The following is a 230,686-nucleotide window of genomic DNA, read 5'->3' as shown; positions in this document are numbered from 1 at the left end:
TGCAGCCACCGTTTCCTCCTGCGTCGGCATTCTGTCGTCGTCCCAGTGATGGCTACCTGGTATGACACGGGTCGCCCCGTTTTCTTCAGTAAAGTCCGAAATCGCAAGCATGATTTGCAGACGGGCCTCTCGACCATACTGCGGATGCCGCCAAAGGGAGGTAGCGTCATCGCGGTGCAAAGGCTGACGGCCTTGGCCCGGTCCAATCTGAATGGCCTGTGTAATGCTCAATTGAATATCGGGCTCAATCGCAACTCGATCGGTACCCACCCAAACATGGGTCGGCGTCTGCAGGATCTGTCTGGCCGACTCAATAAATAGTGGATTGAGTGCCACCTCAACCGCCGTGTCGCTGCGCGCGATGATTCTACCGACCCGGCGCGTCTGCGCTCCGGCGAAGTACGGGTCCGCTCCGCAAGGCGTCGCGTTCAGGTAGGGCTCCAGCTCTTCTGCCAGCGACTGCAGCGTCGGTGCGGACAGAAAGTCCGAAATGATTACTCCGCCGTCACGCCTGATGATCTCTACCACATGCTCAATCGATGCATCGCTGCTGACCGTCGAAAGTTTCCCGGTATCCATGTGCTTATACCTTGTCTGGTTTTGTCGTTGTTTTGATCCGGTTTGCCTGGGCGTCCGGCTCGGAGGTGCATACGCAGCGCCACCTACTTGCACCCCGCGAACCGTGGTCTCAGGCCAGAACTGCATCATCACCAAACCTGTTCAGCCGATTAAGTCATATGATCAACAAACTTGTCCACCTATCGGGGAGTTTGGGTGCATCGCTGTTCGACGATCTATCGCGCGCCTGGTCTGCCTTCTATGGCTAGTAGCCCTAGAGGACAGCCCAATTGAGCTAGTGGGTGCACCAAGGAGCCATCGACAAACACCCCAGTCGTTCACATGGTGCGCGAACGGCGGACCTGTTGTCGGATCAGCCTGCATAGCGAGCCCGTCGTTGGTGGAAACTCCGCCCCTCTTCTCGTAGATCGCTACAGCACAGGTGCAGATCGCCCCGAATCAACCGCCTAATGGTGCTTTTTGTACATTGCGCCACGACATTCGCAGCCCTAATCTGTTCAAACGATCAAGTCAACCGATCAGTCTCTATAACAAAACAATTTGGAGGCGACATGTCCGTTCACACTGCTTTGCCGGTTGAGCCGCTCGATGTACTGATCATCGGAGCTGGTGTGTCTGGCATCGGCGCGGCCGCCTATTTACGGCGCGAGCAATCAGACAAAGTTTTCGCAATCCTGGAGTCTCGCGAGCGGATGGGCGGTACATGGGACCTTTTCCGCTATCCCGGCATCCGTTCGGATTCAGACCTGTACACGTTCGGCTTCGACTTCAAGCCTTGGACGAAGGCTAAGTCATTGGCGGACGCGGCAGACATTCTCGAGTATCTAGGTGAAGCCATCGACGAGCATCAGCTGGAGCAGTTCATCCGCTACAAGCAAAAGGTCGTGTCGGCAAACTGGCAAACTGACAAGGGCTTGTGGGCAGTAGCTGTTGAGGATGGAAGCACGTCGCAGGTCCGAACGATCGAATGCCGCTGGCTATTTAGCGCTGGGGGCTACTACCGTTACGATCAAGGATTTACCCCTCGCTTCGAGGGTGCCGAGCACTTCCAGGGGCAGATCGTTCACCCCCAGCATTGGCCGGAGGATTTGGACTACACGGGCAAGCGCGTCGTGGTCATCGGCAGTGGCGCGACCGCAGTCACCCTGATTCCCGCCATGGCGGACAAGGTCGCCAGCATCACGATGCTGCAACGAACACCTTCGTACATCATCAACCAGCCCGCTAACGATGTAGTTGCCGCATTCCTACGCAAGATTCTGCCGGCGCAAACCGCTTACGCACTGACACGCTACAAGAACGCCAAGATTACCCTCTCCTTTTGGGGATTTTGCCAGCGCTTCCCCAAGCTCTCTCGCAAGCTGCTTCTATGGCTGACTCGTAGGGAGCTGCCTAAAGACTACCCGGTCGACGTCCATTTCAACCCGCCGTACAACCCTTGGGATCAGCGTTTGTGCTCGGTTCCCGAAGGCGACCTCTTCAAGGTTGTTAGCGCGGGTAAAGCGGAAATCGTTACGGACCACATCGAGCGCTTTACCGAGTCGGGTGTCTCGCTTAAATCCGGGAAGCACCTCAAGGCCGACATCATCATTACTGCCACTGGCCTAAACGTGCAGCTCTTCGGCGGCATTACGCTGCACAAAGATGGCAAACCGATAGTGCTCAGCGAGACACTGGCCTACAAAGGCATGATGCTCTCTGGCGTACCCAATTTTGCTTTCGCTGTGGGCTACACCAACTCATCCTGGACACTGAAAGTATGCCTGCTATGCGACCATTTCTGTCGCTTGCTCGGCTTCATGGACAGTCACGGCTACAACGTTTGCGAGCCCAAAGCGCCGGACGGAATGGAAACCCGACCGTTGCTGGATTTCGGTGCAGGCTACGTGCAACGCGCCTTGGACCGCATGCCGCGGCAGGGGACGTGCGAGCCTTGGGTGATGTCCATGGATTACTTCCGCGACGTCAAGCTGCTACGCCGCGGTACAGTCGCTGAGAAGTCCCTAGCGTTTTCAACGGTACCCAAGCGCTCTTATACGACAGCGTCATGCTGCAACAACAAGGCAGTCGCCAATGAGCACTGACCAGTTCAGCGAGCTGCCAGGGGGACGTGAGCTCTGCTATCGCAGCCATGGGAAGAACGAAGCTCCGGTTGTCGTGCTTATCGTGGGTCTTGGGTTGCAGCTGACGTACTGGCCGCAACCGATTATTCGTGGTCTCGTCGAGTCCGGCTTCCGGGTCATCACGCTCGACAACCGAGACGCTGGCAGATCGTTCTTCACCGATGTGGCCCCTCCCACCGCCCTGCAGCAGTTTCTTCGCAAGCGGACCGCAGGCTACGACCTAGGCGACATGGCCGCGGACGTAATCGGCCTCATGGACGAGCTAGGGCTCCAAACGGTCCACGTCGCGGGAATGTCGATGGGAGGCATGATCGCCCAGACGCTCGCCGCGCGTTACCCGGAACGCATCCAGACCCTCACTTCCATATTCTCGACTACCGGTTCGCTACGTGTAGGCCAGCCGGCGTTAAAGGCCATTCTGCAGCTCTTGCGCCCGCCTCCACGCAATCAGCAGGAAAGCGTACGTCACTACCTAGACATCATGGGTTTGATTGGCTCGACACTCGAATGGAACGAGCAAGCCCTGCGCGATTACGCAGTGCAGGCCTGGGAGCGAGGCGGCGGAGAGGCAAGCAACCTGGGGGCCGCCAGGCAGATTGGCGCGATCATCAATTCAGGCGATCGCACCGAGGAACTTCGGCGGATCCGTTGCAAGACGCTGGTTATCCACGGGGATAAGGATCGCATGGTCTCGACCAGCGGCGGGTTTGCCACCGCAGCCGCAATTCAACGATCAAGCCTCGTACTACTGCCCGGAATGGGACATGACCTTCCGTCTTGTCTTACAGGCACGCTGACGGCGCTTATGGCTGGGCACATGCGTAGCGCCAGCTAGCGCCGAGCGCGTGCGGCTTCGCCAAGCTTCATTTTTGCTACGAGGAGACTTGTCGCAACCCCAAAAGAACAAAAAAAAACATTTCGACTTGTGGGTACCCCTCAAGCCGTACATCACACGCCGACTATGACAGACCGCCGGCGCGGATGCTCCTCAACTGCCCTTTCAAAAACTACAAAATGAGCAAGAGGTATGTATGGATTTCAAGTTCTTACTCCCCACTAGAGTCGTGATGGAGCCAGGCCTGCGTGAGCGTACTGGCGAATATTTAAGCGAGCTCGGCCTCACGCGTATCCTGATTATCACGGATGCCGGAGTGAAGGCAGCCGGCTTGTTGAACAGCGTCTACGCCAGCCTGGAGGCGGCGGGCATTGCGTTCGAAGAAATAGCCGACGTCAAAGCCAACCCTCGCAGCGAAGATATCAACCACGCTGCACAAATGTACCGGGGTAAAGGGATCGAAGGTCTCCTCGCCGTTGGCGGCGGCAGCGCGATGGACGCAGCCAAGGCCATCAGCCTGCTGCTGACCCATGAGGGCCGGATCGAAGACTACGAGGGTTCATTCACGCTCAAGCACGCCATTCCGCCTATCGTCGCCATCCCGACCACCGCGGGCACGGGAAGCGAAGTGACCTGCTTCGCGGTGATCACCGACACCGTCCGCCATTTCAAGATGAGTGTCCAGGACTACCGGGTCGGGCCCGTTATGGCACTACTCGACTCCCATATTCTCGATACGCTGCCCGCTTCAATTGCCGCCGCAACGGGCATGGACGCGCTCACCCACGCCATCGAGGCCTACACCGGCCGCATGGCGAACCCAATCAGCGACGGCCTGGCGCTGCATGCCATCCGCCTGATCAGTCAATACCTTAAGCCCGCCGTACTTGACCCCGACAACCTGCATGCACGCGAGCAAATGCTAGTGGCCAGCCTGATCGCGGGCATGGCGTTCGGTAACGCAGACGTCGCAAGCGTGCATTGTATTTCTGAATCCATCGGCGGCATGTACGACACGCCACACGGCGTGGGTAATGCAATTTTTCTCCCCTTCGTGTTCGGCCACAACCGAGATGCCGATATCCCCCGCCATGCGCAGGTTGCCTATGCGCTGGGCATCGACCCCAACCTGTCGCCGGTCGAGGCTGCCGATGCTGCAGTCGGGTATCTGTTCAACATGAGTAGAGACCTGGGAATTCCCCGCTTCGCCGAGGTGAAAGGTGTGCGTGAAGAAGACTTCCAGACCATTGCGGAAAAGTCGAAGCAGAACTTCTCCGACGGCAGCAATGCCAAGCAAATGACCGTCGACACCTATCTGGAAATCATCACCACCGCTTACCACCACGTAGCGTGAGGGGGTCACTCATGATCGAATCAATCCCAAGCGCATCGTTGAAACGCTCACTTGGGCCGTTTTCACTGTTGCTGTTTGGCCTGGCGTTCCTGGCCCCGCTGATCGTCTTCGGCACCTATGGTGTGATCACGCAGGCAAGCGGCAACACTACGGCCATGGCCTACCTGATCGCAGCGACCGGTGTGGTGTTCACGGCGTTGAGCTACGGTCGTCTGGTTAAGGTGTTTCCGGTAGCCGGGTCGGCATACACCTATACCCGCCACATGCTCAGTGCGAATCTCGGGTTCATGGTGGGTTGGGCAGCCCTGCTTGACTACTTCTTTATACCAATGCTGATTTGGCTGCTCGGCGCCAGCTACCTCAACATGGCATTTCCAGACGTGCCGCAGTGGGTATGGATCGCCGGGTTCATCATCTCCACCTCGGTGCTGAATGTCCTGGGCATACAGGTCGCCAACCGCTTCAACCTACTGCTGATGGCCGCGCAACTGGCAATCATTGTCGTGTTCATCGGTCTGTGCGTGCACTACATCGTTGCGGCTCACGGCCCTGGCGGATTGCTGTCCGCCAGGCCCTTCTTCAACGACGATGTGCCATTCGCCACCAGCGTCGCCGGTGCCGCCATTGCTGCATATTCGTTCCTAGGCTTCGACGCGCTATCTACGCTCAGCGAGGAGACACGCGACCCCGCCCGGACACTCCCTCGCGCTATTCTGCTTGTCGCGCTGATTGGCGGTTCGGTCTACGTTGGCTCCTCGTACATCATGTACCTGGCCCATCCTGTTCCCATCTTTGAACATGTGGACGGGGCCGCCTTCGAGATTGCCCGCATGATCGGCGGCGACCTGTTCTTTGCCGTGGTCCTGGCAGGGATCATCATTGCCCACTTCGCGGCGGGGATGTCGTTTCAAGCTAGCGTGGGGCGACTGCTGTACGCGCTCGGTCGAGACAACCAACTTCCGCGTAAGGTGTTCGGTTCGCTGCATTCTCGGTACAAGACACCCGCTTTCAACATCATCCTCTGCGGTCTGTTCGGCACTGCGGGTTTTGGCCTGACGATCGCCACCGCGACATCTCTGGTCAATTTTGGCGCCTTCCTGGCCTTCACCGCGGTCAACCTTTGTGCACTGCGGCTGACCTTCAGTGAGCGCGTCGGAGATGGGGCAGGCCTGCTGCGCGGCGTTGTCTTCCCGCTCATAGGCCTGGCCACGGCTGGCTGGATGCTAGTCAGTCTTGATAACGACGCACTGATCATGGGGTCTAGCTGGCTCGTCCTGGGTGCGGTTTACCTCGCCTGCCGGACCAGCTTCTTCCGCACCCCTGTAACAGACGCTCTCGTTTAGCGGCCACCTTTCCAACCAAAAGTGCTGACGACACAAGGCAAGGCCCTGGTCTTGCCCTTCAATGGCGAGGATCGACATGCAAACAAAACTCTTGATCAATGGTGCCTTGGTGGCCGGCGAAGGCGGAAACCTGGCTGTGTACAATCCCTCCCTGGGCAGCGTCCTGGTACAGACTACAGAGGCGAGCCCTGTGCAGGTCCATGCCGCAGTGCTATCCGCCGATTCAGCGTTTGAAGCCTGGTCGCAAACGCCGCCCAAAGACCGCGCGTCGCTGCTGCTCAAGCTGGCCGATAGCATCGACGCCCAAGCGCCGGTGTTTGCCCGCCTGGAAGCGGACAACTGCGGCAAGCCTTACTCGGCCGTGCTGCATGACGAACTGCCCGCCGTATCGGACGTGTTTCGCTTCTTTGCCGGGGCTGTACGCTGCCTACAAGGCTCGGCGGCGGGAGAATACATCCCGGACCACACTTCGATGATACGCCGCGACCCGGTAGGCGTAGTCGCCTCCATCGCACCGTGGAACTACCCACTGCTGATGGCCGCTTGGAAACTCGGACCGGCATTGGCCGGCGGGAATACCGTCGTGCTGAAACCGTCGGAACACACCCCGATGAGCACGCTGAAGCTGGGCGAGTTGCTTGCCGACATTTTCCCGGCCGGTGTAGTCAACATCGTCCATGGCCTTGGTGCCTCGGTGGGTGAGCCGCTGACCAGTCACCCTCAGGTTCGCATGGTGTCCCTAACCGGTTCCGTGAGCACCGGCAGTCGAATAATCGAAGCCACTGCGAACAGCGTGAAACGCATGCACATGGAGCTCGGCGGCAAGGCCCCCGTTTTGATCTTCGATGATGCCGACATCGACGCCGCCGTTGAAGGCATCCGCAGCTTCGGTTTCTACAATGCCGGCCAGGACTGTACCGCTGCATGCCGCATCTATGTGCAGAAGGCGGCGTACCCGGAATTCGTGCGCAAGCTAGGGGAAGCTGTCGCCAGCATAAAGTGCGGACCTCAGGATGACCCGACAACCGAGATGGGCCCTCTGATTACACAGGAGCACTTGGAGCGCGTCGAAGGCTTCGTTAACCGAGCCAAGAAGCTGCCTCACATCGAGGTAGTCACCGGCGGCAACCGCGCTGAGGGTGACGGCTTCTTCTACGAGCCGACCGTCCTGGCTGGGGCAACGCAGGACGACGAGGTGGTGCGCCGCGAAATATTCGGTCCGGTGGTCACGGTCTCTCAATTCGAAGACGAAGCCCAGGTACTGGCATGGGCCAATGAATCGGACTACGGCCTGGCCTCGTCGGTATGGACCGCCGATGTAGGGCGTGCCCATCGCTTGGCCGCTCGTCTGCGCTACGGCTGCACCTGGGTCAACACCCACTTCATGCTGGTGAGCGAGATGCCTCATGGCGGCGTGAAGTTGTCGGGCTACGGCAAGGACCTGTCGATGTATGGGCTGGAAGACTACACCGTGGTGCGCCATGTGATGTTCAAGCATTAACCCCAACCCCATATTTCCGCGATCATCTCTAGAGGTAATGCATGAACAACATCGAGACATTCGAGAGGCTGGAGTCCAACGTACGGATGTATTGCCGTGACCTGCCGCTTGTGTTCGATACAGCCCAAGGCAGCAAAATCCGAGGCGAGGATGGCCGCGAGTACCTGGACTTCTTCGCTGGGGCTGGCGCTCTGAACTATGGCCACAATGAGCCACGCATGCGCGATGCCCTAATAGGATATCTGTCGAACAACGGCGTGACACATGCGCTCGATCTGCACACCAGTACCAAGCGCCTGTTTCTGGAGGCGATCAAGCGAGACCTATTCGAGCCGCGCGGCTGGGACTACAAGGTTCAGTTCACTGGCCCGACCGGTGCCGATGCAGTCGAGGCGGCCTTGAAGCTCGCACGAAAGGTTACCGGCCGCACCAAAATCGTTTCGTTCTACGGCGCTTACCACGGCATGACAGCCGGTGCGCTGTCCGTTACCGGCAACCGTACCCGCCGCGGCCCAGGACTGTCCTCCGACGTGGTGTTCGTCCCGTACGAGAACAGCCCCTACGGCGAGTTCGACAGCATTGGCTTCCTCGAGCGCCTGGCCAGTGACCAGGGCAGCGGCTCCGAACTCCCTGCCGCCGTGATCGTGGAGTCCGTGCAGATCCAAGCGGGCGTCTACCCGGCGTCCAACGGGTGGCTGCAGCGATTGCGCGACTGGGCCACGGCGCACGGGGTCCTGCTCATCTGCGATGAAATCCAAGCCGGCTGCGGCCGGACCGGCGACTTTTTCGGCTTCGAGCGCTCCGAGGTCGTGCCGGATCTGATCACTTGCGCCAAGTCGATCGGCGGTTTTGGCCTGCCGATGGCGATCGTTCTTATTCGTCCCGAGCTGGACGTGTGGCAACCCGGCGACCACATCGGCACATTCCGCGGCAACCAGCTGGCGTTCCTGGCGGCCCAGATCGCGCTCGGCTTTTGGCGCGATGAGAAGTTCTTGAAGGTGCTGGCCGACAACTGCGCAGTAATGGAGCGCGCGGTTGCTGGTTTGGCGGAAATCCCTGGCGTTGCGTCCGCACGTTGTCGCGGCATGATCGCAGGGATCGATTTCGGCCGCGGCAACGTTGAGTTCGCTAAGGATGCCCAGAAGCGCGTTCTGCAGGCGGGTGTCCTGACCGACCGTTGCGGGCCAAACGGGGAAATCATCAAGCTGATGCCACCGATCAATACTCCGACCGACCAGCTCGAAGAAGGCCTGGCAGCCTTCAGTGAGTCGGTCGCAGCAGCGCTGCACCAGTAACTGCAAAAGCCGTGCGGCCTGTACCAAACGACATGCCGCAGGCAGCTTGGCAGCCGCGCCGGGGGGCCCTTTCGTGCTTGCCGTTGCGGCTCCGCTCTGGTTATCGACGGACCAGGAAGCCTGATCTACCGAATCCATACGCCAGGCGATCGAAGGGCACCGGATCCGCCTGGTGCGTTGGGTAGCTACACGCTCAGAAAACAAGCTCATCCATGCCGTTTACGACGCGATCGCTCGTGTCCCGACCGGCTAACGAGCCCTGGCTGAGCGCGGCGGATCGGTCTGGACCGCAGCTTACTGCAAGCGATGGCTGAGCTGTCGGACATCATGTGAAATCGAGGGGACTTAACCATGCATGACAAGAAAGATGAGACCTTCCAGTTTGATGTGTCTGTCATCGGGCTCGGCGCGATGGGCGCGATCATGTCGCAAGCGCTTCTAGATCAAGGCAAACGCGTGGCGATCTGGAACAGGTCGCCCGAGAAGGGTGCGGCGCTCGTTGCCGCCGGCGCTCATCTCTGCGACAGCGCAGCAGGTGCACTGGCGGCAAGCCCGGCCACGATCTTCGTGCTGCTGGACAACCACGCGACACATGAAGTGCTCCGCTTGCCGGGTGTGAAGCACGCACTCGCCAATCGTACGATCATCGATTTCACCACTAACGCCCAAGACGAAGGTCTGGAGCTTCAAGCTCTCATCAACCGAGCAGGCGGCCGCTACGTGAAAAGCTTGATCGTGGCCTACCCCCGCAACGTCGGCCACCGTGAAAGCCACACCATTCATACCGGCGATCGTGATGCCTTCGAGCAGCATCGGGTCCTGCTTGAAGGGCTCGCCGGTCATACAGTGTTTCTTCCCTGGGACGAAGCATTGGCCTTTTCGACCGTCCTCCATGCACATGCATTTGCCGCAATGGTGACGTTCTTCGAAGCCGTGGGCGCGAGCGACCGGTTTGGCCTGCCCGCCTCCAAGACGGCCCGCCTTCTACTCGACTCTTCACGGTTCTTCCTGGCTGACGCGCTCGAGGAAGCGGTACGCCGGCTCGAAGCGCAGGACTTCGCGGGTGATCAGGCGAGGCTCGATGTGCACGCGGATGCATTCGCCCACATCGCTCGGTCCCTGCATGCACAGGGAGCCTGGACTCCGGTCTTCGACGCGGTGTGCAAAGTCGTTCAGCGAGCGTCCTCGATGGGCTATGGCGATCAGGACATCGCAGCCACCACGAAGTCATTCGCGCGCGAGGACGCGCTAGAGCACTAGGCACGGTGGGCCGTGCGTTTCCTTTCCAATGCGACGACAACAATTATTAGAGCCGCTGGAGGACGATATGCGCCTAGGTGGGGTTCTCATTGCCGTATTGACGATCGCGGTTGTCCTGATCGCCCTTCTGGGTCACCGGCCCACACCCGACAACCGGGGACCGTCGCACCACCTCGGGCATCCGGTGTCGGACATCGGTCAGATCTTCAGAGGTCACTAGCAAGGCTACGCGCGGTTGCAGACGCGCAACCGCGCGGCGGTGGTGAGTCAATGGCCGACTGCACCACTGGCGCCGAGGCCAGTCTGACCCCGTACGAACTGGTCGGCGAACGCCGCCCTTTCCGCCTCTGCTCGCGCTGTCCGGTCCAGGGAGGAAACCCCATACGCCACCAAGAACGCCAACGGCATGGAAAACAGCGCAGGCTGGGTGTAGGGGAACAACGGCTCAGCGAAATGCAACAGATCGACCCATACGAGCTTGGAAAAAATGACGAACCCCATTGCACTTGCCAACCCGACGTAGCCGCCGGCCAATGCCCCACGCGTGGTCAGCCCCGACCAGAACATGGACAGGAACAGCACCGGGAAGTTGGCGGAAGCCGCAATGCCAAAGGCCAACGCGACCATAAAGGCGACATTCATATTCTCGAATACGAGACCCAGTACTATCGCCACCAGCCCAAGGGCGAAGGTCGCCAGCTTGGTGACGCGCAGCTCCTGCGCCTCGCTGGCAGTGCCCTTCATGATCACCCGTGCATACAGGTCATGGGCGATGGCAGACGCCCCGGCCAGAGCCAGGCCGGAGACCACGGCCAAAATGGTGGCGAAGGTAACTGCCGACAGAAACCCCAGCAGCAAATTGCCGCCCACGGCTTGGGCCAGGTGCATAACGACCATATTTCCCCCACCCAGCAGCGTGCCACCCAGCTCACCGCCCTCGAAGAATTTCGGCTGCTGGCTGACGATTACGATCGATGCCAGCCCCAGCAGGAATATGACATTGAAGAAATAGCCGATGAATCCGCTCGCATAGAGCACCGATTTTCGTGCCTCTCGGGCATCGCTGACGGTAAAGAATCGCATCAGAATATGCGGTAGCCCAGCCGTACCGAAGACGAGCCCCAAGCTTAGCGAAAGGGCCGTCAACGGATCGGATAGCAGGCTTCCCGGCGCCAACAGGCGCTCGCCCAAGGCGTGCGTATCCATGGCTTGGGTAACCAGATTGTCATAGCTAAAGTCGAACTCGCGCATCGCCAGAAACAAGACCAGCGAGCCACCTACAAGCAGCAGCAACGCCTTGATGATCTGCACCCAAGTCGTCGCAACCATGCCGCCAAAGGTCACATACAGCATCATCAGCGCGCCCACAATGATGAGAGCGATGTGGTAGTCCAGGCCAAATAGCAACCTGATCAGCTGCCCAGCTCCGACCATTTGCGCCACCAGGTAGAAGCAAACCACCGTCAGCGAACCGATGGCGGCCATCGTGCGCACCTTGGCTTGGTCGAGGCGATACGAGGTGATATCGGCGAAGGTGAATCTGCCCAGGTTGCGCAGCCGCTCGGTCATCAACAGCAACAACACCGGCCAACCCGCGAAGAAGGCAATGAGGTAGATGTAGCCATCCATTCCCGATGTGTAGATGAGCGCGGTAATGCCTAGCAAAGTCGACGCGGACATGTAGTCGCCGGCCAGTGCCAGGCCGTTCTGCCAGCCAAGGATCCCGCCGCCAGCGCTATAGAAATCCGCGGTGGAGCGGGTCCGCCGCGCCGCCCACCAGGTGATGCACAAGGTTAGGAGCACAAACACCATGAACATGCCAATCGCGTGCAGATTTAGTGGCTGGCGCTGGCCGCCGTCTAATGCAGGCGACGCCAACAGCAGGCCAGAGGGAAGCATCAGTAGTAACGTTAGTAGTGCCTTCATGCGGTTTGCTCCCCATCCAGCCCCGCGATCAGCGTCTGGGTGAGGCGATCAAACTCCCCGTTGGCGCGATACACATAGAACCCCGACAGCCCACAATAAAATGCGAACAGGAAAGCGCCGCCAGCGACGCCGACGGTCAGGTTCGATCCCTCTGTCAGGCGCCTTGCAATCAGCTCAGGCCAAAACGATACCAACCCCATATAGCCATAGAAGGTGACCAGGATTATCAGGAACAGACTCAGCGTAAAACGGCTTCTGCGCGCCACTAGGTGCTGAAACCGGGTACTGGCGCGAACACGCGCGTATAACAGGCTGGACATGGGACACCTCGGTCTATTTATTTGTCGTTATGGCTGTACAGCTGACGCAACTCGGTCAGTGTTCGGGTTCTGCGTTGGCGGTTTGCGCCTCCTGTTGGCGGGCCCACTCGCGCAGGACGAACTTCTGGATCTTGCCGGTGGCGGTCTTGGGGAGCTCTGTCAGCGACACATGCCTTGGCGCCTTGAAATGCGCTAGTCGATCCCGGCACCACCGGATCAGGTCGCCTTCGGTGACCGTCGCGCAGGCATCGGCGCGAAGGGTAACGAACGCGTGGGGAGTCTCACCCCAGCGCGAATCCGGGCGCGCCACCACCGCTGCCTCGACTACCTCGGGGTGCTGGTAGAGCACTTCTTCGATTTCCAGTGAGCTGACGTTTTCGCCACCGGAAATGATGATGTCCTTGGCTCGATCCTTGATCTCCACGTAGCCATCCGGATGAAGCACGGCGAGGTCGCCCGTATGCAACCAGCCTCCGGCTAGCGCGGCACGGGTCGCGTCAGGGTTGTGCAAGTACCCTTTCATTACAGTGTTGCCACGGACCACCAACTCGCCAAGGGTAAGACCGTCGGCCGGCACCGGGTGGCCAGTGTCCGTATCGAGCACTGTTGCCTCTTCGAGCATCGGGTGAGCGACGCCCTGGCGGCTCATGAACTGCGCGCGAGCCTCCAGCGGCAATTCGTCGACACCCGGTTGCCACAGGCACAGCGTGCTGGGGCCGTAGCATTCCGTCATGCCGTAGGCGTGGGTGATACTAAAGCCGCGTGATTCCATTGCGGCGATGAGCGCGCTGGGCGGCGCAGCGCCGCCGGTGATCACCGATACCGGCACGGCCAAAATGCGGGCATGCGCGGCGTGAATGAGCATCGACATCACTACCGGGGCGGCGCTTAGGTGTGTCACCGCGTGCTCGGCAATGGCGGTGTGGATCGCTTCAGGCTGGACCTTGCGCAGGCACACGTGCGCCCCGCCGGATAGCGTGACCGCCCAGGTATGGCTCCAGCCGTTACAGTGGAACATCGGCAGCGTCCACAGGTAAACGCTGCGGGACCCAAATTGGAACATCAGCGCTCCGGCGCAAGCGTTCAGGTAGGCGCCACGGTGATGCAAAACTACGCCTTTGGGGTCGCCGGTCGTCCCGGAGGTATAGTTGATCGCGATAGTTTGCCACTCGTCGTGCGGCAAGCTCAGCGGGCGCCCGGCATCCCCCTGGGCGAGAAACGTTTCATAGCCCAGATCCTGATCCAGCTCGGCGCCCTCGGCCTGCCGATCATCGATCCCCACCAGCAGCGGTGGTTCGTCGAGCATGGCCAGCGCTTGATGAGCCAGGGAACCGTACTCACTGTCGCAGAACAACAGCCTGGCCCCGCAGTGACGCAAGATGAAGGCAATGGTGTGCGCCTCCAAGCGGATATTGATGCACACCAGCACCGCCCCGGCGCCCGGTACGCCATAGTGGGCTTCAAGCATTTCCGGAATGTTCGGCGCCAGTATCGCTATTCGTTCGCCCGGCTGGATGCCTATTCGCTCCAGTGCACTGGCCAGCGCGCAGCTGCGCTCGTGCAGTTGACGGTAGCTGTAGCGCCGCGAGCCATAGATGACCGCTTCGCGCTGAGGGTAGATATGCGCGGCACGCTTTAGAAACGACAGCGGCGACAGCGGTACATGGTTGGCGTCGTTGGGAGCAAGCTCCGGCTCAAGGGTCGGATTCATAATGGCAGGCACCCCATCGGCATAGTGCTCGGGTAATGGCACATACACTTCTCCTGTTTCTTGTTGTTGTTGCGTCAGGTCGCGTTACAGGCTGCTACACGAATGCCCGCCGTCGATGATGATTTCGGCGCCGTTCATTGCCCGTCCGGCATCGCTTGCGAGCAGCAGCAAGGCACCATCTAGGTCAGCCGGTACGCTGAAGCGTCGTCCGGGAATTCGCGAGCGCAACCTTTCCCCGGCCTCGCTGGCAAGGAAAGCCTCATTCAGGTCAGTCATCACGTAGCCTGGCGCCAGGGCATTCACGCGAATACCGTGGCGCGCCAATTCCAACGCCATGGATCGTGTCAAATGCGCCAGGCCAGCCTTGGCCGCCAGGTAGGGGCCGACCGCGCCGGCCACACGGCTGGCGAGAATTGAGGTGATATTGATTACGCTCCCTCTCTTCCCTGCGGCGACCATGCGTCGCGCGCCTTCCTGTGCTACGGCCCAGGCGCCCTTGAGATTGGTGTCGAGCACGCGATCCCAACTTTGATCGTCGCAGGTCAGAAAGGGCTGGCTGTCGCTCACTCCGGCATTGTTAACCAGCACATCTAGCGGGCCAGAGGCTTCGAGTACCCGACAGATATCCTCACGAGAGGTCACATCAAGGGCAAAGGCTTGCGCTCGCCCTCCTGCCACTTCGATAGCCTCGACCAGCGTCTGCAACGGCGCCTGCCGCCTGGCCGTCACCACCACCTCGGCACCTGCTGCGGCTAGCGTCAGGGCAAAATGGCGGCCCAGTCCGCTCGAGGCCCCGGTCACCAGTGCGCGACGCCCGTCGAGCGCAAACAATCGGGTCAGCTCCGGGCTCATCAGTGAGCCTCCAGGCGCTGGTCGAGTAGCTTCTTCGCCAGGCTCATGCGGTGCACTTCGCTCGGGCCGTCATAGATGCGGAACGGGCGAATGTCGCGAAAAATCCGCTCGACCACGGTATCTCCGGTCACCCCGCGACCACCCAGGACCTGAACGCAACGATCAACCACTCGCCACAACGCCTCGGCACTGATCACCTTGGCCATGCTCGAATCAACATTCGCGCGCAGCCCCTGGTCGAGCACCCATGCGCAGTGCCACACCGCCAGCCGCACTACGTGCAGATCCATCATGTTGTCCGCCAGCATGAAGCCTACGCCCTGGTGCGCGCCCAGAGGCTTCCCGAACGCGTCACGGGTGCGAGCGTAGTCGCACGCAACATCGTGCGCGCGCCGCGCGGCGCCGAGCCATCGCATGCAGTGCGTTAGGCGCGCTGGGGCCAGCCGAACCTGTGCATACCGGAAGCCTTTGCCGATTTCACCGAGCACATCGCTTGCCGGTACGCGCAGATTGTCGAAGCGCAACTGCCCGTGTCCACCGGTGAAACAACTGTCCAGCGAGTCCAACTGACGTTCGTAAATGATTCCGTCACGCTTCATATCGGTTAGGAACATGGTCGCCGTACCATCTTCCATCCGCGCCATGATGATGCCGAAATCGGCGCCTTCGGCGCCGGTAATCAGCCATTTACGGCCGCTGATCAAGTAGTCGTCGCCATCGCGGACGGCCGTGGTGCGCAGCATCGAGGGATCCGAACCGGAGCCTGGCGCAGGCTCCGTCATGGCGAAGCACGAGCGGGCATGACCTTGGACGAGCGGGCGCAACCAGCGGTCCTTCTGGGCCTCGGTGGCGACCACGTCCATCAGATGGATGTTGCCTTCGTCCGGTGCATGAATGTTCAACGCCACTGGGCCCAGCGGCGAGTAGCCGGCTTCTTCGAAGACGATCGCCTTGGCTGCATGGCTCAGGCCTAGGCCGCCCATTTCGCGGCTCGCATGGGGGGTCAGTAGGCCAACGTCGCGCGCACGAGATATCAGGTCTTGGCGCAGCGCGTCGCTGGGTCCGTGGCGGCCCTGGCGTGGGTCGTTCTCAAACGGGATGACCTGTTCGGCAATGAAGGCTCGTGTCTTGGCCTGTAAGGTAAGCAGTTCGTCCGGGAGGGTGAAATTCATGGCTGTCCTTCGTTGTTATTGTGAGTCGGAGGGATGGGAGTGGCCAACGCCGTACAGGGCAAAGCCTTGGGGTTACTGATCGCCAGTCGAGCGAGGGTGACCTGGCGTAGTGCCGCGATCAGGCTGCGGCAGCTTTGCCGGTTGTCATGGCGGCCTTGACGAATGTCGCGAACCAGCTGGCGGCGCATTTCGGGCAACGTGGCAGGTGCCTCGTCGACCAAATCGCCCAGGCACGCCCACTCCTGATACTCGGCCTGAGCAGCTAAGGTGCTCTCACGGACTGCGATAGCCATCGCATTGGCGATCATCAGCGCCGGGTAACGCAGCTCGCCGGGTAGCGCTGGCAACACCTGTTCCAGCAACGTCGTGCGGGAGATTTCTAGCAACGCTTGCGCATCGGGCTGGGTCATGGCGCTTCGGCTCCGGTCATCTTCAGAATGTCGAGTTCAAGTTCTGGCAACAGCCGTGCCGTCAGGGCTAGTTCGAGGGAAGGCTCTTCCCCGGATAGATGGCGCTGGCCTTGCTGAAGGGCAATCACCGCCCAGCGCAAGGTCGCCATGACCTGCCAGTAGTGAAGCTGGTCCGGGTCGACACACACCGATGACACGTCGTGATAGCCACCCAGGAAGTCCTCCAACTGCCCGACTCCGCCCGCTTCGAGGTCTGCTCGAGTGAAACGCCAACAGGGTGCGGTAAACCAGCCGAGATCCTCATAAGGATCGCCCCAACCGGTAAACTCCCAATCGAGTACGGCCTCGAGCCCCAGATCGCCGGCCAGGTAGTTGCCCGTACGGTAATCGCGGTGTAGAAGGCAGGCCGCGCGGTTCTGAGGGACGTGGAGCTCGCACCAGCGCAAGCCCCACTCCAGCACCGGGTAGGCATCAACGAGGGTGTCGAGGTAGCGGCGATAGCTGTTGATTGTTGCGAGCGCCGGTGTAGTGTCCGGCAACGGGAGAAAATCCAGTGTCGTGCACGGCGGCCGTATCTGATGCAAGCGCGCCAGATTGGCGCCCAGCTGCGCCGCCAGTTGCGCCCGGCCATGAACACCGGCGCCGGCGCTGAGTATGCGACCAGCACTGATTCCGGGCACATACTCCATGAGGAAGAAGACCCTCCCACGGACACCTAGGTCGCGGCACAGCAACAACGGGCGCGGCACCTTCACACCGGCTTGATGAACCACCTGGAGCACCGCGAACTCCTGCTCGCGGCCGAGGCTGGCCGGCAGTGCGGAGAGTGCATCGCTACGTAGAACCCAACGCCGGGCTCCAGCCCAGGGACCGCCCTCGATGAGCAGGTCCAACTGCCAGTTTTCCTGAATGGCACCGCCACTCAGGCGTTTTCGTGCCTGGAGGATTACCCGCTCTGCCGAAGCGTGCTCACGGATGAAATCCACCAGGCGCTGGTCGTCCGGATTGGCCGCGCATGTTTCGCTGGCCAGTGAAATGGTGGGGGAACTGCTCATGGAATCTCGGGCCCTGCCTTAGGTTCATGGTTGGCAGGAGAGACCCAGCAAGGCGCGGGCCAACCTATTGAATCCCGCTAGAACCCTCTTCAGCGCTGCTTTTCAGCGTCTTGCGCCTGGCTCGTCGACGCACATAATGTTTCACTCGTGAAATCATCTGATTCACAATTGCAATTTGCAGATATGAATAGGCCTAGCGATGCACTCGCCAACCTCTCAAGTCGTTGTATTGATCAGCCACCTACAGCGGCCCGAGCACCGCAGCCGCCTCGCTCATTTGGTGGCCGGGCTTTCGGCGAATTATCACGACACCCATATTCAAGTGCTCGACACGTCGGTATCCGAAGCGCTGCAACAAGCGCGCGAGATCGAGCAGCGGGGGGAAGCTGACGTATTCGTTTGTGCCGGTGCCACAGCTGCCTACCTGCGCAAGCACCTAGCGCGTCCAGTACTGTCGATGCGCGTTGGCGGCGACGATCTGTTGCGAGCGCTCAGTTACGCCCGCGAGCACTCCTCACACGTGGCCCTGCTCAGCTACAACCGAATTAACCACGATCTGCAAGCCATGCGGGCGCTGTTCACGCTTCAGGTTCACCAAGCTGTCTATACCTCGCTGGAAGAAGCTCGACAGGCCGTCGAAGAAGCCGCCTGTCTGGGCTGTCGCAGCATCATCGGCTCATCCACGGTTGTGGAGCTGGCGGAACAGGCAGGCCTGCACGGCGTGCTGTCGCTGAGCGAGGACACAGTGCGCAAGGCCCTTGAGGAGGCCATGGGGATCCTGGACAGCCAACGCATGGAGATCGCTAAACGTCGCCATCTCAATGCCGTACTGCAACACATCCCAAGCGGCGTGGCTGCGGTCGACAATCAGGGCGTAGTGCAATCGCTCAACCCTGCCCTTGCCCAATTGCTGGAGATGCCGCCCAGCGCTGCACTGGGCCGCCCGTTACAACAGCTGTGTCCTGAACTGGACCTGCAACAAGCTCTGCGGGACGGTACTGGCGAGGAGAACCGCGTGATACGCCTCGGCTCTCACGCCGTAGTTAGCAATCTACTGCCCATCTTGGAAAACGGCGAACGTACCGGTTTAGTCTTGACCTGCCAGGACATCGCTGCCGTCCAGCGCGCCGATCATCGTATTCGGTCCACGCGACGTCCGGGTGCCTTCACTGCCCGCTACCGTCTCGACCAGCTCGAGGGCAGAAGCAAGGCCAACCGCGAGATGCTGCAATTGGCCAAGCAATTTGCGAGTAGTCATTCGACCATCCTAATTACAGGTGAAAGCGGCACGGGGAAGGAGTTGCTGGCGCAGGGTATCCACAACGAAAGCTCGCGCCGGCACAATCCCTTCGTCGCCATCAATTGCGCTGCGTTTCCAGAGTCACTGCTGGAGAGTGAACTGTTCGGGTATGAAGAAGGTGCTTTTAGCGGTTCGCGCAAGGGCGGCAAGCATGGCCTGATCGAAGCCGCGCACCACGGCACGTTGTTTCTCGACGAGATTGGCGACATGCCCGTGTCGTTACAGACTCGACTGCTACGGGTGCTGCAGGAGCGTGAGGTCTTAAGGCTCGGTAGCACCGAACCGATCTCCATCGACGTGCGCATCATCGCCGCCACTCATCAAGACCTGAACACTGCAATTGAAGAAGGAGGGTTTCGTAGCGATCTGTATTACCGACTCAATATCTTGCGCCTACAGACCACTCCGCTGCGCGAGCGGCCCGAAGATATCGAACAGATTTGCGTGGGCATTAGCCAGCGCCTGCTCAGACAGGGCCAGCCGCCGGGTGCCGTAGACGTACCCACCGCATTGATGCCTTACCTGGTGCGCTATCGCTGGCCTGGCAATGTACGAGAGCTAGAAAACATTATCGAGCGTGCGATGTTATCGGCGACCGAACTCATTCGAGAGGACGGCTTGGACGAGCAATACCTAGCCCGCGTGTTACCGGAGTTGTGCAGTACCCTCTCGAGCTCAGCGCCACGGGAACAACCCTCACGGGAAACAGCATTGCAACAGGTTGGCAAGGCGGCACAGATTCGCCATGTAAAGGAAACGCTGGAAAGTTGCCACGGCAATCTCAACGAAGCAGCACGCCGGCTAGGCATTAGCCGGACGACATTGTGGCGACGGCTACGATCGACACACTGAAGATGTACAAAACGTCGACAGACACTGCATGGCTTAGCACACCTTGGCGACCACTGCGACAAGATTTCCAAGGCATCAAGGCTTCCGTACTGGTGGTGGCCAGTGCGCGACGTGCCCGTTCCTCCTGTAGCAAGGTCTCCCGCGCGGCCAGAGCATCGGCCACCTCGCGGAACGCGATCTGGATGGCGCCTTCGTACTTGGCGACCGCCGCGTCCCGGCGTCCTTCGGACAGGTCTAGGTTCGCGCTGTCGCCCGGGCGGCAATGGCAACTGTCATCGAACAGTTCTTTCTCAACGGCGCGGCCCATTGATGCGGCCCCAATAGGTTTAAGTAGCGACTTCGCGCAACCCCGGCACCAATATCCGATCCGCCGCATGGCAGCTGCGGGACGGTTAGCGGTCGGTTAGGCATGGCCCGTGGCAGTCGGGCGTCAACCTGATGTGCGTTCAGTCGGCAGACGGGAAGCTAGTACCGACCGTGCCTCGTTTTCAGTTCAGTACATCGATGGGTATTCCGCTCTCGCTCAAGCGGATGGCAACGCCACCCGGCCAGCGCCAACTCGGCATTGCACGACCGTAGGCATGCTACCGAACAGCGTATTTCCTATTGAATCGCCGGCGGTTAGCGCTGAACAACCGGCTACCGCGATCCGAACATAGTTCTCCATCAGGTCATGCTGCACCAGTCCGCTGCGGGATATGCCTCAACCAACGGAGAATTGTTGGCCGCGCGGACCTGGATTGGGATCCTGCCAGGCGCAGTAGTCCTGACAGTACCCTTCAGCGGTGTGTAGGTCGGGTCGGGTCTGCGGCGTCACATTGCTGCATAAAAATACCGCTGGCACGAGCCGCGCTCGTCGATGTGAGAGCGTCATTCCGGTCATCAGCGGGCGGGCAGCCCGGGCATTGTTCGACCCGTTGCGAGCCGAACACGCTGCCCTGTTCATCCGTTACCGGAAACGGCAGCTGGCATCAGATCCGGAACCCACCGACAAGGCGCTGCAGGCGCTCAGCTTCCTTCTCGAGCTCAGTACAGGCCTGCAACGTCGCCTGAAGGTTATCCACGCTGCGCTGATTGATCAGGTTGATCTCGCTGATGTCCATGTTGATCGTCTCGACTACGGCGGTCTGTTCTTCGGTTGCAGCGGCAACCGACTGGTTTTGCCCGTCGATGTCACCGATACGCGCCGTGATGCTGCCCAGCCGTTCATCCGCCTGTTCGGCAACCTGGACGCTATGGCTGCTCTGGCGCCGGCTTTCGCGCATGAGTTCAACCGCGTCACGCGAGCCAGTTTGCAGCTCTTCGATCATTTCCTGTATTTGCTGTGCCGATGCTTGCGTCCGGCTGGCCAGGGAACGCACCTCGTCGGCTACAACCGCAAAACCACGGCCGGCTTCGCCGGCGCGGGCCGCCTCGATAGCGGCGTTGAGCGCGAGCAAGTTGGTCTGGTCCGAAATGCCGCGAATCACGTCGAGGATCTGGCCGATGTTGGCTGCCTTGCCGTTCAAGGCTTCAATGTGCTCGCAGCTTGTGCCGATTTTGCGGCTCAGTGCTTGCATCGATGTCAACGCCTCGGCCAACACCTCACGCCCTTCTTCGCCTTGACTACGTGCCGTACCAGCTTCGCTCGAGGCATGGGCCGCATTGCTTGCAATTTCATGTGCGGCTGCGCCGAGTTCGTTGATCGCCGCAGCGACGCTATTGGTTCGCTGGCTCTGATCGTCGGATTGCCGCGCAAACGTTGGCCACCGACTGTTAGTGACAGGCTCACGCCACCGTGCCCCGTGCCCGCTCGATAAAACCGGCCATGTAGTCAACGGTCTCTTCGCCCCGGCGCAAACCCAGATGGATGCGCTTGTGCAGCCCGTCGCGGCCGAGGCGGATGCCGCGCAGTGGCAAGTCGGCGCCCTGCTCGCGTAGGAGCCAGTCCGGCAGGACGCTGACGCCACGCCTGGCAGCGCAGAGCTGCAGCATCAACTCGGTGCTCTCGGCTGTGGTCTGGCGGCGCGGCCGGCAGTGCGCCGGCACCAGGAAGCGCGTATAGACGTCCAGGCGCTCGAGCGTGACTGGCACGGTAATCAGCGTTTCGTCCAAGAGGTCTTCCGGCGCCAGCCAAGGCTTGCCGGCCAGCGGATGCGCTTCGTGCACGACCAGAACCAATTCGTAGTCGAACACCGGAACGAAGATCAACTCCGGACGCTTCAGCGGGTCGGGCGTGATCAGCAGGTCAATCTCGTAACCCACCAGTGCCGCCACGCCATCGAAGCTGAAGGCCGTACGGACTTCGAAGTCCACCTCCGGCCAATCGGCCAGATAGGGGCCTGTCATGCGCATCAGCCAGTGCTGGCACGGATGGCACTCCATGCCGACGCGCAACGCGCCGCGCCGGCCTTCGGCGAACTCGGCGAGCACCCGCTGCGCCTCTTCCATCGGCGGCAAAATCCGCTCGGCCAGCGCCAGCAGGTATTCGCCGGCCTGGGTAAACCGCAACGCGCGACCGTGCTTAACCCACACCTTGATGGCGTGGCGATCCTCGAACTTGCGAATGGTATGGGAAAGCGCCGACTGGCTGACGTTCAACCGCTCGGCTGCAGCCGTGACGCTGCCCAGGCGAGACACCTCGCGCAGAATCGTCAGGTGATAGCTATCAACCATCGATGAGCTCCTGTCATGAATCCATGAAGCATAACCATTTCTGCTCATGATGAGATGCTGTTACAACAGCGTAAAGGGCCAACGCACCGGTCCTCGACTTCGCAATACAAGGTAGACAAGAACGCTATGAACGAAGCCGTCGCCCCAAAGGCGCTTTCCAGTCTGACTCCGCAACGCTCGATGTTCGATGAGGTCATCGAGCGTCGGCACACCAATTCGATGAAGTGGGACTGCGCCCCGCTGTTCCTCGCGCCTGACGAGTACGCCGCTGACCCGCTTCCCATGTGGGTCGCGGATATGGACTTCCGCTCGCCACAGCCGGTGATCGACGCCCTTGCCGAGGCCGTGCAGTTCGGCGTGTTCGGCTACACGGCCGGCGGCTCGAAGAGCTATGTAGAGGCGGTCGTCGGCTGGCAGCAGCGCCGCTTCGGCTGGGATGTTGCCCCGGAATGGCTGCTGCAGACCTCCGGCATCATCACCACCATGAAAACAGCTATCCAGGCGTTCACCTCGCCGGGCGACTCGGTGCTCATTCAGCCACCGGTGTACGTGCATTTCCATGACGACTCAGTGATCAACGGCCGGCGTCTGGCCTACGCGCCGCTGGAATACACCGGCGAGGGCTACCGCTTCGACGCCGAAGCCTTCGAGCGCGCGATCCGTAAGGACACCAAGCTGTTCATCCTCAGCAACCCGCACAACCCTACTGGTAACGTCTGGTCGGAAGACGAGCTGCGCAGCATGGGCGAGATTTGCGCGCGTCACGGGGTAATCGTGCTGTCCGACGAGATCCACCAGGACTTCATCCTCAACCCCGCCAAACGGCATGTTCCCTTCGCCTCGCTGGGTGACGCCTTTGCCCAGAACAGCATCACCTGCACGGCGCCAAGCAAGACCTTCAACCTACCCGGCCTGCAGAACGCGAACGTCTTCGTGCCCAACCGGCGCCTGCGCGAGGAACTGACGCGGCAGTACGAGCGCAACGTCTATCGCTACGTCAACGCCATGGGCGTGGTCGCCTGCGAGGCGGCGTACCGCCACGGCGAGCCCTGGTTGGAAGAACTGCTCAATTACGTGCGCGACAACCAGGTGCATTTCCGCAATGCCATCCACTCCGCGACCTCGAAGATCAAGGTGCTCCCGACCGATTCGCTGTACCTGGCCTGGATGGACTGCAGTGGGCTCGGCATGACGCCCGCCGAATTGGACAAGTTCATGCTGACCCAGGCGCGCGTCTGGCTCGACAAGGGACCGAAGTTCGGCGTCGAGGGCAATGGCTTCATGCGTGCCAATCTGGGCTGCAGCCGCGTGACCGTGGACGACGCGATCGCGCGCATTACCAGCGCCGTCGCCCAACGTTGATTCCCCCCTACCACCGGGCCGCCCTTCGGGAGCGGCCCGGTGCTTGTGTGCAACCGTAAAAAGAGAACCACTATGACCCAGACCATCGAAGCCCGCCTGGCCGAACGTGACATTCTGCTGCCGACCCCCGCCAGGCCCGTTGCCAATTACGTCGGTTACGTGCGCACCGGCAACTTGCTAGTCACCTCCGGCCAACTGCCGTTGAAGGACGGCAAACTGGCTTACACCGGACTGCTTGGCCAGCAGCTCGACGTGCCGGCCGGGCAGGATGCCGCCAAGTGGTGCGCCGTCAACGTACTGGCTCAGGCCAAGGCCGCAGTCACCGACCTCGAACGCATCGTTCGCCTGGTGAAGATCACGGTTTTTGTCGCAGGTGGTGAGGGCTTCACCGAGCACCACTTGGTCGCCAACGGCGCCTCGGATTTCCTCGTCGAAATCCTCGGCGACCGCGCCCACCATGCCCGCTCAGCTGTCGGCGTCGCCGCGCTGCCGCTGAACGCGCCCGTGGAAGTCGAAGCGATGTTTGAAGTGAACTGAGCGCCGGGCGCTCAGTCCTGCCGTTCCGCCCGCCCATGCATGTAGGCATGCGGCGGGCACCCCATCTCCTGGCGAAACGTATAGATGAACGCCGACGTCGAGCTGTACCCCAGCTCCAGTGCGGCCTGCGTCACGCCCATGCCACCGCCCAGCAACTCGATTGCGCGGAACAGCCGCAACTGCCGGCGCCAGGAGCGCAGGCTGATGCCTGTCTCGGCAACGAAATGACGCGTCAGGGTCCGCTCTGACATACCCAATGCCCGCCCCCATTCACTGATCTCTCGAGGGTCCGCCGGGTTGGCGTAAAGCGCCTCACACAGGGTTGTGAGCGCGTTGCTGGTCGGCCAGGGCAATGCCGTCGAGATCGGGCGGGCTCGCCTGAGTTGATCGAGGATCAACTGCGTCACCCGACCGGCATAGCCGTCTTCATCAGGCGCGTCGGAGACGGCATCGGCCTCGATGATCAGCGCCTTGAGCAAGGGCGATACGGCAAACACGGTCGCCTCCGGTGGTGGCAGCGATGCACCGGGCTCGTTGGCGATCCACAGGCTGCGGAATTCCGCCCCCAGAAGCGAACCCACGCGATGCGACACGCCGGTGGGCAGCCATGCCGCCTGCTCAGGGGAAATCACGAATGAGCCACCGGCCGCATTCACCGTCAGCACGCCGGAGATGGCATAGACCAATTGGTTCCAATCGTGGCTGTGCTCGGCGAAGTATTGACGTGCAGCGAGCGACTCGGAGCGCACCGTCAGTGGCTGTGGTGGCTGCAGATCACGAGGTGATTCGAGGGGATGCCAGTTCAACGCTTATCTCCTAGGAGCACCAGTTGCCAAACGGGCCATGAGTTCGACTCATCGAGCCATCGGCTCCATTCATGGCTCAGCGCAAGCTGGCAGTTGCTCTACATCATGTGTCCGTTAGTCGAAAGAATGCCACAGCTCAAAGCGATTTAATGCAGTCATCGCTGAGGTCCGTCGCTGGGCCGGACGAAGAGCAAAGCAACCCGCCACCGAATCCAATACCGGGAGCCGAGAACAATGACCTGCCGTGACCGTTACGACTTGCCACTCTCCACCACTTCCGCGCTGGCAGCCGAACGCTACCAGACGGGCGTCGATCTGCTCTTGTCACTCTGGCCAGGCGCTGCCGAGGTGTTGGAAGACGCTATAGCCGTAGACCCGGATTTCGCTCTGGCCCATGCCGCACGAGCACGGCTGCACGCGATTCGTGCTGAGGTAACCGAAGCCCGCGCCAAAGTGGCGAAAGCGCTTGAGCTGGTCAGCACATTCGCCACCGAGCGTGAGCGAAGCCACGTCGCAACGCTTTACTTCGCACTCAATGGTCAGGCTCCGAAAGCGCTGGAGAGCGCTTTGGTGCATCTGGATCAGTGGCCGAACGACATTCTCATCATGTCGTTGCCGCTCGGAGCCTTTGGCCTGTTTGCCTTTTCCGGCATGGCCGACCACGACCAGGCCCGTGTCGATCTGGTTGAAAAGCATGCCCGTCATTTCGGTGACGACGATTGGTGGTTCCTCAACTATCGCGGCTGGTCACACGGCGAGAACGGCAACATCGAGCTGGGCCGTAAACTGACCCAGCGTTCGCTCGAGGTGCGCTGGAACAATGCCAACGCGGCGCACGCCAATGCTCACGTGCTGCACGAAGCCGGCGCCCATGACGAGGCCGGCGCCTTCCTGCAGGACTGGCTGCCGGGTTATGACCGCAACGGCATCCTGCATGGCCATGTGGCTTGGCACGGTGCTTTGGTCGCACTGGAAGCGGGCGACGCCGAGCGCGCTCTGGCGATCTACACCGATAATGTGGCGCCGCCTGTCACCACGGGCGTGCCGGTCAATGTAGTCAGTGACACGTCATCCTTCCTGTGGCGCCTGCAGGCCTACGGGCATCCCGTCCCGGCGGGCCTGTGGGAAGAAGCCGTGGCCTACTCGACGCCCTATTTCCGCCAGGCCGGCTTCGCCTTCGCCGACTTCCACATGGCGCTGCTTGCCGCCGCGACCGGCGACCAGCCAGCCCTTGAACAACGTGTTGCAGTGCTCGATGAGATGGTCCAGAGCAACGCACTTCCGGCAGGCAGCGTCGTCCCGACGCTCTGCCGCGCAGCGCATGCCTTCGCCAACGAAGATTACGCAGCTTGCGCGCGCCTGCTCGAACCGGTGGCGGCCGACGTGGCCCGTATCGGCGGCAGCGGCGCGCAGCGCGAGATCGTCGAGGACACCCTCGTCGTCGCATTGATGCGTGCTGGCGAAACTCAGAAAGCACATGCATTGATCGACAAGCGCCTTCATCGCCGCCCCTCGCGTCGTGACAGCCGCTGGCTGGCCAGCGTTGCCGGGGCGTGAACATGCAAGCCTCGCTTCCCCTTTCACGCGGCCTGCAGCGGCTGGGACCCGTCGCGGTGATCGCCATCGCCCAGCTGTTCGGCACTGCGCTCTGGTTCAGCGCCAACGGCACCGCCGCAGACCTGGAGCGGCTGTGGCAGGTCAGCGCTGCCGAAATCGGCTGGCTGACCAGTGCGGTCCAGCTGGGTTTCATCCTCGGCACGCTGTGTATCTCGCTCAGCGGCATGGCCGACCGCTTCCGCGCCAGCCGCATCTTTGTCGTCAGCGCGCTGCTCGGAGCATTGCTTAACCTTGGCTTCGCCTGGCTCGCCGAAGGGCTCGTCAGTGGGCTGGCCGTGCGTTTTTGCGTCGGCGTCTGCCTGGCGGGCATCTACCCCATGGGCATGAAACTGATCGTCGGCTGGGCGCCGGAACGCACGGGCTTGGCACTCTCGCAGCTCGTGGCGATGCTGACGCTGGGAACCGCGCTACCGCACGCGTTGCGCACCGTTGGTGCCGAGGTGCCATGGCAATGGGTAATCAGCGCGTCCTCGTTGCTGGCATTGCTCGGCGCAGGACTGATCGGTGCGCTGGGCGACGGTCCCCACAGCCGCATGCTCGCGTCGCCGTTGCCATCCGGGACGGCAGCGGCGCCCCATGCCAGCGCCATCTTCAGCGCCTTTCGCAGCCGTGATTTTCGCGCAGCGACCTTAGGCTACTTCGGCCACATGTGGGAGCTGTACACCTTCTGGACGATCGTGCCGCTGATCGCCGCGAATACCACACTGGCCGAGCGCTTCCCTGCCCTTGGCGTCTCGGGGGTGTCCTTCTGCGTGATAGGCATCGGCGCGCTGGGCTCACTGGTTGGAGGAATGTTGTCGCAACGTTTCGGCAGCGCGAAGGTGGCGCTTACCGCTCTGGCGATCTCTGGCATTTGCGCATTGATGTTCGCGTTGGGGTGGCAACAGCTTCCGACGTTGGCGTTGGTGATCCTGCTGGCTATCTGGGGGGCTGCGGTGGTCGCCGATTCACCGCACTTTTCTGCACTAGCGGCGCGCGCCTGCCGCCCGGAACTGGTCGGTGGCGCGCTGGCGATCCAGAACTGTATCGGCTTCGCCATCACGGTTGTCTCGATCGCCGCCGTTACGACGTTGTTCGAACACATCGGGCTCGACTCGACCTGGCTATTGGTGGCCGGCCCGATTTTCGGCCTGATTGCCTACGCCTGGAATGCGCCGTTTGCGGCGAATAGCCAGGCGGCTCAAGCCACCCGCTGATTGCCAGCACACACACTCGACCCAGAGAGGAACACCAGACTACCCAACGACATCCGCTCCACAAGGACAAACAACAACAAAATCCAAGAGGCGTTTGCGATGCAAGAATTCGGTGCTTGGGGCCTTCTGTCCCCCGCGATAGCAATATTCCTGGCGATCTCTACCCGGCAGGTAGTGCTCGCTCTGATCGCCGGCTCGGTAGCTGGTTTCCTGGTTCTTTCCAACTTCGATATCGGCATCGGGCTGGAAAGCACGGTCGACGGAGTGGTCGGCATCTTCCAGTCTGAAGGCGCGGTCAAGACGTTGCTGTTTACCGTCATGATCAGCGGCTTGATCCACCTCGCTCGCGTTACCGGGGGGATGCAGGGCCTGGTCGCGCTGTTCTCCGAGCGCCTGCAGGTAGTTAAGGGGCGGCGCAGCACCCAGCTGATGGCCGGGGTTACGTCTTCGATCATATTCATCGACAGTTACCTGGCGATGCTCACCTCCGGCGCAGCTACGTCCGCGTTGGCGCGCAAACACCGCGTCTCGCGCGAGCAGACAGCCTACGTGCTGAAGAACATGGGTATCGCGTCCTGGTCATCGGTAATGGCCAACGGCTGGGGCGCGGCGATGATGGGGGTGATCGCCGTGCAGATCGACCGTGGGGTTATTGGCGGCAACCCGTTCGGCATCCTGTCACACTCCATCCTGTTCAACTTCTTCGCCTGGGCGTCCATCGGCGTCGTATTGCTTTCGATCTTTACCCGCTTCTCCTTTCCACGGATGCGCCAGGCCAATCTGCGCGCCGCTCAGGGCATAGAGCTGCGTGACGGCGCGACGCCGCTTGCTGAGGAAAACAACGAGTGCGTGCCAGGCCAGAAACCTTGCGTCTCCAACCTGCTGGTGCCGTTGCTCGTTACCATCGTCTGTACACCGCTTTGGCTCTATATCACCGGTGACGGCAACATCCTCAACGGCTCGGGCTCGACTTCCGTGCTCTGGGCCGTGCTGGTCGGGCAGGCCGTCGGCTTTGTGCACTACGTATTCGTCAAGCGCACGCTGACCATCGAGGCCTATTTCGGCCATCTCATGGATGGCTACAAAGCAATGATGCCGATGGTCGTGGTGCTGACCCTTGCCTTCCTCATCGGAGACGTCGCCAGCCAACTGAAGATCGGCACCTTTCTCGCCGATGAGTTCAGCGCGCTGCTGCCGGCCGGCCTGATCGCGGCGTTCGTGTTTCTGGTATCGGCGATCATTTCGATCTCAACCGGCACCTCCTGGGGCACCTTCTCGATCATGATCCCGATCGGTATCCAACTGGCCGTCACCGCTGGAGCAGACCCGTATCTGGTCATCGGCGCCGCCATCTCCGGCTCGATATTCGGCGATACCATCTCGCCTATCAGCGACACCGGCATCGTCACTGCGACCGCCACCGGCAACGACCTGATGGAGCACATCAAGACCCAGCTGCCCTATTGCCTAACGGCCGCTGCGGTGGCCTTGACGGCTTTCGTGCTGATGGGACTGTCAACGTCGGCTTGATGCATCCCGCAAACGCGAAGAGCGGCGCATGGCGCCGCTCTTTTTTTTGCATGCCAGTTCGAGCGAGAGGCAGGCATCTATCACGATTAAGAGCGGCCAGCACCTGCGTTTGCTCACTTCCGGTCGGTTGGCCGTCTTGAATCGTGATCAAGCCAAGCCTTTCCTTGCAAACGGACATGGAACCGCGCCGCTCTGGGCTGTAACTGCACCTGCGGAAGGAAAACGCCGTTGGGTCGGGAAAGGGCAACCGCCCTCGCCTTCTTCCGCCGGCTCACTTAACCCTCAATTCACCTGATTGTCTTCAGTTTTGTGCAGAGCCAGCAGCTTGCCGCCCGCCGGCTCACAGGCCCGGAAAAGGTCCTGGTCTGGGTGATAGGCGCTGGTCTGCACATCCATCAAGCCGAGGACCGAGTGGAACAGATTGTCGTGCGACAAGGCGCGATCGCGTTGTTGTTGCATGCAGTCGGTATCGACGGCGGCGCTGCGCGCAAGGCTGTCCGACAGCCAGAGCAGCATGGGGATATGGGTCTGTTCGGTCGGGGCCATCGCATAAGGCAAGCCATGCAGGTAGAGGCCATTTTCACCGAGCGATTCGCCGTGGTCGGACATGTACAGCATCGCGCTATCGAAGCGCTGCGCGTTGTGTTCGAGCAGGTCGATGGTCTGTGCCAGCACATGGTCGGTGTACGCCAGGCTGTTGTCGTAGGCGTTGAGGATGCTCTGCCGCTCGCAGCGATCCAGTTGATTGCTGTCGCAGACCGGGCTGAAGCGCTCGAATGCTGGCGGATAGCGTTTGAAATAGGCCGGTCCATGGCTGCCCTTCATGTGCAGCACCACGACGGTGTCGTCCCGTTGCTGGTCCAGGTAAGCCTGCAGGCCGTGCAGCAGGATCCCGTCATAGCACTCGTCGCTGCGGCAGAGATCAGCCACGTGCAGATGGTCCACGTCCTCATGCGGGACCCTGTCGCACACGCCTTTGCAGCCCGAGTTGTTGTCGCGCCAGAGCACGGCGACGCCTGCTCGCTGGAGCACATCGAGCAGGCCCTCGCGACTCTTCACCAGGCCGTCCTTGTAGCCACGCTGACCGACATCGAGGAACATGCACGGCAGCGAAACCGCCGTCGCCGTGCCGCAGGAGCTGGCCTGGGTGAAACTCAGCACGCCACGTTTGGACAGCTCGGGGTTGGTGTCACGCGCATAACCGTTGAGCGAGAAGTTCGCCGCGCGTGCGGTTTCGCCAACGACCACGATGGTCAGCCTGGGCCGCCGCGTTGCGGACACCGGCACCTGGCGATGCGCATCGGTACCGACCAGGGCCAGCTGCGTTGGTGTCGCCAGCTGACGCTTGGCGTAGCTCTGCACTGCAGCCACCACATTGGAGGGCACCAGCATCAGGCGCAGTTCATGATGGTTGCGCAACAGCGATGCGTACGGTTGATACTGGCTGAACGCGATTGCGGCCAGGCAAACCGCGGCCACGCCCATGCCCAGCGCCTTCTTGCCGAGCTCGGACCGCCAGCTACCCAGTGCCGGGCGGACGCGGCTGATCAGCAGGACCGGCAGCACACCGAAGCCCAGCAGCCAGGCGGCCAGCTTCCAGCTGAGCAGCTCGGTGGCCTCGGCAGTGTCGGTCTGTACCAGATTGGTCAGCATGCTGTGGTCAATGACGATGCCATAGCTGTTCATGAAGTAGCTGGCGGCGGCAGAGATCAGCAGCGCCAGCGCCAGCACCGGCTTGGTCAGGCGGCCCCAGGCCAGCAGGCTGAGCAGCAGAAACAACCAGGCCAGGACGAACAGCGGCAGGGTCGCCAGGAACAAACCATTGCCCTCGCGCAGCCCGCCTACGCCTTGCCAGACGGCGTGCCAGAACGGCCAGTTGCTGGCGACGAGCAACCATAACGCGGTGGCGAGGATCAGGCGGTTACGGCTGGCAAGAAGTGCCCAGCCACGAGGTCTGTGAGTATCCGGTTGGTTGCGATCCACGGCGATCAGCCCTGCTGAATGAGATGGCCGCAGAGTAGAGAGCGAGACGTGAGCAAACCGTCAGCGATGTGTGAAGAATCCGTCAAACCGCTAGCAGGCGGGAGTGCCGGACTGGTCGCCGCGTGCGATAGCGCCCTGCCGAACCGGCGTGACACACGAGACTCCAACGGCGATCTTGATGGCTATAACGACGTGCAGGCGTTCAGGTGGTGAGGATGGACATGCTAAATGCGATGCAGACCTTTGTGCGGGTCGTCGATGCCGGCAGCTTTACCGCTGCCGCGCAGCAGGCCGACACCTCGACAGCGCAGGTATCGCGGCTGGTGTCGGAACTTGAAAATCATCTCCAGGCGCGCCTGCTGCACCGCACCACGCGGCGTCTGGCACTGACCGAAGCGGGCGAACGCTACCTCGAGCACTGTCGCGTGATTCTCGAGCAGGTCGAGCAGGCTCGCCTCGAGGCAGGCGGCGCCCACAAGGTGCCAAGGGGGCGTCTGCGGGTTCATTCCACCATCGGTTTGGGCATCCAGCTGCTGGCGACGCTCGCCGGCCGTTACAACGAGAGCAATCCGCAGGTGAATATCGACCTGATGCTTTCCCAGCGCAAACCGGACCTGCTGGAGGACAACCTCGACGTCGTCATCACCCTGTCGCGCGAGCTGCCGGACTCCGAACTGATCGCGCAGCCGCTGGGCACGGTGTTCCATGTGGTCTGCGCATCGCCGATCTACCTCAAGCAGCATGGCGCGCCCCGGGTGCCAGCCGACCTGGAGCAGCATCGCTGCCTGCGCCTGGCCGATCCGGTATTCGCCGACAGCTGGACCTTCCACGCCGACGGCGTCGAACAGACGGTCCTGCCGGGCGAAACGTTCAAGGTGAACGTCGCCGAAGCCATGAGCGCTGCGGCGGAAGCCGGAATGGGCATATGCCTGTTGCCCGACTACGTGGCGGTACCGGCCCTGCAACGGGGTTCGTTGGTGCGTCTGCTGCCGCAGTTCCGTCTGCAGGAAAAGACCATCTACGCCCTCTACCCGTCCCGGCGCTTCCTCGACGCCAAGGTCAGGACATGGGTCGAATTTCTCAAGCGTGAGCTGCCGCAGGCGTTTTTCGGTTACCACCAAGTTCTACAGAACCCCGAATACTGGGTCTGAGCATTGTTACCTTTTGGGTAAGACTGTCTCTCCTGAACAGCCATTTTTCGCAGCGTTGTTGCTTCTTATCCTTTGCGCAGTGACAGAGCGTCGGTCGACCAAGGTCGCTCGCCGCATCGATCGATGATTGCTCCTTTGGGTCGATGTCTGTCGCTTTCTGGCTGCCTCCCCTCGTTGGGCAGCCGTTTTAGTTCCGAGCCCGCGCCCCTGGCGAGGCTCTGCGCAAAGAGGTGGATATGAAACATCTTGTCTGGATTGCCGGCTTGTCGCTGTTCGCTCAGTTGGCCGCCGCCGCCCCGCAGCCGACACCCTATCGTTATGGCGATCACCTGGATGTCGCCAAGGTGATTTCGATGGAGGTGCCCAAGGGCGGCTGCTCTGTGGTCGAAGCCACGATGACCTATCTGGATTCGAAAGGCGAAACCCATACGGTGAGCTACCTGCGTCAGGGCGCCGACTGCATCGATCACTGATCGGCAGATCGCCGGTCACTTCATCCGCAGCCGCTCTCGCATGTCCGCAGTAATCCGTTGTTCGGTCGCATCGATGCCGGCCCAGGGGTCATCGCCGCCCTGCTCTTCCAGCCGCGGCATCAGGTTGCGGATGGTCCAGAGGTTGGCGCCCTTGAGTTCGGCCAGTTCATCGCGATGGATCGGCACCGACACCCCCAACCCCTCGCGTGCCCTCACCGAGTAGGCGGCAACGGTACTGGCGCCCTGGCTGTTGCGCAGGTAATCGATGAAGATCCGCCCCACCCTGTTCTTCGGCCCGCTGACCGCCGAGAAGTGCTGCGGCAGCAGCTTGGCCATGTATTGTGCGATGGCCTGGCTGAACGCCTTGACTTCGGTCCAGCTATGAACCGGGTCGAGCGGCACCAGAATGTGCAGGCCCTTGCCACCGCTGGTCTTGAGGAAGGATTGCAGGCCGATCTCATCGAGTAACGTCTGGGTCAGCTGGGTCGCTTCGATCATGCGCTTCCACGGCAAGGCCGGATCGGGGTCAAGATCCAGCACGAAGCGATCCGGATGATCGAGCACCGGCGCCACCGCATTCCAGGTGTGCAATTCGATGGTGCCCATCTGCGCGGCGCTGACCAACGCCTCGGGCGTATCGATGGTCATCAACGCGGCATGCTTGGGAAACAGCGCGGTATCCAGCTGGGTAATGTGCGGGATGCTCAGTTTTTCGGTGTGTTTCTGGAAGAACAATTCGCCGTCGATCCCTTCCGGTGCCCTTACCAGCGCCAGGGGACGATGGCGCAGATGCGGCAGTGCCCAAGGCGCCACCTCGGCATAGAAACGCGCCAACTCCATCTTGGTCGCACCGATGGTCTTGTCGATGATGCGCTCGGGGTTGGAGATCTTGATCGTGCCCGCGCTGGTCGCCGTGCTGGCGGCGGTCTTCCCCGAACGCGTCGTCGCCGCTTTCGCCGGACGCTCATGGGTGATCGCCTGGGCGGGCTTGTCCGAGCGCAGACCATGAAACACCGAGTGGCGAATCACCCCCTGACGCGTCATTTCGGCAAAGGCCACCTCGCACATGAGCTCCGGCTTGAGCCAGTGTGCACCCCGCACATCCGCGGCTGGCGGCGCCTTGGCCAAGGGGCTCTTGTCGACCTCCAGCGCCTGCAGCTTGGCATGCAGGTTGTTGAGCGTGACCTGGTTGAAACCGGTGCCCACCTTGCCGGCGTAACGCAACTTGCCCGCTTCGTCGTGCAACCCCAGCAACAGCGCACCGAAGCCGCTGCGCGCGCCCTTGGGGTCGGTATAGCCGACGATGATGAATTCCTGGCGGTTCTTGCACTTGATCTTCACCCAGCTGCTGCTGCGCTTGGACACGTAGGTACTGCCGGCGCGCTTGCCGATCAGCCCCTCGAGCTTCATCTGGCAGGCACTCTCCAACACGCTCTCAGGCTGTTCGGTGAAGTCGGCGGAAAAGCGCAGCAGGTCGTTGTCGTTATGCTCCAGTACCTGGCTCAGGGCGGCACGGCGCTCCTCCAGCGGCACTTCGCGCAGGTCCATGCCGTTCAGGTACGGCAGGTCGAACAGGTAATAAACGATGGTGCCGCTGCGGCCGACCTCGAAGGCATTCTGCAGTGCCTGGAAGTCGGGGGTTCCGTCTTCGTTGGGCACCACCACTTCGCCGTCGAGCCAGGCCGATTCGAGCCCCAGTGCGGCAAGCGCCTCGGCTTGTTGCGGCATCTTGGCAGTCCAGTCGTGGCCATTGCGGGTGAACAGCTGCACCTTGCCCGAGTCGATCCGCGCCATGATGCGATAGCCATCGAACTTGACCTCGTAGCGCCAATCGCCGTCCGGCACCGACTCCACGAGGGTCGCCAGCTGCGGCTTGATACTGTCCGGCAGTGCGAGCGCCTTGGCGCCGGAAAGCGTGACCTGGCCGGTCTTCTTTCGAGTGCGGCGCGCGGTCGGCGTCTTGACCGGCTTGGCATCGACCTCTCGCTTGGCCTTGCCGCGCTTGCGCGGGATCAGCGTCCGATCGCTGAGCACGCTGTCAGGCTGCTCGCGGACGATGTCGTATTCGCTCTCAGGTCTCGCGCTTTCGTCGTTCGACTTGATCAGAAACCATTGCTCCTTGCCGCCGTCCATGCGGGTGCGCACCAGGTTCCAGGTGCCGCTCAGCTTTTCCCCTTCCAGCGTGAACTTGAGTTTGCCCTTGCGATAGCCCTCCTCCGGGTCGCCCTGAGGCGTCCAGACACCCCGGTCCCAGACGATCACATCGCCGGCGCCGTAATGCCCTGCCGGGATGGTGCCTTCGAAGGTGGCGTAGTCCAGTGGATGGTCTTCGACATGCACGGCCAGTCGCCGCGACTTGGGGTCCAGCGATGGTCCTTTGGGCACGGCCCAGCTCTTCAGCGTACCGTCCAGCTCGAGGCGAAAATCGTAGTGCAGCCGCGTCGCATCGTGCTTCTGGATGCAATATTGCAACGCCTGTTGCCGGCCGCGCTTGCCGGTAGACTTGGTTTCCCCACCCGGCTCGGGCGTGGCAGCGAAATCGCGTTTGCGGTTGTACTCGTCGAGGGCCATGGTGGCAGGCTCCGTACCCGGACAAATTCCGTTGCAAATCCCTGTTCGACCTACTCCAGCTCGCCAGGGTCCGACGCCGAATCGGTTGGTCCGCCGTGGCTGGAGTGACGATCAGGTTGTACGGACGGGTCCGTCACGTCGGTATCCGGCGCGCCTTCGGTGCGTGGCGCAGGGCTAACCGGTTTGCCGTCCTCGATGACCGTGCGCCCCTGGCTGTCCTTATGCGTGTCGAGGGTTTGCTGCGGCGTGGGATTGCCCATTGGGCTGGGCCGCGCACCTTGTTCATCTTCAGCCGTACCCGCAGGCGATTGAGCGAACACGGATTGCGCTACCAGGCTCGCCAACAACACCGTCATGGTGGTGATCGATTTCATACAGTGCCTCTCGTTCATCGGCGCTCGCGCCGTGCGTAAAAGTGTCGCAGTCCCCGCTTGATACCGTTTTCATCCGCTAAACGGACATCCTCGGGTGTTTACAACCGGGCACGGCCTGCTAGCGTTGAGAAGTGCCCCCACCCTTGGGTGGCAACCGACTGCGAGCGAGTTCGCGGACCCTGGACAAACGATGGGAGGGAGGAGCATGGCTTCACGTCTACCTCTGTTGACGATCGAAAATATCCTTCGCAACTACCTTCATCCCTATCGCTGCGACTGCCACGCGCAGGAGGACAGTCGGGTTACCGTTCGCCTCTACGAGGAGCACCTCGGTGGCGAAGAACTCACGGTCCTGGGCATCACCGATGACCAATGCCGAGACGCGGCCAACCTGGTGCGGCTCGCCCAGGAACTGCGATTCGAGCTCTACGCGACCCGCGGCGGATTGATGACCGCCTCGCTGCCCGAGAAAGTCGCCGAACGGTAGGCCTCTTAGGCCGCCGTTCGACGTCTGCCCGCTCGCGATCAGCGCTTGGCCTCGGTATGGGGCGTTTGCGCCCGGGTCAGATAAGCCTGTGTGAGCTCTGCCAGGTGGCTGCGCATCCATTCGGCCATGGCGACTTCTTCGGCCAGGATGCGGGTACAGACATCCGCTGTTTCGGTATCGCCGATGGCCTTGGCTGCGGCGATGAGGATCTCGTAGGAGGCGATCTCAAGATTCTCGAAGACATAGCCCATCTGGGCGCCCTTGACGATCTCGTCGTTGACCATCATGCCGCCCATGGCCTGCCCCATCGCCATCATCTTGCCGCCCAGGTCCTTGAATCCCGAATAGGACTTGTCGTAGCGGTGCAGACAACCCTCGATGAGCTTGGCCTGATTCTGCGTCTCGGTAATGTGCTGCTCGATCCGGGCCTTCAGCTCCGGATAGTGCTGGATGCGACTGGCCTGTTTGTTGAGCATGCTTTCCGCTTGCGCCTCCATGGCATGCGCATCGCGAAGCCATTCGATCAAACGCTCGACGCGGACATCATTTCCGGTTTGTGCACTTTGCATGACGTGTCTCCCAGTGGTCGGATACCGATCGGGTGTTCCCGCTCTATGTAGGTGTGAAACGGACCGAACCAGGGAGTTCAACGTATCCGACTGGCTGCATGCGGGCCCTGAACTTACGCAGGTACCGCCAGTCATTTGATCCGAACATCCGAGCGGAGCTGGCTTATCGATATCCTCCAATTCCCCCTGCAGTGGGAGCGCTATATCACCGAACCCGCGCTGCGCACCCTGCTCGCTGCGGCCTTCGTCGTGGTGCTGTTGAGCGTGTTCAGCCGCGTAATGACGGCTGTCATGCTGCGTCTGGGGCGCGGCTTTCTGTTCACCAAGGCCGTTTCCGAGCAGCTGGAAAAACCCATTCGGGTCCTGCTTCCGCTGCTCGGCCTGCAAACGGTACTGGCCGCCGCCAGCGACGAGCTGCTGTTCATCGATGCGGCCCGGCGCACGACAACGCTGCTGATCATCGGCTGCATCACCTGGGTGGCACTGCGGCTGATGCGCGGCGTCGAGCACGCCGTGCGGTTGAAGAACCCGGTGGATGTCACCGACAACCTGCGCGCACGACAGATCCAGACGCAGTCGCGGGTATTGCTGCGGACGCTGAGCTTTTTCATCTTGCTCGTCGGCGCCGCCGGCATGCTGATGACCTTCCCCGCCGCTCGCCAGTTCGGCGCCAGCCTGCTGGCGTCCGCGGGGCTGGCGGGCTTGGCCGTCGGCTTCGCCGCGCGCCCGGTGCTGGCGAACCTGATCGCCGGCATACAGATCGCGGTCACCCAGCCGATTCGCCTGGACGATGTGGTGATCGTCGAAAACGAATGGGGCCGGATCGAAGAAATCACCGGCACCTATGTCGTCGTGCGGATCTGGGATGATCGCCGGCTGGTGGTGCCCCTGCAGTACTTCATCGAGAAGCCGTTCCAGAATTGGACGCGGCGCAACTCCAGCATCATCGGTTCGGTGTTCTTCTGGGTCGACTATTCCCTGCCGCTGGAACCACTGCGCGAAGAGCTGCGGCGGCTCTGCCAGGACTTGCCCGAGCTCTGGGATGGCCGGGTCATCGTGTTGCAGGTCACCGACGCCAGCGAAAAGTCCCTTCAACTTCGCGTGCTGGTCAGTTCGCAGGACTCCTCGCGCAACTGGGACCTGCGCTGCCACCTGCGTGAAAGCCTGATCGGCTTCATCCAGCGGCAGTACCCGCATTGTCTGCCGCAGTTGCGCGCCGACCTGAGCGTTGGGCGCAAGCCCACCGTCGACCAATCCGTACCGGACTATGTAGAGCCCGAACGCCAGCCGCCGGTTTGACGCGGCAGGCGGCCTCGGCGACGCCGCAATTCGGGGCATCGACGCGCGACCTGTCCCCTCTCGGTGCGTGGTGACACACCTGCTCGACTCAGCCGTGCTCGCGCAGCTTGCGTAGCAGCTGCTCGTATTTGCTCGGCAACTGCTCTAGCCCGTAGCGCGCAGCCTGCTTGCGGATCGCGACCCGGTCACCTTCGAACTGCACCGTCTCGCTGATGCTCACCTGGCGCTCACCTTGCATCAGCGCAAAGGCGTAGCACTGGGTTCCGCCGGCATCTTCCTCGCTGTCGTCGGCGACCCCGGTGTTGGCGATCGCGATATCGGCAACGCTGGCATTCAGTGCCCCGATGGCCATCTCGGTAGCGACCTCTTCACTGGTCAGGCCAAAACGCTCGATGGTCTCGAAACTGACGTGCAGCAGACGATTCTTCGCTTTCGGCGAGTAGACGACAAAGCCGCTGTCGAGCACTTGGCCGCAGCCGGGGATGTCGCCCATCAACGAGGCCATCAGGCCACAGGTACAGGACTCGGCAGTGGTCAATTTCATCTTTTTGTCGCTTAGAAACTGCACGATTTCAGCAAGGTCTCGCATGGTCATGGCTCCGGGGAATTGCGGGCAGAACGCCTGGTTCACGTCAATTTTCCGAACCGGCCGCCATCACCAAAGTTCCCGCCGATGGCGTTCGTCATAAATTGAGAACTAATTCACAGCGGTTCTGTCTTTTTCAGGGTAGGGCCAATCCGGCCTGAAGCCGCGGGATAAGCGGCTCCACCAAGAATAAAAACCACTTTGCCGTGCTCATGGTTAGCAGCTCTTCAACAGGGCTGTCTGGAACGAATGTGCTCGTGATGGCCGTTCTCGAACGCCAATCACTTGGAGGGATGTACTTATGAGTATTGCTGCGGTGAACGTCCGACCTGCCCCCGTTAACACAACTCAACCCATTCGCACGCCGAACGCGCCCTCGGAGCGGCCGGTACTCGAGCTTCGCAGCAGACAGGATGACAAGAAGAAGATTCTTTTCGTCACCTCGGAACTGACCGATCTGGTCAAGACCGGTGGGCTTGCCGATGTGTCCGCCGCGCTGCCCCGCGCCTTGGCCGGACGGCATGACGTGCGTGTCCTGATTCCGGGCTACAAGCAAGTCATGGAATGCGGCGAGCCGATCCGCATCGTCGGCAGCGTGATCTCGCACAGCGACCTGCCGACCTGCCAGATCGGCCGCCTGGACATGCCCGACGGGCTGATCATCTACGTGGTGATCTGCCCGGAGCTCTACGAGCGCGACGGCCTGCCCTATGGCGACGACCAGGGCCGCGACTGGCCCGATAACCCGGTGCGCTTCGCCCGTCTGTGCATGACTGCCGCGGACATCGCCGCCGGTACGGCATGCATCCGCTGGACCCCCGATCTGGTTCACGCCCATGACTGGCCCACCGGGCTGACGCCGGCCTACATGTATTGGCGTGGCTTGACCACGCCCAGCGTCTTCACGATTCACAACCTGGCTTACCAGGGCAACATCGACATGAACTTGCGCCGCTCGCTGGCCATACCGATGGAAGCCTGCGGTCCGGAGCGCATGGAGTTCTACGGGGCACTTTCGCTGCTCAAGGCCGGCATCGCCTATGCCAACCAGGTGACCACCGTCAGCGCCACCTATGCCGAGGAAATCACCACGCCCGAGTTCGGCTGCGGCATGGAGGGCTTCCTCAGCATGAAAGCCCGCCAGGGACTGCTCAGCGGACTGCTCAACGGCATCGACGAAAGCTGGGAGCCGCAAAGCTGCTCGCATCTGGTGAGCCCGTTCAGCCCCGAGGACTGGTCCGGGAAAACGGCCAACGCCGCCCACGTCCGCGAGCTGTTCGACCTGGATGACGGTGACGGCCCGTTGTTCTCGGTGGTGTCGCGCCTGGTCCACCAGAAAGGCATCGACCTGACCATCGCCGTGGCCGAGACCATCGTCGAGCGCGGTGGCCAGCTGGCCATCCTGGGCCGTGGCGAACCCCATATCGAAGATCAGGTACGGCGGCTGGTCGAGCGCTTCCCGGGTCGGGTCGGCGCACACATCGGCTTCAACGAAACCGATGCCCGGCGCCTGTTCGCCGGCAGCGATTTTCTGCTGATGCCCTCGCGCTACGAGCCGTGCGGCCTGAGCCAGATGTACGCACAACGCTTCGCCTCGCTGCCCATTGCCCACCGCACCGGCGGCTTGGCCGACAGCATCGATGACGGGGTCACGGGATTTCTCTTCGACGAGGCGTCGCTGTCCAGTTATCGCGCCGCGGTGGAGCGCGCGCTGCAGGTGCACGAGCGGCCGCAACTGCTCAACGCCATGCGCTGTCGAGCCATGAGCAACGGATTCTTCTGGCGCCACGCGATCGAGCCCTACGACCGGTTGTACCAGCGACTGCTGGGCGGGCGGCGCGAGGCACATGCCACTATCTAACGAGGTCGATCAATGCAAAGCAGGCCTGCCCGCAATGGGCGACACGGACCGGTATTACTCGATGATTCGCGCACTCGGTTCAGGCTATGGGCACCCGACGCACGCAGCGTCAGTCTGGTAATAGCGGGTGGCGATACGCTACCCATGCAACAAGACGTTGACGGCTGGTACAGCCTCGAGACCGAGGCACGTGCCGGCACGCACTACAGCTTTCTCATCGACGATGAACTGACGGTGCCGGACCCGGCGTCTCGCGCCCAGTCCGCCGACGTGCACGATGCCAGCATCCTGGTCGATCCTGACGGCTATCAGTGGCGCAACCGCGATTGGCGGGGCCGGCCGTGGCCCGAAACCGTGCTCTATGAGTTGCATGTCGGCGCCCTTGGCGGTTATGCCGAGGTCGAGAAACGCCTCCAGGCGTTGGCCGATCTGGGCATCACGGCCATTGAGCTGATGCCGCTCGCGGAGTTTCCAGGCACGCGCAATTGGGGGTACGACGGCGTCCTGCTGTACGCGCCCGAGGCGTCCTATGGCACGCCCGATCAGCTCAAGCACCTGATCGACACCGCCCATGGCCTGGGCCTGATGGTCTTCATCGACGTGGTCTACAACCACTTCGGCCCGGATGGCAATTACCTGCACCGCTATGCCAAGCATTTCTTCCGGCACGATCAGCAGACCCCCTGGGGCGATGCCATCGATTTCCGCCGCCGCGAGGTCCGGGATTTCTTCATCGATAACGCGCTGATGTGGCTGATGGACTACCGTTTCGACGGGCTGCGCATGGACGCCGTTCACGCCATTCCGGACCGCACCTTCCTGACGGAACTGGCCGAACGGGTACGTGCCGAAACCGAGCCCGGGCGCCATGTGCACCTGGTGCTGGAAAACGAGGACAACCGTGCGAGCCTGCTGTCGCAAGGGTTCACCGCACAGTGGAACGACGACGGCCACAACGTGCTGCATACCCTGCTGACCGACGAGCGACAGGGCTACTACGCTGACTATCACCAGGATTCGACCAGCAAGCTGGTGCGCTTCCTCGGTGAAGGCTTCGTCTACCAGGGCCACGAGAACCGCCGCGGCGAGTCACGTGGCGAGCCCAGCGGGCACCTCTCGCCGACCTCATTCGTGCTGTTCCTGCAAAACCATGACCAGACCGGCAATCGCGCCTTCGGCGATCGGCTGATCAACCTCACCGATGCCGACGCACTGAAAGCCGCCACCACGGTGCTCTTGCTGTCACCGATGATTCCGCTGCTGTTCATGGGCGAAGAATGGGGCGCGCGCGAGCCCTTCCTGTTTTTCACCAGTCACCACGGCGAGCTGGCTGATGCCGTGCGTGAAGGCCGCCGCGGCGAGTTCGCCGAGTTTTCCGAATTCGCCGACGAGCAGACCCGCGAGCGCATTCCTGACCCGAACGCGGTAGACACCTTCGAGGCGTCCAGACCGGACTTCGGCAAACGCGAGCATCCCGAGCACGCCGAGTGGCTCGGCCTGTATCAACGGCTGCTCGACATCCGCCACCGCGAGATCGTGCCTCGGCTCGAGGGGGCGCGCTTTCTGGGTGCGCAGGCATTGGCCGACGCGGCCGCGCTCGCGCGCTGGCAGCTGGGTGACGGCAGCGAGCTCCGTCTGGAGCTGAACCTCGGCGGCGTCGACCTCGAAGTCGCTCCGCCGCCAGGCACGCAAGCGCGCCTGCTGCATGTCAGCCGCGGCACCGAAGCCGAAACCGCCGTCGGCATCCTGCCGGCACGCACCGCAAAGATGTATCTGGAGGTTGCCAATGAGCGATGAACGACTGAACCGCCTGGCCAAGGCGGCGGGTCTGTCCATCGACTGGGTGGATGCGGACGGACGCGACCAACGCGTGAGCCCCGATGTGCTGCGTGCCGTGCTGGCCGGCCTCGGTTTGCCTGCGCAGAGCGATGCCGATATCGATGACAGCCTGGCCAAGCTGCAGGCCGTCGACGGCGATACCACCCCGCCGCCGTTGCTGACACTGGATCAGGGCGCCACCCTGGATCTCAGCCGCTACGCCGAACCCGGCACCGGCTACGCCCTGGTGATGGAAGACGGCAGCCGTCACGACGGACGCCTGGACGAGCAGGCACGCCTGCCCGCTGTCGCCACGCCGGGTTATCACCAGCTGGAGCTGGGCGGACGGCAGGTGACCCTGGCGGTGGCGCCGCACGCCTGCCCGCGTGTGGAAGACGTCGCGCCCAACGCCTGGGGATTGACGGTGCAACTGTACGGCCTGCGTCGTCCTGGCGACGGCGGATTGGGCGATACCCTGGCCCTCGAAGCGCTGGCGCGCAACGCTGCCGCCCATGGCGCCGATGCCCTCGGCATCAGCCCGATCCACGCGATGTTCACGGCCTACAGCGGTCATTACAGCCCCTACTCGCCCTCGAGCCGGCTGTTCTTCAACATCCTGCACAGCGCGCCGGAGGCGATACTCGGCGATACCCCGCTGCGCATCGCCATCGAGTCCTGTGGCCTGGCCGAAGAACTCAAGCGCCTGGAGCAGCTCGAGCTGATCGACTGGGAAGCGGTGTCCCGCACACGGCAATGCGTGCTACGTGCGCTGTACGACGACTTCAGCAAAGGCGGCAACGCGCAGCAGGCCGACTTCGACAGCTTTCGCCAGGCCGGCGGCGAAGCCCTGGAAAATCATTGCCGCTTCGAGGCGTTGCACGACGCGTTACTCAGCCCGGACGGTCAGCCGCAGCACTGGCGTGATTGGCCCGAGCAGTACCGCTCGCCAGACAATCCGGCGGTCGAGCAGTTTGCTCAGGCGCATGCCGATGAAGTGAGCTACCACGCGTTCTGCCAGTGGCTGATCGCGCGGGGGCTCGAGCGCGCGCAAACCGCGGCGCACAGCGCCGGGATGAAGATCGGCCTGATCAGCGACCTGGCGGTGGGCGCGGACGGTGGCGGCAGCCAGGCCTGGAGTCGTCAGGATGAAGTGCTGGCCGCACTGAGCGTTGGCGCCCCGCCGGACATCATCAATCGCCAGGGGCAAAGCTGGGGTATCTCGGCGTTTTCACCCTGGGGCCTGAGGGCCAACGGCTACCGCGCCTTCATCGAAATGGTGCGCGCCAACCTGGCCCACGCCGGCGGCATGCGCATCGATCACGTCATGGGACTGAAGCGCCTGTGGGTGATGCCGGCCGGTGCCGGCCCCATGGAAGGTGCCTACCTGAATTATCCCTTCGATGACTTGCTGCGGCTGTTGTCGCTCGAAGCCTGGCGCCGCAACGCGGTGATTCTCGGCGAAGACCTGGGTACCGTACCCGATGGCCTTCGCGAAAAACTGGCCGACCGCGGCCTGCTGGGCATGCGCGTGCTGTTCTTCGAGCGTGACCACCAGGGCAACTTCAAGACGCCCATGGAATGGCCGCGCAGCGCCCTGGCGACCACTACCACGCATGACCTGCCGACCATCAACGGCTGGTGGCAGGCGCATGACATCGATTGGCGCATCCGCGTCGGCCAGCATCAGGAACACGAGCGCCCTGCGCAGCTGGAGGAGCGTGAACGTGAGCGTGTCGGCCTGCTTCGCCTGCTGCGTGAGTACGCGTCGGAGGTAGACGGCGACCTGACCGATGCCGACACGCTGGCCGAAGCCTGTGGCGCATTCATCGGCCACACCCCTGCACCGCTCGCGCTGTATCCGGTCGAAGATGCGCTCTGTCTGCTCGAACAGCCGAACATGCCCGGCACCACCGATACCCACCCCAACTGGCGCCGTCGCTACCCGGGCGACAGCGCCACATTGCTCGACAACCCGGCCTGCACGCGTCGCCTTGAGACCCTTGCCCGAGCCCGTCGGCAGACCACTGGAAGCAATGCTCGATGAGAGACCTTAGCGCCACGCTGCGATTGCAGTTTCATCGCGACTTCACCCTCGACGACGCCACGGCGCTGGTCGATTACTTTGCCGAGCTGGGTATCAGCCACCTGTACGCGTCTCCCCTGCTCACCGCGCGCCCCGGCTCCATGCACGGCTACGATGTCATTGACCCGACGCGTATCAACCCCGAACTGGGTGGCGAAGCGGCGCTGCACCGCCTGGTCGAGGCGCTGCGGGCCAAGGGCATGGGGCTGATCCTGGATATCGTTTCCAACCACATGGCCGTCGGCGGCTCGGGCAACGCCTGGTGGCTCGACGTCCTGGAATGGGGCCGCCGCAGCCCGTACGCGCAGTTCTTCGATATCCAGTGGAATTCACCCGATCCGCTGCTCGAAGGTCAGCTCCTGGTGCCCTTCCTCGGCAGCGACTACGGTGAGGCGCTGCAGGAGGGCAAGATTCCGCTGCGGCTGGATATCGAGAACGGAGCCTTCTACGCCGAACACTACGAACACCGCTTCCCGATTTCGCCGCCCACCTACGGTGAAATCCTGCGGTTGACCGAGCTGCCTGAGTTACGCGCGCTGGCGCAGCATTTCGATGCACTGAAAACCGAGCCGGCGCCGTATCAGACCGCCCGCGAGCTGCGTGCCGAGCTGGCCCGGCTGCTGGAAGACAGCGGCACGCGGCAGGCGCTGGAAGACGCGCTCAAACACTACGACTCGACCACCAAGGAAGGCTTCAAGCGACTGCACAGCCTGCTCGAACGGCAGAGTTATCGCCTGGCCAGCTGGCGCACCGCTGGCGACGACATCAACTGGCGGCGCTTCTTCGACATCAATGAGCTGGGCGGCCTGCGCGTCGAGCGCCCGGTGGTCTTCGAAGAAACCCACGCGAAGATTTTCGAGCTGATCAGCGAAGGACTGGTCGACGGGCTGCGGATCGACCACGTTGACGGCCTGGCCAACCCGCGCGGCTACTGCAGGCAATTGCGGCGCCGGGTCGATCGGCTGAATGCCGCGCGGCCAGCCGAGGCGGCCCAGGATCACGTGCCCATCTACGTGGAGAAGATTCTCGCCGAGGGTGAACACCTGCATGACGACTGGGGCGTCGACGGCACCACCGGCTACGAGTTCATGAACCAGGTGTCATTGCTGTTGCACGATCCGGCCGGTAAGGCGGTGCTGTGTTCGCTCTGGAGCGAAACGGCCGAACGCCCGGCAGATTTCATGGAAGAAGTTCGCCAGGCCCGGCAGCTGGTACTGACCGGGCCCCTGGCGGGCGATTTCGAAACGGTTGCGCAAGCGCTGTTGCAGGTCGCCCGGTACGACGTCATGACCCGCGACATCACCCTTGGCGCCATTCGCCGTGCGTTGCTGGAGTTGATCGTGCACTTCCCCGTCTACCGCACCTACATCGGGCCGCGGGGACGCCGTGAGGCCGACGAGCCGTTCTTCCAGCAAGCGCTGGCCGGTGCGCGCACCACGCTCGGCGAGGCCGACTGGCCGCTGCTGGACTTGCTCGACCGCTGGCTCGGCGGCGAAAGCCTGCGCGAACTGCCACCAGGCGCGGCACGGCGCATGCGCCGCTATGCCTGCACGCGCTTTCAGCAGCTCACCTCCCCCGCTGCCGCCAAGGCCGTGGAGGACACCGCCTGCTACCGCTCCGGTGCCCTGCTGTCGCGTAACGATGTCGGATTCGACCCGCAGACCTTCAGCGCGCCGGTGGAGGCGTTCCACGCCGAATGCTCGCTGCGCGCCGAACACTTTCCGCGCAACCTACTGACCACCGCGACGCATGACCACAAGCGCGGCGAAGATACCCGTGCCCGCATGACGGCGATCAGCGAGCGCGCCGAGTGGTTCGCCGCCAAGGTGCGCCATTGGCGCCAGCTCGCCTATGGCCAACGCCAACAGCTGGCCGACGGGCCGGCGCCATCCGCCGGCGACGAGATGCTGCTGTATCAGATCCTGCTCGGCAGTTGGCCGCTGGACCTCGACCTGGATGACCGCGCCGCCTGCGAGGCGTACTGCGAGCGGATCATCAAGTGGCAGGAAAAGGCCGTGCGCGAAGCCAAGCTCCGCAGCACCTGGACCGATCCCAACAGCGAGTATGAAGGCGCCTGCCAGCACTACGTGCGGGCCCTGCTGCTCGGTGACGAGTGCCGCACGCTGCGCAGCGATATCGCCGAGGCCGCTGCCGAGCTGGCGCCGGCTGGCGCAGTCAACAGCCTGACCCAGACCTTGCTGCGCATGACCACGCCCGGCGTGCCGGATCTGTATCAGGGCGCCGATTACTGGGATTTCAGCCTGGTCGATCCGGACAATCGCCGGCCGGTGGACTTCGATCAACGCCGCGCCACCTTCGAGCCGCAGGCACAACCGGACGAGCTGTTGGCGAACTGGAAAGATGGTCGCATCAAACAATGGCTGATCGCACGGACCCTTCGCTTGCGCCGGGCACGTCCGCGGCTGTTCACCGAGGGGCGCTATCGGCCGTTGAAGGTCGAGGGGGAGCACGCCGAGCGGCTCGTCGCCTTCGCCCGCGAACTCGACGGCGACTGGCTGGTCATTGTGGCGGCGCGACTGGCCACCCCGTTGCTGGGCGATGGCCAGACCCCGCAGATTCCAGCGGCCAACTGGGGCGACACCCTTGTGCGCCTGCCCGAGGCGCTGAGCGGTCATGCAATGGAGCGACTTTTTGACGGAACGACAGTCACACCCAAACAAGCGGGTTTGCGTGTAGCCGAAGTATTACAACAACTGCCCGTGGCGGTTTTACAGGTATCGATCAGTTCAACAGGAGAATCAGAACGATGAAGAAAGACGAGCAGCGGATCCGTGAACTCGCGTATGACATCTGGGTGTCGGAAGGCCGCCCGCATGGCCAGGATGAACGTCACTGGGAAATGGCGCGCAAGCTTGCCGAAGCAGAAAGTGGCAAGCCGGCGGCCGAGAAGCCGGCCAGTCGCGCGCGCAAGACCGCCACCAAGCCGACCGACGCCACCCCTGCGGCAAAACCCGCCAAGGCGGCGGCCAAGCCGGCAAAAGAGACCAAGGCACGCTCGGGCACCAAGCCCGCCAAGCCAGCCGCCGCGGCCAAAACCTCGGCGCAGGCCAAGCCGAACGCGGACACCGAAGCGGCTGAAGGCACGCCAGCGGGCGTGAAGAAAACCCGCACGCCGCGTGCCAAGAAAGAAACCTGAACGACAGCGCCACCTCACCCGGCTCGCTTGGCGGGCCGGGTGGGTACGGCGTTCCCTAACCCTGCACAGCAACGATCACGCGCTGCCATCGGAGATTTCATGAGTAAACAAAAGCCTGCGGCGCCTCAGACAGTAACCCCGTCGCGTATCCGTGAAGGTCTCCCCTTCCCTCTTGGCGCGACCTGGGACGGGCTGGGCGTCAATTTCGCGATCTTCTCCGCGAATGCCACCAAGGTCGAGCTGTGCCTGTTCGACACCGATGGCGAGACCGAGCTGGAGCGGATCGAGCTACCCGAATACACCGACGAGATCTGGCACGGCTACCTGCCCGACGCTCACCCGGGGCAGATTTACGGTTATCGCGTGCACGGGCCCTACGAGCCCGAGGCCGGCCACCGTTTCAACCCCAACAAATTGCTGATCGATCCCTATGCCAAGCAACTGGTCGGCGAGCTGAAATGGTCCGAGGCCTTGTTTGGCTACACCATCGGCCATCCCGACGGCGATCTCAGCTTCGATGAGCGCGACAGCGCGCCCTTCGTACCCAAGTGCAAGATCATCGACCCGGCCTTTACCTGGGGCCATGACCGGCCCGTACAGGTGCCCTGGGATCGCACCATCATTTATGAGACCCATGTGCGTGGGTTCACCATGCGGCACCCGTCGGTGGCCGACGACATGCGCGGCACCTTTGGCGGATTCAAGACCCCCGAAGTGATCGATTACGTGCGCAAGCTGGGCGTTTCCTCGATCGAGTTTCTACCGATCCACGCCTTCGTGCAGGACCAGCACCTGCTCGAGAAAGGCATGACCAACTATTGGGGCTACAACAGCATCGCCTTCTTCGCGCCGCACCCCAAGTACCTGGCCAGCGGCAAGATCAGCGAGTTCAAGGAGATGGTCGCGCACCTGCACAACGCCGACCTCGAGGTCATCCTCGACGTGGTCTACAACCACACGGCCGAAGGCAACGAGCTGGGCCCGACGCTGTCCATGCGCGGTATCGACAACGCCTCCTACTACCGGCTGATGCCCGACGACAAGCGCTACTACATCAACGATTCCGGGACCGGCAACACGCTGGACATGAGCCATCCGTGTGTGGTGCAGATGGTGACCGACTCGCTGCGCTACTGGGCCGAGGAGATGCACGTCGACGGTTTTCGCTTCGACCTGGCCACCATTCTCGGCCGCGAGCACGACGGCTATGACGAGCGCCATGGATTCCTCGTGGCCTGTCGCCAGGACCCGGTCCTGGCCAAGACCAAGCTGATCGCCGAACCCTGGGACTGCGGCCCCGGCGGCTATCAGGTCGGTGGCTTCCCGCCCGGCTGGGCCGAATGGAACGACCAGTTCCGCGATACCGTGCGCGCCTTCTGGCGAGGCGATGAAGGTCAGTTGGCCGACTTCGCCAGCCGCCTGACCGGGTCCGGCGACCTGTTCAACCAGCGTGGCCGGCGCCCGTTCAGTTCGGTCAACTTCGTCACGGCGCACGACGGCTTCACGCTCAAGGACCTGGTGTCCTACAACGAGAAGCACAACGAGGACAACGACGAAGACAACCGCGACGGCAATGACAACAACATCTCCTGGAACCACGGCGTCGAAGGACCGACCGATGACCCGGAGATCACCGAGCTGCGCTTCCGGCAGATGCGCAATTTCTTCGCCACGCTGCTGTTCTCCCAGGGCACACCCATGATCGTTGCCGGCGACGAGTTCGCACGCACCCAGCATGGCAACAACAACGCCTACTGCCAGGACAGCGAAATCGGTTGGGTCAACTGGGATATCCCCGAAGACAGCCGGGCCTTGCAGGCCTTCGTACGCAAGCTGATCCGCTTGCGCCAGCGCTATCCGATGCTGCGTCGCGGACGCTTCCTGGTGGGCGCCTACAACGAGGAACTGGGCGTCAAGGACGTGACCTGGCTGGCCCCGCACGCGGAAGAGATGACCGTCGAGCATTGGCAGGACGGCAACAACCGGTGCATGGGCATGCTGCTCGATGGCCGTGCGCAGCCGACAGGGATCCGCCGTGCGGGCTCGGATGCCACGCTGCTGATCGTCGTCAACTCGCATCACGATGTGGTGAATTTCGCTCTTCCCGAAGTGCCGCAAGGCATCTACTGGAACCGGTTGATCGACACCAACAACCCCAACGCCCGGGCCGAGCGCTTCGACTTCAGCGACGAGTACGCGCTGACCGGACGTTCCCTGCTGCTGTTCGAGCTGATCAAGGAAGAGGAATAACCCAAGCAAGCCCATCGACGATGAGTCGCCAAGGCCCCGTTTTTCGGGGCCTTGGCGTTTCTGCGCGCTGCCGCTGCGTAGTGCAAAGGGCAGACTCAATCGTTTGCGCGATATCGACGTGCGGTAGTGAACCCCGCGCCCGCCGTTGAGTCCCACCCCCTGCGCGGCGTTCATGAAACCTACGGATTTGTTCCTGCGGCCGCTGGCAGGTTGTCCCATCCGTGACGGATCACACCCCTATGGCTTCGACTCGGCTAATCGTTACCCTGGCTCTGCTACTCGCCTGCTCCGGTGCTTCGCTGCCGCTGCTGGCCGGTGGCACTATTACCAACGCGACGCTCCCGTCCGGCAAGCCCGGCTCGGTCCGGCTGCTGGCCAACCGCGTCGGATCCGGCAAGGCGATGGTCGTGCACAACGATACGGACGTGCCGATCGAAGCGGTGCTGCGGCTGACGCGGATGGTCAACGTCACCGGCGTCGGCAAGGGCGTCATTCGCAAGACGATCCCTGCACGTAGTCGCCTGCGCATCGCCACGCTGCAAAAGCGCAAATCGGGTTATCCGCTGATGTATCAGCAGTCATTCAGCTATTCGCTGATCTATTCCCCAGAGCCGGGCCGCAAAGGCAGCGTTGGCGGTTACGCCTACGAACTGCCCTGGCAGGGAGGCCCGTTCCGGATCTCCCAGGGCGCCGGGGGCGATTTCAGCCACAACTCGCCCAAGGGACGTTACGCGGTGGACGTCGCGATGCCGGTGGGCACGCCCATTGTCGCCGCGCGGGCCGGCACGGTCGTCGAAGTGCACAACAGTCAGGGCGGTCGTTTCCCCAATCCTGCGGGCAACTACGTGAGGATTCGTCACGAGGACGGCACGCACAGCGCCTACCTGCATCTCAAGCGCGCCTCGGTGCGGGTCAAGCCGGGGCAGCAGATCAAGGTCGGCACGCTGCTTGGCCAATCCGGCAACACCGGTCGCAGTACCGGTCCGCATCTGCATTTCGTGGTGCAAAAGGAGTACGGCGACTCGATGGTGTCGATCCCCTTCCGCTTCTCCCGCCCGGTCAACGAGTTGCCCAACTTCGCCAGCAACGATTGACCGTCATCGAGGCAATCAGCGCTGCCAGACGAAGGTGAAGGACTCGTCCGTCGCCATCCGCTGCAGGTGGTCGGCCACTACGCCTTCCATCCTGTCCAGCTGAGCGGCGTCGGTCGTTTGCAGTTCAGCGTTCAGCGTCCCCTCGCCCGCCTTGAGCAGGCACGTGGTTTCGCCGAATGCGATACGGCCCTGCTGGTCATCGAAATCCACCTCGAACTTGTGACCCCAGTGTTTGCAGAGCCGACGAATCAGGCGGCTGGGGTTGGCGGTCTGGATCTGTGCGTTTGAACTGAACATGGGCATCTCCGTTTATGAACAAGGGTGGCTCAACCGAACCGATAAGCCGACAGCGTCGTCTGTATGATCCGGTCGGAAAATACGTTGCGTCCCGGGCTGTCCAGGGCCGCACCGGCAGCCACCATCAGCGGTAGCAGGTGCTCCTCGCCGCGTGGTGGATGGCACAGTCGTGCCGAGGGTGCCTCTTCCCAGTGCCGCAGGAGTTGTTCGCGCTGATCGGCCGGCGCGGCCACTGCGGCGTTGAGCCACTGGTCGAAGTCATCCGAGATCGGTGCGAAACGCGGGTCGCCGTAGCCTCGCATGTTGTGGAAGCTCATGCCGCTGCCAATGATCAACACGCCCTCGTCACGCAACGGCGCCAGCGCGCGACCGATCTGCAGATGGGCGGCGGCGTTCAGATCGCTGCGCAGCGACAGCTGTACAACCGGCACGTCAGCCTCGGGAAACACCAGCTTCAGCGGAATGAACGCACCGTGGTCAAGGCCGCGCTGGCGGTCCTCCTGAGCGGGAATTCCCGCCTCGCCGAGCAGGGCGACCAGACGCGCGGCCAAGGCCGGCTCGCCTGCAGCGGGATAGCGCAATTGATAGGTATGCGCAGGGAACCCGTGATAGTCGTAGATCAGCGCGGGATTGGCCGCAGCAGTGACCCGGACCTGCTGCTCCAGCCAATGGCCGGACACCAGCACGATCGCACGCGGGCGCTGCGGCAGCGTCGCGGCGACACCTTTGAGGAAGGCCGCAAGCCGGTCCCAGGCATCGGCCGGATTCCACTCCATGAAAAAGCACGGGCCGGCACCGTGCGGCAGAAACAGCGTCGGCTGCGGTTGGGAAGTCGGGGCATCGTCGGTGTGGCGGCGCATGGTCGTGTCCTCACAAGAGAGACGACAGTATGGATTACACTCGGTTTGGCTTTAACAGGCCAAAACACATCAACAGTTCCAACCCAGAGTAGGAGCCCAGATGCTCGATAAAATCACCGGCATGCGTGTCTTCACCCGCGCGGCCAGCGCCGGCAGCCTATCGGCCGCCGCGCGTCAGCTCGGTCTGTCGCCGGCGATGGCGACCAAGCACGTCGACGCCCTCGAGGCACGCCTCGGCGTCAAGCTGTTTCACCGCAGCACCCGTCGCCTGAGCCTGACCGCCGCCGGCAACAGCTATCTGGAAGCCTGCCTGCGTATCCTGCCGGAGATCGAGGAAGCCGAGGCCAGCGTTGCCTCGCAGCGGGTCGACGCAACCGGCCTGCTGCGCATGAACGTGCCGCTGTCGTTCGGTACGCGCTTCATCGCCCCCTTGATTCCCGAATTCAGCCGCCGCCATCCCGCCGTCAGGGTGGAACTGGGGTTGACCGACAGCCAGGTCGATCTGATCGAAGGAACCTGGGACATGGCGGTGCGCATAGGCCGCCTTACCGACAGCCCGCTGCAGGCCAGACGACTGGCCGATTGCCCGCTGCTGGTTTGCGCCTCACCCGGTTACCTGGCGCAACATGGCGTGCCAAAGCGGGTCAGCGATCTGGCGCGGCACAACTGCCTAGGCTACAGCCTGTCGACCCTGCTGGGTGGGCGCGAGTGGGCGTTCGGCCCGGCCGGCGAGTTCCGGGTGCCTATTCAAGGCAATCTGATCGCCAACAACGGTGCCGCACTGGTAGCGGCCGCCGTGGGCGACCAAGGGCTGATTTACCAGCCGCAATTCATCGTCGCGGCGGCCTTGCGCCGTGGCGAGCTGGTGACGGTCGAGCTGGACCAACCTCCGCTGGGGCTCGGCGGCATCCACGTGGTCTATCCGGCAGATCGCCGTCCGCCCGCCAAGGTACGCGCCATGATCGACTATCTGGTCGAGGCCTTTTCCGGCGAGTTGCCCTGGGCTACGCCACCGCGCTGATACCGGCGCCCTTCCGCAATCGCGCCGGGCAGCGGGCCTGGCTGACGGACCTGCGCAGCCTTCCAGAGCGCCACGGCAGCGCGCCTGCGCGGCGGTGGCCGCGAAAAAAGATGAACCGCGAAAGCCGCCATCAGTCCCAATGAAGGTGCACCTGTCGACGCAGCGTGCTGCTGGATGGCCCGCTGAAACGCAGGCCCCATCCCGAAGGAACGCCGACCGACTCTCATTGAGCCGGCCCATTCGCAGGATGTCAGCAACCATTCATACCACTCGAACTCACGGGTTGGGGTGGGCGTTACGGAGTAGCCATGAAAGCTGTTGTTTATCACGGTGTCGGCGATATCCGCCTTGAGGACGTTGCCGAGCCACGCATCGAAGCCCCTACCGATGCCATTGTCCGCATCACCGCCTCAGCCATCTGCGGAACCGACCTGCACTTCGTGCGCGGCACCGTCAGCGGCATGAAGCCTGGCACCATTCTCGGCCATGAAGCGGTTGGCATCGTCGAGGAGCTGGGCGACGACGTTCGCAACCTGCAGATCGGCGATCGCGTCGTGATTCCCTCGACCATCGCCTGCGGAAACTGCGCCTATTGCCGTTCCGGGTATTTCGCCCAATGCGACGTCGCCAATCCGAACGGCAAGGAAGCCGGCACGTCGTTCTACGGCGGACCGTCGCAAACCGGGCCCTTCCATGGCATGCAGGCCGAGAAGGCGCGCATCCCCTTCGCCAACATCGGCCTGGTCAAACTGCCGCCGGACGTCAGCGACGATCAGGCGATCCTGCTGTCGGACATCTTCCCCACCGGGTACTTCGGTGCGGAAATGGCCGAGATCCGCTCGGGTGATACGGTGGCGGTGTTCGGCTGCGGGCCTGTCGGTCAGTTCGCCATCGCCAGCGCCAAGTTGCTTGGCGCCGGGCGCGTGTTCGCCATCGACCAGTACGAAGACCGGCTGCGCATGGCGCAGCAGCAAGGTGCCGAGATCATCGATTTCAACCGGGAAGACCCCGTCGAAACGCTCAAGCGGCTGACGGCCGGTATCGGCGTCGACCGGGCCATCGACGCGGTCGGTATCGATGCCGAACACGGCTGCTGCGGCGGCAAGCCCGCCGATGGTGCGCAATCGGGCCAGGGCGCTCAATGGCAGCCCGGCGACGGACCGTCGCAGGCGCTGGAATGGGCGGTTCAGGGCCTGGCCAAGGCCGGCACGCTGTCCATCATCGGGGTCTACCCGCCAGAGGCCACGACGTTCCCCATCGGCATGGCGATGAACAAGAACATCACCATGAACATGGGCAACTGTCATCACCGCAAGTACATCCCCCGGCTGATCGAAATGATCCAGGCACGGCGAATCGATCCGGCGAAGATCCTCACCCAGGTGAAGCCGATGACCGACGCCATTGCCGCCTTCGAAGCCTTCGATCGGCGGGAACGCGGATGGATCAAGGTTGAATTGCAGCCGCAGCGGGGCAACTCGGGCGGTTCCGGCTCGGAAGAGAACCTGGTCGACAAGGCCGTTGCCGATACCTTCCCCGCCAGTGATCCGACCAGCATGCAGAGTCCTGGCAGATTCTAGGAGACGTCGATGGCGGCCATCCATATCGGCATTTCGGGCTGGCGCTACGCACCCTGGCGAGGCGACTTCTACCCCAAGGGGCTCACTCAGAAAAACGAGCTGAAGTTCGCCTCCCGCGCGGTCAGCAGTATCGAGATCAACGGCTCCTTCTACTCGCTGCAGCGGCCCGAGCTGTACGCCGGCTGGTACGACGAGACGCCCAAGGGCTTCGTCTTCAGCGTCAAGGCACCGCGCTATATCACGCACATCCTGCGTCTGCGCGATGTGGAAAAGCCTATCGCCAACTTTCTCGCCTCCGGTGTGCTGGCGCTCAAGGACAAACTCGGGCCGATGCTCTGGCAGTTTCCCCCCTCCTTCAAGTTCGACGCCGAGCTGTTCGAGACCTTTCTCCAGTTGCTGCCTCACGACACCGAAGCAGCGCTGGAAATGGCCAAGGGCTGCGAGGCGCGGATGGAGGGCCGTAGCTATTTGCAGATCGACCGTAAACGCCGGCTGCGACATGCCGTCGAGATCCGCAACGAGAGTTTTGTCGACCCGGCCTTCATCGCGTTGCTGCGCAAGTACGACGTTGCGCTGGTGGTGGCGGATACGGCCGGCAAGTGGCCGTATCGCGAGGACCTGACCAGCGATTTCGTCTACATCCGCCTGCATGGCGCCGAGGAGCTCTACACCAGCGGCTATACCGAGCAGGCCCTGGATAACTGGTGCCAGCGCATCCGGCGCTGGAGCGAAGGTGGCCAACCCGAGGACGCTCATCTGATCTCGGATGCCAAGCCCGCCGCGCGCAAATCACGCAACGTGTACTGCTATTTCGATAACGACGTGAAGGTCCGAGCCCCATACGACGCGCGGCAGCTGCTGCGCCGTCTCGGACTGGAGGAAAACCTGGAGACCACTCCGGGTCAACTGGAAGGAGCACTGGCTTGAATCTGGACAAGAATCATCCCCTGGACAGCCGGGACCTGGACGCACATATGTCCTCGGCGGTCGATTCGATCCGCCTGTTGACCGTTAATACGCACAAGGGCTTCACCGCCCTGAACCGCCGGTTCATCCTGCCGGAACTGCGTGAAGCTGTCAGGGCAGTGTCGGCCGATGTGGTGTTCTTGCAGGAGGTGCTGGGCACCCACGAAAAGCACGCCCTGCGTTTTCACGACTGGCCGAAGATGTCCCAGTACGAGTTTCTCGCCGACAGCATATGGACCGACTTCGCCTACGGTCGCAACGCCGTATACCCCGACGGCGATCACGGCAATGCGCTGCTGTCCAAGTTTCCCATCACGCGCTTCGAGAACCTCGACATCTCCATCGCCGGGCCGGAACGCCGCGGCCTGTTGCACAGTGTGCTTCAGGTCCCCGGCCACCCTGAGTTCCACGCGATCTGCGTGCATCTGGGCCTGCGCGAATCGCATCGGCAGCAGCAGCTCGGCCTGTTGTGCCAGTTGCTCGATTCGCTGCCCCAGGATGCACCGGTGGTGGTCGCCGGTGACTTCAACGACTGGCGCTTGAAAGGCGCGCAGGTCCTGGATCGCTGCGCCGGCATGCATGAGGTGTTCGCCGTGTCGCAGGGCAAGGTCGCCAAGACCTTCCCGGCCCGCTGGCCGATGCTGCGCCTGGACCGCATCTACGTGCGCAACGCGACGAGCCACAAGGCGCAGATCCTGGGTAACAAACCCTGGACGCACTTGTCCGATCATCTGCCCTTGGCGGTGGAGATACACCTATGAATTTTCACTGGAGAGACGGGAATCGTCTTCAGTTGCTGGAAAACGGCGAGGAATTCTTCCCAGCCGTGTTCGAGGCCATTGCGGCCGCTGAAAAGGAAGTCGTGCTGGAAACCTTCATTTTCTTCAAGGACAAGGTCGGCCAGGCGCTGCAACAGGTCCTGGTCGATGCCGCCCAGCGTGGCGTCAGCGTCGACGTAACCGTCGACGGCTACGGGTCTGCCGACCTGAACGGCGAGTTCGCGTCCACCATGGCGCGGGCCGGTGTGCGCATTCACGTGTTCGACCCCGGCAAGCGGCTGCTCGGCAAACGCGTCAACGTGTTTCGCCGCATGCACCGCAAGATCGTGGTGGTCGACGGACAAGTGGCTTTCATCGGCGGTATCAATTTTTCCGCCGACCATCTGGGTGATTTCGGCCCGGAGGCCAAGCAGGATTACGCGCTTAAGGTCGAGGGGCCGGTGGTGCATGACATCCACCGATTCGCCCTCAGCGTCATCGCATCCGGACGCGCACACCGACGCTGGTGGCACCGGCGCTCGCCGCACCAGAGCAATGGCTTTGTGGGCGTGAACCGCGGCGAGGCGCGTTCCCTGTTCGTGATCCGTGACAACAATGACCATCGCAACGACATCGAGCAGCATTACCTGCAAGCGATTCGAGATGCCCGCTCCAGGTTGTTGATTGCCAACGCCTATTTCTTTCCTGGCTACCGCGTGCTGCGCGAGATTCGCAATGCCGCTCGCCGCGGCGTACGGGTGCGACTGATCCTGCAAGGTCAGCCAGACATGCCGATCGCCAAGTTCGGTGCTCGGATGCTCTACAACTACCTGATGAGCGACGGCGTCGAGATTCACGAATACTGCCGCCGCCCGCTGCACGGCAAGGTGGCCCTGGCCGATTACGAATGGTCCACGGTGGGCTCGAGCAACCTCGATCCGCTCAGCCTCTCGCTGAACCTGGAGGCGAACCTGATCATCCGTGATCACACCTTCAACCGCCAACTGCATGAAAAGCTTGATCGTTTGTTGCAGGAGGACTGCCGCCGCATTCCGCTGGAGCGAATCGTGCGCGGCTACTGGTGGCGAGCACCGCTGGCCTTCGTCATCTTTCACTTCCTGCGGCATTTCCCGCAGCTGGTCGGCCTGTTTCCCGCGCACCGTCCGAAGTTGCAGCTGATCGATCCCGAGCCGCTCGAGCCCGAGGCCGCTCCCCTGCAACGAGAGCATCGATGAGCGAGACGCAGAATACCTCGCAGAGCGGTTGGCGCCGTCGTTGGCCGTTGATCAAACGGATTCTGACCTACGTGTTCTTCGTGCTGGTCGCCGGCCTGTTGGTAGGGCTGGCACGCAATGTCGACTGGAGCGAGGTCTACCGGACGTTAAGCAACTACGACCCCAAGCTGCTCTGGCTGGCCGGTAGCGCGACCATCGCCAGTTACGCCGTGTATTGCTGCTTCGATGTGCTCGGCAAGGGTTACGCGCGGCACGACCTGCCGGTTCGACAGATCATTCCGGTGACCTTTGTCTGCTACGCGTTCAACCTCAACCTGAGCGCCTGGGTGGGCGGGATCGCACTGCGCTATCGGCTGTATTCACGCCTTGGCCTGCGCGCCTCGCAGATCACCCGCGTGTTCACCCTGAGCGTGCTGACCAACTGGCTCGGGTATATCTGGCTGGCAGGCCTGATTTTCTCGCTGGGTGGAATCACCCCGCCCGAGGGCTGGGAAATCGGCGAGACGGCGTTGCGTGTGCTGGGCGTCGTGTTGCTGCTGGTCGCGGCCGTTTATCTATGGGCCTGCGGCTTTTCCAAACGTCGCCACTGGACCATCCGCAAACACGAGATTCACCTGCCCTCGTTACGCCTGGCAGCGCTGCAGATGGTGCTGGGGGCGAGCAACTGGGCGCTGATGGCGCTGGTGGTGTACTTCATGCTCATGCAGAAGGTGCCCTACCCGGCGGTGCTCGGAACGTTGATGATCAGCAGCATTGCCGGTGTGATCGCCCACATCCCGGCGGGCCTCGGCGTGATCGAGGCGGTGTTCGTCGCCATGCTTGCCGGCGAGCTGAGCCAGAGCGCCATCGTCGCCGGGCTGATTGGCTACCGGGTGGTCTACTTCCTCATCCCGCTGATCGTTGCGACCGTGCTGTACATCCTGCTCGAGGCGCGGGCGAAAAAGCTGCGTTCCAGCAATCAGGCCCGCCCCGGTGACGATCCGTCCGGGAAGCATCCGCCCACTGCGGCCTGACGCAGCGCTCGTCGTTCGCCCATGACTGTCTTTCCATGAAAAAGCCGGGAGATCCCGGCTTTTTCATGGCGGCTGCGCGCTCAGCCCATCACACCTGCGGACGCAGGATGATCACGCCCAGTGGAGGTAGCGTCAGCGACAGCGAAACGTCCTGACCATGCGCCGGCACCGCCTCGGCGAGGATCCCGCCACCGTTGCCCACGTTGGAACCCGCATAGCACTCGGCATCGCTGTTGAAGACTTCCAGCCAGCGGCTGTTGACCGGCACACCGATGCGATAACCCTCGCGGACCACGGGGGTGAAGTTACCCACCACCAGCAGCGGATGGCCGGTGGAACTACGGCGCAACCAGGCGAATACGCTGTTGGCTCGATCGTCGCCGATCAGCCACTGGAAGCCCTGCGGGTCGCTATCGAGCTCATGCAACGCCGGTTCCTGGCTGTAGAGCCTGTTCAGGTCACGGACCAGGTTCTGCACACCGCGGTGGTCAGCCTCGTCGAGCAAGTGCCAGTCCAGCTCACGGTCGTGGCTCCATTCGCGCCATTGGCCGAACTCGCTACCCATGAACAGCAGCTTCTTGCCAGGGTGCGTCCACATGAACGACAGGTACGCACGCAGGTTGGCGAACTTCTGCCAGCGGTCACCCGGCATCTTGTCGATCAGCGAGCCTTTGCCGTGCACCACCTCATCGTGGGAGATCGGCAAGACGAAATGCTCGGAATACGCGTAGACCATGCCGAAGGTGAACTTGTCATGGTGGTACTGGCGATTGATCGGGTCTTCCTGGATGTACTTGAGCGTGTCGTGCATCCAGCCCATGTTCCACTTGTACGCGAAGCCCAGGCCGCCGTCGGAGGTCGGCTTGCTGACGCCGGGGAACGCCGTAGACTCTTCCGCGATGACCAGCGCTCCGGGCGTTTCGGTCGCCACCACATCGTTCAGATGGCGCAGGAAGTCGATCGCTTCGAGATTCTCGCGGCCGCCGTGACGGTTCGGGATCCACTCGCCTTCCTTGCGCGAATAGTCGCGATAGAGCATCGAGGCGACTGCATCGACGCGCAACGCATCGACGTGGAATTCGCGCAGCCAGTGCAATGCCGAGGCGAGCATGAAGCCGTGCACCTCGGTGCGCCCGAGGTTGTAGATGTAGGTATCCCAATCCTGATGGAAGCCCTCGAAGGGGTGCGCATATTCGTATAGCGCCGTGCCGTCGAATTCACCCAGGCCATGGGCATCGGTCGGGAAATGCGCGGGCACCCAATCGAGGATCACGCCGATACCGGCGTTGTGGCAGGCATCGACGAACGCGGCGAAATCATGGGCGCTGCCGTAGCGGGCGCTGGGGGCGAACTGGGAAAGCAGCTGATAACCCCAGGAGCCGCCGAAGGGGTGTTCCATGATCGGCATGAGTTCGATGTGGGTGAAGCCAAGATCGACGACGTAAGGGATCAGCCGCTCGGCCAGTTCGTGCCAATCGTACAGGCGCCCGTGATCACCGCCGTCCCGTCGCCAGGAGCCGGCATGCAACTCGTAGATGGTCATCGGCGCCTGCAGCGATTGCCGCGCCACCCGCTGCTGCAGCCAGGCTTCATCCTTCCATTGGTACTCGAGCGGGTGCGAGATCACCGAGGCAGTGCCCGGCGGCAATTCGGTGGCCAGAGCCACGGGGTCGGCCTTGAGCGGCAGGATGCCGTGCGGGCCGAGGATCTCGAACTTGTAGCGGTCGCCCGGCTGTAACCGGGGGATGAATATCTCCCAGACGCCCGCCGGGAACCGCAGGCGCATCGGGTGCCGGCGTCCGTCCCAATCGTTGAAGCTGCCCACCACCGAGACGCGCCGTGCATTGGGCGCCCAGACGGCGAAGCGCACGCCCTGAACCCCGTCGACTTCCATCGGCTGTGCACCGAACACCCGACCGAGCTGCCGGTGGTTGCCCTCGGCGAACAGGTACAGGTCCATTTCGCCGAGCTGCGGTCCGAAGCTGAAAGGATCTTCAGTGACTTGTTCGCCACCCGCCCAACGAATCTTCAGCAGATAGGGCTGCGGATTGGTCAATCGCGTGAAGAAGAACCCGGGCACTTGCCCCTGCTCCATCGCGGCCAGCACACGACCGCCGGAGCGCTCCAGCACCTCGACGCCAAGCGCATTGGGCAGATAAGCGCGCACCACCAGCCCGTCTCCGTCCGGGTGCGGACCGAGAATCGAGAACGGATTGCCGTGCTCGGCACGTACCAGCGCGTCGACATCGGCATCACTGGGTAATAGGGTTTCTCCGGGCATGGTCACGACCGGTCGTTCATTCATTGGGAACCTCCATCGGAAATCTGTTGTGCCAGAGCCACCAGCCCCTGCAGGGGCACGGGCAGCCAGGCCGGGCGGTTCTCTGCTTCATAGGCCACTTCATACGCGGTCTTTTCCAGGCTGAACAGTGCCAGCGCGGCGTCCGCCCCGTTGGCGTCCTTCCAGGCATGTGGCATCTGCGCGGTCGCCTCACGATACGCTTCGAGGAAGACGCTACGCGCGCTCTGCTGGTAGGCATCGGAGATGGCCCGCCGCGCCAGATCGGCCGTTTCGGAGCTGTCGCTGATCTGGGCGTTACGCATGACCATCGCCGCGGCATACTCGAACGAGCGCAGCAGACCGGCCACATCCTTGAACGGACTGAGCTTGGCTCTGCGCTCCTCCAGCGAACGCGCCGGCTCGCCTTCGAAATCGATGAAATACGCATCGCCTTGCACCACCAGCACCTGCCCCAGGTGCAGGTCGCCATGCACGCGTGTGCGCACCCCGCCCACCGTTCGTTGGGCCAACCGTTTGACCTCCGCCATCAGCTGTTCGCGCTGTCCCAGCAGCTGATCGACCAGCGTCGCGGTCTTACGTTCCAGTTCACCACGACGGTTTTGCAGCAGGTCCAACGCCCGAGTGACCTGGCCACAGATCATCTGCTCCCATTCCCGGGTGTCGTCCGGCCCGGTCGGCTCGCTGGCGAAGGCGGAATTATCGGTCGAGGCCGCCAAGGTCATGTGCATTTCGCCCAGGCGTTGGCCGAGCAGGCGATTGAAGGCTTCCAGCTCCTCGAGCGCGCTGAACTGGTTTTCATGCAGGGACACGCCGCCGGCGATCTGGTCCCGCACCGCGCGATCGAGGGTATTGAGTGTCCATTCCCAGGCATCGCCCTGGTTGTCGAGGAAGCGCTGCACCACCATCAGGGCATGCTGTTCGCCCTGCTTGTTGACCCGCGTCACCTGCCCAAGCATGGCGGAAATGTGGTTGAAGCCCTGCTCGGTCAGGAAGCGGCCCATCTCCAGTTCCGGGTGCACGCCCGAGGAAATACGGCGCAGCACCTTGATCATCATGCTGCCGTCGATGATCGCCGAGCTGTTGGACTGTTCCGCCGTCAGGTAGCGCACATCGGCCTCTTCGGACAGCTCGATCTCGGCCAGTTGCGCCATGGGTTCGAAGCGAATCTCGCCTTCACCACAAGGCAGCACCTGTTCCTCACGCAGCCCCTGGATCACGCCCAGGATGAATTGCTTGAGCGCAAAGGCGTCGGTCAACAGCCCCACCTGCGGCCCGCGGCGCACCCGCGCCATGGCCAGCTGCTGCGGCAATGCGGTATCGAAGTCGCCCTCATCGAGGAAGCCCAACGGCAGCTGGTAGAGGTCGGTACGTCCGGCGGCCTGCACGGATATTTCGCTGAGCAAGACCGGCCGCTGCGGATCGCCGAACGGCACGCTGTAGCAGATCTTGATCGACTCGACCGCGGCGTCCTTGCTGGCGAACCATCTCCGTTTCGGCAAATAGGCCGGTAGCGATTCGGTTTCGAGGATTCGCTTGTTGGCAGCGGTCAGCGTATCCAAGCGTTTGAGGACCAGCGTTTGAAAATCGGGCATCGTTTCCACCGGTTCCTGGTGCCAGCTAGGCATCTGATGACTGGTTGCCAGTTGGAACCAGTAGAAGCCGTAAGGAGGCAGCGTCAGCAGATAGGGCAATTGCCCAATGGGCGGAAAGGCACTGCCGCCCACCATTTCCACCGGCACCATCCCGGCGTAGTGAGACAGCTCCAGTTCCGCGGCCTGGGCCGAGCGCGAAACGTTAGCGACGCAAAAGATCACTTCGGTCTCGCCGCTCGGCGTGGTGTATTCACGGAGGTAGGCCAGGATCCGGCGGTTGCTCGGCGCGAGCATTTTCAGGCTGCCCCGTCCGAACGCCTTGAACTGCTTGCGGATCGACAGCAATCGCCGCGTCCAGTTGAGCAGCGAATGCGGGTCGCGCTGCTGCGCCTCGACGTTGATGGCCTGATAGCCGTACAGCGGATCCATGATGGGCGGCAGCACGAGGCTCGGCGGGTCGGCGCGGGAGAAGCCGCCGTTGCGATCCAGCGACCACTGCATCGGGGTGCGCACCCCGTCCCGGTCGCCGAGGAAGATGTTGTCGCCCATGCCGATTTCGTCGCCGTAATAGATCACCGGCGTGCCCGGCATCGACAGCAACAGGCTGTTGAGCAGTTCGATGCGCCGCCGATCACGCTCGAGCAGCGGTGCCAGCCGTCGGCGAATACCCAGGTTGATTCGGGCACGCTTGTCGCTGGCGTAGTAATTCCAGAGGTAGTCGCGCTCCTTGTCGGTCACCATTTCAAGCGTCAGTTCGTCGTGGTTGCGCAGAAAGATCGCCCATTGGCAGTTCTCCGGAATATCCGGGGTCTGGCGCAGGATGTCGGTGATCGGGAAGCGGTCTTCCTGAGCCAGCGCCATGTACATGCGCGGCATCAGCGGGAAGTGGAACGCCATGTGGCATTCGTCCCCGGGTCCGCCGTCTTCCCCGCCGAAGTACAACTGGGTGTCTTCGGGCCACTGGTTGGCCTCGGCCAGCAGCATGCGGTCCGGATAGTTGGCGTCGATTTCCGCGCGGATCTGCTTCAACACCGCGTGGGTCTCGGGCAGGTTTTCGTTGTTGGTGCCGTCGCGCTCGACCAGGTACGGAATCGCGTCCAGGCGCAGGCCGTCGATGCCCAGATCCAGCCAGTAGCGCATCACGCTGAGCACGGCCTTCATCACCTGCGGGTTGTCGAAATTCAGGTCCGGCTGGTGCGAGTAGAAGCGGTGCCAGAAGTACTGCTTGGCCACCGGATCCCAGGTCCAGTTGGATTTCTCGGTGTCGAGAAAGATGATTCGCGTACCGGTGTACTTGTCGTCGGTGTCCGACCAGACGTAGAAGTTGCGCGCGGCCGAGCCCTTCTTCGCCTTGCGAGCGCGCTGGAACCAGGGGTGCTGGTCGGAGGTGTGATTGATGACCAGCTCGGTGATCACCCGCAGGCCGCGCTTGTGCGCCGCAGCGATGAAGCGCCTGGCGTCGGCCATGGTTCCGTAGTCGTCGTGCACACCCCGATACTCGGCGATGTCGTAGCCGTCGTCCCGCCGCGGCGACGGATAGAACGGCAACAGCCAGATGGTGTTCACGCCGAGATCGGCAATGTAATCGATCTTGTCGATCAGGCCCTGGAAGTCACCGACGCCGTCGTTGTTCGAGTCAAAGAACGATTTGAGGTGGACCTGATAGATCACCGCATCCTTGTACCAGAGCGGGTCTTTGATGAAGGCGGCTGGTTTGCGCGCTTTGGCCATGTTCTCGTTCCTTTCATGACCTCCAGGCCCCGCCCCTCAGGAGCGGGTGGAGACTGAAGTGAGCATCCAGTGGTTAGAGACCGGATTCAGTTAGCCGCGTAAGCCATTGATATGCTTCGCTATTAACTCTTTTTTCTAGAAATCACTTTAAGTCAGGATCTGGCGCGTCCGCCGTCAGGCGCCAGATCCCAAACGGCAGGTGCCAGGGTTCGATGCGCATCCATTGGGTCTTGCCATACCAGGTCCAGCGATGCCCGTTCATGAGGTCCTCGCCGCGGGTTTCGGCATGGTCCGGCAGCCCCAGCTCCCAGAGCGGCAGCTCGAAGTGCGCCTCCTGGGCGTTGTGCGGATCGAGGCTTATCGCGACGAGGATGAAGTTCTTGCGGTCCGGCGTGCGCTTGCCGAAATAGAAGATGTTGTCGTTGTAGGCGGTGTACGCCTGGAAGCCGAGATGGGTCTGCAACGCCGGGTTCTGCCGCCGGATGCGGTTGAGTTGCGCGATCTCGGCAACGATGTTTCCGGGCGCGTGGTAATCGCGTGGACGGATCTCGTACTTCTCGGAATCGAGGTACTCCTCCTTGCCAGGTATCGCCGCGGATTCGCACAGCTCGAAACCTGAATACATCCCCCACAGCCCCGACCCCATCGTCGCCAGCGCAGCACGGATCAGAAATCCGGGGCGCCCCGAGTCGTGCAGGAAGAACGGATTGATGTCAGGCGTGTTGACGAAGAAGTTCGGCCGATAGCAGTCACGCAGCGGTGGCTCGTTGAGCTCGGTAAAGTACTCGCTCAGCTCCGCCTTGTTGTTGCGCCAGGTGAAATAGGTGTAGCTCTGGTTGAAGCCGACCTTGCCCAGCCGCGCCATCATCGCCGGACGGGTAAAGGCCTCGGAGAGGAACATCACGTCCGGGTCGCGCTCGCGGATATCGGCGATCATCCACTCCCAGAACGGCAGCGGCTTGGTGTGCGGGTTGTCGACCCGGAAGATCTTCACGCCCTGCTCTACCCAGTGCCAGACCACGTCGCGCAGCGCGATCCACAGATCGGGCATGGCGTCTTGTGCGTAGAAGTCGACGTTGACGATGTCCTGGTATTTCTTCGGCGGGTTCTCGGCGTAGCGGATGGTCCCGTCGGGCCGCCAGGAGAACCAGCCCGGGTGCTCTTTCAGCCAGGGGTGGTCTTGAGAGCACTGGATGGCGAAGTCGAGGGCGATCTCCAGGCCATGCTCGCGCGCGGCGGCGACCAGCTCACGGAAGTCCTCCAGGGTGCCCAATTGGGGATGCACGGCATCATGGCCGCCGTCCTCGCTGCCGATGGCATACGGGCTACCCGGATCGTTGGGGCCGGCCTGCAGCGTGTTGTTGCGGCCTTTGCGGTGCTGCCGTCCGATCGGATGAATGGGCGTGAAGTAGAGGACATCGAAGCCCATGTCGCGAATCGACGGGAGGCGCTTGTGCACATCGCGGAAGGTGCCGTGACGGTTCGGATCGTCGGTCTCCGAGCGCGGGAACAGCTCGTACCAGCTGGCGAACTGGGCCAACGGCCGCTCCACTTCGAGCGGAAATACCGGGCTCTGACTGCAATGCTCGCGTGGATCGGCATCGGCCATCGCCGCGGCGGTTTCGTCGGCGAGCATCACGGAAACGCGCTCGTCATCGAGGTGCGCGGCACTGAGCCGGTGCAGTAGATCCTCGATGATCGCCTTGGTCTCACCCTGGGCCCGGCCGCTGGCGCGCTCGAGCAGCAAACGCCCCTCTTCCAGCTCCAACTGGACCGGCACGCCCGCGGCGTGCTTCTTCGACAGCTCGTAACGATAGGTTTCGTAAATGTCCCACCAGGCTTCGATCATGAACTCGTGGCTCGCCACCTGGGTGGGCGTGAATTGCCCTTCCCAACTGTCGTTGCCGAGTAGCTTGAGTCGCGCCCGACGCCAACCGCTTTCGTCCTTGGTACGCCAGCAGATCGCCGCGGCAAGCTGATCGTGACCGTCGGCGAAGATCTTGCTGGTGACGTTGACGGGGTGGCCGATGATCGCCTTGGCAGCGAACCGACCACCGTCTAGCACTGGCTCGGTCGACTCGATGGCAATGCGCGGCATCTTCAATGCCTGTTCCAGTCGGGGGTGGATCGCTGCGTGGGGTTGTGCATCGTTCATCGAGCGGGGCTCCTGGGGCCTGGGTCGTTGCAATCTGGCAACCCAACCGCGACCGAAGCGATTCCGTCCGGGTTGGGGTTGCGGTGTGAAAACGCTCATGCGGGCTTTCACGGGCTCTGTTCTTCCGAACCAAAGGAGGCCGTAAAAGTTCAGGAAAACAGACCGCCCGGCGCAGTCCGTTTGGTGCTGTTCTGATGGCTTACCGAGGTGGCGGGCGAAGCACCTGCGACGAGCGGGCTCGGACCCCGGCGCCGCGAGGGCGCGCATGCTACGAAAAGGGTCCTGGGCGTGTTGTCGACGGGCGATAGAAGAGCCGTCTTGGGGAAACGTGGGTCGTTCCAGGGCCCGTTATGGCTGATTCACAGCGGATGAGAGCGGTTCTGTGGGCGCGAGCGCCGGCCGCTTTGAGGCTCGTCTGGGACGAGGTGATGGCAGCTGGATGCTCGTCGTCGGGCGGCCGACCGCAGGCGGTTCGGTGCGCTTGCGCCCAGGCTGCGATGAGCTATTCCTGATGGTGGATGTTCACCCGATGGAGGCCGCCATGACACCGCATGCCCGCCCCGATGTGCCGCAACCAGACCCCGTCGTACATGACAAACCGGGCGATCTGCCGCAGGTGCCCTGCCCCGACGACCTCGACGACTACAAGCCCGGTACGCCGTTTGGCGGCCAGGCGGTCGCCGACGAGGCGCCAGAGCCTACCTAGTCGCCAGCGATCAGCAACGGGTTGTAGCCGCTGCGCGCGTACTGGTCCTGCTCGGCCAACAGCAGGTCCAACGCCAGGCTGGCGAGGTCGTCGGCCACAGGGTCGGCGCGGCCGTGTATTTCACGCTGCATGACCTTCAGGTAGCTGTTGCAACCGTCGCAGGTCTCGGCCTGTACCGGCAGGAAGGGCTTGCCCTTCTCGTCATCCAGCGCGAGGTAGGTCAGCTTGCCGCTGCTGTCGCATACGCTGCATTTCACGCGTTCCAAGTGCCATTCGGTCGCGCACAGCGAACAGTGCAGGTAGCGCACGCCGCTGCGGTGGCGTTCGTTATGGATGACGCTGGCAACCGGTGCCGAGCCGCACGTCGGGCACAGCGCGCGAGCCTCGCCAGTGGGCCGCTCGGGCGGGCGTGGCAGACTCATCGCCAAACGCGCCCAGCTCACCTGCATCGCCGCGGCCACCAGCGGCAGCAAGGGTCTGGTGGTCTCATCACCCGGGCTCGCCTCGAGGACTGCCTCGGCAAGCGTATCGAGGGCCGCACTATCCATGTTGCGCAGCGTGTCGATGAAAGGCCGCTGGCGGGCACCTACGTGCAGCTCCACCGCATCGAGCATGGCCTTGAGATCACCCTGCCAGCCGACATCACGCCGCAAGGCGGCGAAACCCAACGGCGGCATACCGTGTTCAAGCGCCCGGTCGAACGCATCCGCCTGCGGACGCCAGGCCGGCTCGTGCTCGGTCAGCACCTGGTGCTGGGCCTGGACGAGCCGCGCCATGAAGGCCAGAAACTCGTCCAGCGGCGGCACCTGCTCGACCAGCTCGCGCAGGCGCGTCGCCCGTTTGCTGAACAGCTTGGCATCCGGCAGCACCACATAAGGCGCCTCCATGATTCCGGAAGGCGCATTTCCATAGGTGTGGTTCACTACTGCTCCTCAGGTTCGTTTGGACGGTACGTCGCGGTTGGGCGAGAGACCGCCCGGATCGTCATAGCCTTCCTTGCGGCGAACTTCGTCGTACCACAAGCCATGATGATGACGCGCCCAGGCATGGCTGACGCGGCCCTGCGTCATGGCCCGCACCGAGCCTTTGACCCAGATGGCGGCGTAGATGTGGACGATCAGCGTGATGATCGCAATGAAAGCCGCGATGGCATGGATCATCACCGCCCACCGCAGCGCCCAGACGGGCATGTCACTGGCGATCCAGGGGCGCCAGAGCACGATGCCGGTAATCAGCAATACCGGCACCGTGGCCAGAAAGAGCCAATACACGAGCTTCTGCCCGGCGTTGTTCTTGCCGACCGGAGGCAGTCGTTCGTCCCGATTGCCGAGCACGTCCCGGATCTGCTTCATCCACTGCACGTCGTGTCGCCGGAACAGGTTGTCTCCGAAGAAACGCACCATCTGGATGACAAAGAACAGCGACATGAACACCCCGATGTAGGGATGCACGATACGAGTGGGCTCCGGCCCGCCAAATAGCGCGGTCAGGCCGAAGAACGCCGGGTAGAACAACGCAAGGCCACTCAGGGCGAGTAGCACGAAGCTGATCGCGATCAGCCAATGGTTGACGCGTGCCCACCAGCCGTACCGCAGGATGCCGTGCTTGACGTTGGAATGGCTCATAGCCGGTCCTCCCCGCGCCGGTCGAGGTCGCGATCGGCCGCCGCTAGTTCTGGGTCTGGATCGTCCTCCGGCTCCTCCTTCGGCCCCTTCATGACGTAATGGAAGAAGCCCGCCAGCACCGACATACCGAGCGCCACGGACATGATCGGCTTGGTCACGCCCTTCCACAGCTCAACCGTCGGGCTGATGTGCGGGTCCTTCGGCAGGCCGCTGTAGATTTCCGGCTTGTCGGCATGCTGCAGCACGTAGACCACATGGGTGCCGCCCACGCCCGGCGGGTCGTAGATGCCGGCGTTCTCATAGCCTCTGCCCTGCAGGTGGGCCACCCGATGGGCACCGTAGTCGAGCATGTCTTCCTTGGTGCCGAACATGATGGCCGAGGTCGGGCAGCTCTTCACGCAAGCCGGCTCCAGGCCGTGATAGACACGGTCAGAACACAGCGTGCACTTGTAGGCCTTGTTGTCCTTCTTCGAGATCCGCGGGATGTCGAAGGGGCAGCCGGCCACACAATAGCCGCAACCGATGCAGTGTTCTGAGTTGAAGTCGACGATGCCATTGGCGTACTGCACGATGGCGCCGGGAGACGGGCACGCCTTGAGGCAGCCCGGTTCGGCGCAATGCATGCAGTTGTCCTTGCGGATCAGCCATTCCAGGTTGCCCTGTTCGTCCTCGTACTCGCTGAAACGCATGACCTCGAAGGACTCCGGCGACAGGTCCTGAGGGTTGTTGTAGGTGCCATCGCATTCGCCGACGTCGTCACGCAGGTCGTTCCATTCCGAGCACGCCACCTGGCAGGCCTTACAGCCGATGCACACCGACACGTCGATCAGTTTAGTGACCTTTTCGACCCCGCCGTGCCGCACCTGGGGTGACGGCGTTGTAGTGGCCGACCGGGCGATGATGTTCTGCAGGTTGATCTGGTCGCCTCGCATCAGACGTCACCTCCGATTTTTTCCACGTTCACCAGAAACGACTTGAATTCCGGTGTCTGGGTATTTCCGTCCCCCACGAAGGGCGTCAGGGTGTTGGTCAGGTACGCCTTCTTCGCGACGCCCTTGAAGCCCCAGTGAATCGGGATTCCGACCTGATGCACAGTGCGACCATCGATCTGCAGTGGCACCAATCGCTTGGTGACTACCGCAACCGCGGTGATGAAGCCCCGCTTGGAGCGAACCCGTACCCGCTCCCCGGCCACGATACCCAACTCGCCCGCGAGCACTTCCCCGATCTCGACGAACTTCTCCGGCTGCGCAATCGCGTTGAGCCGTGCATGGGTCGTCCAGAAATGGAAATGTTCGGTGAGCCGGTACGTCGTCGCCGCGTACGGGAACTCCTTGTTCGTCCCGAACGTGTCCCGGTCCTGCTCGAACACCCGGGCGACCGGGTTGTGCATGGCCAAGGGGTTGTCCGGGTTCATCGGGTTACGGTCGATCGGGCTCTCCATCGGTTCGTAGTGCTCCGGGAAAGGCCCTTCGTTCAACCATTCGCTGGAGAAGAAATGGCCCGTACCCGTCTGCGTCACGATGAACGGCCGCACGCCGGCCGACGGTGGAGAGGTCAGTGGGAAGTCCGGCACGTCCGCGCCGGTCCAGCGTTCACCGTTCCACCAGACGAATGCCTTGTTCGGCGCCCACGGCGTGCCGTCCGGCCGTGCCGAGGCACGGTTGTAGAGCAGCCGACGGTTCATCGGCCAGGCCCAGGCCCACCCCAGCGTATTGCCGGTGTTGTAAGGGTCGGAGTTGTCCCGCCGGGCCATCATGTTGCCTTCTTCGGTCCAGGCGCCCGAGTAGATCCAACAGCCACAGGCCGTGCTGCCGTCGGCACGGAGCTCGCTGAAATCCTTCAACAGCTCGCCCTTGCGGCGGATGACCTTGCCGGTGTCGTCGGTAAGGTCGGCCAGTGCCCGGCCGTTGTACTCCTTGGCCAGCTCGGATGCGGCGGGGAACTTCGGATCCTTGTAGTTCCAGCTCATGGCGAGGATCGGATCGGGGAAGGCACCGCCCTCTGCCTGGTACATGGCCTTGAGCCGCAGCATCAGCTCACCGAGGATCTCGGTATCGGTCAGCGACTCGCCTGGCCCCGGTGCCGCCTTGTCGTGCCATTGCAGCCAGCGCGAACTGTTGGTGATCGAACCGGAGTCCTCGGCGAAGCAGGTGGTCGGCAGGCGGAACACCTCGGTGCCGATCTGCGACGGATCGACGTCGTGGTATTCGCCGAAGTTCTTCCAGAACTCGCCGGTTTCCACCTTCAACGGATCCATGATGACCAGGAACTTGAGCTTGGACAGCCCTTCGACCACCTTCGCCTTGTTGGGGAAGGACGCCAGGATGTTGAACCCCTGGCAGAAGGCCCCGGTCATCTTGCCCAGCGTCATGTCGTTGATCGCATACAGCACGTCGTAGATCGGCTCGGACAGCTTGGGCAACCAGTCGTAGCACCAGTTGTTTTCCTTGGTCGCCACGTCGCCGTACCAGTCCTTCATCAGGCTGACGAAGAACCGCTCGTAGAACTTCCAGTAGGACACCTCGCCTTCGAGCAGTGGTGGCTTGATGCGGGTCTTCATGTAGTCGTCATAGGACTGCAGGTTCACCGACGGCAGGTTCATGTAGCCCGGCAGCAGGTTCGACAGCAGACCGATGTCAGTCAGGCCCTGAATGTTGGAGTGCCCGCGCAACGCGTTGACGCCGCCGCCGGGCATGCCCATGTTGCCGAGCAACAGCTGCACCATGGCGCCGCAGCGGATGATCTGCGATCCGATGGTGTGCTGGGTCCAGCCCAGGGCGTAGAGGATCGTCATGGTCTTGTCGGGGGCCGACGTCTGCGCCATGAGGTCCCAGAGTTGCAGCACCGTCTCCTTCGGCATGCCGCAGATGGTCTCCACCTGGTCCACGGTGTAGCGGCTGTAGTGCTGGTGCAGCAGGCGGAACACGCAGCGCGGGTGCTCGAGGCTCGGGTCGCGACGGACGAAGCCGTCGTCGCCCATCTCGAAGTTCCAGCTCTGGCGGTCGTACCTGTGCTTGTCTTCGTCGTAGCCGGTGAACAGACCATCCTCGAAGCCGAAGCCCTCTTTTACGATCAGGCTGGCATCGGTGTATTCGCGCACGTACTCGTGGGCGTAGCGACCGGTTTCGATCAGGTAATTGATGAATCCACCGAGGAACGCGATATCCGTGCCGGTACGAATCCAGGCATGGTAATCGGCCACTGCCGTGGTGCGATTGAATCGCGGGTCGATCGAAATCAGGATCGCATTGCTGCGCTCCTTGGCTTTCATGACCCAGCGGAAACCAACCGGGTGTGCCTCAGCGGAATTGCCGCCCATGGACAGAATGACATTGGCATTGCCGATGTCCGTCCAGTGGTTCGTCATGGCACCGCGACCAAATGAAGGGGCAAGACCTGCCACCGTTGGTCCGTGTCAGACGCGCGCCTGGTTGTCCATCTTGAGGATGCCCAGAGCACGGGTGATCTTCTGCGTCAGATACGCCGTCTCGTTGGTGCAGGCCGAAGCGGCGACCATCGAGGTCGTCATCCAGCGATTGACCAGCCTGCCCTGCTCATCATGGGTTTCGAAGTTCCGATCGCGGTCGTCCTTCATGTGCCGCGCGATGCGCGTCAGGGCTTCATCCCAGCTGATCCGCTTCCACTCGTTGGTGAAGGGATCGCGCACTTCGGGGTATTTGACCCGGGACTCACTCTTGATGAAGTCCAGCACGCCCGCCCCACGAGGGCAGAGCGAGCCGCGGCTGACCGGATGATCCGGATCGCCTTCGACATGGTAGATATCATCGACCACGTTGGCGGCGCCATCGCCACGGGAATAAAGCAGCATGCCGCACCCTACCGAGCAGTAGGTGCAGATGTTGCGAGCGATTTTCGCGCCCGTCAGTTTGAAATGACGTACTGACGCTACGGCTTCATCAGGCGCAAACCCCATCATGGCCATGCTCGATGCGCCTACACCTGCCGCACCGAACTTCAGGAACTGTCGCCGGGATACTCGCACGGTCATCGGTATCTCCTGTCTGCTTTGTTATGTTCTGCTCATCGAATAAGTCGACTGCAACCGCTCTACGATGGTTCCTGCAGGCCGACGATGGGCTTGGCGCATGGTCGCTGCGCCAGTTCTAGACTAGCTGGCATCTGGCCAAGGGACAGGTCACCGGTCGACTCAGGAACCGACGTCGAGCATTTTGAGCAGGCGTGCCGAGAGGCTCTGACGCGCCGCCCCGTAGCTGGACCAGGGATCCTCCGTCAGCGTTTGCAGTCGCGCCTGCAGGTTGAGGATGTTCCATTGATCCGCCCCGGCGAGCTGCTCCAGCTCGTTGCGGGCGATGGGGACCGATACCGGTAGCCCAGGCCGTGCGCGCGCCGAGTAGGCCGCCACCGTGCTGGCCCCGCGTTGATTGCGCAGGTAATCGACGAAGATCTTGCCGACCCGATTCTTCGGTCCCATCTTCGCCACGATCTTGTCAGGCGCCTCGGTAGCCAGGCGTGTCGTCACGCCGCGTGCAAACTCGTTGGCGCATTCCCAGCCCTGACGGCGATCGATCGGCACCACCACGTGCATGCCGCGGCCCCCACTGGTCTTGAGAAACGCACGCAAACCCAGCGTCTCAAGCAGGTCGAGCGTCAAGCTGGTGGCTTCGACCATGCTCGACCACGGCAGCTCGGGATCCGGATCGAGGTCGAAGACCAGGCGGTCGGGACGGTCGATGCGATCGCTGCGGGCATTCCACGTATGGAACTCGATCGTGCCCATCTGCACCGCTTCCACCACGGCCGTGACGCTGTCGGCCTGGATCAGGCGCGCATGCTCAGGATCGAGCGCCTTGTCCAGGACCCGCATGTGCGGCATCTTCAGGCGCCCGCAATGGCGCTGAAAGAAGCGTTCACCCCCAACCCCTTCAGGCGCGCGTACGATCGACAGCGGCCGGTTGGCCAGCTGTGGAGTCAGCCAGTCACCCACTGCCAGGTAGTATTGCGCCAGCTGCAGCTTGGTCGCACCGCTCTGCGCATCGATGACCCGCTGAGGATTGCTGATACCGATACCGCCCACATCGGGACGGCCGCTCTTGCCGGTGTTTGCAGTCATGCGTAGCCCTCGCCGACTCAGCTGGCTTTCTTGCTACTGGACTTGCTCGCCGTGCTCTTGCCCGCCGCCGTCGTCTTGCTACCGGCCGCGGTTTTGCTCGTCGTCGACTTGGCCGGCGCCTTCTTGCTCGCCGCGCTCTTGCTGCTGGTGCGTTTGCGCGGTGCCGCCTCTTCTTCGCTGGCCTGCTCCGCGTCGTCATCCTCGTCGGCTGGCGCCGCCTTTTTCGCCGACTTGCCGGCCAGGCTGCGCTTGAGCAGCTCGGTCAGGTCGATGACATCGGCACTGCGGCGGTCGACGGCCTCTTCCGGCCCACCGACGGCCTCGATCTTGCCTTCGCGGGCTTTGGTCTCGACCAGATCCATGATCTTGTCCTGGAAGGTGTCCTTGTACTGCGCAGGATTCCATTCTTCGCTCATGTCCTCGACCAACCGTTTGGCCATGTCCAGCTCGCGAGGGTTCAGGTCGGCGCTGAGTGCTTCGTCCTTCATCTCCAGGTACTCGACCCCACGTACCTCATCGGCCCAGCGCAGTGTGTTCATCACCAGCGCCTTGCCCAGCGGCATCACCACGGCCAGGTGCTGCTTGTTACGCAACACCACGTTGGCGATGCCGACCTTGCCGGTCTCGATGAGTGTTTCGCGCAATAGCGCATAAACCTTTTCGCCGCGCCGGTCGGGCGTGAGGTAGTACGGCGTATCGATGTAGAGAAAGGAAATGTCCTTGGCATCGACGAAGGCGACGATGTCCACCGTCTGGGTGGCTTTCGGGTGCGCCGCCTTGATCTCGTCATCGCTGATCACGACGTAGTTGCCCTTCTCGTACTCCACGCCCTTGACGATGTTTTCGCTGTCGATGTCTTCGCCGGTGGTCTTGTTGATGCGTTTGTAACCGACCCGATCCATGCTGCGCTTGTCCAGCCAGTCGAAGTCGATGCCCTGCCGAGTCGTGGCAGGTACCAGCGCAACGGGGATGTGCACCAGCCCGAAGCTGACGGCACCTTTCCAGATCGTACGGGGCATAGCCTTCCCTCCTCTCGGCGCGGTGCGATCAGCCGTTGACCACGGTACCGCCATTCACATGAATCACCTGGCCGCTGACATAGGACGCGTCATGGCTGGCCAGGTAGACGTAGGCCGGTGCCACCTCGTCGGGTTGCCCGGGACGCTCCATCGGCACGTTGGCGCCGAATTTCTCTACCTTGTCCGCATCGAAGGTCGACGGGATCAGCGGCGTCCAGATCGGCCCGGGCGCTACTGCGTTGACCCGGATACCGCGTTCGGCAAGGTTCATCGACAACGACCGCGTGAATGCCGTGATGGCACCCTTGGTTGCCGAGTAGTCGAGCAGCTGCGGGCTGCCCTTGTAGGCGGTCACCGAGGTCGTGTTGATGATCGCCGCGCCTTTGTGCAGATGCGGCAGTGCAGCCTTGGTCATCTGGAACATGCCGAAGATGTTGGTGCGGAAGGTCTTCTCCCACTGCGCTTCGGAGATGTCCTCGAGCTTTTCCTGCGGATGCTGCTCGGCGGCGTTATTGACCAGGATATCGAGCCGGCCGAGCGTGCCCAGCGTCTCGTCGACCACCTTGCGGCACACCTCGCGATCGGCCACGTCGCCGGCAAAGGTCAGGCACTTGCGGCCGTGCTCTTCGACGACTTTCCGCGTCTGTTCGGCGTCCTGATGCTGGTCAAGGTAGAGAATCGCTACGTCGGCACCTTCGCGTGCGAACAACACGGCGACCGAACGGCCAATGCCACTGTCACCGCCGGTAATGATCGCGACCTTGCCTTGCAGTTTGCCGGCGGCCTTGTAGTCCTCGCCACGGAACTCAGGACGCGGATTCATCAAGCCCTCTTTGCCTGGCTCGGGTTGCTCCTGGGGTGGCAGGGTCTGGTTGTCGTCGGCCATGCAGAATCCTCCGTCAAGGTGAATAACCTGTCTTCGGAGGACTTGAGCCGCGTGGGAAAAGTTTCTGTGAAGCGATGATCGGGCCGGGGTGCGGCCCTGCTCAATCGACGCGAAGGACGACCCGTCCGCGCGGTATTCCGCTCTCGACGTAGCGATGCGCTTCGACCACCTGGTCGAAGCCAAACACCTTGTCCACCTGAGGGGTGATCAACCGGTCGACGGTGAGTTGATTGATGTGCAGCAAGGCGCGATCGACGGCCTCGCGATTCTGCTTGATGCCCAGCTCTGGCTGCCCGGTGAAATCGCACAGGCAGTGAATGAAGAACTTGAAGTTCTTCTTGAAGGCCGCACACGCCGGAAACGCCGTTTCATTGCCGCCGTTGAGCCCGTAGAGGATCAGCTTGCCGCGCGGCGCGATGACATCGCCCAGCAGCTTCATCTGCGAGCCGCCACAAGCGTCCAGCACTACTTCGACGCCCGCACCGCCGGTGATTTTCTGCAGCCGCCCGACCAGGTCCTCTTCTTCGGTCACGATCACCGTTTCGGCACCCAGCTCGCGCAGGAAGTCACGATCCTCGGCCGTTTCGCACGTGGCGATCACTCGCGCGCCCAGTGCCTTCGCTACCTGGACAGCGGTCGGCCCGGTGCAGTGGCGAGCCTGGGTCACCAGCACATATTGCCCAGGTTCGAACTGCGCCAGCTCGACCAGCGCGAAGTAGGCCACCAGCGCGGGAGTGTAGTGAATGGAGGCCTCGATCGGGCCGAGCATGTCGGGATAATGGACCAGCGAGGTATGCGGCAGCAGGGCATGCTCGCCATACGCGGGGTATTGGTTGAGGTCATGGCCCGGGAAACTCGCCACGTGGTCGCCCACGGCGAAGCCGTCCACATCGTCACCAACGGCCAGCACTTCGCCGGCGATCTCGCTGCCGAGCCCGGATGGAAGCTGCGCATGACGCGGTGCAAGATCCTGTCGCCAGAGCACGTCGTTCCAGCTCACGCCGATAGCGCGAACGCCGATCAGGACTTCGCCGGGGCCTGGCCGCGGCACGTCCTGCTGCTCATAGCACAGGACGTCGGCAGGGCCGAACTGATGGAAACGAATGATACGGGACATTGAACGACCCCTCGATTACTACTGTGTGAGTGACTCTATCTGCACCTTCGGTACAACTCCAGCCGAGATTCCCGCATTCCGCTCGATAGTCGCCATGCGCAGGAATGATGATGCTTTGTATGTAAAGCCGCATCACAACCTGCAGGTTTGTGTAATTGCAAAGCGGAAATGGACATGCCGATGTCGCTTCGATCTGTCTAGAATGCAGTCGCACCCTGAAGTCAGCCGCGCCCTTCGTCTGACCCTCGCTTGAAGTGAAAGGCATGAATCGCAACGACCTTCGCCGTGTGGACCTGAACCTGCTCATTGTCTTCGAAACGCTGATGCACGAGCGCAGCGTGACCCGGGCGGCTGAAAAGCTGTTTCTCGGCCAGCCGGCGATCAGCGCTGCGCTGGCACGCCTGCGCACCCTGTTCGACGATCCGCTGTTCGTGCGCACTGGCCGCAGCATGGAGCCAACCGCGCGCGCTCAGGAAATCGCCAGCCTGCTCTCCCCGGCACTGGATTCGATCTCGACCGCGGTCAGCCGTGCCTCGAGCTTCGATCCGGCCACCAGCGAGCTGGTGTTTCGCATCGGTCTGACCGACGAGGTCGAATTCGCCTTGCTGCCTCAGCTGCTCCGGCGCATCCGCGCCGAAGCGCCGGGCGTGGTGCTGGTGGTGCGGCGTGCCAACTACCTGCTGATGCCGGGCCTGCTGGCCTCCGGCGAGATCTCGGTCGGGGTCTGCTATACCCAGGAGCTGCCGGCCAACGCCAAGCGCAAGATATTGCGCCGGCCGAAACCGATGCTGCTGCGTGCCGACAGCATTCCCGGACGCATGACCATGGAAGACTACTGTTCACGTCCGCACGCCATGGTGTCCTTCGCCGGCGACCTGAACGGCTATATCGACGAGGAGCTGGCGCTACACGGCTGCAAGCGCAAGGTGGTGCTGGCGGTCCCGCAGTTCAACGGATTGGCCAGCCTGCTGGCTGGGACCGACCTGGTCGCCACCCTGCCTGACTACGCCGCATCTGCCCTGGCCGCCAATGGTGGCGTGCGCGCCGAACCGCTGCCGTTCGAGACCAGCCAGGACTTCGAACTGTCCATGGCCTGGCGCGGCGCGCAGGACAACGATCCCGCCGAGCGCTGGCTGCGCTCGCGTATTCAGATGTTCGTCGGCGATCCGGACAGTCTCTAAATAGTCGCTGCGCGTCACGCGCCATCAGCCGGGTTCTCTTCGCGGTCAAGACCGCTCCCACGGTTAGCCGCAGCCTGTGATCCCGCACGGCCAGCTTTTATTTGTGGGAGCGATCTTGATCGCTAATGCGTGCGGCGCGGTGCTTGCTGGTGGATCGCCGTGCGGGAAGTCGTTCGCGGTCGAGACCGCTCCCACAGTTAGCCGCGGCCTCTGATCCTGCACCGCCAGCTCGCACGAGTATGCGCCCCCATCACCGGCAATGATATTCACATTCGCCTCGTTCGATTTCTGCATCGCAGGACCAGCCGGCACACTCCCGCCATCGATAAAAACCCGAGTTGCGGAGTCAAGCATGGAACGTTCACTCAAAGCCTTGCGTTACCCATTGGTGGCGCTCGCCGCTGCCCTCGTGGGTGCCTGCGGACAAGCGCCAGAAGCCACCGAAGCGTCGGCGCCAGCGCCTGCCGTCAGCGTCGCCGAAGTCATCGAGCAGCAAGTCACCGAATGGGATGAGCTCACCGGAAGGCTGGAAGCACCGGAATCGGTGGAGGTACGCCCGCGGGTATCGGGCTACATCGACAAGGTCGCCTTCCATGAAGGTGCGCTGGTGAAGAAAGGTGATCTGTTGTTCCAGATCGATCCCCGTCCCTTCGAGGCGCAGGTCAAGCGCCTGCAGGCCGAACTGCAGCAAGCGCGCGCGACCGAGCGGCGCACGGCCCGCGAGGCCGAGCGTGGTGAGCGGCTGCGGGCCAAGAATGCCATTTCGGCCGAGCTCGCCGATGCCCGTATCAGTGCCGCCAGCGAAGCGAAATCCGCGGTTGCTGCGATCCAGGCGCAACTGGACGCCGCCAAGCTGGACTTGAGTTTTACCCGTGTGACCGCACCGATCGATGGCCGCGTCGGGCGCGCGCTGATCACCGCCGGCAACCTGGTCAACGCCGGCGAAGCGTTGCTCACCACGCTGGTATCCACCGATAAGGTCTACGCCTACTTCGAAGCCGACGAGCGCACCTACCTGAAATACCGGGAGCTGGCACGCGAAGGCGCGCGCGGCGAAGCGACACCCGTCTACCTTGGGCTGTCCAGCGAGGATGACTATCCACACCTGGGCCATATGGACTTCATCGACAACCAGGTCGATCCTCGCACCGGCACCATTCGCGGCCGCGCCGTGTTCGACAACCGTGACGGGCGCTTTACCCCCGGGCTGTACGCGCGGCTGAAGCTGGTCGGCAGTGCTACCTACGAGGCAGTGCTGATCAAGGACGTCGCAGTGGGCACCGACCTTGGCAAGAAGTTCGTGCTGGTGCTCGGTGACGACGGCAAGGTCAGCTATCGCTCCGTCGAGCTGGGTCCGAAGCTGGAAGGCCTGCGCATCGTTCGTAACGGCTTGAACGAAGGCGAAACCATCGTCGTCAACGGCCTGCAGCGTGTTCGCCCGGGCGCCACAGTGCAGCCGGAAAACGTGCCGATGGCAGACGCCGACACCCTCGCCGCACTGCGTGAGCAGAACCGCGCGATCACGGCCGCGTTCAAGACCGAAGTCGTCGAGCACAACGTGGCGCGCCGCCCGAGCAGCTAAGGCGTGCGCTGACCCGCGTCGACCGAGCGCTTCGGCGCTCCCATAAAAAATCCGATTCCGTCAGGGTGCGTGATGCGCACCCTCTCCCCCGGAGTGCGTCATGAATTTCTCGCAATTCTTCATTCAGCGGCCGATCTTCGCCGCGGTACTGTCGATGATCATCCTCATCGGCGGCGCCATCTCGCTGTTCCAGCTGCCCATCAGCGAATACCCCGAAGTGGTTCCGCCCACCGTCGTGGTGCGGGCCAACTTCCCCGGAGCCAACCCCAAGGTGATCGGTGAAACCGTCGCCTCGCCGCTCGAACAGGCCATCACCGGCGTCGAGGGCATGCTCTACATGTCGTCCCAGGCGACCGCTGACGGCAAACTGACCCTGACCATCACCTTCGCCCTGGGCACCGATCTGGACAACGCCCAGGTACAGGTGCAGAACCGCGTGACCCGCACCATGCCGACCCTGCCCACCGAGGTGCAGCGGCTCGGCGTGACGGTGGACAAGGCCTCGCCGGACCTCACCATGGTGGTGCACCTGACCTCACCGGATGAGCGTTACGACATGCTCTATCTGTCCAACTATGCCGCGCTCAACGTCAAGGACGAGCTGGCGCGCCTGGACGGCATCGGCGATGTGCAACTGTTCGGCATGGGCGACTACTCCCTGCGCGTCTGGCTGGATCCGAACAAGGTCGCTTCGCGCAACCTCACCGCAAGCGACGTGGTCAATGCGATTCGCGAACAGAACCGCCAGGTAGCGGCCGGCTCGCTGGGCGCGCCACCCGCACCGGGTGCGACCGACTTCCAGCTGTCGATCAATACCCAAGGCCGCCTCGTCAGCGAGGAGGAATTCGAAAACATCATCATCCGTGCCGGCGAAGACGGCTCGATCACCCGCCTGCGCGACATCGCCCGCGTCGAGCTGGGGTCCAGCCAGTACGCCCTACGTTCGCTGCTGAATAACCAGCCGGCCGTGGCCATCCCGGTGTTCCAGCGCCCCGGCTCCAATGCCATCGCGATCTCCGATGCGGTGCGTGCGCGCATGGCCGAACTGAAGAAGGATTTCCCCGAAGGCGTGGATTACGAGATCGTCTACGACCCGACCATCTTCGTACGCGGCTCCATCGAGGCAGTGGTACACACCTTGCTCGAAGCCCTGGTGCTGGTGGTGCTGGTGGTGATCCTGTTCCTGCAGACCTGGCGCGCCTCGATCATCCCGCTGGCGGCCGTGCCGGTGTCGCTGATCGGCACCTTCGCCGTGATGCACATGCTCGGTTTCTCGCTCAATGCGCTGTCGTTGTTCGGGCTGGTGCTGGCGATCGGTATCGTGGTGGACGACGCCATCGTCGTGGTGGAGAACGTCGAGCGCAACATCGGCCTCGGCAAGACACCGGTCGAAGCGACCAAACAGGCCATGAAGGAAGTCACCGGGCCGATCATCGCCACGGCGCTGGTGCTCTGTGCGGTGTTCGTCCCCACCGCGTTCATTTCCGGCCTGACCGGCCAGTTCTACCAACAGTTCGCCCTGACCATCGCCATTTCCACGGTGATCTCGGCGTTCAACTCGCTGACCCTGTCGCCAGCGCTGGCCGCAGTCCTGCTCAAGGCCCACGACGCGCCCAAGGACGGCTTTTCCCGCCTGCTCGACAAACTGTTCGGCGGCTGGCTGTTCGGTCCGTTCAACCGCGTGTTCGAGCGGGCCAGTCACGGCTACGTCGGGGCGGTCCGCCGCATCCTGCGGGGTAGCGGCATTGCGCTGGTGGTCTACGTCGGACTGGTCGCCCTCGGTTACATGGGCTTTGCCAACACGCCGACCGGCTTCGTGCCACCGCAGGACAAGCAGTACCTGGTTGCCTTTGCCCAGCTGCCCGACGCCGCCACCCTCGATCGTACCGAGGACGTGATCAAACAGATGTCGGAAATCGCCGGCAAGCACCCTGGCGTGGCGAATACCGTCGCCTTCCCGGGCTTGTCGATCAATGGCTTCACCAACAGCCCCAACAGCGGCATCGTCTTCGTTACGCTGAAGGACTTCGACGAGCGCCAAGACGCGAACATGTCGGCTGGGGCCATCGCCGGTGACCTGAACGGCCAGTTTGCGAGCATCCAGGAGGCTTACCTCGCGATCTTCCCACCGCCTCCCGTGCAGGGGCTTGGCACCATCGGCGGCTTCCGCGTGCAGGTGCAGGATCGCGGCAACCTCGGTTACGAGGAGCTCTACAAACAGGTGCAGAACGTGCTCGCCAAGAGCGCCGACTATCCCGAGCTGGCCGGCCTGTTCACCAGCTATCAGGTCAACGTGCCGCAGGTGGACGCCGACATCGACCGCGAGAAAGCCAAGACCCACGGCGTGGCGATCGACGAGATCTTCGACACCATGCAGGTCTACCTCGGCTCGCTGTACGCCAACGACTTCAACCGCTTCGGCCGTACCTATCAGGTCAACGTCCAGGCCGATCAGAAGTTCCGTCTGGCGCCGGAGCAGATCGGCCAGCTGAAAGTGCGCAACAACCGGGGCGAGATGGTGCCGCTGTCGACCTTCGTCAAAGTCACTGACAGCGCAGGCCCCGACCGAGTGATGCATTACAACGGCTTCCTCACCGCTGAAATCAACGGCGCGGCCGCCCCCGGCTACAGCTCCGGTCAGGCGGAAGCGGCGATGGAGCGCCTGTTGAAGGCCGAGCTGCCCAACGGCATGAGCTACGAATGGACCGAACTGACCTACCAGCAGATCCTGGCTGGTAACACGGCTGTGTTCGTCTTCCCGCTCTGCGTATTGCTGGCCTTCCTGGTGCTGGCTGCGCAGTACGAGAGCTGGAGCCTGCCGTTGGCGGTGATCCTGATCGTGCCCATGACGCTGCTCTCGGCGATCACCGGGGTGATCCTGTCCGGTGGCGACAACAACGTCTTTACCCAGATCGGCCTGATCGTGCTGGTCGGCCTGGCGTGCAAGAACGCGATTCTGATCGTCGAATTCGCCAAGGACAAACAGGAGGAAGGCATGACTCGCCTGGCCGCCGTGCTGGAGGCCTGCCGGTTGCGGCTGCGGCCGATCCTGATGACCAGCTTCGCCTTCATCATGGGCGTGGTGCCGCTGGTGCTGTCGTCCGGCGCAGGCGCCGAGATGCGCCATGCCATGGGCGTCGCGGTATTCAGCGGGATGCTCGGCGTGACCTTCTTCGGCCTGCTGCTGACCCCGGTGTTCTACCTGGTGATTCGCGCCTTCGTCGAACGGCGTACGGAGAAAAAAGCGGCACTCAAGGAGGCCCATGCATGAAGGCTGTCATTACTGCTCCGTTGCTGCTTGCCGCGGTCATCGCCTTGAGCGCCTGCGCCGTCGGCCCGGATTACCGGACGCCGGAAACGGCGCCGGCCAAGATCGAGCGTGCCCAGGCAGCAAGTTTCGACCGCTCGCGCTTCGAGTCCGCCTGGTGGCGTCAGTTCGACGACCCGACCCTGGACGCACTGGTTGGCGAGGCGCTGGCGGAGAACCGTGAATTGCGCATCGCCTTTGCCCGGTTACGCGCGGCGCGATCGATCCGTGACGACGCCGCCAATGATCGTTTCCCGACGGTAACCGCCGGGGCCTCTGCCGAGTACGGCAAGGCGCAGCAGCCAGGCACCAGCGAGGAGCGCAGCAACATCGAGCGTTATGACCTGGGCCTGGACATGGCCTGGGAGCTGGATCTGTTCGGTCGTATCCAGCGCCGCATCGAAGCCAGCGAGGCGCAAAGCGAGGCCGCTGAAGCCGAGCTCTATCAGCTGCAGGTCAGCCTGATCGCCGAGCTGGTCGATGCCTATGGCCAGCTGCGTGGCGCTCAGCTGCGCGAGCGTATCGCCCGGGAGAACCTCGACAACCAGCGCGAGTCGCATGAATTGACCGAGCAACTGCGCGACGCCGGCATGGGCAATGAGCTGGATGTACTGCGCGCCGATGCCCGGCTGGCCTCCACGGAAGCGAGCCTGCCGCAGCTGCAAGCGACCCAGACGCGTGCGCGCAATCGTATCGCCACCCTCCTCGGCCAACGTCCGGATCAACTCAGTGTCGATCTGTCGCCTCGTGAGCTGCCGGCGATTGCCAAGGCATTGCCGATCGGCGATCCCGGCGAACTGCTGCGCCGCCGGCCGGACATTCTCGCCGCCGAACGCCAGCTGGCGGCCGCTACCGCCAATGTCGGCGTGGTGACGGCTGATCTGTTCCCACGGGTGAGTCTGTCAGGCTTCCTCGGCTTCATCGCCGGCCGTGGCTCGCAGATTGGATCGAGCGCAGCGCAGGCCTGGGGCGTGGCACCGAGCATCAGCTGGGCGGCGTTCGACATGGGTAGCGTCAGAGCCCGACTGCGCGGTGCCGAAGCGGATGCCGAAGGCGCCTTGGCGAATTACGAGCAGCAGGTTCTGCTCGCGTTGGAGGAATCGGAAAACGCCTTCAGTGATTACGCCCGAGCCCAGGAGCGCCTGCTGTCACTGGTGCGTCAGTCCAATGCCAGTCGCGCCGCCGCGCAACAGGCGCAGATCCGCTATCGCGAAGGGACCGTCGACTTCCTGGTGCTGCTCGATGCCGAACGCGAGCGTCTCGCCGCCGAGGATGCCCAGGCCGTGGCCGAGGTCGATCTCTACCGTGGGATCGTCTCCGTGTACAAGGCGCTGGGCGGCGGTTGGCAACTGGCCAGCCGCTGAGCCTGGCGTACGGCGTTGCCGCACCGCGCGGCGACGCCCTCGGCGGGTAAAGTGTGATCCGTGCCCGTTCTTGTTCACCTGATCATGAATTTTGCGAGACAGCGCTTTAGGTGGTTCGGCTAATTTGGCATAACGTCCCGTTGCAGCTCTAATCCGGTCCGTAGCCGGGCCAAATGCCAACCAACCACAATAAAGAGCCTCTCAATGTTCAAGCCGATCATCACCCTTGTCGGTCTGCTGCTGGCACTGACGGCCACTGCCGTCGAGGCCGAGCCGATCGTCATCAAGTTCTCTCACGTCGTCGCCGAAGACACGCCCAAGGGCAAGGGTGCCCTGCTGTTCAAGCGCCTGGTGGAAGAGCGTCTACCCGGTCAGGTCACCGTTGAGGTTTATCCCAACTCGACCCTGTTCGGCGACAACAACGAACTTGACGCGCTGAGCAACAACGAAGTGCAACTGCTGGCACCTTCGCTGGCCAAGTTCGAGAAGTACACCAAGCAGGTGCAGGTCTTCGATCTGCCGTTCCTGTTCGACGACCTGGAAGCTGTCAATCGTTTTCAGAAGCGCGCCAAGGGCCGCCAACTGCTGCGTTCGATGGAGCAGGAAAACATCACCGGGCTGGCGTATTGGCACAACGGCATGAAGCAGCTGTCCGCCACCAAACCGCTACGCATGCCGAGCGATGCGGCTGGCCTGGCGTTCCGCATCCAGCCGTCCGGCGTGTTGGAGTCGCAATTCGCGCAGTTGGGCGCATCGACCAAGAAGATTCCTTTCGGCGAAGCCTTTGCGGCTCTGCAGAACGGCACGGTACAGGGTGCAGAAAACCCCTGGTCGAACATCTATAGCAAGAAGATGCACACCGTTCAGCCCTACATAACGGAAACCAATCACGGCGTACTCGACTACATGCTGGTCAGCAATACCCGCTTCTGGTTCGGTATTCCGCACCGCATTCGCACCGAGCTCGAGGGCATCATCGAGGAAGTCACCTACGAGGTGAACCGCGCCGCCGAGGAAGCCAACCAGGCCGACCGCGAGCGCATCCGCAAGGCGGGCACCTCGGAAATCATCGAACTCACCCCGGAACAGCGCGAAGCCTGGCGGGAAGCCATGCGACCGGTATGGAAAGAGTTCGAACCGGTAATTGGTGCCGATATCATCAAGGCGGCACAGACGGTGAATCGCAAGCAGCGTCACTGATCGAGCGCAGCAACAAAAAACCAGGCTCCGGCCTGGTTTTTTTGCTCGTGGTTATGGCGGGCCCGCGTCGGTTCCCAGCTGCTGGGCATCCCAACCGCCCCCCAAGGCCGCGATCAACTGCACGCTGGCCGTCAGCCGGTCGCCCAGTAGCGCCAGGTAGGTCCTCTCGTTGTTCAGTGCGGTGGTTTGCACCGTTGCCACGCTGAGGAAGTCGACCGTGCCGGCGCGATACTGGTTTTCGATCAGCCGCAGGGACTCTTGCGCCGCCTCCAGCGCTTCGCGCTGTACGACAGCCTCCTCGGCCAGTACCCGCAATTGCACCAGGTTGTCCTCGACCTCGCGGAAGCTGTCGAGCACCGTCTGCCGATAGCGGGCCACGGTCTGGTCATAGCTGGCCTCGGCCGCCTCCAGGTCGGCACGGCGCCCTCCGAAATCCAGCAGTGTCACGGCCAGTTGCGGGCCCAGCGACCAGAAGCGATTGGGCAGGCTGACCAGGTTGCCGAAACTGCTGTTGCGATAACCGCCGCTGGCGCTGAGGGTCAGGTCCGGGTACCAGGCCGCCTCGGCCACGCCGATCTGTGCGTTGGCCGCCATCACCTGGCGCTCGGCCGAGGCGATATCCGGACGGCGTTCCAGCAGCTGCGACGGCAACGCCACGGGCACCTCGGGCAGCCGGGGAATATCGCTACGCTCGGCGATGTTCAGTTGCGCAGGCGGCACGCCTATCAACACGGCAATGGCGTGCTCCATCTGCGCGCGCTGCCAGCGCAGGTCGATGGCCTGCGCCTGGGTGCTTTTCAGTTGCGCACGTGCCTGGCTGACATCCGATTTCGGCACGATGCCCGCCTGATACTGGTTATCCGTCAGGCGCAGCGAGCGCGCGTACGCCGCCACCGTCTGGTCGAGCAGCCGTTGTTGCTCATCCATCACACGCAGCTGCAGGTAGGTCTGCACCAGCTCGGACTGCAGGCTCAGGCGGACCGCTGCCAGGTCCGCTGCGCTGGCCTGCATGCTGGCGCGATTAGCTTCCAGGTTGCGCCGCAACCGGCCCCAGACATCGAGTTCCCAAGACGCATCGAGCCCCAGGCTATAACTCTCACTGATGCCACTGGCGCTGGTTCCGCCCTGCGCGGCCGAGCCGGTCGAACCGCCCTGCCCGGCACGGGTTGCCCCCGCGCTGGCCCCCACGGTGGGGAACAGCTGCGAGCGAGCCCCCCGAACCAGGGCGCGCGCCTGGCGATACTGAGCCTCGGCCGCTGCGAGGTTCTGGTTGGACAGGTTCAGCCGCCCGACCAGCGCATTCAGCTCGGCATCGCCATACAGCGTCCACCAGTCGCCGCGCTGCAACACATCGGCGGGTGCCGCCGTTTTCCAGCCTTCGGCCTGCTTGTATTCAACGGGAACGGCGAGGTCCGGGCGCCGATAATCGGGGCCGAGCGTACAGGCCCCCAGCGAAAACGCAGCGACAAGCAGGGCCAACGGGCGCAGTGGGTGTTTCAAGCACAACGAACTCATAGCGGATTTTCCAGTGCAGCGTCGGTACGCACACCACGCCAGCGGTTGAACCGATGGCGGGCACGGTCCAGGTACAGGTAGACCACAGGCGTGGTGTAAAGCGTCAGTATCTGGCTGAGCATCAAGCCGCCGATGATGGTCAGGCCCAGCGGCTGACGCATCTCGCTACCCTCGGCCCCACCTATCAATAGCGGCAGTGCACCGAGCATGGCGGCCATGGTGGTCATCAGGATGGGGCGAAAACGCAGCAGACAGGCCCGACGAATCGACTCGGCCGGGGATAGCCCATCGTTGCGTTCGAACTGCAGCGCAAGGTCGATCATCAGGATCGCGTTTTTCTTCACCACACCAATCAGCAGGAACAGCCCCAACAGGGAAATCAGGCTGAACTCCTCGCGCGTCAGGATAATGGCAAGCAGGGCGCCGACTCCGGCCGAGGGCAGCGTGGACAGGATCGTCAGCGGGTGGATGTAACTCTCGTAGAGCACACCGAGCACGATGTAGACCAACAGCAAAGCGCCCAGAATCATCAGGGGCTGGCTTTCCTGGGTGGACTTGAAGACATCGCCGGTGCCGCCCAAGCGCCCCTGGACCTCACTCGGCATGCCAATGGCGGCAACCGCCCGTTCGATCGCCCGCGTGGCCTGATCAAGGCTGACACCGGGCGCCAGATCGAAGTCGATGTTCTCGGCGGCGAACTGCCCGTCATGACTGACCCGGTCCTCTTCCAGGCTGCGTTCGTAGCGGGCGAAGGCGGACAGCGGTACGCGGCGACCGTCACTGGTGATCACCTGGATCTGCTCGAGCACCTCCGGATGCTGGGCGTAACGCGGGTCGATCTCCATCACCACCCGGTACTGGTTGAGCGACTCGTAGATGGTGGAGATCTGCCGCTGGCTGAAGGCATTGTTGAGCAGGGTGGTCACCGTGCTCATGTCGATACCCAGCCGTTTGGCCGCGTCGCGGTCGATCTTCAGGCTGATCTGTTGTGCGCCCTCGCCTTCATTGGCGTCGATGCTGGTGAGCTCCGGCAACGCCTGCAATGCTCGAGTAACTTGCGGCACCCAGGTGCGCAGGTCGTCCAGATCACTGGCCAGCAGGTTATAGGAGTACGCGGAACTGCTCTGGCGACCGCCGCCGAACTGCAGATCCTGATCGGCCATAAGGAACATCCGCCCGCCTGGCACCTTCGGCTGATTCTTGCGAATCCGCTCGATCACCTTCTGCGCGGAAATCTTGCGCTCAGCCAGCGGCTTGAGTCGCACAATCATGAAGGCGTTGTTGATCCCGCCCTGCCCGCCGACGAAGCCGGCCACGCTTTCAACACCCGGATCGGCCAGCAGCGCCTTGCGAAAAGCCTCCATCTTCGGCTGCATGACCTGAAACGAAAGGCCGTCGTCGCCGCGAATGAAACCGGTCAGCTGCCCGGTATCCTGCTGCGGAAGGAAGGTTTTGGGGACCTGGATATACAGAAAAACGTTGAGGCCCACGGTCGCTATCAACGTGAACAAGGTGATGCGGTGATGACGTAGCGCCCAGCCGAGGGACCGGTTGTAGTGCCGCAACAGCCACTGGTGAGCGTCGTGGCTCCAGCGATGGAGGCGACCGTCGTGCTCGGGCTGGTGCGGCTTGAGCCAGCGGGCGCAGAGCATCGGTGTCAGCGTCAGCGAGACCAGTAGCGAGACCAGGATGGCGGCAGCCAGCGTGATGGAAAACTCGCGGAACAGACGCTCGACGAGCCCGCCCATGAACAGGATCGAGACGAACACCACCACCAGCGAGAGGTTCATGGACAGCAAGGTAAAACCCACCTCGCGCGTCCCGACGTAGGCCGCCCGCATCGGCGGCATGCCGTCATCGATATGCCGGGCGATGTTTTCCAGCACCACGATGGCATCGTCCACCACCAGGCCGGCGGCCAGGATCAAGGCCATCAGCGACAGCACGTTGAGCGAAAAGCCGAACAGGTACATCACGGCGAAGGTGCCGACCAGCGAGACCGGCACCGCCAGGGCAGGAATCAGCGCGGTGCGGACTCGGCCGAGAAAGAGAAACACCAGGACGATGACCAGGCCCACCGCGATCAGCAAGGTCCGCTCGGCCTCGTGCAGCGTGGCGCGAATGACCGGCGAGCGGTCCATCGCCACCGCCATGTTGACGCTGCCGGGGACGATGGCCTGCAGGGCGGGCAGCTCGTTACGAATGCCCTCGATGGTTTCGATGATGTTGGCACCCGCCTGGCGGTTGATCACCAGCAACACGGCCCGATCGTTGTTGAAGAAGCCGTCGTTGTAGCGATCCTCGACCCCGTCGCGAACCTTCGCCACGTCGCCCAGACGCAATGCCGCACCGTCCTGATAACGGATGATCAGCGGCAGATAATCGGCTGCTTCGTGCAGCTGGTCGTTGGCCTGTACCTGCCAGTGGCGGTCCTCGTCTTCAACCATGCCTTTGGGACGGCGCACGTTGGCCGAGGCGATGGTCTGGCGGACTTCGTCGAGGGACACACCGTACTGCTCCAGCTGCTGCGGCTGCAGCTCTACACGCACTGCGGGCAGCGAACTGCCGCCGACCTGCACCTCGCCGACCCCCGGCACCTGGGAAAGCTTCTGCGCCAGAATGGTCGAGCCGATGTCGTAGAGCTGCCCCTTGTTCAACACCTCGGAGGTCAGCGACAGCACCATGATCGGCGCCTGGGCCGGATTGATCTTGCGATAGGTCGGCATGCTGCGCATACCGCTGGGCAGCAGGTTGCGCGAGGCATTGATCGCCGCTTGCACATCTCTGGCGGCGCCATTGATATCGCGCTCGAGATCGAACTGGATGATGATCCGCGTCGAGCCCTGACTGCTGCGGCTACTCATCTGGCTGACGCCGGCAATGCTGCCCAGCGAGCGCTCCAGGGGCGTCGCCACGCTGGAGGCCATGATCTCCGGGCTGGCTCCCGGCAAGCTGGCCTGTACGGTGATGACCGGAAAGTCCATGTTCGGCAGCGGCGATACCGGCAGCAATCCGAAGCTGACCCCACCCAGCAACAGGATCGCCAGGCTCAGCAGCATGGTCGCCACCGGACGGGCGATGAAGGGCGCGGAGAGGTTCATGGACGCGAACCGCAAGCGCGAAGCGGGAAGCCGGAAGCCAGACCGAAGCCCCGCTCTAGCCGATCACAGCCCGTAGGATGGGTGCAACCCATCACTCCGCGCTGATGGGTTGCACCCATCCTACGACTGGCCGCTGGCCGACGGTTGCCGGTCATACGCGCGCCTCCTGCCCGGCCGCATCCTTTCGGGCAAATCGATTGCCCAAGCGATCGAAGAACAGGTAGATCACCGGCGTGGTGAACAGCGTGAGCAGCTGGCTGAGCATCAGCCCACCGACCAGCACCAGTCCCAGCGGCTGACGCAGTTCGGCACCCGAGCCGGACGCCAGCATCAGCGGAACCGCACCGAACAGGGCCGCCAGTGTCGTCATCAAGATCGGACGGAAACGCAGCAAGGCCGCACGATAAATGGCGTCTCGTGGGCTCATGCCCTGTTGGCGCTCGGCCTCCAGCGCGAAGTCGATCATCATGATCGCGTTCTTCTTGACGATACCGATCAGCAGAATGATGCCGATGATGGCGATCAGGCCCAGGTCGTTACCGGTCAGCAGCAGCGCGAGCAAGGCGCCGACCGCGGCCGACGGCAGCGTCGACAGAATGGTGATCGGATGGATGTAGCTCTCGTAGAGCACGCCAAGCACGATGTACATGGTCACCACCGCCGCCAGGATCAGCAGCAAGGTGCTCGACAGCGATGCGCGGAATGCCTCGGCGGCGCCCTGGAAGCGGCTCTGGATGCCCGCCGGCAGGCCGATCTCGGCCTGAACGCCTTCGATCACCTCCACCGCCTCGCCCAGCGACACCCCCTCGGCCAGGTTGAATGACAGCGTTACCGCGGGGAACTGGCCGATGTGATTGATCAACAAGGGCGCGCTGCGTTGCTCCAGCGTGGCCAGGCTCGACAGCCGCACCGGGGTGCCGCCCTCGCTCTGTACGAACAGCTGCTCCAGTGCCTGCGGCCCGATTCGGTCGCCCGCCTCCGCCTCGAGTACCACGCGGTACTGGCTGGCCTGGGTAAAGATGGTCGAGATCTGGCGTTGGCCGTAGGCGTCGTACAGCGCATCGGTGATCGCTGATATGCCGATACCCAGCCGCGCCGCGGCGTCGCGATCGATGTCCAGGTATATCTGCAGGCCGTCGCTCTGCAGGTCGCTGGCGACGTCGGTCAGCTCGGGGCGTTCGCGCAGGGCCGCGACCAAACGTGGCGTCCACTCCTTCAGCAGCTCGCTATCCGGGGATTCGAGGCTGAACTGGAACTGGGTACGGCTGACCCGATCCTCGATCGACAGGTCCTGCACCGGCTGCAGGTACAGCTCGATGCCTGGCAGTTTCGCCAGCTCCGGGCGCAGCCGGTCGATGACCTGGCTGGCGGTGACGTCACGCTCGGCGTGAGGCTTGAGGTTGATCAACAGGCGGCCGCTGTTGAGGGTCACGTTGTCGCCATCGACACCGATATAGGATGACAGGCTGGCCACTGCCGGATCGGCGAGAATCACGCGGGACAATGACTGCTGCCGCTCGCTCATCGCTCGGAAGGAGATCGATTGCGGCGCCTCGCTGATGCCCTGGATCACGCCGGTGTCCTGCACCGGGAAGAAGCCTTTCGGCACGGCCAGGTACAGCACCACCGTCAGCCCAAGGGTCACCACCGCAACCAGCAAGGTCAGCGCCTGGTGCCCCAACACCCAGGTCAACCAGCGCGAATAACCGCTGATGAGTCGCTCCACCCAATCCGGCTGGGATTTCTCCACGCTGGCGGGCTTGAGCAGCTTGGCGCACATCATCGGCGTCAGCGTCAGCGACACCACCAAGGAGATGAGGATGGCGACCGCCAGGGTGATGGCGAACTCGCGGAACAGACGCCCCACCACGTCCTGCATGAAAAGCAGCGGAATCAGCACGGCGATCAGCGACAGCGTCAGCGAAATCAAGGTGAAGCCGATCTGCTTGGCCCCCTTGAGCGCGGCCTGCAGCGGCGTCTCGCCCTCCTCGACATGGCGAGCGATGTTCTCCAGCATCACGATGGCATCGTCGACCACGAAACCAGTGGCGATGGTCAACGCCATCAACGTCAGGTTGTTCAACGAAAACCCGGCCAGATGCATAACCGCGAAGGTGCCGATCAGCGACAAGGGCACCGCGATCGAGGGGATGATCGTCGCCGACAGGCGCTTGAGAAACACGAAGGTGACCATCACCACGAGGAAGGTGGCCAACAGCAGCTCGTGCTGCACATCGGTGATGGCGGCGCGGATGGTCTGTGTGCGATCGGTGAGCACCACCACGTCCAGACCGGTCGGCATGCTGGCGGTGACCTCGGGCAGCAGCGCCTTGATGCGCTCGACCACCTCGATCACATTGGCACCCGGTTGACGCTGGATATTCAGCAGCACGGCCTGGCTCTGATTGGCCCAGGCGGCCAGGCGCTCGTTCTCGGCACCGTCGATGATGTGGGCGACGTCCTTCAGGCGCAACGCCGCCCCGTTCTCATACGCCAAGATGAGATTGGCGTATTCCTCGGGCGTTTTCAGCTGATCGTTGGCGTCAAGCATCGACACGCGTGTCGGGCCATCGAAATTGCCTTTGGGCTGGTTGACGTTGGAGCTGGTCACCAAGGTCCGCACGTCGGCGAGCGACAAGCCGTAGGACGCGAGCGCTTGCGGATTGACTCGAATGCGCACCGCCGGTCGCTGACCACCGGCGATGCTGACCATGCCCACGCCGCTGATCTGCGCCAGTTTCTGTGCCATGCGTGTATCGACCAGGTCGTGCAGTTCCGGCAGCGCCAGGCTTTGCGAGGTGATTGCCAGCGTCATCACCGGGGTGTCCGCCGGGTTCACCTTGTTGTACACCGGCGGCGCTGGGAGGTCATTGGGCAGCAGATTGCTGCCGGCATTGATGGCCGCCTGGACCTCCTGCTCGGCCACGTCCAGCTCGACCTCGAGCGAGAACCGCAGGGTGATCACCGACGCGCCGCCGGAGCTGGTCGAGGACATCTGGGTCAGCCCGGGCATCTGCCCGAACTGGCGCTCCAGCGGCGCGGTCACGGCGCTGGTCATCACCTCCGGGCTGGCCCCGGGATACAGTGTCATCACCCGGATGGTCGGGTAATCCACCTGCGGCAACGCCGAAACCGGCAGCATGCGATAGGCGATCAGCCCGGCCAGCAGGATCGCAATCATCGTCAGGGTGGTCGCCACCGGCCGAAGAATGAACAGCCGCGAGATGTTCATCGCGCTGGACGCTCCTTCGCGCTCTGCGTATCGACCTTCGGATTCGCGGCCGCTTCCTCGGCGAGGGTTTGCCGATCCACCACTTCGACCTCGCTGCCGTCACGCAAGCGATCGGTGCCTTCCATGACGATCCGTTCGCCGACGCTCAGGCCCTTGGTGACGACCGTCTTGTCGCCATTGCTCGGCCCTACCTCGAGCACCCGCAGCTCGACCTTCGAGTCCTCGCCAACGACGTAGGCGTAGTTGCCGCGCGCGCCGAACTGCAACGCCGCAGACGGCATCAGAACGGCGTTGTCCAGGGTTTCCACACGCAGGCGGACGTTGACGAACTGGTTGGGGATCAGCAGCTCCGCCTCGTTATCGAAACGCGCCTTCATTTTCAGCGTGCCGGTGGTGGCGTCGATCAGGTTGTCGACGCTTTGCAGTACGCCTTCGCCGAGCAGCACGCGCTCGCCACGGTCCCAGGCCTGCACCGCCAGTTCGTCACCGCGACGAAAGCGCGAGATAACCGGCGGCAGCTCGCTTTCGGGCAGGGTGAAGCTGATCGCCATGGGCTGGGTCTGGGTAATGACAACCAACGGCGTGGTGTCGTTAGCGGCGACGAGGTTGCCTTGATCCAGCTGGCGCAGACCGACGCGGCCATCGATCGGCGCGCGAATCTGGGTGAATTGCAGGTTCAGCTTGGCCTCGTTGACCGCGGCCTGGTTCGCGGCGAGTGTGCCCTGGTACTGGTTGACCAACGCCTGCTGAGTATCGAGGGTCTGCTTGGCAATGCTGTCATCGGCGAACAGTCCCCGATAGCGCTTGAGATCCACCTGCGCGTTCTCCAGCAGGGCACGGTTCTGCTTGAGCGTCCCTTCGGCCTGTTGCAGCGCCACCTCATAGGGCCGCGGATCGATGACGGCCAGCAGATCGCCGGCTTTGACCCGCTGGCCTTCCTCGAAGCGCACCTCGACCAGCTCTCCGGCCACGCGGCTGCGCACGTTCACGGTGTTGAGTGGCGTCACCGTGCCCAGCGCCTTGGCATACACCTCGAACCGCCCCTGCTCGACTGCGGCGACGCGCACCGGCGTCGGGCCACCGAACGCACCGAAAGCCGCGTGTCCTCCTGGCTGTCGTTGTGGTTTGTCGGTAGCGGTTGGCCAGAGCCACCAGAGCAGCAGCAAGATCACGATGATCACACCGCCGATGATCAGCCAGCGCCACGGGGTGCCGGTGGAAGAAGTCTTTGCCTCGGACATGAACGGGGTTCGCCTGGAAATGAGCGTGAACCATAAGCAGTCGCACGCCCCTCGCAAAGGGGATTTACGGCATTTTTACGTATCCGGAGTTGTCGCAGGCCAAACCTAGCACTGAAGCGGCGATCGAGGTCCGAGGAACCATGCTTGAGCCTTTCAGTCTATGTATCGTTCTGCGGGCCGCTGACGACCGTGAGCCCCCGGAACTGCTCCGTCGAACCACCGTATTGTTCGATATGCCGCTATTGACCAGGCCACCCGATAATGGTCTGCACAGGATCAAGGAATGAACGCATCACTGGTTATTCTGGCGCTGACTGTCGCCAGCTTTCTCCTCGGTTTTCTACGCGACCTGTTCATCGCCAAGGCCTTCGGCCTCAGCTGGGAAGCGGACCTGATCTTCGTCGCACTGATCCTGCCGATGTTCTTCGAGAACTTCCTCGGCCTCGCCTTGCGCGATGCGATGATCCCGTACCTGCAAAAGCTGCGTAGCCAGTCCGAAGCCCTGTTCGAAGCGGTGAGCCGGTGGCTCTACTGGCGAGTAATGCTCATGGGAGCGGCCGTCAGTGCGGTGGCTATCCTCGGCAGCTATTGGATTCTCAACTTGCTGGCGCCTGGCTGGACCGATGCCCAGGTCGCCACCGGCCAGATCGTGTTCTGCGTCGGCGCGGCGCTCATTGCGGTCCAGGCCGTCCTGTATTGTCAGGGTGCACTGCTCAACATGGATGAGGTGTTCGTTCTACCGATGACGCGAACGGTGCTGCTCAACGCCGGCGCCATCATCGGCATCCTGTTGTTCCAGCCCACCGGCATGGTGATCTTCATCGGGATGTTGCTGCCCCAGCTGGCACTGATTCTGGTACAGCACCGACGCATCGCCTACCTGCGCACCGGCAAGTCCGTCGAGACGACCGGACACGCAGGCGGCTTCGGCCTCGCGTTCGCGCCAGTCCTGCTGGCCGCCGGCGCCCAGCAGGGTTGCATCCTGGCCGAGCGGATGTTCGCGTCCTTTCTCGACGAAGGCAGCATCACCATGCTGTCCTTCGCGTTTCGCATCGTCACCATTCCGCTCACCCTTTATGCCTTGTCCGTGCTGTCGGTGCTCTTTCCACGCTTCGTTTCCAGCTGGAGCGACAACGACCTCACCGAGCATGCCGCCGTGATCCGCAAAGGTCTGCTGGCCACCCTGCTGTTCCTGGTGCCAGCGGCTGTGGTGCTCTGCTCGTTCCCGCAGACGGTCGTATCGGTACTGCTGGAACGCGGTCAGTTCGGCGCGCCGCAGACTGACGCCACGGCAGCGCTGGTGGTCCTGTATGCGCTCGGGCTTCCGGCCATGGGACTGGCGCTGCTGTGGGGGCGCGCCCTGCTCGCGCAACATCAGTCGCGGTTGTTCCTGGTGGTCACCCTGGTCAGCTCCGCCTTCACCATCCTGCTCGATGCGCTGCTCTACGGACCTTACGGCGCGCAAGGGCTGGCCATGGCCTTCACCGGCGGCGCCATCCTGCAGGCGCTGTTCATGGGGCTGTATGTCTACCGCGCATCACCCCGTGGTCTGGCGCCGGGCGTACTGCTGCGCTGGATCACCACCGCCGCCGTGGTAGCCGCAGCACTGCACTGGCTGCCGACGCCGCACGGGCTGTTCCAGCTGTGCCTGTACATCCTGCTGGTACTCGGGGCCTTTGCGGCAGGTGTGTTGCTGCTCGGTGAGAGGGACCTGTTCAAACCCACCTACTGGTCGATGAAAAAGGCCTGACTGCTGGCCGTTGCACAAGCCAGACACGCGATCGCCGAGCCCGCCGTATCACGAGCAGGCCGGTTGAACCCGCACCACTGGCTTAGCCGGCGCCTGAAGATTGCGGTGGCAGCTGCGCTACTTCTACTCCGCCTGCTCGCCGCCCTGCCTCACAGGCGGCGCCGGGGTCTCGGGCGCAGGCCCGTTGGGTTTTCGGTCTGCGCGACCGGTGTTGCCGGGTTCGGGCTGGACGTCCGGGTTATCCGTGATGAAGTCGGGTGTGTGCGCAGGGTTCTGTTGCTGCCCCGGCACGGGTTGCTGATCGTGTGGCCGATCGAGCGGATCGATACTCATGACTCATCTCCGCAACATGTGAACGCTTGGGATTAGAGCTGTTCGAACCCGATTGGTGCGGACCACAGGTCGTCGGGGTACGCTGGGTATCGGGGTTTCAGCGTACCGCCTGGCATGCCGCCAGGATCAGCTAACAACCCACCGGGCGGCGTTGTCAGGCACAGACCGATCACCGCATCGATCTCCGCCTCCGGCCAACCAGGCAGCCCCCTTGGCGATTGCGAAGCGGCCGCAGCCTGCAAACGGATGACGGCTGTCGGCACGGCCCACATCGAGAACAACCGGCTCTGGTGCCGGCGACCCTCGAGCGCTTCCTGCACGGCATCTGAGTCAGGCCGCGGGACCCAGCGCCGGTACGCCCCTGTTGCCCTGGTCAGGCGTGGTTGAGATACCAGCGCCAGTCCTGCTCGCCCACCTCGCCCATGAACTGCCGGTACTCGGCCCACTTGATCGCCAGGAAGACGTCGAGAAATTCGGCGCCGAACGCCTCGCGCGCCCAGCTCGAGGCCTCCAGGTTGCGCAGCGCCGTCAGCCAGTCGGTAGCCAGGGTGTCCCGCACCTGCTCGTAGCCGTTGCCGACGGTGGCTGCGCCGGGGTCGATTTGCCCACGAATACCCAGGTGCACGCCGGCCAGCACCGCCGCGGCCGCCAGGTAGGGGTTGGCGTCGGCGCCGCAGATGCGATGCTCGATATGCCGGCTGGCCGCCGGCCCGCCCGGCACCCGGAAGGACACCGTGCGGTTGTTCACGCCCCAGCTGCGGGCCAGCGGCGCATAGCTGTTGGCCTGGAAACGGCGGAATGAATTGGCGTTGGGGCAGAAAATTCCCAGGGCATCGTCGAGCGTGGCCATCATGCCGCCGATGGCATGGCGCAACAGCGGTGTTCCGCAAGGGTCGTCCGAGGCCATCAGGTTGTTGCCCTCGGCATCGGCCAGACTGACATGCAGGTGCATGCCACTGCCGGCCTGGTCGCCGAAGGGCTTGGCCATGAAGCAGGCGCTCAGCCCGTGCTTGTTCGCCACGCCCTTGACCAGCCGCTTGTAGCGCACGCCCTCGTCAATGGCCTGAAGCGCGTCAAACCGATGCTCGAGCGTCAGTTCCAGCTGGCCCGGCGCATATTCGGAAATGGCCGTGCGCAGCGGCAGGCCCTGCACTTCGCAGGCCGCATAGAGGTCGTCGAGAAACGGCTGCAATTGCTCTAGCTCATAGACGCCGTAGACCTGCGGCGCGCTCGGCCGGACTCCGTTCCCCTGCCGGGCCGGCTGCGGGCGACCGTCGCTATCGCGCTCCCGATCGAGCAGGTAGAACTCCAGCTCCACCGCCATCACCGGGTGGTAGCCGTCGGCCTTCAACGCCTCGAGCGTGCGGACCAGCACATGCCGCGGATCGGCCACCGCCGCCGGCAGCCCACGGTCCGGGTGCATGCTTACCTGAACCTGACCGGTGGGCGCATTGCGCCAGGGTTGCAACGTCAGGCTACCGGGTAGCGGCTCAGTCCAGCAATCGGCGTCGGCGACCTCCCAGACCAGCCCGCTCTCCTCGACATCGGTGCCCTGCACCGTCAGCGCCAGAATCGAGCTGGGCAGCGGCCGCCCATGGTCGTAAATCGCCAGCAGTTCGTCGCGGTGCAGCAGCTTGCCGCGCGGGATGCCATTGGCGTCGATGAGAAACAGTTCGATGCAGCGCACCTCAGGGTGCGCGTCCAGAAAGGCTTGCGCCTCGTGTCGGTCGATAGGCATGACGGGTTCTCAGGCGCTGCGCGCGCCGTCCATGGACAGTAGCCGCTGCAGCGCCTCGTCCAGCGTGGAAAGAAGACGTGCGGTGTCCGCCGCGGTGGTGTCGGGGCAGCACAGCATCATGTTGTGGAACGGCGTTATCAGCACGCCGCGGTTGATCAGGTACAGGTGCAGCGCCATTTGCAGGCTGTCGTGAAAGGCCGCCTCAGCCTCGGCACCGGTGCGCGGCGGCACGGGGCAGAACTGGAATTCGCAGCGCGCACCCAGCTCGGTGACCGACCAGCCCAACCGGTGCCGGCTGAACAGGTCGCGCAGCCCCTGCGCCAGACTCGCCGCCAGCGGCAGCATGTGTCGATAGGCCTGCGCCGTCATGACCTGCTCGAGGTTGACGCGCATGCAGTGCATCGCCAGGGCGTTGGCTGAGAGCGTGGTGCCCATGCCGCTGTGGCCGTGCCCCGTCGAGGCATCGCTGCCCTGCTGCTGCACCGCGCGCATGCGCACCGCCATCGCCGCCGAGCAGCCATAGACCGCACAGGGGACGCCGCCGGCGATCGGCTTGCCAACCACGAAGAAATCCGGGTCGAGGTTCCACAACCGGGTACAGCCGCCGACGTCGGTAGAGATGGTGTGGGTCTCGTCGATGATCAGCAGGCTGCCGTAGCGGCGCGTCAGCTCGCGGCACTGCTGCATGAAGCCCGGATCAGGCAGCACCATGCCGATGTTGGTCATCGCCGGTTCGCACATCAGCGCGCAGACGTCTCCCTGCGCCAGCGCCGCTTCGAGCGCCACCACGTCGTTGAACGGAATCGAGCGGGTATACTGGGTGAGGTCATAGGCCTGGCCGACCAGCCCGGCGCGGTGCACGGTGCGGCCGTCGCGGTGGCGCACCATGACATCGTCCACGGTGCCGTGATAGCAGCCGTCGAACACCAGGAGGGTCTTGCGCCTGGTAACGGCCCGCGCCCAACGCAGGACGTAGCGGTTGGCATCGGTGGCGGTCGCGGTGACCTGCCAGTACGGCAGCCCGAAACGCTCGGCCAGCAGCTCGCCGCAGACCACCGCATCCTCACCCGGCAGCATGGTGGTCAGCCCGCGGCCGGCCTGTTCCGCCATCGCCCTGGCAACCGGTGCCGGTGAATGGCCAAACATGCTGCCGGTGTCGCCGAGGCAGAAGTCGACGTAGTCGTGGCCGTCGACATCGACGAAACGCACGCCGCTGGCCTGCTCGACGAACAACGGCACCGGCATCGACCAGTCATTCATCCAGTGCATCGGCACGCCATTGAACAGATGGCTACGCGCACGCTCGGCCAGGGCGACCGAACGCGGGTTGCGTTCGACGAACCGTTGGCGCTCGGCGGCGGCGAAGGCGGCAATGGCCGCGTCGTTGATTCCGCTGATGGACATGATTCACTCCCTTGCTGTTAACGGACCCGGCGTTAGTGCCCGGCCGAGACCCCACAATCGATGGCCAGGTCTGCGCCGGTAATCGAGCGCGCCGCCGGCTGACACAGGTAGAACGCCAGCTCGGCGACTTCGCCGGGCTGGATGAAGCGAGCGCCCTCGCCCTGCGGGTATTTCTCCAGCAGCGCGCGGTAGTAGCCCTGCGGGTCGCCGTCGCCGTAGCGCTCGGCCTGAAACCGCAACATCGGAGTCGCGATGTCGCCGGGCGAAATGGCGTTGCAGCGCACGCCGGACGGCGCCAGGTCCAGTGCGAGTGCCTTGGTCAGCAGGGTCACGCCGCCCTTGCTGGCGCAGTAGGCGGCGGCGTTGAGATTGCCCTGGCGGCCGGCATCGCTGGAGATGTTGACGATGCAGCCAGCCGCTTCGCGCAGCGCTGGGATGGCGGCCGAGCACATGAAGAAGGTGCCCTTGAGGTTGACGTCCATCACCAGGTCGAAATCCGCCTCGCTGAAATGCTCGACCGGGCCTTCACGCCACACGCCGGCCGCGTTGACCAGCGCATCCAGGCGGCCAGCGGCGGCGATCACCGCCTCGACCACCTCGCGGCAGGCGTCCGGCTGGCGCAGGTCGCGGGCCAGGCTGCCGAGCAGCGGCTGCTCGGCAGCCAACGCCTGCAGGCCGGAGGCGTCCAGATCCGTGGCGAAGACGCGCCAACCGCCCTTGGCGAAGCGCTCGACCAGTGCGCGGCCCACCCCACCGGCGGCACCGGTGACCAGCACGACAGGAGTCATCGGCACGTTCATGGCGCCTTGTTCTCGATCAGGCAGTTGCCGCCATCGACGACCAGCAGTTCGCCGGTGATATAGCTGGCCTCGGGTGAAGCGAGAAACGCCACGGCAGCGGCCACCTCTTCCGGCCGACCTGCACGGCCCACCGGCACATAGGCCGCCGCGCGCGCTTCTTCCGGGGTACTCGAGGCGGTGGCGATCCAGCCCGGGGCAACCGAATTGACGGTGATGCCTCGCCCGGCGACTTCCAGCGCGAGCCCCATCTGCAACCCGACCATGCCGGCCTTGGCAGCGCTGTAAGCCGCCTCGCCGAGATTGCTGCCGCGGGTTCCGGTGGTGGAGCTGACATTGACGATCCGCCCGTAACCGCGAGCCTGCATGCCCGGCAGCAACGCCCTGGTCAGCAGGAACGCTGTCGTCAGGTTGCGCGCGAGCGACTGGTTCCAGACCTCGAGGCTCATCGTGGCGACTTCGGCCATCGGCTCGGGGCTGCCCAGCATGGCCATCCCGGCGTTGTTGACGAGGATGTCAACGCGGCCCCAGCAAGCCTCGGCCCAGCTGGCGAATGCCTGCACCTGGGCCTCATCGGTCAGATCGGCCGGACGCCCATGCACCTCGAAGCCTTCTGCACGCAGCTCGGCCACACGCTCGGCGATGCGCGCGCTGCTTGCCGTAACCACCAGCCTGGCGCCGGCCGCACCCAGGCGCCGCGCGATGGCCATGCCGATGCCGTGCTCGCTACCCGCGCCACTGACGACCGCTACCTGCCCCTGCCACGTCGATCCACCCATTGCACCAACCCCTCGATCTGTCGTGGAGCTGGAACATAGCCCTGTCATTCTGCTAAACAAAGACAATCGTTATCAGTGGAACTGACAACCTGTCATGGCATTCAGCAGCGATTCCATCAAATTGTTCCTCGCAGTGCTCGACCAGGGCTCGTTTTCCGCCGCCGCGCGTGCCCTCGGTCGCGTGCCCTCGGCCGTCAACATGGCGGTGTCTCAGCTCGAGGCCGAATTGGACCTCGTGCTGTTCGACCGTTCGACGCGCAAGGCCCAGCCCACCGCTGCTGCCCGCGCGCTGGAGCCCCAGGCCCGGCAGGTCGCCAGCCAACTCAACCTGCTCGACGCCCACGCGCTGCAGTTGCACGCCGGGCTGGAACGGCGGCTGGTGGTGGCGATGGCACCGGAACTGCAGACCGGCGCCTGGAGTCGGCCGCTGACGACCCTTGCCGCAGAATTTCCGACGTTGGAAATCGAGGTGCGCTCCGCCGCCCAGGCTGATGCCGCGCGCATGCTGCACGAGGGCAGCGCGCACCTGGCGCTGGTCTTCGAGCGCCCGGGGATCGACGAGCGCGAGGCGTTCCAGGAAGCCGGCAGCCAGTTACTAGTGGCCGTCGCCGCGCCGGCCTACCTCACACGTGGCCGTGGTGCGCCGCTGGGCGAGGCTCAACTGGCTGACATGCGGCAGATCATCGTCGCCAGCGGCGATCCCGCCGCCTCGGACCCGCAATTGGTGCTGTCGCACCGCATCTGGCTCACCGACAGTTACCTCGCCGCGCTGGAGCTGGTGCAGGCCGGTGTCGGCTGGGCATACCTGGCGCAGCCGATGGTGCAACCGCTGATCGCCTCAGGGGCGCTCGATGCGGTCGTGTTCGACAACATGGCCAGCCAGCTGCGGCTGTGGGTCGATGTCATCTGGATCAAGAACCGACCGCTCGGCCTGGCTGCACGGCGCTACCTGAAGCTGCTCAACGAACAGAACGGAGCGGCACCACGGCGCAGCTAGGCGCCGTCATTTCGATCCTGCGTAGAGCCGCGACGCCGGGCGGCGTGTGGTGGACCGTTAGTTCAACAACGACGGCGCCGCAGCGACAGGCACGAAACGTCCATCCTTCAAGTATCAGCGAAGTAGTTCCTGGCCAATCCGTCAGAGGTTCTACCTGCAACCCACGCCCGCACGCGACCTCGGTCGCAGCCAGAGGCAGCTCCTACAAAAACACCGCGCCTCCTGTAGGAGCAGGCTCTACCTGCGACCTACGCACCCGCACGCCACACCGGTCGCAGCCAGAGGCAGCTCCTACAAGAAGCACCGCGCCTCCTGTAGGAGCAGGTTCTACCTGCGACCCACGCACCCGCACGCCACACCGGTCGCAGCCAGAGGCAGCTCCTACAAAAACACCGCGCCTCCTGTAGGAGCAGGTTCTACCTGCGACCTACGCACCCGCACGCCACACCGATCGCAGCCAGAGGCAGCTCCTACAAAAACACCGCGCCTCCTGTAGGAGCAGGTTCTACCTGCGACCCGCTCCAGCACGCCACCCCCAGTCGCAGCCAGAGGCAGCTCCTACAAAAAAGCACCGCGCCCCTGTAGGAGCAGGTTCTACCTGCGACCCGCTCCAGCACGCCACCCCCAGTCGCAGCCAGAGGCAGCTCCTACAAAAAAGCACCGCGCCCCTGTAGGAGCAGGTTCTACCTGCGACCCGCTTCAGCACGCCACCCCCAGTCGCAGCCAGAGGCAGCTCCTACAAAAAGCACCGCGCCCCTGTAGGAGCAGGTTCTACCTGCGACCCGGCACCCGCACGCCCCTGGTCGCAGCCAGAGGCAGCTCCTACAAAAAAGCACCGCGCCCCTCTGTAGGAGCAGGTTCTACCTGCGACCCGCTCCAGCACGCCACTCCCAGTCGCAGCCAGAGGCAGCTCCTACAAAAACACCGCGCGTCCCTGTAGGAGCAGGTTCTACCTGCGACCCGTTTCCACACGCCACCTCGATTGCAACCAGGGACGACGCCCACAAAACCACACCGCAGCCGCCTATGGGAGCCTCAGCCATCGGCCTCCACGGCGGAATCATCGGCGCGGACAGCGCTCTCGCCTCGCAGCGAAACCCAAAGGGCCATCGCCAATGCAGCCAGCAGTACCGCGGCCGCGCTCAGCACACCGGTATGCGCTTGGGAGAACGCCGCGCGTCCGGACTCGATCAGCGCTTCGCCCTGCAGTCGTGGCAAACCGGACGCCACCATCATAGTTTCGCCGATGGAAAGGCGTGCCTGGGCGGCGAGCGCCGGCGCAAGGATTTCTGGGATCGCCAATGCCCGGGTATAGGCGGTTGCCAGCAGCACGCCGAAGCCGGTGATGCCAAGCCCCGCGCCCAAATCATAGGCGGTCGCCTCCAGCGAGCCGGCCGAACCCGCCTTCTGTGGGGTGATGGCGGACATGATCGCGATAGACGAAGCCGTAAGGCCTACGGAAAGCGCCAGGCCGAGCGTGGCAAGCAGACAAGCCACGAGAATGCCTGCTGTGCTGAAATCACTCACCGCCAAGCCGCTCAAACTCGCCGCGGCTGCGCCCGCCGATACCGTTGCCAGCCAACGCAACCCGACACGGCCCGCTATCCAGCCGGCTATCGGTCCGCCGACCGCCGCGGCAGCCATAAGCGGTAACAGGAACAGGCCCGCCGCGAGCGGCGATTTGCCGATGACGAACTGCATCTCCTGGGCGATCGTCAGCTCGATTCCGGCCAGCGCGCCGGACGCTATCAGGGCCATGGCGAGCCCTGCTCGCACCTGCGCCCCTTTGAAAAGCGAGAGGTCCAGCATCGGGTGAGGCGAGCGAAGCTGGAAACGGACGAACGCAGACAACAATCCAATCCCGATAACAAGCAGCGCGGTGGTGAACAGGACGGATTGCCCCGGTTTGAGAAGCGCTTTGATAGCAAAGACACTGAGCATCAGCCCAGCGATCAGTACCAGCGCCTGCCCGATCGGCCAGGGCGCGCGCGAACCCGACCCGTCGTTCGGAACCAGTCCATACACCAGCGGCATGACCGCCAGCATGATCGGCACGTTGATCAGGAACACCGATCCCCACCAGAAATGCTCCAACAGCAAACCACCTACCAGTGGCCCCACAGCCGCGCCGGAAGCCGCAACAGTGCCCCATAGCCCAAGCGCGACGCCCCGCTCCTGCTCGTCGTCAAACGCGCGACGAACCACCGCAAGAATCGCCGGCATCATCATCGCCGAGCCCAGGGCTAGCGCGGCGCGTGCGGCGATAAGCGCGCCCGGGGTCGGCGAGAACGCCGCGCCAATCGAGGCTAGCGAGAACATCGTCATGCCAATCAGCAGGGTTCGCTGAGTACCGATCCGGTCGGTCAGAACCCCCATCGGAACCAGCAGACCGGCCATGAACAGCGGATAGATATCGACGATCCACAACACGTCGGTTCCGGAGGCGCGCAAATCAAGCGTCAGCGTCGGAATCGCAATGTGCAGGATGGTCACGTCGATCATGATCGGGGTGAACGCGAGCAGCACGGCGGCGAGCAACAACCAGCGGTTGACTACAGGATTCATCGTTGCACCTCGTCTTGCTAAGTCGCGTTGCGTTGAAGCGGGGCTGCCGGGATCGCTTTGTCGTCGCGGCAAATCAAGAGCGGCATGATCCTCTGGAGATATTAATGAGTCAATCTTGTCTCACTCGATTCATTGAAATCTTTTTTCTGGCCGTTGGTTGTCATTTGAGGCTTTATCTGGACAATACGCGGCGAGCCCGGCCCATGGAGTCCAGACCTGATGACGCAGCTTCTCCCCGATGATCGCCTGCTCAAGGCGCTGGCCGTCGCGTTCGTCGATCGCCCTCGGGCAACGTTGAAGGAACTCGCGGAAGCCGCGGGTATCAGCAAAGCGACGTTGCATCGGCTTTGCGGCACCCGTGACAACCTGGTTGAGATGCTGATGGCGCATGGCCTGAATGTCATGAACCACATCATTCAGCGGACGGATCTCGATAACGCAGAACCGCTGACGGCTTTCAAACACCTGATTCAGGAGCACCTGGCGCATCGAGAGTTGCTGATGTTCCTGATGTTCCAGTACCGGCCCGACTCGCTCGATCCCGCTAACGAAGGGGCAAAGTGGATTCCGTACGACAGCGCATTGGATGCGTTCTTCCTCAGAGGTCAGCGCGCCGGGCTCTTTCGCATTGAGATAGCGGCGCCGGTACTGACTGAGCTGTTCCTTTCGCTGATCTACGGCATCGTAGATGCGGAACGCCGAGGCCGTGCAGCAAGCGCGGCGTCAGCAGGCATCATCGAGCAGTTCTTTTTGCAGGGCGCGGGCGTGCGAGACAGCTGAGCGCCGCGAATCCATGTGCAAGGGTCAAGGATGGGCGATGACGACCGCCAGCATTGAAGAGCTGGCCGCCTCAGCGACATAGGCTGGATGCATCATGCCGGTGCGTCGCGGCTGGCACCGCCTGAGCCGTTCCTCCGGGTGAGCAGGTGTCGCTGGTTGCACTGCACGCTGTCGTGCGCAGGCGGCCAGCGACGACCGGGAGATGATGGACGGCAGCCTAACGCGAGGTAGCTGCCGTCCAGGCCATCAGTCTGTAGTGCTCAAGACACCACGTTTGATCTGGTCGCGCTCGATGGATTCGAACAGAGCCTTGAAGTTGCCCTCGCCGAAGCCGCTATCACCCTTGCGCTGAATGAACTCGAAGAACACCGGGCCGAGCAAGGTGCCCGAGAATATCTGCAGCAGGAGGCGCTGCTCGCCGTTCTCCGATGCACCGTCCAGCAGAATGCCGCGTGATTTCAGTTCCTCGACCGGTTCGCCATGGTTGGGCAGACGATCCTCGAGCATCTCGTAGTAGGTTTCCGGCGGCGCGGTCATGAACACCGTACCGCTGGCCTTGAGCTTGTCCCAGGTCTCGATCAGGTTATCGGTCAGGAAGGCGACGTGCTGGATACCCTCGCCGTTGAACTGCATCAGGAACTCTTCGATCTGCCCTGCCCCCTTGCTGGACTCCTCGTTCAGCGGGATACGGATCATGCCGTCCGGGGCGGTCATGGCTTTGGAGGTCAGGCCGGTGTACTCGCCCTTGATGTCGAAGTAGCGGATCTCGCGGAAGTTGAACAACTTCTCGTAGAAATCGGCCCAGTACGCCATGCGGCCACGATAAACGTTGTGCGTCAGGTGATCGATGATCTTCAGGCCGGCACCGACTGGGTGACGGTCCACGCCGTCCAGGAAAACGAAGTCGATATCGTAGATCGAACTGCCTTCGCCGAAGCGGTCGATCAGATACAGCGGCGCGCCGCCGATACCCTTGATCGCCGGCAGGCGCAGCTCCATCGGCCCGGTGGGCATATCAACAGCCTGTGCGCCAAGTTCCAGCGCCTTGGCGTACGCCTGGTGAGCATCCTTGACGCGGAAGGCCATGCCGCACACGGACGGGCCGTGCTCGGCAGCGAAGAAAGCCGCGTGGCTTTTCGGCTCGCGATTGATGATCGCGTTGATCTCGCCCTGGCGATACAGCGCTACATCCTTGGAACGGTGGTTGGCGACATGGGAAAAGCCCATGCTCTCCAGTACCGGCTCGATGACGTTTGGGGCGGGCGAGGCAAACTCGATGAACTCGAAGCCCATGAGGCCCATAGGGTTTTCAAACAGGTCGGCCATGATTGGCTCCTTTGACTGGCTGTGCATTGATAGGGATGACGTCAGAACACGTCAGCCCGGCGGCGCACAGGAAATGCCCCGAACACTGCGACCCAGATGGTCGCCAAGGGTCAGTCGAAAGCCGAGAATCTTCATTCAGCCCTACACCATGAAAGCACCCCATTACGATAGCTCCAGCTGGCGTCCCGCGCAGGGCACCCGCTGAGGCTTCCATGCGCCCACAGGGCAACTGGCCGGCTAGCGGCTGGAATGGAGTAATGGGCGGATGAACAGCTGGATAGGATCATGACGGTATGCACTGCGCGCCTGATTCAGGCGCGATTATTGTTTTTGCGTAATCAGATTACGTTTAGAGGAATCTGCGTGAGCGACGCGTGAGTGTCAAGCCTTTCTCAACGTACCTCATGACATCGACTAATCCGGTGCCGCTCGTCCCTCGCCCCGAACGCACCGCCCCGGTTGGCTGCCGAACCCATAGCGTCTGCCAACAACGGTGAGGAAACGAGCATGAACCGAAATTTTGACAAAACGACCCCACAGAACGTGCATGGCTGGGAGCGCGCGGCATCTACGGCTGGCGGGCTTGCATTGCTGGGCAAGGGCCTCCGTCGCGGCGGGCTGGGCGGTTTTCTGCAAGTGGCGCTTGGGGCCGCTGCGTTGGCGCGCGGCATCACGGGGCGCTGCGAGGCCAAGCGGTTACTCGCCGAAGAAGACCAGGCGCCTCAGCTGCATCAGGCTGGGCATGACAAGCAGCGCTACAGCCACATGCCGCTGGACTCGGAAGTACACAGTCCCGACTTTGCCGAACCCGGTACCCCCCTTCCTGACGCCACCCCGATGGGTCATGAGACACACCCGGACGCGCAACGGCGCCTCTGAGCGAAGCGGCACGAGACGAGCGGTTCGGCAGTAGGAAGCCCGTGCAGTTCGTCGCCTTTCTGGGTGGCCGCTTGCGCCCTGAACCCTGGCGGACCCGGTGGCGCCGTGTTCGGCCAGAATCGCCGCCGAACGGCAATTGTCGAGGTTTTGACGGCATGCTATCTATTCGCCGTGTTTCCGTCACAGCCGTGCAGACCCAGGGAGAAGGCACATGGACATAACGCAAATGGAGAACAACGACGCGAGCTATTGGGGAGTGGTCTATTCCTATGGCGGTGTGTTGACCGTGTTTGAAAACGAGCAGGACGCTCAAAACGAAGCGGCCGGTTTCAGCGGTGCCGTGGTCCGTATCGCTCGAAGCATCCTGTCGGCTATCGGCGACGCAGGCGCAGTGAATCCGCAACAGCCTATCTAAGCGAGGCGGTGCTCACGCCACGAATATTGTGATTTCAGGCTCATCGCAGGGCGCCGGATTCAGCTGGCGTCCCGGTAGGGTTTGCGCGGTTTTCGCCGGATTCATGCTCGACTCATGATGGTACGGGACCATCCCCGTACCGGTCCGCTGGAACTCGACGAAGCTGTGGCCATCCGCCCAGATTTCAGCCTCGTCACGAATCCTGTTCAGTTCCGCACCTGCAGTAGTACGCCGTCCGGTTGCGGGCTTGCCTCGAGTCGCTGCATGAGGTTCTGACGCTGCTGGAAAATGATGTCCAGTACGCGGCTGGGTTGGAGATCGACGTCATCGAAGGTGATCATCTGCCCAGGCTCGACGGCTCGTTTGAGCACCGTGTTGCGCAACAGGCCGATGGGCACATGATCGACCTCATCGACGAGCTTGACCGCTTCACCACGCACATCGAAGCCACCGATACCCCGGACGATCATCTCCCCGGCGCTCAGCTTGCGCTTGGCGATCGCGGCGACGCCCAGCGTCGGCTCGCTCGAGTTGTTCAACAGCACCCCGCCGCCAGCCAGTACGCGGCGTACCGTCTTGCCGACCTCCAGCGAACACAGGTGGAACGGACGTGTCAGCACATAGTACGGCCCGGAGCCCAGCTTGAAATACTCGATCGCAGGCGCCTGCGCCTCGTCGTGCCGTCCCACCAGGAATACACCGCCTGCCGCATACCCGTCGGGCAAGACATAGTCGACCAAGGGCTGACCAAGGCCTTCGGCGATCAGGCCAAGGACCGTTCCGCTGCGATTAAGATCGGTCGAGGCCAGACCTTCCATTCCGCGCCGGCTGATGGTTGCGCCAAAGCCATTTCCTACCACCACCTGTTCGATCTGCACCTTGGTGCCATCGGTGAACGATGTGGTCTGCTCGATGCTGATGCCCTGCCGCTTCGCCCAGTAGGCCATGTCCTCCGGGGTCGGGTTGTGGTTCAGAAAGCCTTTCATGTTGCCGTAGACCAGCGGCTTGAAGCCCATCTGCAAGGCGTCTTCCCGCAACGCCGCGAGAGAACCAGGTTGGTCACCTTCGGCTTCGGTCAGCAAACCCTTGCCGGACAGATAGGAGCCCGTCGTCACTTGCAACTCGGCATTGACCGTGACCACCGGAATTCCGGCTTCGAAGGCACGCTCGATGACTTCCGTCCCGAAAAACACGTCCCCCGTGCACTCAACAATGATGTCCGAATGCGCGATGAGATCGTCGATCGAATTGGTCAACCGGTCCGGCAGGGGAAAATCGCCCAAGGAGGCGAGACGCCTGCGGGTCAGGACGCGGCTGATCTTCAGATCCTGGTAATGCTGCATGATCAACCGAACGAAACAGTGGGAGATCATCCCCGTACCCGATACACCCACGCGTTTAACAGCTGAATCGGTCATCATGGCTTTCCATTGGTTTTGACGTGAGGATCAGACTGTTACATTTGGAAAAAGTTTTCGCCGATCAGATCTGTCCGGCACCCTGCGCAATTGCGAACTGCGTCAGGCTGGTTGCTTCAGCGCTGCTCTGCGGGTAGGTCCTGAATGGCACGCGGCTGGGTGCGGGCCCGAACGGCAGCGACGGCATGTCGCTCATCTGCTTGATGACATGGCGCAGTTCATCACGCCACGGCTTCGGCCGGATACCAAAGGTGCTTTCGATGCGACTGCAATCGAGCACGGACCATGCAGGACGCGCTGCGGCACGCGGCAAGCTGCCGCTGGTGACCGGAAGCACCTTCGGCACCCTGTCGATCAGCCCGGCCCGCTCGGCCTCGCGGAAAATCTCGACGGCAAACTCGGCCCACGAACAGGGTTCGGCACCGCTGTAATGGTAGATCCCCCACTCCAGATCCCCGTCGCGGCAGTAGCGCAGCGCCAGTTCGATCAGAACCCGTGCGACGCTGCGAGAACGAGTCGGACAGCCGATCTGATCGCTGACCACCGAAATCTCGTCCGTCTTGCGGCCGAGATTCAGCATGGTTTTCACGAAGTTGTTCCCGTGCTCGCCGTAAATCCAGCTGGTACGCAGAATCAGGTAGCGGTTCATCGCTTCGCCGATGGCCACCTCTCCCGCTCGCCGCGTCTCGCCATAGACACTGATCGGCAATGCCGGGTCGGTTTCTCGATAGGGCTCGGTACCGTCGCCAGTGAATACATACTCGCTGGACAGATGAAACAGTGGGATCCCGAAGCGCTCCGCTGCCTCGGCCAGGTTGGCTGCACCATCGCGGTTGACCGCCTCGGCATTCGCCACCTCGGCCTCTGCATGATCGAGGTTGGTATAGGCCGCAGCGTTGATGATCAACGCCGGCTGGTGCCGCTCGAGCGCCTGGCGGATCGACTCGGGCGACGTGATATCGAGGTCTTGATGCGCGAGGCCAATGGGCTCGAGTCCGAAACTGGCGGCCTGGTTGACCAGGCAGTGCCCCACCTGGCCACCTGCCCCGCAAATCAGGATGCGCATGTTCGGCCTCGGCTGCCGTGGGACGATCGATATCGGGTCATCCTGGCTCGACGCATCGCCTGCCGGCGGCGCGCTATCTACGGTACTGGAGGGCGCCTCAGTCGTTGAGACCACGCTTGATGGCTTTGGGATCAGCTCACGCACGGTTACCCCTAGCGCCTCCACGGGTGCGTTGGCCCGCTCTGTTTCAGGAGCGAAACGGAAACTCTCCAACAGCCCTTTCGTCACGATGCCAGCCTTGTTGAACTGGCGACTGCCGAGCATCTGCAGCACCTGCCACAGCCGCGATCCCAGAAGACCCAGCACGCGGCGTTTACGGAAATACTTGCGGGCAACGAACAGCTCGTTGCGCACCAGATGCCGGTGCAGGGCCACGCGCTTCGGATCGACTTCCCGCAGGATGTCGATCGCGCCACTGACCCGCCGCAGGTGCAGGACTTTACTCGCCGCCACCAGATAGCCCGGCACATCCTTGCTGATGCGCAAGGTAAATTCAGTGTCGTCGCCCCACATGAACATGGAAGCGAGGGGCAGACCGTGCTGCTGTAACGACGCACGCGGCACCAGAATCGAGACGAACGTCGCCGGGCGCACCGGTATCACGCCGATGTCGAGCAGTGCCGGCCAGTTCTCGTAGGCGATCGCATTGGTGCGCTCGTCGATACGCGGCACGTTGGTCAGCAAGCCGTCTTCTGTATGGGCCCGCGAGATGAGGTAGGAGAACGGCTCCCGGCGCGCCCGCAGCTGATCGTCAGCTTCGAGCAGCTTCTCCAGCGCGTCAGGCTCGGGGATGACGTCGTCATCCATCATCCAGACGAAATCGGCGCCCTGCTGATAGGCGATGCGGAATCCCGCGCTGAACCCACCCGAAGCACCGGTGTTTTGCGACAGCACGTAGACCTTGAGGTTATCGATACCGGACTCCAGCAGCATCTCCTCGGTACCGTCATTGCTGGCATTGTCCACGACGATCACGGCGTCGCAACGCCGCGTCTGGGCATTGATTCCATCCAGGCAGCGCTTCAGCAAACCCTTGCGTTTGTACGACAGTACGACGGCGTATATCTGATCCATTGAGATGCTCGGTATCTGGGCAATTAGACGGTTGGAATCGAACCCGGTGACTGAACGTCAACCTGAGCGCATAGCGCAGCAAACGGTGCGCTACGGCGACGTCATGGGCTCTGCCATGACGCTCAGCTCTGACCCGGGAAGCCAATCGGGGTTCAGTGAGTACAACGAAATATGACCGGCACTGCACACCACGTATTCAGCACGAGCGCGCTGCCAGTCGTTCGAATTCCCGAACTCAACGCCTGGGCCCTGTTCACATAGTGAATAGCCCTATGGAGGAAGCAGAATGAAGCGAGCTTTATTGGCGCTGGTCAGCCTGACATTTGCGCTCCCCACGCTCGGTCAGGAGCCCTTGGTCACCACACGCTTGAACGGTATGGACCTTGAGATAGAAGAATTGGGCGTACCGGGGACATCCTCGAGCAAGTCGGATCTGGTAGGCGTTCCAGCCATCAAGGTAACCAATCGCAGCGAAGCGATAGCCTCGTGTCAGTTTCATGCCCTGCCTGACGAAACCGCGATGACGGCTGCACCGGCGGTGTCGGTTAACCCAAACGAAGAAGCCGTCATGCGCGTGCCAGGCAAATATTCCTCCGGCGGGCCGGTCGCCTTGCTGGTATGCAAGCCTGAAGGCGCCACAACTCACTGACCCTTGACAGCCGGGCCTCTCAGCAAGGGGAGCCGGCCACCCGACCCGCTCATTGGCGTAGCGAAAGGAGAACAGTATGTACAAGCCCGTTCTAGCTTCATTGGCAATAGCCACGCTGTTGGCTGCCACGGCCCAGCCGGTGTTCGCCCAGCAGCCGGCAGGCATCCCGAGCGCGGACCAAGGGGCGCGGCCCAGCCCGATGGGCAATCCCACGCCGCAGGAAAAGCTCGAAACCCACCGTAACGAACAGGGGCAGATCGTCACCGAGGACGGCCGGGTGGTCAAAGGGCTTCCCGAGAACGATTCGGTGCCTAACCGGAACATGCACCGCACCGAGCAGGAAACGGTCACCGACGACCCGGCCCACACCTCCGCGACACCCGGAGAGCTCGAATAGCCATACGGCTGGATACCGCTGGTTATTTTTTGAGCGGCGAAACCCAGTCCCGGGCAACCCCTGCACGCGCACTGGCTTGAGGTACAAGGCGCAGGGCGACGAATAACGAGCTGGCCGGCTAGTCGGTTCAGGTTGGTGACTGCTCGTGTCGTCAGCCTGGACATGCTGTTGCGACCCAAGCGAACCGACAATCAGGAAATACATATCGATGAGCCGCTGCATGCTGGCTAGACAACTATTGGCCGCGGCTTCGCTCGGCATTCTGGCCGGTTGTGCCGGTACCGAACGCCTCGACTCTGCCATGGCGACCATCAACCAGGACTACAGTCGGCTACAGGACGAAGCGCTACTGCTCAACATCGTGCGCCGCAGCGCGTCGCTGCCTGCGCACTTCACAACGGTGACTACCATCCGCGGTCGCAGCCGTGTCTACGCCGGTGCCAATCTGACCGTACCGTTCGGTGGCGATGCGCCGTCGGACTTCAGCTTCAATCCGCACATGTCGGTCGAACAGGGGCCCGGGTTCGATGTATCCACGCAGGACAATCAAGAGTTCTACCGCGGCTATATCGCTCCGATCAGTACCGCTTCGTTGGCCCTCATGTTGCGCCAGGACCATGCACCCGAGCTGATTCTGTCCCTGTTTCTGGAAAGCGCACATATCCAGAGCCCCGAGGGCGCGGAGCGCTTCTACAACAACCCATCGGAACCCGCGGAGTTCGAGCGTTTTCAACAGCTGGTGAACCGTCTCGTCGATCAGGGGATCAGCATGGAAACCGTCCTGCTCGTTAGCCCTTATGGGCCGGAACTCGCACTCGAGCAGGCCCCTTCCCTCGATCAGCTGATTTCCGCGCGCAAGGAGAACCTGCTCATCGAAACCCGCGGAAAGGGCCGTTATCAACTCACTGAGTCGGTGGAAAGCGCACGGTTCTGCTTTTCACTGCCTAGCGAAGCGTTGTTCAAGCGTGCTCGCTGCGAGCTGGAGAACCAAAAGGCGTTCCGCCTGGGCGATCCTGACTTCTTCGGCAGCGTGGGCGGAGGTCGCGTGTACTTCGAAGCCGAGGGCATCGGCAAGGTTGAACTACGTACCCGTTCGCTCGCAGACGTCTTCGACTATCTAGGTGAATGCGTACGCGAACAGGAGAACGGCGCGTTGCTGACCACCAGAACGCACACCGGTGAGCAGCCCATCATCCGCGTGCTGAAGGGTCGGATCAGGGATTCGGTCGTCAACATCGAGTTTGCCGGCGACCAATACGCGATCCCCTCTGGGCTGGACGGTGGACAGTCCGGTGCCGTGCTGTCGATGGTTTCGCAATTGCTGTCCCAGGCCCAATCGGTTGAAAACATGCCCAACAACTCGATCAACCTGATCGGCCAGTAAGCCGACGCCGGACGCGAAGCGCATCGGCCGCGTGACCTTTTCAGTCGCCTGTTGCAGCAAATGCCAACCGCCTATGCGCTGAAAGGAACGCAGGACGCGCAGCACGCTCCCACCTTGACCTATCCAGCTCTTCTGGAGACATCCATGGCACAACAGACGCAACACAACCGTCGTATTCACCTCGCCTCACGTCCGCACGGTGCGCCGACCCCGAGCAACTTTCGGCTGGAAATCGGCCCGGTACCGGTGCCCGCTGACGGTCAGCTACTGCTGCGCACCGTCTATCTGTCGCTGGACCCTTATATGCGCGGTCGCATGAGTGCCGGCCCGTCCTACGCGCCGCCGTTGGAAGTGGGCGATGTGATGGTTGGCAGCACCGTTTGCCGGGTCGTCGAGTCGCGTCATTCCGATTATCAGGCGGGCGACTGGGTACTCGGCGGCAACGGCTGGCAGGACTATGGCCTGTCTGACGGAAAAGGGCTGATCAAGCTCGCCCCGGACATGCCGCATCCCTCACACGCGCTGGGTGTCCTGGGTATGCCCGGCTTCACGGCCTATATGGGCTTGCTCGACATTGGCCAGCCAAAGGCCGGCGAGACGCTCGTGGTGGCGGCAGCCACCGGCCCTGTCGGCGCGACGGTTGGACAGATCGGTAAGCTCAAGGGCTGCCGAGTGGTGGGGATTGCCGGCGGCCCGGAAAAATGCCGGCATGCGACCGAGACGCTCGGCTTCGATGCCTGCATCGATCACAGGGCCCAGGACTTCCCGCAGCAGTTGGCCGCACAGTGCCCGGAAGGCATCGACGTCTATTTCGAGAACGTCGGTGGAAAGGTGTTCGATGCGGTGCTGCCGTTGCTCAACACCAGCGCCCGAGTGCCGGTATGCGGCGTTGTCGCCCAGTACAACAGCACCGATCTGCCGGACGGACCGGATCGCCTGCCGCTGCTGCTCGATACCCTTCTGAAGAAGCGCATGCGCATGCAGGGCTTCATCATCTTCAACGACTACGGCCACCGCTACGACGAGTTCGCACGTGACATGAGCGCCTGGTACGCCCAGGGCAAGATCAAGTACCGCGAGCAGATCGTCCAGGGGCTCGAAAATGCGCCAGAGGCCTTTATCGGGCTACTCGAAGGGAAGAATTTTGGGAAGCTGGTGGTGCAGGTCGGCGAGGCGTGAGACCAGGGGCCAGCAACCCAGGCGGCTTCGCCGGAACTGCTGGCGAAGCCCTGGTGAGCGTCTGTCGGGGCACGATGCCGGTCGTTGACCATATCGTGTTGGCGACACGTTAGCGCCTACGAAAGCCGCGCGGCTTCCGCTCGCATAGCGCTGCAACATGGCTGCTCGCGGCTTTTACGTCGCCCCAAGCGCAGCCCAACGGGCAGGCCCGTTCAGCCCTGCCCCAGCCCAGCGGGCATCTCGCAGCGGCGCGCGTCCCTGGCCTGTTGAAGATGTGGCGGGCGCACACCGGGAATCGGACTGGCCAGGCGAATCTTCAGGAACTCGGTGACGTCCGCATTGAGACCGCGGCCTCCGCCGTACGGGAAATTGTTGTCATTGGCCACCAGCAAGGTGCGCGAATCCAGCGGCAGTACGCTCTCGATGGTCACGTACGGGAAGGTGAACCAGCGCTGACCGTCACCGTTCAGGTCGTTCGGATCAGCCAGCTGCATGAGGTCGACCAGCTCGGTCTTGCGCACCGTCCCGCCACTGGCGACACCGCGGATATCGATCAGGTAGATCTTCTTGAACGGCGTGCCGTTGGTGGCGGTCGCGCCATTGCGCTCGATCACCAGAAAGCGGGTGTCGTCGATGGCGGTCATGTCACCGATGGCATGTTCGGGCGCTTGCAGGCGATAGAAGAACAGATTGCCGGTGTAGCGCTCCTGATCGATGTCGAACTCGTTGATACGCAAGGTGCCGGCTGGATCACCGTTGACGGTCTTCTCCAGCAACGCATAGAGACGGTCGCCGCGCGGGTTGATCGCCATGCCCTCGAAACCGCCCGACCCCGCCAGGTTGGCAGTCGCGCGCCCCGCCACGACGTCAGCGTGCTGCGGTGCGTAAACGCCGGGCAAGGAAATGGCACTGCGCATGACGGTGCCGGAGGCGTCGGTCTTGATCAGGTAGGGACCGAACTCATCGCCAAACCACACGGCGCAATTCTTGTCGCGGCGCACCGACTCGACGTCCAGGTCGGCACCGGTCAGCAAGCGGCCGAAATTGATGGCGCTATCGACGCGCGGTTTGGAGCCATCGTTGTAGTAGAAGCGGTAATCGGCCTGGATCGGCAGTTCGAGCTTCTGGTTGATATCGTTGAGCGTCAGGCGCGACGGATGAGTAAAGCGCGCCAAGGGTGCACCGCTGAGGTAATCGCTCGCACTGACCTTGCCGCTGCCGCCATTGGCGGTACGGAAGTCGGGCCGCACGCTGTATAGCCGCAACAGGGTGTCGGCTGAGTTCGCCTGCCCACCGAAGCCGTTGTCGGTCATGAAAATGAAGCTGTTCTCGTCCGCGCCCGGCAGCACGGCGGAAAAACCCTGTACCGGCTGGCGGTCTTCGTACGGCGGTGTGAAGGTGCCGTAGGGGTTCGCGCTGGCCATCTGACCCGACGTCGGGCCATCGGAAAAGGTATCGGCAGGCATCATGGCCCAGCCCACCAAGGTGTTGCTGGCAGCCACGGCGGGGGCGGAGATCGCAGCGGCAAGCACCACGATCAACGGGTTCGGAATTCGCATGAGTCAGTCTCTCCATCCGGTCGGAGCCGGCGCCGCGCGACATGCACGACGCTCTGGCAACGGAGAACAACCATAAGAATCGACTATGTCAGAAACATGGCGACAACTGAGAAAGCGCCGATAAGCCGACGCACACCAACGCTACTGCCGCATACCGCCTGCCATGGGCCACGTATCAGGCGACTTCGTGACCTCGGGCCGCCTCCGCGAGGTAGAACCAGGCCTGGGTGTCCAGCGTCAGCTCGGCTCCGTTAAGTGCTTCCTCGATCCGCTCCCAACGCAGGCTGCCAAGGATTGGCACGGGCTTGCCGGGAAGCTTGCGCAGCCAGGCCAGGGCCACCTGATTGGCCGTGGCGCCCAGCGCTGCGCCAACCTCGTCGAGTGCACGCTGCAAGTGCGCGCCGAACCGTCCGCCACCCATCGGTGACCAGGCCAGCACGTGCAGCCCTTCGCTTTCCATGGCATGCAAGCGACCGTCCCAAACGGCGTCCTGCGCCTGCAAGGACAGCTCGATCTGGTTGCAGCGCAGCGGTAGTTCACGTGCCAGCGTCTGGCAGTGCAGCAACTCGGCGTTGGAGACACCCAACCAGCCGACCTTGCCACTACCAACCAGATCGTCCAGCGTTCGAGCGACCTCGTCGACTCGCAGCAAGGGATCGGGGCGATGCAGGAGAAAGCCATCCAGGCGTTCGACGCCGAGCCGCTTCAGCGAGCGTTCGACGGCCTCGGTGAGGTATGCCGCCTGAGTGTTGTAGTGCTTGACCTGCCAACGGGAGCGATCCTGCGAGGCCGGCACGATATCGGCCTTGCCGATCAGCTGGATCTGCTGGCGCAGCGCCGGCCGTAGTTTCAGCGCAGCCCCGAAGTGCGCCTCGCACTCACCTGCACCGTAAATGTCGGCGTGATCGAAGCCGCTTACGCCACGCTCGGCGCAGCGCTCCAGAAAGCCCAGCAGCGCCTGCGGCTGCGCCAGTTCGGGGTATTGCATCAGGCGCATCATGCCCAGCAAGAGGGGTTGCTCGACGACCTTGTTCACATGATCTCCGCGATTCGTCAGATGGATTGGCAAGTGGCGCGGACCGGGCTGTCAGGCCGCGAGCGCGACCTACGGGCCAGTCCACGGCGCCTGGTTCGGCGGCGTATGGCTACCTTAGTCGGTTATAGATGACGAAGTTCAGCCCATCGCCCCAAAAAAGGGAGCCACTAATGAGAACCGCACCCTTGTGGTTCAAGGGTGTCGCCAAACCAAGGCGACGCACGGCTCGGCCCTCCCCGTGCTCACCCGCGTAAAAGCGGGCTTCAGCCAACCCGCACCCTCTAGCAGCCCACACTGCCGAACGCCTCGTTCAGGCTGGCACGCAACCTGCAAAAGCCTGGTCAACGCCTGCCAACTGATTTGGCAGCGCACCCGCGGTCAGCGAAGACCATCCGCCGTAAACGGCGCGGGACAGGTGCAACGGGCAACGAGGCTCGAATAGTCACCTCCACAACCTACGAATACCAGGCAAAGGCGCCTGGAGCTGCCCGACAGCTCCAGGCGCCTTTTTGTTTTTGTGCGACGACGCCGCACCGCGGCTTCGACGGAGGAACCGGTCATGAACGCAATCGTCACCCCGATCAAGAGTGAAACGCTGGTCGTTATCGGCAACGGGATGGTGGGCCACCACTGCGTCGAGCAACTGGTCGAGCGCGGCGCGCTGGGCCAGTACCAGATCCATGTGTACGGCGAGGAGCGCCAGCGCGCCTATGACCGCGTGCATCTGTCCGAGTATTTCGGGGGTCGCGATGCCGACTCCCTGGCCCTGTGCGAAGCCGATTATTACGCCACCCACGGCGTGCACGTTCACCTCGGCGTGCAGGTGCTGGAGATCGACCGCGAGCGCAAGGAAGTGGTCACCGCCGAAGGCCGCCAGCCCTACGACAAACTGATCCTGGCCACCGGCTCCTACCCCTTCGTGCCGCCGATTCCGGGCGCCGAGGGCAACTCGCGCCTGGTCTACCGCACGCTGGACGATCTTGATGCCATCCGCGCCGCGGCCAGCAATGCCAAGCGCGGCGTAGTAGTCGGCGGCGGCCTGCTCGGCCTGGAGGCGGCTAACGCGCTCAAGTCCCTCGGCCTCGAAGCCCATGTGGTCGAGTTCGCGCCGCGCCTGATGCCGGTGCAGCTCGATGAAGAAGGTGGCAAGGCACTCAAGGCCCGCATCGAGGCGCTGGGCGTCGGCGTTCACCTATCGCGCGCCACGCAGGAAATCATCGTCGGCGAGGAATACGCCTACCGGATGAACTTCCAGGATGGCGCCGATGGTAGAAGTGAGTATCTGGAAACCGACCTGATCGTCTTTTCCGCCGGCATCCGACCGCAGGATGCCCTGGGCCGCAGCGCCGGGCTGGAAATCGCACCGCGCGGCGGCGTGGTGATCGACGGCGACTACCGCACCAGCGATCTCTCGATCTTCGCCATCGGTGAATGTGCGTCCTGGAACGGCATGGTCTTCGGCCTGGTTGCGCCCGGTTACACCATGGCGCGCAACCTCGCCGCCCTGCTCTGCGGCGAACCGCACCAGCCGTTCAGCGGCGCCGACATGTCCACCAAGCTCAAGCTGCTCGGCGTCGATGTCGGCTCCATCGGCGATGCCCATGCCGCCACGCCCGGCGCCAAGAGCTACCGCTTTATCGATGAGGCCAATGCCAGCTACCGGCGCCTGGTCCTTTCCGAGGACGGCAAACGCGTCATCGGCGCCGTGCTGATTGGCGACAACAGCTATTACGACACCCTGCTGCAATACGCGCAGAACGGCATCAAGCTGCCGGCCGACCCGTCCAGCCTGATCCTGCCGCTGTCCGATGGCGCGCCGACGCTGGGCGCGGACGCCCTCCCCGACACCGCCACCATCTGCTCCTGCCACAACGTCACCAAGGGCGCGGTGTGCTGCCAGGTAGACGCCGGCATCACCGATCTGGGCGAGCTGAAAGCCGCGACCAAGGCCGGTACTGGCTGCGGCGGCTGCAGCGCGCTGCTCAAGCAGGTGTTCGAGCATGAGCTGACCGCACGCGGCGTCGAAGTCGATAAGAGCCTGTGCGAGCACTTCGCTCACACCCGTCAGGAGCTCTACGGAATCGTGCGCGTCGAAGGGATCATCAGTTTCGAAGAACTGCTAGCCAAGCACGGCCGCGGCCACACCGGCTGCGATATCTGCAAGCCGGCGGTGGGTTCGATCCTGGCCTCCTGCTGGAACCAGCCCATCACCGATCCGGGGCTGATCCCGCTGCAGGACACCAACGACACCTTCATGGCGAACATGCAGAAGAACGGCACCTACTCGGTGGTGCCGCGCATCGCCGGCGGAGAAATCACCCCGGACAAGCTGATCGCGCTCGGTGCAGTCGCCAAGAAATATGACCTCTACACCAAGATCACCGGTGGCCAGCGCATCGACCTGTTCGGCGCGCAGCTGCACGAACTGCCGGACATCTGGGGCGAGCTGATCGAGGCCGGCTTCGAGACCGGTCACGCCTACGGCAAGTCGCTGCGCACGGTGAAATCCTGCGTCGGCAGCACTTGGTGCCGCTACGGCGTGCAGGACAGCGTCGGCATGGCACTGCGTCTGGAGGACCGCTACAAGGGCCTGCGCTCACCTCACAAGATCAAGTTCGGCGTCTCCGGTTGCACCCGTGAATGCGCCGAGGCGCAGAGCAAGGACATCGGCGTCATCGCCACCGAAAACGGCTGGAACCTGTATGTCGCAGGCAACGGCGGCATGCGCCCGCGCCACGCCGAGCTGTTCGCCACCGACCTCGACGATGAAACCCTGGTGCGCTACATCGACCGCTTCCTGATGTTTTACATCCGCACCGCGGACAAGCTGCAGCGCACTTCGGTCTGGCGCGAATCGCTGGAAGGCGGCCTCGATTACCTCAAGGAGGTGATCATCGACGACAGCCTGAACCTCGCCGCCGAACTGGAAGCGCAGATGCAGCTGGTGGTTGACCGCTACGAATGCGAGTGGGCCAACGCCATCAAGGACCCGGAAAAACTCAAGCGCTTCCGCACCTTCGTCAACGACCGGCGCGGCGATCCGGACATCCACTTCGTCAAGGAGCGCGGCCAGCGTCGGCCGGTGCATGCACACGAACTTCACCTGATTCCCGTCACCGAGGAGGTGCTCTGATGAGCCAGTCCAACGCCGTACGTATTGAGTCCGTTCAATCCGCCAGCTGGCGCGCGCTGTGCAGCCGCCGCGACCTGGTGGCCAATTCCGGAGTGGTCGCCTGGCTCGACGGCAAGCAGGTGGCGCTGTTTCACCTGCCTCATACCGAGACGGGTGATCAGGTGTTCGCCATCGAGAACAAGGATCCGAAGTCGGGCGCCAACGTTATCGGCCGCGGCATCGTCGGGCAGCTCAAGGGCGACCTGGTGATCGCCTCACCGCTGTACAAGCAACACTTCCGCCTGGCCGACGGTACCTGCCTGGAATACCCCGAGCAGCGCCTGCGCGTCTGGCCGGTGCGGCTCAATGGCGAAGCGGTGGAGATTGCCGTCGCCTGAGTTTTCGCGGTCGAGACCAGGCTCCCAAGGCTTCCACGATCGAGCCAACGGTGGGAGCGGTCTTGGCCGCGAGTTTTATCAGTCAGTAGCGCGCATTATCCAGCGATTCGCTGGGCCAGCAACGAATCCAGCTCGCCCCGTCGGGCTCTCACAACGCTCACAGAGTAACCGCCATGTCCTACATCATCCCTTCGGAATTCGTCACCAAAATGGTCGACGCCGGTGAATCGAAGATTTACATGTCCACCCGCGACACCTTGATCCGTGCCTTCATGGCCGGGGCGATTCTGGCCCTGGCCGCGGTGTTCGCGGTGACCATCGCGACCCAGACCGGCTCGCCGCTGCTCGGCGCGGTGCTGTTCCCGGTGGGGTTCGTGATGCTCTACCTGATGGGCTTCGACCTGCTCACCGGAGTGTTCGTCCTGACGCCGCTGGCGCTGCTGGACAAGCGTCCGGGCGTCACCGTAAACGGGGTGTTGCGTAACTGGGGGCTGGTGTTTGCCGGCAACTTCGCCGGGGCGCTCACGGTGGCCTTCATGATGGCCTTCGTCTTCACCTATGGGTTCAGTACGGCGCCAGGGCCGGTCGGCGAGAAAATCGCCCATATCGGCGAGTCACGCACCCTAGGCTATGCCGAGTACGGTCTGGCCGGCTGGCTCACCATCTTCGTGCGCGGCATGCTGTGCAACTGGATGGTCTCGATGGGCGTGGTCGGGGCGATGATCTCGACCTCGGTGAGCGGCAAGGTCATCGCCATGTGGATGCCGATCATGCTGTTCTTCTTCATGGGCTTCGAGCATTCGGTGGTGAACATGTTCCTGTTCCCCTCGGCGATGATCATGGGCGGCGGCTTTTCGGTGATGGATTACATGATCTGGAACGAAATCCCCACTGCGCTTGGCAACCTCGTTGGCGGCCTGGCCTTTACTGGCCTGACGCTCTATACCACCCACGTCCGGACTGCACCGAAGCGTGCACTGGCGCGCTGAGACTGACTTGGTACTGGCTGGGGCCCTGTGGTGTCGAAGCGTCATGCGTCCTGCCCACCGCCGCCCCTCACCCCAGCCCTCTCCCCAAAGGGGAGAGGGAGACAAGCCTGCGGCCACCGCACCAGTCAACTCGAATCGAGCCCTTTCATTCCTGGCGTGAAAAACCTGCGACCGCCGGTTCCCTGCCCAATGCGGCACCAAGCCAGCCACCGCGATCCCAGCCAACTCGGACCGCCCCCTCGCCCCTCTGGGGTGAGGGCTAGGGTGAGGGGGCGACGATGATCACCGTAGCGTCAGGCATGACACCCAGCGCACCTCCCTTCGCTGAGGCCAGGCGCCTGCCGTCAACACAACCACCATCGCCAACTGTCGATCTCAACGAATGAGCAGCCAACTTCAGGTTTCACTGGGCCAACACAGCGACAAGGGCCGCAAGGAAAGCAATCAGGATTTCCACGGCGCCTATATCCCCAAAGAGCCGCAGTTGAGCAGCAAGGGCATCGCCCTTGCGATAGCCGATGGCATCAGCAGCAGCGCCGTCAGCCATATCGCCAGCGAATCGGCCGTGGCTGGATTCTTCGCCGACTACTACTGCACCTCGGACGCCTGGTCGGTGAAAACCTCCGCGCAGCGGGTGTTGATGGCGACCAACTCCTGGCTGCATGCGCAAAGCCAACAGAGCCCGTATCGTTACGACAGGGACCGCGGCTACGTCTGCACCTTCAGCGCGCTGGTCATCAAATCGACCACTGCGCACCTCTTCCACGCCGGCGACTCGCGGGTCTATCGCGTCCAGGGCAAGACGCTGGAGCAGCTCACCAACGACCATCGCCTCTGGCTGTCCGACGAGAAGAGCTACCTGAGCCGGGCGCTGGGTATCCATCCGCAGCTGGAAATCGACTACCGCGCCGAACCGGTGGAGGTCGGCGATATCTTCGTCCTGGCCACCGATGGGGTGTACGAGTTCGCCAGCGCGCACTTCATGAACGAGGCCATCGCGCGGCATGCGGCTGATCTGGACGCTGCCGCGCGAGCGATCGTCAACGAAGCGCTGCAACGCGGCAGCGACGACAACCTCACAGTGCAGATTCTGCGCATCGAGCAGTTGCCACTGCATGCCCCGGACGAGCTCTATCAGCACCTCACCGAGTTGCCCTTCCCGCCCGCTCTCGAGGCACGGGCGCGGTTCGATGGCTACACCATCGTTCGCGAAGTGCATGCCAGCAGCCGCAGCCACGTCTATCTGGCAACCGACAATGACGACGACACGCCGGTGATCATCAAGACGCCGTCGATGGACCTGCAGCGGGACGTGGCCTATCTCGAACGCTTTCTCACCGAAGAGTGGGTCGCGCGGCGAATCAACAGCGCGCATGTGGCCCAGCCGTGCCGGCAGACACGCAAGCGCAACTTTCTCTACAGCGTCAGCGAATTCATCGACGGCCAGACATTGACGCAGTGGATGATCGACCACCCTTGGCCAGATCTGGAGACGGTACGCGGCATCGTCGAGCAGATCGCCAAGGGCTTGCGCGCCTTTCACCGGCTGGAAATGCTGCATCAGGATCTACGTCCCGAGAACGTCATGATCGATGCGACCGGCACGGTGAAGATCATCGATTTCGGTTCGACGCGCGTTGCCGGCATCCTGGAGGTCGCCTCGCCGATCGAGCGCAGTGAACTGCTGGGCACCGCGCAGTACACCGCCCCGGAATATTTCCTCGGCGAAAGCGGCACGCCTCGCTCGGACCTGTTCTCGCTGGCCGTCATCACCTATCAGATGCTGACCGGCAAACTGCCCTATGGCCTGCAGGTCGCGCAGTGCCGTAACCGCGCCGCCCAGAACAGACTCAGCTACCGCCCGATTCGCGAACATGACCGAGAAGTACCCGTCCCGGCGTGGATCGACGACGTGTTGCGCAAGGCGCTGCACCCCGATCCGTACAAGCGCTATGAAGACCTCTCGGAATTCGTGTTCGAATTGCGTCAGCCCAACCAGGCCTTTCTCAACAAGGCGCGACCGCCACTGATGGAGCGCAATCCGGTGTTGTTCTGGAAGGCTGTGTCATTGGGCCTGGCGATCACGCTCGTCATGCTGTTGATGCGCTGATGCGGTACGGCTTATTCAGGGCGTTGTGGTGCGTACACGTTGAGCGCCGGGTCAGCAATGCCATCTTTCGACGGGTCGAGGATCCAGCGCAGCTGAGTCACCAGCTCCTCACAGTTTTCGCCGCGCTGCTGCCAGTCCTGAAAGGCGATCCGTGCCGCAGCCAGCGAGGTCTCGGCGATCTGCTCGGTTTCCGAGCGCGCCTCACCGGGTTGCCACCCGTCGAACACGGCCTTGAGCCCGTGCTGCGCGTCTTCGGCACCCAGCTCGCCGTCGGCCCAGCGTGACGTGATGTCCTGAGCCTTCTGCAGCGCACTTACCGATGGATTCGACGTTTCCATTTAGGACTACCTCCAGCAGGGTTCTTGTCTGACTTGGAGTCTGCTGACGCCGGCAAATTCGTCCCCGCCCATCAGCCGGCCCGCGCGGCTCGGCCAATAGCGCCCTGCGTCCGTTTATCCGCAGCACACCGCCGAGCGGCGCAGGCCGAGGTCGAAGCAGGGAGAGCCCTACTGCGCGCGGAGCTGCCCATGCACCTGATCCACCTTCTCCTGCCGTTATACGACAACGACCGGGAGCCCTTGCCGAATGCGTTGTTTGCCCAGGTTCGCGAAGAACTGCTCGAACGGTTCGGCGGCTTGACCGCGCACACCCGAGCGCCGGCCAAGGGGCTGTGGCAAGAAGACGCCAATCACGCGGTGCGCGACGATCTGCTGATCTACGAGGTCATGACGGCCGAGCTCGATCGTGCCTGGTGGCAGGACTATCGGGCCTCCTTGGAGAAGCGCTTTCGCCAGGAGCAGGTACTGATCCGAGCGCAGCAGGTCGAGGTCTTGTAGCGACGCGCATCGACAGAGCACCTTTCTATGTCCGGCCAGGCCGAGGCTCAGGTCCAAATCTGGAAGGTGCGTTGTCCACCCCAACGGGACAGCCAGCACGAAAACATGAATATCTGGTGAACCTGCGCGGTTTTTTATTGTCAGTCCTGGCTGCGGCATTACGCCAGGCTACAGGCCAAACGGCGGGAGAATGCATCCTCCTGCTCGATCAGCACCTCCGGAAAACCTGCCTTTTCTCGTTTTCGGCAGGCTCTTGGCGGTTTCGTCAGCCGGTTCATTTTTTCGGTTTTTTGGCCCATCCACCGGGCCTTCATTTCAGTCAGCGCGAAGACCACCATGCCCTTATCTCGTCACTTCAATTCACGTCCCTCCCCCATTTCCCTGTCGATAGCCCAGCGCCGCACCCTTCGTGCCGGGCTGTTCGGCGCCTTGCTGGCAGCCCTGTCGCCAGCCCACGCCCAACAGGCCAGCAACGATCGCTGGGTCAGCGACACCTTGAGCACCTACGTACGCAGCGGCCCCACCGATGGTTATCGCATCGTCGGCAGCCTCACCTCCGGCCAGAAGGTCGAGTTGCTCGACACCAGTGGTGACTACAGCCAGGTCCGCGGCGAGAACGGCGACCGCGTCTGGATCCGCACGAGTGATCTGCAGGATGTACCTGGCCAGGCAGAGCGAGTACCGGAACTGGAACAAAAGGTTGCCGAACTCAGTGAGGAACTGAAAACCATCGACGACAGCTGGAAGACGCGCGTCCAGGGCATGCAGGAAACCCTCGATTCACGCAAAGCGCTGATCGATGAACTCGAAGCACGCCGCAAGGCGCTGGATGAAGCATTGACCGCCACCGAGTCGGAATTGCGCGACGCCGAGGCACGGCTGGGCGACGAGAACAATCAGGTGCTGATGCGCTACATGGTGTACGGCGGCAGTATTGCCGGCGCAGGATTACTGGCCGGTTTGATCATTCCCGCCATGACGCGCGGCCGCAAACGCAACGACCGCTGGTTCTGAGGTTCGTCTTTTTGACCGATCAGGCCGGCTCGATCTGAGCCGACCGCGTTGTCGTGAACACCGACTCTCCCGGTTGCGCCTGGGCAATCCGTGCGCGGATCTGCAGGGGCGTCATCGGCCGGTCCAGCAGAAAACCCTGCAGCGTTTCGCAACCAAGCCCGGTCAGGTAGTGCTGCTGCTCGGTGGTTTCCACGCCTTCGGCAACGACCTGCAGCCCCAACGCCTTGGCCAGCGCGATGATCGCCGACACGATGACGGAGTCCTCATTGCCCACGCTCATCTCCTTGACGAACGCGCGGTCTATTTTCAGCTCGCTGGCCGGCAGCCGCTTGAGGTAGAGCAAGCTCGAATAGCCGGTACCGAAGTCATCGATGGACGCCTTCACGCCCATTGCCGTCAGTTTCTCCAGCGTTTCGATGGTCGTTTCCGGGTTGCGCATGGCCACCGTTTCGGTGACCTCGATGGTCAGCATTTCGGCTGGGATGTTGTGGCGCTCGATGGCGTCGATAACCACCTCGAGCAGATCCGGTTGTTCGAACTGCACCGCCGACAGATTGACCGCCACCGTCCAGCTGCTTAGCCCCTGCTCATGCCATTCACGCAGCTGTCGACAGGCCTCGTTCAGCACCCACTTGCCTATCGGCACGATCAATCCGGTTTTTTCCGCCATCGGCAAGAACATGTCGGGCGACAGCATGCCGCGCCGAGGATGCTGCCAGCGCAGCAAGGCCTCGAAGCCGCGCACCGGGCCGGCCGGCGCTTCGAACTTGGGTTGGTAGTACAGGCGCAGCTCACCGTTGGCCTCGGCGAGCCGCAGATCGTGAAGCAGCTGCAGGTGTTCCACCGCATTCGCATTCATCGATGCTTCGAAGAAGCTGTAACCGTTCCGGCCCGCGTTCTTGGTGTGATACATCGCGGCATCGGCATGTAACAGGAGATCCCGCTCCACATCGCCGTCGCCCGGATACACGGCGATACCGATGCTCAGCGAGACGCTTAGGGTATAGCGCGACAGCACGAAGGGTTCATTGATGCACTGCACCAGTTTCTCAGCGAGGGTGGCGGCATCGTCTGGCCCCGAGATAGCGGCCAGCAGCACGAATTCATCGCCACCGAGGCGTGCCAGCGTGTCCTGGGCGCGCACGCAGGCACGCAGCCGCTCGGTCACGCCGATCAGCAACTGGTCGCCGAGATGGTGACCGTAGGCGTCGTTTACCGCCTTGAACCCATCGAGGTCCATGAACATCACGGCAAAGCAGCTGCCCTCGCGCTGCGCCACTTTCAGCGCCTGACTCAGGCGATCTTCCAGCAACAAACGGTTCGGCAAACGGGTCAGATTGTCATGCAGCGCCAACTGCATCAGTTCGGAATTGGCTTTTTCCAACGAGCTGGCCAGCACCGAGGTGCGCGCTTGCAGGCGTGCATCGAGCACCGAGACGATCAGCGTAATCGCCAGCACGGCCAGGGTCAGCACGATGACCAGCAAGGCCAGCCAGTTGGTATTCACGCCGTTGGCTGCGCCACAGAAGCTGCCCTCTGGAAAGCCCGCCGCGGCCATGCCGGTGTAATGCATGCCGACGATTGCCAGCCCCATCACCAGCGCAGCAGCGCCGCGCCAGGCGCGTACATGCTGCAGGTTGGCACGCAGCCGGAAGGCCAGCCATAGCGCCGCGCCCGAAGCAATCACGGCAACCACCACCGAGGCGACCAGCCAGGCAAGGTCATAGACGATACCGGGCTGAATGCGCAGCGCGGCCATCCCGCTGTAGTGCATTGCCGAAATACCGGCTCCGATCAGCAGCGCGCCCTGCACCAGACGCGCCCAGGGCAGTTCGCGCTGGCAGACCAGCCATAACGCCAGCGCAGAAGCGCCGATGGAAATGACCAACGAGCCCGCGGTAATCTCGGGGTCATACCCCAGCGGGATTGCCAGGCTGAAGGCGAGCATGCCGATGAAGTGCATCGACCAGATCCCCAGGCCCATCGAGAACGCGCCGCCGAGCAGCCACCATCTCGCCGCGCGACCGGTTGAAGTCGCAACCCGACCGGCCATGTCCAGCGCCGTGTAAGAGGCCAACATGGCAACAACAAACGAGAAGAAAACAAGAATGTTGTTATAGCTTCCGACCAGCATTGGTCTGCTTCCTGGGTTGAGGGGCGCGGATATTGACCTAAGAATTGATAAAGGCGAAGTGCCACTTATCAAATAGCCTTGGCGGCAGCTCTGCCTGGCCAGAACTGCTCTGTCTCGTTGTCGGCCCGGTTGGCGAACCTTGAAGTCAAGGCAGCAGATATCTGCCGGACGGTCAGCAAGTTGACGCCCGAAACTTGACCAAGCGTGCGACTTGAGGCGAAATGCGCGCACTTCGCCACCGGCGGGCCCAGGGCATGCGCACCCAATCAGGCATGCCAGACTTTCCACTCCGCCGTCACCTTTCAGCCGAGCGCGGCTGTCATGGCCCTCGACTCGTTCCACTCGTTCCGCTTGCTCAATCCATGCTGTCTGGCTGCGCGCCCGAAGAAGTAGTTCTGCTCTACTGGAACGCCTGTCAGCAATACGGATCAAAACTCGACGCTGCATCTCCCATAAGGACCCGCGCCAATGGCCTCATTGCAACAACGCACCTTCAACGTGATTGCCAAGAAAGAGCACGAACTGCTCGACAGCTGGACCCGTGAACTCGAAGCCAGCGGGATGTACCGCAACGTCAAGGCCGAAGAGTTTCGCCAGCAGACCGCCGATTTCATTCGGTTGCTGATCGAAGGCGCTGGCAAGGCCGAGACGACCGATCTGCGTGCAGCAAGCTGGGAAGAAATGCGTCACTTCCTCGAGCAGCTGTCGCACAGCCGCGTATTGCTGGGCTTCGATTCGCAGCAAACCGCTGGATTCATCTTCTCGTTCAAGCGCCCGTTGATGCCGCTGTTGCAGGCCGAATACGCCGATGAGCCGGCGATACTGGCCGAGCAGCTGTGGGCGCTGTCCGAGCTGATCGATCAACTGGGCCTGCACACGGTGCGTACCTTCCAGAAGTCCCGCGAGGCGGTCATCAAGCGTCAGCAGGAAGAGCTGCTCGAGCTATCCACGCCAGTCGTCAAGCTCTGGGACGGCGTTCTCGCCCTGCCGATGATCGGCACCCTCGACTCGCAGCGCACCCAGGTCGTGATGGAGTCGCTGCTGCAACGCATCGTCGACACCGGCTCGGAAATCGCCATCATCGACATCACCGGCGTACCTACCGTGGACACCCTGGTAGCGCAGCATCTGCTGAAAACCGTCACGGCAATCCGTCTGATGGGCGCCGACTGCATCATCAGCGGCGTACGTCCACAGATTGCCCAGACCATCGTGCACCTGGGGCTCGACCTGCAGGGCATTGTGACCAAGGCTTCGCTGGCCGATGCGCTGGCATTAGCGCTGCGCCGTTCCGGGCTGACTGTCAGCAAGGCGGTGTAATGGAGCGCATCCCAATACTGCGAATGGGCGAGTTTCTGCTCGTTACCATTCAGGTCGATATGCACGACCAACTGGCCATGACGCTGCAGGACGACCTGGCCGAGCGCATCAGCGCAACGTCCGCCAAGGCCGTGCTGATCGATATCTCCGCGCTGGACATGGTCGACTCGTTCATCGGCCGCATGATCAGCTCGATCTCGGGGCTCTCCAGCATCATGGATGCCGAAACCGTCGTGGTCGGCATGCAACCGGCGGTGGCCATCACGCTGGTCGAGCTGGGCCTGACGCTACAGGGCGTCAGCACGGCGCTCGATGTCGAGAAAGGCATGCAGTTGCTGCATAAACGGATGGCCGCTAAATGACCGTGCGCAGCAGCGGCAGCACACCGGTGCGGATCGAGCAGGACGTGGTCATGGCCCGCCAAGCGGTTCGCAAGCTGGCGCAGGACTGCGGCATGCGCCTGATCGACCAGACCAAGCTGGTCACCGCCGTCAGCGAGCTGGCTCGCAACACCGTCGTCTACGGCGGTGGCGGCGATATGGACTGGGAGATTCTGGACGAAGGCCCGCGCACGGGGATCCGTCTGATGTTCCGTGACGAGGGCCCCGGCATCGCCGATATCAAGCTGGCGTTGACCGATGGCTGGACCTCCGGCGGTGGCCTTGGCCTTGGGCTGACAGGCGCCAAACGCCTGGTGGACGAGTTCGAACTCGACAGTACGCCGGGCGTCGGTACTCGCATCAGCATTACCAAATGGTCATGAACATCCAGGGGGCGATGACCACCGTCCTGCCCATCGAAGACGAAAGCCAGGTAGGCCATGCCCGACGCTTCGCGCAGTCGTTGGCCGTCGAGCTTGCATTCGATCAGACCGATGCCGGGCGCGTCGCCCTGGTGGCTACGGAGCTGGCAACCAACCTGCTTAAACATGCGCACCATGGCGCTTTGCACCTGCGCCGGATTCCGGCCCAGAGCGGTCACGGGATCGAACTGATCGCCATCGACCGAGGCCCGGGCTTCAACCCCAACGAATGCCTGGCCGATGGTTTTTCCACCGGCGGCACTCAGGGCACCGGCCTCGGTGCGTTGAAGCGCCAGGCTCAACTGTTCGATATCCACTCCGACAACCGCGGCTCAGTGGTTCTGGCGCAGCTTTACCCCCGCCACGTTTCGGCCTTGCCACTTCGCTTCGGGGTCAGCCAGCACTCCCTGAAGAACGACCCGGCTTGCGGCGACGTCTGGCACCTGGCCGTGGATGGCGCACGGTTGAGCGCCTTGGTCATCGATGGCATCGGACATGGTGAAGATGCCGAAGAGGCTGGCCTGGCCGGGGCTGCCGCGTTCGCCTCGGACGCGTTTGTCGACCCGGCGCTCAGCATGCTCGACATGCACCGCGCCATGAGCGGTTCACGAGGCGGTGCGGCAGCCATCGCCCTGTATGACGCGGGTAAGGTACGTTTCGCCGGCATCGGCAACATCGGAGCCTGCCTGCTGACCGCTGAAAAAAGCCGCGGCCTGGCGTCTCACCCGGGCATCGTGGGCTCGCAGTTTCGCAAGGCCGTCGCGTTCGATTACCCGGTCGACCCGGGTCAGTTGCTGGTCATGTACAGCGATGGATTGCAATCGCGCTGGGACCTGCGCGACTACCCCGGCCTGGTGTATCGTCACCCGGCCGTTATTGCAGCGCTGCTGCACCGCGACTTCTGTCGCGGTCGCGACGATGTGACCGTTATGGTGATTGCGCTGGAGGCAATCGTTGACTGACTCGAATACGAACGACCTCATCGAACAGCTGCGTAGCGAGAATGACCTGCTGCGTGCCGAACTCGAGGAAACCAACCAGGGTGTCCTCGCGCTCTATGCCGAGCTCGACACTCAGGCCGAGCAGCTCAGACAGGCGTCGGACCTGAAAAGCCGCTTCCTGTCCTACATGAGCCACGAGTTTCGCACGCCGCTGGGCTCCATTCGCAGCATCACGCGGCTGCTCAGCGATGAGATGGACGGCCCGCTCAGCTCCGAACAGCACAAGCAGGTCCTGTTCATCAGCAGCGCCGCCGGTGAGCTCAGCGACATGGTCGACGACCTGCTCGACCTGGCCAAGATCGAAGCCGGCCGCATCACCATCTCGCCCGCCTGGTTCGACATGCTGGATCTATTCGCGGCCCTGCGCGGGATGTTTCGCCCGATCGTCGATGCCGGCACGGTCGATCTGATTTTCGAAGAGCCGCACGACATGCCGCGGCTCTATACGGACGACAAGAAGCTCGCGCAGATCCTGCGCAACTTCATCTCCAATGCGCTGAAGTTCACTCAAAGCGGCGAAGTCCGTATTTCCGCCCGCCCCGAGGGTGATGGCGAGGTTCGCTTCGCCGTGACCGACACCGGCATTGGCATTCCGCAGGACATGCTTGGCAACCTGTTCGAAGACTTCGTGCAGATCGATACCCCCTTGCAGAAACGTCTGCGCGGCACGGGGCTGGGGCTATCGCTGTGCAAGCGGTTCGCTGAGCTGCTGGGTGGCCGTGTCGGCGTGGACAGCAAGCCAGGCGTGGGCTCGACCTTTTACGTTGTGGTTCCCCTAGCGATCTCGACGGAGCCCGCCGATGGAGCATAAAAGCCGGCTGCTGGTCGTCGATGACAATGCGGCGACGCGCTACGCAATACGTCGGGTGCTGGAGCGCCACGGCTATGCCGTGCTTGAAGCCGGGACAGGAACCGAAGGAATCGGCCTGATCGCGACTGAAACGCTCGATGCGCTGATCCTCGACGTGAACCTGCCGGACATGAGCGGCTTCGAAATCGTGCGCCAGCTCAGAACGGATGACCGCACTCGCCTGCTGCCGGTGATCCATGTTTCGGCAGCCTCGATCCAGACTGGCGACATCATCACGGGGCTGGACGCGGGCGCAGACGCCTATCTCATCCACCCGGTCGATCCGGACGTGCTCCTGGCGACCTTGCGTACGCTATTGCGTGTGCGCGACACAGAGCATGCGTTGCGGGAAAGCGAGGCGCGTTTCCGTGACATCTTTTCCCAGGTTGCGGCGCCCATCGCCGTTATCGACCCGCAGCTGCAGATTCACGAAAGCAACCGTGCGCTGTCGTTGTTGCTGGGCGATCAAACCGAAGCCTCCGCGCTGACGGCGAGCCTTGCCGGCGGGCAGGACGCCAAGTTGCGAAGCCTGCGGGAAAGCCTGGCGAGCGGTGCTCGCTGGCATGACACCCTGATCATGCAGGTGGCGGGCGAGCGGCGCGAAACCAAGTGGCAGGTATCGCCTTACCGGGCGGCGGAACTCGGTCTGGTGGTCATCGAAGACGTTACCGAGCAGCGCCAACGCGAGCGCACGCAACGCCAGCAGCTCGATAACGTCAATAACGAGCTTGCCCGCGAAGTCGCCGAGCGCGTCCGCACCGAAGGGCAGCTGATGCAGGCGCAGAAGATGGACGCCCTCGGCAAGCTGACCGGGGGCATTGCGCACGATTTCAACAACCTGCTGACCGGCATCATCACCGGCATCGAACTGCTGAAGAAGCGCATGCAGGAAGGCCGCACCGATGCCGTTCTGCGTTTTGCCGATACAGCGCTGAACTCGGCTCGCAGTGCCGCGTCGATGACTAACCGTTTGTTGGCCTTCGCTCGCCAGCAACCCCTGGATGCCCGCCCAGCCGACCTCAACGAGCAGGTCCGCTCGCTTGAGGAGTTGTTGCAGCGAACCATCGGCGAGCACATATCCTTGCATCTGGAACTGTCCGAACAGGGCGCGGTGGCACAGGTCGATGCCAACCAGCTCGAAAGCGCCATTTTGAACCTGGTCATCAATGCGCGCGATGCCCTGCCCCGTGGCGGCAACATCACCATCCGCACCGCGGCCTTGCGGTCTGAAGGCGATGCGGACCTGGCCGACGGAGACTATGTCGTGCTGACGGTGAAGGATGACGGTACCGGTATCGCACCGGATGTGCTCGGCAAGGTCTTCGATCCCTTCTTCACCACCAAACCACTCGGCCAGGGCACGGGGCTGGGGTTGTCATCGATCTACGGCTTCGCCCGCCAATCCGGTGGCGAAGCCAGGCTAAGCAGCGTCTTCGGCGAAGGCACCGAAGTGTCGCTGGTGCTGCCGGCGGCCTTGGCCGACCACAGCACCACCGCCTCGATCAACGAAATGCCGCAGGGTAATGGCGAGCATGTACTGATCGTCGAGGACATGCCGGCGGTACGCATGCTGGTGGCCGAAATGCTGAGCGAGGCCGGCTACCGATGCAGCGAGGCGGGCGATGTCGCCACCGCCTTGTCGGTACTGCAGGATGATTCGAGCATCGACCTGCTGCTGACGGACGTGGGGCTTCCTCAGGTCTCCGGACGGGACCTGGCTGACACAGCGCGAACCCACCGCCCTGCGCTACCGGTGCTGTTCATGACCGGTTATGCCGAAAACGCGGTGCGGCGTGATCGCTTTCTCGCGGCCGGCATGGACATGGTGGTCAAGCCGTTCCAGATCGGCGACCTGCTCGGCAAAGTACGGCAAATGCTCGACCAATCGGCCAAGACGTCTGCCGATTGAGGCGCAGCAGCGGCGCTAGCTTTTAGCCTTGACCGCCTTGTCGGTGGCGATCAGGTCGCCCCAGTCGCCGTATTCATACCAGTCGTCACCCATCATTTCAGCCGGATGCTGGGTTCTGCCGGCGCCGTTGCCGCAGGCCAGAGAATCGGCTGGGCAATAGCGGTCGCAACCCCAGCAGATGCGCTCGGGATGCGGCGGGTTGAGTGGAAACTTCTTGGCCATCGCAGGCCTCGGTCTTCGCTGGAGAATGTGCCCTCAGGCTAACCAGTGCAGCCGATTACAGACTTGACCACGCTCAAGAATCGTCCAGCGACCGGCCTCAGACCTTGACCTCGGTGAGTTCCATGACATGGGTAATGGTCTTTGTACGGGCGTCCCAGACATAGCGGAAATGTGGCCCCTGCACCGGCAACGAGACGGCACGCGGGCGAAACGCCGCAGCGCACTCATGCCCTTCCAGGCGAACGCTCTTGTACAACAAGCCCCAGGTCTTGCCATCGCGCTGCTCTCGGGCAAATGCCTGGCTGTTGCCATAGGCCGCCGGATCGGGCTGATGCAACTCGGGCAGGTCGCGCACGTCGATCAAGGGTTTGACGATCTTGTTGACGTAGGCACGCACGGTGATTTCCACGTTGGTCTCGCGAGTCGCCGCCAGGAAACGTTCCTGATGGAACTTGGTTTCGGCGATGGCGGCGTCTATCGAGCTGGCGCAATAGTAGACGCCGTAGCTGCCGTCGCTGAAGCGGCTGGGATTGCCGATATGAGTGAAGGCGGCCATCACCGCTGTCGAGCCCGGTCCGCTGACGCGGTCGCCGGGCGCGACGCGCTGGAGCGACCCGGCCTCTTCACGCAGGCGATCATTGGTCATGGCTTCAAGCGCGAAAGCGATTTCCAGGTCATCCGGGCTGAGCGTGTCTTCGAACACGGCCAGCGGTGGAAACGAGCTGTTGACGATACGGTACGCCCGTCGCCAGGCCGGTAGGATCGCCTGCATCAGCCCCGCACCCAATCGAGATAGCGTCGCACATCGGCCAGATCGACCACCTGCCCACCGAGCATGTAGTCCAGCGCACTTACGCCGTTGAACGGCGCGGCATCGTTGGGTTTGTGCACCCATTCGTATGCGCGCTCGGTCTGGTTGCTGAAGATGATGCGCAGGGCCTTGTGAATGCCCATCAAATAGGAAATCCGTTCCAAGGTGTCGCGCGGCAGACGGACCTCCGGAAGCTTCTTGTACTTGAAGTAAGTGGTGTTACCCACCGACCCCAGTAGCACCCGCTGTTGTTCGGCGCTGCAATTCCAGAGGCGCATGAGGTTGAAGAAAAACGTCAGCGCCACTCGCCCCGCCTCGGGCGAAGCAATATCCGGTTTGCTGTCCGTTTGTTCGACTTTCATCTTGGATTCCGCCTGGTTATTGCCACTGAACACAGACTACTACACATACGTATTATTTCAACAAATAACTACGTATATGTATAACGACTGTTCACACAGGGTGTAACGCGGCACGACGGCAATATCCGGATATTTGCAAAGCTTCGCTCGTATAACGCTCGGACCAATGCAGGCGTTCTTTGCAACGGTGGTCAATCGTTTAACGCGCCGCCGCAACTCGATCCCTGCCCTGCTGTACAGGCGTAACAGTGGTCGCGGGTGACGATGGGGTTGCCGTCCAGATTCGACACGGCGAGCAGATCCCGCAGGTGCGCGCGGTCTCGGTGAACGAGCCCGGGCCCTGTCATTGGCAGGTCGAGCATCTGGTTGAAGTCGCAGTCATACAGATAGCCCTGCCAATCGACGCTCACCAGATGGCGGCACATCACCGCGTCGAGATTCGCGGGCCTATAACTGTCGCGCAGCAGCTGCAGGTAGTCGCCAAATTGGCCCTTGCTCACCAGCGTACTGCCGAAGCGGGCGATGGGCTGGTTGGTGATGGTCAGCAGGTGATTGAAACGAATGCCGAAATCCTCGGCCAGATGCTCCTTGTAGTCCGCCTCCAGTTGCGCCTGTGGCGGTGGCAGTGACGGTCCCTGCGGGTTGTACACCAGATTCAGCGTCAGCCCACCCCTCTCGTCTCCGTAGCCCAGCGCGTTGAGCTGGCGCAGCCCGGCGATGCTCGCCTCGAAGACGCCATCACCGCGCTGCCGATCGACGTTTTCCCGCGAATAGCACGGCAGCGACGCGGTCACCTCCACCCGCTGCTCGGCCAGGAACTCGGCCAGGTCTTCCTGCCCCGGCTCGCTCAGAATCGTCAGGTTGCAGCGATCGATCACGCGCAGGCCTTCGCGGCGAGCATGCCGAACGATCTCGCGGAAACGTGGGTGCAGCTCCGGGGCGCCGCCAGTCAGGTCGAGCGTCTGCACCGGATGCGCATCGATCACCTGATGCAGCACGTCCAGGTTCTCGTCAGTCATCGCCTCCTCACGCGTCGGTCCGGCATTGACGTGGCAATGCAGGCAACGCTGATTGCAGCGGTAGGTCAGATTGATCTGCAGCGCCTCCAGCCGGCCACGACGGATCGGTGGGAAACTCAGCGCATCGAGCAACGGCAAGGTGTCATGCATGGCGATCGTTCTCCCCGGACCAGTCATTCGACGCCCCAGGTATTAAAGGATTACAGTCCGCGTGAATGCGCGTTCCAGACAGCCGTCCACGAAGCGTAGCCAAGCCGCCCAGATTCAAGCGGTGACAGGAGAACCCCTCGGCCATGGATACTGCGATGCCCTGCCTGGTGCTGCTCTGCAAGCGGCCCGCCCCAGGCTACGCCAAGCAGCGGCTAGCCGCCACGCTGGGGCAGGAGGCCGCGCTGGCGGTCGCACAGGCTCTGCTCGCCTGCGCGCTGGAAGACCTGCGGCAGTGGCCGGGCCAGCGGGTAATCGCACCGGATCACCCAGAGAACCTGCCTTGGGCACATTCGTTGGCCGGCGAGGCGCTGTGCAGGGCGCAACACGACGGCAACCTTGGCGCGCGGATCAACCAGCTCGACCATGAATTGCGCCGCGACGGCCAGCATCGATTGATCTTCATCGGCAGCGACTGCCCGACCCTGTCGCCCGCTGATTACCGGCACGTCGCCCAGCTATTGCAGCGTTTCGACACGGTGCTATTCAACGCCCGCGACGGCGGCGTCGTATTGATGGCATCCAACCGCCCCTGGCCGGACTTGCGGACGCTGCCCTGGAGTACCGATCGGCTCGGCAGCGCCCTCGCAGCGCACTGTCGCCAGGCCGGACACAGCGTCGCCAGCGCCGGCGCCTCCTTCGACATCGACCGCGCCGAAGACCTGTCGTCTCTCCCCGCACTGCTGCGCGAGGACCCGCGACCGGCGCGTCAGGCCTTGCGCACCACGCTCGAACGCCTCGGAATCGGCCACGATGCCTGAGCGTCTTGCCGTCAGCGTGATCATCCCTTGCTGGCGCGACGAGGCGGCGCTGCAACGGCTGTTGGATCGTCTCGTCTCGCTACTCCAGGACGCAGAGGTGGACGGCGAAATCATCGTGGTGGACGGTGCCAGCCGCGAGCCGTGTCGACTGCTTTGCACGCGTTATGGCGCCGCCTGGCTGCCGGCCGCGTCCTGCCGCGGTACACAGCTTCGCCTGGGCGCCACGCATGCGCGGCATCCTTTACTGTGGTTCCTGCACGCCGACGCTCATCTGCATGGCAACCCGCTGCCGCGGATGCAGGCCGCAATCGCCACGGGTGCGGTTGGCGGTTATTTCCGCTTCCGTTTCACCGGCGACCCGGGTTGGCAGGCCGCCCTGCTCGAACGCCTGATCGCGTTGCGCAACCGTTTCGGCGTGCCCTACGGCGACCAGGGGTTGTTCGTCACGGCGCAGGCCTACCAGCGCGGCGGCCAGCACAGCCCATGGCCGCTGTTCGAGGAAGTCGAATTGGTCAGGGGGCTGCGCCGACAGGGCCGGTTCATTCGCCTGGACGATGGCGTGCACGTCGACCCACGGCGCTGGCAGCGCGACGGCTGGTGGCGGCGCTCGCTGCGTAATCGCCTGCTGGCACTGCAATTCGCCTGCGGCGTGCCGGCGCAACACCTGGCCGAGCGGTACACCGCCCGCGGTTCCAAACATCCGCATGCTGACGAGCGCTGACGCCCGATCCGTCAGAACAAGCCGAGCTGCTCGTCGATCAGACCACTGAAGCTGTCGCCCACGAACGGCAGGATGGCATCGGCGATCGGCTGCAGCTGACGCGTCACGTAGTGGTCGTAGTCGATCGCAGCGCGCCGCACCTCCAGGGGTTCCGGGCCGCCCACGGTCATCAGATAGCTGATCCAGCCGCCATTCTGGTACTGCCGCTGACGACCCTGCTGCAGGTTGTAGTCGTCGGCGATTCGTGCGGCGCGTACATGAGGCGGGACGTTGCGTTCGTAGTCATCCAGCCGTCGCCGCAGCCGCTTGCGCAAGATCAGCAACTCATCCAGCTCACCGGCCAAGGTGCGGCGGACATAGTCGCGCACATAGTCCTGATAGGGTTCGCGGTTGAAGATGCGCCGGTACAACTCCTGCTGGAACTGCTGGGCGAGCGGCGACCAGTCGGTGCGCACCGTTTCCAGCCCCTTGAACACCAGCCCGTCGCTGCCGTCGGGGCGGGTCACCAGGCCCGCATAGCGCTTCTTGCTACCCTCCTCCGCCCCGCGAATGGTTGGCATCAGAAAACGCTTGAAATGACTTTCGTACTGTAGCTCCAACGCGCTCTGCAGGCCGAACTCGCGCTGCAGATGCTCGCGCCACCACTGGTTGATCAGTTGAACCAGACGCTTGCCGATCCGCGCCGCATCTTCGTCGTTGTGGGCGCGCCTGAGCCAGACGAAGGTCGAGTCGGTGTCGCCGTAGATCACGCTGTAGCCTTCTGCCTCGATCAGCTCGCGGGTGCGGCGCATGATTTCGTGGCCGCGCAGGGTGATAGACGAAGCCAGCCGTGGATCGAAAAAACGGCAGCCGCTGGAACCGAGCACACCGTAGAAGGCATTCATGATGATCTTCAGCGCCTGGGACAGCGGCTTGTTGCCCTCGCGCTTGGCCGCCTCGCGCCCTTCCCAGACACGCTCGACGATGGCCGGCAGGCAGTGCCGTGTGCGCGAGAAGCGGGCCCCACGAAAACCCGGCACCGAGTCGCTGTCATCAGGATGGCGGATGCCCTCGATGAGCCCCACCGGATCGATAAGGAAGGTGCGGATGATCGACGGGTAGAGACTCTTGTAGTCCAGCACCAGCACCGACTCGTACAGGCCCGGCTGCGAATTCATCACGAAGCCACCGGGGCTGGCCTCCGGCGGCCGCTCGCCGAGGTTGGGCGCGACGAAGCCCTGGCGATGCATCAGCGGGATGTAGAGGTGCTCGAATGCCGCCACCGAACCGCCCATGCGATCGGCCGGCAGGCCAGTGACCGTGGCGCGCTCGAGCAGAAAGGTCAGCAGCTCGGTCTTGTCGAAGATCCGCGTGACCAGCTCGCAATCCTTGAGGTTGTAACGCGCCAGGGCCGGCTTGTCCTCGGCGAACATGCGGTTGATCTCGTCCATGCGCTGATACGGCGTGTCGATCGCCTTGCCTTCACCGAGCAGCGTCTGCGCGACGTTCTCCAGGCTGAACGAGGGGAAGCTCCAGGTGGCCGACCGCAGCGCCTCGATGCCATCGATGATCAAGCGGCCCGCCGCCGCAGCAAAGAAATGATTGCTGCGGCTGCCATGCTCGCGCCAGGTCATCTCCTCACCGCCACGCCCCAGGCGCAGCGGCACCTGATAACGCTGGGCCTGTTCACGCAGCACGCGCAGGTCGAACTGAATCAGGTTCCAGCCGATGATCGCATCCGGGTCGTGTCGCTCCAGCCACTCGTTCAGTCGCTCGATCAACTGTTTGCGGCTGTCGCAATACGCCAGCTGGAAATCCACCACGCTGGCGTCGCCGTTGGCCGGGCCGAGCATGTACACCTGACGCTCGCCGCAGCCCTCTAACGCGATGGAATACAGCTCGCCGCGCATGGTGGTTTCGATGTCCAGCGAGACCAGTTTGAGCTGCGGCCGATAGTCCGGTGCCGGCTTGATTTGCGCGTCGACGAGCACGCCTTGCGCATCCGGCTGCCCGGCAAAGCTGACCGGCGCCGTGATGAAGCGCTCCATCAGATAGCGCTCCGGCGGGCGAATGTCGCCTTCGTATACGTCCAGCCCCGCCCCGCGCAAGCGCTTGTCGAGGTTCATCAACTGGCGATGCTGCTTGCAGTACAGCCCCAGCACCGGCCGATGGCGGAAGTCGGTCAGGCTCAGTGGCCGTAGTTCAACGTCACGCTCGCCCTGGAGCAACAGCTCGACCTTGCGCTGTTGCGCCGCCGGAATAAACGCAACCGACGGTTGATACGGCACGCGGAGCCGACGCGGCCCGGCATCGGTCGCCAGCCAGAACTCCACCTCGGTGCCGGCCGCCGTGTCGCGCCAGTGTCGGGTCAGGACAAAGCCCTGTTGCAGATTCACCGTCCGCCGTCCTCATTCGCTCGAGGCGCCCATTCTACGTGGCAATGCCCAGGCGGAGGCGAACAAGCAAAAGCGCCAACTTATATGATGTCGAATGAGTAGAAACCATTAGTTATCTCGCAGATTGCCTGAATTCAGCTTTGACAAGCCCCAATACGCTAACAATACTGGCTCACGTTGTACGACAACTGTGACCAATAAGAACAATGGATAGTCGCATGTCCCCTTCGCCACACCCGACCGTCGAGCGGCCGATGTTGCGCCACGTGCACAGCCCGCCTCGACCCAGTCGCTGACCACCCGTGCCTTTGCCGTGCACCGTTCCGGTGGGTCGGTTTCGCTCGCCTTCAAAATCTTTCGTAGGACGCACGCCATGACCGCAATGAACGACGACTCTGCCAACAACGACCCACGCAGCGCCCGCCGCGCGTTTCTGAAAAACTCGCTGATGGTGTCCGCCGGTATCGCCTCGATGGGCAGCCTGGGCTTGCCCCGGCTCGCCTTCGCCGAACCGCTGACCCAGCGCTACCCGGACGAGCTCGTCGAGATTCTCGATGAGAGTTTCGCCAAGTATCGACTGTTCAACGCCAGCGTCGAGAAGATCGCCAGCGGCATGCGCTGGGCCGAAGGCCCGGTCTGGGTCGGCGATGGCCGTTACCTGCTGGTCAGCGACATTCCGGAAAACCGCATCATGCGCTGGGACGAGATCACCGGTTCGTTCGATGTCTATCGCCAGCCCTCGAACCACTCCAACGGCCTGAGTCGCGATCTGCAAGGGCGGCTGCTGGCTTGCGAAGGCTCGACCACCAATGACCAGGGCCGTCGCGTCACGCGGACCGAGCCGGACGGCAGCATTACGGTGCTGGCTGACAACTTCGAGGGCAAGCGTTTCAATTCGCCGAACGATCTGGCCGTCAGGCAGGACGGCTCGATCTGGTTCACCGACCCGCCCTTCCAGACCAGCAACTTCTACGAAGGGCACAAGATTCAAACCGAGCTGCCGGACGCGGTCTACCGCATCGATGGCAAGAGCGGCGCCGTGACCCGCGTGATCGACTCGATCTCCGGCCCCAACGGGCTGTGCTTCTCACCGGACCAGAAGACGCTCTATGTCGTCGAAGGCCGGGCAAAGCCCAATCGCCTGGTCTGGGCCTATCCGGTCAAGAATGACGGTACGCTGGGCGAGCGCCGCAAGCACATCGAGGCGCCCGCCTATGGCGCGCTGGATGGCATCAAGTGCGATGAAGACGGCAATCTCTGGTGCGGCTGGGGCAGCTCGGGCGCACCGGAAGCCAACACCGCGGAGCTGGACGGGGTGATGGTCTTCAACACGCAGGGCAAGGCCATCGGCAAGATCCGCCTGCCCGAGCGCTGCGCCAATCTCTGCTTTGGCGGTAGCAAGGGCAACCGCTTGTTCATGGCCAGCAGCCATTCGCTGTACGCCCTGTACGTCAACACACGTGACGCAAGCTTCGGCAAGTACGGCAGCTGACCGCCTGCGCCCGGTGCACCACCCGTACCCCGTTAGGGCTTCTGTCAGCATCAGGTATAGGAGCAGGCTCTGCCTGCGACCGAGGCGGAGGTCATGCACCGAGGCGTAGACCGAACACCGGGTCGCGGGCAGAGCCCGCTCCTACAAGTCCGTGTGGCTGCCCGGCGAATTCGAGCATTCAGCACCGCGTGTAGGAGCAGGCTCTGCCTGCGATCGGGAGCGGAGGTCATGTACCGAGGCGTAGACCGGACACCGGATCGCGGGCAGAGCCCGCTCCTACAGGTCCGTGTGGCTACCTGGCGAGCTGGGACCGTCAGCAACGCGTGTAGGAGCAGGCTCTGCCTGCGACCGGGGCGGAGGTCATGCACCGAGGCGTAGACCGAACACCGTATCGCGGGCAGAGCCCGCTCCTACAAGTCCGTGTGGCTGCCCGGCGAATTCGAGCATTCAGCACCGCGTGTAGGAGCAGGCTCTGCCTGCGACCGGGGCGGAATTCATGCACCGAGGCGTAGACCGAACACCGGGTCGCGGGCAGAGCCCGCTCCTACAAGTCCGTGTGGCTGCCTGGCGAATTCGCGCATTCAGCACTGCGTGTAGGAGCAGGCTCTGCCTGCGATCGGGGCGGAGGTCATGCACCGAGGCGTAGACCGAACACCGTATCGCGGGCAGAGCCCGCTCCTACAAGTCCGTGTGGATGCCTGGCGAGCTGGGACTTCAGCACCGCGTGTAGGAACAGGCTCTGCCTGCGATCGGGGCGGCATTCATGCACCGCGGTGTAGACCGAACCCCCAGGGTCGCGGGCAGAGCCCGCTCCTACAGGTACGCGGGCGTGACTCAGGCGACCGAGGCATCCTCGCCGAGGTGGATCACCCGCGCTGCGCGCAGCATGCACTTGGCCATTTCCGGTGGGGAGAATTTGGTAAGAATGTCGTTGGCGCCTGCTGCCTTGGCTTTATCGGTGCTGATCGTGCTGTCCAGCGAGGTGTGCAGCAGCACATAGATAGACGAGTAGTCCGGGTGCTTGCGCAGCGCCTGGGTAAAGGAATAACCATCCATTTCTGGCATTTCGATGTCCGAGACCACCACGTTGATGGCCTCGTAGCTGCCCTTGAGGCTGTCGAGCTTCTCGAAGGCTTCGCGGGCGCTGCGGACCGCATGGCAGGTCACGCCCATCTTGGTCAGTGCCGACACGGACATGTGGATCGCCACTTGGCTGTCATCGACGATCAACGCCCGGGTCTCGGTGAGCAGTTGGGCGTCCTGGTCGTCGAGGTCGGAGATGTCCGCATCACCGGGCACCGGTGCGATGTTATGGATCACCTTCTCCACATCGAGGATCTGAATCAGCTCGCCATCGACTTCAGCCGTGCCGGTGATAAAGGAGCTGTTACGCGCACCGTAGGGCGGCGGCAGGATCTTCGAGGACTGAATGTGCACGATCTTGACCACCGCCTGGACATGCAAGCCCTGCTTGGAGCGGCTGATTTCGGTGACGATCAAGCAGCCACCCTTCGGATCCTGCAAAGGCGCCATGCCGATGGCCAGGCTCAGATCGATCACGGACAACGGCTGGCCGCGCAGGGTCGCGACGCCGCGCACGTGGGGATGGGATTCGGGTAGCCGGGTCAACGCCGGCGTCGGAATGATCTCGCTGACCTTCAACAGGTTGATCGCCATCTGTTTGCCGCTGCGCAGCGTAAACAGCAGAAGCGATAAGGCGTCGGTGGCGGATACGTTGTTCATGGATAGTCCTGTGGGAAGCCGGTCTCTTGGCGTAGATATCACCCTCGCCGAAGGTTGTCGGCCAGCGAGGGCAAATCTTCAATCGCGGCAAACGATGCCGGACGAACGAGCGCTGCTTTCAGACGCGCTCGAATACCGCCGCGATACCTTGGCCGCCGCCAATGCACATGGTCACCAGCGCATAGCGGCCCTGGATGCGCTGCAGTTCGTGGATTGCCTTGACGGTGATGATCGCACCGGTCGCGCCGACGGGATGACCGAGGGATATCCCTGAACCGTTGGGATTGACCCGCTCCGGGTCCAGGCCGAGTTCCTGCATCACGGCGCAGGCCTGCGCGGCGAAGGCTTCGTTGGCTTCGATGACGTCGATCTGTTCCAGGCGCACGCCGGTGCGTTCCAGCACCTTGCGTACCGCCGGCACCGGACCGATGCCCATGTAGGCCGGGTCGACGCCGGCATGGGCGTAGCCGACCAGCCGCGCCATGGGAGCCAATCCAAGCGCCCTTGCCCGCCCCGCCTCGGCCAGCATCAATGCCGCAGCCCCGTCGTTCAGCCCCGACGCGTTGCCGGCCGTCACGGTGCCCTGCTCTTTCTTGAAGATCGGTTTCAACGCCGCGAGGCGCTCGGCGGTCAGGTCCGCGCGGACGTGCTCGTCGGCCTCGAACTGGGCGCTTCCCTTGCGCGTCTGCACGGCGACCGGGACGATCTGCTCGCGGAAACGCCCCTCTTCGATGGCGCGAGCAGCACGCTGCTGGCTTTGCAGCGCCAGGGCGTCCTGCTGTTCCCGACGGATGCCATAGCGCTCGGCGACATTCTCGGCAGTCACGCCCATATGGAACTTGCCCCAGGGGTCATGCAGCAGCGTGTTCATGTAGTCGATCGCCTGGCTGTCGCCCAGCCGGGCGCCCCACCGCAGGTTCGGCAGGATGAACGGGCCGCGGCTCATGCTCTCGGCGCCGCCGCCGATGGCCACGTCGGTGTCGCCCAGCAGGATCGACTGGGCCGCCGAAATCACCGCTTGCAGGCCCGAGCCGCACAGGCGGTTGACGTTGAAGGCTGGGGTTTCCAGCGGAATGCCGGCATCCACCGCGGCCACACGCGCCAGGTAACCGTCGCGCGGCTCGGTGGGAATGACGTTGCCCATCACCACGTGGCCGACGGCATCGGCCGGTGTACCGGAACGTTCCAACACCCCGCGGCAGGCAGTCGTGGCGAGGGTGATCAGGTCGACGTCCTTCAGCGCACCGCCAAAGGAGCCGATCGGGGTGCGCACCGCACCGACAACGACGATTTCACGTTCAGCCATGGGGTCCTCTTCGCAGCAAGGGGTACGGGCAGGCCGGTCCAACCGGCGCGCCAAAGGCGTCCGATGCTAGCGAACTTGTAAAGACGAACAATAGCCACGGGCGCACAGCCGCTGTGCAGCGTTGCAGAACCAGGCAGTCAGGTCGCGAGCCTGCCCATGCCCCGGCTCGTCTTCAAGGCGCGGGGAGCGGCTGCGGCGCCATGGCATCGGTGGCGATCAGCTCGCCCCGGTGCCCCGCCTTTTCCGCGCGCTTGCGAGCGCTGATGCTGGCCACGCACTGGTCGCCGTTGTTGAGGATGACGATGCACTCCAGGCATTGGATGCACTCGTCGTAGTCGATCCGTCCGTCACGCTTGATCGCCCCGATCTCGCAGTGATTCTTGCAGTGCTGACAGGGCTGGCCACAGGCGTCGATCCGCTTGAGCCAGGCGAACAGGTGGAACTTGCCGAGGATTGCCAACCCGGCGCCCAGCGGGCAGACGTACCGGCAGTAGAACTTGTGCACGAACAGGCCCAGCCCGAGCAGCACCACAGCGTAAAGCACGAACGGCCAGGAACGCATGAAGAACAGCGTGATGCTGGTCTTGAACGGCTCCACCTCAGCAAGCCGCTCGGCCAGCGTCAGCGAATAGAAGGCCACCGGCACCAGCCCGATGAGGATCAGGTATTTGAGCCACTGCAGGCGCGAATGGGTGCGGTCGGAAATCTTCCACTGGCGAATCCGCAGGCGCTTGGCCAGCCAACCGAGCATTTCCTGGAGCGCGCCGAACGGGCACAGCCAACCGCAGAACACACCGCGCCCCCAGAGGAACAGGCTGACGAAGGTGAAGCTCCAGAGCATGAAGATCACCGGATCCATCAGGAACACGCGGATATCGAAGTCCTGCCACAGGGCCAGCAGCAAGGTGAAGATGTTCACCACCGACAGCTGCCCCTGCGCGTACAGGCCGATGAACAGCAGGGTGAACATCAGGTAGCCAGCGCGGAACAGGTGGAAACGGCGGCTGTGCCGGCTGATGCGATGCTGCCAGACGAATACCCCGGTGAGTATCAGCAGCGCCAGCCCGACCAGACCGACCTGCCACCAGCGCTCATGCCACATGTGCAGCCAGATCGGCACCGGCTTGGCGACGGGCTTGGCCTCCTGGATGTCGAACAATGCGGGGTCGAGCTGAAAGGCCTGCGTGAACTGCGTGTTGGTTTCCACCAGATGGTTGCGCTGCAGCTTGACGTTGAGTCGCAGCCCGGCTGGCTCGGCGGGGTTGAAGGCGTTGTGCGCCTTGATCCGGAAGATGTGGGCTTCGGTTGGTTCGACCGGCGCATCGACCAGGTCCATGACCGCCCCGTTGTTGAAGTTCATGTCCTGCAGGTCGATAGGATGTTCGTTCTGCATCAACACCAGCCGGCTGGGCGCGGTGGCCGGGACGAAGTCGTCCGGCACGTGCGGATACAAACCGGAAGACAACACTAGTAGCGCCTGCTCGTTGGGCAGCAATTCGCCCATCAGCTTCTCGAAACCTGCCTCGCCGAGCAGGTTGCGGCCAATAATCGGTGCGTTCAGGTAGGCGAAGTACAACTCGCTGAACGGCTCGTCGGTCTCGCCATCGAGCGCCTGATAGCCATCCAGGGCATGGCCGATGTCCGCTTCCACCTCCTCGCGGCTCACCGTCCAATGCCGGACATAACCGCGCTCGAGCAATTCATCCCAACCGAGCGGCTCGTACAGGTCCGGCTTTGGCGTCGCCAGCGGCCCCTCCGCGAACCCCTCGAGTAATTGCCGCGCCACGCTCAAGGCGGACGTCAGCACGGTCTCGTTGACAATCACCACCGATACCGTGGCCTTGCTCACGCCGTCGATGCGAGTGACCGAGTCGTTGCTGGTCGCGCTGCCTTCGCGGCCGCCAACGACGATGGGTTTGCTGATCGGCTGCAGGCGGTATTGGTCGACGAAATCGAACAGCGCCTGCTCGCCCAGGCCGTGGAGGAACACCGGCTCGTGATGCTCCAGCACGCGGACGCCGGTGAGCACGCCCTGCGGGTTCATGCCGATCAGTAGCTTGATCGGCTTGCCGGAAAAGCCCTGCAGATCGGAATAGTCAGTGGATTCGAAGGCGTAGCCGAGCAGCTCGTCCAGCTGGTAGGCGCTGTAGACCGGCGGGTTTTCCTGCTTCGGCTCGATGCGCGTCGCCTTGGGAAACAGTTGCAGGATCTGGTCGTCCAGCTCCTGCGCGGCCAGCCATGGACTGGCCAACAGGCACAGCCACACCAGGAAGGTGCGCAACGATGACGGCAAACAGGCGCGGCGAGCCATGAGGGCCTCTCGGTTTTGTAGTTATGCGCCCATGCTAATCAGCCGCGTCGACAGCGCCATGCGACTTGCCGGTCGGTCACCCAGTACTTCGGTCTAGGTCGCGATCCGGCGCAGGCCGCCAGTCGCCGATGTTAATGAAGTCTCCATGCCACGCTCCTGTAGGAGCAGGCTCTGCCTGCGACCGGATGGTGGGGCCATATACCGAGGCGTAAACCGAACGCCCAGCGTCGCGGGCAGAGCCCGCTCCTACAGGTTGGCGTCCGGGCCTCCGGCATCGCATGTAGGAGCAGGCTCCGCCTGCGACCGATGGTGAGGCCATATACCGCGGCGTAAACCGAACGCCCAGGTTCGCGCCCGGGCTCCTGCATCGTGTGTAGGAGCAGGCTCTGCTTGCGACCGTTGGGTGGGGCCAGATACCGAGGCGTAAACCGAACAGCCCGGGTCGCGGGCAGACCCCGCTCCTACAGGTTGGCGTCCGGGCCTCCGGCATCGCGTGTAGGAACAGGCTCTGCCTGCGACCGTTGGGCAGGCCATATACCGTGGCGTAATCCGAACGCCCAGGGTCGCGGGCAGAGCCCGCTCCTACAGGTTGGCGTCCGGGCCTCCGGCATCACATGTAAGAGCAGGCTCTGCCTGCGACCGATGGTGGGGCCATATATACCGAGGCGTAATCCGAACCCCCGGGTCGCGGGCAGAACCCTGTCCTACGGACACTGGTGCGCTTTTTTCTGGCCAGGGGAACGATGGGCTGTCGGCTCGGCCCAATCCTGACAAACCATCCGATCAGCCACGCAGAGAAGGCCCGCCATGACCAAAGCCGTGAAACCGGACGCCGAGCAGCCCTACTTCGAGACGCCCGGACATATCCCGAGTGGCAGCGACCACCAGATTCCGCACAGCCATCGCTTGAGCTACCGCGGCTACGACGTGATCGTGCACATCACTGGCTACGAATATGAAACCTTTGGCGAGACGCTCTGGGCGGTGGGCGCGGAGGTGGTCAAAGATCGTGAAATCATCGTGCCGGTCAGCGTCGACCAGGCCGAGCACTACCGCAGTTTCGACGAAGCGCTGCAACAGGGGTGCGACATGGGCCGCGCGCTGGTGGACGCGCTGTAACCGAGGCCCGATTGCTTCCAGCAACGCGTCGATAGATTTGCCAACAGGAGTACAGGAATGTCCGACAACAGCAACGCACGCGTGCAACATGACGAGCAAGCCAACCGTTACGTACTGGAGGTCGATGGCCAAGCGCTGGGCCTCGCCGAGTATCAGCCAGACGGCTCGCGCCGTGTTTTCACCCATACCGAGGTGGATCAGAGCCTCGAAGGGCAAGGCATGGGCAGCCTGCTGATCCGTGAAGCCCTGGACGACACCCGCCGCCAGGGCAAGCGCATCGTGCCGGTTTGTGAGTTCGTCGCGGCCTACGTCAAGAAGCATCATGACTGGGACGACATCGTCGAACGCAGCGAGGCTTGAGGCCTGGTTGACTTACACGTCACGGCGCCGCTCGCGTACCATGCGCGCCCATCTTCGCTCCTAGCCATTCCCCATGAGCTGCACCCAACGCAAGATCGATCAACTGCGCCGCCGCATCCCGAGTTTCGCCTGCGAGCCCGGCTGCCATGATTGCTGTGGTCCGGTGACGGCCTCTTCGGAAGAAATGGCGAGGCTGCCCGTGCGCAGCGCCGCCGAGCACGACAAAGCGCTGGCCGAGTGGAATTGCGTGCACCTCGGGCCGCACGGCTGCGAGGCCTATGACGAGCGCCCGCTGATCTGCCGGCTGTTCGGCACCACCGCCAGCCTGCCCTGCCCGCGCGGGCGAGGCCCGGAGACGCCCACCGCCCCCCATGTTGAAAAGCAGATCCACCGCCTTATAGCCAGCACCCGCCAGGTGCTGGTCTAGACAACCGTGAGCAAGCCCATGAGTGACGAATTACAGATCGAGGACATCGTGCAAGGCGACGGCAAAGCCGTGGTCAAGGGCGCGCTGATCACCACCCATTACCGTGGCCAGCTAGAGGACGGCACCGTCTTCGACTCCTCCCACGAGCGCGGCAAACCCTTCCAGTGCGTCATCGGCACCGGCCGGGTGATCAAGGGCTGGGACCTGGGCCTGATGGGCATGAAGGTCGGCGGTAAGCGCAAGCTGTTCGTCCCCGCCCACCTCGCCTATGGCGAGCGCCAGATCGGCAAGTTCATAACGCCGCATTCGAACCTGCTGTTCGAGATCGAACTGCTGGAAGTGCTGACTCGCGACGACTGACCGCCCTGGCCCTTCGCCGAGTCGATCAAGCCAGGTTGCGGCGACCGGGCGCCGCAACCTAGGGGCTGAATCACGCGTGGACGGGTTTGCCGCTGGCCGAAACCGAAGCGCTGGTCGGGCCCATCGACTGAGTCACCACATCACCGATCATGTCGGCAGTGATGGCGCAGAGCGTCCAGCCGAGATGGCCATGGCCGGTGTTGTAGAACACGCACGGCGCGCTGCCACGACCGACCTTGGGCATCATGTTCGGCATCATTGGCCGCAGGCCGGCCCATGGCACGACGCTCTGGGTACTGACGCCGGGGAAGCACTCGGCCACCCACTCCACCAGTGGTCGAATACGATCGGCCCGGATGTCGCGGTTGTAGCCATTGAACTCGGCCGTGCCGGCCACCCGCAGGCGGTTATCGCCCAGACGGCTGGTCACCAGCTTGGTTTCGTCGTCCAGCAGGCTGACGGTCGGCGCAGCCGCGCGGCTGGCTTCGTCGTTGAGGTTGACTGTGATCGAGTAGCCCTTCACCGGGTAGATGTTCACCCGGTCGCCCAGTTGCGCAGCCAGGTCCCGGCTGGCGGTGCCAGCGCAGATGACGATACCGTCGAACTGCAATCGCTCCTCGCCTCCCGCCACCCCGACGACGACACTTGCGCGCCTGCCGTCAGTCTCTACACGTTGCACATCCTGACCATAGCGGCAGTCGACGCCCAGACGTAACGCAGCCGTTGCCAGGCCGTTTGTGAACTTGTGGATGTCGCCTGTGGAATCGCACTCGGTGTAATAGCCACCGTAATATTGGCCTGCCAGCGTTGGTTCGATGGCGCGCATTTCTTCCGGTGTCACACTGCGCCGGGGCAGGCCGCCTTGAGCCAGCAGCGTCGAAACCTGGCCGGCATGGTCGAACCCGGCCTTGTCACGGTAGATGTGCAGAATGCCGGCCTTTTTCAGGTCGAAATCGATGCCCTCTGCGGCGGCCCAGGCAAACAGGTGCTCACGTGCGGCAATGGCCAGACGTGCGGTTTCGATGGTGTTTTGGCGGTACTGGGGAATGGAGCCAATGAACTCGGCGAACCAGGACAACTTGTGCCAGCTGGGCTTGGGATTGACCAGCAGCGGTGCGTCGCTTTTGAGCATCCACTTGATGCCCTTGAGGATCGTGGACCAGTGTGTCCAGACCTCGGCGTTCGACGCGGACAGCTGCCCACCATTGGCGAAGGATGTCTCCATCGCCGCATAGCGGTGCTTCTCGAACAGGGTTACGGTAAAACCGCGCTTGGCCAGCGCGTAGGCGGTGGTGATACCCGTGATACCACCCCCTACAACGGCGATCGTCTTCATGGTGCAACTCCAGAATGTCAGGGTCAGAGCCGTCCGCGACATGCGGATCAGCGCCCCCTCTGTTCTGGACCTGAGAGTTTCATGGGTGAGGCCCACTTGCTCCTTCGGTGCACCGGGCGACGACCCGGTGGCTCTTCAGAGTTCACAAGCGATATCGGTCCTTTTGCCTGAGAGTTTCCGGGGCGGTTGCTCCTTCGGCGCTGCGCACGGCGATGCCGAGGCAGTCTCTCCCGATATCACGCGCCGAGCGCTCAGAGCGCCCCGCGGCTAGTACATTGGCACGCAGCCGGCACACACAGCCTGCCGAAATTCATTGCGCCTGATCCGATGTCGCGCGTGCCGGCCAGCGTTCACACGCTCGGTGGCAGTCCCGCTGCGCTCAACACCGAAACACTGCGACCTTTTACCGCAGTTGCGCATCGGAAGATAGCCCCGCGCACCAATCGGCCGATCAGCCGCCGACCACGTCCACCAGGTGCGTAATATCGACCGGCTTGGTCAGGTGTACATCGAAGCCCGCCGCAATCGCGTTTTCCTTGTCGCTCGGCTGCCCCCAGCCAGTGATCGCCACCAGGCGAACCTGCGCATCCTCCGCACGAATCGTTCGTGCCACCTCATCGCCGCGCAGCCCCGGCATGCCGATGTCCAGCAGCACCACTTGCGGTTTGAGCTGCCGATAGCGCTCCAATGCCTCGGTGCCATCGTAAGCCAGATGGACCTCATGACCTTCGAGGCGCAGCACTTCGGCCATGATCTCGGCGATGTCCCGGTTGTCATCGGCAATGAGCACACGCTGCGCAGCGCGCACAGTCTCCTGCAGCGCGGGGCTCGGCCAGGCGGACGCCTGGGTCGGGAGTGCAGGCAGGCTCAGCCGGAATTCCGCACCCTGGCCCAACCCCGCGCTGCTGACGCGTATGTCCCCGCCATGCAGGTTGGCCAAGCCCTTGGCGAGTGCCAGGCCAATGCCGAGCCCGGTATTCACCTGAGCCCGCGAGGTTGGCACCTGGGCGAATCGCTCGAAGATCAGCTTGAGGTGTTGGCGCTCGATGCCCAGGCCGTTGTCGATGACCGAGACCACCGCCGTATCGCCCGCCAGCGCCGCACTGATGCGAATTCGCCCACCCGGCTCAGTGAACTTGGCGGCATTGTTGAGCAGGTTGACCAGGATCTGCTCAAGCCGCAATGGATCGGCTTCCAGCAGTACCGGCTGCGTCGGCAATTCGACGATCAACTCGTGCTGCCTGGATTCGATCTTGGCGCGCGCGGTCTCGACCGCCGCCTCGATCACCGCACCGAGATTCAGCGACTCCTTGCGCAGCGCCAGCTTGCCAAGCGTGATCCGGGAGATGTCGAACAGGTCGTCGAGCAGCAGCGCCATATGCCGCACCTGTCGCTCGATGATCTGCTGACTGCGCAGCTTCTGCGCTTCGGAGGCACCGGGCGAGCCGAACAGACCCGCGGCCAGCCGGATGGGTGCAAGCGGGTTACGGAGTTCGTGAGCCAAGGTCGCGAGGAACTCGTCCTTGCGCCGATCGGCCTCCAGAATCGCCTGCTCCTGATGCTTCGCATCGGTCACGTCCGCGAACCAGACGGCGATGCTCTGCTCGAACGGCGTCGCGACCAGGCGAACCCAGCGCTCGCCTCCAAAGGCCGTGCTGCGCAATTCGATATCGTGCGGTTGCTGGTGGGTGGCGACCGCCACGAGCGTTTCCAGCGCCTGGGTGTTCGCTTCGGGCCCCAGTACCTCGGTCAGGCGACGTCCTGTCAGTTCCGTCACGGTGCCCCGCAGAGCGGCCGCCCCGGTCGTGTTGATGAACGACAGCAGGAAGTCGATCACCTGCCCCGACGCGTCGCGAACCGTCGACAGGATGCTGAACGGCACCGTGGACGAGTCCAGCGCGACCTGCAGGCGCTGCTCGAACATGCCGGCCTTGCTCTGCGCGCGCGCACGGTCGATGAAGATGGCCGCCAGGCCCGCCGCCAGATCGGCCAGGCGTATCTCACGCTCGGTGGGCAATCGCGCCTCGCGCAGATGTACCGTCAAGCCTCCCAGCACGCCGCCGTCGCTGTGCCGGACGGGCGTCGCATGCAGCGAGCGAAATCCTTCGGCGCGGGCAATCGGCACCAACCCGGCTAAACAGGGCTTGGCTTCGATATCCGCGAGCGTCACTCGCTGCCCCTGGCGGACGGCGGCGATATCCGCCCGCTGCTCGGTCGGCAGGCTGTTCATCTCTTCCAGCGAGGCGGACGAGAACCCCTTCGATGCATGGACCCGCAACGCATTCTCGCCTTCGCTGAGCGTCAGCAAGCCGTGCTCGGCGCCGTGCAGCTCACACAAGACCTCGACGATGGTCTGAAGCTGCGCATCCAGCGTCGGCAGTTGCAGCAATTGGTTGCCCAGCGCCTGCAACGCCTGCAAGTCGCTGACCTGCTCGGTGAGGTCCTGCTGAGCAAGCTCCAGACGCGATAGCATGTTGTCGCGCTCGGCCTCGCTTTCCCGTCGCGCCTGCGCCGCGGCAACCAGCGCACGCCCCACCTCGCGGAGCTCTTCGATCTCGCTCTCGGGCGCCTCGTCCACCGACTGGCCACGGCCGATCGCCTGCGCCGCGCGACGCAATTGACGCATCGGCCCATTGATCCGACGTGTCGCGAACAAGGCCGCCGCAACCGCAAACAGCAGCGACAGCAGCAGACCGCCGCCATACAGCGTGAATGCCCTGACAGCGCCGGCCTGCACCACATCGGTGGGAACGCCGGTAGCCACCACCCAGCGCGACGGGTACAGCCGCACGAACGCGGTAAAGGCCGACACGCCCTCGATGGTCGTGCTCATGCCGGTGCCTTCGTCCGCCGTGTTCTCCTTGAGCAATTCCACCAGGGTTGGCGAGGCAGGCTGCCCCAATGTATCGATATGGTGCCGGGACCTGGCGATACGCAGGCCGTTGGCATCCAGCACGGTGGTCACCCAGCCCTCCGGCAGGCGGCGATTGCCGATGACATCCGCGATGGCCTGCGGCTCCAGCACAGCGGTCAGCACATAGCGGACCTCATCGCCCACCCGCACCGGTACGCGCAGCGGGATCCCCCACGAGCCACGCGGCCCCTGCCCCATGTTGCCGACCTGAGGCTGCTCCGTGCGCAACAGTTCGGCGAGACTGTCCGGCTCTGCGATACCGCCTGATTCGGCAACTTGCTGCAGGGACACCCGGTGCAGCACCTCGCCGGTGGGCGCAATGATCAACAGTGAATGCCAACCCGGAACGGTGGGCAGCACACGTCGCACCATATCGGCAAAGGTATCGATAGCCCCTTCATCGAGCAGCGGCGACTGCGACAGGGCCTGCAGGACGTTCAGGGAGCGCACCAGCTCCAGCTCGATCGCCGTCGCCGCCAGGCGCGTGGCCTCGAGACTGCGCTGCTTGGCCAGCTGCTTCTGGTCGTTGATGATCGATACCAGGCCAAGACCCGCGACCAGCGCCAGTGGCAGTATCCCAGCGAGTGCGATGGTCAGCAGGCGGCTGCGCAGCTGTACCGAGCGGGCCGGTTTCGCCCCACTTGCATGACTCAAAATAGCGTTACCTCAAGTGCCCCATCAGGACGAAAGCGTGAATGGTCGAGCGCAGGCACGGGGTGCGGCGCGGGTTGGATCGTGCTCAGGGGCCGCAAAATAAAATGCACGACCGGATCGAAAAACCTTAGCTTAAGCGATTCGCAAGGACCGCCCCTACACCAGGACGCGCCCTTGCCCAGACCTCTGGCCCGAAACGGTTCATCGCACCATCCTGGACCACGGCTGCGCCTGGAGATTCGGCCAGAATAGCCAAAATAAGGTAATCGACATGCTCGAGCTACGACCTGGTTGCGAATGTTGCGACATCGACCTGCCGCCCCATTCACCCGATGCGCTGATCTGCTCGTTCGAATGCACCTTCTGCATTCACTGCGCGCGAGACACGCTTGGTTTCACCTGCCCCAACTGCGGCGGGGAGCTGGTCGCGCGCCCTCGGCGGCCCGCTGCAAAACTGGCCAGCAATCCGGCCTCGACCCAGCGCGTCTACCGGCCGGGTGGCTGCCGCCCATCCGCCCAGGCGAGCGAGTAAAGGACTCAATCATGCGAATTAACGCAATCCCCTTCTGTACGACCGACTGGGCATCAATCCAGGCCAGCGAACATCCGGGCGAGACCGGCAAGGCGCTATGGCGCACCGGCCACTTCGGTGAAGTCCGGGTCCGAATGGTCGAATACAGCGCCGGCTACCTGGCCGACCATTGGTGTACGAAAGGCCATGTCCTGCTCTGCCTGGAAGGTGAGCTGCACACCGAACTCGACGACGGCCGCACCTTCGTCCTCACGCCCGGCATGAGCTACCAGGTCGCCGACGATGCCGAAGCGCACAGGTCGTCTACTGCCACGGGGGCCAAACTGTTCGTCGTCGACTAACGATCATCGCGCCTGTGGCCAGGCATCCACTTCACCCAGCAAAAGGCCCGCACTAGGCGGGCCTTTTTTCGTCGGACCGATCAGCGGTCAGTTCGGCAAACGGAAAGTGATGAAGCTCGCTCGCCCTTCCCGCAAAACGCGCATGGATACGGAGCGATTCTTCGGCAGTGCCTTGACCACCTTGCTGAAGGTCTTGACCGAATCGATCGCCTCGTTGTTCAGGTGGGTGATGACGTCACCCGGACGCAGGCCGATCATCGCCGCCGGCCCCTGGCTGACTTCCCTGATCACCACACCACTGTTGATTTCAAGCGCCTGACGCTGCGCATCGGTCAGTTCGGCCACCGAGACGCCGAGGCGGTTGTCGCTGTGCATGGCGCCACCGGGACCCGCAGAAGCCAGCAGGTCGCCATCTTCCGGCAAGGCACCGATGCTGAGGTTCAATGTCTTGCGATCACCGTTGCGGATAACTTCCAGCTTGGCCTTGCTGCCCGGCTTCATCGCACCGATCAGATGCGGCAGGTCGCCCGACATGTCGATCGGCTGGCCGTTGACGCTCAAGATCACGTCGCCCACCTTCAGGCCGCCTTTGGCCGCGGGACCGTCGTCCATCACCTGCGCGACCAGCGCACCGGCAGGCCGCTCGAGTCCGAACGACTCGGCCAGGTCCTTATTCACTTCCTGGATGACCACGCCGAGCCAGCCCCGATTGACCTTGCCGCCTTCGCGCAATTGATTGGCAACGTCCATCGCGACATCGATCGGAATGGCGAAGGACAGCCCCATGAAGCCACCCGACCGGGTGAAGATCTGCGAGTTGATCCCCACCACCTCGCCGCTCAGGTTGAATAGCGGCCCGCCGGAGTTACCAGGGTTGATCGCTACGTCGGTCTGGATGAACGGCACATAGCTCTCGTTCGGCAGGCTGCGGCCGGTAGCGCTGACCACGCCCGCGGTAACGGTGTGATCGAAGCCGAACGGCGAACCGATGGCCACCACCCACTCGCCCGCCTTGAGCTTCTCGGAATCGCCGATCTTGACGGTCGGCAGATCGTCGCCATCGATCTTCAACAACGCGACATCGCTGCGCGGGTCAGCGCCGATCAGCTTGGCTTGCATCTCGCTGCGGTCCGGCAAGCGCACCATGATCTCGTCGGCATCGGCGACCACATGGTTGTTGGTCAGGATGTAGCCATCCTCGGAAATGATGAAGCCCGACCCCAGCGACTGCACTTCGCGACGGCGCTCGGGCTGCCGCGGCATGCCGCGCTCGAAGAAGTCGCGGAACATCGGCGGAATGTCTTCCAGGTCGGGCATCTGCGCCTGCGCGCCACGCATCGATTGCGTCTGTTTTGTGCTGATGTTCACCACCGCTGGCGACGCGTCTTCGACCAGCGGAGTGAAGTCCGGCAGGTCGGCATAGGCTACGAGCGTCTGACCAAACAGCGCTACGCCGGCCATGACAGCTAGAAAGTTTCTTCGAAGGATCATGGTGACGGGTCTCTCCACGATAAAAAAGGATTAAAGCCAGTGGCCTCATTCGACAGCCGAGTTCGGAAAAAAACAGCGGGTCGCCGCGCCCAGGGAGGCTGCTGCTCATTTCAGCCCAGCGCGGCAAACCCACTCAACGGGAGCTGGCCGTTCCATCAGCCTGAAACGAACTCTACGCCGATGATAGTCAGCTTCGTGTGAAGCGGACGTAAAGGGAAAGTAAGGTTTTGTCGGGTGCTAGGGCGAGGTGTTGATCGTGTTGCCGAGAGCGGCTAGAGGCAGCCGCTTCGAAATGGCAGCATTCGGCCAAGAGCTTTCACTAAGGAGCATTCGTTACCGGAAGCTGCGAGCAAGTGAAATGACATAAATGCTACCGCATCAATGCATGCAGGCCTTATACGTAAGCTCATCTGCGAGGCCAACTAAAGATTCAAGCTCGCTGCCTGAGCTCGGATTTGGATTCGCCCCGAAGGAGGGCTTAGGGGCGATTCACGATTACAGCCCTAGCCGGGCAAGCTCAGATGTAGCAAGGGAAAGGGACGGCCCCCGCCATCAAGCGGAGAGCGACCTGTTTGAACAAACCCGTAATGTAAATAGAACCCTACCGCTTCGGGGTTCTGCTCATTCACATCAACACTCATCTGATCGCACGAACTGCGGGCATGATCTAGCAGCGCGCGGCCAATACCTTTTCCTCGCAGGTCTGGCTCGATGAAGAGCATTTCTACATGGTTTTCATTGAGCCCAATAAAGCCTAGCGGCGAGTCCTCGGCATTTACCTCAACCCATAGCTCAACAGCGGGTAGGTAGACATCGCGCAGCTGAGGAAGCAATACCTCGATATCGGCTTCTTGCAGGAAGTGATGAGTGGCGCGAACGGAGCGCAGCCAAATGTTGAGCAGTAGCGGATAGTCGGCGTTAGTAGCCTGACGAATGATCATAGAATCATCCTTTACACTTGATACCGGAAATGAAGCCGCTGGCAGATAGCGACCGTATAAGTGTCGGCAACTTGTATGACCGCTTCGCGAGTTAACGCCTGGGCGGTTCACGGCAGAGGTAGCCGAAAAGGAGGGAGGGCGGACACTACCGAGAGGTTCTCGGGGGTGTCAATGAAAAATGACGGATGGAGCGCTACCGATAACGTTGAACTGACCTGTCCGTTGTGGCTACCGATGTCTAATCGGCCGCTATTAGCCGCATGCCGCCCCCGGCCGACTAGAGACAGCTACCTAAGGCTGCTTTCGGCCAGCAGCGGAGGGACTTATCGAAGGATCGGCCTACTCTTCAAGCCATCTAGCGGGAGTGCGATTTCCAGCGTGCTAGATGTCATGGCGCGATGCGGGGCGTTTATGGGCGCTCCCGCCATCGCAGAGCACGCTCAGCGTGCGAACACCTCTTTGCTCATGAGTATGTCTAAACGATAGACATGAGCCAAGGCCCAGCCAGCGGCAAAAGGCGAGTGGCTCGGGGAACCAATCTATCGGAAACACCTTGGATTTCCGCCAATACAGTCCTGCGAAGAAGCCTCGTCCTCGAACCTGGCACGCACTCATTGGCTGACAGCTTCCGCTGTGCGATTCAAAAAGTAGATCCGCTATAACGGAATTGGGGGATGGGAAGAGAAAGCGGAAAAGAGCAAAGGAGCAAAGGAGCAAAGGAGCAAAGGAGCAAAGGATCGAGCGTCACCCGGCTGGGCCGGGTCGCGCTGGCGTGCTTCGCATCGAGACGGACGGGGCCGGCCGTCTCGACCCAGAGGGCGCTCGTCGCTGACGCGGGCGGTGGGGATGGCGGGTTTCGGCCAAAAGCGGCCTTTTGCCACGGTTGTATATGCCCAGATCTTTTCCTGCAGATCATCTCGGGACTAAAGGCAGTTCAGCCATCCTGTGAGCCGCTTCCAACTCCGAGCGATGCTGGCCCTCCCGCAACTCGGCGTCTTGTTAAACTCGTCCGCCTCCGATCTGCCGATTCAAGGACGAAAACAAATGAACCCTATCCGTACACTTGCCTTGCTTATAGGCTGCGCCGCAGCGGCTGCCTGTAGCTCTGCCAATCTCCCAGAAAGTCAGAAGCTCTCCGCTGACAAGGTCGCCGAGATTGCTTCGCGGATCCAAACGCAGTACCCAAAACTGTCTTCAGACAAGAGGGAAGAAGTGCTTCGCGTGGTAATCCGCTCGATTGACGAGATGGTGTTCATCGAGGGTGGCACCTTCGAAATGGGTGATTTCGGCTGGAAGTGCGACTTCAATCCGGCCGAGGTCTGCACTTGGCCATGCGGCGCGCCGGAGGACAATCTATGCAATATCACAATGAATAGCGACGCTCCTCTTCATGAGGTTGAGGTGTCGAGCTATCACTTGGCGGCGAAAAAAACGACGCTGGGTGACTTCGACTTATACCGATCTTTGATTGGACAGGAACCGGTATTGAGCGAATTGCGAGACCGTGAACGCCTTAAATATGCATTCGATCCGATGAACGTCGCTCCCATCAGGGATTGGCAGGAGGCCAAGGACTATTGTCAGTGGCTTGGAAACGTAAGTGGTTACCCCGTTGATCTACCCACCGAAGCTCAGTGGGAGTATGCGGCGCGAAACAGAGGCCAAAACGTTCTCTACCCGACTAACGATGGCAGCTTGAAGTTCGGAGAGAATTTTCCCGGTACGGGTCGTCGCCCAATGACTGAACGCGTCGACAAGTACCCTCCCAACCCACTCGGGTTGTACTCAATGGCAGGCATGGCGATCGAGGTGCTGGATGATTGGTACAACGACAGTTTCTACCATGAGTCACCTAGGAAGGACCCCAAAGGCCCCTCATCAGGTGAAGAAAAAGTAGCGCGGGGAATCGACTCGATCGATACGCCATGGCTAGCGGCTAACACTGTCCTGCGTAGGAATCACCGCCTAAAACTCGACACGCATTATTTTGATGTCAGCTTCAGATGCTCGCTTCAAATGAGCAACCAGCTGTAACTTTGAGGGCCGAATGGCCCCCCCGATTAAGCAATTCTCGTGTCGCTATGGCGAGCCGCAGAGGCAAGAAGGGTGGTCTGTCCCGGGCTGAGTGGACACTGACTTAAGGTGGATAATGTCCGCCGCAAGGAGTGTTCATTACCCAGACCAGACGACGCTTTCCCGAATCCTTCAAACGCGAAGCGGTAGACCAGGTGCTTGCCGGCACGCCGCTTCGCCATGTCGCCGAGACGCTCGGCATCGCTGAAAGCCTGCTGGGCAAGTGGAAGCGCCAGTAAGAGCAGCAAGGTGACGATGCCTTTCCGGGCAATGGCAAGCAGCGCGGTGATAGTGCGGAGCTGCGTCGGCTACGCCAGCAACTGGCTCAGGTCACTATGGAGCGCGATGTTTTAAAAAAGGCGCTCGCCATCTTCTCGCAGCCCACGAAGTGAAGTTCCGCGCCATCGAGGCGTTGGCCGGTCGCTATCCCGTAGCGCCGATGTGTCGGCTGTTACGGGTATCCCGCAGCGGCTTGCATGCCTGGCAGCAGCGCCCACCTTCGGCGAGAGAGATGGCGAATCAGCGTCTGAGCAAGGAGATTCGCACCATCCACCATGAGGTGAGTGGGATCTATGGCCATCGCCGAATCAAGGCCGAGTTGGCGGCCATGGGGCATGCGTGTAGTCGGCGCCGGGTTGCTCGACTGATGCGTGAAGCCGGTCTGCGCCTTCGCTGACGCAAGCGCTGGCGGCTGGCTTCTAGCAATAGTCACGCTCTGCCGATTGCCCCGAACCACCTGGATCGCCAGTTCGCCTCGGATCGCGCTAACCGGCACTGGATCTCGGGCATGACCTACGCGCGGACAGCCCAAGGCTGGCTGTATCTGGCCGTCGTGCTCGATCTCTATTCACGCGCCGTCGTCGGTTGGGCGATGCACCGCCGCATGCAGCAGGCCTTGGTACACGCCGCGCTGGAGATGGCCGTTGCACGCCGACAGCCGAAAGAAGAGGTGCCGCTGCACTCCGATCGTGGCAGCCAATACTGCGCATATGACTACCAAGCTTTGCTTCGGCGACATCGCATCGTGCCCAGCCACTCACGTCCAGGGAACTGCTGGACAACGCCGCGATGGAGAGCTTCTTCCGTTCACTGAAGGCTGGGAGGGTGTACCTGACGCGCTATGCCAGCTACCACGAGGCGAAAACCGACCTATTTGACTACATCCGCTTTTACAATCGTCACCGACAATCGACGCTGGGCTACCTCAGTCCGATGGAATTTGAGCGGCGCTATGCGAGCGGTAATTCTTAACTACCCGTCCACCAGCTCCGGGGCAGACCATCAGGCGCAGCGACCTATCGCGCTGCTGCACCCCAACACGTTTTAATAAGAGGTGTGAGCCCCTTCCAACTCTGAGCCATGCTGGCCCTTACGCACATTCGCGTCTTGTTAAACTCCTCGCCTTCGATGCACCGATTCAAGGACGAACGCCAATGCTCACCATTCGAACACTTGCTCTACTCATCGGCTATGCCGCAGCAACGGTCTGTAGCGCGACCAACCTTCCCGAAAGCCAAAAGCTCTCCCCTGATAAGGTCGGCGAGATCGCCTCTAGGATCGATGCGCAATATCCAGCACTACCGCAGGGCATGCGCGATGACATACTCGGGCTGGTGGTGAAGTCCCTCGATGAAATGATCTTTATCAAGGGCGGGGAATTCGAAATGGGAGACTTCGGCTGGAAGTGTGATTTTGACCCGGCTGAGGTTTGCATCTGGCCGTGCGGTGTGCCAGAAGACAATGTCTGTAACATCACGATGATGGGCGATTCGGCACTTCATCACGTGGAACTATCTAGCTACCATTTGGCCGCAAAGAAGACCACGCTAGGTAGTTTCGATCTGTATCGTTCAGCTCAAGGGTTGCCACTAGTCCGTGCTGATCAGCGAAATAGGGAGCGTCTGAAGCACCGTTTCGATCCCCTGAACCCTGCACCGATCCGGCAGTGGCAGGAAGCCAAGGACTATTGCCAATGGATTGGGAAGCTCAGCGGCTATCCTGTGGATTTGCCTACCGAAGCTCAGTGGGAATACGCCGCGAGAAGCGGTGGTCAGAAAGTGCTCTATCCTACTGACGATGGCAGCCTGAAGCCCGGCGTTAATTATGCGAAGCAAAGCGGAAGGATTCTGCCTGAGCGAGTCGATACTTATCCCCCAAATCCGATCGGCCTGTATTCCATGACCGGGATCGCCACGGAGGTGGTGAATGATTGGTACTCGAAGGATTATTTCGAGAGCTCGCCGATCAGAGATCCTCAGGGCCCTGAAGCAGGGACCACAAAGGTAGCTCGAGGCACCAATTCGATAGAGACTCCTTGGCTTTCAGCCAACACGGTCATTAGACGAAGCCGCCCCCTCGATGTAGATGAGCACTTGTTTACCGAAAGCTTTCGTTGCGCTGTAAAGACTAGCGAGCCACTTTGAAAGAGGGGCCGCAATAGGCCCCAACTCCCTAAGCAAATCTGCTTTCGCCTTGGCGGGAGGCCGCCGCAAGGAGAGCTTCCTTCTTGTCTCGATAAACGACCGAATCTACGACGCGCCAAGCAAATTGCGTAGCTGGCATGGATGGATGGCCTTGCAGCGCAAATTCGTCCAAATGCCGGTTGAATTCGGTCTGCTGAGTAGCAAGCAAGAAGCTATTTATCCGCTCCAGACTTTCGATCGCATTCACCTTAGCGCCATCTACCGACATATGCTCAAGGACCTCGATCATATGCCGCCATCGACGAACCCTGGACAGCAGCTCAACGATGGCTTGCTCTTTGAAGAGAGTGCCCTCTCCTATGTAGGCCTCGGTCAGGCACGCGTGAAGCCCGGACCATCACCACGACCTGGCATCCAACCCTATTTTTACCCGTCATCGTCACCGAGCCAAACCAGATAACGTATTACTCCTATGATGCGGAGGGGCGGCAGCTCAGCCAGACCGTCACTGAGCGTTGATCAGAAGGGTCTGGGAGACAATGGGGTATAACATGATGCAGCGCCTGCAGCTGTGGACTAGGAGCAACAAGCTCCGCTTGCCAGCGTTGAGAAGCTGTGCCCAAAGGGTCTCAACACTCCGCTCCTGCTGTTGGCTGCGGGTGTTCCTGGAGCGATCTGCGGTGCTCTCGCTTGAGCTACCGAGCGAGAGCTCTGAATAGACTGCAGCCTCACGTGACCGCCTGCAATCGGCCAAAAGCGGCCTTCTGCCACGGCTGTATATGCCCAGATCTATTCCTGCAGATCATCTCGGGACTAAAGGCAGTTCAGCCATCCTGTGAGCCGCTTCCAACTCCGAGCGATGCTGGCCCTCCCGCAACTCGGCGTCTTGTTAAACTCGTCCGCCTCCGATGTGCCGATTCAAGGACGAATGCCAATGCTCAAGATTCGAACGCTTGCCCTACTCATCGGCTGTGCCGCAGCAACAGCCTGTAGTTCGGCCAATCTCCCAGAAAGCCAAAAGCTCTCCCCTGACAAGGTCGCCGAGATCGCTTCGCGGATCCAAACGCAGTACCCAAAACTATCTTCAGACAAGAGGGAAGAAGTGCTTCGCGTGGTGATTCGCTCCCTTGACGAGATGGTGTTCATCAAGGGCGGCACCTTCGAAATGGGTGACTTCGGTTGGAAGTGCGACTTCAATCCGGCCGAGGCCTGCACTTGGCCATGCGGCGCGCCGGAGGACAATCTATGCAATATCACGCGTGATAGCGAGGATCAGCCCCACGAAGTTGAGCTCTCTAGTTATTACTTGGCGGCGAAAAAAACGACGTTGGGTGACTTCGACTTGTACCGATCTTTGATTGGACAAGAACCGGTATTAAGCGAATTGCGAGACCGTGAACGCCTTAAATATGCATTCGATCCGATGAACGTCGCTCCCATCAGGGATTGGCAGGAGGCCAAGGACTATTGTCAGTGGCTTGGAAACGTAAGTGGTTACCCCGTTGATCTACCCACCGAAGCTCAGTGGGAGTATGCGGCGCGAAACAGAGGCCAAAACGTTCTCTACCCGACTAACGATGGCAGCTTGAAGTTCGGAGAGAATTTTCCCGGTACGGGTCGTCGCCCAATGACTGAACGCGTCGACAAGTACCCTCCCAACCCACTCGGGTTGTACTCAATGGCAGGCATGGCGATCGAGGTGCTGGATGATTGGTACAACGACAGTTTCTACCATGAGTCACCTAGGAAGGACCCCAAAGGCCCCTCATCAGGTGAAGAAAAAGTAGCGCGGGGAATCGACTCGATCGATACGCCATGGCTAGCGGCTAACACTGTCCTGCGTAGGAATCACCGCCTAAAACTCGACACGCATTATTTTGATGTCAGCTTCAGATGCTCGCTTCAAATGAGCAACCAGCTGTAACTTTGAGGGCCGAATGGCCCTCCCTCTGATTAAGCAATTCTCGTGTCGCTATGGCGAGCCGCGGATGCAAGAAGCGTTCGCTTCTGTTCGCCATAGACCAACGAATCGTTAACGTTCCAAGCATATTGCACAGCCGGCGCGGAAGGCTGCCCTTGGAAGACCAGGCCGTCCAAGTAACGGTTGAAGTCGTCTTGCTGCTTTTCCACTAGGAAGCTGTTGATACGGTTCAGGCTGTCAGTAGCCTTTACCTTATGGGCATCCGGCGACATATGCTCTAGCGCCTCAAGTAGGTGCCGCCACCGACGGATTCGAGAAAGAAGCTCTACGATCGCTTGCTCCTGTTCCAAGCTGTTACTTTTGCCGATGTAAGATTCAGTCAACACCCATAGCATCGGACCGATTGTTTCAGGAGGGAGCCTGTCGATTGGCATTGTGCGACTGCCAACCTTCACGGCCTTATGCTTGAGAATTCCCTTCGTAAGGAGAGCTGCTTCTGCCATACCGGCCTCACGCCGGTCCCACCATGCGTCTAGAGCCAGGACGCCGTCTCCTATAAGGCTTTCAACGGCGTCTCCAGGGGAGAGCGCGGCTTTATAGAGAAGTTGGCAGATGGACAGAAAGGCTTGTTGCTGAACGCCAATCAAATAACGATATTCAATCTGGTTGAGGGTTTCGCATACGAGTCCAATCAGGTCCCAGACTTTCTCCAAATCCACCACGGTTCCAAATCCACCGCCTGCGCCGGGACCAAAGACCAGATTGGCCTTGCACGTAACCGCGAAATTGCCCTCGTGCAGACTGACTCCAAAGTCGCCTTCAAACCCGATGCCGAGCGCCAGGTTGCCTTCGGCCTTGACCTGCGCCAGGGCACTCCAGCCGGAGTTACCGCTGGTGAGTGTGCCGGATTTGCCAGCGCCCTTGCCGTAGTCGGCTGGCGGCAGCCATTCGACGGCGCCGCTGAGCGCACCACCGGCTTCGGCCCCGGCGAAGCCTTCTGCTTTCAGGCCGAGCCGACCACCGGAGTTGTTCGCATCGATCGAGGGCGTGCCGAGCAACGCAAGGGCGCCGGAAGGTCCTTCAGCGGCGCCCTTTCCCGTCTTGACGCCCGCCTCGAGGCTGCCCTTGGCACCAGCGAAGCATGACAGCTCCAGGCTACCGTTCAGGCGGAAGCTACCGAACGAATGCCGCACCGGTTTGCCGACCGCATTGCGGTAGCTGATCTGTAGCGTGCTCCCTGCGCGATTGGGAAAGTAGGTTGTCGTGGTGATTTTGCCCTCTGCCAAGGCAAAGGCCGCCTCGCATTTGACGCCCACATCAATCTCGCCCTTGGCAGGGTTGAAGCTCTTGATGCCGGCGCTGGCGCTGGCGGCAAAGCGCAGGGCCTGGGCCTCGGCCGACAGCGCGTAGCGGTCACCGTCGGCCTGCTTCGTTTCGAACTTGTACAGCTCGCAACGCAGCGCGTTGAGCGGATGGTCTTCCTTTGCTTTGATAGTCCACAGTTTGGCTTCAACCTTACCGAGTGGGCCTGCCTTCGCGCTGTCGCCGATGGCCTTCTTGATATCGTCAAAGAGGTCCTTGACCATCGCCGGACTGAAGGGCTTCTCGCGCAGGATTCGAGCGCTGGCCTTGTGGGCCCAGACCCGCTTGACCCTTGTCCAGAATTGCGCACGCACGTAGTAGCGGCGGTCGGGACGGCTGAGGATGATGACTTCCTGGATGTAGTGGCTGACCTGCTTGCCGGCGCCAGCTTCGAAGGTACGCTTGCTCGTATAGGGGCTATTCGAGTCGGGTTTTCCACTACCTGCGAAGGTTTCGGCGTTTTGCGGCCCCTGCGCTTTGAGCTGCCCCTGAAGCGTGCCGATCTCGGCATTGAGTTGGGCGACTTTTTTCTCGCACAGCTTGCGCCAGTTGCCCTCAATCACGTTATGCACCTGACCGCTGCGTGCGGCGACGAAGCTGTCATAATTAAGGAAGAAATCTCGCGCCTGTTGCAGCTCGCCAATCTTGCCCTGAATATCGTTCTCCGTTTTAACCGATTCGGCCGCCGACGCTATGGGTCGATCAATAGGCTGGAGCAGGCCCACCTCGCCGGCCTTCTTGGCCCAGTCAGCCTTCTTGCATGCGGTGCAGCTGCAAGCCGCTTCGGGATGAGCAGCGGTTTTCTTGCAGGGCGCTGCCGTCGCAGCCACGACGATACCGTGGAACTCGTCCATCAGCTTTTGGACCAAGTCGACCTCGGTCTTGAGCTCCTTGGCCTGAGCCTCGGTCAATACGAAAAGGCGATCAGCGTCCGCGGTGAAGTGCACGACATCTACGAGCTCGTCGGCACATGGCGGCGCGCCTTTGACGGCGGCACTGCTTGTATCTCCGGCGTGCTTGGCTGGCGGAAGTGCCGCGGCGGGTTTTGCCTGTGTGGCTTGCGGCTTGGATGTCGGCGCACTGGCTTCCGTCGCCTCGCCGGGAATGCTGAGCTTCCAACCGGCCTGGATCTTGTCCCGGTTTTTGATAATCGGATTGGCAGCCTGTATCTCGGCCGGGCTCGTGCCATGAGCCTTGGCAATCGAACCGAGCGTATCGCCTGCGCGGACGATGTAAGCGTTAGTAGTCATGGTGCACGTTCCTTATGCAGTCGTTTGCTCGAGCGCGTCGAGCTTCTCGCCCTTGGCGAAGTCCTGGCGGGTCAGTATCTGGCGGGCCGAGGGGGAAGAAAGTGTGCCGGCGGGAAGCTGAAGATCCAGACGCAACCATCGTTCCTGGGAGGCAAGGTCATCGAAACCCCACTGCCCCGCTTCGATCAGCGCGTCATGAACACGCTCTTCGGTGGCTTGCGGATGATGAGGCAGGTAATCGCTGGAGAGCTGTGCAGCAATCATCGGCAGGCGCGCTCGGCTGAGCTGCGCCTGCCGCTCGCCGTCAAGCCAAAACCAACCACGATCGCTGACCATGCCGCTCCATGAACCGAACCGCGTCACCTGGCGCCAGCCTCGCTCGTTGCGCCACGCGATAGCGGTGAATGGCCCGAGAAAACTGCAGGCCTCTTCAGGCGACATGACGGAGAACAGCGGCTCGAGCCAGCGCGGCTCGAAAAAGCGAAAGAATCGCTCCTGGTTACGCTCGTCCCGCGCGCTCAGCAGGCTGCGGCAGTGCGCGGCCGCCTGGTCCGGATGCACACCGCCTTCAAGCCACAGCACGCAACCCGCATCGAGTTGGTTAAGCATGGCCGATGCATAGTCGAGCAGTTGGGGTTGATCCTCGCACTCGACGAGACAGGGGCTGACCTTGTAAAGCTCAGCGTAAGGCGTGTCGACGACTAGCGGATACCAGATCGGGAGACCGTCGTTGGCCTTGAGGTAAACCTGCATCGCAAGGTCTTCATCGAACGCGCCGTCGAGAATGACGAAGCAGCAGCCGTCTGCAACCTCTGCGTCTGGGTCGAACGGCATCACGATGGGCTGGACGGCAGACACCTTAGACATAGGCGTGCACCTCGCAGGTACCCTGCGCGCACAGGCTGCAGTTTTTCTCGACCAACAGATGACCGGCCAGCGCCTGGGTACGATAGAAATTGACGGTCGTGCCAGGGCCAGCACCCGGGTCCACCGGCTCGCTGTTTACCGGCAGGATGGGGCGGGCGCCCGCCCCTTTTCCTGGCGCGCCACCCGAGTTGATCTTCACCTGTGCGCCGACGATGGTCACCCCGCCCGGATCAAGCTTGATAAAGCTGCCACCGGCCTGGATGGTCAGCTCGGCTCCTGCGTCGATGACCACTTTCTGCCCAGCCGAGAGGTGAAACTCTTTACCGACCTGGACGTACTGTCCGGTCCCGATCCTGGTGTGCTGATCACTGCCTACCGTCAGGTGGTCGCTGGCCTTGAGCTGAACTTTACGATCGAGATACGTGGTGCGGTGCTCTTCCTTGCGCAGCTCGGTGTAGCTATTGGCCTCGACCGTATCGTGTCGCTCGTGACCTACACGGATATGCTGGTCGTTCTCGATGTTTTCATCCCAATCGCGCTGGGCATGGACGAATATCTGCTCTTCGCCCTTACGGTCCTCGATACGCAGCTCGTTATAACCGCCGCCGCCGGGAGAGCTGAGGGTTTTGAAAACGGTACGGGTCTTATGCGTTGGTAGCTCGTAGGGCACCTCGTTGGTGGCGTGGTACAGGCAGCCGGTGACCAAGGGCTGGTCGGGATCGCCCTCAAGGAAGGTCACCAGGACTTCCATGCCAACGCGAGGAATTGCGATACCGCCGTATTGCCCGCCCGCCCAACTGCTGGAGACCCGTAGCCAACAACTCGACTTGTCGTTCAGCTGACCATCACGGTCCCAGTGAAACTGGACGCGGACGCGGCCGTATCGATCACAGTGAATCTCTTCACCCTCCGGGCCCGTGACGCAGGCCGTCTGGCTCCCGCTAATGGTTCGCTTGAAGTGGCGTAGCGGTGGCCGATAGATCGCGTTCCAGGGGGTCGCCACAAACGCGTTGCGGTAGCCCTGCTGGAAATCATCCCCATCATCTGCCGATAGCGTCACGGATTCTTCGAGCACTTGGGGTTGTTTGCCTTCGTGCAACACATCGGTGAGCAGCCATAGCTCATTCCAATCCGGTCGAGGATGGTCGGCGAGCGGCATGAAATGGCCGCTGCGCAACTCTGCGATGTCGCTTCGGCCTTCGGCGATATGCTGATCGGCCTGATGGCGTTCGGTAGCCCGGCGACTCAGGTGCTTTCCGCGAGACCGGTCCAGGAAGCGTCCTGGATAGTCATAGTCTTCCAGGTCCGGGGTTTGCACACTCGAATGTCCCGCTTGCATGACCAGGCGCGGCGTCTCGAAATTGTAATCGCGTCGCGTGACGCGCGAGGTGCGCGTGTTCCCCTGGGCGGAGAAAGCCCTCACAACCTGATGGTCTGCGACCATCCCGGAATCTTGCTGGTAGGTCGCAGCGCCCAGTTCGGGAAACACCGTCTGGTCGTCACCAAACACCAACACGTGTTCTGTCTGGCCGTGCTCGAAGTGGTAGTGAATGCCCTCTTCCTCGCATAGGCGATTGACGAAGTGAAGATCGCTCTCGTCGTACTGAACGCAGTATTCGCGTGGTAGGTACTCACCGGACAGCGTAAAGCGGAACGTGTTGGCCAGGATGCCGTGCTCCTGTAGCACCGCCGCGATGATGCTCGGCACGGACAGATGCTGAAAGATGCGCTGGTTGTAGCGATGGGCCAGGTACTGCAACTGAGGGACGAGGGACACACGATAGCGCGTCATTCGCTTGCCGGATTCACCCTGGGCTGCGCTGTGAATCAGACCATGAAAACCCGTTCCGCCAGGGCCAACCTCAAGGAACGCCGACTTGTTTCGTAGCGCGAGGTAATCGAAATCAGGGCGGTCGCTGATCAGCTCGATATCGAAGGCATAGGGGCTATTGAGACCTTCGCGCCCTTTGAACGAGAGCACCTGAAAGTCATGCTGGACCCCAAGGATTCTGAGCGCAAATTGCTTCTGGTTGGCCGGTGAGAACATCCTGTTTCCTCTGCTTCCTGCACATGACCGGCCAGAGCCAGCATGACGACTTATTCCAAGGCGCGAAGGCTAGCCGCAAAGCAATGGCAGGTTCTTGCACACCCTCGTGCGCAAATCACGTTTGGATAAGAAACAGTTTGGAAACAAGACGCAGATCAAACTTAGTCAGGAACTACACAGGCCGTTGGCCAAATTCCTGGCTGATCACGGGGTGCCTGGACGAGCGCCACGGAGCAGCCTTTCGTAATGCTGCTCGCCACCAGCCGAGCGAAACACGCGATGATCAATCCCCGCGAGTTGACGATCACGTTCGGCGATCGCATGCGCTTTCGCCTGTTGCTCACCATACAGGTCGATCCGAAACGACTTTTTGATCGGCTTACCGTCGCGGCGTTTGGTCTGTGCGACCCAGTACCAGTACCTACCCATGCGATAGCGCGTGACGCCCGGGTGGCCACTCGTATTGGTCTTGCGAACCTTTTTCCGTACCTCTCGGCTGTGTCTCGGCGGGTACTGGAGCATCATTTCGTCACGGCAGGCCTGGGCTTTCTGCAGCGCCAAAGCCTCGCCTCCGTGCGTCAGATGCGGGAACTCCTTATCAATGACTTTTCTACCGTCACGAAAAAGGGTCACTCTCCAGGCTTTTGCGCCGCTGGAGTGAGTAATGGCTGTAATGCCGTAGAGCTCGGTCGACATGGTACTGGTGGGTGCGGCAAGAGAGGTTGGCTGCATGGTTTTTGGGCTGGCTCGATGGTATCCCGATCCTATCAATCGGCCATAAGACCTGTTACGCATGGGTTCTCAGTCCGCGCTTCTACTGCCGCCCGCGCCACGCTGCGAGTCGGGCATTAGCACTTCAAAGTCTTCGATCTCCTCGCCTGCTGCACGGGCTGTTATTCACATAGCATCGAATACGCCCTTTCGGCATCGGCCGCCGCAGATCGACGGATTGGGGCCGGTAGCTGCGTCTGGGCAGAGGCGGCTACCGGCCAAAAGCCGCCATTGGGCGTAGACCGAATGCGAGGCCACGACGCCACCGACTGATTAAGTTGATAAAAACAACGGATATAACTAATCGGCCAGCGTGTCCTTTATGCATGCCGAACCTGTCGAGCGGTTGCATTCCTATTAGCGCTTATCCTCTAATCGCGATGACGATGTGTTTTAGTGGGTCGCGGTGCATTGCCGGTTTCCGCCATCGGTATTTCCGAGAGTACGCGGCGGGCATTGGCGGCGCAGTCCATATCCAGCGGCTTAGCTTCGATCTGCGCTATCAGCCCAATCAGCTCTGCTTTGCTTTGTGCGAGTTGCGCTTGCAGTGTCTCGATGTCTTGAACCTTGCGGCGTAGAGTTTCGAGCAGATTGCCATGTTCCCAGCTAGCGAGATCGCTGGGCAACAGCGCGCGCAACTCGTCCAAACTGAAGCCTGCACGCTGCCCGGCGGAAATGAGTTTGAGAGCCAAGACTGCATCGTTGGGGTAACTGCGATACCCGTTTTGCTTTCGTTCGACCATCTTAAGCAGACCGATACGTTCATAGAATCGGATACGTGAAGGCGCGAGACCTGTGCGCTGTGCGAGCTCTCCAATTTTCATGACTGAGTTGCTCCAAGTAGTGTGACGTTAAACATTACTTCAAAGTTATTATCGAACCACACACAGATAGTGAGCATTGGGGCAACAACGAATGTTGTTCATCCGGCGAAACCTACGTTCTACCCGTTTGAAATCGGCCGAAGCATGAACCCGCATTTTTGCCATGATTGCGACAGTCCATGGCGTGCCGTTTCGCTCTCGTCAACAAGCCAATACCTTCGTCAGATGCAGACGTACTGTGCTCTCACACCGGTCGAGCTCTCCGGTGGTCATCGCGATGATGTCTTGTTTTGTCCCAAAGTGAAGGAGATGGCCATCTTGGCAAGCTTGCCAAACGGAGCATGAAGTAGGCCGGGGAAGTTCCAGCGGCCTTGCACGAACACGCCCTTGGCATGGCTCATCGCACGGAAGCCCTCGATGCCGTGATAGGCCCCCATGCCGCTCGCGCCGACCCCACCGAAGGGCAGATCATCCTGTGCTACGTGCATTAGAGTGTTGTTGATGCCCACGTTGCCGGAGGTGGTGCGCGCCAGCACCTGGCCGCAGTCGCCGTCCTCGGCGCCGAAGTAGTAGAGCGCGAGCGGGCGGGGCCGCGCGTTTACGTAGGCGATAGCCTCCTCGATGTCGGCATAGGTACGTACCGGAAGGATCGGGCCGAAGATTTCTTCCTGCATGATCGGCGCTTCATCGCTAACACTAACGACAAGCGTGGGCACCAGGGTGCGCTGGCGCCCAGGCAGGTGATCAGGGCGCGCGCCGACTTCGATAACGCGTGCGCCGTTGCGGCGCGCATTGTCTACCAGCCCGCGCAGCCGGTCGTAGTGGCCGTCGCTAACTATGGTCGTGTAGTCGGAGCTGGCCGGGCCATCTGGGTAAAAGCGTTGTACCGTAGCGGTATAGCGGGCGATAAACGCCTCAAGGTCGTCTTCATGTACTAGCGCATAGTCCGGTGCCACGCAGGTCTGGCCCGCATTGGAAAGCTTGCCGTACACCAGGTTTTGCAGAGTACGGTCGTTGACGTGGCCGCGCGCCACGATGGCGGGACTCTTGCCGCCCAGCTCCAGGGTCACGGGCACCAGGTTGTCACTGGCGGCGCGCATCACCTTACGACCCACCTGCGTGCTGCCGGTGAATAGCAGGTGATCGAAAGGCAGGGCGCTGAATGCGGCGCCGACATCAGGGCCACCCAGCACCAAGGCCACTTCATCTTCCGTGAAAGTCTCCGCCAGCATCTGCCGCAGCGCCTCGCTGATGCGCGGGGTCAGTTCCGAGGGTTTGAGCATGGCACGGTTGCCGGCCGCCAGCGCAGTGGCCAGCGGCACCAGAGTGAGGGAGATGGGGTAGTTCCACGGCGCCATAATGCCCACGACACCGAGCGGTTGGTATTCCACGTAGGCGCGCGCTGAGCGGTAGACAAATTGCACATGGCGACGCTCACGCTTCATGAAGCGGCGCAGGTGGCTGGACAGGTAATCAATGGCCTGGACGACACAGGACAGTTCCATGATGTCGGTCTCGTGGCGCGAACGGTTGCCAAAATCGGCGCTGACCGCGTCCTTCAGCGCCTCGCGGTGTGCGAGCACGGCGGCGCGCAGCCGGGCGAGCCGCGACTTGCGCAGCGGCAGATCCGGCGGGCCGTCGTGGAGGAATGCTTGGCGCTGGCGGTGCAGCAGGTCGGCTATGCGGGCGCTGTCTTCATCGAGCATGATGATGTGTCTCCGGCGGTTAGGGCTTCAGCGGTTTGGGCGCGTACAGCGCCGCCTGGAAGTCGGGGACGTACTCGTACTTGACCATCTTTCCCAGCTTCAGCGACTCGATGAAGCGAGAAAGGCTGCCGTCCGTCAGCGTCAGCTTCACCGCACCGGCATCCGACGTGCTGGCATGGCGCAACTGACGGGAAATGCTGTAGCCGGTGGTCAGTTGCCCTTGCTGGTCGATGTTCGTGAAGCTGGTCGTTACCAAGTTTTCGTTGCTGGAAGAAACGTCGAGCTTGCGCGTCTCCAGCGTCAGGTCCAGCGCCTGGGTTTCGCTGTCGAAGATTTTGACGACAACGTTGTTCTCGCCCTCGTTGTAGTCGATGCGCGTCAGCCATTTGGGAAGGTTGTAACCAACAACGCCACGCACCTCAGCCAGCTTGGTATCGACGGGCAACTTCAGCACATAGCCCCAGAAGTCATCGGAGAACGACTGTCCCATCAAGGAGAGCGGCCCCCAGTTCGACGATTCGGGTTTGTTGGTGACGACAGACAGGCCGATCTCGTTGTAGCTGTCGTTATCGCAGTAGTGGTAGGCGTAAGCGGTCAGCGCGACAACCCCTCGGCCAGGCCACACTTGCAGCGGCTGCACCTGCTCCAAAATCTCGGGCGGCATCAACTCGCGGAGGCGCGCCAGGTCAGCGGTGAAAATGGCGGTGACCCGGCTGTTTTCGTAGTAGAAGTTCGGGGAATAACTTTCAAAGCCAATATCGACTTTTTCCTTCTCGATCCCGTTGAACCAGCTCAAGTCGGTTTTCGGTGATTCGGCGGCAATGACGGAAAGTGGTGGGTTGGAGCGAAAGCGGTCATACAGGCCCCCTTTCACCACGGGTACGTCGTGGCTGCCGATCTGAATAGTGGTGGTTTCGGCCGCATGCACAGCTGCGGCTTTGGCCAGCAGGAAGGTGGCTAAGATGGGGGCTAGGTAAGTAACGTTCATTTGTATCGCCTCGGAGATGAATGGCATCGCCGGGCGAGGGTAAGTTTGAAGTTAGCTTTAATGTCAATCGAGGGTTTTGTGTCCAGTTGTTAGGACTGTGGCGCCCCGTGATCGCCAGACATGCAGCACATCCAACCGAAGATTGAGGAACGGGCTTCGATAGTTCTAACGAGCTCTACTGGAGCGGAGCGTGCCCATGGTCCGGTGTTGTAAATTCGCCTTGACCTTAAACTTATGTTCAAAGTTTTAATGCCCCCTAGTATCCACTTAGGGCGCACATCATGCTGGCGTTTACTCCCCTTACGCTGCCCAACGGGGCGGTCATTCCGAATCGTTTTGCCAAAGCTGCAATGGAAGAAAGCATGGGCGATCAAGACCACGCGCCATCGGCTACCTTGATTCGCCTGTATCGGACGTGGGCGGAGGGCGAGGTGGGCCTGATGCTCACTGGCAATGTCATGATTGATCGTCACGCAATGACCGGGCCGGGCGGCGTGGTTCTGGAGAGTGATGAATTTGCCGATCGATTCAAGGCGTGGTCAGCCGCAGCTCGATCCAGAGGCGGCCATGTTTGGATGCAGATCAATCACCCTGGTAGGCAAATGCCGGCCGCGCTGCAACAGGACACCATTGCCCCGTCCGAGGTGGCCATGCAAATGGGCAGCTTTTCCAAACAGTTCAAACCACCTAGGGCTATGACTGAAACTGACATCCAGAATGTAAAGAGCCGTTTTATCAAGACTGCGATGCTTGCCGAGCAGTTTGGATTCAATGGCGTACAGGTTCACGCGGCACATGGCTACCTGCTAAGCCAGTTTCTCTCCCCAATCACGAACAAGCGGCAAGACCAATGGGGCGGTTCGGTTGAGAACCGGGCGCGGCTGCTGGTCGAGATCGTCAAGGGCGTACGCGCTAGCGTGGGCAAGCAATTCGCGGTTGCGGTGAAGATCAATTCCGCCGATTTCCAGCGTGGAGGCTTCAGCTCGGACGATGCAAAGAGGGTCGTCGAGATGCTCGATCCGCTTGGGGTTGATCTGATCGAGCTGTCAGGCGGCAGCTATGAGGCGCCCGCCATGCATGGGCAGGCCCGTGATGGGCAAACGCTGGCGCGCGAAGCCTACTTTCTGGAGTTCGCCAAGGAAATCTCCTCTGTCGCAACGATCCCGATCATGGTCACCGGCGGGATCCGACGATTGCCGATTGCTGAACAAGTTTTGAACAGTGGCATCGGTATGGTTGGCATGGCCACTGCGTTAGCAATTGACCCTCACTTGCCGAAAGAGTGGCGCGAAGGTGCCCAGAATGCACCGGCGATGCGAGGCATAACCTGGAAGAACAAGGTTCTTGCCTCCATCGGCTATATGGCAATGGTGAAGCATCAAATACGTCGTTTGAGTCGAGGGCGGCCAACCAAACCCAACGTGTCACCTGCGTATGCGCTTCTGGAACAACAGTTGGACATTGCAATTCGTAGCATGCGCTACCGTCGCTGGATTCGGCGTCTGATGCAGGCGTGATGGAGCCAAGATAGCCATCCGCTTGCAATCTGAATCAGCCCTTCTTCTGTAGACACTTCCAGATCTTAGGGCAGGGCATCGAACGTGCTCCGGCCGCTTTTGGCCGAAAGCAGACGTTACGCCTCAGAACCAACTGGTAACGGAGAGTGAGCCGCCAGCAGATAACCGGCCCTTCCGGGTCCTACGCTTACTCTTTCGACATACTCTGCAGTCAGGCCGGCTCATGACGTGCGAACAGTGGCTCCATCGACAACCGTTGGCGTGCCGCCTCGCATTCGGCCTTTACTGTTTCCTCGCCGGCGACCAGCCCTTGCAGATAGACGAAGTGCACATCGAACAGGCCGATGGTGCTCAGCACATGGCGCAGGTATGCGGTCAGGAAGTCGGGTTGGCGCGCTCGAACACCGCGGTGGAAACCACCGGAACTGACGATCACATAAACGGGCCGGTCCGCTAGCAACCCGACTTTGCCATCGGGCGTCGCGGCGAAGGTACGACCGATCCGGACGACATGATCGATCCAGAGCTTTAGTACCGCCGGTATCGTGAAATTGTGCATGGGCGTGGCGATCAGCAGTGCGTCGCTGCGCTCGAGTTCGCCAATCAGGCTTTCAGATACAGTGAAGACCGGGTCGGTATCCGGAGTTCGACGCGTGAGTGCATCTGCATAGGACTCGCTCAAAGGCGCGAGCGCGACGCCGGCTAGATCCCGTCGCGTCACAATCAGATCGGGACGACGGATGCGCACGACATCGACCAGTTCATTTGCCAGCTCGTATCCAATGGACACATCTGGGCGCGGGCTCGCATTGATCAACAGAATCTCACGCATGGAGCGGTCCCTCATTGTGCAATGGCTGAACGAAGTGCATCCCTTTGGCAAGCAGGCCTTCGCGGAAGTAGAACCGCTGCGCGAGCGGCATATGCAGTCCGGTATCGAGCACCAGATGTGCGTAACCATCGCGTGTTGCCTCGCGTCGCACGACGCCCAACAGCTGCGCCCCTACGCCCTTCTGACGCTGTGATTGTGCGACCACCAGATCGTCCACATAGACGAACCGGCCATAGAGCAGGTTCTCCTGCGCGCGGAAGCCCGCCAGGCCGACCAGTTCATCGTCGCGCCAAGCACTTAGCAACCGATAATGTTGCTCGAACTGGCGCGCCATCTGGGCGAGGAATGCCGCCTCGTCCACCAGGTGGGGTCGTAGCTCGCGCATCAGTTCGAGGGCTCCGCGCAGATCGGTTTCCTCGCTCAGATAGCGAAAGGTTGGCGCAGTCTTCATGGTCGATTCCTCTACGAAAGGGGTCCTCACCATAGGTCCGCCGCCGCCCTGCTCACAGGGCCAAAAAAGACAAGGATGCATGGGGCATCGTATACGCGACGGCTCGCCACGACGCGGTGACCGGGCATGTCACGCTGCGCCACTCGCCGCCGACCGCTACGCCCGCGTGCGCTACTATTCGGCAGCCATCTGTAGGAGGTCTCGATGCCAGGTCGCGAAATGCCGGATCGCGCGAATACCCTTCCCGTTTTCCGCCAACTGTACGTCCGCTACCGCGACGCCATCAGCACCGGTCAGCTGAAGCCCGGCGATCGGGTTCCATCGGTGCGGGCGCTGGCGTCCGAGCTGAATCTGGCACGAGGCACGGTGGAAGCGGCCTATCAGCTGCTGATCGGGGAAGGATATCTGGAGACTCGAGGTCCGGCGGGGACGATCGTCTGCCCACAGCTGTCGCCGGCGCCGCCCAGCATAAATCCGGCTTCGCCTGCACCTACTGCCTATGAAGTAATTCACACCGGCCGCGCGCCGCTACCTTTGCAGATGGGCCTGCCGGCGCTCGACGCATTTCCGCGCAAGACCTGGACGCGCATCGCCAGCCGCGCCATTCAACAAGGCGGCCTGGACGGCATGATCTATCCCAACCCGCACGGCGATGAAGCGCTGCGTATCGAGCTTGCCCGCTACCTCGCCATATCCCGAGGCATCGCTTGCACGCCGGATCAAGTGTTCATTTGCGCGGGCTATCGTGCCTGTCTTGAACTGATCTCACGCTGCGTATTGAAGGCGGGTGACCGTGGCTGGTTCGAGGACCCGGGCTATTTTCTGGCGCGGCGATTTCTCGAAGAAGCCAATACCCAACTCGTTCCTGTTCCGGTGGACGAACAAGGGCTGCGCGTTGATATCGGTATCGAGCGCGCGCCCGACGCGCGTTTTGCGGTCGTCACCCCGTCGCATCAGAGCCCTTTAGGCGTCTCGCTGTCGCTGCCCCGTCGGCAGGCGCTATTGGCCTGGGCAAACGAGCAGCGCAGCTGGATCATCGAGGACGACTATGACAGTGAGTATCGCTACATCGGGCGACCGTTGCCTGCCCTGAAGAGCCTAGATACTCAAGGGCGCGTGCTCTACACCGGATCGTTCAGCAAAGTGCTGATACCCGGTCTTCGCCTAGCCTATCTCGTGGTGCCGAATGAGCAAGTCGCGCAGTTCGTACGAATGGCCGACACCTTGCACAACCATTGTCCCCAATTGCTGCAACGCGCCACCGCGACGTTCATCGAAGAAGGCCATTTCGCCCGTCACTTGAAAAAGATGCGCAGCCTGTATGCGCACCGCAGAGCATTGTTGTGCGAAGCACTGACTGCACGGCTCGGCGAGCGTATGCATCTGGAGCTGAGGGCGGGTGGCATGCACGTGCTGGCCTGCCTGGCCGATGGGCTGGACGACCGCGCCATAGCCGCACGCGCACCGCGCGCCGGTCTGGCACTGCAGGCGCTGTCCGACTGGTACCGAGACGTGCCGGTGCGCCAGGGGTTGCTGATGGGTTTCACCAATGTGAATGATGCGGACTCGGCAGCAGACATCGCCGAGCGCATCGCGGGATTGCTCGACTGATGCACTGCCCACCGCAAGGACGATCGGCTGCCGCCACCTGGACGTCCCGCGGCGAGCGTTCGGCCCGACCTCTAGGCTTTGTACGAAAAGTGCCTGCGCTCGGGGATGCTGCGTTGAAATCGCTCTGGTACGCCAGCCCGGTCAGAATGCTCATTTACAAGGCGTAAACTGGGCTTCTTCGAGCGTTTTCGCCTTGCCTGACCTTCGCTCGACAACTTTTCGTATAGAGCTTAGTGAAGGTCGGCCTTTTCCAGTCCGTAAAGCTTGTCTGCCGACCCAGGAACTGCCCGGAACGCGACGCTCAGGCGGTTCCAGCCGTTGATTGAAATGATCAGGAAGGACAAATCTGCGAGCTCGGCATCGGTCAACTGTTCGCGCACGCTGTTGTAGATCTCGTCAGACACGCCGTGCGCTTCAAGCCGGGTCAAGGCCTCGGTCCATTCCAGCGCAGCGCGTTCGCGCGCCGAGAACAGCGTCGACTCACGCCAGACCGTCACGTGGTGCAAACGCAATTCACGTTCGCCGTGAAGCTTGGCTTCCTTGACATGCATATCCACGCAAAAAGCACAGCCATTGATCTGCGACGCCCGTAGCGTGACGAGGTGCCCCACCTCGGCGAGGAACGGCTTCTTGCTCAACAGCTGGGATAATTCGGCGTATTTTCCAGCGGCGTCGGGGGATAGCTTGAAGTAGTCAAGACGTTGGGACATGGCGTTCATTCCTAGTAAGAGAGGGTTGCACCGGTGCCGTAACGCAAGCGGTAGACACACTCTATCGTTGCCACGTCCTAGCCCACAGGGCCAAGAAACAGGTTCGCGACTAGGTCATCAAGACCCAGCAAAGCACTTGTCAAAACGCCACTGCAGGATGGCTTACGGGCTCGGAAAAACCGTTACAACAACCCCTTAACGCGCCGCATCAGGCAAATCGAAGCGGGCCACCGCCTACCTGACACGCTGCCAATGCTCCGCCAGGGTCTTTTCGGCGCGTTCGGGTACCAGTTCGGCCTGGTGGTTGCGGCGCCGAGGCGATCAAGTGAGGCCAGGGCCTGTTGCAGGCCTACGTCCATGATTGCGGTGCCGTCACGGGCGATGAGTGTGAAGACGTCATCGATCATGCCCGTCCCCCCAAGCCCTGGCGCGAATGCCCGCTCATAGCGAGGCTGTTCCGGTGGCATCGGTCTGCTCAGGTACGTCTGCACGCTCAGGCCGTGACCGATGACCTTGTTCAACGCTTGGCGCCGCCCTCAGAGCGCTCCGCGCGGCCGATCGCGGTAGACGCGGACGATATCGGCGACGGCGGCTAACGCAATTTCAGCCGGTGTCTTGCTTCCCAAAGCCAGGCCTATGGGCATGTGCAGACGTGCGATATCGGCCTCACTCAGACCACCGGAGCGACGTAAGCGCTCGGCCCTTGCGGCAGAGGTTCGCTGCGAACCCATCACGCCAATATAAAAGGCTGGCGTACGCACGGCCTCTATCATGGCCAGGTCATCGATGCGCGGATCGTGGGTCAAGGCCACGATTGCAGTGGCTCGATGGCAACCATCGGCGGCAATGAATTGCGAAGGCAGTTGCAGACGAACCTCAACGCCAGCCCCGTCGAAACCAGCATGCACCTCCTCGCGTGGATCGCAAACGATCACCTCGAAGCCCAAGGCTCGAGCGAACTGTGCACAGATAATCGAAACCGGCGAGATACCGGCGATGATCAACCGTGCAGCCGGGCCGACGCGAATCTGTATCGAGTGCCCGTCCACCGCCTCGACCACGCAGGGGCCCAGGCCATCGTCTTCGCACAGCTGCGTTTGACCAGTGCGCAGATCAACGCGGCGGATCAGATGGCGCTGGCCCAGCAGCGTGGCGCGCAAACATTCCAACTGATCCCAGGTTGCCGCATCCGCCGGCAACCGTTCGACCAGCACTTTCAGGATGCCGCCGCAGGGCAGTGAAATCCGCGGCCCCGTGGGTCCGCTCGGGTCGCCATAGCGCAAGGTCGTAACCGCACACTCGAACTCACCAGCCTGTAGCCGCTCGAGAAAGTCTTCCTCGACGCAGCCTCCCGACAGCGAACCGATATGCCCACCCTGACGACGTGCCGCCAGTAGCGAACCGGGCTCACGCGGCGAGGAGCCGAACGTGGCCAGCACCGTGCACAGCCAGACGACCTCTCCGGCACGGGACCAGGACAGGGCCTGTTCAATAACCTGTAGATCCAGATGCTGCATGGTCAACCCGCCCCTCGCTTAGGTTCATCTGCTACCAGTCCGCGCGACAGCACAACCGAGTCATCAGCTGCACGGTGGGCCGCGTACAAAAATGCTCGGGTAGGCATGGGCTCACACCAGCACAACTTCCGCCGCGGCCGTTTGCTCCCGAGAGGCCGGGAGCAAACGGCCCTAGTGTTGGCCTGTACCAGACGGAGCAAGGTTTGCGCCTCAAACGTTCGTGCGAACAGCGAGTTCCAGTGGGGTGCTGCGCTGCCGATCGCCGGTTAGCCGGAACAGTGCGTTGGCGATAGCCGGCGCGACGGGCGGGCTGGTCAGTTCCCCCACCCCGCCAGGTTTGTCGCGTTCCTCTTGCAGCAGGATGATTTCGATTTCAGGCATGTCGCTCATGCGCGCCACGCGGTAGTCGTGGAAATTGCTTTGCAGCACTCGGCCATTCTGGATGTCCATGCGATCGAACAACGCATGCCCCAGGCCCCACATCAGACCGCCGTAGATCTGCTCCTCGACCCCGCCCGGCGATACCGCCAAACCGCAATCGACTGCGCATGTGAGTTTGTCGATACGTATCCGACCTTGCTCCTGAACAAGCTTGGCGACCACAGCCACATAGCTGTGATAAGCCTGGTTAGTCGCGATACCCAGCGAAGTGCCGGCCGGTTGCGGCCTGCCCCAGCCGGCACGCTCGGCGGCCTGGCGCAACACGCTGACGTGCCGTGGCCGTTCATGCATGTGCGCCAGACGAAACTCCAGCGGATCACGCCCGGCCGCATCAGCCAGTTCATCCATGAAGCTTTCCACGGCGAATACGTTGGGAATGAAGCTGACGGAGCGATACCAGCCGGTGGGAACCCCGGTTTCGTGACGCACCCAGCCGATGTCCATATGCTCGGCACGGTAGGCGAAATCCCAGGGCGAGATCGCCTCGGTGGTGCTGTAGTCCATCTGATCCGGGCGCTCCAGGTAACCCGGCTCCCATTGCTCCGGCGAGGCCGGCGACACAGCGCGCAGTTGCAGGCCGCTGAGATTGCCCTTGGCATCCAGCGAACCCTTTAGCCGATGAAACGTGGCTGGATGGCCAAACAACGAGCGCATTTCATCCGTGCGGCTGTTGATCAACTTGACCGGTCTACCGGTCCTGTTGGCCAGATAGGCCACTTCAAACAGCCAGTATTTCGATTCACGCGCACCGAAGCTGCCGCCCGACACCGTATCGTTGATGGTGACGTTCTCCATCGGAATGCCGCACACCACCTGCGCAGCTTCGCCTGCCGAAGATGGCACCTGCACACCGCCCCAATAACTGATGCCGGCATCCTTGACCCAGGCCGTAATGCACACCGGCTCGAGCGGGTTCTGCACCTTGTAGGGCATCAGGTAATCGGCTTCGAGCAGCGTGCCCGCCTGCGCCCAATGAGCCTCGACGTCGCCGCTGACGATGGTCGGCACCAAGGGGGCTTGCCCACTCTCGAGATACGTCGCTTGTTCAGCGCCTAACGCCGCGCTGTTGAAATCGGCAAAGCGACTCTCGCTCCAGCGTATTTGCAACGCCGCCCGGCCTCGTTCGGCGGACCAATAGTCCTGGGCCAGCACCGCGACCCCTTCGAAGTTGCCGCCAAGCACCTCCGGATGCGCCGGAACCTGCATGACCTGATACACCCCTGGGACCTGCAAGGCCGCGCTGGCATCCACGTCCAGCACCTTGGCACCGATGACCGGGGCGCGCTCGATCACCGCTACCCACATACCAGGCAAGGTCACGTCGATGCTGTAGCGGAAGCTGCCATTGACCTTCTCGGCGGCGTGGCGCTTGTGTTTCAGCTTGCCGATGTACTTGAACTGCGCCGGGTCCTTCAGCGCCACGTGTTCTGGAACAGGCAGCTGCGCAGCGGCTTCGGCCAGATCGCCATAGCTGGCGCTACGCCCGCTTGCCGCGTGCACGATACGGCCATCCTGGCTGCTGCAGCTGGCCGGGCTAACCGTCCATTGCTCGGCAGCAGCAGCCAGTAGTAACGCTCGCGCAGTGGCGCCAGCTTGACGCAGACGATCGTATTCCAGCGAAACACTGGTACTGCCGCCGGTCGAGAAGACCTTCCAGACCGGGTGGATATACACCTCGAAGAAGGGATTCTCTGGGGTGATGACCTCGATCTGCATGGGGTCGACATCCAGCTCCTCAGCCACGCAGGCGGCCAGCGCCGTCAGCGTGCCGGTACCGGAGTCGTGCTTGTGCGCGACGATCTTGACGCTGTTGTCGGCCAGTACGCGCACCCAGGCGTTCGGCTCAAATGGCGTGCCCGCTGCCACTGCGCTGTCCGCGGCAACGGCGCTGCTCAGTAACTGCGGCCAGTGAAAGCCAATCGCCAGTCCCGAAGCCAGCACGGTACTGAGCTTGAGAAAATCGCGACGTGGCAGTACTACCACCTCTTTATCCTGGCTGGACATCAGGCCTCCTGCGGCGAACTGGCCGCGCGTTTGATGGCTTTGTTGATGCGCGCATAGGTGCCACAGCGGCAGATGTTTCCGGACATGGCTTGAGCGATGGTTTCATCGTTTATGACCTTGCCCGATGCCAGCAGCGCTGCCGCGGACATCAGCTGGCCCGACTGGCAGTAGCCACATTGCGGAACGTCTTCGGCAACCCAGGCCAGTTGCAGCGGGTGTTCGCCCGTGGGCGACAGCCCCTCGATGGTGGTGATCTCACGGCCAGCGGCAGCCGATACCGGAATCTGACAGGACCGCACCGGCATGCCGTCCAGGTGCACCGTGCAGGCGCCGCAAAAACCGCCGCCGCAGCCGAATTTGCTGCCCGTCAGGTGCAAGCGGTCGCGCAGCACCCAGAGCAGTGGCATGGATTCCGAGGCGATATCCAACCTATGCTGGGTACCGTTCACCAGGAGTTCGATCATCAGCAGTCCCTCTTCCGCCGGCGCGATTTTCGCTTGCCGTGTCTGCCGCGATTATTGAAGTCCGGTTAACAACCCAGCCAGCGACCATTTCTGCCAACCTCTGTAAGTAGAGCTAACAGCCATGTACAAACGCTATCCGTCGGTGCAGTCGATGAACGCCTTCTTGCATGCGGCGCGCACTGGGAGTTTTTCCAGCGCAGCGCGGAAGCTGGATCTAAGCCATAGCGCAATCAGCCAGCAGATTCGCTCGCTGGAGGAATTCATCGGCCAGCCGCTGTTCATCCGCGAAGGCGGCGGCAGCAACCTCACCGATGCAGGGCAGCTGTTCGCCAGCGTCCTCGCGGACGGCTTGGCCCAGGTCGACCGGGCCTTGTCGTCAGTCAAGAACCGCAAGGTGCCGCTACGCATGACCATCGATGTCGACAGCGAGCTGGCGCAGAGTTGGCTGAATGCCCGGCTGCCAGAGCTGCTCAGTGCACTGCCGGGCCATGAGCTGATGCTGATGTCGATGCCGCGCGCCGAACGGCCCTCGTTCGAACGGGTGGATGTGTCGCTGCGCTATGGCTACGGCGACTGGGATGACTGCGAGATGATGCAGATTTGCGCCGATCGCGTAATCGCCGTGGCCGCACCTGCCCTGCTAAGCCGCTATGAACTAACCGCGCCGATCGGCCCGGAGCAGGTGTTGGAACTGCCCCTGCTGGGCTATACACGGCGCTCCTGGATTCCCTGGCTGGACGCCGCTGGCCTGCCGCCGGAGGAGCCGGCAGCGGTCGTGGTATTCGACAACGCCGCCAACCTGATGGCCGCTGCCGAGGCCGGCGTGGGAGTTGGTTTGGTGCGCGGCTTGCTGGCCGCTGACGCGTTACGCGCAGGGCGCTTGGTGGAACTGACCTGCGCGGAAATCCCGGCTCATTACAACCTCTATGCCGTCTGGTCGCATGGCCAGGCCGAGCGAGTCGCGCCGCTGGTCGAAGCGGTCAAGCAGATGGCCGCAAGCACCCTATCGACGACTGACTGAGCGCCGTTTCATCCACCCGGCTGCCCGGAAAAATCGTTACAGCAACCCTAACGCGCCGCGTCAGGCAAATCGAAACGGGCCACCGCCTGCCTGACACGCTGCCAATCCTCCCCCAGGGTCAGTGCCTTTTCGGCGCGTTCAAGTGCCAGTTCGGCCTGGTGTCGCGCGGCCAGCGAGACGGTCGCGTCGCCGAGGCGATCGAGCGAGGCCAGGGCCTGTTGCAGGCACAGCCCGACCTCCACGATTGCAGCGCCGTCGCGGGCGATGGGGGTGAAGAAGTCGTCGATGATGTCCGCCACCCCGAGCCCTGGCGCGAATACCCGCTCATAAAGGGGCTGCTCCGGCGGCGTAGGTCTGCTCAGGTGCGACAGGACGCGCAGGCCGCGCCCGATGACGTCGACAGCGGTGCCCTGGTCGTTGATACCAGGCGACAAGGCGCGCGAGGCGATTTCGGCCAGAACGGTGATACCGAACCGCGGGTCGCGCTCGAAGGTGCGTTGCGCGCCAATGACGAAAGCGGCGCGCAGCTTGGCGTCACAACGCTCTTCGATCCCCACCGCCCAGGCGATCGGTTGGGTCGGCTCGATGAACACGCCCGGCAGCACGCAGATGTAGACCGCGCTGGTATCGTCTTGCGTCAGCGCCCCGAGCGCGGGCATGTCGATGTGTTGGACGAATCCGATCTTGTCGGCGTACAGCGGGCGTGCACCGGGTATCGCGATCGGGTTGACGTCGAGTGGGCGGCCACCGAGAAAGGGTTGCTCCATCCGCTGGCACAGCGCCCGGGTCGCAGCCTTCTCTACCCGCGCCGTGGTCTCCGCGACCCGTCCCAAGCCAGACAGCTGGTCGATCCAGCGCAACAGCGCGTAGATCACCATGACCACCACGAGCAAGGTGGCGGCGAAGAGCACCACGCGCCCCTCTTTGCTGTACAGCCCAGTGCTCAAGGCGATGATGCCGACCAGGCTGAAGATGAACGAGCCGATGAAGGTGGACAGCGTGTTTTGCGTGGTCGGGTCCTCGACCAGCAATGAGATGGCGCGAGGCGTGACGTTGCTGGTCGCCGACCCATAGGCCGCCACCATGATGCTCAGGGAGAAGGTGGTGACGGCGAGCATGCTCGACGCCAGCACGTTGAGGATGTTGTCGACGGCGTCCGACCCGATCTTGGTCGGCACCGAATCCGGTATGTAGGGCGCCAGCGCGAGGGCCAGCAGGGCCGTTGCGACGCCCAGGATGGAAAACAGGCTGGCCCGGAACCAGGGCCGCTTGAGGATACGAATCAGAAACCACTTCCAGCGCTTGCCCATCGGCTGTTCACCTTGTCCGTTACAGTACTGACCAGAACACGGCTGGACGGTTGCGCGCCATTAGACGACCGCTCAGCTGTCGCGCAGGCGCGCAACCGTTGCCGGCAGGTCACGCATGTCATGAACGACAGCGGTCACACCCAGTTCACGCAAGGCCTGATCATGGCCGGCCGGAATGTGGCTGGCGCCGGTAAAGCCGATCACTCGCATGCCCGCGGTGCGCGCTGCCAGTACGCCGGTCGGGCTGTCCTCGACCACCAGGCAATGCCCCGGCAGCACACCCATGCGCTCGGCGGCCAGCAGGTAGACATCCGGCGCCGGTTTGGGCGATGGCACCATCTCGGCGCAGAAGATATGGCCCGCGACACGCTCGGTCAGCCCAGCGCGCCGCAGCGATGCCTCGACGTTATGCAGACGGCTGTTGGAGGCCACGGCCAGCGGCAGATCGATGGCGAGCAGCGCGTCGCGCACGCCCGGGATCGCCTGGACCTCCTCGGCCACCACCTGCTCGCTTTGCCGACGCAGGTCGGCATCGAAAGTGGCAGGCATCTGCAGGTCGAAGCGCTTCTCGATGAGGTCGATGATGCTTGGCACCGTCAGGCCGAAGGTCCCTTCCAGGGCTTCGTCCAGGCGGTCGGCGGGTATGTGCAGGCTCAAGGCCTCGAACAACACGCGGTGGCTGATGATTTCGCTGTCGACGATCACGCCGTCGCAATCGCTGATCAGCAGGTCGATAGTAGCCATCGGCTCTCCTGGTGTTGAGGCGCGGTATCGGCAGCGTATCTGCCGAATGCGCGGACAGCCGTTGGACTGCCACAAGCCTGTCGAGTTTTATCCTGGTTAAGTTCTGCCGCGACCTCGGCTAGCCCCACAGGTCGCAGGCAGAGCCAGCTCCTACAGCACGGCGGCTCTATGTAGGAGCAGGTTCTACCTGCGAACAGGGCCACGACACACCGGCTGAAACCTCGGGTCGCAGGCAGAGCCGGCTCCTACAGCACAGCCGCTTTAGGTAGGAGCAGGTTCTACCTGCGAAAAGGACCGCGACGCACCGGCTGAACCTCGGGTCGCAGGCAGAGCCTGCTCCTACAGCGCGGCGGCTCTATGTAAGAGCAGGTTCTACCTGCGAACAGGGCCACGACACACCGGCTGAAACCTCGGGTCGCAGGCAGAGCCAACTCCTACAGCGCGGCGGCTCTATGTAGGAGCAGGTTCTACCTGCGAACAGGGCCACGACACCGGCTGAAACCTCGGGTCGCAGGCAGAGCCGGCTCCTACAGCACAGCCGCTTTAGGTAGGAGCAGGTTCTACCTGCGAAAAGGACCGCGACGCACCGGCTGAACCTCGGGTCGCAGGCAGAGCCTGCTCCTACAGCGCGGCGGCTCTATGTAGGAGCAGGTTCTACCTGCGAACAGGGCCACGACGCACCGGCTGAACCTCGGGTCGCAGGCAGAGCCTGCTCCTACAGCGCGGCGGCTCTATGTAGGAGCAGGTTCTACCTGCGAAAAGAGTCGCGACGCACCGGCAGAACCTCGGGTCGCAGGCAGAGCCTGCTCCTACAGCGCGGCGGCTCTATGTAGGAGCAGGTTCTACCTGCGAACAGGGCCACGACGCACCGGCTGAACCTCGGGTCGCAGGCAGAGCCTGCTCCTACAGCGCGGCGGCTCTATGTAGGAGCAGGTTCTACCTGCGAAAAGAGTCGCGACGCACCGGCTGAATCTCGGATTGCAGGCAGAGCCTGCTCCTACGCCACAGCGGAGCCGTTCACCCGCACGGCTCAGCGAATCCCCAACAACCGGTCCAGTGACCACCAGCCGGCACCACGACCGATGACCACCAGCATCAGGCCGATCCAGGTGAGATGGGTGGGCCAGGCGTCGGGATAGACGAACACCTGAATCACCAGCGTCATCCCCAGCAGCGCCAGCGCCGACAGCCGCGCCAGCAGCCCCAGCACCAGCAACACGGGAAACAGATGCTCGGCGTAGGTGGCCAGGTGTGCCGCCAGGTGCGGCGGTAGCAGCGGCAAGGCGTACTCGGTCTCGAACAGGTCGTAGGTGCCCGGCTTGATGGTCAGGATGCCGCTGACCTTGGTCCGCCCGGAATAGAAGAACACCGCGGCAATGCCCAGGCGCGCGACCAGCGACAGCGTCGAATCGCTGATCACGCCCTGCAGCCAGCCCGCGATGCGATTCCAGGGGTGCAGCAACCGCGATGGTGTGGTGGATAGAGGGCTGCGTGTGGCGTCCATTTCAATTACCTCCACTGTGGGTCAGGTCGCTCGGCTCAGCGGCAAAGACACCGGCCTCGAACAGGCGAGCCAGCAAGTCGTTGAAGTCCAGATCGGGTTGGGCCTGTAGCGCCCTTGCCGAGGCTTCGTCCAGGCTGCATTGCGCTGCGCAGGCATCGAGAAACGCGCAGCCGCCAGCCCCTAACGGCTGCCAGCCCACGCGTTCGCCCCGGCGATACAGCAGGCCACCTTCGCCCTGCCAGAGCAGCAACTGGGGCACCTCCTGCTGCTCTCGGTTGCAGCGCCAGATGGTGAAGACCGGCAATGCGAACCACTGCCAGCGCGCGGCCGCGGTTGGCCTGAGGCGCAGCCCGGCGAGCTGTTCGGGCGCCAGTCCCGCGATTGCAGCCAGCGTCAGCGGGGCTTGTTCCGCCGCGCTGAACGCTTCGATCCAGAGCCGATCGAGTCGCGCCACCCCGGCGAGATAAGGCAGCTCGCGGGCGGGCTCGAAGGCCTGCAGAAAGTCCGCAAAGTCGGCGCCATATTCGATCAGTTGCGCCATTACCGGCGGCGAGCGCCGGGCATAGACCGCCGCCGCGGCGGCAAACCATTCGCCGCCGACCAGCCGCTCGACCGTCGGGAAGTTGGCCCGCAGCGCATCCACGCAGCCTTTCATCACGGTATTGCGATAGACCGCGAAGCCGGGCTGCGCGGCAAGCGCCGCGATCACCGCCTCCGCTTCGTCGTACGCGGCCGGCTCGACACCTTGCAGGGCCTCGACGAACGCGTCCTGAAAATGTCCCAGCGACAGGCTCATCCCACCCTCCTCTGGCCATCGAGTACGCGCTGCGCGCAGTCGCGCTCGCTCAGCAAGTCGGTGAACGCCGGCAATTGATCATCCCGTTCGATCAGCGTCGGCCGCGCGCCGATCCGCTCGATCAGGCGCTGGTACAAGGCCCATACCGCTGCGGTGATCGGTGCGTCGTGGGAGTCGATCAACAGGCCCGAATCGCCCTGAGCATCCTGGCTGTGGCCGGCCAGATGAACCTCGAGCACGGCTTGGGCCGGGAATCGATCGACATAGGCACGCGCATCGAACCCCAGGTTGTGGGCGCTGACGTGTACGTTGTTGACGTCGAGTAACAGACCGCAGCCGCTGCGCCTGGCGAGTTCGGCGAGAAAGTCGATCTCGTCCCACTCGTGCCCCTCGATGCGCAGGTAATGGCTGGGGTTTTCCACCGCGATTTGCCGGCCCAGGTACTCCTGGGTGCGTTGCACGTTGTCGACGATCCGCGCAAGGGCCGCATCGGTGCGAGGAAACGGCAACAGGTCGGGGTGGTACTGACCTCGCCAGGCGGACCAGGCAAGGTGCTCCGAAACAAGGGCTGGCCGAACCCGTTCGGCCAAGGTTTTGAGGCGTTGCAGGTGCGACTCGTCCGGTGGGCAATCGGCTGCCAGCGATAACGACACACCGTGCAGCGACAGTGGATGGCGCTCGCCGACGGCTTCCAGCCAGGCCAGACGAGGGCCGCCGCTGAGCATGTAGTTCTCCGGATGCACTTCGAACCAGAGCCCGGAGGCGGTACAGGCATGCGCCGCCTCGTAGTACTCCGGCTTGAGACTGAGGCCGGCACCCAATTGAGCAGACATGTTCATCGGCAGCCTACGCAATCAGGATTCGATCGGGGTCAGCGAGCCCATGCCCTTGGGCGTCTTGATCGAGGTGCAGGTGCCGGCCGGAACGTTTTTCCAGGCATTGCCCTGGTAGTCCATTTTCGAGGTGCCGGCACAGCTGGTTCCGGCGCCGGCCTTGCAATCGTTCTGACCCGCCAGGGCCACGCCATAGCACTTCTCCATGGCGCCTTCGGTTTTTTCGGCTGCCGTGACACCAGCGGCAAGGGATGCGAGTGCAACGGCAGCAGCGGTAAGAGCGAGCGTATTCATGGGGTTCTCCATTGAGTTCCAGATTGTGGTCAGCGGATTTGCTAGCCACTCAATCGATAATTCGCACGGCGCGGGGCAACGGTTACAGGCAGGCAAAAATATTTTTGAGATTTTTTTAGAGCCGTCCTACCGTAGCGACGCCTCGGCCGCTGGCGCCACGAGCCGGGCAATATTGCAGCAGCAAAAATTTCTCTTCTCTTGTAACCAGAGCGTCCGATGGAACGAACTACCCACCAAGAGGCATTGCAGGCGCGCGAGACACGCCTGCAAGCGCTGCTGTTGAAAGGATTGGAGGGTGACGAGGCGTCTTATCGACAGTTCCTGACGTTGCTCGGCGCGCATCTACGCAGCTTTCTCAGGCGCCGATTGCATTCGGCCGATGTCGAAGACCTGCTTCAGGAGGCCCTGCTCGCGGTACACAACGCACGGCACACCTACCGCGCTGACCAGCCGCTGACCGCTTGGGTCCAGGCCATCGCGCGGTACAAGCTGATGGATTATTTCCGCGCTCATGCCCGAGGTGACGCTCTCAACGACCCGCTGGACGACGACGCCACGTTGCTGGCCGAGGAGGACCACCAGGCCGACCAGGCACAGCGCGATCTGGCCCGGCTATTGGAGCAGTTACCGGACAAACAGCGCCTGCCGATTCTTTACGTGAAGCTGCAGGGGCTGTCGGTGAGCGAAACCGCGACCCTGACCGGCCTGTCCGTATCGGCCGTGAAGGTCGGCGTGCACCGCGGCTTGAAGGCGCTCGCCGCCCTGATTAGAGGTTCCCGATGAAGACCGATGACCTGATTTCAATGCTCGCCAGCAACGTGCCGCCGGTCGAACGCCGGGTCGTCGCCAAGCGCTTCAGTCTCGCCGTGGTGATCGGCCTATTGCTCGCCCTGCTGGTCCTGCTGACGTTCTTCGGCGTGCGCGCGGACCTCGCCGAGGTGGCGGCCACACCGTTGTTCTGGGGCAAATTGGCGCTGCCGGCTTCGCTGCTTGGCGGCGCCCTGGTGATGACCACCCGCCTGTCTCGGCCGGGCGTGCGCGCTGGCGGCAGCTGGGCGGCGATCACCCTGCCGGTGGCTGCCGTGTGGCTGGCGGCGGCGGGTCTGCTGCTCGGCGTATCGGCCGACAGCCGCTGGGCGCTGGTGCTCGGCAGCACCTGGCGCACCTGCCCGATGAATATCGCGGTGCTGTCGATACCGGCATTCGTCACGGTGTTCTGGGCCATGCGCGGTTTGGCGCCGACCCGGCTACGCCTGGCCGGTGCGGCGAGCGGCCTGCTGGCCGGCTCGATGGCGACGCTGGCCTACAGCCTGCATTGCCCTGAGATGAGCGTCGCCTTCTGGGCGGTCTGGTATGTGCTGGGCATGCTGGTGCCCACCGTCATCGGTGCCCTGCTGGGACCACGACTGCTGCGCTGGTAAACCGCTACAACGCGCATTTCGTTCAATACCGGCTCGACGCCCCCTCTTATCTTCGCGCTGTCTTCCCTGCGTGAAAGAGGAGTTTCGATGAGCCTGTTCCTGTCCATGGCGGCCTTTGCGCTGGCCTCGTCCATCACCCCCGGCCCGGTCAACATCGTGGCGCTGAGCAGCGGCGCCCAGTTCGGCCTGCGCGCTGCCATGCGCCACGTCAGCGGCGCCACCCTCGGCTTTACCCTGCTGCTGGTGCTGATTGGTCTGGGGTTGAGCGAGGTCCTGGCGCGATGGCCTTGGCTGACCGAGTCGATCCGGCTGGCCGGCGTCGCGTTTCTGATCTACATGGCCTACCGGCTGGCCAGCGACGACGGCCGGTTGAACACCAGCAAACCGACCCTGCAACCGACGATGCTCTACGGCGCGATGATGCAGTGGTTGAATCCGAAGGCCTGGCTGGCTTCGGTGGCCGGCATGGGGCTGTTCGCCGCTGCCGGTGATATGCCTTCGGTGTGGCGCTTCGCGGCGATCTACTTCGTGATCTGCTACGCCTCGCTGGCCTGCTGGGCGTACGCCGGCACCTTCGTGCGGCATTACCTGAACAACCCGGCACGACTGCGGGTGTTCAATCGGGTGATGGCGGCGCTACTGGTCGGCTGCGCGGTCTATCTGTTGGCGCTTTAGCGCTGCGCTGGCCTGCCGAAGCGCCAGCAACCGCGCGCCCATCCGGCCGCGAAACGCTAGGCGCGGCGTTGGCCGCGGTAGTGCCCGGGGGTCGCCGCCAGCAGTTGCTTGAAGGCGCGCTGCAGATGCGCCTGGTCGGCAAAACCCGCGGCCAGGGCCACCTCGGCGATCGGAATGCCTCGGCGCAGTTCCGCACGGGCGAACTGCACGCGGCGGTTGGTCAGGTAGGCGTGCGGCGTCATGCCGTAGTGCCTTCTGAACGACCGGATCAGGCCCGATATCGACACGCCGGCTGCCGCGCAGATCTCTTCCAGCTTGAGTGAGCGTTGGTAATTGTCGGCGATGAATTCGGCCGCTCGCCTCAGCTTCGGATCGCTCACCGGTTCCTCGGCCTGTATCCCCAGGCGCTGATGCATGGCGCCGAAGAATTCCACCACGGTGCTGTGTTTGTGCAAGAGGTCGGCCTGTTCGTCGGTCAAGACCGCATGCAAACCTCTGAAGCCGGCCTGCAGGTTCGGATCGCGCGAGAGGATCGGCGCGAAGCAGCGAAACCCCGCACCGCCCATGCCCAGCTCATCCTGCAGATCGCTCAGCCAGTCGGCATCGACATACAGCATGCGGTACGCCCAGGGCTGATTGCGGATCGGGTTGCAGGCGTGCACGTCACCGGGATTCATCAGCACCAGCGTGCCCGCCTCGATGCGGCACTGTTGCTCACCGTTGAGGTAGGTGCTGACGCCACTGTCGATCAAACCGACCGAAAAGGTTTCATGACTGTGCCGCGCGTAGCAGACGCGGCGGCCGTCCGCCACGCTGCGCGACTCGATGAACGGCAACGCCTGGTCCCGCCAGAAGCTGGAGCCAGCGAGGCTGTGCCGATCCGTGGTGTTGGGCTGATGCATGACGGGTTGCCACAAGCTGCTGCGAAAGGGGCAGGTTAGCCGAAAAAAGCGTCCCCTACGATGCGCCCCGCAACCGTGGGAGCGGTCTCGACCGCGAAGGCTTTCACGCAGAGGGATCGTTCGGTGCGGGTTATCACTGGGAGACTTGAGCGGTACGCAAATGCCGAAAGCTCGCGGTCAAGACCGCTCCTACAAAATGCACCACGCTCCCACAAAAAGGCACCGCGCCCCCGTGGGAGCAGTCTCGACCGTGAAGCTTCCAGGCGCAAGGCTTCGCTGCTGCACGGTGCGCCCTTTCGGGCAAATGCTCGCCTCCTTATGCCACGCGCCTCTCGTCGCGGTTCCTGAACGATCAGATTGACCATCAGTCACCTCTAGTAGCCATCCACCGCTAGGAAACCGGAGCAGGCTCGGGGACCGCTGCGCCGCCCGACGCTCTGTGCCGACGCCTCGGCGTAAAACAACCCGGAGGCCTGATGACCGCTTGCACGATTCACTATGACGGTACCCCCTTGGTCGGCGAAGCCGACACCCCGCTGATCGACTTCCTCGCCAAGCATGACATCGACCTGCCCCACGTCTGCTACCACCGCGCACTGGGCTCGCCGCAAACCTGCGACGTCTGCTGGGTGCAGGTCGACGGCGAGCTGGTGCGCGGGTGCACGCTGAAGGCTCGCGACGGGCTCGAGGTCACCAGCCAGATCGCCGAGGCCAAGGCGGCCCGCGAGGAAGGCATGGACCGCCTGGTGGCCAAGCACGAGCTGTATTGCACGCTGTGCGAGCACAACACCGGCGACTGCACCCTGCATAACACCTATGCGCAGATCAATCCGCCGATCCAGCGCTACGAATTCAAGCGCAAGCCCTATGAGAAGGATCACTCCAACCCCTTTTACACCTACGACCCGGACCAGTGCATTCTCTGCGGTCGCTGCGTCGAGGCGTGCCAGAACGTCGAAGTCAACGAGACACTGTCGATTGACTTCAACATGGAGCATCCGCGCGTGCTCTGGGACGGCGGCAAGCCGATCGACGAATCGAGCTGCGTCAGCTGCGGCCACTGCGTCACCGTCTGCCCCTGCAACGCGCTGCTGGAGAAGACCATGCAGCCGGACGCCGGCCCGTTCACGGCGCTGCCGCAGGACATCAAGCGGCCAATGATCGACATGGTCAAGAAGCTCGAGGAAACCATCGGCGCCCGTCCGATCACCGCCATTTCGAAAATGGACATGCACTGGCGCCAGCCGGAGATCAAGCGCACCAAGACCGTGTGTACTTATTGCGGTGTGGGCTGCTCGTTCGAGATGTGGACCCGCGACCGGCACATTCTCAAGGTGCAGCCGGTGGTCGACGCCCCGGCCAACGGCATCTCCACCTGCATCAAGGGCAAGTTCGCCTGGGACTTCGTCAACGACCCGAAACGCCTGACCACTCCGCTGATCCGCGAGAACGGCCAGTTCCGCGAAGCCAGCTGGGACGAGGCACTGAATCTGGTCGCGCATCGGCTGATGCAGATCCGCGACAGCCACGGGCCGGACGCCATCGGCTTCATTGGCTCGAGCAAGGCTAGTAACGAAGAGGCCTATCTCACGCAGAAGATCGCCCGCGCGATCATCGGCACCAACAGCGTCGACAACTCTTCGCGCTACTGCCAGAACCCGGCGACGAAGGGCCTGTTCCGCACCGTCGGCTATGGCGGCGATGCCGGCACCATCGCCGACATGGAGAAGGCCGACCTGATTGTCGTCGTCGGCAGCAACCTGTCCGAGAACCACCCGGTGATCGCCTCCAAGCTCAAGGCGCAGAAGAAGCATCGCGGGCAGAAGTGGGTGGTGTTCGACCCGCGCAAGCACGAGATGGCCGAGCGCGCCGACCTGCATCTGCGTCCCAATTCCAGCACGGACATGGTCTGGGCCTCGGCCCTGTCGCGCTACATGTTCGAGCACGGCTACGCCGACCAGGATTTCCTCGCTGCCCGGGTCAACCAGATCGAGGAATACAAGCAATCGCTCGAACCTTTCACCATGGAGTTCGCCGCCGAGGTCACCGGCATCGCGAAAGACAAACTGATCGAGGCCGCCGAGCTGATCGGTCAGGCCAAATCGGTGTGCCTGCTCTGGGCCATGGGCATCACCCAGCACAGCCACGGTTCGGACACCAGCACGGCGCTATCCAACCTGCTGCTGGTCACCGGCAACTACGGCCGGCCCGGCACCGGCGGCTACCCGATGCGCGGCCACAACAACGTGCAGGGCGCCAGCGATTTCGGTTGCCTGAAGAACATGTACCCGGGCTACGAAAAGGTCACCGAGGAAAAGAACCGCGACAAGTGGGCCAAGGCCTGGGGCGTGCCGAAAGAGAAGCTGTCGCTGGAGAAAGGCAACGACAACTTCACCATGGTCAAGGGCGCCGACGAAGGCTCGGTCAAGGCGATGTACATCATCGGAGAGGAAACCGCGTTCTCCGATGCCGACAGCACGAGCGTGCACAGCGGCTTCGAAAGCCTGGACTTCATGGTGGTGCAGGACATCTTCCTCAGCCGTACCGCGCAGTTCGCCGATGTGGTGCTGCCGGCCTGCCCTTCGGTGGAGAAGGAAGGCACCTTCACCAATACCGAGCGACGCATTCAGCGCTTCTACCAGGTGCTGCGGCCGCTCGGCGACAGCCGGCCGGACTGGCAGATCCTCACCGACCTGGCCAAACGCATGGGCCACGACTGGGGCTATGGCCACCCAAGCGAAATCATGGACGAGGCCGCCAGCGTCGCCACCATGTTCCAGGGCATCAGCTACGAGCGGCTGCAAGGTTGGGAATCGCTGTTCTGGCCGATGCAGAGCGACGGCAGCACCACGCCGCTGCTCTACACCGACCGCTTTCATACCGATGACGGCAAGGCCGTGCTCTTTCCGCTGGAATGGAAGCAGCCAGCCGAAGCGGCGGACGCCGAGTACGACATCATGCTCGACAACGGCCGCATGCTCGAACAGTTCCAGAGCACCAACCAGACCGGCTGCGGCCCGCGGATCTGGTCGCAGGCACCGAACTGGTTCGTCGAGGTCAGCCCGGAGCTGGCGGCCGAGCGCGGCATCGAGGACGGCACTTGGGTCCGCGTCACCTCGCGCCGCGGCTCAGTGGCAGTGCGTGCGACCGTGACCGATCGGGTCGCCGGCAAGACGCTGTTCATGCCCATACATCAAGGCGAACCCGGGCTCAACCTGCTCACCGGTGAGCACCATGACCCCGACGTGAACACGCCGGCGTACAAGGAAACCGCGGTGAACCTGGAGGTGCTGGCAGAAAAAGGCGAACCGCCGCTGCCACCGAACAGCTTCCGCCATGCCAAACGCACGCCCAACGATGGCGTGCCCGTCGAGGTGAAGTGGTACCGCGACGACTACGTCGCCCCGCCCGCCCAAGCCCCGCACCCGGAGAGATTCTGATGGCCCAGCGAATCGACTACGACGTCAAGCCGACGCCGATCGGCCCCAGCGCGCGCGAAGAGCTCGACACCCTCCTCGATACCCTGCACCAGCGCGGCGTGCTGCGGTTTGCCAACGACCTGGCCGGCTCGCACGACCGGGTGCTCAAGGTGCTGGTCGACGGGATGAGCAAGGAGGGCTCGCTCAACGCCGTTCAGAACCTGTCGATTCTCGGCATGGCGCTGTCGCGCATCGAGCCGGCGCAATTCTGCAAGGTGGTGTTCGCCTTACAGGATGCGTTTCATGCGATCGGCCACTACAAGCCCGACGGCAAGCACGACGAGGCGCCGGGTGTGACCGGTGCCTACAAGATGCTGCATGACGACGAACTCTGGGCGGCGCTGACGCCGATCATCGAAGGGCTCAAGTCGTTCGCTGGCGGGTTGGACAAGGAACCGGAAAAGCCCATCACCGCCTTCAGCGGCAAAAAGACGGAGCAGTGAGACAACGCGAGCCTGGCGTCAGTGCTGACGCCAGGCCGTGACCTGTGCCGCAAATTCTTGTAGATCACTACTGTGCAAGTCCGGCTGGCTGCCGGCCGGATTGAGCACCTTGCCCGGTCGGGCGATGAACGCGGTACGGCAACCGGCAACCGCCGCGCCGGTAATGTCCCAGGCATGAGCGGCGACCATCATCATCTCGTCCAGGCCAATGCCGTGGCGCTCGGCGACCATTCGATAAGGCTCCGGTGCCGGTTTGTAACGCTTCACCTCCTCCACTGACAGAACGGCATCGAAGCTGTTGGCCAGGTCTGCCGACTCCAGCTGGTGGCGTACCGCCTGCAGACTGCCGTTGGACAAGGCAGACAGGCAGAACCCCTCGCCGCGCAGTTGGTCGAGTGCTTGACGCACGTCCGGATGGGCGGGCAAGCACTTCATGCCATCGACCAGTTCCTGGCACTGGGCCTCGCTCACCGTTACGCCGCGTCGATGCCCGACCATCACCAACGCCGCCTTGGCCAGTTCGCCGAAGGGCTGGAAGTTATCGACGATGGTGGCGGTCAACCAGCCTTCTTCCAACGTCAGAAACCATTCGACCCGACTCTCCCTATCGCCAAACAGGCGCTCGAATAGCGGATCGAGCGCGGCGACATCCAGCAGTGTTTCGTTCACATCGAATACCAGGTGGCGAAGCATGCACGTTCTCCTATGCAGATGAGTCGGTGGATGGGTGATCTTGAATGAAGAGCACGAAGCCACCGATGAAAGCGATCACCGGACGGCGACAAGCTGCTGAGAGCAATGGCTGCACGTCTGTTGGGTTTGCTGGCCAGCATCAGTCAATGGGCCGACAGCGGCGCCGTTTCGCCCGGCACCGGGGTGCCTTCGCTCAGCCGCAGGGCGGCGTTGATCAGCCCGACGTGCGAGAACGCCTGAGGCACGTTGCCACGCTGGGCACCGTTCGTGGGGTCGATTTCCTCGGCAAACAGGCCGAACTCGCCCTGCAGGTCGCGCATGCGCTCGAACAGGTTCTCGGCCTCGGCGTGTGCACCGACCATCACCAGCGCCTCGACCAGCCAGAAACTGCAGATTACGAAAGCGCCCTCGCGGCCGCTCAGCCCATCCACCGCGCGCGGGTGGTAACGGCGCAGTAACCAGGGCCGGTCTTCGATCACCAGGGCGTCGCGCACGGCATCGACCGTGTGGCGAAACAACGGCTCCTCGCCGCCGACAAAGCCGCTGCGCGCCAGCAACAGCAATGCGGCATCCAGGCCTTCGTCAGCGTAGGCACGGATGAAGTGACTGCCGTCCGCACTGAGACCTTCTCTCAGTAACTGCTCGCGAATCGCCTCGGCTTCGCGCCGCCAAGTCGCCGCGTCGGCTTCCAACGCGTGGCGCGTTTGCAACCACAAGGCGCGCTGCAGCCCGGCCCAGGCCATGACCTTCGAATGCACAAACTGGCTGGGTTCGCTACGCACCTCCCAGATGCCCTGCCCCGGTTCGCGCCAGTGCGCGGCGATGAAGTCGGCGGCCGCACGCATGTGCGGCCAATGCCCACGCAATGCCGGCGCGTTCATGTCATCGCAGATGTAAACGCACTCGAGCAGTTCGCCGTAGATATCGAGCTGACGCTGATTATTGGCAGCATTGCCGGTACGTACCGGCGTCGAGCCACGGTAGCCTTCGACATCCTCGACAGCGTGCTCGTCGGGCGTCGGCTCGCCGTCGACCGTGTAAAACGTCTGCAGTGGCAGCCCGTGCCGCTCGACGGTGTTCTGCAGCCATTGCGCCCAGCGGTGGGCCTCATCATGGCAGCCGAGGCTGAACAGCGCGGCGAGGGTCAGCCCGGCGTCGCGGAACCAGGTGTAGCGGTAGTCCCAGTTACGCGTGCCGCCTAGCGCTTCGGGCAGCGAGGTGGTGCCTGCCGCGACCACTGCGCCGGTCGGCTCGTGGATCAACAACTTGAGCGTGATGGCGCTGCGCACGATCAGCTCACGATACCGGTCGGGGCAGCGCAGCTTCCTGCTCCAGGCCCGCCAGGCCTCGGCCGTGGCGTCCATGCGCGACCAGCGTTGCGCGGAGGACAGCGACGTCGGCAAGGTTGAATCGAGCCCAACCTGCAGCGCCACGGTAAAGCGTTCGCCGGCCTTGACTGAACGTCGGCCGCACCAGCCCCTGTCGGTGCGTTCGAACGGGCACTCGGCGTCGAATCGCAACGGCGGCTCGTCGGCCCGAAGCTGCCCGGTGTCGTCCAGCGACCAACGCACCGGGGCGTCGCCGAAGCCTTCCGCTGGATCGACGGTCAGCTCGAACATCACCTCACCTGACACACCCTCGACGCACCACAACAAACGCTGCCCCTGCTCGTCCGCCGGCCAGACCATGCCCAGCGTTACCCGTGCTTCGCCCTCGGCTGTCGCCCACTGCTGCTCGAGCACGGCGGTGTCGTCCAGATAGCGCATTCGAGGTTTCGCAACGCCTTGTGCCGCCAGACGCAGCCGCCCGCCTCGGGTACGGTCGATCAGCGGCCAGAACAGCGGCGACGCGTCGAAACGGCGCGGGCAGAACCATTCGAGCCCACCATCGGGGCCTATCAGTGCGATTGAATGACCATCGCCTAGCGCTGCCAAGGAGCTGATCGCGGGATAGTCGGCGGATGGGTTCGAGGAGCAGGTCATCACAGAGCCTCGTCTTGTTCGAAACAGCGTGCCAGCCAATCGCCGACCTCCATGATTCGAGCCCTTTCGGCACCAGGCGTTCGGTGCGTCTGCCATCGCTCCCGCCTTCGGAGGCTTCGCAGCCGTGGGTGCATGAACCCACGGAGGCCGAACAGGGGCAGTGATCGCCATAGAACGGCTTCGTCTGTTTTACTGTCCGAATCTCATCACTGATCACATTCGGGACCGCATGACTGCCCACATATTCAACCACCGTGCTGCGGCGGGCGACGTTCAGGTTGCTCCCGCCACGCGCCGACTCACGGGCGCGTTAGTTGCCGCCCTGCTGCTCGGCCTGACCGGCTGCGGCATTCAGCAGCCGAAAACACCTGCGCCACAGCCGGATGAGGTACGGGCGAAGATCGTCCGGTTGATTCCCAGCAACATTGCCGATCGCCAGGGCTGGGCAAGGGACATCTACAGCGCCTTCGATGCGCTGGATATCCCGCCGAGCAACGAGAACATCTGCGCGGTACTGGCCGTCACCGCGCAGGAGTCGACGTTTCAGGCGACCCCGGCCGTGCCGGGGCTGGCGAAGATCGCGCGTGAAGAGATCTACCGCCGCGCGTTCCGGCTGCACGTCCCGCAATTCGTCGTCAACGCGGCACTGGACGTCCGCTCGCCCAACGGCAAGACCTATAACGAACGCCTGGACAAGGTGCGTACCGAGGAACAGCTGAGCCTGATCTTCGACGACTTTCTCAGCATCATGCCGCTGGGCAAGCAGCTGTTCGGCACGCTCAACCCGGTCAAGACCGGTGGCCCGATGCAGGTCAGCATCGCCTTCGCCGAGGACCGCCGGTGGGACTACCCCTACGAGCGCAAGGGCTCGATCCGCGACGAAGTGTTCAGCCGCCGTGGGGGCATGTACTTCGGCATTGCCCACCTGCTCGACTACCCGGCCAGCTACACCCAGCCGCTGTATCGCTTCGCCGATTTCAATGCCGGTTGGTACGCCAGCCGTAACGCCGCGTTTCAGGCCGCGGTCAGCCGCGCCAGCGGGATCAAACTGGCCCTCGATGGCGATCTGATCATCCACGGCAGTAGCAAGGCCGGACAGACCGAGCGCGCGGTGCGTTCGCTGGCGGGCAAGCTGGACATGAGCGAGACGGCCATCCGCAACGCGCTGGAACGCGGCGACACTCACGGCTTCGAGAAAACCACGCTGTATGAGCGCGTGTTCGCGCTGGCCGAAAAGCGCGCGGGCAAGCCCTTGCCGCGAGCGGTGCTGCCCGGCATCCGCCTGGAGAGTCCGAAGATCACCCGCAACCTGACCACCGCCTGGTTTGCCAACCGGGTCAATGACCGTCACCTGGCGTGCATGAAGCGCGCGGGCGGCTAAAGATGCTGTGGCGGTCGGACGATTGCGGTGGGCGCGCTGCTTGATGGCATCCCCGAGTCCATCGTGATCGGCATCAGCCCGCATTCACCGCGAGTCGCGACTACCACAGGTTCGGTGTGCGCCGATGCTCAGAGGTGAACACCGCAGCGCTTTGTGGGAGGCCCGACCCCGGGCCGAAGCCTTTTTTGCCATTGAGGTGGCCGAAAACCCGCATTCGCCGCGAGTCGCGACTCCCACAGGGTTGGCGTGCGCCGATACTCCAGCGGGCATCGCTACTTTGGTGTTCGGTTGTTTGGGAGAGCATCTCTGTGTCGGGTGAACACCGCAGCGTTTTGTGGGAGGCCCGACCCCGGGCGGGGGCTTGTTCCAAGGCGTACCGCCCGAGGCGATTGCGCTCACCACCGCCGTTGCAGCCGGGGCCATTCTCGCCATGCTGGTGGATACGATGATTCCCGAAGCATTCGAAACCACCCACGACCTGACCGGGATCATTACTGGGGTCGGCTTTCTGGTGGCGTTCGTTCTGAGCAAAGCGGGCGCCTGAGCAGACGCTCAGAAGCCTGCCTGGCGCGTCAACAGATCGGTGAGCGTCAGGGTGAACATCAACAGCAGCCAGAACCCGGCACCCAGCGCGAAGAAGCGCACCAACGCCGAGTGCTGGCCCAGTTGCATGAAGCCGAACAGCACCAGTGCCGCCTGCCCCGCTGCCCCGAGCAAAGCCCAGTCGGACCAGGCGGGTAACCACAGCGCCAGGAGCACATTGGCGGTCAGCAGCAGGATCAGGCCGAGGTAGGTCAGCAACAGATTGCGAAGACTCATGCGGGCCTCCCGAGCAGGTACAACGCGGGGTACAGCAGAATCCAGATGACATCGACCAGATGCCAGTAGAGGCCGACCATTTCCAGGGTAATGGCGCGCTCGGGCAGCTTCATGTGGCCGACATGAATACGGGCCGCCATCCCCAGCGCCAGCACCACGGCGATCGACACGTGCAAGGCATGCAACGCCGTGGCGAACAGGTAGATGACCATGTACAGCCGCGACCCCGGATTCTTCAGCGGCGACTCGTTGGGCGAGCCCGGCAACAGCCCTTCGCGGTATTCCCAGGCGTACTCGAAGCCCTTCAGGCCGAGAAACCCCAGCCCCAGCAAGGCCGCCAGCACCAGCCAGAGCTGCACATGCTGGTGGTACTCCTGGCGCGAGGCCTTGACCACCAGGCTCATGCACAGGCTGGCTGTGAGCAGCAACGCGCTGTTGAAGCCGGCCAGCAGGAAATGCAGATGATGCACCGCCTCGGCGACGGCCTGCGGGTAATGCAGGCGGTAATAGCCGATCACCAGAAACAAGGCGCCGAACATCATGATTTCCGTGGCCAGGAACAGCCACATGCCCAGATAGGTCGCCTCGCGCTGCTGCGAGGCGGTACTGAACTGCTCGGCGAGGTATTGCTTACGAACGGCCATGAGTCGCCTCGGGCGGATATTCGTAGGCGTCGAAATCGACAATGGGTGTTTCGACGAAATTGTGCGTCGGCGGCGGCGACGAAGTTCGCCACTCCAGTCCAGCCGCTTCCCAGGGATCGTCATCGGCGATTGGCCCGTAGCGCAGCGACCACAGCAGGTAGAAGAACGGCAGGATATAGGCCACCGCAAGGATCGCCGCGCCCGCCGAGGACAGCACGTGGAGGAACTGAAAATCCTCGCCGTAGCTGTGGTAGCGCCGCGGCATGCCCAGGTAACCGAGCAGGAATTGCGGGAAGAAGGTCAGGTTGAACCCGAGGAAGATCATCACCGCGGCGATCTTGCCCCACAGCTGCGAGTACATCCGCCCGGTCATCTTCGGCCACCAGAAATGCAGGGCGCCGAAGAAGCCCGCCACCGCGGCACCCACCATGATGTAGTGGAAATGCGCGACTACGAAGTAGGTGTCGTGCACGTGTACGTCGGCTGCCAGCAGCGCCAGGAACAGGCCCGTCACACCGCCCACCACGAACAGGCCGATGAAGGTCACCGCATAGAGGAACGGCGCATTGATGGTTAGGTTGCTTTTGTAGAGCGTCGCGGTCCAGTTGTAGACCTTGATCGCCGAAGGAATGGCGACCAGGAAGCTGAGCAGCGAAAAGACCATGCTCGCGTACATCGACTGGCCCGCGACGAACATGTGGTGCCCCCAGACCATGAAGCCGATCACCGCGATCGCCAGGCTCGCATAGGCGACGAAGTTGTAGCCGAAGATGCGCTTGTGCGCGGCGGCGGTGACCAGTTCGCTCATCACGCCCATGGCCGGCAGGATCATGATGTACACCGCCGGGTGGCTGTAGAACCAGAACAGGTGCTGGAACAGCAACGGATCGCCTCCCAGCGCGGGGTCGAACACGCCGATATGGAACAGGTGCTCGGCGGCGACGAGTATCAGCGTGATCGCCAGTACCGGCGTAGCCAGCACCAGAATCACCGAGGTGGCGTACAGCGACCAGCAGAACAGCGGCATGCGGAACCAGGTCATCCCGGGCGCACGCAGAGTGTGAATGGTGACGATGATGTTCAGCCCGGTGAGGATCGAGGAGAACCCGGTGATGAACACGCCGAGGATCACCGCCACCACATGGCCATTGGTGAACATCGTCGACAGCGGCGTGTAGAAGGTCCAGCCGGTGTCCACGCCGCCGGCCAGCAACGCGAAGATGGTGAACGCCCCGCCACCGACCAGCAGATACCAGCTGAACAGGTTCAGCTTGGGAAAGGCCATGTCCTTCGCGCCGATCATGATCGGAATGAGGAAGTTGCCGAACACCGCCGGAATCGACGGGATGAGGAAGAACCACACCATCACCACGCCATGCAGGGTGAAGGCGCGGTTGTAGCCATCGGCGGTCAGCAGGTCGCCTTCGGGGGTGATCAGCTCGATGCGGATCGCACTGGCGGCCAGCCCGCCGAGGAAAAAGAACGCGGTCACGGCAATCAGGTACATGATCGCGATGCGTTTGTGGTCGGTGGTCATGAACCAGGTGCGCAGGCCATGCTCATCGGCCAGGTAGCTGGGGCGCTGGTTCGCGGCGGGGTTCTTCTGGCTCAACGGGGCAGACTCCTGTGCCGAGGCAAGGCGCTTTCAGCGCGGATCGTTTCAGGGCGCATCAGGGTCATCCTCCCCGCCTTCGCCGGCGTGGCCCAAAGACTTGATATAGGCGGTAAGGCGCAGCACCGCTTCCTCATCCAGCACATTGTCGAAGCTGGGCATGATGGGCTCGAAGCCCGCGACCACCTGCTTGTTCGGCAACAGGATGCTGTCACGGATGTAGCTGTCGTCGGCCAGCACCGACTCGCCGTTCTGCAACGCCACCCGACGGCCGTAGAGACCGGCCAGGTTGGGCGCATGGGCCACGTTGGCAGCGCCGTGGCAACCGCTGCAACCGAACTGGCGGAACAGCGCGCCGCCCTGGTCGGCCAGGCTTTCGGAGGTGCCGGCCTGTTCCAGCCAGGCGGCATATTCCTGCGCCGGCAGGATGACCAGATCGGCCAACATCCGCGAGTGGTCGGTGCCGCAGTACTCGGCGCAATAGGCCTGGAAGCGACCGGTCTTGGTAGCCTTGAACCAGAGCTGGGTGTAACGCCCGGGCAGCAGATCCTGCTTTACCCGCAGGGCCGGGAAATACAGGCTGTGAATCACGTCCTGGGAGATCATGTTGAGCTTGATGGCCTGATCGACCGGCACATGCAGCGTGTTGATCTCGCGCTGGCCGCCCGGGTGTTGGAACTTCCACATCCACTGCTTGGCGACGACCTGTATTTCCATGGCGTCCGGCGGCGGCGTGCGCACCTCGTAATAGAGCTTGGCGGAGACGAGGTAGATGACCATGGCGCCGACGAAGGGCAAGGCGATCCAGGTCATCTCGACCTTCATGCTGCCGCGCGGACGATGGTCGCGCGGCACCTGGGTGCCCTTGCGGTAGCGGAACGAGAACAGCACCAGCAGGACGAACACGGGCACCACGAAAAACATCATCATCCCGGTGAACGCGAAGACCAGCCAGTCGACGTTGCCGGCGTACTGGGACGCCGCTTGCGGCCAGAAGCGGACAAAGGTCTCGTTCATGCGTCCACCTTCCGCTTGCGGTGCTCGCGCCAGAGCGTGACGCCAATGAAGCCGCCCAGCGCGAGCGTGGTGCCGATGCCACCGACCTGTAGCGCACCGATGACCAGGTTGTCGTAGCCACCGGTGCGCGGGTTGTAGTGGTAACAGAGCAGCAGCAGCTGGTCGCCCAGCGATCCGACCTTGCCCTCGCCGGCGTCAGTCAGCGCCAGGCGCATGTCGTCCGGTTGATAACCGAGGCCGTAAAGCCAGCGCACCAGCTTGCCCGCCGGGCTGAGGGTGGCGACGGCCGAGGCATGGGCGAATTCCTGAATCTGCGGATCCCAGCTGTAGGCAAAGCCGATCGCCTCGGCCAGCGTACGGCCGGCCGCCTGATGCGCAGGGTCCGGCTCTGGGCGAGCCGCTGGCGCGACTTCGCTGAGGAAGTGCACATGCGGCGAATCCACCAGCTGCGGCCAGCGCTTGCGCAGCTTGGCGCGCTCGGCCTCGGCATCTTGCGGGGTCTCACGTGGGTCGATGCTGAACGCGATCACCTCGTAATCCTTGCCGAGCTCGAAGGACAGCGCCAACAACAGGTTGAACAGGCTGGAAAGTTGCGCGCCGCAGACGTTCGGGCAGCGGTAATAGACCGGCGCGAGAATCACTGGGCGCCCTTCGAACAGGTCGTCAAAGGTGACGCGCTCGCCGTCTACGTCGCGAAAGTGCAGATCCAGCGGCACCTGCGCGCCGGGTTTCTGCTCGATGCCGGCTGCGGCGAACGGATCGACCGGCGCTTCGGCCATGACTGGGCCGCCGTACAGCAGAACGAGAACAGCCAGAACCAGGCTGGCAAGGCCGCGTTGAAAGCGAGCCGCAGCCCGAGGTCGCTGGATCGGCGGCCGCTCGCCGCACAGGACGTAGGATGGGGGCAATCCCATCGCCGTCGCCCCATCCTGGTACGGAGATCGATGCATCACGGCTGCGCCCTCCCCCTGGCTTGCTGCTCGCGAGGCGGCAGGGTTTCACCCGGTTCGGGCTCTGCGCGTGAAGGCCAGCCGCGTTGGGCCAGAAGCAGGATGCCGCGATCCACCGGAATGCGCGCGAGCCCGGCATCGCGATCGACCCAGCCGTAGTGTTCGATCAACGCGCGTCCCGCTGCCACCACCTGATTGCCGCCAGCGCGCGGGTCACTTTCCAGCCGCGGCTCGGGCGGTTTTTCGGTCTGTCGTTCCAGGGCGGAGACCGGCTTGTCCGGTTGCAGGTCGTACCACCAGAGCAGCCCAGCCACCCCGATGCCTGCCACCAGCAACGTGGCGAAAATGCCGAAACCGATGATCAGCAGCATCTTGACGTTGGCGTCGTGATGCTCGAAACCGTCCTCTTTCGAAACCGGATCGACCGGCACACTCATGGCGTTCTCCTCGGCAGGGTTCGACGCGGCAGCAAGGCCAGCGCCAGCAGCCCGCCACCGGCCAACCAGGCGGCGGCCAGTGACAACCACAACAGCAGCGGATGCATTGCCTCCAAGCCCGGCAGACTCATCCAGACACCCTCAGCAAGCCCCAGCAGCAGCGTTGCCGCCGCCAGCGTCATCAACACCCGGCGTCGCTGTGAGAGCGGCCAGAGCAAGACGGTGAACACCAGTGATTGGCCGGCGCCCAGCAGCCAGGTCAGCCACAGCCAGCCGCCGTCAGTCCGGTGCTGGTACCAGCGGATTTCGTCTGGCAGGTTGCCGTACCAGATCACCAGGTACTGCATGAAATGCAGGTAAAGCCAGGCCAACGCCGCGGCGGCCAGCATGCCGCGCAGTACACCCGGCCGAGCACTGCCACGGCCCAGCGCCAGGAGGCAACAGAAGGCGATAGCCGTGAGCATCAACCGGCCGAACCAGACCATGCCGAACAGGCTGGACTTGAAATGCGGGTCGAGTGACATCGCCCAGTCCACCGCGGCCAGAGAGGTGGTCATCACCAGCGCGATCAGGCCAAGACCGGCCGCTGCGGGCCGCTCGACGCTCAGCGGTAGCACCCAGGTCGCCAGGGCCCACCACGCCGCCAGATAGAGCACGCCGCGTACCGCAAAGCTCGGCCAGGCGAGCCAGAACCCGCGAAAGCCGCCTTCATCGACGCCGACCCATTGGTATAGCGCTCCGGCCCCGGCCAGCACCGGCAGCGCGATCAACGCCAGCATGGGCAAGGCACGGGCGCTGAACAACGTCCACGGCCATAACTGATCACGTGCATTGCCGCTGACCAGCGCCACGCTCAAGCCCAGGCACAACGCGCCCAGCGGGATGCCGGCCAGGCCCAGCAGGCTGGCCACACTCGCCGCCACCGCCTCGCGGCCGGCCAGCAGCAGACAGGCCAACAGCACGAGCACGCCGAACGCGGTCCCGACAATTGCTCCTTTGCGCAGGTTCATGGCAGGCGCTCCAGGGTGTCGCGGTCGATTTCCGGCAGGCTGCCGACCTCGGCGCGACGGCTGAACTGCAAGGCGCGGATATAGCCGACGATGGCCCAGCGATCGGCGGGCCGCACGCGCGCGGCGTAGCTGTACATCTGGCCGTAGCCATGGGCGATGACGTCCATGAAATGCCGGTCGGGGGCGGCAACGAGCCGGGACTCGGCGAAATCCGGAGGCCGCGGGAAGCCGCGGTTGACCACGGTGCCGTTGCCGTCCCCGGCCACACCGTGACAAGGCGAGCAGTAGATCTCGAAGCGCTCCCGCCCGTGTTGCATGAGTGCCACCGTCAGCGGTGGTCGCTCGGCCAACACGGCTTCCCAGGCGAGATCGCCCCGGGCGACGGTGCCGGCAGGCGGTACCTGGTTGACCTTGCCGTCGGGGAAGAACCGGCTGGCTTCCTGCGCATCGGCCCGCGGCTGTTGGGCCATGTCGTCACAACCGACGAGGCAAAGCAGCAACGCACCCAGCATCGGCCAGCGAATCATGCCGGCACCTCCGTCACCGACACCGCGCGCTCGGCCAGCCAGAGCGCCGTGCCGGTCTCGTCGTAGAGGGGATCATCGGCCCGGATACAGAGCAGGAAGCGATCGTCGGTGGCGCGATCGAACGCGCTCGCATCGTGCAGGGGGTGCCAGAGCAAGGGCAGCCGGCACAACCAGAGCAGGCCGAATACGGCGAAGATCGTCGCGAAGCTGACCATCAGCAGAAAGGTGACGATGCTGAAGCTCTGCAACGCGATCAACGGGCGCCCGCCGATCTCCAGCGGGTAGCTGAGGTTGGCGTAGATCTGCATGCCCAGCCCGATGGCGATACCCACCAGCGCCCCGACCACGCCAAACCAGTAAGGGCGATTGCTGCGGTGCTCGAGTACTTCCTCGATCCCTTCTACCGGGAACGGGCTATAGGCCTCGATCCGCCGATACCCCGCCGCGCGGGCAGTGCGTGCAGCGTCGAGCATCGCATCGGGATGGGCGAAATCGGCCAGCAGGCCGTACTGGCGCTTAGTCATTCGCGCCTTCCCGGTAGCGATGCAGCACCTCCTTGAGCTCGAAGGTCGAGATCATCGGCAGGAAGCGCATGAACAGCGAGAACGGCACCATGAACAGGCCGAAGGTGCCGATGAACAGCGCCCAGTCCCAGAACGACGGGCTGTAGGCCTGCCAGCTGGAGATCAGGTAGTCGCGTGTCGGCGGCTGGATGATCAGCATGTAGCGCTCGCACCACATGCCCACCAGCACGCCCAGGGCGATGATCAGCATGGCCCGACCGTTGCGCCGCACCGCCGGCCACCAGAGCGCCTGAGTCACCACCAGATTGAAGAAAATCGCCGTCCAGAAGCTCCAGGCCGTGGGCCCGGCGATACGGTTCATGGTCACCAGGATTTCGTGTTCCTTGCCCGAATAGAAGGCAATGAAGGGCTCGGCGAAATAGCCGTAGCTGGTCATCCAGCTGGTCGCCAGCAACAGCAGCCCGAGCTTGTCCAGGTGGCTGTCGGTGATCAGCTCGTGCCAACCGAAGAATCGCCGCAACCCGAGCGCGATGACGATGACCATGGCGAAGCCGGAGAACACCGCACCGGCCACGAAATACGGTGGAAAGACAGTCGAATGCCAGCCGGTTTCGGGCGCCAGGTCCAGAAGGAACGAATAGCCACTGGACACCGAGAACACCAGCGGCACCGCCAGCAGCGCGATGAAGCGGTAGGTTCGCCGCCAATGGCTCCAGTGCGAGGACGCGCCACGCCAGCCGAGCGCAAGCAGGCCGTAGAAATACTGGTAGTGCCGCTTGGTGGCGCGATCACGCGCCGAGGCGAAATCAGGAATGGAACCAACATAGAGGAACAGCAGGGACACGCCGAGGTAACCCAGCACCGCAAAAAAGTCCCACGCCGTCGGGCTCTTGAACTGCGGCCAGAGCTCCATGGTGTTGAGGTAGGGCGCGGTCCAGTAGAACAGCCAGGGCCGTCCCAGGTGGAGGATCGGATAGACGCCGGCGCACACGACCGCCATCAGGGTCATCAGCTCGGCCAGTCGGTTCAGCGAGTTGCGCCACGGTCGATTGAGCAGCAGCAACAAGGCGGAAATGAAGGTGCCGGCGTGGCCAATGCCGAGCCACCACATGTAGTTGAGAATGGCGAAGCCCCAGTTCACCGGGATGTTGTTGCCCCAGACGCCAACGCCCCGCCACAACACCACCGCCGCGGCAACGATGAACACACCCAGCAACAGGCAACTGAAGGTGAACAGCATCCACCAGGCCCGCCGGTAGCGATTGAAGTCGGTCGGCAGGTCGAGCACACGCTCCGACACCGCGCCAAGCGGCATCCCTCGCGGCAGGAAGTGCGGCGCATCAGACATCGCGTTCTCCCTTGGCTGAGCGCAGCTGCAGCGGCTCGGCATCTCCGGGTAATGCCGCCGCCTCCTCGACCAGGCCCAGATAGGTGGTCTTGGGCCGGGTATTGAGTTCTTCGAGGAGCGCGTAGTGACGTCTGGTGTGGCGCTCGCCGTTGACCTTCGCGTCCGGCTCCTTGAGGTTGCCGAAGACGATCGCCTGAGTCGGACAGGTCTGCTGGCAGGCTGTCTTCACCTCGCCATCGGCGATCTCGCGGTCTTCGATACGGGCGGTGATCCGCGCTTCGCTGATGCGCTGCACGCAGTAGGTGCACTTCTCCATGACGCCGCGCGAACGCACCGTGACGTTGGGGTTGCGCTGATGCTGGATCGACGGCGGATCGTCTTCGGTGAGATCGAACCAGTTGAAGCGACGCACCTTGTACGGGCAATACGACGAGCAGGTGCGCGTGCCGATGCAGCGGTTGTAGACCTGCTCGTTCAGCCCATCGGGCCCATGCACGGTCGCGTTCACCGGACACCCCACTTCGCAGGGCGCCTGATCGCAATGCATGCACGGCACCGGCTGGAAAACCGAGGTCGGTTCGCGCGGGTCGCCGCCGTAATAATGGTCGACACGCAACCAGTGCATGTTGCGACCCATTTCGACCTGCTCCTTGCCCACCACCGGTATGTTGTTCTCGGCCTGACAGGCCACCACGCAGGCGTTACAGCCGATGCACTGGTCCAGGTCGATGACCATCCCCCAGGCGGTATCGCCCTGCTTCGGTGGCGGATACAAGGTGACCTGCTCAGGCCTGGGGCTGACCTCCTCGAAGGCCACCGCGCGCGGCTGGCTGCGGATCAGCTCCTTGCCGTGCAGAACGTGATGCGGCTGGGTCGACGCCAACTTGATATGACGCTCCAGCCGGGTCAGCTGCGCACCCTCTCGCCTCCAGGGCTGCTCCGCCGTGCGCAGCGGTGAAACATCGTAACCAAGCCCATCACCGACGCGCCCTGCCCGGTCACGCCCGTAGCCGCCGAACAGGCTCAGGGTGTCATCGGCCTGGCCCGGCATGATCCAGGCGGGCCCTTCGACCACGTTGCGCCCGAGGGTGACACGCAGCCGGTCGCCGCTGGCGATGCCTTCCCGTTCGGCGAGCGCCGGCGACAGGCCTATAACGTTGTCCCAGGTGAGTTTGCTGATCGGCTTGGGCAACTCCTGCAGCCAGCCCAGATTGGCGAAGCGCCCGTCCCAGACGCTCGGATCGGGCCGGAACAACAGGCTCAAACCGGGCGCGTCGGCCGTGTCTGCGGCGTCCCAGCGTGGGGCGCTCGCGCTGGCCTCGACCAGCGGGAACGCACTGTCGCGGATAAAGCCGAGCTCCAGCGCCTTGCGCCAGGCGCTATCGTCCAGCCCCTGCCAGGTCTGCCGAACCAGCGCCTGGGCGTCTGGCGACAGCTCGCCCATCATCAGCGCCAGCACCTCGGCGGCGGTGCGGCTGCCGTAAAACGGACGCACCAGCGGCTGTGTCAGGCAGACGCTGCCGTCGGCGGCCCGGCTGTCGCACCAGCCATCCAGCGCGTGGGTCAGGGGTAGATGCCAATGGCTGTGAGCCGCCGTTTCGTCGTAGTAAAGACCGGCATGGATGCGCAGCGGCACCCGTTGCAGCGCGTCAGCGAACTCGAGGTCGCCCGGCGCGGTATGCGCCGGATTGCAATCAAGCATCAGCAGGGTTTCGACGTCACCCGCCTGCATCGCCGAGACCAGTTCAGGCAGGCCGGAAACGCGCTGCCCTCCGGCTTCCAGCCAGGTCACCGGCTCGGTGTAGCTTAGGGTCGTGCCGAGGTTGCCGAGCTGTTGGTTGAGCCAGTGCACGGCGACCTGGACGTCCATTGGTGCAAACTCGCCGGCGGTGATCAGGCACCGGCCGCGGCGCGCCTGCAGTTGCCTGGCCAGCTCATCGATCCAGGGTTGCGCATCGGCTGGCAAGCCCGGCGCAGCGGCACCGCCCAGCGCGGCCACCAGGGCCTGCACATAAGCACGTAGCTGGGACGGTTCGACGCGCCGCCGATTGGCCGCCTTGGCGCCAGTCACGGTAGACAACGATTCGACCACGACCAAGCGAGCATCGCCCTCTCCGCGCGCTGCTCGTCGCTTGCGCTCGCTCCAGGCAAGCGCCTGCGGTAATTCCCGCGGGCCCGGCCCAAGCCAGTCATGCTCGAAGCTCACCACCCACTCGGCTTCTTCGAATCGATAATGCGTTTGCAACGGACGTCCCAGCGCGCGCTCGCTGGCGGCATAGGCATTGCCTTCCCAGGGCTCGAAGCGGTATAGCCTGGCCTGCGGCCAGCGCTCGACTATCGCCGCGAACTGGCGCTGCAAGGTTGGCGAACTGTTGGCCCCCATCAGCACGTGGAGGCCCTCGCCCTGCGCGGCATCGGCGCGGGCCGCCTGCTCCACCGCAATGCGCTGAAAGGCATTCCAGGTACCGACGCGCCCTTCATGGCGAGGCGCCTGGGAACGATCGGGATCGTACAGCTGCAAGATCGCCGCCTGGGTGAAGGCGGTTGCGGCGCCCTGGCTGAGCGGATGGTCGGGGTTGCCCTCGAGCTTGGTCGGCCGACCGACGTGAGTGCGCCCCAGTACCGGTTGCGCGTAGCCGGCAAACGGAACGGCGCTGGCATACCAGCGCGCTTGCCCAGGAATCATCTTCTCGGGCTGCATGACGTAGGGCACACCCGCCTCTGGCTCTTGCCCGCAGCCGGCCAAACCGGCCAGCGCCATGGAAGCCCCCATCACCTGAAGGAAGCGGCGGCGGTCCATGTGCGGTGCGATGCCGGGAAACTCCGCCTCGACGAATGCGGCGAACGCCGGTTCGTCGGCCAGCTGTTCAAGGCTGCGCCAATAGCGCGGCCCGTGCTGACCTTCGAGACGTTGGCGGATGGCGGCGTAGTCGAGCGGCGTGCGATCCATGGGCTACCTGTGGCAGATATAGCAGTGGGTCAGGTGTTCGGTGTCGATGTGGTGCTCCTTGATCATCTGTTCGCCGACCGCACGGCGGTCATGCTCGGTCGTCCATCCCATGGTGGTCACTGCCGCCCTGGGCCTCAGCCGCGGTGCGGGATCCTGGTGACAATCCAGGCACCAGCTCATGGTGAAGGTCTCTGCCCGATACATGAGCGGCATGGTGTCGACCTGGCCATGGCAGGTTTCACAACCGACCCCGGCGTTGACATGCACGTTGTGCTGGAAATAGACGTAATCAGGCAGTTCAGCCACGCGGTTCCAGCGCAGCGGTTTGTCCTCGACCAGGCTCTGGCGCACCGGCGCAAGCATCTCGGCACCCGTCCATATCTGTGAGTGGCAACTCATGCAGGTATGCGTCGCAGGCAATCCCGCCACGGCGCTGACCTCGACGCTGTCGTGGCAATAGCGGCAGTCGATTTTCAGCGCTCCAGCGTGATGTTCGTGGCTGAACGGGACGGGTTGCCGCACCACCCAGCCCTTCGCGCTGTTGTAGTCCGAGCGGTCCAGCACGGCGAGCGCCACGAAGAGCGAAGCCAGCCCGCCAAACAGGACGAGCAAGGCCAGACGCAACCACATGTCAGCCGAACGAGGAAAAATCTGGGCCATGTCCTACTTCTGTTTTTGTATCCATGTATTTCGGCCCCGCTGGGCTCGATGAGTTCAACGGCGCAGGACGCGACCGGCCATCGCCCGGGCCAAATGGCGCTCAACTCCGCTTATCAGAAAGATATCGATAGTTGAAACTTTCGAAGCATGAGCACCGATAGTTGATATTTAAAAATCCCTATAGAACGTGTTTTATTAATTAACACGAGCAATCTGACCGAAGCACATTCAGCTATTAACCTAACCGCGCAATTAAATTAGCAGACATAAAAAAGCGGGACCTGTTTCCAGGTCCCGCTTATATCCGTATGGCTGCCGCTAAAGCGGCAACGTCTTACGAATTGCGGCCGCCGCCGTGGCTGTTCTGGCCGCCTTTCTTGCCGGCTTCAGACGCTTTTTCACGGTCGTTGGCAAAATTACCGCCGCTGTTATGACCGCCCTTCTGGCCCGCTTCGGACGCTCTCTCACGGTCATTGGCGAAGTTGCCGCCACTGTTCTGGCCGCCTTTTTGGCCGGCTTCAGAGGCGCGCTGCGGATCGTTGGCAAAATTGCCGCCGCTGTTGTGGCCGCCCTTCTGCCCAGCTTCGGAAGCCTTCTCGCGATCGTTTGCAAAGTTGCCCGGATTTCCGCTCTTATCATTCGACATGAGATTTCTCCGTTTACGTGAGTGATGCTATTTAAAAATGGCGACTGCATTACAGCCGCCTCACTATCTCCGAGGGCAAGACACCGGTGAGAGTTCGACCGGAATGAGCAAAGGACGATGAACGGTAAATAAATAACCGGCTCGGTATCAGGGTCTTCCTTTATATATAAGCGCTGCCGGCTGATTGCACTTCAATAGCAACGAGACGGCAATTCCAGACATGACACCGCTTACCGCGAATGTGCCCAGTCGCGGGTCATCTCGCAAATGCCGCACTGCGATGGATGGACCGTTCGTCTGCCTGTGAGGTGCTGACCGAACTGTCAACAAGGTGTAACCCACCCGAGGCAATCTCAAGCCATGGAAAGCCGCGACGGCTGGCGCAAGGACGCGATTTCTAGACCACCAACCACTCGATCGAGCTAGTGGAGGCCGTATGAGCAGCAAGACTCTGGAAACGCTGGTGAAGCAGTCGGACCTCAGCGTCAAGCAACCGCTGGAAATCTGGAAGCAGCTACCACGCGGCAAGGGCAGCTACCGGCCGAGTGCGGCTGCCCTGGCAAGACGAGCGTCACTGGACCTGGGCATGTGTGCCGCGGGACGCTGATCGACGCGATCCGCTTGGTGCCCTCTCCTTTGCGTCGCGCCTGCATTTGCTGGTCTGATTTTCAAGGGTGAGCGTGCTGCAGCAGGCAACGCGCGACGTCGCACCGGTCACGGCGCGAGCTTGCGCTCCTGCTTGAGCAGCCCCCAGACAATAGCAAGGCCCGCCACGGCCATCGCCGCCGCGCCGAGAAAAATGTTCTGCATGCCGATATAGAGGGCCAGCGCGCCCATGATGGCTCCAGACAGGCCCAGGGCCAGGTCGAAGAACATGGCGAACACGCTGAGCCCTGAACTGCGGTTGACCGCGCCGACACGCGAGACAACCCCCACCCCCAATGCCGGGTACAACAAGGACAACCCGCACCCGGTCAGGGCCGAACCGGCCAAGGCGATACTGGGCGCGTCGGCGAGCCACAGCATGATCAAGCCGAGGATCTCCACCACCAGGCAAACCACGGCGACCGAATAGCCCCCGACGCGGTTGATCAGATTGGGCAGCAGCAGGCGCGTCCCGATGAAGGCGAAGGCAAAGGCCGTCAGGCACCAGGCCGCGCCGTCCCAGCCGCGGGACCGGTAGTACAGCGCGATGAAGGCCGTCAGCGTGCCGTAGCCGATGGTCGCCAGCGACAGGCTCAGGCCAGGCGGAGCGACCTTCCACAGCACCTTGCCGAACGGCAAGCGCTCGCCCGGGTTGAGCGGCGCGTCGCCACGCCGCCATGCCAGCGCCAGTCCGGTCGCCGCCAGCAGCATGGTCACGACGCCGAGGCTCCACAACCCCAGCGACTGCTCCAGGAACACACCCAGTGGCGCACCGATACCCACCCCGCCATACGCGGCGACACCGTTCCAGGAAATCATCCGCGCAGTACTCTGCGGCCCCAGTCGACTGATGCCCCAGGTGATGGCAGAGATCCCGATGAGGCTTTGGGCGAAACCGAGAATCAGGCGACTGCCCAGCATCACGACAAGGCTCGCCACGGGCCAGGACGACAATAGCGCCGCGATCAACAGCAGCAAACCACTGCTCAAGCCCGACGCCATGCCGATAAGCACCGTCTTCTTCGCGCCGCGCTCGTCGGCCAGCCGACCGGCTAGCGGCCGGCATAACAAGGTGGTCAGATACTGCGCGCCGATGACGATGCCCGCGATGGCGGTGCTGAAACCCAGGTTTTCATGGATATACCCAGGCAAGGACGCCAGCGGAATCCCAATGGAAATGAACGAAATGAAGTTGAAGATCACCAGCGAGAGGATGAAGACGGTGTCGTTGGCGGCAGGGGTTTTCGCAGCGGGCATCGGTTCGCCTGTCGATGGAAAAAATTCGGTTTCGAAGTGGCCGGCCTGCTCGTAGACGCCAGCGGGTCGAGGCGCCTGCACCACTCGATCAGCGACCGTTGATTGTCACGCTCGCGGTGCGCGGCCTGCAGAACTCATCATACAACCCTAGCGGGTCGATAGACGATTTACCATTCAAACGGCTTTGGGATCCGCTACAACCGCAGGCTTACGCCACTTAGGCAAACCAATCAGCACGACAGCAGATACGATGACCGTCATTGCCAACCACTCTTCGGTACCAATTCGCTCACCCGCGAAGGTCACGCCCAGCAACACCGCGACCACCGGGTTGACGTACGCGTAGCTGGTGGCAGCCGCAGGCCGTACATGCTTGAGCAAGTAGAGATAGGCGCTGAAGGCGACGATGGAGCCGAGCAGCGTCAGGTAAGCCAGGGCGAACCAGCCAGCGGCATCGGGCATTTGCTCGAGGCGCTCCCCACTGGCGAGGCTGCCGATCAGCAAAACCGCCCCACCGACGAGCATCTGCGCTGCACTGGCCATGGCTCCGCCCGGCAGGCTGAGATGACGGCTCCACATCGAGCCGAACGCCCAGCTTGCCGCCGCCAGCAACACCAGCACCGCCCCGAGCGGGCTCGCCTGCAGGTTGTGGCCGAGATTGAGCAGACCGATGCCCACCAGCCCGAGAACGATACCGCCCCACTCCAGCCCGGTGGTGCGCTGGCCCCAGATCAAGCCGAACAGCAGCGCGAACAGCGGCACGGTGGCGATCGCCAATGCGGCCACGGCTGACGCGACTCCGAGGTGCTCGGCGACCGTTACCCCGCCATTACCGCAGCTCAGTAGCAAAACGCCGACCATCGCACAGGCGCGCCACTCCTTTGCGGTTGGCATCGGCACGCCGCGCCAGCGCAACCAGCCGAACATCAGGCTGCCGGCGATGACGAACCGTAGCCCGGCCAGCAGCATCGGCGGCCAGGCCTGGACGCCCAGTTTGATCACGAAGTACGTGGAACCCCAGATCAGGTAGAGCGCGAGGAAGGCGCCCACGAGCAGCAGCGAGATGCGGCGCGAAGTCATGCGATGAGGCCCGAGCGGGTGTTTGGGCCCTCGATTCTAGACAGGCCCCGTCGCCGTTGAACAAGCACAGTCAGGCTTTTGTTTGCCGGTGCAGTTCGACGCTCCGGCCGGCCTGTCAGCCATCGAGCCCGAACGGATCGTCGATGCTGTGACTCGGCTCGGTAAACCAGCGCGGACCCTCCTCGCTTATGTAGAAGTGGTCCTCCAGGCGGATACCGAACTCACCCGGCACGCAGATCATCGGCTCGTTGCTGAAGCACATGCCAACCTCGATGGGCGTCAGATCGCCGCGCACCAGGTAGGGGCTCTCGTGGATCTCAAGGCCGATGCCATGACCGGTGCGGTGCGGCAGCCCCGGCAGTTGATAGCCCGGCCCCAGACCGCAAGCCTCCAGCGCATGGCGCGCCGCCGCGTCCACTTCTTCGCAGCGAGCCCCTAACCGCGCGGCAGCGAAAGCGGCCAGTTGCGCCTCCTTTTCGAAGGCCCATACCGCTCGCTGGCGCTCGTCCGGCTCGCCGAATACATAGCTGCGGGTGATATCCGACTGGTAACTGTGTACACAACAGCCGGTGTCGATGAGCACCATATCGCCTCGTTTCAGCGTCTGCGGGTACTTCACGCCATGGGGGAAGGCGCTGGCCTGACCGAACAAGACGATGCAGAACGTCGAACCCGACGCGCCCACCGCACGGTGCGCACGCTCGATGAAGCGCACGACCTCGGACGTGCTGATGCCCTCGTGAAGGATGCTGGCGGCGGCCTTGTGCACCGCCAGCGTCATGTCCTTGGCCCGTTGCATGAGCGCGAGCTCGGCGCTGGACTTGCGTTGCCGGCAGTAGGCCGTCACCGCACTGGCGTCGGTGAAGGCATAGCCGGGATCGAGCTGGCGCAAGCCGTCGAACATGAAGAATGGCAACGACGGACACAGGCCTATGCGTGGGCGCACGCTGGTGTTGGGGGCGACTCCCATGCGCTGCAGACAGTCGAGCAGCAAGCGATAGGGACTCTCATGCTCCTGCCAGCCGTTGATCGCGCCATCGACCACCATGAAATCGCGAATCGTGCCCTGTTCGAAAGCGGGCGCCAGATATTCCAGCGCCCCGCTGGCAGGCAACAGCGCCCCAACCATGCGCTCGCTTGGAGACCAGCGCCCCCCGGTGAAGTACTCGAGATTGGCGCCGGCGCTGAGGAACATGGCCTCCAGCCCAAGATCCCGCATACGGTCCTGCGCCTTGAGAATGCGCGCCTGGTATTCGGCCGCAGCGATGGGCTCGACGCCGTCGAGCATAGGACGCAAGCGACCAAGCGCTTGCTCTTGAGTGCTGCCGCCGACACCTGTGGTCATGCCTGTTCCCCATTCAAGCGAAATGAGGGCAGAATTTAAGTAAAGCTTAAATTCTCAAGCAAAGGTTTTTTCATCATTCCAGCCAACTGGCCGGAACCGGGGCTGGCACGCGCGCATCGGGCTGGCCGTATACTGGCCACTTTCACAAGGCGGGCCCTCATGACTGTCGATCGCATCGGTGAACGTTTACGCCGGCACAGACGTGCCGCGAATAAGACCTTGAACCAGGTTGCCCGGGAGTCCGGGCTGACCGCGAGCTTTCTTTCCCAGGCCGAACGCAACCTCACGGGCATCTCGATATCGTCCCTGGCAAACATCGCCAAGTCGCTCGGCGTACCGCTCAATTCGCTGTTCGATCAACCCAGCCAGGCGCAACCGGACTCGCATCAGGGCGAGCGTGTGCGCTACACCATCGAAGGTCAGCCGCTGACCTATGAGCGTCTGTCGACGAACTTTCCGGGCAATCTGCTCAACGCCGTCAAGGTCAGCCTGCCGGTGGGTTACCAGTCCGAACTCATCGCCCACGACGGCGCCGAGTTCGCCTATGTGCTATCCGGACGGATCGTCTACACCGTTGACGGTCGCGACTATCCCCTGGCGTGCGGTGACTCCATCCACTTCGATGCCGGCAAACCCCATCACTTGGCGAACGTCGGCGATCAGGTGGCCGACGTGTTGACCGTTACCACCATGGGGCTGTTCGATGATCTGACCAGCCGTTGAACCCGGACCCTTCCCCGTCCAACGGCTGCCCTCGATATTTAGCACCACTTAATTTCGGTTGACCCTGTTTTCAGCATGACTTAATTTCGGGTCAGGCTAGGCTGTAGTTTCCGGACTCGGTCTCCAACAGTGTTCTGCGCCGAGCGGGCGACCCCCAACGGCGGCACCGGCGTGCAGTGAGTCACTGTTCGGTCCACAAGACCAATCCTCGATGAACATAAAAAAGAATGAGGTTTGCATGCGAAACAATTTGTCCATCCGAACGCTGCTCGCTGCGAGCATTCTCCTCGGCTCACCCCTGAGCTTCGCCGCCAGCAATCTGGTGTACTGCTCCGAAGGCAGCCCCGCCGGCTTCGACCCTGGCCAGTACACCACGGGCACCGATTTCGATGCCTCTGCCGAAACCGTGTTCAACCGTCTGGCGCAGTTCGAGCGCGGCGGTACCCTCGCCAAGCCGGGCCTGGCGACCAGTTGGGACATCAGCGACGACGGCCTGACCTACACCTTCCACCTGCGCCCCGGTGTCAAATTCCACACCACGGACTACTTCACGCCCAGCCGCGAATTCAACGCCGACGACGTCGTCTTTACCTTCCAGCGCATGCTGGACAGGAACCATCCGTTCCGAAAAGCCTATCCCAGTGAGTTTCCCTACTTCACCGACATGGGGATGGACAAGAACATCACCAAGGTCGAAAAGGTCGACGACATGACGGTGCGTTTCACGCTCGGCGAGGTGGACGCCGCCTTTATCCAGAACATGGCGATGCACTTCGCCTCGATCCAGTCGGCCGAATATGCCGATCAGTTGCTCAAGGCCGGCAATGCCGAGCAGATCAACCGCAAGCCGATCGGCACTGGGCCCTTCGTCTTCAGTCGCTATCAAAAAGACGCGCAGGTGCGGTTCAAGGGCAACAAGGAATACTGGATCCCGGAAGACGTGAAGATCGACAACCTGATCTTTGCCATCACCACCGATGCCTCGGTCCGAGCGCAGAAACTTCGCGCCGGCGAATGCCAGGTCACATTGAACCCTCGCCCCGCCGACCTGAAGGCGCTGCAGGACGACCCCAACGTCAAAGTGCCGAACCAACCCGGCTTCAACCTTGGCTACATCGCGTACAACGTGGAGCACGAGCCGCTCGGCAAAGTTGAAGTACGCAAGGCGCTCGACATGGCGATCGACAAGAAGTCGATCATCGAGGCGGTTTATCAGGGCGCAGGGCAGCTGGCCGTGAACGCCCTCCCGCCTACCCAGTGGTCCTACGACGAGAGCATCAAGGGCACCGAATACGATCCTGATAAGGCCCGCGAATTGCTCAAGCAGGCCGGCGTCAAGGAAGGCACCGAGATCACGCTCTGGGCCATGCCGGTACAACGTCCCTACAACCCCAACGCCAAGCTGATGGCGCAGATGATCCAGGCTGACTGGGCCAAGATCGGCATCAAGGCGCGCATCGTCAGTTATGAATGGGGCGAGTACATCAAGCGCTCCCACGCGGGCGAGCACGACGCCATGCTGATCGGCTGGACGGGCGACAATGGTGATCCGGACAACTGGCTCAACACCCTGTATGGCTGCGATGCGGTGGGTGGCAACAACTTTTCCATGTGGTGCGACCCTGAGTACGACAAGGTCGTCAAGCAGGCCAAGCGCATGACGGATCAGGCTGAGCGCACCAAGCTTTATCAGCAGGCGCAGCACATCATTCAAGAGCAGGTGCCGATCACCCCCATCGCGCATTCGACGGTCTACCAGCCGATGCGCAACAGCGTTGAGGGCTTCAAGATCAGCCCGTTCGCACTCAACTCCTTCTACGGCGTGGAAAACAAGCGCTAGTCAGATGAACGACCGGACTGGCTGCAGGCGGGTCCGGTCGTCAACCGCGCTTTTTTCTTGTCCTCCGCAATCCCGTTCGGCTGCAGCCGCCGCGGTCGCGGTCGATCAGCCGTTGCGGAATCGCCTCGCCGACGCGCCTGTAGCCGGCAAGGCCTGATAGGAGTTCTGTCACGATGTTCAGTTTCGTTGCCCGCCGACTGGGCTTGCTGATTCCGACCTTTTTCGGGATTACGCTGCTCACCTTCGCCCTGATTCGCATGATTCCCGGCGACCCGGTGGAAGTGATGATGGGCGAGCGCCGGGTCGACCCGGAAATGCATGCCCAGGCCATGGAACGCCTTGGTCTGAACAAACCGCTCTACCTGCAATACATCGATTACATCGCACGGCTCGCACAGGGTGACCTCGGCGAGTCGCTGCGCACTCGCACCAGTGTCTGGAAGGAATTCACCACGCTGTTCCCGGCCACCCTCGAGCTGGCCCTTGCCGCGCTGTTCATTGCCGGCACCCTCGGGATACTGGCCGGCGTGATCGCGGCGCTCAAGCGCGGATCGCTGTTCGACCACGGCGTGATGGGCGTGTCGCTGGTCGGGTACTCGATGCCGATCTTCTGGTGGGGGCTGATCCTGATCATGTTCTTCTCGGTCGGCCTGGGCTGGACGCCCGTATCAGGACGCATCGACCTGCTCTACGACGTGCAACCGGTGACCGGTTTCATGCTCATCGACACCCTCCTCAGCGATGAAGAAGGTGCGTTTCTCGACGCGTTGCACCATATGATCCTGCCCGCCATCGTATTGGCGACGATCCCTTTGGCGGTGATCGCTCGCATGACGCGCTCGGCCATGCTCGAAGTGCTGCGCGAGGACTACGTGCGGACCGCGCACGCGAAAGGCCTGTCGCCGAATCGGGTGGTATTCGTCCATGGGCTGCGCAACGCGCTGATTCCCGTGCTTACCGTGTTCGGCCTACAGATCGGCACGTTGCTGGCCGGAGCCGTGCTGACCGAAACCATCTTCTCCTGGCCCGGCATCGGCAAATGGCTGATCGAATCCATCGGTGCGCGTGACTACCCGGTGGTGCAAAACGGCATTCTGCTGGTGGCCTGCCTGGTCATTCTGGTCAATTTCACCGTAGACATTCTCTACGGGCTGGCCAACCCCCGCATTCGTCACCAGCGCTAAGGAGGCCGGGCACATGAATAACGTCGATACCCTGCCGGTCGCCGAGCCGACGCCCTACTACCCATCCCCACTGCGAGAATTCTGGAGCGCCTTTTGCCGCAACAAAGGCGCGCTGGGCGGCCTGATCTTCATGGTATTGCTGATCGTCTGCGCCTTGTTCGCGCCTGTGCTGGCGCCCCATAACCCCACCGAACAGTTCCGTGACTTCCTGCTCACGCCGCCCGCATGGCAGGACGCGGGCACAGCGCAATTTCTTCTGGGCACCGACGAGCTGGGACGGGATATGTTGTCCCGCCTGATCCACGGCGCACGCCTGTCCCTGCTGATCGGCCTGGCTTCGGTCGTCTTCTCGCTGATCCCAGGCATCCTGCTCGGGCTGATGGCCGGTTTTTCGCCCACCGCAATGGGGCCGTTCATCATGCGTTTGATGGACATCATGCTCGCGCTGCCTTCGCTGCTGCTGGCAGTGGCCATCGTGGCGATTCTCGGGCCCGGCCTGATCAACACCATTTTCGCCATCGCCATCGTGTCGCTGCCCTCCTACGTGCGTCTGACCCGTGCAGCCGTCATGACCGAGCTCAACCGCGACTACGTCACCGCATCCCGGCTGGCGGGCGCCGGCACGCTCCGGCTGATGTTCATCAGCGTGTTGCCCAACTGCATGGCGCCGCTGATCGTGCAGGCGACCTTGAGTTTCTCCTCGGCGATCCTGGATGCGGCTGCGCTGGGTTTTCTTGGCCTCGGCGTACAGCCGCCTACCCCGGAATGGGGCACGATGCTGGCATCGGCGCGCGACTATATCGAGCGCGCCTGGTGGGTGGTTTCGCTGCCCGGCCTGGCGATTCTGCTCAGCGTGCTGGCGATCAACCTGCTTGGCGACGGCCTGCGCGACGCGCTGGATCCGAAGCTCAAGAACGCCACCTGAGGAGCTCATCGATGCGTTATCCAAGAACACTGCATAGGGAGATCCGCCCATGAGTCTCCTGGAAATCCAGAATCTCTCCGTACGCTTTGGGGACGCCGGCGCGCCGCCTGTGGTCGACGGGCTCGACCTGCGTGTCGAACGTGGCGAAGTGCTGGCCATCGTCGGCGAATCCGGTTCGGGCAAATCCGTCACGATGATGGCGCTGATGGGCCTGGTCGACCCGCCAGGCAAAGTTACCGCTGAGCGCCTCCAGTTCGCCGATCATGATCTGTTGACCCTGAAGGGGCGCCAGCGCCGACGCGTAATCGGCAAGGACCTGGCCATGGTGTTCCAGGATCCGATGACAGCGCTCAACCCCAGCTACACGGTGGGGTTCCAGATTGAGGAAGTGCTGCGTCAGCACCTGGGGCTCAAGGGCAAGGCCGCTCGGCAGCGCGCACTGGAGCTGCTCGAGCGCGTCGAAATCCCAGGCGCAGCCAATCGCCTCGATGCCTATCCGCATCAGCTCTCGGGTGGCATGAGCCAGCGCGTGGCCATCGCCATGGCCATCGCCGGTGAGCCGCAGCTGCTGATTGCCGACGAGCCCACCACGGCACTCGACGTGACCATCCAGGCGCAGATCATGGAATTGCTGCTGAGCCTGCAGCGCGATCAGAACATGGCGCTGATCCTGATTACCCACGATCTGGCCGTCGTGGCCGAAACCGCCCAGCGGGTCTGTGTGATGTATGCCGGTCAGGCTGTGGAAACCGGTCGTGTGCCGGCGCTTTTCGAGGCCCCGGCTCACCCTTATACCGAAGCGCTGCTGGCCTCGATCCCAGAACAATCCAACAACCGCCGACTGACGACGCTGCCAGGTATCGTGCCCGGCCGCTACGACCGACCAGCCGGCTGCCTGCTTTCACCACGCTGTCCTTATGCCCAGCCACGATGTGCTGAACGACCGGCGCTCGAGCCTTACGACCGCGGTGAAGTGCGCTGCTTTTTCCCGCGCAACATGACAGCTGGCGAAGCACCCGACGTGCGGCCAGCAGCGCAACGTCCGAGCCAGCGACCCGGAGAACAACATGTCTATTGAGGTAGCGACAGGCAGCGTGCTGTCGGCACGTGAGCTGACCCGCCACTATGAGATCTCGCGTGGGCTATTCAAACCACACGCCACTGTACGAGCGCTCAATGGCGTGTCTTTCGAACTGGCGGCCGGAGAAACCCTTGCCGTGGTAGGCGAATCTGGCTGCGGAAAGTCCACTCTTGCGCGCGCGTTGACGCTTATCGAGGAGCCGACTTCCGGTTCGCTGCAGATCGCCGGGCAGGAAGTCGCAGGCGCCGACAAGGCCCAGCGCAAGCAGCTGCGCCGCGACGTGCAGATGGTCTTCCAGAACCCCTACGCGTCACTCAATCCAAGGCAAAAGATCGGTGACCAGCTGGCCGAACCGCTGGTCATCAATACCGGACTGTCACGCAGCGAACGCCGTGAGCGGGTGCAGGCGATGATGCAACAGGTCGGCCTGCGACCCGAGCACTACCAACGCTATCCGCATATGTTCTCCGGCGGCCAGCGCCAACGTATCGCCCTGGCGCGCGCCATGATGCTCAACCCCAAGGTGCTGATTGCCGACGAGCCGACGTCGGCGCTGGATGTCTCGATCCAGGCCCAGGTGCTGAACCTGTTCATGGACCTGCAGGAGCAGTTCAACGCCGGTTACGTCTTCATCTCCCACGATCTGGCGGTGGTCCGCCATGTGGCCGACAAGGTGCTGGTGATGCACTTCGGCAGCCCGATGGAGATGGGCCCGGCCGAGCTGATCTACACCCGTCCCCTGCATCCTTATACCCAGGTATTGCTCGCGGCGACCCCCAGCATCCGACCCGACACCGCACGACCGAAGGTCCGCGTCAGTGGCGAACTGCCCAACCCGCTCGATCCGCCCGGCGGCTGCCCCTTCCATACCCGCTGCCCGCACGCCACCGAACGCTGCAGCGCGGAAGTGCCGGCCTTCCGGCCATTGGACGACCGGCTGGTGGCCTGCCATTACGCCGAGCAGGTCGGTGAACCTTCACGCACTGCGTCGGTGGCCTGACGGGCGCAGATCGGCGGGCTGTTGCCTGCTCATGCGCTCGAACAGAGCCGGTCTCACGGCGGCCACGTCGAGTTCGATCACGCTGACGAGCGTGGCCAGCTGAGCCCGGGTAACCGATACGCCACAAGGCAGCCCGGGAAGGACCAGCGATTCGCCGGTCAGCTCGTCGAGCAGCATCGCCTGGATGGTCTGGGGAGAATCCATCGTGGCGCAGAACCGCAATGGCTTGAAATGTTCCTGCACGAGCGCCAACGCCTCAGGCAGCCTGATCCGGGTCATCCGACAATTCCTTTGTCTGAGCGGACAATCTGACAGCCAAGCGTACCTGCCGCCTGGCCAACAAACGCTTCGTGGATCGGAAGCCTGGACCTCCGACCCGCGATTTGTCATCCATGAAACGACGAAGGCCCCGGAATCCGGGGCCTTCGGTCTGCAATATGGCGGAGGAGGTGAGATTCGAACTCACGGAAGAGTTTCCCCTTCGACGGTTTTCAAGACCGTTGCATTCAACCGCTCTGCCACTCCTCCGCAGAGAGCGGCCGCCATAGTACCCGAACGAAACACACTGTCAAACTCTGTTATTAGGACGAAACGAAAGCTCTGTTATGATCGAGCCAGTTCGTTAAAGGCTGAACCCATCTACAGGAGTGTCGCCATGCTCAGGCAACAGTACGCATCCACGCACACGCAGGTTGAACAGAAGGAAGTCAGTCGCGTTCTGCGCAACACTTACGGGCTTCTCGCCATTACGCTGGCCTTCAGTGCGTTCGTCGCCTATATGGCCATGCAGGCCAACGCAGCCTACCCGAACATCTTCGTGGTGCTGGTCGGCTTCTATGGTCTGTTCTTCCTGACGGTCAAACTGCGCAATTCCGTGTGGGGTCTGGTTTCGACCTTCGCCCTGACCGGTTTCATGGGCTATACGTTGGGGCCAATCCTCAACATGTACCTGGGTACCGCCAACGGCGGCGAGTTGATTGCCTCGGCGTTGTCGATGACTGCCCTGGTGTTCTTCGGCCTGTCAGCCTTCGTGCTGATCACACGTAAGGACATGAGCTTCCTCAGTGGCTTCATTACCGCGGGCTTCTTCGTCCTGCTGGGCGCGATGGTTGCCGGGTTCTTCTTCCAGATCAGCGGCCTGCAGTTGGCAATCAGCGCCGGCTTCGTGCTGTTCTCGTCGGCCTGCATCCTGTTCCAGACCGGCGCGATCATCCATGGCGGCGAACGCAACTACATCATGGCCACCATCGGTCTGTACGTGTCGCTGTACAACCTGTTCATCAGCCTGTTGCAGCTGATGGGGATCATGGGCGACGACTGACCGCTACGGTTAGAAAAGCCCGCTTCGGCGGGCTTTTTCGTTTTTGCAGCTGGCGTATCATGTCGCGCACTGATGATTCGGTGACTTATGAAGTTTGTGATAGCCCTGTTCGAGCCCCCCCACTCCCCTGCATCGAGGCGCGCCCTGCGCTTCGCCGAAGCCGTATTGGACAGCGGACATGAAATCGTCCGCCTGTTCCTCTACCAGGATGGCGTGCATAGCGCGTCGGCCAATGCCGTGAGCGCTCAGGATGAACTGGACGTTGCTGCGCAATGGCGCGACCTGATCAACCAACACGGCCTTGACGGTGTCGTCTGCATTGCCGCCGGATTACGGCGTGGCGTGCTCGACGCGCAAGAGGCCAAACGGTATCAGCGCCCTGCTGCCAACCTCGCGGAGGGCTGGGAACTTTCGGGGCTGGGTCAATTGCATGAAGCCAGCCAGCAGGCCGACCGGCTGGTCTGCTTTGGAGGGCATTGATGGCACGTTCGATGTTGATCATTAGCCGTCAGGCACCCTGGTCCGGTCCATCGGCAAGAGAAGCGCTGGATATCGTTCTGGCTGGCGGGGCGTTCGAACTACCGCTCGCCATGCTGTTTCTCGACGACGGCGTATTCCAGCTGGCCGCTGAGCAGCAGGCCAATCGGCTGCAACAGAAGGACCTCACGGCAAATCTCCAGGCGCTGCCCATGTTTGGGATCGAGGCATTGTTCGCCGCACAAAGCAGCCTCGACGAACGCGGACTGAAGCACACCTCGCTCTCGCTCCCGGTGAAGCTGCTGGACGATGCCGGCCTCGGCGACCTGATCAACCGCTACGACCACGTGATTACCCTCTGATGGCCACCTTGCACCTGCTCTCCCATTCCCCCTTTGCCGATAGCCGCCTGGCCAGCTGCCTGCGTCTCTTGGCTGCCGACGACGCACTCCTGCTTTGTGGCGATGCGGTGTATGCCGTACAGGACGGCACGGATCAACGCCAGACGCTGGAACGGTTGCCCGCCGGTATCGCCTTGTTCGCCCTGGAGGAAGACCTCGATGCCCGCGGCCTCGACGCGCTGCCATCGCGGCTACAGGCGGTCGACTATGCCGGCTTCGTGGCGCTCTGCTGCCGTTATGCGCGGACCAACGCCTGGCTATGAATACCTTGGAGGTCAATGGCAGCTGTGTAGCGGTGGACCCGGAAGGCTTTCTGGTCAACCTCGACGATTGGACCGAGCCGGTGGCGTCGGCTTTGGCCGAAGCTGAAGGGATCGACCTGCAGCCTGAGCATTGGGAGATTCTGCGATTGCTGCGCGAGTTCTATCAGGAATTTCAGCTGTCACCTGCAACGCGCCCGCTGATCAAGTACACCGCCTTGAAGCTCGGACCGGAAAAAGGCAATAGCATGCATCTGAATCGTCTATTCAAAGGGACCCCGGCCAAGCTCGCAGCCAAACTGGCGGGCCTGCCAAAACCGAGCAACTGCATATGAGCCTGGTTACTCCACCCGAACACCCCTTCGCGACCTTTGTTCGCATACTGGGCAAAGGCAAACGCGGCGCGCGCGACCTGACGCGGGATGAGGCGCGCGAGGCCATGGGCATGCTGCTGGACGGCAAGACCGAAGAGACGCAACTTGGCGCCTTCCTGATGCTGCTGCGTCACAAGGAAGAAAGCGCCGAAGAACTGGCCGGCTTCACCGAGGCGGTTCGCGCCCGACTGCACGCGCCAGAGATCGCGGTAGACATCGACTGGCCGAGCTATGCCGGCAAGAAGCGTCACCTGCCCTGGTATCTGCTCGCGGCCAAGTGCCTGGCGCAACAAGGCATTCGGATCTTCATGCATGGCGGTGGCGCTCACACCGCAGGACGCGTCTATACCGAGCAGCAAATCGAGCTGCTGGGAATCGCCCAGTGCAACGATTGGGCAAGCACCGCAGCGGCGCTGGACAGTCACAACCTCGCCTTCATGCCCCTTGCTGCCTGGATGCCAGGGCTGCAGCGAATGATCGACCAGCGCAACATCCTTGGCCTGCGCTCGCCGATCCATTCGCTGGCGCGCATTCTCAATCCGCTAGGCGCTCGCTGTGGCTTGCAGAGCATCTTCCACCCCGGCTATCAGGCCAATCATCGCGAAGCCAGTCGGCTGCTCGGCGATACATCGATCGTGATCAAGGGTGAAGGCGGCGAAATAGAGGTCAACCCCGATGGCGTCGCGCACCTGTACGGGACCCAGGCGGGCAACGCCTGGGACGAAGACTGGCCTGCGTTGTCGGCGCAGCGTCACCTGAAACCGGTGCAGCTCGATCCGCAGCAGTTGCTTGCCGTCTGGCAAGGCTCGGCTGAAGACGCGTATGGCGAGCTGGCAGTAGTGGCGACCATCGCCCTGGCGTTGCGAGGCCTGGGGCGCCCGCGCGATCAGGCGTTCGTCGAGGCAAGGCGGTATTGGGCGCAACGCAACCCATCGAGCTAGGCGATGGGTTTGACCGGTGATTGCGGCACATCCGTCGAACCAACCCTTCTAGACTGCCCCTAAACCTGAAAGCGTGAGGAGGCAAATATGGGGCTGCTGGTCGATGGACATTGGCAAGACCGTTGGTACGCGAACAGCGATGACGGCGAGTTCCAGCGCGAGCAGGCGCAACGTCGGGACTGGGTGACGAAAGATGGCGCTCCCGGTCCGGACGGCCAAGCGGCCGTCAAAGCCCAAGCCGGGCGCTTCCACCTCTATGTATCGCTCGCCTGCCCTTGGGCACACCGCACCCTGATCTATCGCAAGCTCAAGCAGCTCGAACCGCTGATCGACGTGTCGGTGGTCAGTTGGCTGATGGCCGATCATGGTTGGACGTTCGACACCCAAACCGGCTCAAGCGGCGACGCGCTGGACGACCTGCAGTACCTGTACCAGCGCTACACCCAGGACGACAGGCATTACACCGGACGGGTAACCGTGCCGGTGCTCTGGGATCGCCAGCAACAACGCATCGTCAATAACGAGTCCGCTGAGCTGATCCGCATATTCAACAGCGCCTTCGACGAGTTGACCGGCTCGACGCTGGACCTGTACCCCG

Annotated in this window: 195 protein-coding genes, 1 tRNA gene, 3 pseudogenes and 2 riboswitches (2 of these 201 cut by a window edge); of the genes and pseudogenes, 98 read left to right on the top strand and 101 right to left on the bottom strand. The window is 62.7% G+C overall.

The genetic code is table 11. The features are described 5' to 3' along the window. Window positions 1–579: the 5' portion of a phytanoyl-CoA dioxygenase family protein gene (locus tag KVO92_RS02170; RefSeq protein ID WP_217474051.1), read on the bottom strand. It extends 309 nt beyond the left edge of the window; 579 of the gene's 888 nt are visible here — the first part of the coding sequence; its start codon is at window positions 577–579; its stop codon lies beyond the left edge, outside the window. Between the two features lie 551 nt (window positions 580–1,130). Here KVO92_RS02170 and KVO92_RS02165 point away from each other — a divergent pair. The 7 genes from KVO92_RS02165 to KVO92_RS02135 all read left to right on the top strand — a co-directional run bounded on the left by KVO92_RS02165 (window position 1,131) and on the right by KVO92_RS02135 (window position 10,290). Continuing rightward, window positions 1,131–2,663, top strand: a complete 1,533-nt coding sequence (locus KVO92_RS02165) for a flavin-containing monooxygenase (RefSeq protein WP_217474050.1) — start codon at window positions 1,131–1,133, stop codon at window positions 2,661–2,663. Then, window positions 2,653–3,537, top strand: a complete 885-nt coding sequence (locus KVO92_RS02160) for an alpha/beta fold hydrolase (protein ID WP_217474049.1) — start codon at window positions 2,653–2,655, stop codon at window positions 3,535–3,537. The genes KVO92_RS02165 and KVO92_RS02160 overlap by 11 nt, the downstream gene beginning before the upstream one ends. Before the next feature lie 196 nt (window positions 3,538–3,733). Beyond that, window positions 3,734–4,891: an iron-containing alcohol dehydrogenase gene (locus KVO92_RS02155; protein ID WP_217474048.1), complete on the top strand. Its 1,158-nt coding sequence runs from the start codon at window positions 3,734–3,736 to the stop codon at window positions 4,889–4,891. An 11-nt stretch (window positions 4,892–4,902) separates the two neighbouring features. Beyond that, complete coding sequence (locus tag KVO92_RS02150) at window positions 4,903–6,234, top strand: APC family permease (protein ID WP_217474047.1); 1,332 nt, start codon at window positions 4,903–4,905, stop codon at window positions 6,232–6,234. A 76-nt stretch (window positions 6,235–6,310) separates the two neighbouring features. Continuing rightward, a complete protein-coding gene (locus tag KVO92_RS02145) occupies window positions 6,311–7,735 on the top strand; it encodes a gamma-aminobutyraldehyde dehydrogenase (RefSeq protein ID WP_217475400.1) in 1,425 nt (474 codons plus the stop codon). Window positions 7,736–7,776: 41 nt separating this feature from the next. Next, window positions 7,777–9,030: a diaminobutyrate--2-oxoglutarate transaminase gene (locus KVO92_RS02140; protein ID WP_217474046.1), complete on the top strand. Its 1,254-nt coding sequence runs from the start codon at window positions 7,777–7,779 to the stop codon at window positions 9,028–9,030. 351 nt (window positions 9,031–9,381) lie between these two features. After that, window positions 9,382–10,290, top strand: coding sequence for an NAD(P)-dependent oxidoreductase (locus KVO92_RS02135; protein WP_217474045.1), 909 nt, complete (start codon window positions 9,382–9,384; stop codon window positions 10,288–10,290). 267 nt (window positions 10,291–10,557) lie between these two features. On the opposite strand, the gene KVO92_RS02130 is transcribed toward KVO92_RS02135, so the two are convergent. From KVO92_RS02130 to KVO92_RS02100, 7 genes are all read right to left on the bottom strand, one after another. After that, complete coding sequence (locus tag KVO92_RS02130; RefSeq protein WP_217474044.1) at window positions 10,558–12,216, bottom strand: cation/acetate symporter; 1,659 nt, start codon at window positions 12,214–12,216, stop codon at window positions 10,558–10,560. Next, on the bottom strand, window positions 12,213–12,536 hold the full coding sequence (locus tag KVO92_RS02125; RefSeq protein WP_217474043.1) for a DUF485 domain-containing protein: 324 nt from the start codon (window positions 12,534–12,536) through the stop codon (window positions 12,213–12,215). The genes KVO92_RS02130 and KVO92_RS02125 overlap by 4 nt, the downstream gene beginning before the upstream one ends. Before the next feature lie 55 nt (window positions 12,537–12,591). Then, entirely contained in the window at window positions 12,592–14,247 is a 1,656-nt protein-coding gene (locus KVO92_RS02120) for an AMP-binding protein (protein ID WP_254621262.1), read from the bottom strand. Between the two features lie 84 nt (window positions 14,248–14,331). Next, complete coding sequence (locus KVO92_RS02115; protein ID WP_217474042.1) at window positions 14,332–15,099, bottom strand: SDR family NAD(P)-dependent oxidoreductase; 768 nt, start codon at window positions 15,097–15,099, stop codon at window positions 14,332–14,334. Then, window positions 15,099–16,271: an acyl-CoA dehydrogenase family protein gene (locus KVO92_RS02110; protein ID WP_217474041.1), complete on the bottom strand. Its 1,173-nt coding sequence runs from the start codon at window positions 16,269–16,271 to the stop codon at window positions 15,099–15,101. The genes KVO92_RS02115 and KVO92_RS02110 overlap by 1 nt, the downstream gene beginning before the upstream one ends. After that, complete coding sequence (locus KVO92_RS02105) at window positions 16,268–16,681, bottom strand: DUF6285 domain-containing protein (RefSeq protein ID WP_217474040.1); 414 nt, start codon at window positions 16,679–16,681, stop codon at window positions 16,268–16,270. The genes KVO92_RS02110 and KVO92_RS02105 overlap by 4 nt, the downstream gene beginning before the upstream one ends. Continuing rightward, window positions 16,678–17,736, bottom strand: coding sequence for a phosphotransferase family protein (locus tag KVO92_RS02100; protein WP_217474039.1), 1,059 nt, complete (start codon window positions 17,734–17,736; stop codon window positions 16,678–16,680). The genes KVO92_RS02105 and KVO92_RS02100 overlap by 4 nt, the downstream gene beginning before the upstream one ends. A 199-nt stretch (window positions 17,737–17,935) precedes the next feature. Here KVO92_RS02100 and prpR point away from each other — a divergent pair, with 199 nt between their 5' ends. Further along, window positions 17,936–19,888: a propionate catabolism operon regulatory protein PrpR gene (gene prpR, locus KVO92_RS02095; RefSeq protein ID WP_217474038.1), complete on the top strand. Its 1,953-nt coding sequence runs from the start codon at window positions 17,936–17,938 to the stop codon at window positions 19,886–19,888. Window positions 19,889–19,964: 76 nt separating this feature from the next. On the opposite strand, the pseudogene KVO92_RS02090 reads toward prpR, so the two are convergent. The 3 genes and pseudogenes from KVO92_RS02090 to KVO92_RS02080 form a co-directional block, all read right to left on the bottom strand. After that, window positions 19,965–20,132: pseudogene (locus tag KVO92_RS02090) on the bottom strand (multidrug transporter); the annotation flags it as partial. 727 nt (window positions 20,133–20,859) lie between these two features. Continuing rightward, a pseudogene (locus KVO92_RS02085) lies at window positions 20,860–21,615 on the bottom strand (methyl-accepting chemotaxis protein); the annotation flags it as partial. A gap of 40 nt (window positions 21,616–21,655) precedes the next feature. Next, on the bottom strand, window positions 21,656–22,543 hold the full coding sequence (locus KVO92_RS02080; RefSeq protein ID WP_217474037.1) for a LysR family transcriptional regulator: 888 nt from the start codon (window positions 22,541–22,543) through the stop codon (window positions 21,656–21,658). Between the two features lie 126 nt (window positions 22,544–22,669). Between KVO92_RS02080 and KVO92_RS02075 the strand changes: the two genes are divergently transcribed. Both KVO92_RS02075 and KVO92_RS02070 read left to right on the top strand, forming a co-directional pair. Next, on the top strand, window positions 22,670–23,905 hold the full coding sequence (locus tag KVO92_RS02075; RefSeq protein ID WP_254621260.1) for a MalY/PatB family protein: 1,236 nt from the start codon (window positions 22,670–22,672) through the stop codon (window positions 23,903–23,905). Between the two features lie 72 nt (window positions 23,906–23,977). Then, entirely contained in the window at window positions 23,978–24,442 is a 465-nt protein-coding gene (locus KVO92_RS02070; protein ID WP_217474036.1) for a RidA family protein, read from the top strand. A gap of 11 nt (window positions 24,443–24,453) precedes the next feature. Here the strand turns inward: KVO92_RS02070 and KVO92_RS02065 are convergent, their stop codons facing one another. Next, window positions 24,454–25,248 (bottom strand): AraC family transcriptional regulator, encoded by a 795-nt coding sequence (locus KVO92_RS02065; protein ID WP_217474035.1) that lies wholly within the window; start codon window positions 25,246–25,248, stop codon window positions 24,454–24,456. 234 nt (window positions 25,249–25,482) lie between these two features. Here KVO92_RS02065 and KVO92_RS02060 point away from each other — a divergent pair, with 234 nt between their 5' ends. From KVO92_RS02060 to KVO92_RS02050, 3 genes are all read left to right on the top strand, one after another. Continuing rightward, window positions 25,483–26,805, top strand: a complete 1,323-nt coding sequence (locus KVO92_RS02060; protein WP_217474034.1) for a tetratricopeptide repeat protein — start codon at window positions 25,483–25,485, stop codon at window positions 26,803–26,805. A gap of 2 nt (window positions 26,806–26,807) precedes the next feature. After that, window positions 26,808–28,061: an MFS transporter gene (locus tag KVO92_RS02055; RefSeq protein ID WP_217474033.1), complete on the top strand. Its 1,254-nt coding sequence runs from the start codon at window positions 26,808–26,810 to the stop codon at window positions 28,059–28,061. A gap of 99 nt (window positions 28,062–28,160) precedes the next feature. After that, window positions 28,161–29,591 (top strand): Na+/H+ antiporter NhaC family protein, encoded by a 1,431-nt coding sequence (locus tag KVO92_RS02050; protein WP_217474032.1) that lies wholly within the window; start codon window positions 28,161–28,163, stop codon window positions 29,589–29,591. A 282-nt stretch (window positions 29,592–29,873) separates the two neighbouring features. Here KVO92_RS02050 and KVO92_RS02045 read toward each other — a convergent pair whose 3' ends face one another. Next, entirely contained in the window at window positions 29,874–31,574 is a 1,701-nt protein-coding gene (locus KVO92_RS02045; protein ID WP_336512594.1) for a phosphoethanolamine--lipid A transferase, read from the bottom strand. A 215-nt stretch (window positions 31,575–31,789) separates the two neighbouring features. Between KVO92_RS02045 and KVO92_RS02040 the strand changes: the two genes are divergently transcribed. Both KVO92_RS02040 and KVO92_RS02035 read left to right on the top strand, forming a co-directional pair. Further along, the gene (locus KVO92_RS02040; RefSeq protein ID WP_217474031.1) at window positions 31,790–32,725 is read left to right on the top strand and encodes a LysR family transcriptional regulator; all 936 of its coding nucleotides are present in this window, start codon (window positions 31,790–31,792) and stop codon (window positions 32,723–32,725) included. 236 nt (window positions 32,726–32,961) lie between these two features. Further along, window positions 32,962–33,198 (top strand): DUF2790 domain-containing protein, encoded by a 237-nt coding sequence (locus tag KVO92_RS02035; RefSeq protein ID WP_217474030.1) that lies wholly within the window; start codon window positions 32,962–32,964, stop codon window positions 33,196–33,198. A gap of 15 nt (window positions 33,199–33,213) precedes the next feature. On the opposite strand, the gene ligD (KVO92_RS02030) is transcribed toward KVO92_RS02035, so the two are convergent. Together ligD (KVO92_RS02030) and KVO92_RS02025 are read right to left on the bottom strand one after the other, a co-directional pair. Beyond that, window positions 33,214–35,769, bottom strand: a complete 2,556-nt coding sequence (gene ligD, locus KVO92_RS02030) for a DNA ligase D (RefSeq protein ID WP_217474029.1) — start codon at window positions 35,767–35,769, stop codon at window positions 33,214–33,216. Between the two features lie 50 nt (window positions 35,770–35,819). Beyond that, window positions 35,820–36,143 (bottom strand): hypothetical protein, encoded by a 324-nt coding sequence (locus KVO92_RS02025; protein WP_217474028.1) that lies wholly within the window; start codon window positions 36,141–36,143, stop codon window positions 35,820–35,822. A gap of 205 nt (window positions 36,144–36,348) precedes the next feature. Here KVO92_RS02025 and KVO92_RS02020 point away from each other — a divergent pair, with 205 nt between their 5' ends. After that, entirely contained in the window at window positions 36,349–36,630 is a 282-nt protein-coding gene (locus tag KVO92_RS02020; RefSeq protein ID WP_021208203.1) for a DUF1652 domain-containing protein, read from the top strand. A gap of 38 nt (window positions 36,631–36,668) precedes the next feature. Here KVO92_RS02020 and KVO92_RS02015 read toward each other — a convergent pair whose 3' ends face one another. Next, window positions 36,669–37,199 (bottom strand): ferritin-like domain-containing protein, encoded by a 531-nt coding sequence (locus KVO92_RS02015; RefSeq protein WP_217474027.1) that lies wholly within the window; start codon window positions 37,197–37,199, stop codon window positions 36,669–36,671. Window positions 37,200–37,385: 186 nt separating this feature from the next. Between KVO92_RS02015 and KVO92_RS02010 the strand changes: the two genes are divergently transcribed. Beyond that, complete coding sequence (locus KVO92_RS02010; RefSeq protein ID WP_217475396.1) at window positions 37,386–38,498, top strand: mechanosensitive ion channel family protein; 1,113 nt, start codon at window positions 37,386–37,388, stop codon at window positions 38,496–38,498. Window positions 38,499–38,586: 88 nt separating this feature from the next. On the opposite strand, the gene KVO92_RS02005 is transcribed toward KVO92_RS02010, so the two are convergent. Further along, complete coding sequence (locus KVO92_RS02005) at window positions 38,587–39,087, bottom strand: CinA family protein (RefSeq protein ID WP_217474026.1); 501 nt, start codon at window positions 39,085–39,087, stop codon at window positions 38,587–38,589. 298 nt (window positions 39,088–39,385) lie between these two features. On the opposite strand from KVO92_RS02005, the gene glgA reads away from it, so the two are divergent. From glgA to KVO92_RS01970, 7 genes are all read left to right on the top strand, one after another. Further along, window positions 39,386–40,945, top strand: coding sequence for a glycogen synthase GlgA (gene glgA / locus KVO92_RS02000; protein ID WP_217474025.1), 1,560 nt, complete (start codon window positions 39,386–39,388; stop codon window positions 40,943–40,945). 12 nt (window positions 40,946–40,957) lie between these two features. After that, window positions 40,958–42,742, top strand: a complete 1,785-nt coding sequence (treZ, locus tag KVO92_RS01995) for a malto-oligosyltrehalose trehalohydrolase (RefSeq protein ID WP_217474024.1) — start codon at window positions 40,958–40,960, stop codon at window positions 42,740–42,742. Continuing rightward, on the top strand, window positions 42,732–44,807 hold the full coding sequence (gene malQ, locus KVO92_RS01990) for a 4-alpha-glucanotransferase (protein WP_217474023.1): 2,076 nt from the start codon (window positions 42,732–42,734) through the stop codon (window positions 44,805–44,807). Before treZ ends, malQ begins: the two co-directional genes overlap by 11 nt. Continuing rightward, window positions 44,804–47,617: a malto-oligosyltrehalose synthase gene (locus tag KVO92_RS01985; protein ID WP_217474022.1), complete on the top strand. Its 2,814-nt coding sequence runs from the start codon at window positions 44,804–44,806 to the stop codon at window positions 47,615–47,617. Before malQ ends, KVO92_RS01985 begins: the two co-directional genes overlap by 4 nt. After that, window positions 47,614–48,003, top strand: a complete 390-nt coding sequence (locus KVO92_RS01980; RefSeq protein WP_217474021.1) for a DUF2934 domain-containing protein — start codon at window positions 47,614–47,616, stop codon at window positions 48,001–48,003. Before KVO92_RS01985 ends, KVO92_RS01980 begins: the two co-directional genes overlap by 4 nt. A 99-nt stretch (window positions 48,004–48,102) precedes the next feature. After that, complete coding sequence (glgX, locus tag KVO92_RS01975) at window positions 48,103–50,253, top strand: glycogen debranching protein GlgX (protein ID WP_217474020.1); 2,151 nt, start codon at window positions 48,103–48,105, stop codon at window positions 50,251–50,253. Window positions 50,254–50,492: 239 nt separating this feature from the next. Continuing rightward, window positions 50,493–51,347: a M23 family metallopeptidase gene (locus KVO92_RS01970; protein WP_217474019.1), complete on the top strand. Its 855-nt coding sequence runs from the start codon at window positions 50,493–50,495 to the stop codon at window positions 51,345–51,347. Window positions 51,348–51,362: 15 nt separating this feature from the next. On the opposite strand, the gene KVO92_RS01965 is transcribed toward KVO92_RS01970, so the two are convergent. Next, window positions 51,363–51,644 (bottom strand): DUF2218 domain-containing protein, encoded by a 282-nt coding sequence (locus tag KVO92_RS01965; protein ID WP_217474018.1) that lies wholly within the window; start codon window positions 51,642–51,644, stop codon window positions 51,363–51,365. Window positions 51,645–51,673: 29 nt separating this feature from the next. Further along, the gene (locus KVO92_RS01960; protein WP_217474017.1) at window positions 51,674–52,504 is read right to left on the bottom strand and encodes a DODA-type extradiol aromatic ring-opening family dioxygenase; all 831 of its coding nucleotides are present in this window, start codon (window positions 52,502–52,504) and stop codon (window positions 51,674–51,676) included. A gap of 100 nt (window positions 52,505–52,604) precedes the next feature. On the opposite strand from KVO92_RS01960, the gene KVO92_RS01955 reads away from it, so the two are divergent. From KVO92_RS01955 to KVO92_RS01930, 6 genes are all read left to right on the top strand, one after another. Further along, on the top strand, window positions 52,605–53,525 hold the full coding sequence (locus KVO92_RS01955) for a LysR family transcriptional regulator (protein WP_217474016.1): 921 nt from the start codon (window positions 52,605–52,607) through the stop codon (window positions 53,523–53,525). A gap of 308 nt (window positions 53,526–53,833) precedes the next feature. After that, complete coding sequence (locus tag KVO92_RS01950; protein WP_217474015.1) at window positions 53,834–55,105, top strand: zinc-dependent alcohol dehydrogenase; 1,272 nt, start codon at window positions 53,834–53,836, stop codon at window positions 55,103–55,105. Between the two features lie 9 nt (window positions 55,106–55,114). Then, a complete protein-coding gene (locus KVO92_RS01945; RefSeq protein WP_217474014.1) occupies window positions 55,115–56,032 on the top strand; it encodes a DUF72 domain-containing protein in 918 nt (305 codons plus the stop codon). Continuing rightward, on the top strand, window positions 56,029–56,832 hold the full coding sequence (locus tag KVO92_RS01940; protein WP_217474013.1) for an endonuclease/exonuclease/phosphatase family protein: 804 nt from the start codon (window positions 56,029–56,031) through the stop codon (window positions 56,830–56,832). The genes KVO92_RS01945 and KVO92_RS01940 overlap by 4 nt, the downstream gene beginning before the upstream one ends. Continuing rightward, entirely contained in the window at window positions 56,829–58,064 is a 1,236-nt protein-coding gene (gene clsB / locus KVO92_RS01935) for a cardiolipin synthase ClsB (protein WP_217474012.1), read from the top strand. Before KVO92_RS01940 ends, clsB begins: the two co-directional genes overlap by 4 nt. Beyond that, the gene (locus KVO92_RS01930; protein WP_217474011.1) at window positions 58,061–59,077 is read left to right on the top strand and encodes a lysylphosphatidylglycerol synthase domain-containing protein; all 1,017 of its coding nucleotides are present in this window, start codon (window positions 58,061–58,063) and stop codon (window positions 59,075–59,077) included. Before clsB ends, KVO92_RS01930 begins: the two co-directional genes overlap by 4 nt. A gap of 88 nt (window positions 59,078–59,165) precedes the next feature. Here KVO92_RS01930 and glgB read toward each other — a convergent pair whose 3' ends face one another. The 3 genes from glgB to KVO92_RS01915 form a co-directional block, all read right to left on the bottom strand. Next, entirely contained in the window at window positions 59,166–61,382 is a 2,217-nt protein-coding gene (gene glgB, locus KVO92_RS01925) for a 1,4-alpha-glucan branching protein GlgB (RefSeq protein WP_217474010.1), read from the bottom strand. Beyond that, on the bottom strand, window positions 61,379–64,702 hold the full coding sequence (gene treS / locus KVO92_RS01920) for a maltose alpha-D-glucosyltransferase (protein ID WP_217474009.1): 3,324 nt from the start codon (window positions 64,700–64,702) through the stop codon (window positions 61,379–61,381). The genes glgB and treS overlap by 4 nt, the downstream gene beginning before the upstream one ends. A gap of 142 nt (window positions 64,703–64,844) precedes the next feature. Further along, a complete protein-coding gene (locus KVO92_RS01915) occupies window positions 64,845–66,857 on the bottom strand; it encodes an alpha-1,4-glucan--maltose-1-phosphate maltosyltransferase (RefSeq protein WP_217474008.1) in 2,013 nt (670 codons plus the stop codon). 541 nt (window positions 66,858–67,398) lie between these two features. On the opposite strand from KVO92_RS01915, the gene KVO92_RS01910 reads away from it, so the two are divergent. Further along, window positions 67,399–67,563, top strand: a complete 165-nt coding sequence (locus KVO92_RS01910; protein WP_180984004.1) for a hypothetical protein — start codon at window positions 67,399–67,401, stop codon at window positions 67,561–67,563. Here the strand turns inward: KVO92_RS01910 and fdhE are convergent. From fdhE to KVO92_RS01870, 8 genes are all read right to left on the bottom strand, one after another. Next, a complete protein-coding gene (gene fdhE, locus KVO92_RS01905; RefSeq protein ID WP_217475395.1) occupies window positions 67,560–68,450 on the bottom strand; it encodes a formate dehydrogenase accessory protein FdhE in 891 nt (296 codons plus the stop codon). The two genes, KVO92_RS01910 and fdhE, sit on opposite strands and share 4 nt — an antisense overlap. Before the next feature lie 45 nt (window positions 68,451–68,495). After that, window positions 68,496–69,188: a formate dehydrogenase subunit gamma gene (locus tag KVO92_RS01900; protein WP_217474007.1), complete on the bottom strand. Its 693-nt coding sequence runs from the start codon at window positions 69,186–69,188 to the stop codon at window positions 68,496–68,498. Then, complete coding sequence (gene fdxH, locus KVO92_RS01895; RefSeq protein WP_217474006.1) at window positions 69,185–70,120, bottom strand: formate dehydrogenase subunit beta; 936 nt, start codon at window positions 70,118–70,120, stop codon at window positions 69,185–69,187. Before fdxH ends, KVO92_RS01900 begins: the two co-directional genes overlap by 4 nt. Beyond that, window positions 70,120–73,200 carry a formate dehydrogenase-N subunit alpha gene (gene fdnG, locus KVO92_RS01890; RefSeq protein ID WP_217474005.1) on the bottom strand — a complete coding sequence of 1,027 codons (3,081 nt, stop codon included), beginning with the start codon at window positions 73,198–73,200 and terminating at the stop codon, window positions 70,120–70,122. The genes fdxH and fdnG overlap by 1 nt, the downstream gene beginning before the upstream one ends. A 159-nt stretch (window positions 73,201–73,359) precedes the next feature. Then, window positions 73,360–74,283 (bottom strand): non-homologous end-joining DNA ligase, encoded by a 924-nt coding sequence (ligD, locus tag KVO92_RS01885; protein ID WP_217474004.1) that lies wholly within the window; start codon window positions 74,281–74,283, stop codon window positions 73,360–73,362. Between the two features lie 17 nt (window positions 74,284–74,300). After that, a complete protein-coding gene (locus tag KVO92_RS01880; RefSeq protein ID WP_217474003.1) occupies window positions 74,301–75,302 on the bottom strand; it encodes a Ku protein in 1,002 nt (333 codons plus the stop codon). Between the two features lie 28 nt (window positions 75,303–75,330). Beyond that, on the bottom strand, window positions 75,331–76,188 hold the full coding sequence (locus KVO92_RS01875; RefSeq protein ID WP_217474002.1) for an SDR family oxidoreductase: 858 nt from the start codon (window positions 76,186–76,188) through the stop codon (window positions 75,331–75,333). A gap of 100 nt (window positions 76,189–76,288) precedes the next feature. Further along, complete coding sequence (locus tag KVO92_RS01870; RefSeq protein ID WP_217474001.1) at window positions 76,289–77,305, bottom strand: zinc-dependent alcohol dehydrogenase family protein; 1,017 nt, start codon at window positions 77,303–77,305, stop codon at window positions 76,289–76,291. Between the two features lie 263 nt (window positions 77,306–77,568). Here KVO92_RS01870 and KVO92_RS01865 point away from each other — a divergent pair, with 263 nt between their 5' ends. From KVO92_RS01865 to KVO92_RS01845, 5 genes are all read left to right on the top strand, one after another. Beyond that, entirely contained in the window at window positions 77,569–78,486 is a 918-nt protein-coding gene (locus KVO92_RS01865; protein ID WP_254621259.1) for a LysR family transcriptional regulator, read from the top strand. 352 nt (window positions 78,487–78,838) lie between these two features. Beyond that, window positions 78,839–80,068: a multidrug efflux RND transporter periplasmic adaptor subunit MexE gene (gene mexE, locus KVO92_RS01860; protein ID WP_217474000.1), complete on the top strand. Its 1,230-nt coding sequence runs from the start codon at window positions 78,839–78,841 to the stop codon at window positions 80,066–80,068. Between the two features lie 100 nt (window positions 80,069–80,168). Next, complete coding sequence (locus KVO92_RS01855) at window positions 80,169–83,339, top strand: efflux RND transporter permease subunit (protein ID WP_217473999.1); 3,171 nt, start codon at window positions 80,169–80,171, stop codon at window positions 83,337–83,339. Continuing rightward, complete coding sequence (locus tag KVO92_RS01850; RefSeq protein ID WP_217473998.1) at window positions 83,336–84,739, top strand: efflux transporter outer membrane subunit; 1,404 nt, start codon at window positions 83,336–83,338, stop codon at window positions 84,737–84,739. Before KVO92_RS01855 ends, KVO92_RS01850 begins: the two co-directional genes overlap by 4 nt. Window positions 84,740–84,943: 204 nt before the next feature. Beyond that, a complete protein-coding gene (locus KVO92_RS01845; RefSeq protein WP_217473997.1) occupies window positions 84,944–85,939 on the top strand; it encodes a TRAP transporter substrate-binding protein in 996 nt (331 codons plus the stop codon). A gap of 51 nt (window positions 85,940–85,990) precedes the next feature. On the opposite strand, the gene KVO92_RS01840 is transcribed toward KVO92_RS01845, so the two are convergent. The 4 genes from KVO92_RS01840 to KVO92_RS01825 all read right to left on the bottom strand — a co-directional run bounded on the left by KVO92_RS01840 (window position 85,991) and on the right by KVO92_RS01825 (window position 95,028). Further along, window positions 85,991–87,454, bottom strand: a complete 1,464-nt coding sequence (locus KVO92_RS01840; protein ID WP_217473996.1) for an efflux transporter outer membrane subunit — start codon at window positions 87,452–87,454, stop codon at window positions 85,991–85,993. Then, entirely contained in the window at window positions 87,451–90,555 is a 3,105-nt protein-coding gene (locus KVO92_RS01835) for an efflux RND transporter permease subunit (RefSeq protein ID WP_217473995.1), read from the bottom strand. Before KVO92_RS01835 ends, KVO92_RS01840 begins: the two co-directional genes overlap by 4 nt. Before the next feature lie 151 nt (window positions 90,556–90,706). After that, window positions 90,707–93,787: an MdtB/MuxB family multidrug efflux RND transporter permease subunit gene (locus tag KVO92_RS01830; protein ID WP_217473994.1), complete on the bottom strand. Its 3,081-nt coding sequence runs from the start codon at window positions 93,785–93,787 to the stop codon at window positions 90,707–90,709. After that, complete coding sequence (locus KVO92_RS01825; protein ID WP_217473993.1) at window positions 93,784–95,028, bottom strand: MdtA/MuxA family multidrug efflux RND transporter periplasmic adaptor subunit; 1,245 nt, start codon at window positions 95,026–95,028, stop codon at window positions 93,784–93,786. The genes KVO92_RS01830 and KVO92_RS01825 overlap by 4 nt, the downstream gene beginning before the upstream one ends. A 283-nt stretch (window positions 95,029–95,311) precedes the next feature. On the opposite strand from KVO92_RS01825, the gene KVO92_RS01820 reads away from it, so the two are divergent. Next, a complete protein-coding gene (locus tag KVO92_RS01820; protein WP_217473992.1) occupies window positions 95,312–96,778 on the top strand; it encodes a lipid II flippase MurJ in 1,467 nt (488 codons plus the stop codon). Window positions 96,779–96,901: 123 nt separating this feature from the next. On the opposite strand, the gene KVO92_RS01815 is transcribed toward KVO92_RS01820, so the two are convergent. The 5 genes from KVO92_RS01815 to KVO92_RS01795 all read right to left on the bottom strand — a co-directional run bounded on the left by KVO92_RS01815 (window position 96,902) and on the right by KVO92_RS01795 (window position 101,829). Next, on the bottom strand, window positions 96,902–97,111 hold the full coding sequence (locus tag KVO92_RS01815; RefSeq protein ID WP_217473991.1) for a hypothetical protein: 210 nt from the start codon (window positions 97,109–97,111) through the stop codon (window positions 96,902–96,904). A 373-nt stretch (window positions 97,112–97,484) separates the two neighbouring features. After that, window positions 97,485–98,849, bottom strand: a complete 1,365-nt coding sequence (locus KVO92_RS01810; RefSeq protein ID WP_217473990.1) for a glutamine synthetase family protein — start codon at window positions 98,847–98,849, stop codon at window positions 97,485–97,487. Between the two features lie 9 nt (window positions 98,850–98,858). Then, a complete protein-coding gene (locus KVO92_RS01805) occupies window positions 98,859–100,253 on the bottom strand; it encodes an aspartate aminotransferase family protein (RefSeq protein ID WP_217473989.1) in 1,395 nt (464 codons plus the stop codon). Between the two features lie 32 nt (window positions 100,254–100,285). Next, window positions 100,286–101,041, bottom strand: a complete 756-nt coding sequence (locus tag KVO92_RS01800; RefSeq protein WP_217473988.1) for an SDR family NAD(P)-dependent oxidoreductase — start codon at window positions 101,039–101,041, stop codon at window positions 100,286–100,288. An 8-nt stretch (window positions 101,042–101,049) separates the two neighbouring features. Next, on the bottom strand, window positions 101,050–101,829 hold the full coding sequence (locus tag KVO92_RS01795; protein ID WP_217473987.1) for an SDR family NAD(P)-dependent oxidoreductase: 780 nt from the start codon (window positions 101,827–101,829) through the stop codon (window positions 101,050–101,052). Window positions 101,830–101,923: 94 nt separating this feature from the next. Here KVO92_RS01795 and KVO92_RS01790 point away from each other — a divergent pair, with 94 nt between their 5' ends. After that, the gene (locus KVO92_RS01790; RefSeq protein ID WP_217473986.1) at window positions 101,924–102,826 is read left to right on the top strand and encodes a LysR family transcriptional regulator; all 903 of its coding nucleotides are present in this window, start codon (window positions 101,924–101,926) and stop codon (window positions 102,824–102,826) included. A gap of 1,035 nt (window positions 102,827–103,861) precedes the next feature. Here the strand turns inward: KVO92_RS01790 and KVO92_RS01785 are convergent. Continuing rightward, window positions 103,862–105,364 carry an MFS transporter gene (locus tag KVO92_RS01785; protein ID WP_336512593.1) on the bottom strand — a complete coding sequence of 501 codons (1,503 nt, stop codon included), beginning with the start codon at window positions 105,362–105,364 and terminating at the stop codon, window positions 103,862–103,864. A gap of 246 nt (window positions 105,365–105,610) precedes the next feature. Here KVO92_RS01785 and KVO92_RS01780 point away from each other — a divergent pair, with 246 nt between their 5' ends. Then, entirely contained in the window at window positions 105,611–106,171 is a 561-nt protein-coding gene (locus KVO92_RS01780) for a TetR/AcrR family transcriptional regulator (RefSeq protein WP_217473985.1), read from the top strand. A 246-nt stretch (window positions 106,172–106,417) separates the two neighbouring features. Here KVO92_RS01780 and hppD read toward each other — a convergent pair whose 3' ends face one another. Then, on the bottom strand, window positions 106,418–107,497 hold the full coding sequence (hppD, locus tag KVO92_RS01775; protein WP_217473984.1) for a 4-hydroxyphenylpyruvate dioxygenase: 1,080 nt from the start codon (window positions 107,495–107,497) through the stop codon (window positions 106,418–106,420). Window positions 107,498–108,004: 507 nt separating this feature from the next. On the opposite strand from hppD, the gene KVO92_RS01770 reads away from it, so the two are divergent. Both KVO92_RS01770 and KVO92_RS01765 read left to right on the top strand, forming a co-directional pair. Continuing rightward, window positions 108,005–108,376 (top strand): YgaP-like transmembrane domain, encoded by a 372-nt coding sequence (locus KVO92_RS01770; protein ID WP_217473983.1) that lies wholly within the window; start codon window positions 108,005–108,007, stop codon window positions 108,374–108,376. A gap of 211 nt (window positions 108,377–108,587) precedes the next feature. Further along, complete coding sequence (locus KVO92_RS01765; RefSeq protein ID WP_217473982.1) at window positions 108,588–108,791, top strand: hypothetical protein; 204 nt, start codon at window positions 108,588–108,590, stop codon at window positions 108,789–108,791. A gap of 206 nt (window positions 108,792–108,997) precedes the next feature. Here KVO92_RS01765 and KVO92_RS01760 read toward each other — a convergent pair whose 3' ends face one another. Both KVO92_RS01760 and rfbD read right to left on the bottom strand, forming a co-directional pair. Next, window positions 108,998–110,164, bottom strand: a complete 1,167-nt coding sequence (locus KVO92_RS01760; protein ID WP_217475393.1) for an NAD(P)-dependent oxidoreductase — start codon at window positions 110,162–110,164, stop codon at window positions 108,998–109,000. Window positions 110,165–110,273: 109 nt separating this feature from the next. Continuing rightward, entirely contained in the window at window positions 110,274–112,349 is a 2,076-nt protein-coding gene (rfbD, locus tag KVO92_RS01755; protein ID WP_217473981.1) for a dTDP-4-dehydrorhamnose reductase, read from the bottom strand. Window positions 112,350–112,635: 286 nt separating this feature from the next. Here rfbD and KVO92_RS01750 point away from each other — a divergent pair, with 286 nt between their 5' ends. The 4 genes from KVO92_RS01750 (at window position 112,636) to KVO92_RS01735 (ending at window position 115,958) form a co-directional block, all read left to right on the top strand. Then, window positions 112,636–112,998 (top strand): hypothetical protein, encoded by a 363-nt coding sequence (locus KVO92_RS01750; RefSeq protein WP_217473980.1) that lies wholly within the window; start codon window positions 112,636–112,638, stop codon window positions 112,996–112,998. Window positions 112,999–113,074: 76 nt separating this feature from the next. Beyond that, window positions 113,075–113,395 (top strand): hypothetical protein, encoded by a 321-nt coding sequence (locus KVO92_RS01745; protein ID WP_217473979.1) that lies wholly within the window; start codon window positions 113,075–113,077, stop codon window positions 113,393–113,395. Window positions 113,396–113,615: 220 nt separating this feature from the next. Beyond that, entirely contained in the window at window positions 113,616–114,779 is a 1,164-nt protein-coding gene (locus KVO92_RS01740) for a hypothetical protein (protein ID WP_217473978.1), read from the top strand. Between the two features lie 144 nt (window positions 114,780–114,923). Then, window positions 114,924–115,958: an NADP-dependent oxidoreductase gene (locus KVO92_RS01735; RefSeq protein WP_217473977.1), complete on the top strand. Its 1,035-nt coding sequence runs from the start codon at window positions 114,924–114,926 to the stop codon at window positions 115,956–115,958. Window positions 115,959–116,170: 212 nt separating this feature from the next. Here the strand turns inward: KVO92_RS01735 and KVO92_RS01730 are convergent, their stop codons facing one another. Together KVO92_RS01730 and KVO92_RS01725 are read right to left on the bottom strand one after the other, a co-directional pair. Next, window positions 116,171–117,517: an esterase-like activity of phytase family protein gene (locus KVO92_RS01730; protein WP_217473976.1), complete on the bottom strand. Its 1,347-nt coding sequence runs from the start codon at window positions 117,515–117,517 to the stop codon at window positions 116,171–116,173. A 175-nt stretch (window positions 117,518–117,692) separates the two neighbouring features. Beyond that, window positions 117,693–118,517, bottom strand: a complete 825-nt coding sequence (locus KVO92_RS01725) for an aldo/keto reductase (protein ID WP_217475392.1) — start codon at window positions 118,515–118,517, stop codon at window positions 117,693–117,695. A gap of 595 nt (window positions 118,518–119,112) precedes the next feature. Between KVO92_RS01725 and nirB the strand changes: the two genes are divergently transcribed. The 4 genes from nirB (at window position 119,113) to KVO92_RS01705 (ending at window position 125,162) form a co-directional block, all read left to right on the top strand. Next, window positions 119,113–121,686 (top strand): nitrite reductase large subunit NirB, encoded by a 2,574-nt coding sequence (gene nirB / locus KVO92_RS01720; RefSeq protein ID WP_217473975.1) that lies wholly within the window; start codon window positions 119,113–119,115, stop codon window positions 121,684–121,686. Next, entirely contained in the window at window positions 121,686–122,063 is a 378-nt protein-coding gene (gene nirD, locus KVO92_RS01715) for a nitrite reductase small subunit NirD (protein WP_217473974.1), read from the top strand. The genes nirB and nirD overlap by 1 nt, the downstream gene beginning before the upstream one ends. A gap of 173 nt (window positions 122,064–122,236) precedes the next feature. Further along, window positions 122,237–123,052 (top strand): formate/nitrite transporter family protein, encoded by an 816-nt coding sequence (locus tag KVO92_RS01710; protein WP_217473973.1) that lies wholly within the window; start codon window positions 122,237–122,239, stop codon window positions 123,050–123,052. A gap of 382 nt (window positions 123,053–123,434) precedes the next feature. Next, complete coding sequence (locus tag KVO92_RS01705) at window positions 123,435–125,162, top strand: bifunctional protein-serine/threonine kinase/phosphatase (RefSeq protein WP_217473972.1); 1,728 nt, start codon at window positions 123,435–123,437, stop codon at window positions 125,160–125,162. An 11-nt stretch (window positions 125,163–125,173) separates the two neighbouring features. On the opposite strand, the gene KVO92_RS01700 is transcribed toward KVO92_RS01705, so the two are convergent. Further along, window positions 125,174–125,500: a hypothetical protein gene (locus tag KVO92_RS01700; RefSeq protein ID WP_217473971.1), complete on the bottom strand. Its 327-nt coding sequence runs from the start codon at window positions 125,498–125,500 to the stop codon at window positions 125,174–125,176. Window positions 125,501–125,689: 189 nt separating this feature from the next. Between KVO92_RS01700 and KVO92_RS01695 the strand changes: the two genes are divergently transcribed. Further along, window positions 125,690–125,998, top strand: a complete 309-nt coding sequence (locus tag KVO92_RS01695) for a hypothetical protein (RefSeq protein ID WP_217473970.1) — start codon at window positions 125,690–125,692, stop codon at window positions 125,996–125,998. 158 nt (window positions 125,999–126,156) lie between these two features. Here KVO92_RS01695 and KVO92_RS01690 read toward each other — a convergent pair whose 3' ends face one another. Next, a complete protein-coding gene (locus KVO92_RS01690; RefSeq protein ID WP_217473969.1) occupies window positions 126,157–126,336 on the bottom strand; it encodes a hypothetical protein in 180 nt (59 codons plus the stop codon). Between KVO92_RS01690 and KVO92_RS01685 the strand changes: the two genes are divergently transcribed. After that, window positions 126,335–127,012, top strand: coding sequence for a TIGR04211 family SH3 domain-containing protein (locus tag KVO92_RS01685; RefSeq protein WP_217473968.1), 678 nt, complete (start codon window positions 126,335–126,337; stop codon window positions 127,010–127,012). The genes KVO92_RS01690 and KVO92_RS01685 overlap by 2 nt on opposite strands. 19 nt (window positions 127,013–127,031) lie before the next feature. Here the strand turns inward: KVO92_RS01685 and KVO92_RS01680 are convergent, their stop codons facing one another. Next, the gene (locus KVO92_RS01680; protein WP_217473967.1) at window positions 127,032–129,146 is read right to left on the bottom strand and encodes a putative bifunctional diguanylate cyclase/phosphodiesterase; all 2,115 of its coding nucleotides are present in this window, start codon (window positions 129,144–129,146) and stop codon (window positions 127,032–127,034) included. A 468-nt stretch (window positions 129,147–129,614) separates the two neighbouring features. Between KVO92_RS01680 and KVO92_RS01675 the strand changes: the two genes are divergently transcribed. The 6 genes from KVO92_RS01675 to KVO92_RS01650 are packed head-to-tail and all read left to right on the top strand — an operon-like array spanning window position 129,615 to window position 135,028. After that, on the top strand, window positions 129,615–130,466 hold the full coding sequence (locus KVO92_RS01675; RefSeq protein ID WP_217473966.1) for an STAS domain-containing protein: 852 nt from the start codon (window positions 129,615–129,617) through the stop codon (window positions 130,464–130,466). Then, the gene (locus KVO92_RS01670) at window positions 130,466–130,828 is read left to right on the top strand and encodes an STAS domain-containing protein (protein ID WP_217473965.1); all 363 of its coding nucleotides are present in this window, start codon (window positions 130,466–130,468) and stop codon (window positions 130,826–130,828) included. Before KVO92_RS01675 ends, KVO92_RS01670 begins: the two co-directional genes overlap by 1 nt. Next, window positions 130,825–131,229, top strand: a complete 405-nt coding sequence (locus tag KVO92_RS01665) for an anti-sigma regulatory factor (RefSeq protein WP_217473964.1) — start codon at window positions 130,825–130,827, stop codon at window positions 131,227–131,229. The genes KVO92_RS01670 and KVO92_RS01665 overlap by 4 nt, the downstream gene beginning before the upstream one ends. Further along, a complete protein-coding gene (locus tag KVO92_RS01660; protein ID WP_217475391.1) occupies window positions 131,226–132,230 on the top strand; it encodes an ATP-binding protein in 1,005 nt (334 codons plus the stop codon). The genes KVO92_RS01665 and KVO92_RS01660 overlap by 4 nt, the downstream gene beginning before the upstream one ends. After that, entirely contained in the window at window positions 132,223–133,080 is an 858-nt protein-coding gene (locus KVO92_RS01655) for a sensor histidine kinase (RefSeq protein WP_217473963.1), read from the top strand. The genes KVO92_RS01660 and KVO92_RS01655 overlap by 8 nt, the downstream gene beginning before the upstream one ends. After that, a complete protein-coding gene (locus KVO92_RS01650) occupies window positions 133,070–135,028 on the top strand; it encodes a response regulator (protein ID WP_217473962.1) in 1,959 nt (652 codons plus the stop codon). The genes KVO92_RS01655 and KVO92_RS01650 overlap by 11 nt, the downstream gene beginning before the upstream one ends. Before the next feature lie 15 nt (window positions 135,029–135,043). Here the strand turns inward: KVO92_RS01650 and KVO92_RS01645 are convergent, their stop codons facing one another. The 4 genes from KVO92_RS01645 to arsS all read right to left on the bottom strand — a co-directional run bounded on the left by KVO92_RS01645 (window position 135,044) and on the right by arsS (window position 137,592). Further along, complete coding sequence (locus KVO92_RS01645; RefSeq protein WP_217473961.1) at window positions 135,044–135,250, bottom strand: DUF3079 domain-containing protein; 207 nt, start codon at window positions 135,248–135,250, stop codon at window positions 135,044–135,046. A gap of 97 nt (window positions 135,251–135,347) precedes the next feature. Next, a complete protein-coding gene (locus tag KVO92_RS01640; protein WP_217473960.1) occupies window positions 135,348–136,022 on the bottom strand; it encodes an RES family NAD+ phosphorylase in 675 nt (224 codons plus the stop codon). Next, complete coding sequence (locus tag KVO92_RS01635) at window positions 136,022–136,423, bottom strand: MbcA/ParS/Xre antitoxin family protein (RefSeq protein WP_217473959.1); 402 nt, start codon at window positions 136,421–136,423, stop codon at window positions 136,022–136,024. The genes KVO92_RS01640 and KVO92_RS01635 overlap by 1 nt, the downstream gene beginning before the upstream one ends. Window positions 136,424–136,614: 191 nt before the next feature. Beyond that, entirely contained in the window at window positions 136,615–137,592 is a 978-nt protein-coding gene (gene arsS / locus KVO92_RS01630) for an arsenosugar biosynthesis radical SAM (seleno)protein ArsS (RefSeq protein WP_217473958.1), read from the bottom strand. A gap of 143 nt (window positions 137,593–137,735) precedes the next feature. On the opposite strand from arsS, the gene KVO92_RS01625 reads away from it, so the two are divergent. Next, window positions 137,736–138,410, top strand: coding sequence for a TIGR04282 family arsenosugar biosynthesis glycosyltransferase (locus KVO92_RS01625; RefSeq protein WP_217473957.1), 675 nt, complete (start codon window positions 137,736–137,738; stop codon window positions 138,408–138,410). Beyond that, window positions 138,403–139,131 carry a glycosyltransferase gene (locus KVO92_RS01620; protein ID WP_217473956.1) on the top strand — a complete coding sequence of 243 codons (729 nt, stop codon included), beginning with the start codon at window positions 138,403–138,405 and terminating at the stop codon, window positions 139,129–139,131. The genes KVO92_RS01625 and KVO92_RS01620 overlap by 8 nt, the downstream gene beginning before the upstream one ends. A gap of 11 nt (window positions 139,132–139,142) precedes the next feature. Here the strand turns inward: KVO92_RS01620 and KVO92_RS01615 are convergent, their stop codons facing one another. After that, window positions 139,143–141,506 (bottom strand): DNA polymerase II, encoded by a 2,364-nt coding sequence (locus KVO92_RS01615; protein ID WP_217473955.1) that lies wholly within the window; start codon window positions 141,504–141,506, stop codon window positions 139,143–139,145. Window positions 141,507–141,888: 382 nt separating this feature from the next. Here KVO92_RS01615 and KVO92_RS01610 point away from each other — a divergent pair, with 382 nt between their 5' ends. Next, on the top strand, window positions 141,889–142,998 hold the full coding sequence (locus tag KVO92_RS01610; protein ID WP_217475390.1) for an SMP-30/gluconolactonase/LRE family protein: 1,110 nt from the start codon (window positions 141,889–141,891) through the stop codon (window positions 142,996–142,998). A gap of 834 nt (window positions 142,999–143,832) precedes the next feature. Here KVO92_RS01610 and KVO92_RS01605 read toward each other — a convergent pair. The 3 genes from KVO92_RS01605 to KVO92_RS01595 form a co-directional block, all read right to left on the bottom strand. After that, complete coding sequence (locus tag KVO92_RS01605; RefSeq protein WP_217473954.1) at window positions 143,833–144,741, bottom strand: chemotaxis protein CheV; 909 nt, start codon at window positions 144,739–144,741, stop codon at window positions 143,833–143,835. A gap of 118 nt (window positions 144,742–144,859) precedes the next feature. After that, window positions 144,860–146,047 carry an acetyl-CoA C-acyltransferase family protein gene (locus KVO92_RS01600; protein ID WP_217473953.1) on the bottom strand — a complete coding sequence of 396 codons (1,188 nt, stop codon included), beginning with the start codon at window positions 146,045–146,047 and terminating at the stop codon, window positions 144,860–144,862. 172 nt (window positions 146,048–146,219) lie between these two features. After that, the gene (locus KVO92_RS01595; protein WP_217473952.1) at window positions 146,220–148,358 is read right to left on the bottom strand and encodes a NosR/NirI family protein; all 2,139 of its coding nucleotides are present in this window, start codon (window positions 148,356–148,358) and stop codon (window positions 146,220–146,222) included. An 807-nt stretch (window positions 148,359–149,165) separates the two neighbouring features. Between KVO92_RS01595 and KVO92_RS01590 the strand changes: the two genes are divergently transcribed. The 4 genes from KVO92_RS01590 (at window position 149,166) to KVO92_RS01575 (ending at window position 150,624) form a co-directional block, all read left to right on the top strand. Then, window positions 149,166–149,477 (top strand): hypothetical protein, encoded by a 312-nt coding sequence (locus KVO92_RS01590; RefSeq protein ID WP_217473951.1) that lies wholly within the window; start codon window positions 149,166–149,168, stop codon window positions 149,475–149,477. 57 nt (window positions 149,478–149,534) lie between these two features. Then, window positions 149,535–149,837: a GNAT family N-acetyltransferase gene (locus KVO92_RS01585; RefSeq protein ID WP_217473950.1), complete on the top strand. Its 303-nt coding sequence runs from the start codon at window positions 149,535–149,537 to the stop codon at window positions 149,835–149,837. Between the two features lie 73 nt (window positions 149,838–149,910). Further along, a complete protein-coding gene (locus KVO92_RS01580) occupies window positions 149,911–150,264 on the top strand; it encodes a YkgJ family cysteine cluster protein (RefSeq protein WP_217473949.1) in 354 nt (117 codons plus the stop codon). Window positions 150,265–150,282: 18 nt separating this feature from the next. Then, entirely contained in the window at window positions 150,283–150,624 is a 342-nt protein-coding gene (locus KVO92_RS01575) for an FKBP-type peptidyl-prolyl cis-trans isomerase (protein ID WP_217473948.1), read from the top strand. 70 nt (window positions 150,625–150,694) lie between these two features. Here the strand turns inward: KVO92_RS01575 and KVO92_RS01570 are convergent, their stop codons facing one another. Together KVO92_RS01570 and KVO92_RS01565 are read right to left on the bottom strand one after the other, a co-directional pair. Further along, complete coding sequence (locus KVO92_RS01570; protein WP_217473947.1) at window positions 150,695–151,960, bottom strand: D-amino acid dehydrogenase; 1,266 nt, start codon at window positions 151,958–151,960, stop codon at window positions 150,695–150,697. A gap of 57 nt (window positions 151,961–152,017) precedes the next feature. After that, window positions 152,018–152,101, bottom strand: a riboswitch (glycine riboswitch). A 4-nt stretch (window positions 152,102–152,105) separates the two neighbouring features. After that, window positions 152,106–152,203, bottom strand: a riboswitch (glycine riboswitch). Between the two features lie 208 nt (window positions 152,204–152,411). Continuing rightward, complete coding sequence (locus KVO92_RS01565; protein ID WP_217473946.1) at window positions 152,412–155,528, bottom strand: hybrid sensor histidine kinase/response regulator; 3,117 nt, start codon at window positions 155,526–155,528, stop codon at window positions 152,412–152,414. A 271-nt stretch (window positions 155,529–155,799) separates the two neighbouring features. Here KVO92_RS01565 and KVO92_RS01560 point away from each other — a divergent pair, with 271 nt between their 5' ends. Both KVO92_RS01560 and KVO92_RS01555 read left to right on the top strand, forming a co-directional pair. Continuing rightward, window positions 155,800–156,060: a DUF1272 domain-containing protein gene (locus KVO92_RS01560; protein ID WP_217473945.1), complete on the top strand. Its 261-nt coding sequence runs from the start codon at window positions 155,800–155,802 to the stop codon at window positions 156,058–156,060. Window positions 156,061–156,071: 11 nt separating this feature from the next. Then, a complete protein-coding gene (locus KVO92_RS01555; protein ID WP_217473944.1) occupies window positions 156,072–156,401 on the top strand; it encodes a DHCW motif cupin fold protein in 330 nt (109 codons plus the stop codon). Window positions 156,402–156,488: 87 nt separating this feature from the next. Here KVO92_RS01555 and KVO92_RS01550 read toward each other — a convergent pair whose 3' ends face one another. Then, window positions 156,489–157,892 (bottom strand): DegQ family serine endoprotease, encoded by a 1,404-nt coding sequence (locus tag KVO92_RS01550; RefSeq protein WP_217473943.1) that lies wholly within the window; start codon window positions 157,890–157,892, stop codon window positions 156,489–156,491. 503 nt (window positions 157,893–158,395) lie between these two features. Then, on the bottom strand, window positions 158,396–158,833 hold the full coding sequence (locus tag KVO92_RS01545) for an acetyltransferase (RefSeq protein WP_217473942.1): 438 nt from the start codon (window positions 158,831–158,833) through the stop codon (window positions 158,396–158,398). 1,044 nt (window positions 158,834–159,877) lie between these two features. Between KVO92_RS01545 and KVO92_RS01540 the strand changes: the two genes are divergently transcribed. The 6 genes from KVO92_RS01540 to KVO92_RS01515 all read left to right on the top strand — a co-directional run bounded on the left by KVO92_RS01540 (window position 159,878) and on the right by KVO92_RS01515 (window position 163,329). Further along, window positions 159,878–160,867 carry a formylglycine-generating enzyme family protein gene (locus KVO92_RS01540; protein ID WP_217473941.1) on the top strand — a complete coding sequence of 330 codons (990 nt, stop codon included), beginning with the start codon at window positions 159,878–159,880 and terminating at the stop codon, window positions 160,865–160,867. 131 nt (window positions 160,868–160,998) lie between these two features. Further along, window positions 160,999–161,145 carry a transposase gene (locus KVO92_RS22740; protein ID WP_217473940.1) on the top strand — a complete coding sequence of 49 codons (147 nt, stop codon included), beginning with the start codon at window positions 160,999–161,001 and terminating at the stop codon, window positions 161,143–161,145. 200 nt (window positions 161,146–161,345) lie between these two features. Continuing rightward, window positions 161,346–161,582: an IS3 family transposase gene (locus KVO92_RS22880; protein WP_423836226.1), complete on the top strand. Its 237-nt coding sequence runs from the start codon at window positions 161,346–161,348 to the stop codon at window positions 161,580–161,582. A gap of 15 nt (window positions 161,583–161,597) precedes the next feature. After that, window positions 161,598–161,999 (top strand): DDE-type integrase/transposase/recombinase, encoded by a 402-nt coding sequence (locus tag KVO92_RS01525; RefSeq protein ID WP_336512619.1) that lies wholly within the window; start codon window positions 161,598–161,600, stop codon window positions 161,997–161,999. Next, complete coding sequence (locus KVO92_RS22875; RefSeq protein WP_217473937.1) at window positions 161,975–162,157, top strand: IS3 family transposase; 183 nt, start codon at window positions 161,975–161,977, stop codon at window positions 162,155–162,157. Before KVO92_RS01525 ends, KVO92_RS22875 begins: the two co-directional genes overlap by 25 nt. A 182-nt stretch (window positions 162,158–162,339) precedes the next feature. Then, entirely contained in the window at window positions 162,340–163,329 is a 990-nt protein-coding gene (locus KVO92_RS01515; protein WP_217473936.1) for a formylglycine-generating enzyme family protein, read from the top strand. 28 nt (window positions 163,330–163,357) lie between these two features. On the opposite strand, the gene KVO92_RS01510 is transcribed toward KVO92_RS01515, so the two are convergent. After that, window positions 163,358–163,618 (bottom strand): hypothetical protein, encoded by a 261-nt coding sequence (locus KVO92_RS01510; protein WP_217473935.1) that lies wholly within the window; start codon window positions 163,616–163,618, stop codon window positions 163,358–163,360. 83 nt (window positions 163,619–163,701) lie between these two features. Here KVO92_RS01510 and KVO92_RS22565 point away from each other — a divergent pair. Continuing rightward, window positions 163,702–163,848 (top strand): annotated as a pseudogene (locus KVO92_RS22565) (RHS repeat protein); the annotation flags it as partial. 415 nt (window positions 163,849–164,263) lie between these two features. Then, a complete protein-coding gene (locus KVO92_RS01505) occupies window positions 164,264–165,253 on the top strand; it encodes a formylglycine-generating enzyme family protein (RefSeq protein WP_217473934.1) in 990 nt (329 codons plus the stop codon). Between the two features lie 29 nt (window positions 165,254–165,282). Here KVO92_RS01505 and KVO92_RS01500 read toward each other — a convergent pair whose 3' ends face one another. The 7 genes from KVO92_RS01500 to KVO92_RS01470 all read right to left on the bottom strand — a co-directional run bounded on the left by KVO92_RS01500 (window position 165,283) and on the right by KVO92_RS01470 (window position 175,065). Further along, the gene (locus KVO92_RS01500; protein WP_217473933.1) at window positions 165,283–167,862 is read right to left on the bottom strand and encodes a LysM peptidoglycan-binding domain-containing protein; all 2,580 of its coding nucleotides are present in this window, start codon (window positions 167,860–167,862) and stop codon (window positions 165,283–165,285) included. Window positions 167,863–167,874: 12 nt separating this feature from the next. Further along, window positions 167,875–168,729: a DUF4123 domain-containing protein gene (locus tag KVO92_RS01495; protein ID WP_217473932.1), complete on the bottom strand. Its 855-nt coding sequence runs from the start codon at window positions 168,727–168,729 to the stop codon at window positions 167,875–167,877. Beyond that, a complete protein-coding gene (gene tssI, locus KVO92_RS01490; protein ID WP_217473931.1) occupies window positions 168,722–170,776 on the bottom strand; it encodes a type VI secretion system tip protein TssI/VgrG in 2,055 nt (684 codons plus the stop codon). Before tssI ends, KVO92_RS01495 begins: the two co-directional genes overlap by 8 nt. 204 nt (window positions 170,777–170,980) lie before the next feature. Beyond that, complete coding sequence (locus tag KVO92_RS01485) at window positions 170,981–171,472, bottom strand: AP2 domain-containing protein (RefSeq protein WP_217473930.1); 492 nt, start codon at window positions 171,470–171,472, stop codon at window positions 170,981–170,983. Window positions 171,473–171,918: 446 nt separating this feature from the next. Then, entirely contained in the window at window positions 171,919–172,371 is a 453-nt protein-coding gene (locus KVO92_RS01480) for a MerR family transcriptional regulator (protein WP_217473929.1), read from the bottom strand. A 269-nt stretch (window positions 172,372–172,640) separates the two neighbouring features. Continuing rightward, the gene (locus KVO92_RS01475; protein WP_254621258.1) at window positions 172,641–174,077 is read right to left on the bottom strand and encodes a coniferyl aldehyde dehydrogenase; all 1,437 of its coding nucleotides are present in this window, start codon (window positions 174,075–174,077) and stop codon (window positions 172,641–172,643) included. Between the two features lie 19 nt (window positions 174,078–174,096). Next, window positions 174,097–175,065, bottom strand: coding sequence for an acetoacetate decarboxylase (ADC) (locus KVO92_RS01470; protein ID WP_254621257.1), 969 nt, complete (start codon window positions 175,063–175,065; stop codon window positions 174,097–174,099). Window positions 175,066–175,346: 281 nt separating this feature from the next. Here KVO92_RS01470 and KVO92_RS01465 point away from each other — a divergent pair, with 281 nt between their 5' ends. After that, on the top strand, window positions 175,347–176,582 hold the full coding sequence (locus KVO92_RS01465; protein WP_217473928.1) for an NADH:flavin oxidoreductase/NADH oxidase family protein: 1,236 nt from the start codon (window positions 175,347–175,349) through the stop codon (window positions 176,580–176,582). 211 nt (window positions 176,583–176,793) lie between these two features. On the opposite strand, the gene KVO92_RS01460 is transcribed toward KVO92_RS01465, so the two are convergent. Then, window positions 176,794–177,414 carry an FMN-dependent NADH-azoreductase gene (locus KVO92_RS01460; protein ID WP_217473927.1) on the bottom strand — a complete coding sequence of 207 codons (621 nt, stop codon included), beginning with the start codon at window positions 177,412–177,414 and terminating at the stop codon, window positions 176,794–176,796. Beyond that, the gene (locus tag KVO92_RS01455; RefSeq protein ID WP_217473926.1) at window positions 177,407–177,865 is read right to left on the bottom strand and encodes a GNAT family N-acetyltransferase; all 459 of its coding nucleotides are present in this window, start codon (window positions 177,863–177,865) and stop codon (window positions 177,407–177,409) included. Before KVO92_RS01455 ends, KVO92_RS01460 begins: the two co-directional genes overlap by 8 nt. A gap of 204 nt (window positions 177,866–178,069) precedes the next feature. Here KVO92_RS01455 and KVO92_RS01450 point away from each other — a divergent pair, with 204 nt between their 5' ends. Beyond that, window positions 178,070–179,476, top strand: coding sequence for a PLP-dependent aminotransferase family protein (locus KVO92_RS01450; protein WP_217473925.1), 1,407 nt, complete (start codon window positions 178,070–178,072; stop codon window positions 179,474–179,476). Window positions 179,477–179,706: 230 nt separating this feature from the next. Here the strand turns inward: KVO92_RS01450 and KVO92_RS01445 are convergent, their stop codons facing one another. From KVO92_RS01445 to KVO92_RS01430, 4 genes are all read right to left on the bottom strand, one after another. After that, entirely contained in the window at window positions 179,707–180,186 is a 480-nt protein-coding gene (locus KVO92_RS01445; RefSeq protein WP_254621256.1) for a carboxymuconolactone decarboxylase family protein, read from the bottom strand. A gap of 536 nt (window positions 180,187–180,722) precedes the next feature. Continuing rightward, window positions 180,723–181,703 carry an XdhC family protein gene (locus KVO92_RS01440; RefSeq protein WP_217473923.1) on the bottom strand — a complete coding sequence of 327 codons (981 nt, stop codon included), beginning with the start codon at window positions 181,701–181,703 and terminating at the stop codon, window positions 180,723–180,725. Window positions 181,704–181,913: 210 nt separating this feature from the next. Continuing rightward, a complete protein-coding gene (locus tag KVO92_RS01435) occupies window positions 181,914–184,148 on the bottom strand; it encodes a xanthine dehydrogenase family protein molybdopterin-binding subunit (protein ID WP_217473922.1) in 2,235 nt (744 codons plus the stop codon). Further along, window positions 184,148–184,612, bottom strand: a complete 465-nt coding sequence (locus KVO92_RS01430; protein WP_217473921.1) for a (2Fe-2S)-binding protein — start codon at window positions 184,610–184,612, stop codon at window positions 184,148–184,150. Before KVO92_RS01430 ends, KVO92_RS01435 begins: the two co-directional genes overlap by 1 nt. 121 nt (window positions 184,613–184,733) lie before the next feature. Between KVO92_RS01430 and KVO92_RS01425 the strand changes: the two genes are divergently transcribed. Beyond that, window positions 184,734–185,633, top strand: a complete 900-nt coding sequence (locus KVO92_RS01425) for a LysR substrate-binding domain-containing protein (protein WP_217473920.1) — start codon at window positions 184,734–184,736, stop codon at window positions 185,631–185,633. A gap of 47 nt (window positions 185,634–185,680) precedes the next feature. Here the strand turns inward: KVO92_RS01425 and KVO92_RS01420 are convergent, their stop codons facing one another. The 6 genes from KVO92_RS01420 to KVO92_RS01395 all read right to left on the bottom strand — a co-directional run bounded on the left by KVO92_RS01420 (window position 185,681) and on the right by KVO92_RS01395 (window position 191,114). Continuing rightward, entirely contained in the window at window positions 185,681–186,943 is a 1,263-nt protein-coding gene (locus KVO92_RS01420) for a DUF2254 domain-containing protein (protein ID WP_217473919.1), read from the bottom strand. A gap of 72 nt (window positions 186,944–187,015) precedes the next feature. Then, window positions 187,016–187,687 carry an HAD family hydrolase gene (locus KVO92_RS01415; protein WP_217473918.1) on the bottom strand — a complete coding sequence of 224 codons (672 nt, stop codon included), beginning with the start codon at window positions 187,685–187,687 and terminating at the stop codon, window positions 187,016–187,018. A 1,030-nt stretch (window positions 187,688–188,717) separates the two neighbouring features. Further along, a complete protein-coding gene (locus tag KVO92_RS01410; protein ID WP_217473917.1) occupies window positions 188,718–189,191 on the bottom strand; it encodes a DoxX family protein in 474 nt (157 codons plus the stop codon). A 1-nt stretch (window position 189,192) separates the two neighbouring features. Next, window positions 189,193–189,987 (bottom strand): DNA-binding domain-containing protein, encoded by a 795-nt coding sequence (locus tag KVO92_RS01405; RefSeq protein WP_217473916.1) that lies wholly within the window; start codon window positions 189,985–189,987, stop codon window positions 189,193–189,195. Next, window positions 189,984–190,826, bottom strand: a complete 843-nt coding sequence (locus KVO92_RS01400) for a DUF692 domain-containing protein (RefSeq protein ID WP_217473915.1) — start codon at window positions 190,824–190,826, stop codon at window positions 189,984–189,986. Before KVO92_RS01400 ends, KVO92_RS01405 begins: the two co-directional genes overlap by 4 nt. A gap of 15 nt (window positions 190,827–190,841) precedes the next feature. Then, entirely contained in the window at window positions 190,842–191,114 is a 273-nt protein-coding gene (locus tag KVO92_RS01395; protein WP_217473914.1) for a DUF2282 domain-containing protein, read from the bottom strand. Between the two features lie 216 nt (window positions 191,115–191,330). On the opposite strand from KVO92_RS01395, the gene KVO92_RS01390 reads away from it, so the two are divergent. The 3 genes from KVO92_RS01390 to KVO92_RS01380 all read left to right on the top strand — a co-directional run bounded on the left by KVO92_RS01390 (window position 191,331) and on the right by KVO92_RS01380 (window position 193,210). Then, window positions 191,331–191,897, top strand: a complete 567-nt coding sequence (locus KVO92_RS01390; protein WP_217473913.1) for a sigma-70 family RNA polymerase sigma factor — start codon at window positions 191,331–191,333, stop codon at window positions 191,895–191,897. Further along, a complete protein-coding gene (locus tag KVO92_RS01385) occupies window positions 191,894–192,535 on the top strand; it encodes a DUF1109 domain-containing protein (RefSeq protein WP_217473912.1) in 642 nt (213 codons plus the stop codon). The genes KVO92_RS01390 and KVO92_RS01385 overlap by 4 nt, the downstream gene beginning before the upstream one ends. A gap of 87 nt (window positions 192,536–192,622) precedes the next feature. Then, window positions 192,623–193,210, top strand: a complete 588-nt coding sequence (locus KVO92_RS01380) for a LysE family translocator (RefSeq protein WP_217473911.1) — start codon at window positions 192,623–192,625, stop codon at window positions 193,208–193,210. A 56-nt stretch (window positions 193,211–193,266) separates the two neighbouring features. On the opposite strand, the gene KVO92_RS01375 is transcribed toward KVO92_RS01380, so the two are convergent. Then, window positions 193,267–194,112, bottom strand: coding sequence for an AraC family transcriptional regulator (locus tag KVO92_RS01375; protein ID WP_217473910.1), 846 nt, complete (start codon window positions 194,110–194,112; stop codon window positions 193,267–193,269). Window positions 194,113–194,588: 476 nt separating this feature from the next. Here KVO92_RS01375 and fdhF point away from each other — a divergent pair, with 476 nt between their 5' ends. Continuing rightward, on the top strand, window positions 194,589–197,552 hold the full coding sequence (gene fdhF, locus KVO92_RS01370) for a formate dehydrogenase subunit alpha (protein WP_217473909.1): 2,964 nt from the start codon (window positions 194,589–194,591) through the stop codon (window positions 197,550–197,552). Continuing rightward, window positions 197,552–198,034: a DUF1641 domain-containing protein gene (locus KVO92_RS01365; RefSeq protein ID WP_217473908.1), complete on the top strand. Its 483-nt coding sequence runs from the start codon at window positions 197,552–197,554 to the stop codon at window positions 198,032–198,034. Before fdhF ends, KVO92_RS01365 begins: the two co-directional genes overlap by 1 nt. 18 nt (window positions 198,035–198,052) lie before the next feature. Here KVO92_RS01365 and KVO92_RS01360 read toward each other — a convergent pair whose 3' ends face one another. Next, window positions 198,053–198,727: a haloacid dehalogenase type II gene (locus tag KVO92_RS01360; RefSeq protein ID WP_217473907.1), complete on the bottom strand. Its 675-nt coding sequence runs from the start codon at window positions 198,725–198,727 to the stop codon at window positions 198,053–198,055. A 143-nt stretch (window positions 198,728–198,870) separates the two neighbouring features. Continuing rightward, window positions 198,871–200,709, bottom strand: coding sequence for a glycoside hydrolase family 15 protein (locus KVO92_RS01355; RefSeq protein ID WP_217473906.1), 1,839 nt, complete (start codon window positions 200,707–200,709; stop codon window positions 198,871–198,873). Between the two features lie 229 nt (window positions 200,710–200,938). Here KVO92_RS01355 and KVO92_RS01350 point away from each other — a divergent pair, with 229 nt between their 5' ends. Continuing rightward, window positions 200,939–202,090: a DUF1615 domain-containing protein gene (locus tag KVO92_RS01350; protein WP_217473905.1), complete on the top strand. Its 1,152-nt coding sequence runs from the start codon at window positions 200,939–200,941 to the stop codon at window positions 202,088–202,090. Window positions 202,091–202,451: 361 nt separating this feature from the next. After that, on the top strand, window positions 202,452–202,634 hold the full coding sequence (locus KVO92_RS01345) for a hypothetical protein (RefSeq protein ID WP_217473904.1): 183 nt from the start codon (window positions 202,452–202,454) through the stop codon (window positions 202,632–202,634). An 8-nt stretch (window positions 202,635–202,642) separates the two neighbouring features. Here the strand turns inward: KVO92_RS01345 and KVO92_RS01340 are convergent, their stop codons facing one another. The 13 genes from KVO92_RS01340 to KVO92_RS01280 form a co-directional block, all read right to left on the bottom strand. Continuing rightward, complete coding sequence (locus KVO92_RS01340) at window positions 202,643–202,909, bottom strand: hypothetical protein (RefSeq protein ID WP_217473903.1); 267 nt, start codon at window positions 202,907–202,909, stop codon at window positions 202,643–202,645. Further along, on the bottom strand, window positions 202,906–203,553 hold the full coding sequence (locus KVO92_RS01335; RefSeq protein ID WP_217473902.1) for a cytochrome c oxidase subunit 3: 648 nt from the start codon (window positions 203,551–203,553) through the stop codon (window positions 202,906–202,908). The genes KVO92_RS01340 and KVO92_RS01335 overlap by 4 nt, the downstream gene beginning before the upstream one ends. Beyond that, window positions 203,540–205,165: a cytochrome c oxidase subunit I gene (locus KVO92_RS01330; protein WP_217473901.1), complete on the bottom strand. Its 1,626-nt coding sequence runs from the start codon at window positions 205,163–205,165 to the stop codon at window positions 203,540–203,542. Before KVO92_RS01330 ends, KVO92_RS01335 begins: the two co-directional genes overlap by 14 nt. Before the next feature lie 48 nt (window positions 205,166–205,213). Continuing rightward, window positions 205,214–206,182 (bottom strand): cytochrome c oxidase subunit II, encoded by a 969-nt coding sequence (gene coxB, locus KVO92_RS01325; protein WP_217473900.1) that lies wholly within the window; start codon window positions 206,180–206,182, stop codon window positions 205,214–205,216. Further along, window positions 206,179–206,961, bottom strand: coding sequence for an SCO family protein (locus KVO92_RS01320; RefSeq protein ID WP_217473899.1), 783 nt, complete (start codon window positions 206,959–206,961; stop codon window positions 206,179–206,181). Before KVO92_RS01320 ends, coxB begins: the two co-directional genes overlap by 4 nt. 170 nt (window positions 206,962–207,131) lie before the next feature. Further along, window positions 207,132–207,569 (bottom strand): hypothetical protein, encoded by a 438-nt coding sequence (locus tag KVO92_RS01315; RefSeq protein ID WP_217473898.1) that lies wholly within the window; start codon window positions 207,567–207,569, stop codon window positions 207,132–207,134. Further along, entirely contained in the window at window positions 207,566–208,579 is a 1,014-nt protein-coding gene (locus KVO92_RS01310; RefSeq protein WP_217473897.1) for a hypothetical protein, read from the bottom strand. Before KVO92_RS01310 ends, KVO92_RS01315 begins: the two co-directional genes overlap by 4 nt. Next, a complete protein-coding gene (locus KVO92_RS01305; RefSeq protein ID WP_217473896.1) occupies window positions 208,576–209,106 on the bottom strand; it encodes a c-type cytochrome in 531 nt (176 codons plus the stop codon). The genes KVO92_RS01310 and KVO92_RS01305 overlap by 4 nt, the downstream gene beginning before the upstream one ends. Then, window positions 209,103–209,630 carry a DUF3341 domain-containing protein gene (locus KVO92_RS01300; RefSeq protein ID WP_217473895.1) on the bottom strand — a complete coding sequence of 176 codons (528 nt, stop codon included), beginning with the start codon at window positions 209,628–209,630 and terminating at the stop codon, window positions 209,103–209,105. Before KVO92_RS01300 ends, KVO92_RS01305 begins: the two co-directional genes overlap by 4 nt. Then, window positions 209,623–210,978 carry an NrfD/PsrC family molybdoenzyme membrane anchor subunit gene (gene nrfD / locus KVO92_RS01295; protein WP_217473894.1) on the bottom strand — a complete coding sequence of 452 codons (1,356 nt, stop codon included), beginning with the start codon at window positions 210,976–210,978 and terminating at the stop codon, window positions 209,623–209,625. The genes KVO92_RS01300 and nrfD overlap by 8 nt, the downstream gene beginning before the upstream one ends. Beyond that, on the bottom strand, window positions 210,971–213,928 hold the full coding sequence (locus KVO92_RS01290) for a TAT-variant-translocated molybdopterin oxidoreductase (protein WP_217473893.1): 2,958 nt from the start codon (window positions 213,926–213,928) through the stop codon (window positions 210,971–210,973). The genes nrfD and KVO92_RS01290 overlap by 8 nt, the downstream gene beginning before the upstream one ends. Before the next feature lie 3 nt (window positions 213,929–213,931). Then, window positions 213,932–214,588: a cytochrome c3 family protein gene (locus tag KVO92_RS01285; protein ID WP_217473892.1), complete on the bottom strand. Its 657-nt coding sequence runs from the start codon at window positions 214,586–214,588 to the stop codon at window positions 213,932–213,934. Between the two features lie 334 nt (window positions 214,589–214,922). Beyond that, window positions 214,923–215,234, bottom strand: a complete 312-nt coding sequence (locus tag KVO92_RS01280) for a general stress protein (RefSeq protein WP_217473891.1) — start codon at window positions 215,232–215,234, stop codon at window positions 214,923–214,925. A gap of 436 nt (window positions 215,235–215,670) precedes the next feature. Here KVO92_RS01280 and KVO92_RS01275 point away from each other — a divergent pair, with 436 nt between their 5' ends. Then, the gene (locus tag KVO92_RS01275; RefSeq protein ID WP_217473890.1) at window positions 215,671–215,841 is read left to right on the top strand and encodes a hypothetical protein; all 171 of its coding nucleotides are present in this window, start codon (window positions 215,671–215,673) and stop codon (window positions 215,839–215,841) included. 107 nt (window positions 215,842–215,948) lie between these two features. Here KVO92_RS01275 and KVO92_RS01270 read toward each other — a convergent pair whose 3' ends face one another. The 3 genes from KVO92_RS01270 to KVO92_RS01260 form a co-directional block, all read right to left on the bottom strand. Then, window positions 215,949–217,136: an MFS transporter gene (locus KVO92_RS01270; protein WP_217473889.1), complete on the bottom strand. Its 1,188-nt coding sequence runs from the start codon at window positions 217,134–217,136 to the stop codon at window positions 215,949–215,951. 174 nt (window positions 217,137–217,310) lie between these two features. Continuing rightward, window positions 217,311–218,216 carry a drug/metabolite exporter YedA gene (gene yedA, locus KVO92_RS01265; protein ID WP_217473888.1) on the bottom strand — a complete coding sequence of 302 codons (906 nt, stop codon included), beginning with the start codon at window positions 218,214–218,216 and terminating at the stop codon, window positions 217,311–217,313. Between the two features lie 115 nt (window positions 218,217–218,331). After that, window positions 218,332–219,561: a M24 family metallopeptidase gene (locus tag KVO92_RS01260; RefSeq protein WP_217473887.1), complete on the bottom strand. Its 1,230-nt coding sequence runs from the start codon at window positions 219,559–219,561 to the stop codon at window positions 218,332–218,334. Window positions 219,562–219,720: 159 nt separating this feature from the next. On the opposite strand from KVO92_RS01260, the gene KVO92_RS01255 reads away from it, so the two are divergent. From KVO92_RS01255 to KVO92_RS01230, 6 genes are all read left to right on the top strand, one after another. Continuing rightward, entirely contained in the window at window positions 219,721–220,284 is a 564-nt protein-coding gene (locus tag KVO92_RS01255) for a cupin domain-containing protein (protein WP_217473886.1), read from the top strand. Window positions 220,285–220,522: 238 nt separating this feature from the next. Beyond that, window positions 220,523–222,124 carry an ABC transporter substrate-binding protein gene (locus KVO92_RS01250; RefSeq protein ID WP_217473885.1) on the top strand — a complete coding sequence of 534 codons (1,602 nt, stop codon included), beginning with the start codon at window positions 220,523–220,525 and terminating at the stop codon, window positions 222,122–222,124. A 173-nt stretch (window positions 222,125–222,297) separates the two neighbouring features. After that, window positions 222,298–223,308: an ABC transporter permease subunit gene (locus KVO92_RS01245; RefSeq protein ID WP_217473884.1), complete on the top strand. Its 1,011-nt coding sequence runs from the start codon at window positions 222,298–222,300 to the stop codon at window positions 223,306–223,308. A gap of 13 nt (window positions 223,309–223,321) precedes the next feature. Then, complete coding sequence (locus tag KVO92_RS01240) at window positions 223,322–224,233, top strand: ABC transporter permease subunit (RefSeq protein WP_217473883.1); 912 nt, start codon at window positions 223,322–223,324, stop codon at window positions 224,231–224,233. A gap of 49 nt (window positions 224,234–224,282) precedes the next feature. Beyond that, window positions 224,283–225,311 carry an ABC transporter ATP-binding protein gene (locus KVO92_RS01235; protein ID WP_217473882.1) on the top strand — a complete coding sequence of 343 codons (1,029 nt, stop codon included), beginning with the start codon at window positions 224,283–224,285 and terminating at the stop codon, window positions 225,309–225,311. After that, complete coding sequence (locus KVO92_RS01230; protein WP_217473881.1) at window positions 225,301–226,314, top strand: peptide ABC transporter ATP-binding protein; 1,014 nt, start codon at window positions 225,301–225,303, stop codon at window positions 226,312–226,314. The genes KVO92_RS01235 and KVO92_RS01230 overlap by 11 nt, the downstream gene beginning before the upstream one ends. Here KVO92_RS01230 and KVO92_RS01225 read toward each other — a convergent pair. Further along, window positions 226,291–226,593 carry a DUF1652 domain-containing protein gene (locus tag KVO92_RS01225; protein WP_217473880.1) on the bottom strand — a complete coding sequence of 101 codons (303 nt, stop codon included), beginning with the start codon at window positions 226,591–226,593 and terminating at the stop codon, window positions 226,291–226,293. The two genes, KVO92_RS01230 and KVO92_RS01225, sit on opposite strands and share 24 nt — an antisense overlap. Before the next feature lie 159 nt (window positions 226,594–226,752). Then, window positions 226,753–226,842: transfer RNA gene (locus tag KVO92_RS01220), tRNA-Ser, on the bottom strand. Window positions 226,843–226,969: 127 nt separating this feature from the next. Here KVO92_RS01220 and KVO92_RS01215 point away from each other — a divergent pair. The 7 genes from KVO92_RS01215 to KVO92_RS01185 form a co-directional block, all read left to right on the top strand. Beyond that, on the top strand, window positions 226,970–227,635 hold the full coding sequence (locus tag KVO92_RS01215) for a Bax inhibitor-1/YccA family protein (RefSeq protein ID WP_217473879.1): 666 nt from the start codon (window positions 226,970–226,972) through the stop codon (window positions 227,633–227,635). An 87-nt stretch (window positions 227,636–227,722) separates the two neighbouring features. After that, window positions 227,723–228,115 (top strand): sulfurtransferase complex subunit TusD, encoded by a 393-nt coding sequence (gene tusD, locus KVO92_RS01210; protein WP_217473878.1) that lies wholly within the window; start codon window positions 227,723–227,725, stop codon window positions 228,113–228,115. Then, on the top strand, window positions 228,115–228,474 hold the full coding sequence (tusC, locus tag KVO92_RS01205; protein WP_217473877.1) for a sulfurtransferase complex subunit TusC: 360 nt from the start codon (window positions 228,115–228,117) through the stop codon (window positions 228,472–228,474). Before tusD ends, tusC begins: the two co-directional genes overlap by 1 nt. Then, the gene (gene tusB, locus KVO92_RS01200) at window positions 228,474–228,776 is read left to right on the top strand and encodes a sulfurtransferase complex subunit TusB (RefSeq protein WP_217473876.1); all 303 of its coding nucleotides are present in this window, start codon (window positions 228,474–228,476) and stop codon (window positions 228,774–228,776) included. Before tusC ends, tusB begins: the two co-directional genes overlap by 1 nt. Next, on the top strand, window positions 228,773–229,108 hold the full coding sequence (locus KVO92_RS01195) for a TusE/DsrC/DsvC family sulfur relay protein (RefSeq protein ID WP_217473875.1): 336 nt from the start codon (window positions 228,773–228,775) through the stop codon (window positions 229,106–229,108). The genes tusB and KVO92_RS01195 overlap by 4 nt, the downstream gene beginning before the upstream one ends. After that, a complete protein-coding gene (locus tag KVO92_RS01190; protein WP_217473874.1) occupies window positions 229,105–230,088 on the top strand; it encodes a glycosyl transferase family protein in 984 nt (327 codons plus the stop codon). Before KVO92_RS01195 ends, KVO92_RS01190 begins: the two co-directional genes overlap by 4 nt. Window positions 230,089–230,175: 87 nt before the next feature. Continuing rightward, window positions 230,176–230,686, top strand: the 5' portion of a protein-coding gene (locus tag KVO92_RS01185; RefSeq protein ID WP_217473873.1) for a glutathione S-transferase family protein. Its footprint extends 488 nt past the window's final position; the window shows 511 of its 999 coding nt (coding positions 1–511); it begins with the start codon at window positions 230,176–230,178; its stop codon lies off the right edge, out of view.

The sequence above is a fragment of the Stutzerimonas stutzeri genome (genome assembly GCF_019090095.1).
GTDB classification, from domain to species: Bacteria; Pseudomonadota; Gammaproteobacteria; order Pseudomonadales; family Pseudomonadaceae; genus Stutzerimonas; species Stutzerimonas stutzeri_AN.
The sequence above is the reverse complement of the archived record's forward strand: the minus strand, read 5'-3'. Positions and strand labels throughout refer to the sequence as shown.

Excerpts from the sequence above, each read along its gene's own strand:
- KVO92_RS02165 (WP_217474050.1), top strand. The coding sequence starts at position 1,131 with ATGTCCGTTCACACTGCTTTGCCGGTTGAGCCGCTCGATGTACTGATC.
- KVO92_RS02160 (WP_217474049.1), top strand. The coding sequence starts at position 2,653 with ATGAGCACTGACCAGTTCAGCGAGCTGCCAGGGGGACGTGAGCTCTGC.
- KVO92_RS02155 (WP_217474048.1), top strand. The coding sequence starts at position 3,734 with ATGGATTTCAAGTTCTTACTCCCCACTAGAGTCGTGATGGAGCCAGGC.
- KVO92_RS02150 (WP_217474047.1), top strand. The coding sequence starts at position 4,903 with ATGATCGAATCAATCCCAAGCGCATCGTTGAAACGCTCACTTGGGCCG.
- KVO92_RS02145 (WP_217475400.1), top strand. The coding sequence starts at position 6,311 with ATGCAAACAAAACTCTTGATCAATGGTGCCTTGGTGGCCGGCGAAGGC.
- KVO92_RS02140 (WP_217474046.1), top strand. The coding sequence starts at position 7,777 with ATGAACAACATCGAGACATTCGAGAGGCTGGAGTCCAACGTACGGATG.
- KVO92_RS02135 (WP_217474045.1), top strand. The coding sequence starts at position 9,382 with ATGCATGACAAGAAAGATGAGACCTTCCAGTTTGATGTGTCTGTCATC.
- KVO92_RS02130 (WP_217474044.1), bottom strand. The coding sequence starts at position 12,216 with ATGAAGGCACTACTAACGTTACTACTGATGCTTCCCTCTGGCCTGCTG.
- KVO92_RS02125 (WP_217474043.1), bottom strand. The coding sequence starts at position 12,536 with ATGTCCAGCCTGTTATACGCGCGTGTTCGCGCCAGTACCCGGTTTCAG.
- KVO92_RS02120 (WP_254621262.1), bottom strand. The coding sequence starts at position 14,247 with ATGAATCCGACCCTTGAGCCGGAGCTTGCTCCCAACGACGCCAACCAT.
- KVO92_RS02115 (WP_217474042.1), bottom strand. The coding sequence starts at position 15,099 with ATGAGCCCGGAGCTGACCCGATTGTTTGCGCTCGACGGGCGTCGCGCA.
- KVO92_RS02110 (WP_217474041.1), bottom strand. The coding sequence starts at position 16,271 with ATGAATTTCACCCTCCCGGACGAACTGCTTACCTTACAGGCCAAGACA.
- KVO92_RS02105 (WP_217474040.1), bottom strand. The coding sequence starts at position 16,681 with ATGACCCAGCCCGATGCGCAAGCGTTGCTAGAAATCTCCCGCACGACG.
- KVO92_RS02100 (WP_217474039.1), bottom strand. The coding sequence starts at position 17,736 with ATGAGCAGTTCCCCCACCATTTCACTGGCCAGCGAAACATGCGCGGCC.
- prpR (WP_217474038.1), top strand. The coding sequence starts at position 17,936 with ATGCACTCGCCAACCTCTCAAGTCGTTGTATTGATCAGCCACCTACAG.
- KVO92_RS02080 (WP_217474037.1), bottom strand. The coding sequence starts at position 22,543 with ATGGTTGATAGCTATCACCTGACGATTCTGCGCGAGGTGTCTCGCCTG.
- KVO92_RS02075 (WP_254621260.1), top strand. The coding sequence starts at position 22,670 with ATGAACGAAGCCGTCGCCCCAAAGGCGCTTTCCAGTCTGACTCCGCAA.
- KVO92_RS02070 (WP_217474036.1), top strand. The coding sequence starts at position 23,978 with ATGACCCAGACCATCGAAGCCCGCCTGGCCGAACGTGACATTCTGCTG.
- KVO92_RS02060 (WP_217474034.1), top strand. The coding sequence starts at position 25,483 with ATGACCTGCCGTGACCGTTACGACTTGCCACTCTCCACCACTTCCGCG.
- KVO92_RS02055 (WP_217474033.1), top strand. The coding sequence starts at position 26,808 with ATGCAAGCCTCGCTTCCCCTTTCACGCGGCCTGCAGCGGCTGGGACCC.
- KVO92_RS02050 (WP_217474032.1), top strand. The coding sequence starts at position 28,161 with ATGCAAGAATTCGGTGCTTGGGGCCTTCTGTCCCCCGCGATAGCAATA.
- KVO92_RS02040 (WP_217474031.1), top strand. The coding sequence starts at position 31,790 with ATGGACATGCTAAATGCGATGCAGACCTTTGTGCGGGTCGTCGATGCC.
- KVO92_RS02035 (WP_217474030.1), top strand. The coding sequence starts at position 32,962 with ATGAAACATCTTGTCTGGATTGCCGGCTTGTCGCTGTTCGCTCAGTTG.
- ligD (WP_217474029.1), bottom strand. The coding sequence starts at position 35,769 with ATGGCCCTCGACGAGTACAACCGCAAACGCGATTTCGCTGCCACGCCC.
- KVO92_RS02025 (WP_217474028.1), bottom strand. The coding sequence starts at position 36,143 with ATGAAATCGATCACCACCATGACGGTGTTGTTGGCGAGCCTGGTAGCG.
- KVO92_RS02020 (WP_021208203.1), top strand. The coding sequence starts at position 36,349 with ATGGCTTCACGTCTACCTCTGTTGACGATCGAAAATATCCTTCGCAAC.
- KVO92_RS02015 (WP_217474027.1), bottom strand. The coding sequence starts at position 37,199 with ATGCAAAGTGCACAAACCGGAAATGATGTCCGCGTCGAGCGTTTGATC.
- KVO92_RS02005 (WP_217474026.1), bottom strand. The coding sequence starts at position 39,087 with ATGCGAGACCTTGCTGAAATCGTGCAGTTTCTAAGCGACAAAAAGATG.
- glgA (WP_217474025.1), top strand. The coding sequence starts at position 39,386 with ATGAGTATTGCTGCGGTGAACGTCCGACCTGCCCCCGTTAACACAACT.
- treZ (WP_217474024.1), top strand. The coding sequence starts at position 40,958 with ATGCAAAGCAGGCCTGCCCGCAATGGGCGACACGGACCGGTATTACTC.
- malQ (WP_217474023.1), top strand. The coding sequence starts at position 42,732 with ATGAGCGATGAACGACTGAACCGCCTGGCCAAGGCGGCGGGTCTGTCC.
- KVO92_RS01985 (WP_217474022.1), top strand. The coding sequence starts at position 44,804 with ATGAGAGACCTTAGCGCCACGCTGCGATTGCAGTTTCATCGCGACTTC.
- KVO92_RS01980 (WP_217474021.1), top strand. The coding sequence starts at position 47,614 with ATGAAGAAAGACGAGCAGCGGATCCGTGAACTCGCGTATGACATCTGG.
- glgX (WP_217474020.1), top strand. The coding sequence starts at position 48,103 with ATGAGTAAACAAAAGCCTGCGGCGCCTCAGACAGTAACCCCGTCGCGT.
- KVO92_RS01970 (WP_217474019.1), top strand. The coding sequence starts at position 50,493 with ATGGCTTCGACTCGGCTAATCGTTACCCTGGCTCTGCTACTCGCCTGC.
- KVO92_RS01965 (WP_217474018.1), bottom strand. The coding sequence starts at position 51,644 with ATGTTCAGTTCAAACGCACAGATCCAGACCGCCAACCCCAGCCGCCTG.
- KVO92_RS01960 (WP_217474017.1), bottom strand. The coding sequence starts at position 52,504 with ATGCGCCGCCACACCGACGATGCCCCGACTTCCCAACCGCAGCCGACG.
- KVO92_RS01955 (WP_217474016.1), top strand. The coding sequence starts at position 52,605 with ATGCTCGATAAAATCACCGGCATGCGTGTCTTCACCCGCGCGGCCAGC.
- KVO92_RS01950 (WP_217474015.1), top strand. The coding sequence starts at position 53,834 with ATGAAAGCTGTTGTTTATCACGGTGTCGGCGATATCCGCCTTGAGGAC.
- KVO92_RS01945 (WP_217474014.1), top strand. The coding sequence starts at position 55,115 with ATGGCGGCCATCCATATCGGCATTTCGGGCTGGCGCTACGCACCCTGG.
- clsB (WP_217474012.1), top strand. The coding sequence starts at position 56,829 with ATGAATTTTCACTGGAGAGACGGGAATCGTCTTCAGTTGCTGGAAAAC.
- KVO92_RS01930 (WP_217474011.1), top strand. The coding sequence starts at position 58,061 with ATGAGCGAGACGCAGAATACCTCGCAGAGCGGTTGGCGCCGTCGTTGG.
- glgB (WP_217474010.1), bottom strand. The coding sequence starts at position 61,382 with ATGAATGAACGACCGGTCGTGACCATGCCCGGAGAAACCCTATTACCC.
- treS (WP_217474009.1), bottom strand. The coding sequence starts at position 64,702 with ATGGCCAAAGCGCGCAAACCAGCCGCCTTCATCAAAGACCCGCTCTGG.
- KVO92_RS01915 (WP_217474008.1), bottom strand. The coding sequence starts at position 66,857 with ATGAACGATGCACAACCCCACGCAGCGATCCACCCCCGACTGGAACAG.
- KVO92_RS01910 (WP_180984004.1), top strand. The coding sequence starts at position 67,399 with ATGACACCGCATGCCCGCCCCGATGTGCCGCAACCAGACCCCGTCGTA.
- fdhE (WP_217475395.1), bottom strand. The coding sequence starts at position 68,450 with ATGGAGGCGCCTTATGTGGTGCTGCCGGATGCCAAGCTGTTCAGCAAA.
- KVO92_RS01900 (WP_217474007.1), bottom strand. The coding sequence starts at position 69,188 with ATGAGCCATTCCAACGTCAAGCACGGCATCCTGCGGTACGGCTGGTGG.
- fdxH (WP_217474006.1), bottom strand. The coding sequence starts at position 70,120 with ATGCGAGGCGACCAGATCAACCTGCAGAACATCATCGCCCGGTCGGCC.
- ligD (WP_217474004.1), bottom strand. The coding sequence starts at position 74,283 with ATGACTGCAAACACCGGCAAGAGCGGCCGTCCCGATGTGGGCGGTATC.
- KVO92_RS01880 (WP_217474003.1), bottom strand. The coding sequence starts at position 75,302 with ATGCCCCGTACGATCTGGAAAGGTGCCGTCAGCTTCGGGCTGGTGCAC.
- KVO92_RS01875 (WP_217474002.1), bottom strand. The coding sequence starts at position 76,188 with ATGGCCGACGACAACCAGACCCTGCCACCCCAGGAGCAACCCGAGCCA.
- KVO92_RS01870 (WP_217474001.1), bottom strand. The coding sequence starts at position 77,305 with ATGTCCCGTATCATTCGTTTCCATCAGTTCGGCCCTGCCGACGTCCTG.
- KVO92_RS01865 (WP_254621259.1), top strand. The coding sequence starts at position 77,569 with ATGAATCGCAACGACCTTCGCCGTGTGGACCTGAACCTGCTCATTGTC.
- mexE (WP_217474000.1), top strand. The coding sequence starts at position 78,839 with ATGGAACGTTCACTCAAAGCCTTGCGTTACCCATTGGTGGCGCTCGCC.
- KVO92_RS01855 (WP_217473999.1), top strand. The coding sequence starts at position 80,169 with ATGAATTTCTCGCAATTCTTCATTCAGCGGCCGATCTTCGCCGCGGTA.
- KVO92_RS01850 (WP_217473998.1), top strand. The coding sequence starts at position 83,336 with ATGAAGGCTGTCATTACTGCTCCGTTGCTGCTTGCCGCGGTCATCGCC.
- KVO92_RS01845 (WP_217473997.1), top strand. The coding sequence starts at position 84,944 with ATGTTCAAGCCGATCATCACCCTTGTCGGTCTGCTGCTGGCACTGACG.
- KVO92_RS01840 (WP_217473996.1), bottom strand. The coding sequence starts at position 87,454 with ATGAGTTCGTTGTGCTTGAAACACCCACTGCGCCCGTTGGCCCTGCTT.
- KVO92_RS01835 (WP_217473995.1), bottom strand. The coding sequence starts at position 90,555 with ATGAACCTCTCCGCGCCCTTCATCGCCCGTCCGGTGGCGACCATGCTG.
- KVO92_RS01830 (WP_217473994.1), bottom strand. The coding sequence starts at position 93,787 with ATGAACATCTCGCGGCTGTTCATTCTTCGGCCGGTGGCGACCACCCTG.
- KVO92_RS01825 (WP_217473993.1), bottom strand. The coding sequence starts at position 95,028 with ATGTCCGAGGCAAAGACTTCTTCCACCGGCACCCCGTGGCGCTGGCTG.
- KVO92_RS01820 (WP_217473992.1), top strand. The coding sequence starts at position 95,312 with ATGAACGCATCACTGGTTATTCTGGCGCTGACTGTCGCCAGCTTTCTC.
- KVO92_RS01815 (WP_217473991.1), bottom strand. The coding sequence starts at position 97,111 with ATGAGTATCGATCCGCTCGATCGGCCACACGATCAGCAACCCGTGCCG.
- KVO92_RS01810 (WP_217473990.1), bottom strand. The coding sequence starts at position 98,849 with ATGCCTATCGACCGACACGAGGCGCAAGCCTTTCTGGACGCGCACCCT.
- KVO92_RS01805 (WP_217473989.1), bottom strand. The coding sequence starts at position 100,253 with ATGTCCATCAGCGGAATCAACGACGCGGCCATTGCCGCCTTCGCCGCC.
- KVO92_RS01800 (WP_217473988.1), bottom strand. The coding sequence starts at position 101,041 with ATGACTCCTGTCGTGCTGGTCACCGGTGCCGCCGGTGGGGTGGGCCGC.
- KVO92_RS01795 (WP_217473987.1), bottom strand. The coding sequence starts at position 101,829 with ATGGGTGGATCGACGTGGCAGGGGCAGGTAGCGGTCGTCAGTGGCGCG.
- KVO92_RS01790 (WP_217473986.1), top strand. The coding sequence starts at position 101,924 with ATGGCATTCAGCAGCGATTCCATCAAATTGTTCCTCGCAGTGCTCGAC.
- KVO92_RS01780 (WP_217473985.1), top strand. The coding sequence starts at position 105,611 with ATGACGCAGCTTCTCCCCGATGATCGCCTGCTCAAGGCGCTGGCCGTC.
- hppD (WP_217473984.1), bottom strand. The coding sequence starts at position 107,497 with ATGGCCGACCTGTTTGAAAACCCTATGGGCCTCATGGGCTTCGAGTTC.
- KVO92_RS01770 (WP_217473983.1), top strand. The coding sequence starts at position 108,005 with ATGAACCGAAATTTTGACAAAACGACCCCACAGAACGTGCATGGCTGG.
- KVO92_RS01765 (WP_217473982.1), top strand. The coding sequence starts at position 108,588 with ATGGACATAACGCAAATGGAGAACAACGACGCGAGCTATTGGGGAGTG.
- KVO92_RS01760 (WP_217475393.1), bottom strand. The coding sequence starts at position 110,164 with ATGATCTCCCACTGTTTCGTTCGGTTGATCATGCAGCATTACCAGGAT.
- rfbD (WP_217473981.1), bottom strand. The coding sequence starts at position 112,349 with ATGGATCAGATATACGCCGTCGTACTGTCGTACAAACGCAAGGGTTTG.
- KVO92_RS01750 (WP_217473980.1), top strand. The coding sequence starts at position 112,636 with ATGAAGCGAGCTTTATTGGCGCTGGTCAGCCTGACATTTGCGCTCCCC.
- KVO92_RS01745 (WP_217473979.1), top strand. The coding sequence starts at position 113,075 with ATGTACAAGCCCGTTCTAGCTTCATTGGCAATAGCCACGCTGTTGGCT.
- KVO92_RS01740 (WP_217473978.1), top strand. The coding sequence starts at position 113,616 with ATGCTGGCTAGACAACTATTGGCCGCGGCTTCGCTCGGCATTCTGGCC.
- KVO92_RS01735 (WP_217473977.1), top strand. The coding sequence starts at position 114,924 with ATGGCACAACAGACGCAACACAACCGTCGTATTCACCTCGCCTCACGT.
- KVO92_RS01730 (WP_217473976.1), bottom strand. The coding sequence starts at position 117,517 with ATGCGAATTCCGAACCCGTTGATCGTGGTGCTTGCCGCTGCGATCTCC.
- KVO92_RS01725 (WP_217475392.1), bottom strand. The coding sequence starts at position 118,517 with ATGATGCGCCTGATGCAATACCCCGAACTGGCGCAGCCGCAGGCGCTG.
- nirB (WP_217473975.1), top strand. The coding sequence starts at position 119,113 with ATGAACGCAATCGTCACCCCGATCAAGAGTGAAACGCTGGTCGTTATC.
- nirD (WP_217473974.1), top strand. The coding sequence starts at position 121,686 with ATGAGCCAGTCCAACGCCGTACGTATTGAGTCCGTTCAATCCGCCAGC.
- KVO92_RS01710 (WP_217473973.1), top strand. The coding sequence starts at position 122,237 with ATGTCCTACATCATCCCTTCGGAATTCGTCACCAAAATGGTCGACGCC.
- KVO92_RS01705 (WP_217473972.1), top strand. The coding sequence starts at position 123,435 with ATGAGCAGCCAACTTCAGGTTTCACTGGGCCAACACAGCGACAAGGGC.
- KVO92_RS01700 (WP_217473971.1), bottom strand. The coding sequence starts at position 125,500 with ATGGAAACGTCGAATCCATCGGTAAGTGCGCTGCAGAAGGCTCAGGAC.
- KVO92_RS01695 (WP_217473970.1), top strand. The coding sequence starts at position 125,690 with ATGCACCTGATCCACCTTCTCCTGCCGTTATACGACAACGACCGGGAG.
- KVO92_RS01685 (WP_217473968.1), top strand. The coding sequence starts at position 126,335 with ATGCCCTTATCTCGTCACTTCAATTCACGTCCCTCCCCCATTTCCCTG.
- KVO92_RS01690 (WP_217473969.1), bottom strand. The coding sequence starts at position 126,336 with ATGGTGGTCTTCGCGCTGACTGAAATGAAGGCCCGGTGGATGGGCCAA.
- KVO92_RS01680 (WP_217473967.1), bottom strand. The coding sequence starts at position 129,146 with ATGCTGGTCGGAAGCTATAACAACATTCTTGTTTTCTTCTCGTTTGTT.
- KVO92_RS01675 (WP_217473966.1), top strand. The coding sequence starts at position 129,615 with ATGGCCTCATTGCAACAACGCACCTTCAACGTGATTGCCAAGAAAGAG.
- KVO92_RS01670 (WP_217473965.1), top strand. The coding sequence starts at position 130,466 with ATGGAGCGCATCCCAATACTGCGAATGGGCGAGTTTCTGCTCGTTACC.
- KVO92_RS01665 (WP_217473964.1), top strand. The coding sequence starts at position 130,825 with ATGACCGTGCGCAGCAGCGGCAGCACACCGGTGCGGATCGAGCAGGAC.
- KVO92_RS01660 (WP_217475391.1), top strand. The coding sequence starts at position 131,226 with ATGAACATCCAGGGGGCGATGACCACCGTCCTGCCCATCGAAGACGAA.
- KVO92_RS01650 (WP_217473962.1), top strand. The coding sequence starts at position 133,070 with ATGGAGCATAAAAGCCGGCTGCTGGTCGTCGATGACAATGCGGCGACG.
- KVO92_RS01645 (WP_217473961.1), bottom strand. The coding sequence starts at position 135,250 with ATGGCCAAGAAGTTTCCACTCAACCCGCCGCATCCCGAGCGCATCTGC.
- KVO92_RS01640 (WP_217473960.1), bottom strand. The coding sequence starts at position 136,022 with ATGCAGGCGATCCTACCGGCCTGGCGACGGGCGTACCGTATCGTCAAC.
- KVO92_RS01635 (WP_217473959.1), bottom strand. The coding sequence starts at position 136,423 with ATGAAAGTCGAACAAACGGACAGCAAACCGGATATTGCTTCGCCCGAG.
- arsS (WP_217473958.1), bottom strand. The coding sequence starts at position 137,592 with ATGCATGACACCTTGCCGTTGCTCGATGCGCTGAGTTTCCCACCGATC.
- KVO92_RS01625 (WP_217473957.1), top strand. The coding sequence starts at position 137,736 with ATGGATACTGCGATGCCCTGCCTGGTGCTGCTCTGCAAGCGGCCCGCC.
- KVO92_RS01620 (WP_217473956.1), top strand. The coding sequence starts at position 138,403 with ATGCCTGAGCGTCTTGCCGTCAGCGTGATCATCCCTTGCTGGCGCGAC.
- KVO92_RS01610 (WP_217475390.1), top strand. The coding sequence starts at position 141,889 with ATGAACGACGACTCTGCCAACAACGACCCACGCAGCGCCCGCCGCGCG.
- KVO92_RS01605 (WP_217473954.1), bottom strand. The coding sequence starts at position 144,741 with ATGAACAACGTATCCGCCACCGACGCCTTATCGCTTCTGCTGTTTACG.
- KVO92_RS01600 (WP_217473953.1), bottom strand. The coding sequence starts at position 146,047 with ATGGCTGAACGTGAAATCGTCGTTGTCGGTGCGGTGCGCACCCCGATC.
- KVO92_RS01595 (WP_217473952.1), bottom strand. The coding sequence starts at position 148,358 with ATGGCTCGCCGCGCCTGTTTGCCGTCATCGTTGCGCACCTTCCTGGTG.
- KVO92_RS01590 (WP_217473951.1), top strand. The coding sequence starts at position 149,166 with ATGACCAAAGCCGTGAAACCGGACGCCGAGCAGCCCTACTTCGAGACG.
- KVO92_RS01585 (WP_217473950.1), top strand. The coding sequence starts at position 149,535 with ATGTCCGACAACAGCAACGCACGCGTGCAACATGACGAGCAAGCCAAC.
- KVO92_RS01580 (WP_217473949.1), top strand. The coding sequence starts at position 149,911 with ATGAGCTGCACCCAACGCAAGATCGATCAACTGCGCCGCCGCATCCCG.
- KVO92_RS01575 (WP_217473948.1), top strand. The coding sequence starts at position 150,283 with ATGAGTGACGAATTACAGATCGAGGACATCGTGCAAGGCGACGGCAAA.
- KVO92_RS01570 (WP_217473947.1), bottom strand. The coding sequence starts at position 151,960 with ATGAAGACGATCGCCGTTGTAGGGGGTGGTATCACGGGTATCACCACC.
- KVO92_RS01560 (WP_217473945.1), top strand. The coding sequence starts at position 155,800 with ATGCTCGAGCTACGACCTGGTTGCGAATGTTGCGACATCGACCTGCCG.
- KVO92_RS01555 (WP_217473944.1), top strand. The coding sequence starts at position 156,072 with ATGCGAATTAACGCAATCCCCTTCTGTACGACCGACTGGGCATCAATC.
- KVO92_RS01550 (WP_217473943.1), bottom strand. The coding sequence starts at position 157,892 with ATGATCCTTCGAAGAAACTTTCTAGCTGTCATGGCCGGCGTAGCGCTG.
- KVO92_RS01545 (WP_217473942.1), bottom strand. The coding sequence starts at position 158,833 with ATGATCATTCGTCAGGCTACTAACGCCGACTATCCGCTACTGCTCAAC.
- KVO92_RS01540 (WP_217473941.1), top strand. The coding sequence starts at position 159,878 with ATGAACCCTATCCGTACACTTGCCTTGCTTATAGGCTGCGCCGCAGCG.
- KVO92_RS22880 (WP_423836226.1), top strand. The coding sequence starts at position 161,346 with ATGTGTCGGCTGTTACGGGTATCCCGCAGCGGCTTGCATGCCTGGCAG.
- KVO92_RS22875 (WP_217473937.1), top strand. The coding sequence starts at position 161,975 with ATGGAGAGCTTCTTCCGTTCACTGAAGGCTGGGAGGGTGTACCTGACG.
- KVO92_RS01515 (WP_217473936.1), top strand. The coding sequence starts at position 162,340 with ATGCTCACCATTCGAACACTTGCTCTACTCATCGGCTATGCCGCAGCA.
- KVO92_RS01510 (WP_217473935.1), bottom strand. The coding sequence starts at position 163,618 with ATGATCGAGGTCCTTGAGCATATGTCGGTAGATGGCGCTAAGGTGAAT.
- KVO92_RS01505 (WP_217473934.1), top strand. The coding sequence starts at position 164,264 with ATGCTCAAGATTCGAACGCTTGCCCTACTCATCGGCTGTGCCGCAGCA.
- KVO92_RS01500 (WP_217473933.1), bottom strand. The coding sequence starts at position 167,862 with ATGACTACTAACGCTTACATCGTCCGCGCAGGCGATACGCTCGGTTCG.
- KVO92_RS01495 (WP_217473932.1), bottom strand. The coding sequence starts at position 168,729 with ATGTCTAAGGTGTCTGCCGTCCAGCCCATCGTGATGCCGTTCGACCCA.
- tssI (WP_217473931.1), bottom strand. The coding sequence starts at position 170,776 with ATGTTCTCACCGGCCAACCAGAAGCAATTTGCGCTCAGAATCCTTGGG.
- KVO92_RS01485 (WP_217473930.1), bottom strand. The coding sequence starts at position 171,472 with ATGTCGACCGAGCTCTACGGCATTACAGCCATTACTCACTCCAGCGGC.
- KVO92_RS01480 (WP_217473929.1), bottom strand. The coding sequence starts at position 172,371 with ATGAAAATTGGAGAGCTCGCACAGCGCACAGGTCTCGCGCCTTCACGT.
- KVO92_RS01475 (WP_254621258.1), bottom strand. The coding sequence starts at position 174,077 with ATGCTCGATGAAGACAGCGCCCGCATAGCCGACCTGCTGCACCGCCAG.
- KVO92_RS01470 (WP_254621257.1), bottom strand. The coding sequence starts at position 175,065 with ATGAACGTTACTTACCTAGCCCCCATCTTAGCCACCTTCCTGCTGGCC.
- KVO92_RS01465 (WP_217473928.1), top strand. The coding sequence starts at position 175,347 with ATGCTGGCGTTTACTCCCCTTACGCTGCCCAACGGGGCGGTCATTCCG.
- KVO92_RS01460 (WP_217473927.1), bottom strand. The coding sequence starts at position 177,414 with ATGCGTGAGATTCTGTTGATCAATGCGAGCCCGCGCCCAGATGTGTCC.
- KVO92_RS01455 (WP_217473926.1), bottom strand. The coding sequence starts at position 177,865 with ATGAAGACTGCGCCAACCTTTCGCTATCTGAGCGAGGAAACCGATCTG.
- KVO92_RS01450 (WP_217473925.1), top strand. The coding sequence starts at position 178,070 with ATGCCAGGTCGCGAAATGCCGGATCGCGCGAATACCCTTCCCGTTTTC.
- KVO92_RS01445 (WP_254621256.1), bottom strand. The coding sequence starts at position 180,186 with ATGTCCCAACGTCTTGACTACTTCAAGCTATCCCCCGACGCCGCTGGA.
- KVO92_RS01440 (WP_217473923.1), bottom strand. The coding sequence starts at position 181,703 with ATGCAGCATCTGGATCTACAGGTTATTGAACAGGCCCTGTCCTGGTCC.
- KVO92_RS01435 (WP_217473922.1), bottom strand. The coding sequence starts at position 184,148 with ATGTCCAGCCAGGATAAAGAGGTGGTAGTACTGCCACGTCGCGATTTT.
- KVO92_RS01430 (WP_217473921.1), bottom strand. The coding sequence starts at position 184,612 with ATGATCGAACTCCTGGTGAACGGTACCCAGCATAGGTTGGATATCGCC.
- KVO92_RS01425 (WP_217473920.1), top strand. The coding sequence starts at position 184,734 with ATGTACAAACGCTATCCGTCGGTGCAGTCGATGAACGCCTTCTTGCAT.
- KVO92_RS01420 (WP_217473919.1), bottom strand. The coding sequence starts at position 186,943 with ATGGGCAAGCGCTGGAAGTGGTTTCTGATTCGTATCCTCAAGCGGCCC.
- KVO92_RS01415 (WP_217473918.1), bottom strand. The coding sequence starts at position 187,687 with ATGGCTACTATCGACCTGCTGATCAGCGATTGCGACGGCGTGATCGTC.
- KVO92_RS01410 (WP_217473917.1), bottom strand. The coding sequence starts at position 189,191 with ATGGACGCCACACGCAGCCCTCTATCCACCACACCATCGCGGTTGCTG.
- KVO92_RS01405 (WP_217473916.1), bottom strand. The coding sequence starts at position 189,987 with ATGAGCCTGTCGCTGGGACATTTTCAGGACGCGTTCGTCGAGGCCCTG.
- KVO92_RS01400 (WP_217473915.1), bottom strand. The coding sequence starts at position 190,826 with ATGAACATGTCTGCTCAATTGGGTGCCGGCCTCAGTCTCAAGCCGGAG.
- KVO92_RS01395 (WP_217473914.1), bottom strand. The coding sequence starts at position 191,114 with ATGAATACGCTCGCTCTTACCGCTGCTGCCGTTGCACTCGCATCCCTT.
- KVO92_RS01390 (WP_217473913.1), top strand. The coding sequence starts at position 191,331 with ATGGAACGAACTACCCACCAAGAGGCATTGCAGGCGCGCGAGACACGC.
- KVO92_RS01385 (WP_217473912.1), top strand. The coding sequence starts at position 191,894 with ATGAAGACCGATGACCTGATTTCAATGCTCGCCAGCAACGTGCCGCCG.
- KVO92_RS01380 (WP_217473911.1), top strand. The coding sequence starts at position 192,623 with ATGAGCCTGTTCCTGTCCATGGCGGCCTTTGCGCTGGCCTCGTCCATC.
- KVO92_RS01375 (WP_217473910.1), bottom strand. The coding sequence starts at position 194,112 with ATGCATCAGCCCAACACCACGGATCGGCACAGCCTCGCTGGCTCCAGC.
- fdhF (WP_217473909.1), top strand. The coding sequence starts at position 194,589 with ATGACCGCTTGCACGATTCACTATGACGGTACCCCCTTGGTCGGCGAA.
- KVO92_RS01365 (WP_217473908.1), top strand. The coding sequence starts at position 197,552 with ATGGCCCAGCGAATCGACTACGACGTCAAGCCGACGCCGATCGGCCCC.
- KVO92_RS01360 (WP_217473907.1), bottom strand. The coding sequence starts at position 198,727 with ATGCTTCGCCACCTGGTATTCGATGTGAACGAAACACTGCTGGATGTC.
- KVO92_RS01355 (WP_217473906.1), bottom strand. The coding sequence starts at position 200,709 with ATGACCTGCTCCTCGAACCCATCCGCCGACTATCCCGCGATCAGCTCC.
- KVO92_RS01350 (WP_217473905.1), top strand. The coding sequence starts at position 200,939 with ATGACTGCCCACATATTCAACCACCGTGCTGCGGCGGGCGACGTTCAG.
- KVO92_RS01340 (WP_217473903.1), bottom strand. The coding sequence starts at position 202,909 with ATGAGTCTTCGCAATCTGTTGCTGACCTACCTCGGCCTGATCCTGCTG.
- KVO92_RS01335 (WP_217473902.1), bottom strand. The coding sequence starts at position 203,553 with ATGGCCGTTCGTAAGCAATACCTCGCCGAGCAGTTCAGTACCGCCTCG.
- coxB (WP_217473900.1), bottom strand. The coding sequence starts at position 206,182 with ATGAACGAGACCTTTGTCCGCTTCTGGCCGCAAGCGGCGTCCCAGTAC.
- KVO92_RS01320 (WP_217473899.1), bottom strand. The coding sequence starts at position 206,961 with ATGGCCGAAGCGCCGGTCGATCCGTTCGCCGCAGCCGGCATCGAGCAG.
- KVO92_RS01315 (WP_217473898.1), bottom strand. The coding sequence starts at position 207,569 with ATGAGTGTGCCGGTCGATCCGGTTTCGAAAGAGGACGGTTTCGAGCAT.
- KVO92_RS01310 (WP_217473897.1), bottom strand. The coding sequence starts at position 208,579 with ATGAACCTGCGCAAAGGAGCAATTGTCGGGACCGCGTTCGGCGTGCTC.
- KVO92_RS01305 (WP_217473896.1), bottom strand. The coding sequence starts at position 209,106 with ATGATTCGCTGGCCGATGCTGGGTGCGTTGCTGCTTTGCCTCGTCGGT.
- KVO92_RS01300 (WP_217473895.1), bottom strand. The coding sequence starts at position 209,630 with ATGACTAAGCGCCAGTACGGCCTGCTGGCCGATTTCGCCCATCCCGAT.
- nrfD (WP_217473894.1), bottom strand. The coding sequence starts at position 210,978 with ATGTCTGATGCGCCGCACTTCCTGCCGCGAGGGATGCCGCTTGGCGCG.
- KVO92_RS01290 (WP_217473893.1), bottom strand. The coding sequence starts at position 213,928 with ATGGATCGCACGCCGCTCGACTACGCCGCCATCCGCCAACGTCTCGAA.
- KVO92_RS01285 (WP_217473892.1), bottom strand. The coding sequence starts at position 214,588 with ATGGCCCAGATTTTTCCTCGTTCGGCTGACATGTGGTTGCGTCTGGCC.
- KVO92_RS01280 (WP_217473891.1), bottom strand. The coding sequence starts at position 215,234 with ATGTCGAATGATAAGAGCGGAAATCCGGGCAACTTTGCAAACGATCGC.
- KVO92_RS01275 (WP_217473890.1), top strand. The coding sequence starts at position 215,671 with ATGAGCAGCAAGACTCTGGAAACGCTGGTGAAGCAGTCGGACCTCAGC.
- KVO92_RS01270 (WP_217473889.1), bottom strand. The coding sequence starts at position 217,136 with ATGCCCGCTGCGAAAACCCCTGCCGCCAACGACACCGTCTTCATCCTC.
- yedA (WP_217473888.1), bottom strand. The coding sequence starts at position 218,216 with ATGACTTCGCGCCGCATCTCGCTGCTGCTCGTGGGCGCCTTCCTCGCG.
- KVO92_RS01260 (WP_217473887.1), bottom strand. The coding sequence starts at position 219,561 with ATGACCACAGGTGTCGGCGGCAGCACTCAAGAGCAAGCGCTTGGTCGC.
- KVO92_RS01255 (WP_217473886.1), top strand. The coding sequence starts at position 219,721 with ATGACTGTCGATCGCATCGGTGAACGTTTACGCCGGCACAGACGTGCC.
- KVO92_RS01250 (WP_217473885.1), top strand. The coding sequence starts at position 220,523 with ATGCGAAACAATTTGTCCATCCGAACGCTGCTCGCTGCGAGCATTCTC.
- KVO92_RS01245 (WP_217473884.1), top strand. The coding sequence starts at position 222,298 with ATGTTCAGTTTCGTTGCCCGCCGACTGGGCTTGCTGATTCCGACCTTT.
- KVO92_RS01240 (WP_217473883.1), top strand. The coding sequence starts at position 223,322 with ATGAATAACGTCGATACCCTGCCGGTCGCCGAGCCGACGCCCTACTAC.
- KVO92_RS01235 (WP_217473882.1), top strand. The coding sequence starts at position 224,283 with ATGAGTCTCCTGGAAATCCAGAATCTCTCCGTACGCTTTGGGGACGCC.
- KVO92_RS01230 (WP_217473881.1), top strand. The coding sequence starts at position 225,301 with ATGTCTATTGAGGTAGCGACAGGCAGCGTGCTGTCGGCACGTGAGCTG.
- KVO92_RS01225 (WP_217473880.1), bottom strand. The coding sequence starts at position 226,593 with ATGACCCGGATCAGGCTGCCTGAGGCGTTGGCGCTCGTGCAGGAACAT.
- KVO92_RS01215 (WP_217473879.1), top strand. The coding sequence starts at position 226,970 with ATGCTCAGGCAACAGTACGCATCCACGCACACGCAGGTTGAACAGAAG.
- tusD (WP_217473878.1), top strand. The coding sequence starts at position 227,723 with ATGAAGTTTGTGATAGCCCTGTTCGAGCCCCCCCACTCCCCTGCATCG.
- tusC (WP_217473877.1), top strand. The coding sequence starts at position 228,115 with ATGGCACGTTCGATGTTGATCATTAGCCGTCAGGCACCCTGGTCCGGT.
- tusB (WP_217473876.1), top strand. The coding sequence starts at position 228,474 with ATGGCCACCTTGCACCTGCTCTCCCATTCCCCCTTTGCCGATAGCCGC.
- KVO92_RS01195 (WP_217473875.1), top strand. The coding sequence starts at position 228,773 with ATGAATACCTTGGAGGTCAATGGCAGCTGTGTAGCGGTGGACCCGGAA.
- KVO92_RS01190 (WP_217473874.1), top strand. The coding sequence starts at position 229,105 with ATGAGCCTGGTTACTCCACCCGAACACCCCTTCGCGACCTTTGTTCGC.